The organism is Bradyrhizobium sp. WSM4874 (genome assembly GCF_055811835.1).
Genome location: NZ_JBVVPR010000012.1, coordinates 1 through 202,139, shown reverse-complemented (window position 1 = coordinate 202,139; position 202,139 = coordinate 1). Strand labels below are relative to the sequence as shown.

Below are 202,139 nucleotides of genomic sequence, written 5' to 3'. Positions count from 1 at the left end.
GGGCAGGGGGCGGGCGCACGTGTGCGTGAGGGCGAAGCCGGCCGATGAAGTAAATCAGCCGGCGAATTTCAATGCACCTTCACCGCAAATCCAGTGCTGCACACACGCCACTGGCAACATTATGAGGGCAGATCTGCCGCCACCGCCCCTATTGCGCCGCGAGGGGCTTTCCGGCCTCCTCGGTCGGCGGCATGAAGAGCGATACTGCGGTGCCTTCGGGGTCACGAAACTGGAACGTCCTGTTGCCCCATGGCATCGTTTTCAGCTCATGCACCAGCGTGACCTTGTCTTTCAGGCGCTCATAATCCGCATCGATGTCTTCAACCTGAAACTCGATCACGGCGGTGCGGTTTGCGCCGGGCTCGGCACTGTTTTCTTTCCAGAGCGCGACCGTCTCGGCTGCGCCGATTGCCAGGTTGGCGCCCGGCGTCACGATCTTGGCGAACACCGGCGCGAGCCATTCGGCGGAAGCTCCGGTTACCATTTCGTAGAACGAAACCATGATTTTGATGTCGGTGGCGATCAGGCGAGTGGAGGCGAACTTCATGGCATGTCCTTTGGTTGACCGCAGATTTGAGCGGCATCGCGGGGCTCGTCGCACACCGCTGCTGCCACCCTGATGGCAGCAGTCACGATGCCGCGCCGAGCGCGCCAACGACGGGCATGAATTGCGATGGCAGTGCTCAAGCGCTAGAAAACTAGCCCCTTCACGAGCGCCCCAGCGCTAACTGGGCCGTCAGAACGGTGACGCCAACCGCAGAGTCTGGGCACCTCACTCACGGGTGGACAGGGTTGTTTAGCCGTTCGCAGATGAACTGCTCGCGGCGATGGCGCGACTAACCGCTATGGCCAGTATTCTAGGCGAGCTTCTGTTTTCACTTATCCGCTCGATTGTTGCTGGATGGGCGTATGCGCTCTGGGTCAAAGTGGCGACGTGGCTCGAGCCGAAAATCCAACGGCGTTGGGTGAAGGTTGCCGTAGGAGGCCTCCTCGGTCTGGCAGCCTTTTTTATGATTCCGATACTGATGGGTCTGTTGGGGCTTTGAAGACAATGAAATCGGTTCTCATCACCGCACTGGCAATCGGGGCGCTCGTCTCGGCGGTGCTGCTCGTGATGGAGCAGCTCACCGACTACTCCATCGCTGTGATGGCATGGGAGATGCCGGGCATATCTGCAGCTTACCTTTTCTGGGGAGCTGTCGGCAGTTCGGTTTTCTTGGGCGTCGCCATCACTTGGGCCGTGAATGCCATCGTTTACGGGGCGGTTGCCTTCGTCGTTGTTACGGTCGCCAAGTTGGCAATTCGTGGTCTGCCGAAGTGATCCGGCAATGACCGTGATGCCGGATATTCGCCCATCCGACGGGAATTGCGAATTACGGTGACGCGCAGTTGACTGCGTGATCGCGGTGCTCTTCGCCAGCATCGATGCCTTCAATGGCCCATGACGGCCTCTGGTTGGCGTTTCGCTGCCGCAAATTGGCGCTTCGCGAAAATCGGCGGCGGCCTTCCTGTCAGCCGCCGCCCGTCTCCCGTGGTTCGAAATGCTGAAGCCGTCTATTTCTCGAGCCCGACCTTCTGGCGCATCGTGTCGATCAGCTCTGACGCCTCTGCCTTGGTCAGATCCTCCTTGGGGAGCTCCCTGTGGGCCTGCTCGGCGAGGGTCTTGAGATAGGATTCCTGGGCACCGGTCATCGGGTCGTCGCCGGAGACCCAATCCTTCGGATCCTTTTGTGTGTTGTCAGCGATCCTGTCAGCCATGGCGATCTCTCCTTTTCAGGTTCAATGCCGGCTCGCGCTTTTTGTTCCTTGTTTGTTCGTGGCCGGCGACCGGAATCGAGCGTCGGGAAATGATCAGGAAACGGCCGGCATCGTTCGGCGTCTGCGCATCAGACTTATCTTGCGACTTGCCTTGCGCCCCCAATCGAGGATCGGTGCCTCGACGGCGACGTGCAAGGCGGCGGCGAGACCGATGGAGAGCAGGATGCCGGCGATGACTGTGCCGACGGTCGACAGAAGCCACAGTCCGTCAAAGCTGGCGATCCATTTCACCACCAGATAATGGACGATATAGAGCGAGTACGAAATCTTGCCGAGCCATTGCAGGACCGGTGAGAAGGATCGTCCTTCGATCTCGACGGCGACCACAGCATGGATCAGCAATCCCGCGCCGAGGCCATAGGTCAGGACGCGCGCGAACTGCGCGTCGATCGCACCGTGCACGAAAATCCAGTACCAGCCGGCCACGAACAGGCCCGCGGAAACGGCTGGGACGCGGCGCGAAAAGCGCAATCGTCCGCTTCTCTGGAGATAGGCGATGACAACGCCGGCACCGAATTCCAGCACCAGCGGATGGAAGTAGATCCCGAGCTCAAGGCCGAAGACGAGAGCAAGAATGACCAGGCCGAATCCCGCGAACAAGATCTCGAACAGCCGGTCCGGCTTGATCGCCAGGACGACGGCGACGGCAACATAGAAGTGCAGTTCGAAAGCCAGCGACCATGCCGGCGCAAGGTACCAGTTCGGATAGGTCCATGCGAAGATGGTTCCGAGGTCGAGGGCGGGGCGGTCGCCCGGTGCCAGCGCGATCCAGGAGGAGCTGACAAACGCCGCCAGCAACACCAGCCAATAGAGCGGAAAAACTCGGAGGGCTCGTCTGAAAGCGAAATCCAGCGGGTTGTGTTGTGCCGCCGCCGTGGTCGCGATGATGAAGCCGGAGATCACGAAGAAGATGTCGACGCCGCTCGCAAGGATCGTCAGCGCGCCCTCGGCAAGGTCCGGCCCGACCATATCGGGTCGCGCACTGATTGCGTGTCCGCAGACCACCGACAGCGCAGCGACCCCGCGCATTGCCTGTACACCCGCGAAGATCCGCACCAAGCCCCGCCACGTTCATTTCAGGATAGCGCAATCTAGGCGGGAAACCCATTAAGGAACAGTTGCGCGGATGCGATAGATGGCTGTTGGATGCGCTGGGAATGAGACATGTCTCAGGCGGATAGACTGCTGTGCAATTCATCAAAGGCACGACCACAGGAGCGCTCGCTAGCGCTTTGCTTCCTGCTTGGCACGCCTGATTTCCTCGGCTTCGTCCACGAGCTTCAAGGCGGCGCCGTCGTAGCTCAGCTTCAGCCCACGGCCGACGGTCCATATCCATTCCTCCCGGGCGTCCCGGGTTGGCTGGGCGTTGAACTGGTCGGATATCGATTTGACGGCAGCGTCTTTGGAAGCAGCGTCTTGGGGCCCCGGATTGCTCAACTCCGCATTGACGCGCCAGATGGGATGTTTGGGGTCCGGATTCTTGGGGTCGATGTCGTCGGCAAAGATCGTGACCTTGGCGCCGTCGACTGCGCATTCAAGGACGTAGGATTCGCGAAGCTGACGGCAGCGGTAGCGACGTTGCGTGATCAGCTTGTTGGTCTCGTCGAATGTCATTCCGGGCGAAAAGCCGAGAATGTCGGACTTCTTCACGAGTGCCAGAGACGCAGGCTTCAGGAAGCCGGGCTGTACCGAGACGAGAACGGCAGCAGCAACAACGATCAAGCCGGCGATAACAATGGCAATCTTCATCGGCCCCTCACAAGAAACGTTCGACCATACAACAGCCGAAGCGTTCTACCAGCCATCGCGCTGGATGGTTCGAGCCGCCCTCTATCTTTGTAGGCCGCACCTTCGGAAGATCGGAGCTTCGGAAGATCGCGTGGGCACGTGTCGGCTGGTCATGAACGTGAAAACCGCCCCTGACATGACCAGGGGCGGCTTTCACCAAATGGGGTTTCGAAACGCGATCTAGTGACCGGTGCCGGGCTTCGTCGTCTTTGGCGGCTTGCCGTCTTCGATCCGGCCTTCGTTGCGCAAGTCGCGACCTTCCTGAGCCTTCTTCTGGCTCTCGGGGGATTTGCCGTGTTCGTTCATCTCTTCTTTGATGAACCCGGCGCCTTCCTTCACTTTACCTTCAACGCTCATGACGATCTCCTTGCTGGAGATGGGGCAACTCGCGGCGAGACCTGACCGTTCCGGCGCGCGCGGGATTGTGAGGAGTGCATTCGCGACAGGTTCAAAAAAACCGCGTCATGAAATGGCCGCGCCGCCTTGTGGAAAGCGACGCGGCCGGGAACAAGCCGTACAGGAAACCGGCTTACTTCATGTTGCTGCGGGTCTTGGTACCGCCCTGATCGCTGCCGGGGCCGGAGCCACCTTGGCCGGAGGCGTCGGGCCTCACCGTTCCGCCCTTGCTCATGCCGTCATGGCTCATGCCGGTCGTGCCGCTCCTCATCGTGCCCTTGTCCGTGTTGGTCATGCCGGGCTTCTGCATGTTGTCGGTCTGCGCGGCGGGGCCGGTCTGGTTCTGCGCAAAGGCGGAGCCGCACATGAGGCCGAGGGCGGCGGTCGCAATGATGAGCTTCTTCATCTCAAACTCCTGGTTGGTTGCGTGGGCCAACGGGAGCGCAGGAGCCGTGTTCCTAAAACAGGGTGTTCCGGAGTGCAAAAATTCTCGTCTGCGGGCGAACCGCCATCGACTTCGCTAGAAAACGCTCTACGCCGCAATGCGCTGGTCGGCCGGTCCCGTCAGGTGCTTGAGCACTTCCGCATGCTCCAGGTCGGGTACCGCAATGGCCGTGTGGCTGTAGCTCGCATGGGTTCGCGATTTTGCAATATGGTCCAGGATCTCGCCGCCCTTGATGACGTGGAGGCCCATGCCCTCTCCGGACGGGAAGATCGCGAGCACCACGTCATAGGCCGTGATGACGGCGCGAAGCGCTTCGGCCTTGTCTTCGGCAATGTCGACGAACACGCGAACATCGGCTGCGAGTTCACGCAGCTCGTTAAAATCCAGCACTGTGGGTACTCCAACGCAACGATACTGAGAGGAGCTTGGAGGCGTTAGGTTACTGAAGTCTCAACGGCACATGCCCGGCCACAGGTTTCTCGACCAGGTAGGCGATAGACGCGCGGGCGTCGCCGCCTGCTCGACAACGCGCCGGCACGGGAAGAACATCTGGAGCGGGGAGGGACTAAGCGCGCATGCCCATACGGGCGTCACACGATGCGCGCGTAACTTAGGCGCGTGTTACTTGCACGCGCTATTGGCGTATCCGCTATTTGGCGTATCCCTGAGAGCGGAGCCACGCGATCTTGCGGTCGCCGTTGATCCAGTCGTCGGCATCTGCCTTGCTGGTGAAGCCCTTGATTTCGCGCTGTTCGCTGTCCGGGTAATCCGCCAGGATTTTCCAGTCGTTGTCTGCAATGCGGACGGTTTTGAAGGTCACTTTTGTTTTTGCCATGCCGCATTATGCAGGAGATGGCCGGAAAAGAGAACCTGCCTTGTGACGGTCACCCGCGCGGCCCGGGCGCAGACCTCGGGGCCCGGCTGGATCGAAATTGCGTGGCCGGGTCCCGGAAAAGGCGAAAGCCCCGCCTGGGGAAGCGGGGCTCTCTGATGGGGGTGAAGCTTGGGGACTTCAAAGAGTTAGACGCCTCAGGGAGAAAATGGTTCAACGCGAAAACGTCGCAAGCTGCGGCATCTTTCCCACGGCGTCCGGGCTCCCGCAGAACCCCCTGCTTGCGTTTTGGGCGTCGATGGGTTCTAAGCCCCGTCACTTCATGAAAGTTGGCATGAATCAGAAGCGCGTTGCGCGGTTGGACCGCGTCCTGAGCAAAGCCTGCTCGCGCGCACAGAAGGAAATTCAGACATGGCGAAGATGACCAAGACTCAGTTGATTGATGCAATTGCCGAGGGCACGCAGCTGTCGAAGAACGACGTGAAGTCGGTCATCGAGTACATGGCGACGGTCGGCTACAAGGAGCTCAACGAGTCCGGCGAGTTCGTCATTCCAGGCTTCGTGAAGATGTCGGTGGTGAACAAGCCGGCGACCGAAGCCCGCATGGGCGTCAATCCCTTCACCAAGGAGCCGATGCAGTTCGCGGCGAAGCCGGCGAGCAAGTCGGTGAAGGCCTCGCCGCTGAAGGTGGCCAAGGACTCCGTCTAAGAGTTCGCTAAGGGTTCGCGGTTTCGTTGTGGAGGCTCCTTATCGCGGAGTGCTGCCGCGACGTACTGCAATGACTGCTTGCTTGTGCCGAACCAATAAGGAACTCTCTTAGGGAACTCTAGGGCGTCGTCAGGCTTTGCTTCCGAAAGGGAGAAATCACATGACTGGTCTCAGCGAAGAAGAGATTCGAAACCGGGCCTATCACCTCTGGAAGGAGGCCGGCGAGCCCGCGGGCACGATGGACACCTTCTGGTACGAAGCCGAAAAGGAGCTTCTCGCCGAGCGGACCAAGCAAGGCGAAATGCCGCCCGGGATGACCGACAATTTGCCGGTCTGACTTGCTGGTCTAAGAGGCGAACAGAGGCGAGCGTTGACAGTTCTCAAAGCAGCCACCCGGCGTAACACCCGGGTGGCTGCTTTGCAGTTCGGGCCACCGTTCGAATGGAGTCGCCTCAAAGAAAAACCCCGGGCTTAGGGACCGGGGTTCTTCAAGCTGGCCGGCCGCGTCGCGACGTGCCGCCAGCACCACTGAATTCGAATTGACAACGCGAGCCGGGTAAATTCGTTCCGTCGCTAGTCCGGCGACACGGACACGTCGATGATCGCCGGGGTATCGACCTGGCGCTCGCGCCAGACGACGAGATCGCATTTGGGATTGAGCCACTGATATTCGGAGCCGCGCGCTTTCAGGTGCGCAAGCGCTGCATCATGTGCGGCGGTCTGGTCTGGCGCTTCGACCATGATCTCCACGGTCTCCTCGATCTGACGCACCACTTCGACGGCGTAGAATTTTCTGGTCACGGTCCCTCGCTCCGGAATGACTAACGGGGAGGGCGATGGCGCGTTCCCCAAAAGAAAAACCCCGCGCTTTCGCACGGGGCCTTCTTGGCTGGCGGCGATGGGATTTCAGCGCCTGGCCGCCGGCCGTGGCTCGAACTTAAGGTTGAAAACCCAAAAAGCAACCGCGCCGGCGCGCGGAAGACTCAAGGCGATGTGCCCAGCGAATTTCGCGGGCAAGGGGCTGGACTTTTTGTTCCCACTTTGTTCTAGTGAGACGTCTGATTTGGCGGCAACCATTCTGTTGGAGGTGCCCATGACTGTCGAGAAACAACGGGAAGTGATCAGGCTCTGGAATCAGCTCAGGAAGCTCGAGGGTCCGGCCGCGGAAGAGCTCCGCATCCAGATCCTCGAATGCTTTTCGGAGAAGGACCTGTCGGGGAAGGACACTGTGAAGCGAGCGGCGTGATGAGCGTCGCACTGCGCCGATGATAACGGGCAGTCGCGCCTGCCTTCACCGATCGTTAGGAATTGTTTTGCGCCGACTTCTCGACTCCGATTCGTTCTTTGCGAACGAAATGGAGTCGGATGCAGAACAAGCCGTGCCTTCTGTGTCGATGCGGGACACGCGCTTCCTAACCAAGCCAGCGTGATGCTTCGCACGGTCCCGTCCGCGTGTCCTCGCTACGAGATCAGGCGAGGGAGACGCGACATGGATGCGTGCTGGTTTCTCGAGATGTTCGCCGAGATCGCAAAAGTGTTTTGGTACGATCGGCACCCGCGCTTGCGCAAGGGCAGGCCATCGGTGCCGCAAGTGCCACCGCGCTCGAAATCCGAAGACGCGATGTGAGCGCGCGATCGTTGGCGACTGCGCTCGTTTGCGTGCAAACGAATTCTTAAGGCTTGCTTCGCGCCGATTTCCGCGATTCCGATTCGTTCTTCGAGAACGAAAGGAAAGCGAAGCTGGAACAAAGCCGGACGGCGGATTAGCACAAGGCCTTGGCTTTCGCGTAAGCCTGAAGCCGCTCGCCGAGTTCTGAAGACGCGTGTTCTGAAGACACGTGTTCTGAAGACGCTTAGCGAACTCCTAATGGAAGATTGCCGCGAAGCCGATAACCCTATTCGGTTAGGTTAAAAGCGCAATCGCGTTGCGCTTGCTGCCACGCGCGATAGGTGTGTCTGGCGATAAGCGACTTTACCAACCAGCAATTTTGCCAAGAACGAATTCATGACACCTTTTTCAGAACCGAGCTTTTATCAGGGCGACCGCCACACCTACCGGCGGGTCGCCATCGTCGGCACGCTCTTTTGTCTGGCATTCGTGGTGATCAGCTTCTCGCTGCGGCCGCAGCTCGAGGACACGCGTGTCGCGGTCAAGGCCGACAGGCTGATGCGGACTGCGGGCCAGGCGCCGCACGCGAATTAGCGGTCGTCGCTGGAGATCTGATGGTCGGCGGAATTGCCCGGGCACGCGGTGCCGTGTGAGGCGAGCGCCACGAAGCCGGCATAGCCGGACAGGTTGAGCAAGACTTCGAGCCAAACGGGCATGGGGGCCTCTTTTCTCCTTGAAGGCTACGCCAACGTGTGCGCGAAGCGCATGTTCCCGGACGAGAAGAACGGCACCTCAAAGCGGCGTGGTGGGGTCGAGCCGCCGGCCGAGGGCGCCTACGGACTCGCTCGACGGCTGTTCCCTAAGGAACTCGGCAATGGCCCGCGCCAGTTCGCCGTCGCTCATCGGCGTCGGCGGTGGGCGCAGCGTGCCGACACCGAAATTGCGGACGATCTCGTCGTAATGCTGATCGCCTGATCTGGGAACGAGCCTGCGGATACGGGCCAGCAATTTGGATATCGGCACTTTATCCTCCTCGGCGCTCCCCTTTGGCAGCAATTGTGGTGCATTGCCAATGCTGTGCGTGAAACTGAAAACCCCGCCAGCATCGGTGATGCTGACGGGGTCTTTCGTGCTGTTGCCTCTACCGGATGGCGGAGGCTTCCGCACTCGAAGAAGCAATTCGTGGAACGCGCGCCCGTTCCATGCGTGGTCGCAATTATTCCGAGCTCGGTTCCACAGGCTTACGCGCAACCATCGCAACGCGCGGGCGTTGTCTGTGCGAGATACGAAGGAGGACATTTATGATCAGGAAGACACTGGCAGTTCTGGCTACCGTTGCGGCCGTCGGCGTGACCACGATCGCGGCGCCTGCGCCCGCCGAGGCGCGCGGCCGCGGCATCGGTCCGGGCCTCGCATTCGGCCTCGCCGCCGGCGCGATCACCGCGGGCGCTGTCGCCGCGTCCCATCCTTATGGCTACGGCTATGGCCCGGGATATGGCTACTATGGCCGCCCCGCCTACGCTTACGGCCCTGGTCCGTACGCCTATTACGGCGATGGACCGTACTACCGCCACCATTATTACCGCCACTGGTAACGGCTGAACAAACGAAAGAGCCCGGAGCAACGCTCCGGGCTCTTTTCATGTTGTTCGGCGAGCTGGTGTCTCACGGCCAGAGCGAGGGCCGCTCTACCTTGCGAGCGTTGTCGAGCGTCGAGACGAAATACTCGTCACGCTCGCGTTTGAATTTTTCCTGGGTGGCACGGAAGGCGGCGACACGGGCGGCGATCTCTTCGCGTTCGCGGATTTTGCGTTGTTCGTCCTCGGTCATGTCAAATCCCCTCTGCACGTGAGTATGTGTCCTACTGAACTCAAGCACTGCCGCCGCAATCACGTTGAGTCGCGTCAACACATGCATTGGCGCTTCTGATTGGGGCGTCAATGGGGAGGAGGCATTGCAGGATTGTGATAAGCGAGGGTCGGAAAAAATTGCCGACCAGTCCTTGCACGGCGGTGGATAACAGCGTCAACAATCTTGTCGCTTGCGCATGTTGCAGCTAGCGCAAAAACAAATCAGAAAAACCAATCGACTAGGCAAAAACGGCAAAGCAAAACGGGAGGCCGCGTTGATTGCATCGGATCTTCGCAGCGGCGTCGAGCGTCTCGGCGACATGATCGCCGAAGCCAAACGGATCGTGCCGTTCACCGGCGCCGGCATCTCGACCGAATGCGGTATCCCCGACTTCCGCTCGCCGGGCGGAATTTGGACACGCAACCGCCCGATCCCGTTCGACGAGTTCGTCGCCAGCCAGGAGGCGCGCGACGAATCCTGGCGCCGGCGCTTCGCGATGGAGGAGGTTTTTGCGGCGGCGAGGCCCGGCCGCGGCCATCGCGCGCTCGCCTCGCTCTACCGCGCCGGCAAGGTTCCCGCGATCATCACCCAGAACATCGACAATCTGCACCAGGCCTCGGGCGTCGCCAGCGACCACGTGATCGAACTTCACGGCAACACCACTTATGCGCGCTGCATCGGATGCGGGCAGGCCTATCCGCTTGATTGGGTGAAGCGCCGCTTCGACGAGGAGGGCGCCGCGCCCAACTGCACCGTGTGCGACGAGCCAGTGAAGACCGCCACGATCTCCTTCGGCCAGACGATGCCCGAAGACGAAATGCAGCGCGCCACCGCGCTGTCGCAAGCCTGCGACCTTTTCATCGCGATCGGTTCCTCGCTGGTGGTATGGCCGGCCGCGGGCTTTCCGATGATGGCGAAGGAATCAGGTGCACGCCTGGTGATCGTCAATCGCGAGCCGACCGAGCAGGACGACATCGCCGACCTCGTGATCCGCCACGACATCGGCGAGACGCTCGGGCCCTTTGTCGGTAATTGAGGCAGCAATTTGATTCGCGGCTGTGCAAGCTGTTCATAGGTTCCGCCGAATCTCTTTTTTGTCTATGCGTCGCAACCGGGAGTGTTATCTTTTGAGTCGAAAGATTCGCGTCGCGTCGAGTTGAGAAGATTCTCTAAAGACGCGTGATTCGGCGCCGCCATTCAGGCGGGTTGCATGGCATGTGTGGGGTCCGGGGTTATGGGGTCGTCGGACGGATTTGAGTCCAAGAAGGTCGGAGTTCCCGCCGTGGGCGAACACGGCGGTGGCGGTCGCGACAGCGCTCTCAGTCCGTTCACCGGACTCGGTGAGAGCAGCGCCAACCTCGTCGAGGTTCATGGCGTCATCAAATGGTTCGATGCCTCAAAGGGCTACGGCTTCATCGTTCCCGACAATGGCTGGCCCGACGTGCTCCTGCACGTTACCGTGCTTAGGCGCGACGGCTTCCAGACCGCCTATGAGGGCGCCCGCATCGTCGTCGAGTGCATCCAGCGCGCCAAGGGCTACCAGGCGTTCCGCGTGGTCTCGATGGACGAATCCACTGCGATCCATCCGGCGCAGATGCTGCCGCCGCGTACCCATGTTACGGTGACTGCGACCAGCGGGCTGGAGCGGGCCCAGGTCAAATGGTTCAATCGGCTGCGCGGTTTCGGCTTCCTCACCTGCGGCGAGGGCACGCCCGACATCTTCGTGCACATGGAGACGCTGCGCCGCTTCGGCATGACCGAGTTGCGGCCCGGCCAGTATGTCCTGGTCCGCTTCGGGCCCGGCTCCAAGGGCATGATGGCGGCCGAGATCCATCCCGAGACGGGATCGCCGGTCTCCTCCCACTGATCCAATTCCCGCGATCGTGAGCAGGAGTGCGCTGGCTGGCCGGCGCGCCTCTGGCTTTTCCGGAGGCTGCCGCGTAAGGACTGGTCCAGTCCCACGCCTCGAGTGCCATTCATGAATTTCGATCGAAAGGCCGTCTTCGCCGTTGCGAAGGGCTGGCTTGCCGCCATCCTCGTCATCGCCAGTTGTGCCGTTGCGAGCGCGCCCGTCCGCGCCGCCAGCTTCCAGCCGCTCGAGATCGTTACCAGGAACGGCGTGCAGGTGTTCTCGGTCGAGATCGCGACGACCGAGGAGGAGAAGCAGACCGGCCTGATGTACCGCAAGGAACTGGCGGACGGAAAAGGCATGCTGTTCGACTTCAATCCCGAGCAGGAGGTGTCGATGTGGATGAAGAACACCTACGTCTCGCTCGACATGATCTTCATTCGCGCCGACGGCCGCATCCTGCGCATCGCCGAAAATACCGAGCCGATGTCGACAAAGATCATCTCATCCAGGGGGCCCGCGCGGGCTGTTCTGGAGGTGGTGGCGGGAACGGCGCAGAAATATGGAATCCGCGCCGGCGACCGCGTCGGCCACCCGCTGTTCGGCAGCAAGTAGGCGGGAAGGGGATTATTGCCCCGTCCTGGCGGTCTCTTGGGAAGCTTGCTGGTGCTTTTGGAAGGCTTGCTGGCGCTTTGGGAAGCGTGTATCGACGGGGCTCGCCGGACATTCGGGGTATAGCGCAGCCTGGTAGCGCGGCAGTTTTGGGTACTGCAGGTCGTTGGTTCGAATCCAGCTGCCCCGACCAGTCCGGAGTTGGGTCGGAACCGCACCAGAGAACAGCAACCATTCGGCGAGGCGCGAGAAGATCCAGGCGAGAGCGCAAGCAGCCGAGCATGGCGCGCGTTCAGTGCCGATGCCGGGAGCTGCCAAAAGCCTTCCTAAACCCTCGGCCCTCATTCTCTGCGCAACGCGACTTCCGCGCGATTTTTCAAGGCATTGGGCGGGTCGGGCGGCGCGGAAATCGTAAAACTTTGTCGAACCTTTAGGCGTCGCCCTAGACATATAGGTGTTGGGGGATTTCAGCGCCCAATGCCTAACGGACGCCGCCAAGCGATGATATTCCGCTTGCGCGGCGTTGCGCTTTTCCAACCATCAGTTCGTCGCGTACCAGCCGAACGGAAACGGCAGGAATGGCCAGGCCAGCTGATTGTCGTTGGCGGCCTTCCGCGGCTCTTGCTCCGGCGTCTTCGCGAGCGGAGCAGGCGGCGTCGATCGCAGCGCCAAGCGCAGACATGCACATTGCAAATTCATCGTGGTGGCCCCCGCCTATCAATAGTTTTCAAAAATTCGCGTCAGCCCGGAAATAACCGCGCGCCCTCAAAAAACGACGCGCTCATTCTCAAATCGCACACAGTCTAGGAAAATCGGCGACCGCTTTCAACCGGTCTTGCCGCGCGCTCACAGGAAGTAAGGTTGATCGGTTAGGTTAAGGGCGAGCGGTTGTTGCGGCCGCCTTAGTGGCTGTTATCAGATCGGTCCGGCTCGCGATGGGCTGCCTGAAACTCGTGCTCACACGACATCACAGTTCGTCGCAGCGCTCGTATCCTGTGAGTTCTGCATCATGTCTTTCGATCGCGACGTCCGAACCATCGGTCCGCAGGCGAGCTGGACCGAGATCTGGCACCTCTGGACGGTGCTCGTGCCGCGCCGCTCGATCAACGGGCAGCTCGTTTACGGCAAGGTCTGGCGCCGCCACGATGGCCGCGACTGGATCTACAAGAAGTTCACCGAGTACGACAGCGAAGCGGCGGCCTGAAGCGGCGCCGCTGTCGTCCGGCGTGGTATCGCTGCTGCCCCTTCAAGCGGCCTTTGCGGCCGCAGGCTTGGGCGGCGGCGGCTTCAGCGGCTTGTCCTGCCTCTTCGACCAGGAGATGTAATAGGCCACCGTCGTCATGATCGCGATGCCGGCGACGCTGACGAAGATCTGCGCGAGCAGCGAGCCCGAGCTCATCGACAGTTCGAAATGACCGACGAAGGACAGGAACACGCCGACGCAGAACACGGCGAGCGACTGCTGGCCGCACACGATGATGGGGTCGAACCCTTTCCATTCCAGGCCCGGCCAGTCCTTCGGCACGAAGCGGATCACCAGGATCACGATCACGACGAAGTGGATGAAGCGGTAGGGCGCGAGGTTGGTCTTGTCGTTAGGGTTGAACGCCGAGAACAGCCATTCCGGGAACATGCCGCCGAGGGTCGGGAAGCGGCCGGCCATGGTCATGATCAGCGCGAACAGCATGTAACCGAGACAGAGCCACAGCGTGACCGGCGCGTTGATCAACGTCATCGAGCGCCGCGCGCCGCCCAGGGCGCACCAGGCGCCGAACACGAACAGCACCTGCCAGGCATACGGGTTGAAGTACCACTGTCCGGCCGGATAGGCGTTCAGGTTCAAACCGAAATGGCGCGCCGTCAGCCACAGCACGATGGACAGTGCCATCGTCAGGTCCGGCTTGCGCAGCATGAACCAGAGCACCGGCGGAAACAGCCCCATCAGCACGATGTAGAGTGGCAGCACGTCGAGATTGAGCGGCTTGAAGCGCAGAAACAGGCCCTGGCGCAGCGTCTCGGTGGCGTTGTCGACCAGGCCGGCGACGTTGAACTCGTTGATCATCTCGGAATCGCCGAAGCGCAGCGCCAGATAGCTGATCGAGGCGATGTAGATCACGAACAGGATGATGTGGGCGACGTAGAGCTGCCAGACCCGCTTGGTCAGCCTTGTGGCGCCGACCAGGAAGCCGCGCTCAAGCATCATCCGTGCATAGACGAAGGAGGCGGTGTAGCCGGAGATGAAGACGAACAGATCGGCGGCGTCGGAAAAGCCGTAATTGCGGGTGGTGATCCAGTTCACCACGTTGTCGGGGATATGGTCGAGGAAGATCGCCCAGTTCGCAATGCCGCGAAACAGGTCGAGCCTGAGGTCACGGCCCTTCTCGGGGAGCGTGGCGTTGATATTCAGGAAGGACATGCGACGGGAGCTTTCGGAGGGGACGGACAGGGAGAGGTCAACGAAGCAGGGCCGCCAGGCGAGATCCCGGCGCGGAAGGCGGGTACGCAATTGTCACGATGCAGCATAATGATTATACCCATCGGCGAGGCATCCCGGGGGCCGGAATCACCGATCAGTTCCCAAAAGGTGTCTCTATACTATGCCCGCGGTTTCCACCAACTGCTACCGTGACGCATCGAAATCGAACGAAAAGACGAACAAGAGGCCCGGACCATCCATGACCGCACGCATTTTCAAGCCCGCCAAGAACGCGATGCAATCCGGCCGGTCGAAGACCAAGGAATGGCAGCTCGACTACGAGCCCGAGCAGCCGCGCGCGGTCGAGCCGCTGATGGGCTGGACCTCGTCCGGCGACATGAAGCAGCAGATCACGTTACGCTTCCACAGCAAGGAAGAAGCTGTCGCCTATTGCGAGCGCAAGGGTATCGCCTACCAGGTAATCGAGCCGAAGGAATCGGTGCGCCGGCCTGTCGCCTATTCCGACAATTTCTCGTTCCGCCGCGGCGAGCCCTGGACGCATTGAGGGCGGGCCGCGCGTCGAGACTCTCGTTATGCCTGGGCTTGCCGTCTTCGCTGAAGCTTCGCCGGCCCAACACCGAATGCCCGACGAAGCCTTGGCGGAGCCGGGTCCCGGGCATCTACGTTTTTAGCCTCCGCGTGAAAGCCCGCGGCTGGCCGGGACAAGCTCAGGCAACCACGCGGGTTCTTCCCATCGTCCTGCCCTTGGCAGCCATTCCGCTCCGTGCTTCGCTGCCGCGCATAAGACGAGCATGACGAGGTGGGCTATGGCGGGGCGTGACCAGCTCGACGGCGTCGATCTGAAAATACTCTCCGAGTTGCAGCAGGACGGGCGGGTTCGCAACAACGAGCTAGCGCTCCGCGTCGGGGTGTCCGGGCCCAACTGCGTGAGGCGGCTGAAATCGCTGTTCAGCCGCGGCGTGATCCGGGCGGTGCGCGCCGTCATAGACGAGCGGCTGCTCGGCTACGAGGTGGTGTCGTTCGTCTCGATCCAGCTCGGCAGCCAGGCCCAGCCGGTGCTGGCCGCGTTCGAGAGCTCCATCGCCGCGATCCCGCGCATCCAGCAGTGCTGGCGGATTTCGGGAGACACCGACTATCTTCTCAAATGCGTGGCGCCGAGCGTCGAGAGCATGCGCCAGCAGCTCCTACATTTCGCCGCGATGCCGAACGTGAAGAACGTCCGCAGCTTCCCGGTGCTGGGCGTGGCGAAGGACGTACCGCTACCGTTGCAGGAGATCGCGGCGGCAGGATAGTTCGGCGGCGACGGATCCCAAACGTGGCTCGCACAACGAGATCCGGAAATCGAAGGCGCGGGATGATTCCGTTATCGGGAAACAGGTTCGGATAAGACGGATAAAAAGATTAGTAACTCACCTAACTGTGACATGTGATTTGGGAAGTCCTGCAATGCGCCGAGACGTGATTGCCGGTTCCCGGCGCCGGCCTACATGCGAAGTGTGAACCTCAGCCTGCGTCGCATGCCGAGGCCTCTTTGTGGGACCCTGAAGCAGGAAAGACAACATGATCTCGACCTCGAAGACGTTCGTCGCATCCGCTGCGACGCTGTTTGCCTCTGCGTTTCTCATGATGACCGCGCCGGCTGCCCAGGCGGAAGACTACTGCATCACCAATGGCGCCCAGGCCGCGCACGGTTGCGGCTATCCGACGATGGAGGCCTGCCGGGCGGCGGCCGGCGGCATCGGCGGCTCGTGCTCGCAGAGCGGCGGCGCGAAGACTTCGACCGACGCGCTGGCCTTCCAGCCGAAGCAGACGCAGTCGCGCACCAAGCTCCGCCCGGGCGGGCAGACCAACTCGAACTGATCGGGACCGGTTTCGAAATGTTGCGGCCTCCGAGTTGGATCTCGGAGGCCGCAACAGCATGACAGGCCGCGCGTCAGCGATACCTGCCGCGAAACTCGCGAGGTGAGGCGCCGGCCCAGGTGCGGAAGGCGCGGGAAAAGCTTTTCTCGTTGCGGAAGCCGGCGATCTCCGCGATCCGCTTGATCGGGCTACGACCGCGCATCAGCTCCTGCTTGGCGAGCTCGAATTTTGCTTCTTCCTTGAGATCGCGCAGCGAGGTCGATTCCTCGCGCAGGCGCCGGTGCATGGTGCGGGTGGAGAGTGCCAGCTCGCTCGCGACATCCTCGGCTCCGAGACTGCGTCCGCGCGCATTGCGGAGCACGCGGCGAACGCGCTCGACCAGCAGCCGGTCGCGCCGATAGGGGAGCACGGTCAGCCGCAGCGCGCCCTTGAGCATGTTGTCGAGGTCCGCCGCGCTACGGGTGAGCGGCAACGACAGATAATGCTTGTCGAAGGTGATGGAAGCGCGGTCCGCATCGAAGCGGATGTTTCGGCAAAAGATGGTCGGATAGACCGAGACATGGCCGGGCTCGGGGTGCGGAAATTCCGCGGTGCGGAGCGCGATCCTGGAATCCACAGCCCAGCAGGAAAAGCCGAGGACATAGCGGAGCAGGGTGACCAGGCAGAATTCGCGTAGAGGTCCGAGGTCGGCCAGTTCGCGGATGGACACGACCGCGGTCTCCTCGCCGACCGCGAGATCGAGCAGCACGTCCTCGGTAAGCAGACGATGGTGCCGACACCAGCGCTTGAGCGCGACCTCCAGCGTCGGGGCGGTGATCGAGGCGCGGCACAGCATGCCGTAGGTGCCGAAGGGCAGCCGCCGCGAGAACCAGCCGAGCGCCTCGTCATCGAGCTCGCGCATGGCGTGGCCCGCCAGCGCCTCGAACTGGCCGGCCGTGACCCGCCCATCCGGAGAATTGACAAGGTCTGGCGTTACCTGACCCCGGCTCAGCGCCTCGGTCGGATCGCGGCCGTAGCGTTCGTAAGCGGCAACGACGCCGCGGACGAAGGCGGCAGGGGTCACGGCACGGCGCGGGATCGCAGTTGCGACTTGAAAAGGCATCGGAAATCCTCTGGGAAAATCCTCGCCAAGTTTGGCGGAAAATGCAACCTTTTCGACCGCAGAAGGGCCCCGATGCCGCTAGGTTCGGTCCCCAAAATACGGAGGAATCGCCTTGAATATCCCGAGCATCGATTTCGATCTGGGTGAAGACATCAGCATGCTGCGCGACACGCTGCGCGCCTTCGTGGAGGCGGAGATCGCCCCGCGTGCCGCCGATATCGAGAAAGCCAATCTGTTCCCGGCGGACCTGTGGAAGCGCCTCGGCGACCTCGGCCTGCTCGGCATGACCGCGCCGGAGCAATATGGCGGCTCCAACATGGGCTATCTCGCCCATATCGTCGCGATGGAGGAGATTTCGCGCGGCTCGGCCGCGGTCGGGCTCTCCTACGGCGCCCACTCCAATCTCTGCGTCAACCAGATCCGCCGCAACGGCAATGATGCGCAGCGCGAGCGCTATCTGCCAAAGCTGATCTCCGGCGAATATGTCGGCGCGCTCGCGATGTCCGAGCCCGGCGCCGGCTCTGATGTCGTCTCGATGAAACTGCGCGCCGACAAGCGCGGCGACCGCTACGTGCTCAACGGCTCGAAGATGTGGATCACCAATGGCGGTGATGCCGACGTGCTGGTGGTCTATGCCAAGACCGATCCCGAAGCCGGCCCGCGCGGCATGACCGCCTTCCTGGTCGAGAAGGGGGCCAAGGGCTTCACCCATGGCCAGCATCTCGACAAGCTCGGCATGCGTGGCTCCAACACCTATCCGCTGTTCTTCGACGAATGCGAGGTGCCGGAGGAGAACGTGCTTGGCAAGGTCGGCGAGGGCGTCAAGGTGCTGATGTCCGGGCTCGACTATGAGCGCACGGTCCTCTCCGGCGGCCCACTCGGGATCATGGCGGCCTGCATGGACGCGGTGGTGCCCTACATGCACGGGCGCAAGCAGTTCGGGCAGCCGATCGGCGACTTCCAGCTCATGCAAGGCAAGCTCGCCGACATGTACGCGACCTGGCAGGCCACGCGCGCCTATGTCTACGCGGTGGGGCGTGCCTGCGACCGCGCCGATCATGCGCGCAGCTTGCGCAAGGATGCGGCGGCTGCGATCCTCTATTCCGCCGAGAAGGCGACGTGGATGGCGGGCGAGGCGATCCAGGCGCTGGGCGGGGTCGGCTACACATCCGAATTTCCGGTCGGACGTCTGTGGCGCGATGCAAAGCTCTACGAGATCGGCGCCGGCACCTCGGAGGTCCGGCGCATGCTGATCGGGCGCGAATTGATGGCCGAGACGGCTTAAAACCTTCACGCAATTGGAATCAACATGCCGCTCCATTCCAGCATCGATACGTCTTCATCGGACTTTGCACGCAATTCCGAGGCCATGCGCAGCCTCGTCGCGGATTTGCGCGAAAAGCTGAGCCAGGTTGCCGGCGGCGGCGGCGAGGTCTCGCGCAACCGACATACGTCGCGCGGCAAGATGCTGGCGCGCGAGCGCGTCGACCTGCTGGTCGATCCCGGCACAGCGTTCATGGAGCTGTCGCCGCTCGCCGCCTATGGCCTCTATGGCGGCGACGTGCATTCGGCGAGCGTCGTCACCGGTGTCGGGCGCATCGCGGGCCGCGAATGCGTGATCGTCGCGAACGACGCCACCATCAAGGGCGGCACCTATTATCCCATGACCGTGAAGAAGCATTTGCGCGCGCAGGACGTGGCGCGGCAGAACAATCTTCCCTGCGTCTACATGGTGGATTCCGGCGGCGCCTTCCTGCCGCTGCAGGACGAGATCTTTCCGGACGAGCGTCACTTTGGCCGCATCTTCTACAACCAGGCGCAGATGTCCTCGCAACTCATTCCGCAGATTGCCATCGTGATGGGGTCCTGCACTGCGGGCGGCGCCTATGTCCCCGCGATGTCGGACGAGAGCATCATCGTGCGCAATCAAGGCACGATCTTTCTCGGCGGGCCGCCGCTGGTGAAGGCGGCGACGGGCGAAGTGGTGACCGCGGAAGAACTCGGCGGCGCCGACGTGCATTCGCGGCAGTCGGGCGTGACCGATCATTATGCTCAGAACGACGCGCACGCGATCGGCATCGCCCGCCGCATCGTCGGCACGCTGAAGCCATCCGTGCGACCGAACCTCAACATGCATCCGCCGCGCGATCCCTTGTTTGCGGCGGAGGAGATCTACGGCGTGGTGCCCGTCGATGGGCGCAAGCCGTTCGACGTGCGCGACATCATTGCGCGCGTCGTTGATGGTTCCGAGTTCGACGAATTCAAGAAGCTCTACGGCACGACGCTGGTCTGCGGCTTCGCCCACATCTGGGGTTTTCCAGTCGGCATCATCGCCAACAACGGCATCCTGTTCAGCGAGAGCTCGCTGAAGGGGGCGCACTTCATCGAGCTATGCTGCCAGCGCGGCATTCCGCTGGTGTTCCTGCAGAACATCACGGGCTTCATGGTCGGTAAGAAATACGAAGCCGGCGGCATCGCGCGGGATGGTGCCAAGCTCGTGACGGCGGTGGCGACCGCCTCGGTGCCGAAATTCACCGTCGTGATCGGCGGCTCCTACGGCGCCGGCAATTACGGCATGTGCGGCCGCGCCTACTCGCCGCGCTTCCTGTGGATGTGGCCGAACGCGCGCATCTCGGTGATGGGCGGCGAGCAGGCCTCGATGGTGCTGAGCCAGGTCCGCCGCGACAATATCGAAGCCAAGGGCGATAGCTGGTCGAAAGAAGACGAGGAGACATTCCGCAGCCCGATCCGCGCGCAATATGAGAGCCAGGGGCATCCATACTATGCGACCGCGCGGCTGTGGGACGACGGCGTGATCGACCCGGCCGATACAAGGCTGGTGCTCGGCCTCGGCCTCTCGGCGGCGTCGAATGCGCCGATCGAACCGACGAAATTCGGCCTGTTCAGGATGTGATGCGATGGACCGCTCAAAGCTCTACCGTCGTTTTCGCACTCTCCTGATCGCCAACCGCGGCGAGATCGCCTGCCGCGTGATCCGCACCGCGCGCGCCATGGGCCTGCGCACGGTCGCGGTCTATTCCGAGGCGGACCGCGGTGCGATGCATGTCGCGCTCGCCGACGAGGCCGTGCTGCTCGGGCCCGCACGCGCCCGCGACAGCTACCTCAATGCCGAACGGCTGATCGAGGCCGCGCGCAAGACCGGAGCGGAGGCGATCCATCCCGGCTACGGCTTCCTGTCGGAGAATGCCGAGTTTGCGCAGGCATGTTTCGACGCGGGTCTGGTCTTCGTCGGCCCGACTGCCGCGATGATGACGGCGATGGGCTCGAAGTCCGGCTCCAAGGCGCTAATGGAGAAGGCCGGCGTATCACTGGTGCCCGGCTATCACGGCGAGGCCCAGGACGATGCGACGTTGGCGAAGGCGGCCGAGAAGGTCGGCTTTCCCATCCTGGTGAAGGCGTCCGCAGGCGGCGGCGGACGTGGCATGCGCATCGTTCGCTCCGCGGACGAGCTCGCGCCTGCGATCGTTAGCGCCAAGCGGGAAGCAAAAGCGGCGTTCGGCGACGACCGCATGCTGATAGAAAAATACGTCGACAATCCCCGGCATATCGAGGTGCAGATCATCGGCGATAGCCATGGCAATCTGCTGTCGCTGTTCGAGCGCGAATGCACGCTGCAGCGCCGCCATCAGAAGGTGATCGAGGAGGCGCCGTCGCCGACGCTCAATCCTGCCCAGCGCGAGACAGTCTGCGCAGCCGCGCGAAAAGCGGCCGGTGCGGTGAGCTATGTCGGCGCCGGCACCATCGAGTTCGTCTCCGACGGCAAGGACGTGTTCTTCATCGAGATGAACACCCGCCTTCAGGTCGAGCATCCCGTGACCGAGCTGATCACAGGGATCGACCTGGTCGAGTGGCAGCTCCGCGTTGCCTTTGGCGAGGCGCTGCCGCTCAAACAAGATGAGATCAAGCTCAACGGCCATGCTGTCGAGGCTCGGGTCTACGCGGAGAACCCGACCAAGAACTTCATGCCATCGGTTGGAAAAATTTCGACTTGGCGCCTGCCGGCGGGAACCGGGGGATTGCGCATCGACTCCGGCTATCGCGAGGGCGATACGGTCTCGCCGTACTACGATGCGATGCTGGCAAAGATGATCGCCTGGGCGCCGACGCGGGATGTCGCGATCGAGCGGCTGAACCGCGGGCTGGAAGAGTCCGACGTTCGCGGCATCGTCACCAACATCCCGTTCCTGTCGGCGCTGATGACGCATCCGAAGGTGAGGGCGAACGCGATCCATACCGGCTTCATCGAACGAGAGCTGGCGGTCCTGACGCAGGCGCCGCCGACGCCAGGCGAGCTCGAGCTGTGTGCCGCGGTGGCTGCGATCGTCAATGATGAGCGGCAGGCCGCGCAAGGCGAGGCGAGCTCGCCCTGGCAGACCTTTGGCTGGATGCCGGTCGGCCGCCGCCAGCGCAACTTTGCCTTTCGCGTTGGCCACGGGCCGGAGCAGAAGGTTGTGCTGAACTACGGCAGCGGCCCGTCCACACTGGTGATCGGCGAACGCGAGTTGGCGTTCACGATCGCGGCGAAGGGCGGCGGCTTCGACCTGACCCTCGACGGCGTCAAATCGTCGGTCGCGGCCGTGATCGATCGCCATGAGCTGTATTTGCGCACGCGCAACGGCCGCTTCGATCTGCACTGGGTCGATCCGTTCGGCGGCGAGATGGAGGAGCAGGCCGGCGCAGACAAGATCGCGGCGCCGTTGCCGGGCACCGTCGTCGCCGTGCTGGCGGAGGAGGGTGCCAACCTCGAGAAGGGCGCGCCGATCCTCACCCTGGAAGTGATGAAGATGGAGCAGACGCTGCGGGCGCCCTATGCCGGCGTGCTGAAGTCCATCAAGTGCAAGGTCGGCGACATCGTCCAGGAGGGCGTCGAGCTCGCCGTGGTCGAGCCTTCCGGAGAATGAGATGAGCGATCAGGTCCGCATCATCGAAATGGGGCCGCGCGACGGCTTGCAGAACGAGAAGACGGCGGTCAGCGTCGAGGCCCGCATCGCCTTCATCGAGGCGCTGGTTGCCGCCGGCCTCAATACAGTCGAGGTCGGCGCCTTCGTCTCGCCCAAGGCGATCCCGCAGATGGCGAGCTCCGACGCTGTGCTGCGCGGCGTCAGCCACCTGACTGGCGCCGAATTCCACGTGCTGGTGCCGAACGAGAAGGGCTATGACGCCGCGCGCGCCGCGGGCGCGAAGGTGGTCTCCGTGTTCGCCGCGGCCTCCGAGGGCTTTTCGCGGGCCAACATCAATTGCACGGTCGCCGAATCCATCGAGCGGTTTAGGCCCGTGCTGGCGCGCGCCAAGGCCGATGGTGTCAAGGTCCGCGGCTATATCTCCTGCGTGCTGGGCTGTCCGTTCGACGGCGAGATCAAGCCGAAGGCGGTGGCCGATCTCGCCACCACGCTGTGGGAGCTCGGCTGCTACGAAATCTCGCTCGGCGACACCATCGGGGTAGGCACGCCCGAAAAGGCCAAGGAGATGCTGCGCGCGGTCAGCGCCAACATCCCTCCCGCCAATCTCGCGATGCATTTCCACGACACCTATGGCCAGGCACTCGCCAATCTGTATGCGGGCATGGAGGAGGGCGTCCGGGTCATCGACGCCGCCGCCGGCGGCCTCGGCGGTTGTCCGTACGCGCCGGGTGCGACCGGCAATATCGCGACCGAAGACGTCGTCTACATGCTCGAGGGCATGGGCGTCAGGACGGGCGCCGATATGGACCGGTTGCTGGCGGCGACGAACGAGATGAGCGCGGTGCTGGGCAAGCCGCCGGTGAGCCGCGTGGCGTCCGCGCTGAACGCGAAGAAGAAGCGCGCCGCTTCCTAGTTCTCCGTCATTGCGAGCGCAGCGAAGCAATCCAGAGTCCCTCCGCGGGAAAAGTCTGGATTGCTTCGTCGCAAGAGCTCCTCGCAATGACAGCAGAGAGAGCTCTTGCAGGATCAGGCTGCCTTCAGCCCGACATCGGGCAGGCGCGGCCGGCTCTTGAGCGCCTTCACCATCATGGCCTCGACCTCGGCCTTCTCCTGCGGCAGCAGCGCGAGGCGGGGCGGGCGCGTCAGCGCGGTGCCGCGGCCCATGATGTGCTCGCACAGCTTGATGCACTGGACGAGGTCCGGGCGCGCATCGAGATGCAAGAGCGGCATGAACCATTCGTAGAGCGGCATCGCCTCGGCAAAGCGCCCCGCCTTGGCCAGGCGAAACAGCGTCTCGCCCTCGCGCGGGAAGGCGTTGGACATGCCGGAGACCCACCCCACGGCGCCCATGGCGATGCTCTCGACGATGACGTCGTCGAGGCCGGCGAACAGCACGAAACGATCGCCGACCATGTTCCGTGTGTCGATGAAGCGCCGAGTATCTCCGGAGGAATCCTTGAAGCAGACGACGGTCTCGACGTCCGCGAGCGTGGCCAGGATGTCGGGAGTGACGTCGTTCTTGTAGATCGGCGGGTTGTTGTAGAGCATCACCGGCAGGTCCGTCGCGGTGGCGACGGCGCGGAAATGCGCGGCGGTCTCGTGCGGCTTGGACGAATAGACCAGGGCTGGCATCACCATCACGCCGTCGATGCCGACGCGCGCGGCCTCCTTCGCGGTTTCAACCGCAAAGGCCGTGGTGAATTCGGCGATGCCGCACAGCACGGGCACGCGGCCGGCCGCGACGGACTTCGCGGTCTCCATGATCGCGACCTTCTCCTTGCGCTCCAGCGAGGTGTTCTCGCCGACCGAGCCGCAGACGATCAGGCCGGAGACGCCGTCACGGATCAGCCCGTCCATCACCTTCGCGGTCGCGTCGATGTCGAGCGAGAGATCGTCGTGGAATTGCGTGGTGACGGCCGGGAAGACGCCTTCCCAGGAAACGCGGCGGCTCATGGTTTGACTCCGAGTGGATTTTGCCGGCGGGAGGCTGGATCCGCCGGGTGTTTGGAAGGGGATGACTGTGGGGTTAAAGCGTCGCGCCGACCTTGCGCAACTCGGCGAGGACAGGTGCCTTGGGCAGCCAGATCTTGTCGAACTCGGCAATGACAGCTTCGGTATCGCCGGCTGGCACCTGGCGGATCGGGATCGGGGCGTTGCGGAAATTCTCGATCAGGGTGGGCTCGTTGGAGGCCAACTCGTCGATCTGCGCATCCAGCGTCGACTTGACGGTCTTGGCGATCAGCTCGCGGTCGGCGGCGGGGAGCGACTGCCAGACCCGGCCCGACACCACTGCGGCCATCGGCATGAAGACGGCGTTCATCTGCAGGATCACCTTCGATACCTTGTCGAAGCGCTGGTTCCAGGAGAATTCGAGGTCGGCTTCGAGGCCGTCGACCTGACCGTTGGCCATCGCATCGAACACCTGCGGAGTCGGGATTGGCGTCGGGGCTGCACCCAGCGAAGAATAGAAATCGCGATAGACCGGCGTCGGATTGATCCGCAGCTTCATGCCCTTGATGTCGGCGAGCGAAGTCAGATCCCTGGAGGAGAATACCGCCCGCATCCCGGTGATGCCCCAGCCTAGCCCGATCGTCCCGGTCTCCTGCGGCAGCACCTCGAACAGCTTGACCGCCGCCGGATGCCGCACGAATTTCGCGACCGCAGGGGTCGAGCGGACGATGTAAGGCGCGTTGATCGCAGCGATGTGCGGCACGCGCGAGCCGAGCTCGGCGGCCTGGATGAAGCCCATGTCGAGCGCGCCGGACTGCAATTGCTGCATCATCGCGGGCTCGTTGCCGAGTTGGCCGGAGTGGAACACGGTCAGGGTCAGGCGGCCGTTGGTAGCGGCTTTGAGGTCTTCGCCAAATTTGAGTGCGGCCTTGTTCCAGGAATGGCCGTTCGGCGTGATCAGGCCGAGGCGGAATTCCTTGGACTGGGCGAGCGCCAGCGACGGCGCGAACACCGATGCGGCGGCGCTGGCTGCGAGAAAGCGGCGGCGTGAAAGCGGCATGGTCGGGCTTCCTTTTTGACGGGCCTATTTGATGAGGATCAGCGAGAGCGACGGATAGAGCGAGAGCAGCACCAGCAGGACGCAGGAGATGACGAAGAAGGGCAGGGTCACCATGAACATCTTGCCGGGCTTGGCGCCGGTGACGGCGGCCGCGACGAAGAAGCAGAGCCCGACCGGCGGGGACAACAGGCCGAGAACCAGGTTGATCACCACCACGACGCCGAAATGCCTGGGATCGATGTGATAGACGTCGATTGCGACCGGCAGCAGGATCGGCACCGTCATGATCAGGCCGGGAATGCCGTCGATCACTGTGCCGATCACCAGCAGGATGACGTTGCAGATCAGCATGAAGCTGATCGGGTCCTTGGCTGCCGTCTGGATCCAGGCGGCGGTTTCCTGCGGCACCTTGCCGAAGATCAATACCCAGGAGAACACCGCCGCGGCGGCCACCAGGAACAGCACGATCGCCGCATAGATCGCGCTGCGCAGCATCATCTGCGGCAGCTGCGAGAATTCGAACTCCCTGGTCCAGAACTTTCCGACCAGGGCTGCGGCAACGGCGCCGACGGCGGCGGATTCCGTCGCGTTGGCGAGACCGCCGAGGATGGTGCCGACGATGACGATCGGGATCAGCAGGGTGGGCGAGGTCCGCAGGATCGTCGCCACGCGCTGCCGCGGCGTCTGATAGTCGGCGCGCGGATAGTTGTAGATGTAGCCCATCAGGGCGATGACGACGCAGAACATCACGGTGAGGATCACACCCGGCACGATGCCGGCGATCAACATGTCGCTGACCGAGACCTGCGCGAGCACGCTGTAGACCACGAACATCACCGATGGCGGAATGATCGGGCCGAGCATGCCGCCATAAGCGGTCAGTCCCGCCGCAAACGTCTTGTCGTAGCCCTTCTTCTCCATCTCCGGCACCATGATCTGGGACATGATCGCGACCTGTGCGGTCGCCGATCCCAGGATCGAGGAGATGAACATGTTGGCGAGGATGTTGACGTAGGCGAGCCCGCCCTTGAGCGAGCCCACGAAGGCCATCGCCATGTCGACGATGCGCCGCGTGATGCCGCCGCCGTTCATGATCTCGCCGATCAGGATGAAGAGCGGAATGGCGATCAGGCCATAGCTGTCGACGCCGCCGAATAGCTGGAGCGGATAGGACTGGAACAGCACCGGATTGCCGGACGCCGCGATGTAGACCAGGCCAGCGAGACACAGACAGAGGCCGATCGGCACGCCGACCAGCATGATCGCGAGAAAGGCTGCCGACGTGATCATCAGTTGACCCCGTCGAGTTCGGAGAGCGCAAAGCCCTTCGGTTGCGTGCGCGGGACCAGCTCGAGGTCTTCCAGCAAATTGGCGAGGCCATGCACGGTCATCGACACCGCGAAGATCGGCAGCGTCAGATAGAGCACCCAGGTCGGCCAGTTCAGCGTCTGGGTATGCTCCGTGTAGAGGAAATTGAAGGTCTGGGCCGCCAGCTTGCGCCCGTCGAAACCGGCGCGGGCAAGGCCAATCGGGTCCATCCAGAGCACGCAGGTGACGATCAGAGCGAGGCCGAACACGACGACGAGGCCGGTCGAGATCACCTTCGCGGTCTTCCGGATGCGGGGCGAAAGACGTTCCGTCAGCATCGTCACCGCGAAATCGAGCCGCAGTCGCGTCATCGCGGATGCTCCGATGAATGTCAGCCAGACCACGCAATAGACCGCGGATTCGTCGATCCAGTAGATCGGAAAATGCGAGTAGCGGGTGACGACGTTGACCAGGATCAGGCCGGTGAGCAGGTACATCAGGCCCATCAATGCGATGCGCTCGACGGCGAGCAGGGCGCTCGAAGCGCGGACGATCATGCGTCGAACGCCGAACGCGCGCGTGGCCGGCATCGTCTGCTCGATCATGAAGAGGCCCCATTGCCCGCAAGATTTGTCGTGCGATGGCCGAATGTATAATTTATACATTTTGGCTGTCAAATGGAATTGCGGGCTGCCTCGAAGGCGTGCACGACCTTTTCGCGGGGGACGGGATGAGCTCAACATGCAAGACAGGGACCGTTCCGGCCGGCCGAGTCGGGAACGGACGGAAGATCGGATGAAAGCGCCTCTGAAGCATCGCACCCTGTCGGCTGCGATCGTCGACCAGCTCCGGCAGGCAATCCTCGACGGGACCTATCCGGCCGGATCGCAACTGCGCCAGGATGCGCTTGGCGAGGCCTATGGCGTCAGCCGTATCCCCGTGCGCGAGGCGCTGTTTCAGCTCGAAGCGGAGGGCCTGGTGCGGATCGTTCCGCAGAAGGGCGCTATCGTCTCCGAGTTGTCACTGGACGAGATCAACGACGTCTTCGACCTGCGCCGGATCCTGGAGCCGCGGCTGCTGGCGCACTCGGCCCCCCAATTCACCCTGGAGGATTTTGCAGGGATCGACGACATCCACAAGAGCTTCGAGAAGGCGATCAAGGCCCGCAACGTCAGCGAATGGGGGCAGCTCAACGCCGACTTCCACATGGCGTTGTATGTCCATGCCCCGCAGCCCCGCACCCGGGCGATCGTGCTGTCACTGCTCCAGACCAGCGACCGCTATACGCGTCTCCAGCTCTCCAACACCAAGGCGATGGGGACCGCCGAGAAGGAGCACGCCCATCTGATCGCGCTCTGCCGCGCGCAGAAGGTCGAGGAGGCCTGCCGGTTTTTGGAGCGGCACATCGAAGCCGTGCGCAAGGATCTGTTGCAGGTGGTGGCGATAGCACCGCGGTCGCGGCGGAACGAGAAATCGTAGGGTGGGTTAGCGAAGCGTAACCCACCTCTTTCTGACCGCATTGACGAGAAGAGGTGGATTACGCCTTCGGCTAATCCACCCTACGGGAGTTTTACCTGCTCCCGTCCGGCCCCATCACCAGATCCGGCAGCGCGGTCGAGATCCCCGGCACAAAGCACAGCAGCAGCACCGCGACCATCATCAGCAGCACGAATGGCAGCGTGCCCCAGATCACCTCGCGCAAGGGAATGTCGGGCGCTACGTTGCGGATGACGAAGATGTTGAGGCCGACGGGTGGATGGATCAGTCCCATCTCCATCACGATGGTCATGACGACGCCGAACCAGATGATGTCGAAGTTCGCCGCGCGGAGCGGCGGCAGGATGATCGGCGCGGTCATGAGAATAATCGAGACCGGCGGTAGGAAGAAGCCGAGCACGACGACCATGACGAGGATCGCGAACAAGAGGCCCCAGCGCGGCAGATGCATCGCGACGACGGATTCGGCCGCCGATTGCGAGATGTGCAGATAGCTCATCACGTAGGAGTAGAGCAGCGACATGCCGATGATCATCATCAGCATCGTCGATTCCCGGATCGTCGATTTCAGGATCGGGGCGAGGTCGCTCGGCCGCCACACGCTGTAGATCGCCGCAATCAGTGCCAGCGCCAAGAGGCCACCAAGGCCGGCGGTCTCCGATGGCGTGGCGTAGCCGCCATAGAGCGCGATCATGACGCCGGTGAGCAGCAGCACGAAGGGGATCACGCGCGGCAGCACGCTGAAGCGTTCCGCGAGCGTGTACTCGTCGCGGGCGAGGATCGCGGCTTCCGGGCCGCCGTTCTTGTAGATCGCTTCGGCCGCGGCATATTCCTGGCGGAAGCGGATCACGGCGTAGATGCCGAACAGCGAGACCAGCAGCAGGCCGGGTCCGATGCCGGCGAGGAACAGCCGTCCCAGCGATTTTTCGGCGGCGACCGCAAACAGGATCATGGTGATCGACGGCGGCAGCAGGATGCCGAGCGTGCCGCCGGCGGCGATGATGCCGGCGGCAAAACCGCCGGAATAGCCGCGCTTGCGCATCTCGGGGATTCCGGCCGAGCCGATTGCCGAGCAGGTTGCGGGCGAGGAGCCCGCCATCGCCGCAAACAGCGCGCAGGCGAACACGTTGGCGACGCCGAGGCCGCCGGGGACGCGGTGCAGCCAGGCGTGCAGAGCCGAGTAGAGATCCTGGCCCGCGCGCGACTTGCCGATCGCGGCGCCCTTCAGGATGAAGAGCGGGATCGACAGCAGCGTGATCGAGGCCATTTCCTCGTAGACGTTCTGCGTCACGGTATCGAGAGAGGCGGCGGGCATGTAGATGCCCATGAACACGACCGCGACCGCGCCGAGCGCGAACGCAATCGGCATGCCCGAAAACATCACGACCAGCGTCGCGATCCCGTACGCGAGGCCGATACCGAAAACGCTCATGAACGCCTGGCTCCAGCGAAAGGCAGCGCAAGCTGCACGAGGATCTGGACGCAGAGCAGGCTCATGCCGAACGCCATCAGCGAATAGGGGATCGCCAGCGGCGGCGACCACATCGAGTTCGAGACCTGGCCGTCGACATAGGCTTCATGCGCCAGCGTCCAGGACTTCCAGGCGAAGAAAGCGCAGAACAGAAGCGTCACGGCATCGACCAGCCAGAGCCTGATCCGGTTCGCCAGCGGCGAGAGCAGGCCGACGAAGGCCTCGATGCCGATGTGACCGCGGTTCTGCTGCACGTAGGCGGCGGTCATGAAGGTGGCGCCGACCAGCAGGAACACCGCCGCCTCGTCCTGCCAGTAATTGGCGGCCTTGAACAAGGCGCGGCTGAGCACGCTGTAGCTCAGGATGGCGCAGGCTGCGATCAGCGCGATCGCGGCGAACACGACGATGATGCTGTTGAGGATGGCGAGACCGCGATCGATCGCCGCAAGGCCGGTCCTTGCGGCAGCGTTGGCCTGGTCGTCACGATCCGGAAGCGGACCGTGGCTCATGCGGCGACGTCGGTCGCGAGCTTGAGCAGGTTGGCCGAGGTCGCGGTCTTGGCGCCGTAGTCCTTCCATGCGGTGTCGCGGGCGATGTCACGCCACTTGCCGACGGTTGCGGCATCGAGTGCCGAGACCTTGGCGCCGGCCTTCTCGTAGACCTTGGCGACCTCGACGTCGTCGTCCTGCGCGCCCTTGCGGCCGAATGCTTCGAGCTCGGTGCCGACCGCGAGCAGGATGTCCTGCTGGTTCTTCGGCAGCTTGTCGAAGATCGCCTTCGACATCATAAGCGGCTCGAGCATGAACCAATAGGACGCGCCTGCGCCAGAGGTGAGCGATTTCGCGACTTCTTCGAGGCGGAACGAGATCAGGCTGGTCGAAGAGGTGATGCCGGCATCGCAGGCACCGGTCTGCATCGCTGCGTAGATTTCGTTCGAGGGCACCGACAGCACCGAGGCGCCGGCGGTCTGCAGCACCATGTCCATCTCGCGCGAGCCGCCGCGCACCTTGAGACCCTTGGCATCTTCGGGGGCCACGATCGGCTTGGAGCGGCTGGCGACGCCGCCGGCCTGCCATACCCAGCTGAGCAGGATGATGCCCTTGTCGGCGAGGAAGTCGGTCAACGCCTTGCCGACGGGCTCCTTCTTCCAGCGCATGCCCTGGTCGTAGGTGGTGACGAGGCCCGGCATCAGGCCGATATTGGTTTCCGGCAATTCGCCGCCGGCATAGGGCATCGGATAGAGGCTGATGTCGAGCGCGCCCTTGCGCATCGCGGAGAACTGCGCGTTGGTCTTGATCAGCGAGGAGTTCGGATAGATCTCGGCGGCGATGTCGCCGTTGCTGCGCTTGGCGACTTCAGCGGCGAACATGCGGCAGAGCCGGTCGCGGAAATCGCCCTTGTCGACGGTGCCGCCCGGGAACTGATGCGAGATCTTCAGCGTGGTCGCGGCATGCGCGGTGCCGGTGCCGAAACGGAGAATGGCGGGTGCGGCGACGGCAGTCGCGATCAGGTGGCGGCGCGTGAGCATGGTGTGATTCCCTTGGGCGGTTTTTTGAACGGTTCTTTGGAGGGTTCTTGTTTGCCGTGATTTTGGGTTGGTCTTTGAGACCGTGCTGAGGCCTATCCTAGCCGGTCTTTCAGACAATGTTCTCTAGTCTGATAGTTCGAGACCGAATGCCGCGGCAAGAGGCGGCTATGTTGCGTTGCACACACCCGATCTCTGGCATCCGCCGCACGAAGGACGGCGGCGGGCGCGCAGAAATTTATCAGCGGCCGCGTAACAACGCCCCGTGGCAATCCGTCGAGATCAGATAGCGGCGTCCGTCGCTGACAAACATCCATCTCGAAGGGAAGACCAGTCATGACCATTCGTACCCGCATCGCGCTCGGCGTTTCGGCGGCCGTTCTCTCGCTCGGCCTCGCGCTGTCGCCGGCCGCTTTTGCCCAGGACAAGATGGGCAAGGATGACGGCATGATGAAAAAGGACACGATGTCCAAGGACGGCATGAAGAAGGACACCATGTCCAAGGACGACGGCATGAAGAAGGACACGATGTCGAAGGACGGGATGAAGAAAGACGACGGGATGATGAAGAAGCACTGATCTTCCATCGTCGAGGAGGCGCTTGCGACAGACAGACGCGCGCCAAAAATCCGGGGGCGGTCACGTATGACCGCCCCCCAGAGTGTCGTTTCAGTCCAAATTCAATTGAACGTGACTTGCGAGCGTTAGACTTGCGAACGTTACTTGCGCTTCGCCTTGCGGGCGGCGTAGCGAGCGTCTCGCTTGGCCTTTTGCTCGGCCTCGGCTTCGGCCGCCTTCGCGACGGCTTCTTCGGCTTCGCGGGCGATCCGCGCGGATTCGAGCGCGGCAGCCTCTTCTTGAAGGCGCTTCTGCTCGGCCTTTTCAGTCTCTCGCGCAGCCTTTGCCTCGGCGCGCTTGGCCGCAAGGGCCTCGCGCTCCGCACGCTTCGCCACAACCGCCGGATCATCCGGCCCTGGCTGCGACTTGAATTTGTTCAAAAGGTTCTTGCGTGCTTCCTGTGCCGCCTTTTGTCGGTCGGAGAAGCCTGGTTCCCTAAATCCACTCATCGGCGAACCTTGTCATCCTCGCTTTCGATCCTACATCACTGCCTGTTGGTACGTCGGCTGGGCATAGCGGGCGCCGCGCGACGCAGATGCGTGTACATCGGCGCGCGCCGTGATGCCACCTATAATCGCAGCCGATCAGGTAGACGAAAATCGCCGCCCCCGACGATCTCTCGTAGCCCCGAAAAACTGCCGAATTGTGATGTCCCTCATACGGGGGCACCAGGGCGGTGCCTAGCGTCCCGCCCGGTATGAGACGCGGAGCACGGGTATGACGATCTCAAGACTAAGCGTGAAGGCGCTCGCAATCGCCGTCACGGTGGCAGCCCTGGCCGGTGCCACGCTGCTCCTCGCCCGGCCGCAGCCGATCGAAAGTGCCGTCCTGGGCGCAGATTGGGAATGCACCCAGACCGCGTTCGTGCTCACGACCTGCGCACCGCGGGTCCAGCAGGCGATCCCGGCGGTCGAAACCTCGCGCAAGGAAGCGATCCGGCCCACCCGAGGCTAACCGGGAGAAGCTTGGGCGAGATGTGACGCCACGCCGCAGAGGTGATAAAGCCCGCTCGCCCCCGTGATCGGCCAGCTATGTCCAAGTCCGAAGCAAAGTCCGAAGCAAAGTCCGAACGTAAGCCCGAACCGGGCGCGAAGCCCAAATCCCCTCCAAAACCTCAATCCGGTGACAACCGCCGCGGCGCCATTGCGGGCTTGATCATCGCGATCGTGATCCTCGGCGTCGGCTGGTGGCTCGCCCGCGATCTCACCTCGGCCAGCAAGATGCAGGACTGCCTGATGTCCGGGCGAAGCAACTGCAACGTGATCGAGCCGGCCCGCTAGAAGCACTCCAGCGCGGCCCGCGCGGACGAAAAAATGTCGCGATCTTAATCATTTGTAACGGGACTTGGGCGACCAAAGCAGGTCAGTCATGTCAGCCGGCATCAGCTCAGCGCGAGCCGAATCGTCTATCGCGCCAGGCATCACGGCCATTGACCGCAATCGAGAGAGTAGGGGGCAAGCACGCATGAGTGCGTCCAGTCGCATCAAGATCATCATTCCCTTGGTTTCGGCGATGTCGATGCTCGCCGTCCCGGCGCAGGCTCAGGAGGCCAGGCCGCCGAGAGACGCCGCCCAGCCATCGGCCGGACCGGGCGCCAGTGCTCCGCCTCAGAACATGCGCAAGGGTCCGCCGCCGCAGCAGGCCGCCCGGCCCGCGCCACAGCCCGGCGGCCAGCCTCACGCCGGCGGTCCTGGACATGCAGGTCCAGGTCCAGGTCCTGCGCCGCGCAATGCCGGCGGTCCACCGCCCGGACGCAATTACGCCAGGGGGCCCGCACCGGCGCGCGATTGGGGCGGACACAGCTATCGCGGCCATCTCGCCTGGGATGGCGGACGCTGGCGCCACGAAGTCCACAACGGCCGCTCCGGCTGGTGGTGGGATGTCGGCGGCGCGCGGTATTATTATCCGCAGCGGATGGCCGGCCCGCCGGCCTACATCTCGGAGGACTATTACGACGACGTGCCGGTGGCCTACGCCCCGCCGCCGGTCGCCTATGAACCGCCGCCACCGCCACCGGCCGATCCCGGCGCGAGCGCGCTTGGCGGCGCCATCGTTGGCGGCCTGCTGGGCGGCCTGATCTCGGGCAACGCCTCGGGTGCGGCCGCAGGCGCCGTGATCGGTGGTGCCACCGGCGCGATCGCCGGCGCGACGGCTGCTTCGCGTCCTGGCTACTATCTGGCCCAGGGCAACTGCTACTACCGCTATCCGAGCGGCCAGTATGTGCAGGCCGACCCTCGCGCGTGTTACTGAGCACTCCAGGCAAGACCTGATGCGAAGAGGCGGATGAAAAGTCCGCCTCTTTTCGTTTGTGGCGTGGCCGCGCGCGTCAGGACACCAGCCAGCTGAAGAACGCGATCGCGGCCCAGACCAGGCCTGCGATCCAGGCCAGCATCACGATACCGATGGTCGCAAGATATGCGATGCCGAGCGGATCGGATTTTTCGCGTCGCGTCGGGACGGCAATTTCGGCTGCGGCTTCTTGTGTCATGACGGGACCACCTCCCATGCCTTCTCGCTCCTGAGAGCGCTGAGGACTGTTTAGCGGAGGCGCCGGGCGCCGGCTGTGACGCACTTCACAGATCGGTGCGCATCAAGGCCAGGCAGATGCGTGAACTGGATCGAGTCGCAAATGTCCGAGGACGGCATTTACCCCGCAATCATACGGACGAAAATGCCACGCGCTTGTCCAGATCGTCCGGCTAGAATTGGCTTCATGTGTACCAAGTACGATCCACAGCACGAAGCCGAGGCGGCGATGAAGCGCGCCGTGGCGGCCGAAGGCCCCGACCGGCAACGTCTCATCGAGCTGGCTCTGGCCTGGCATCAACTCGCCCGCGACCGGCGCGAAGAGCGGACGGACTGAGCCCACGCTCTCACGACGATACCCGTATTCACAGAAAAACCCCGTGCTCGGGGGGACAAGCACGGGGTTCTCGAGAGCCGATCGGGGCTGGCAAATCGGCATCACTCGATAGCGAACGCGCCGACCGGAGGTTCGTTCCGCGCCTCCTCAATCCTTTTCGCGCGAGATCATGAAGGCCGGCCGGGGAGGCGCATCTTGCCGATGGAACGTCGGTTCCTCGCCGACGTTGAGCCGCTATGAACGATCCCGAGTTGCGCGCAGAGTCCTTCGAGATTGCCTGGAAATATCTCGACCAATCCGGCCTGCTTACTGGCGAGCGCAGGGACGCGGCCCGGTTCATCCTGAACAGGATCGACCGCATGATGCGGGGTGGCGAACGCCGACGGTTGCTGCTGTCCAACGCCGCGATCGACGCCTACCGCTTGCGGCCCGTACTCGTGACGCTCGACGCCTGACGAGAGTCGCAGAAACGCGACGTTAAGACTTGTTCGGACGACGATTTTCCGATCGCGATTCGTTTCGCGGAACGAAGCGGAGCAGGACCGTGAACAAACAAAAAGCCTCCGGGGAAATTTGCTGACTCAGGCTGCTTCCGACTTCGGCACCGCGTCGGCATTGACCGAAAGCTTAACGATATCGCCTTCGACGGCACCCACATATTTCGTGTCGATGTAATGATGATGGTCCTTGTGACCTTCCGGGCTGTCCTTCCGCGTCAGCTTGATGCGGTTTCCCTCGACGCGGTCGACGGTGCCGACAGGCGCGCCGTCCTTGCCGATGATCTTCATATGCTCTCTGATCTCGCTCATGATGTTCTCCTTGTGAAGTGTCAACGGCGAGGACCGGTCTTCGTTGCAAGGACGAGCGGGGTCGACTGTCTGGAGCCAATGCGTTCGCCGAGCGTTGAAAGGCAACCGCAATTGCCAGGACCGTTATCAATATCCGCATGGAGACCTCCGAGGCCTATCTCGAACGAAAGCACAGGGAAATCGGGCTGCTGAACGATTGCCTGAGGAGCCCGCTGCATTTGGCTCGGCCGCAATCGGTCGACGAGGTCGTGGACTCCAAATTTCGGCTCGCCGCCGCGCTGCGCGCGGAGCATGCGCTGCAGGACTGGAAGGCGACGGAGACCGCCTGGTCGCACGCGGCGTCTCCCACCAGCGGTCCGTTCGTGTTCAGCTACGATTATCAGCGCGCGGACCTCAAGGTCCGCGGTCCCTCGTTCTATGAACTCGAGCGCGGCTGCCGGAGCGAGGCGATCTATACCGCATCCGGCATGGCCGCGATCTCCGCGCTGCTGCTCGCGTCCGCACGAATCACCGGCAAGGCGGACATCGTGGTGCTGCCGGGCACATACGGCGAGACACTGGAGTTGATCGAGAGCCTCGTCCCCCATTTGCGACTTGTCACCGCCAGACTGCCGCTGGCCGAAGCGTTCGCTGCGGCAGCCTCGCCACGGCTTCTCCTGCTGGATTCATGCGCTCCTGCCGGGGCGTTCGAAGCGGCTTTGCGTTGCGACGGTTCGGGGCTCGATCTGTTGATTTTCGACACGACATGTTTCGCCGGCAGATCGGGGCGCATCCGGCGCGTCCTGAGATGGGCCGCGCGATGGGACATTCCCGTCGTGTTGGTGCGAAGCCACAACAAGCTGGATTCGCTCGGGGTGGAATACGGCCGGCTCGGCTCTGCCGTGTTTGTGCATTGGAGCCGGAAGGACCTCAAGGCAGGCCAGCTGCTGTCCGAAAGCCTGGCGGCGGAAACCCGCAATGCCGTCCGGCTTCTCGGTGGCGCGGCGTTGCCGGCGCACTTCCCGCCATTCGTGGGCTCAGCGGGCTATTGGGCGCTGACGAAAAGGCGCGTCGCGGCGATCCTGCGCAACGGTCGCCACACGGCGCGATATTTCGCCTCCGAGCTCGCTTCGCTCTCGGCCGAGCTGCATTTCACCCACGGCCTCTATGTCACGCTTCGCGGCAGGCGCGCCCTCGACGAGGCGACCGCGCGGCAGGCCGCCGACGACATGAGCCGCGACCTCAGCGGCAAAGGCTTCCCCATTCGCCACGCCGGCAGTTTTGGTTTCGATTTCGCGGCGACCGAGTGGTTTCACGACGCGACCAAGGATCGGTACAGCGTCCGGGTCGCCGTGCCGGATTTGCCCACCGCGTTATGGAAGGATCTCGCGGCGGCGATTGCCGGGTGGTGGGCGCGACATCAGGGCGAGACTGAAGGGTGAGTACGGTGCAAGGCCATGACAGAGCGATCGAACGCGTTTCCTTACAGGGAATGCACGTGGCATGTTTCAGACGAACAGTCCCAGCAATGGCTTGCGGTGCTTGAAAAGACGGGTGCAGCCAACGTCCGAGCGCGGCTAGCCCGGACCGACGCGGCATCCGCAGGAGCGATTGCGATCGGAACCGCGCCCGTCATGACGATCGGGTTCGCCCAGGAATGGCTGAACTGGAAAGATAATCAAAAATCCGAGGCGGATATCGAACGGCACGAGCGGCAGATCTGGTGGACCCGGACCGCGGCCATCGCCGCATCGGTCGCCGCCTTGAGCGCACTGTTCGGCTGGATTTGGACGATCTTCATCCGGGGGAATAATGGCCTGTAACAAACATGATTGTTACGTTGCGCATACATCCGCGAAACGAAAGCGGCGACAAGCTGCGCTATTTCAATCGATCGCCAAGCATTCTTCCACGGCCGGCTTCTGGTGGCCGCGACGCGTCCATGCCTGAAGGGCGAAGGCGAGTTGATGCTGACTGGCCGCCGCGTCCGCGATGGAAGCCCGCGCTGTCGCGATGGGCCTTGTGATGACGCCGGAGTTCACGACTCCCGCGTCAACTGCCAGGAACGATATTGCCAGGAACGATATTGCCACAATCGCCACCGCAGATGCGATAGCCATTCTCGCCAAGTCGGATAGTGGCATCGAAGTCCTTATCGGGCGCACGTCGCTCGGCGGATAGATAGGGCTCGTTTGCCAAGATCAAAGCCCGGAGCGAGGCGACCCACGCGTTCGTGAAGGACGGTGGATTCTGCAGGCGCGCATCGTAGACCGGGCTCACGATGAACGCTTGAGACTGAAATGGCGATCCCGGCAGGAATCGAACCTGCAACCCTCAGAGTAGAAATCTGATGCTCTATCCAGTTGAGCTACGGGACCGTCTTGAGCCGCCCTGGTTGGGGGCCGGCTGTTCATCTACCATGCCATTATGAAAAATATCGTCTTTCGCCAAGCCTGAACCGAACCGTTTTCCTCGAAGCCGCGACAAAGCGGAACGGTGGGGTGTCAGGGTGCCGGGTTGAGCGGCAGCGGACTGGACGATGGATCACATCGCCGGGAACGCTGGCCAGCTTCCGGGACACGGCCGCCGGACGACTGGTCGGGTATTGCTGCGCCATCAGGACGGCGTGCGCGGCGGTAGCTTGATCGGTCTCCTCTGGGCGTGCCTTGTCATGGCGAATGCGACGGTTTGCAGCTTTGGTTCCATCGCCTTGAGTCCGTCACCTTTCCACGCATTTCATGCGACAAGCGGCGTTCGTCCGCGATTTCCGGGAGTCCATCCATGATCGGTCTTGTTCGCGCCGTCACCCTCTGCGCCACGCTGGCGTTCGGCCTTAGCGTAGCGCAGGCCGCCGACAAAGCCTTCAAACGGGACGACCTCGCCGATTCCGCGATCAAGCTGGAGGCGCAGATCAAGGGCGAAGCGGGGCCGGTCGCCAAGAGCGGCGCGAGCTTGCGCACCGATGCCGATGCTGCCTTCCGGCGCAACGACTACCGCACCGGCCTGTCGGTGCTCGGCCAGATCGCGGCGACCACGCCGGAGGACGCAGGCAACTGGCTGCGCCTGGCGAAAGTCATCTTCCAGATATCGCCGAAGAGCTCGAGCGAGCAGACGTTCCTGCTGGAGCGCGCCTCGACTGCCGCCTACATCGCTTACCAGCGCGCCGGTAATGCGGGCGAGGAGGCCGATGCGCTCGCGGTGCTCGGCAAGTCGCTGTCCGAACGCAAGTTGTGGCGGCCGGCGCTGGATGCGCTGCGACTCTCCCTCGAGATGCGCGAGGTCGCCGACGTCCGCGGCCAATATGAGAAGATGCGCGACGAGCACGGTTTTCGGCTGCTCGACTACACCGTGGACTCGGACTCCGCCAGTCCGCGCGCCTGCTTCCAGTTCTCGGAGGAGCTGGCAAAACGCACCGATTTCGCGCCGTACCTCGCGCTGGCGGGCCAGGACAAACCGGCGCTATCGGCCGAGGGCAAGCAGCTCTGCGTCGACGGGCTGAAGCATGGCGAGCGCTACAACATCAATTTGCGCGCCGGCCTGCCGTCCACCGTGAAGGAAGGCCTGCCGAAATCGGCCGAGTTCAACGTCTATGTGCGCGACCGCAAGCCCTTCGTGCGCTTCACCAGTCGTGCCTATGTGCTGCCGAGGACGGGCCAGCGCGGCATTCCCGTCGTCAGCGTCAACACGCCAGCCGTCAACATCAACGTGTTCCGGATCGGCGACCGCAATTTGATCAACACGGTGGTCGACAGCGATTTCCAGAAGACGCTATCGAAATACCAGCTCAGCGATCTCGGCGGCGAGCGCGGCGTGAAGGTCTGGACCGGCGAGCTTGCGACCGCGATGACGCTGAACCAGGACGTCACCACCGCGTTCCCGGTCGATCAGGCGCTCGGCGAGCTCCAGCCCGGCGTCTACGTCATGACGGCCGCGGCCAAGGGGCCGGGCTCGGACGACGACTACCAGCTCGCCACGCAATGGTTCATCGTCTCCGATCTCGGCGTCACGGCCTATTCCGGCAATGACGGCATCCATGTCTTCGTGAATTCGCTGGCCTCGACCGATCCGGTCGGCAAAGCCGAGGTGCGGCTGGTCGCGCGCAACAACGAGATCTTGGCCACCCGCAAGACCGATGAGAGCGGCCATTTGCTGTTCGAGGCGGGGCTTGCGCGCGGCGAGGGCGGCCTGTCGCCGGCGATGCTCACCGTGACCGGCGAGAAGGCCGACTATGCCTTCCTCAGCCTCAAATCTTCGGCCTTCGACCTGTCCGACCGCGGCGTTTCGGGCAGGGCCGTGCCTGCGGGCGCCGACGCCTTCGTCTATGCCGAGCGCGGGGTCTACCGCTCCAGCGAGACCGTCTATCTCACGGCGCTGTTGCGCGACGGGCAGGGCAATGCCGTCAGCGGCGGGCCGATGACCCTGGTGATCGAGCGCCCCGACGGCGTCGAATACCGTCGCGCCGTGCTGGCCGACCAGGGCGCCGGCGGGCGCACCTTGTCCCTGCCGCTCAACCCGGCTGTCCCAACCGGGACCTGGCGGGTGCGCGCCTTCACCGATCCGAAGGGGTCTTCGGTCGGCGAGACCACTTTCATGGTCGAGGACTACGTCCCTGACCGGATCGAATTCGACTTGTCTGCCAAGGACAAGCTGATCAAAGCTAACGCTCCAGTGGAGCTTAAGGCGGACGGTCATTTCCTCTATGGCGCGCCGGCCTCCGGGCTGGCGCTCGAAGGCGACATGCTGGTCGCGCCCGCGTCCGAGCGGCCGGGCTTCGCCGGTTACCAGTTCGGCGTCGCCGACGAGGAGACCTCCTCGAACGAGCGCACGCCGCTGGAGAACCTGCCGGAAGCTGGCGCCAACGGCGTTGCGACCTTCCCGGTCACGCTCGACAAGCAGCCGGCCTCGACGCGGCCGCAGGAGGCGCAGATCTTCGTCCGCATGGTCGAGACCGGCGGCCGCGCCGTCGAACGCAGGATCGTGCTGCCGGTCGCGCCTGCTGCCGCCATGATCGGCATCAAGCCGCTCTTCGGCGACAAGAACGTCGCCGAGGGCGACAAGGCCGAGTTCGATGTCGTGTTCGTCTCGCCTGAGGGTGAGAGGCTTCGCCGCGACGGCCTGCGCTACGAGCTCCTGAAGATGGAGTCGCGCTACCAATGGTATCGCCAGAGCAATTACTGGGAGTACGAGCCGGTCAAATCGACCTCGCGCGTCTCTGACGGCGACGTGACCGTCGCCGCGGACAAGCCGTCGCGAATTTCGCTGACCCCAAAGCCCGGCCGCTACCGGTTGGACGTGAAGTCGAACGACGCCGACGGCCCCGTGACCTCGGTGCAGTTCGACGTCGGCTGGTATTCCGACGGCAGCGCCGACACGCCGGACCTCCTGGAGACCTCGATCGACAAGCCGCAATACGCCTCGGGCGACACGATGACCGTGTCGGTCAACGTCCGCAGCGCCGGCAAGCTGACCGTCAACGTGCTCGGCGATCGCCTGCTGACGACGCAGACCATCGACGTCAAGGAAGGCACCGCGCAGGTGAAGCTCCCGGTCGGCAAGGACTGGGGCACCGGCGCCTATGTGGTCGCGACGCTGCGCCGGCCGCTCGATGCGGCCGCGCAACGCATGCCGGGCCGTGCGATCGGACTGAAATGGTTCGGCATCGACAAGCAGACCCGCACATTGCAGGTGAAGCTGACGCCGCCGGCACTGATCCGGCCGAATGCAATGTTGAAGATCCCGGTCAAGCTTGACGGGCTCAATCCGGGCGAAGACGCCAAGATCGTGATCGCTGCGGTCGATGTCGGCATCCTCAACCTCACCAATTACAAGCCACCGGCACCGGACGACTACTATCTCGGCCAGCGCCGCCTGAGCGCGGAGATCCGCGACCTCTATGGGCAACTCATCGACGGCATGTCGGGCACGCGCGGGCAGATCAAGTCCGGGGGCGACGCCGGTGCCGCCGAGCTCCAGGGCTCGCCGCCCGCGCAAAAGCCGCTCGCGCTCTATTCGGGCATCGTCACCGTCGCTGCCGACGGCACGGCGGAAGTGAGCTTCGATATTCCGGAGTTCGCCGGCACCGCGCGCGTGATGGCGGTGGCGTGGACCGCGACCAAGCTCGGTCGCGCCAACACGGACGTAGTGATCCGCGATCCCGTGGTGCTGACCACGACCCTGCCGCGCTTCCTGCTCAACGGCGACCACGGCACGGTCAATCTCGAGATCGACAATGTCGAAGGGCTGGCCGGCGATTACGTCATCAACGTGAAGACCGGCGGCCCGGTAAAGATGACCGGCAATCCCGCAACAACGGTTAAGCTCGCCGCCAAGCAGCGGAATTCGTTCACGCTCGCCATCGACGCGACGGCGGCGGGGCAGGCGACGCTCGACGTCGACATCAAGGGGCCGAATGGCCTGGCGCTGGCGCGCCATTATGCGCTCGACGTCAAGGCGGCGACGCAAGTCCTGGCGCGGCGCTCGATCCGGACGCTGGCGAAGGGCGAGAGCCTGACGTTGACCTCGGATATGTTCGCCGATCTCGTGCCGGGTACCGGCAGCGTCTCGGTCTCGGCCAGCCTGTCGGCTGCGCTCGATGCGGCGACGATCCTTAAAGCGCTCGACCGCTATCCCTATGGCTGTTCGGAGCAGATCACCAGCCGCGCGATGCCGTTGCTCTATGTCAACGAGCTCGCGGCCGGCGCGCATCTGGCCATGGACACCGAGGTCGACCAGCGCATCCGCGACGCCATCGAGCGGCTCTTGGCGCGCCAGGGCTCGAACGGCTCGTTTGGGCTGTGGTCGGCAGGCGGTGACGACGCCTGGCTCGACGCGTATGTGACGGACTTCCTGACCCGCGCCCGCGAAAAGGGCTTTGTGGTGCCGGACGTACTGTTCAAGACCGCGCTGGATCGTATCCGCAACTCCGTCGTCAACGGCAACGAGCCGGAGAAGGACGGCGGCCGCGATCTCGCCTACGGCCTCTATGTGCTGGCGCGCAACGGCGCGGCGCCGATCGGTGACCTCCGCTATCTCGCCGACACCAAGCTGAGCAACCTCGCAACTCCCATCGCGAAATCGCAGCTCGCCGCGGCGCTCGCGCTGGTCGGTGACCGCAATCGCGCGGAGCGAGTCTATGGCGCCGCGCTCGACAGTCTCGCGCCAAAACCTGTTCTGGAGTTCGGACGCACCGACTACGGCTCGCAGCTCCGCGATGCCGCAGCGCTGGTGTCGCTTGCCAGTGAAGGCAATGCGCCGAAGGCAACGCTGACGCAGGCGGTCTCGCGGGTCGAGACCGCGCGCGGGCTGACGCCCTACACCTCCACGCAGGAGAATGCGTGGCTGGTGCTGGCGGCACGCGCGCTCGCCAAGGAGAACCTGTCGATGGAAGTCGACGGCCAACCGGTCAAGACCGCGCTGTACCGCAGCTACAAGGCCGCCACTTTGGAAGGCAAGCCGCTGAAGATCACCAACACCGGAGACGCCCCAGTGCAGGCGGTGGTCTCGGTGTCGGGGTCGCCGGTGACGCCGGAGCCTGCGGCATCGAACGGCTTCAAGATCGAGCGCAGTTTCTTCACGCTCGACGGCAAGCCCGCCGACATCAGCAAGGTCAAGCAGAACGACCGCTTCGCCGTGGTGCTGAAGATCACTGAGGCCAAGCCCGAGTACGGTCACATCATGGTGTCCGACTATCTGCCGGCCGGTCTGGAGATCGACAATCCAAAACTGGTGTCGTCGGGCGACAGCGGCACGCTGGGCTGGATCGAGGATGGCGAAGAGCCCGAGGATACCGAGTTCCGCGACGACCGCTTCACGGCGGCCGTCGACCGGGCCTCCGATTCCAAGGCGGTCTTCACGGTGGCCTATGTCGTGCGTGTGGTCTCGCCCGGCAAATACGTGCTGCCGCAGGCCTATGTCGAGGACATGTACAATCCCTCGCGCTACGGTCGCACCGGGACCGGCACGGTCGAGGTGCGGGCGGCCAAGTGAGTGTTTGGAATGACTGACGCTCCGTACGGGCCACAATCTCCGTCGTCATGCCCGGGCTTGTCCCGGGCATCCACGGACTGTGGTGCCGCGAGCAAGAACGTGGATGGCCGGGACGAGCCCGGCCATGACGGAGTGCGGAGATGGGGCCGTCGCGTTCTGTCGATAGCCGCCTTCGCCCTCATCCTCACCATCGTCGGCTTCGTCGCGTGGGTTTACTCCCTCGGTCCGCTGCCTTTCGACGAAGCCCGCCAGGTTTCCACCACCATCGTCGATCGCAACGGCAAGCTGCTGCGCGCCTATGCGATGGCGGACGGGCGCTGGCGGCTGCCGGTCGAGACCAAAACGAACGTCGATCCGACCTATCTGAAGCTGCTGCTCGCCTATGAGGACCAGCGCTTTTACGCACATGACGGCATCGACCCGCTGGCGCTGGGGCGCGCTGCGTTTCAGCTTGGGACGCGGGGCCACATCGTCTCGGGCGGCTCGACCATCTCGATGCAGCTCGCGCGGCTGATGGAGCCGCGCCGGCAGCGCTCGCTCTATGCAAAGCTGCGGCAAATGGTGCGAGCGATCGAGATCGAGCGCAGCTTGAGCAAGAGCGAGATCCTCGATCTCTATCTGGCGCTCGCGCCTTACGGCGGCAACCTCGAAGGCATTCGGGCCGCTTCGATCGCCTATCTCGGCAAGGAGCCGAAGCGATTGTCGCTGGCTGAAGCGGCGTTGCTGGTCGCGCTGCCGCAATCGCCGGAGACCCGCAGGCTCGATCGCCATCCCGATGCGGCGCGCAAGGCGCGTGACCGCGTACTCGACCGCATGGTCGAGGAGCAACAGATCAGCCTCGATGATGCGAAGCAGGCCAAGGCCGTTCCCGTGCCGAAACTGCGCAAGCCGATGCCGATCCTGGCGCCGCATGCCTCCGATGCGGCGCTTGCGACGGTCAAGGACGCGCCCGTCATCAAGCTGACGCTCGATGCCAACCTGCAAAAGGTGCTGGAGCCGCTGGCGCGCGACCGTGCCTTTGCGTTGGGGCCGAACATCTCGGTCGGCATCATCGTCGTCGACAATGAGAGCGGCGACGTGCTCGCCCGCGTCGGCTCGGCGGATTATTTCGACGAGCGCCGGGCAGGGCAGGTCGACATGACCCGCGCAGTCCGCTCGCCGGGCTCGACGCTGAAACCGTTCATCTACGGGCTCGCCTTCGAGGACGGTTTTGTTCATCCCGACAGTCTGATCGACGATCGGCCCGCGCGCTTCGGCTCCTACGCGCCGGAAAATTTCGACATGACGTTCCAGGGCACGGTGCCGGTGAAGAAGGCGCTGCAGCTGTCGCTGAACGTGCCCGCGATCGTGCTGCTGGACCGCGTCGGCGCAAGCCGGCTGGCCTCGCGGCTGCGCCAGGCCGGTGGCAATCTGGTGCTGCCCAAGGACGAGGCGCCGGGACTTGCCATGGGCCTTGGCGGCGTCGGCGTGACGCTGCAGGACCTCGCCCAGCTCTATGCTGGCTTCGCCCGGCTCGGCACCACCAGGCCACTGCGCGAGATCATGAACGACAGGGACGACCGCGAGCCGCTGCGGCTGCTCGATCAGGTCGCGGCCTGGCAAGTGGGTAATGTGCTGCTCGGCACCCCGCCGCCGGAGAACGCGGCTCACAACCGCATCGCTTTCAAGACCGGCACCTCCTATGGCTACCGCGACGCATGGTCGATGGGCTTCGACGGGCGCATGACCATCGGCGTCTGGGTCGGTCGGCCCGACGGTGCGCCGGTTCCGGGCCTGATTGGGCGCGTCGCCGCCGCGCCCATTCTGTTCGACGCCTTCGCCCGGACCGGAAAGACGCTCCTCCCGTTGCCGAAGCCGCCGAAAGGAACTCTCGTTGCCAGTAACGCCAAGCTGCCGTTGCCGTTGAGGCGGTTCCGCCCGGTCGGAGACCTAGTGCGAACCGGGGGCGAACAGGCCCTGCACATCCAGTTTCCGCTGAACGGCTCGCGGATCGATGTCGATCGCTCAGGTGGCGAAGGTGGCGCAGCCATGCCAGTCAAGGTCGCCGGCGGCGTTCTGCCCATGACCGTCATGGTTAACGGAACGGCGCAGGGCGAGATCGACGGACGGCGCCAGCGGCTGATCGATCCGCCCGGTCCGGGCTTTGCGCGGCTGACGGTCATCGATGCCACGGGCGCCGCGGACACAGTTGTCATTCGAATTCAGTGATCCTGCCGCAAGCGGTTGTGGCGATGGCGGTTTCAGCGTAAGCGGAACCGATGGCCGAGACCTACCCAGCACCCCGTTTTGGAGCTCCTCGCGAGCCGAAATCCCCGGTGAATCCGGGCAGCCGGCTCGTATCCATGTTCGACATCGCCACGGCCAGCCACGTCCGCGCGGTCGCCTTCCTGCTGCTGTGCGCGCTGCTGTTATTCCTGCCGGGCTTCTTCACGATTCCGCCGGTTGACCGCGACGAGGCACGCTTTGCGCAGGCCACCAAGCAGATGGTCGAGAGTGGCGATTATGTCGATATCCGCTTCCAGGAGGACGTCCGCTACAAGAAGCCGGTCGGCATCTATTGGCTGCAATCGGCCGCGGTCGAGACGGCATCGGCGCTCGGTCTGCCGCGGGCCGAATTGCGGATCTGGGTTTACCGGCTGCCGTCGCTGATCGGCGCCATCGGTGCCGTGCTCATGACCTATTGGGCGGCGCTCGGCTTCGTCACGCGGCGCGCCGCGGTGCTTGCGGCACTTCTGATGTGTGCTTCCGTGCTGCTCGGGGTCGAGGCGCGGCTTGCGAAGACCGACGCGATGCTGCTGTTCTGCGTGACCGCTGCGATGGGCGCGATGGCGCGGGCGTATCTGTCGTGGCAGCGCGCCGAGGACGAGACGCATCCGCCCTGGAGTTGGCCTGCGATCTTCTGGACGGCGCTCGCTGTCGGCATCCTGATCAAGGGCCCGCTGATCCTGATGTTCGCAGGTCTGACCATTGTCGCGCTCGCGATCCAGGACCGCGATGCCTCCTGGCTGTGGAAGCTGCGCCCGCTCTGGGGCCTGATGTGGATGCTGGTGCTGGTGCTGCCCTGGTTCGTCGCGATCTTCTGGCGCGCGGGCGATGCCTTCTTCGCCGATTCCGTCGGCGGCGACATGCTGAGCAAGTTGGGCGCGCAGGAATCCCACGGCGCGCCGCCCGGATTGTACCTTGCCCTGTTCTGGATCACGTTCTGGCCCGGCGCGCCGCTCGCGGCGATGGCGGCGCCCGCGGTCTGGCGCGCGCGGCGCGAGCCCGGCGCGCAGTTCCTGCTGGCCTGGCTGGTCCCGTCCTGGATCGTGTTCGAGGTGGTGCTGACCAAGCTGCCGCATTACGTGCTGCCGCTGTACCCCGCGATCGCGATCCTCACCGCGGGCGCGCTCGAGCGGCGGGTGCTGTCGTGGTCCTGGCTGATGCGCGGCTCGGCCTGGTGGTTCGCGATCCCCGTTGGCGGCTCGATCATCGCGGTCGTCGGCGCGGTGATGCTGACGCGGCAGCCGGCTTTCGTGGCCTGGCCGTTCATCGCGGCCTCGCTGATCTTCGGTCTGTTCGCCTGGTGGCTTCACGACAACAACCACGCCGAGCGATCGCTGCTCAACGCGCTGGTCGCAGCCCTGATGCTCGCGGTGACGGTCTACGGCATCGTGCTGCCGTCGCTGACGCCGCTGTTTCCTAGCATCGAGATCGCACGCGCGCTTCGCAACGTCACCTGCGTCGGCCCGAAGGCGGCCGCGGCCGGTTATCACGAGCCGAGCCTCGTCTTCCTGACGGGTACGCAGACGTTGCTCACCGACGGTTCGGGCGCGGCGGATTTCCTGCGGCAGGGAAGCTGCCGTTTCGCGCTGATCGAGCAGCGTTCGGAGCGCGGCTTCGTGCAGCGCGCCGAGGCGATCGGGCTCCGCTACAAGGTTGGCACGCGCATCGACGGCTACAATTTCTCGCAGGGGCGTGCGATCTCGATCTCGATCTTCCGCTCGGAAGGCACCGAGTAGGATGTCGGCACCAACCGACATCGCGCCGCGCGCGAGCTATCCCGCGCAGTTGCTGACGCTGTCGGGGCGCGCCCTGGCGCAACTCGTGCGCTCGCCCTCGCATTCGCGCCGCGCCGAGGCCGCGCGAAAGCTGGCGCGGCATTCGCTGTGGCTCAGTGCGATAGGTGCAGCCCTGGTCATCGCGCTGATGGTCGCGTTCGACCTGACCGAGATCCAGCTGATGCCGGCGCGTGGCACGCCGGGCCTGTGGCCGATCCGCATCCTCACCGATTTCGGCAAGGACGAGTATGTGCTCTCGGTGCTCGGGGGCGTGCTGGTGGTGCTGGTGCTCGTTGCGGCGGGATTGCACGGCACAAGCCGCGCGTTGTTGCTCGGCCTCGGCACGCGGCTGCAGTTCATGTTTCTGTCTGTTGCCGTGCCCATATTCGTCGCTGAGATCCTGAAATATCTCATCGGTCGAGGACGTCCGTTCGTCGGCGGCAAGGCCAATCCGTTCAACTTCATCCCGTTCGAGGGGACGGGGGCCTATGCCAGCCTGCCGTCGGGTCATGCGGTGACGGCGTTCGCGCTCGCGTTTGCGGTCTCTGCGTTGTGGCCTCGCCTGCGCGTGTTCATGTTCACTTACGCGATCGTGATCCTGCTGACGCGACTGGTGCTGCTCGCGCATCACCCGAGTGACGTCGTGGCCGGCGCCCTGGTCGGCATGGTGGGAGCCTTGGCGGTGCGCTACTGGTTCGCGGCCCGCAGGCTCGGCTTTGCCATCCGTGCCGACGGCACCATTGTGCCTCTTGCGGGGGCGGTCTCGGGCCGTCTCAAAAGGGTTGCCCACGGGGCATCCGCCCCATAAAAGCGGCTGCCTGCCGGGACCCTCGGTTCCCGAGCCAAGCCAATTCCAACCACGAGCTTTCGATTTGTCGTCGCCCCAGCCTTCGGTTTTCCAGCCCTCGGTTTCCATCGTCGTTCCCGTGCGCAACGAAGCCGACAACATCGTGCCGCTGATCGAGGAGATCGGCGCGGCGCTCGACGGCCGCTGGGCATATGAGATCATCTATGTCAATGACGGTTCGACGGACGCGACCGGCGAACGGCTCGGCGCGGTCATGAAGCAGCGGGACAATCTGCGCCAGTTGCGCCATGCCAAATCAGGCGGCCAATCCGCGGCGGTGCGCAGCGGCGTGCGTGCGGCACGCGGCGCGATCGTGGCGACTCTCGACGGCGACGGCCAGAACAATCCGGCCTTCCTGCCGGACCTGATCGCGGCGGTCGAAAACGGAAGCAAGGTCGGACTTGCCGCAGGACAACGCGTCGGCCGCAAGGATACCGGCTTCAAGAAGTTCCAGTCGCGCGTCGCCAACGGCGTCCGCAACGCGATCCTGAAGGACGGTACGCGCGACACCGGCTGCGGCCTAAAGGCGTTCCGGCGCGAGGTGTTCCTGATGATGCCCTATTTCGACGGGCTGCATCGCTTTCTGCCGGCGCTGGTGCGCCGCGAGGGTTTTGAAATCGCCTATGTCGACGTGATCGACCGGCCGCGACATTCCGGCGTGTCCAATTACGGTTTCTTCGACCGGCTGTGGATCGGCATCATGGATCTCGTGGGCGTGTGGTGGCTGATCCGCCGCAAGAAGCCGACGCCGGATGTGACTGAGGTGAATGCATGATCATCCAATACGGTCAGGCGCTGAGCAACTATTTCTACGACGTCTTCGTCGCCAAGTTCGACTTCTGGCTCGCGTTCGGCCTCGTCGCGCAGTTGTTCTTTACCGCGCGCTTCCTGGTGCAGTGGATCGCGAGCGAGCGTGCCGGCAACAGCGTGGTGCCGATGGCGTTCTGGTTCTGCTCCATGGGCGGCGGGCTGATGACGCTGGTCTACGGCGTCGTCAAGCGTGAGCCTGTCATCATCCTCGGCCAGTCGCTCGCGACCATCATCTATATCCGCAATATCATGCTGATCGTGAAGAACCGCGGCCGCGCCTCGAAGACGCTGGAGCGCTGATCCACGTTAGCGCGGCAGCGCCGACGCTGCGCCCGACGCGGGCAGGGCGGCGGTCTCCGTCTCGCGCCTGCGATGGGGCTCGCCGGCCGCGTCGAGCACGGGATAGGCGACCGAGCAGATATGCGAATGGATGCGGCGCAGGTCTCGCAGCACGTCGAGATGCAGCGACGTGGTCTCGATAGTCTCGGGACGACCCTCGCGCAGCCGGTCGAGGTGGCGCTCGACGGCGGCAAGCTCGGTGTTGCGCAGCGCCGTCTTCTCCACCAGCAGCTTGCGCGCCTCGTTGGCGTCGCCCGACATGAAGACGCCGAAGGCGATGCGCAGCGAATCCATCGTGCGCTTGTGGAAGGCAGCGAGCTCCTCGGCGCCCTCGGGCGAGAACTGAAAGCGGCGCTTGATCTTCTTGGTCGCGAGCTCGCTCAGGCTCTTGTCGATGATGTCGCCGATATGTTCCAGATTGATGGCGAAGGAGATGATCTCCATGGCGCGCCGGCCCTCGCTCTCGTCGAGGCTGCCCCGCATGAGTTTGGTCACGTAGAGCTTGATGGCTTCGTCGAGGCCGTCGACGATGTTGTCCATCTTCGAGACCTGGTCGACCAGCGCGCGGTCGCCGCTCATCATCGCCGCCATCACCTTGCGCAGCATGATCTCGACCAGATCGCCCATGCGCAGGGTTTCGCGGCCGGCATCGGCCAGCGCCAGCGACGGCGATTCCAGCGCGGTCTCGTCGAGATAGCGCGGCCGGGCCGGATCGGGCTCCTGAACACGATCGGGCAGGAGCCGGGTCAACAGGCGCGACATGGTGTCGAGCAGGCCGATGAAGATCACGGCCGTGCCGACGTTGAAGGCGATATGAAACGCCGCCGTCATCCTGGCGAGATCCGGCTGCCAGGCGTGCATGTGCTCGGCGATCGGGCTCAGGAAAGGCAGCACCAGCGCGATCCCGATCACGCGGTTGACGAGATTGCCCACGGGCAGGCGATAGCTGGCGGGATCGTCACGCTTGGCGCCTTCGAATACGGGATTGATGGCGCTGCCGAGATTGGCACCAAGCACCAGTGCGAGCGCGGCGTAAGGCGAGATGAACTGCGAATAGGCGAGTGACATGATCAGCAGCACGCTGGCGACGCTCGAATGCACCGCCCAGGTGACGAGCGCCGCGATCACGATGCACAGAACGGGATCGCCGGTGATGGAGGACATCACGACGCGGACGCCCGGCGCGTTCTCGGCCGGCGCCAGCGTGTCGAGCAGGATGTGCAGCGACAGCAGCATCAGTCCGAGACCGATCAGGACACGTCCGATGTCCTTGATCCGAGAGCGCGGACCCGCGCGGAAGGCGACCAGTCCAAGCACGAACAGGACCGGCGCAACGGCGGCGATATTGAACGACAGCACCTGCACGATCAACGTCGTGCCGACATTGGCGCCGAGCATGATGGCAAGCGCGGTGACCAGGCTGAGCAGGCCCTCGGCTGCGAACGAGCTCGTGAGCAGCGCGGTCGCCGTGCTGCTCTGGAGCAGCGCGGTCAGCCCGAGGCCGGCGGCAAACGCGTTGAAGCGGTTACCAAGCGCCTTGCCGAGCAGCCGTCGCAGGTCCGGGCCAAAGGCGCGCAGAATCCCGCTGTGGACCATGTGCAGGCCCCACAGCAACAGCGCCACGCCGCCCATCAGATCGAGCAGTACCAACGTTCCCATGCTCCGTGTCCGGATGAGAGTCGATTGGTGAGGCTAGCGCCAATTGCTTGAGGTTCAAACCATTTGTTGGCGCATCGGCGTTAACGTTTGCGGCAGCTGCACGTTCCCGCGGCGCGCGTTGGCGCGTCCGCCGGCGCGCGATTGCCGCGTCCCGAGGCGCGATGCCTTGTGAGCAGGCTCACATTGCTGCCTTGAGGGCAGCGAAGCCGCGATCAAGATCCGCCTTGAGATCGTCGGTGCTCTCGAGACCGATGTGCAGACGCAAGGTAAGCCCGCCCGGTGCCCACTTGGTCGCGGTGCGATAGGCGTCGCAATCGAAGGGAATCACCAGGCTCTCGAAGCCGCCCCAGGAGAAGCCCATGCCGAACAGCTTTAGCGTATCGAGCATGGTGTCGACCGCCTTCTGCGGCGCCGGCTTCAAGACGATGCTGAACAGGCCCGACGCGCCCGTGAAGTCGCGCTTCCAGATCGCATGGCCTGGATCGGTCTCGAGCGCCGGATGCAGCACACGCGCGACCTCGGGACGGCTCGCAAGCCAGCGCGCCATGTCGAGGCCGGAGCGATGATGGTGCGCCAGCCGCACCGACAGCGTACGCAGGCCACGCAGCGCCAGGAAGACGTCATCGGGACCGGCGCAGACGCCGAGCAGGCGGATGCCTTCGGCGATCTGAGGCCAGGCCTTGGCATTGGCCGAGATGGTGCCGAACATGATGTCGGAATGGCCGCCGATATATTTGGTGGCGGCCTGCATGCTGATGTCGACGCCCTGTTCGAGCGAACGGTGATAGAGCGGCGTCGCCCAAGTGTTGTCGTCGATGACGAGCGCGCCGCGCGCATGCGCGACCTCGGCGATGGCGCGGATGTCGGGCATCTCGAACGACTGCGAGCCGGGCGCTTCGACCAGCACCGCGCCTGTGTTGGGCTTGAAAAGCTTGTCGATGCCGGCGCCGATCATCGGATCGAAGTAGGTGGTCTCGACGCCGTAGCGGGTGAGCATGCCGTTGCAGAAATTGCGCGAGGGCCGATAAACGTTATCGCAGACCAGGATGTGGTCGCCGGCCTTCAGCACCGAGAGCAGGGTGGTCGAGATCGCCGACAGACCCGACGGCACGATGCCGACGCCGGCGCATTGCGGCCCCTCCAGCGCCATCAGGGTGTCCTGGAACGCACGGGTCGTCGGCGTGCCGTGCCGGCCGTACTGGAACTCGCCGCGATGGGCGTGCAGGTCCTCGGCGCTCGGGTAGAGCACGGTCGAGCCGTGGAAGACGGGCGGGTTGACGAACCCCTTCTGCGCCTTGGTGTCGCGGCCGGAGGTGACCAGCCGGGTTTCGGCGTGCTGCTCGGAGGGGTGTGAGGAATCCATGCGTCTGCTTTCAAAAGCGCGTTTCCAGTAGGCGCTCTGCGCCCGTGGGCTGGCCGAAAGGCCGCTGTCGTTAATAACAGAACACAGAAGAGTCCCGTCAACCCCTTGACCCGGCACGCCAGTCGTTCTGTTATCGCAGTGCTATTCAGTCGCCGCATGTTGAGGGGCCTGCCGCGACCTTCGATCCATCGCTTGACCGGACCATGCGCCACAGCCGTAACGGCGGGCGCTTTCGGCGGGGATTAAGGTAGGGCCTCCCGGGATCGGCGGGTGATCGGCAAGGTTTTCCAGCATGACTCTTGCAAGGCTGGTCTTGATACGGCTAGCCCTGGCAGAGACGATCGCAAAGACAACGTTCCTGACCTTGAGACGACTTTGAAAGGCCCAAAGCCCATGAAACGCGTAACCCTGGCTCTCACTCTCGCACTCGCCGCCGGCCTGACTGCCCAAGCCGCCGATGCGCAAACGCTCAAGACCGTCAAGGACCGGGGCATGCTGTCCTGCGGCGTCAGTCAGGGCCTGCCCGGCTTCTCCTCGCCGGACGACAAAGGCAACTGGACCGGGCTTGATGTCGACGTCTGCCGCGCGATCGCCGGGGCGATCTTCAACGATCCGACCAAGGTCAAATACGTGCCGCTGTCCGCCAAGGACCGCTTCACGGCGCTGCAATCCGGCGAAGTCGACGTGCTGTCGCGCAACACCACCTGGACCATCTCGCGCGATACGTCGCTTGGCGCCAACTTCACCGGCGTGACCTATTATGACGGGCAGGGCTTCATGGTGAAGAAGTCGCTCAAGGTGAACTCGGCGCTCGAGCTCAACAGCGCCTCGGTCTGTGTCCAGACCGGCACCACGACCGAGCAGAATCTCGCCGACTACTTCAAGGCCAACAACATGAAGTACGAGGTGATCGCGTTCGGTACCAACGACGAAACGGTCAAGGCCTACGAGGCCGGACGCTGCGACGTCTTCACCACCGACCAGTCGGGGCTGTACGCCAACCGCCTCAAACTTGCCAATCCCGGCGATCACATGGTGCTCCCGGAAATCATCTCGAAGGAGCCGCTCGGACCAATGGTGCGCCACGGCGACGACCAGTGGTTTGACATCGTGAAATGGACGCTGTTTGCGCTGGTCACCACCGAAGAGCTGGGGGTGACCGCGAAGAACGTCGACGAGAAGACGAAACAGGAAAATCCGGAGCTGAAGCGCGTCCTCGGCACCGACGGCAATTTTGGTGAACAGCTCGGCCTGAGCAAGGACTGGGTGGTGCGCATCGTGAAGGCCGTCGGCAATTACGGCGAAGTGTTCGACCGCAACGTCGGCGCGGGCTCGCCGCTTGGTATCAGTCGGGGTCTCAACAATCTCTGGAACAAGGGCGGTCTCCAGTACGCGCCGCCGATCCGCTGACCCCGCCTGACCCGCGCTCGCGGCGATGAGCATCGAGGCTCGCAAACCCCCGCCCCAGATCGCGCTGAAGATCAGGCGCGTGCTGGGGGGCAAGACAGGCTGGAACGGCATCGCCGTCCAGTTTGCCTTCGCTGCGGTCCTGGGCTGGATTGCCTATGAAATCGTCTCCAACGCCCGCGCCAACCTCGAGAACCAGCACATTGCCGCCGGCTTCGGTTTCCTCGCGAACAACGCCGGTTTCGACGTCAATCAGACGCTGATCTCGTATACCGGCTCGGACACGTTCCTGCGCGTGTTCCTTGTCGGGCTCCTCAATACGCTCGTGGTCTCGGTGGTGGGCATCGTGTTTGCCACCGTGATCGGCTTTATCGTCGCACTGTGCCGGCTGTCTCCCAACTGGCTGCTCGCGCGCGTCGGCGAGATCTATGTCGAGATCATCCGCAACCTGCCGCTGCTGTTCCAGATCCTGTTCTGGTACCTGGCGGTGCTCGCGGCCTTGCCCAATCCACGACAGAGCATTTCGCTGCTCGGCATCGCCTTCGTCAGCAATCGCGGTCTCGTCATTCCCCGCCCGATCGGCGAGAGCGGCTTCGAGGCGTTTCTTGCCGTGCTGGCGCTCGGCATCGTGGCTTCGCTGGCGCTGCGCATCCATGCGCGCCAGGCGCTGTTCCAGCGGGGGCAGATGATCCGGATCTGGCCCTATGTGCTGGGCCTGTTGTTCGGACTGCCGCTCATCACCATGCTGGTAGCGGGTCTGCCCTTCAGCTTCGAGCTGCCGCAGCTCAAGGGCTTCAATTTCGCCGGCGGCTCGCGGATCATCCCGGAGTTTGTGGCGCTCACGTTAGCCTTGTCGACCTATACGGCTGCCTTTATCGCCGAGATCGTGCGCGCGGGCATCCTCTCCGTCCACAGCGGACAGATGGAGGCTGGATCGTCGCTGGGACTGAGCCGCGGCACTACGCTCCGCCTGGTCGTCGTGCCACAGGCGATGCGCGTGATCGTTCCGCCGCTGACCAACCAGTACCTCAATCTCACCAAGAATTCGTCGCTGGCCGTCGCGATCGGCTATCCTGACCTCGTCTCCGTGTTCGCCGGCACGTCGCTGAGCCAGACCGGGCAGGCCATCGAGATCATCGCCATGACGATGGGCGTCTATCTCCTGATCTCGCTGATCACCAGCGCCGTCATGAGCGTCTACGGTTGGCGCGTCAGCCGGAGTCTCGGCGCATGAGCGATATCACCTCGTCCAGCTTCGTTCGCCAGGATATTCTCGGTGAGCGTCCCGCGCCGGTGAAGACCACGGGCTTCATCGGCCTGATGCGGACGCGCCTGTTCAACTCGCCGACCAACATCCTGCTCACGATCGTCGGCGCCTTGCTGCTATGGTTCACCATCATCCCTTCCGTCAGATTCCTGATGATCGATGCAGTCTGGACCGGCAAGGATCGCACGGCCTGCCTCGCCGAGAACGCCGGCTTTGCGGTCGGCGCCTGCTGGCCCTACATCCAGGCCAAGCTGCCGCAACTGATCTACGGCTTCTACCCCGAAGCCGAACGCTGGCGGGTCAACCTCACGCTCGTCCTGTCAGTGGTCCTGTTGGTGCCGTTGCTCATTCCGCGACTGCCGTCGAAAGGATTGAATGCAGGCCTGTTCTTCTTTGCGTTTCCGGTGGTCGCATTCTTTCTGCTCCACGGCGGCGGCATCAAGGGATTTGGCCTGAGCTGGACCGCTGACCTGCTGCAATTGTTCGACGACAGCATCATCGGCGCCGGGCAGGCTCTGCTCAGTCTCGGCAAGACGTCCACTGCCGCACCGCTGTTGTGGGTCGTCGGCAATGTCATCGTGCTCGTGGGCAACCTGATCTACTGGCTGATCTTTCCGCTGACTTGGCTGCGAGATCAGCTGCAGGGGACAGGCCAGTCGGTCTGGGCCGATTTCGCCATCACCGCCGCGATCGTCTCGCTGATGGCCTTCGTTCTCGGCGGTGGCCTCCGCACCGGGGGGCGGGCCCTGACATCCAGCATCGCCACCTTTGTCGCCATCGCAACCGTGATCAAGCTGATGGGGCTCGATCACGGCGGACTGCCGATCGTGCAGACGAACCTTTGGGGCGGACTTCTGGTGACGCTGGTGGTCTCCGTCACCGGCATCGTCACCTCGCTGCCGATCGGCATTGCGCTGGCGCTTGGCCGCCGCTCGACCATTCCGCTGATCCGGATCTTCTCGATCGCCTTCATCGAGTTCTGGCGCGGCGTGCCGCTGATCACCGTGCTGTTCTTCGCCACCTACATGCTGCCGCTGTTTCTGCCGGGCAATTTCACGGTCGACGGGTTGGTGCGTGCGCTGATTGGAATTTCGCTGTTTACGGGCGCCTATCAGGCCGAGAACGTCCGCGGCGGGCTGGCTGCGATCCCGCGCGGGCAGGGCGAGGCGGCCGCGGCATTGGGGCTGTCCTGGTGGAAGACGACCTCGCTCATCGTGCTGCCGCAGGCGCTGCGCCACGTCATTCCGAATCTCGTCAACAGCTTCATCTCGCTGTTCAAGGACACTTCGCTGGTCTCGATCGTGGCGCTGTTCGATCTCCTGGGCTCACTGCGGGCGTCGTTCTCGGATCCGAAATGGTCGTCGCCGTCGACCGCGTTCACCGGGTTCGCCTTCGCCGGGATCATCTACTTCATCTTCTGCTTTGGAATGTCGCGCTACTCGCTCTTCGTCGAGCATCGCCTCAACGCTCACCGGCGCAACTGATCGAGGTCACCATGTCCGACCCCATCGTCAAGATTTCCGGCCTGAACAAATGGTACGGCGAGTTTCACGTGCTGCGCGACATCGACCTTGCGGTCGAGAAGGGCGAGCGCATCGTGATCTGCGGCCCGTCCGGCTCGGGCAAGTCGACGCTGATCCGCTGTATCAACGCGCTCGAGGAGTTTCAGGAAGGCGAGATCGTCGTTGACGGCATTGAGCTCGGGCCGAACCTGAAGCACGTCGATGCGGTGCGGCGCGAAGTCGGCATGGTGTTCCAGAGTTTCAACCTGTTTCCGCACCTGTCCGTGCTGGACAATTGCACGCTGGCGCCGATCTGGGTGCGCAACATCCCCAAGAAGGACGCCGAGGCCGCGGCAATGAAGTTTCTGGAGCGGGTCAAGATTCCGCACCAGGCCAACAAGTTTCCGGGACAGATGTCCGGCGGTCAGCAGCAGCGCGTCGCGATCGCCCGCGCGCTGACGATGAACCCGAAGGTGATGCTGTTCGACGAGCCGACCTCGGCGCTTGACCCCGAAATGGTCAAGGAGGTGCTGGACACGATGGTCGACCTCGCTGAGGAGGGCATGACCATGCTGGTGGTCACCCACGAGATGGGCTTTGCCCGCGAGGTCGCCAACCGCGTCGTGTTCATGGACGCGGGCCAGATCATCGAAGCCAATACGCCCAAAGAGTTCTTCGCGGCCCCGCAGCACGCCCGCACAAAACTGTTCCTGAGCCAGATCCTGCGCTGAGCACCTGCAATCCGGTGGCGTCGCTGGTCCAACCGACCCGCCAGCTTGGCACCATGCGAATCGGCCAGCCTCTTTTCGGGCCATACTCCGGAGAGAGACTTTGCAGAGCAGCGCCGGCGCGCGCGCATTCCAGAACGCGCGATTGCAAAAGAAATTGAAGAAGCAGGCGGACGCGGTCATGTCCGCCGCGGTTCAGGCACTCGGGCAGGGCAGATATGCGGAGGTCGAGACACTCTGCCGTCGGATTCTGACGGGGGTTCCGGATCATTTCGACGCCGCGCACCTGCTCGGCTTGCGCGCGTATGATTGTGGGCGGCTCGAGGAGGCGCAACAACTGCTCGAGCGCGCGACCGTGCTCGGTCCGCGTTCGCCCGATGCCCATGGCAATCTCGGGGCAGTGTATTTCAATCTCCAGAAGTTTCAGGACGCTCGCGCATGCCAGGAGAAGGCCATTGCGCTGAAGCCGAATTCTCCAATTGCCTTGACCAATCTTGGCAATACGCTGCTGCACATGGGCCTCGCCGGGCAGGCTATCGAGCTGCACGATCGCGCTATCAAGCTGAAGCCGGACTATGCCGATGCATTTTGCAATCGTGGCATGGCGGAGCTGATCGAAGGCCAGTTCCAGCGCGCCAAGGAGAGTTTCGATCGCGCCCTCGCGTTCCAACCGCGTCACGCGGAAGCGATCGCGGGCAAGGGCATGGTGTGCATCGAGCTCCGGCACTACGAAGAGGCGGCCGTAGCCGTCGCGGCAGGGCTCGCGATCAAGCCGGATTCGCCGAAGATTCTGGCGCAGCGCGGACGGCTCAATCTCGATCTGTCGCGGCTGGAGCAGGCGCTTGCGGATTTCGATGCGGCGCTGGCGCTTTCACCGAGGCTCGAAGTGGCCTTGCAAGGAAAGGCGCAAGTCAACATTCTCAAAGGCAACACGGCCGGGGCGATTGCTGCGGTCAAGACCTTGCTGGAGGAAAATCCACGGTCGGACATCGGGATTGCGCTCCTGGCTTCCTGCTATGCGAGCCAGGGTGACATCGTGACGGCGCTCGAACATCTCGATGCGGGGCTGGCAATTGCGCCTGATTATGCGGACTTGATCGGGCGCAAGATTTTCTTTCTGGACTATCTCTCCGACGCCGATTTCGTGGTTCAGCAGGCCGCACGAAAGCAGTGGTGGGACGCAATCGGCTCGAAGTTGCAGCAAGGAGCGTTGGCGCCCCGCACGCTCGATCCGGACAAGCGGATCTTGATCGGATATGTCGCTTCCGAATTCAGGAACCACTCGGCAGCGTTCGCTCTGTTGCCGGTGCTGCGCCATCACGATCACGCCGGGTTCGAGATCGTCTGCTATTCGTGTTCGCCGTTACAAGACGACATAACGCACGAGTTCAAGTCGATGGCGGACGTCTGGGTCGACGCCTGGCAGATGTCGGACGACGAGCTGGCCGATCGCATTCAGGCCGACAAGGTCGATATCCTGATCGACGTGTCCGGGCACACGACCGGCAACAGGCTGCATGTTTTCGCCCGCAAGCCGGCCCCGATCCAAGTCTCGGGGTTTGGCCATGCTACAGGCACTGGCCTTCAGACCATGGACCACGTGCTCGCGGATCCCATCTTCATTCCGCAATCGGCGCGCCATCTGCTGGCTGAAAAGGTCTACGACCTGCCGTGCCTGATCACGATCGATCCCATCCTGGATGTGCCGCCTTCGGAGCCTCCCATGCTCCGCAACGGTTATGTGACCTTCGGCGTGTTCAACCGCATCTACAAGATCTCGGACGAAGCCATCCGCGTGTGGTCGAAAGTGATGCGCGAGGTGACGGGTTCGAAGATCATCATCAAGCATACCCTGCTGGACGATCCCATGCTGCGCGACAATTTGGTCGCACGTTTCGTGGCACAGGGCGTTGCCGAGGAGAATGTCACGTGCCTGGGCTCGACCCCGCGCCACGAGCACCTGCGGGCGTTTGCGAAGGTCGACATATCGCTCGACACGTTCCCGCAAAACGGCGGCGTCAGCACCTGGGAATCGCTCTATGCGGGCGTTCCGGTCGTAGCCAAGCTCGGCAACGGCGCCTCATCGCGTGCCGGCGGTTCGATCGTGGCGGCGGTCGGTCTCGACGACTGGGTCGCCGAGGATGACGAGGGCTATGCTGCGATCGCCTGCAAATATGCGGCGCAGCCGGCGCATCTGGCGAAGTTGCGCGCGGAGTTGCCGGCCCGGATCGCCGCGTCCCCGGCCGGCAATGTCGAGATCTACACGCGCGAGGTCGAAGCGGCTTACCGCCGGTTCTGGCGCGACTATTGTGCTGCGGCCTCGGAAGGCGGCGACGTGGCGTAGGGGACCTGCAGCGCCGGCCCGCCAAACCCCGGGAAATCCCGGGATCTCGCGGCGCCAGCCGACCAGATGGCCAGGCTTGCGAATCAGTTAGACTCTGCAAGGGCCATCCTCCGGAGAGACACCTTGCAGAGCAGCGGCGGCGGCGCGCGCGCATTCCAGAACGCGCGATTGCAGAAGAAATTGATGAAACAGGCGGATGCCGTCCTCTCCGCCGCGGCTACCGCCTATGGCCAGGGCCGATACGCTGAGACCGAAGCACTCTGCCGAGATATCCTGAAAGCGCTGCCCGATCATGTCGACGCGATGCACCTGCTCGGCATGTGCGCGCATGACGGCCGCCGCCTAGAGGAGGCGCAACAGCTGCTCGAGCGCGTGATTGCGCTCGAACCGCGCCTGCATGATGCCCACAACAATCTCGCGACCGTGCATTTCGACCTCGGCAATTACGAGGCGGCGCGGCGGTGCCAAGAGAGGGCCATCGCGCTAAAGCCGAATTTTGCGGTGGCGCTGACCAATCTCGGTAACACGCTGATGCATCTGGGCCAGTACGAACAGGCGCTCGAGCTGCACGAGCGCGCCATCAAGATCAAGCCGGATTATGCTGACGCGTTCTGCAATCGCGGCATGATCGAGATTGTGCTTGGACAGATCATGCGCGCCAAGGAAAGCTTCGACCGTGCCCTGCTGTTTCAGCCCCGTCACGCCGAGGCCATCGTCGGCAGCGGCATGGTCAGCATGGAGCTGCGGCACCACGACGAGGCGGCGGCCAAGCTTGCCACGGCGCTGGCGATCAAGCCCGGCTCGCCGCGGATCCTGGCCCAGCGCGGGCGGCTCAGTTACGAGCTGCAGCGCCTGGAGCCGGCGCTTGCGGATTTCGAGGCGGCGCTTGCGATTTCCCCCAAGCTCGAACTGGCCCTCCGAGGGAAGGCCCAGACCTGTCTCGTGATGGGAAGGACCGCGCAGGGAATGGCAGCCGCAGCGGCTTTGATCGAGCACAATCCGCGCTCGGAGACAGGGCTGGCGCTGATGGGCTTCTCCTATTCGAACCAGGGGGACATGGACGCCGCGATCGAATATCTCGATCGCGCGTTGGCGGTCCGGCCGGACTATGGGGATGCGATCAGAGGAAAGATCTTCCTGGAGGACTACCGCGCCGAGGCCGATTTTGTGGTCCAGCAGGCGGTGCGAAAATCCTGGTGGGACCAGATCGGCTCCAAGCAGCCGCGAAGGGAGTTGCCGAAGCGGCCGCTGGATCCGGAAAAGCGGATCGTGGTCGGCTATGTCGCTGCCGAATTCCGACAGCACTCCGCGGGGCTCACGCTGCTGCCGGTGCTGCGCCATCATGATCACACCAAATTTGAAATCATCTGCTACTACTCTTGGCCGGGCGCTGACGAGTACACCGCCATGTTCAAATCATTGGCGGACGTCTGGGTCGATGCCTGGGGGCTTTCGGATGACGAGCTCGCCGATCGTATCCAGGCCGACAATGTCGACATCCTGATCGACGTTTCGGGCCACACGACCGGTAACAGGCTGCAGTGTTTCGCGCGCAAGCCGGCCCCGATCCAGGCCACTGGCTTCGGACACGCGACGGGCACGGGCATGCCGACCATGGACTACGTGCTCGCGGATCCCATTTTCATTCCGCCCTCGGTTCGGCATTTGTTTGCCGAGAAAATCCACGATCTGCCGTGCCTGATCACGATTGAACCCGTCTCGGATCTGCAGCCTTCCGAGCTGCCGATGCTCCGCAACGGCTACGTCACCTTCGGCGTGTTCAACCGCATCTACAAAATATCGGATGATGCGATCCGTGCGTGGACACGCATCATGCGGGAGCTGCCGGGATCGAAGATCATCCTCAAGCATGGTCTGCTCGATGATCCCTTGCTGCGCGATAGCCTGATCGCGCGTTTCCTGGCGCAGGGCGTGATCGAGGAGAACATCACCTGCCTCGGCACCACCTCGCGCGACGACCATCTGGCGGCTTTCGCCCAGGTCGATATTTCCCTCGACACGTTCCCGCAAAATGGCGGCATCAGCACCTGGGAATCTCTCTACAAGGGCGTCCCCGTCGTGGCCAAGCTCGGCATCGGTGCCTCCTCGCGTGCCGGCGCCTCTATCGTGACTGCCGTCGGCCTCGGCGACTGGGTGGCCGAGGATGACGATGGCTATGTCGAGATCGCCCGCAGGTTTGCGTCACAGCCCGAGCATCTGGCGAAATTGCGCGCGGAATTGCCGGCCCGGATCGCGGCTTCGCCCGCCGGCAATGTCGAGATCTACACGCGCGAGCTCGAAGCCGGTTACCGCCAGTTCTGGCGCGACTATTGTGCCGCCGCCTCGAATGACGCCGACGTAGCGTAGGCGAGGCCTGCGTCGAGCACCGGCATCTTCCGGGGATTGCCGGGCCGCCTAAACCGGCGGGCTTAGCCGCGAATCAGCTAGAATCCTCCCGGGCATCCTCCGGAGAGAATCCTTGCAGAGCAGCGGCGCCGGCGCGCGCGCGTTTCAGAACGCGCGGTTGCAGAAGAAATTGAAGAAGCAGGCGGACGCGATCATCTCGACCGCGAATGCTGCCTATGGCCAGGGCCGGTATGCGGAGACGGAGACACTCTGCCGCCAGATCCTGAATGAACTTCCGGAGCATTTCGGGGCCTTGCACCTGCTTGGCTTGGGCGCGTTCGCGGGCCGACACTTCGAGGCAGCGAAACAGGCCCTCAAGTATGCCGTGACGGTCGACCCGCGCTCGGCACAGGCTTTTTCCGATTTGGGAGCCACGCATTTCGCACTTGGCGAATATGACGACGCGCGTACATCCCTGGAGCGGGCCATCGCGTTGAAGCCGAGCTTCCCGATGGCCTTGGCCAATCTCGGCAATACCTTGTTGCACCTGGACCGCGTCGAGCAGGCCATCGAAATGTACGATCGCGCGATCGGGCTGAAGCCCGATCATGCCGATGCGCTCTGCAATCGCGGCTTGGCAGAGCTTGCGCTGCGCCAGCTTGATCGCGCCAAACAGAGCTTGGAACGCGCACTGTTGTTTCAGCCGCGAAACGTGGAAGCACTCGTCGGCAAAGGTTTGGTCAATATCGAGCTCAAGAACTTCGAAGAGGCCAAAGGCGCGCTGGAGGCGGCGCTCGCGATCAGGCCGGGCTCGGCGAAAATCCTGGCGAACCGTGGACGCCTCAATCTTGAGACGTCGAGGTTGGAGCAGGCGGCGGCGGATTTTGACGCGGCCCTTGCGCTTGCGCCCAAACTCGAAGTGGCCTTGCAGGGGAAGGCACAAGTCGCGCTCGCCATGGGAAATACGGCGCAAGCGATTCTGGCCTGCACCACGTTGCTGGAGGAATATCCACGCTCCGCGATCGCGATGGCGCTGCTGAGCGCTTGTTTTGCAAACCAGGGAGAGATCGCATCGGCGGTCGAGCTTCTCGATGCGGCGCTGGCTATTGTGCCGGATGCCGCCTTGATCGGGCGGAAGATCTTCTTCCTCGACTATCTCTCCGACGCCGATTTCGCGGTTCAGCAGGCCGCACGAAAGCAGTGGTGGGACGCAATCGGCTCGAAGTTGCCGCGACGGACTCTTGCCCCCCGGCAGCTCGATCCCGACCGGCGGATCGTGGTTGGCTATGTGGCTGCCGAGTTTTGGTACCACTCGGCAGGGTTCACCCTGTTGCCGGTGCTCAGTCGTCACGATCACGCCAAATTCGAGATCATCTGCTATTCGTGCTCGCCGGTAAGAGATGAGATGACCGCCGCATTCAGGTCCTCGGCGGACGTCTGGGTCGACGCCTGGCAGATGTCGGACGACGAGCTCGCCGATCGCATTCAGGCCGACAAGGTCGACATCCTGATCGACGTGTCCGGGCACACGACCGGCAACAGGCTGCATGTTTTCGCCCGCAAGCCGGCCCCGATCCAAGTCTCGGGGTTTGGCCATGCTACAGGCACTGGCCTTCAGACCATGGACCACGTGCTCGCGGATCCCATCTTCATTCCGCAATCGGCGCGCCATCTGCTGGCTGAAAAGGTCTACGACCTGCCGTGCCTGATCACGATCGATCCCATCCTGGATGTGCCGCCTTCGGAGCCTCCCATGCTCCGCAACGGTTATGTGACCTTCGGCGTGTTCAACCGCATCTACAAGATCTCGGACGAAGCCATCCGCGTGTGGTCGAAAGTGATGCGCGAGGTGACGGGTTCGAAGATCATCATCAAGCATACCCTGCTGGACGATCCCATGCTGCGCGACAATTTGGTCGCACGTTTCGTGGCACAGGGCGTTGCCGAGGAGAATGTCACGTGCCTGGGCTCGACCCCGCGCCACGAGCACCTGCGGGCGTTTGCGAAGGTCGACATATCGCTCGACACGTTCCCGCAAAACGGCGGCGTCAGCACCTGGGAATCGCTCTATGCGGGCGTTCCGGTCGTAGCCAAGCTCGGCAACGGCGCCTCATCGCGTGCCGGCGGTTCGATCGTGGCGGCGGTCGGTCTCGACGACTGGGTCGCCGAGGATGACGAGGGCTATGCTGCGATCGCCTGCAAATATGCGGCGCAGCCGGCGCATCTGGCGAAGTTGCGCGCGGAGTTGCCGGCCCGGATCGCCGCGTCCCCGGCCGGCAATGTCGAGATCTACACGCGCGAGGTCGAAGCGGCTTACCGCCGGTTCTGGCGCGACTATTGTGCTGCGGCCTCGGAAGGCAGCGAGGGCGCCTGACTCTGCCTGCAGGCCCCAAATTGCGAAGGTCAGGTTAGTCCTCCGGAAACCATGCACCGGCGCGCGACCGTGCCGGTTCATGGCTCCGAAAGCTATGTCTGGGCATATGGCGCCAAAAGGGTGCGCCTATGCTCGGTTTCGTGTTCGGCTTGAACGCCCGGCTCGGGCGATTGCATTTCTTCCTCGCCACGGTCGCGCTTGCGATCGTGATGACGGCGATCTGCTTTGCAATCGCAATGGCCGTGCTGAACAACACCTCGCCCGGCGCGATCCGGCCTGAAGACCTCACCAAGAGTTGGGCGATGATCGCCGCGATCGTCTTCTTCGGAGTTGCGACGTTCACGCTGCAATCGATGCGCATTCGCGACGTCGGCTGGGATCCGGTCTGCGTGGTGCCTGCCTGGTTCGCGCTCATGATCGTCGACCATGTCGTGGCGGGCCGGTTTCCGGCTTGGGCGATCGGGCAGGAGCACCAGGCAACGGCGGTCGGCGCGCTCGTCAACCTCGCGCTGATGCTCGCGCTCGTGTTCTGGCCGAGCGGCGACAGCGAAGGCTCCTACGGCGCTCCCGTCCCGCCGCGCACGCGCGCGACCAAGCCCTCGCTATCGAACGACCGCCTCGCGCGGGTGTCGCAGGGATCGTCTCGCTCGAACTGGAGCTAGACGGCCGGCTTCCGGAAACGTTCTATACGAACGGCAGCTTGATATTGCTGCGCTTCTCCAGCCATTCCGGCACCGGAAGGCTCTTGGCGCGCATGAAGTCGGCGTTGAACAGCTTCGACTGGTAACGGCTGCCGGAATCGCAGAGCACGGTGACGATCGTCTTGCCGGGCCCGAGCTGTTTTGCGAGACGCATCGCGCCGGCAACGTTGATGCCGGTCGAGCCGCCGAGGCAGAGGCCTTCGTGCTGGAGCAGTTCGTAGATCACCGTGACCGCTTCGGCATCGGGAATGAGATAGGCGTCATCGACCTTTGCGCTCTCGACGATTGCGGTCGCCCGGTTGAGGCCGATGCCCTCGGTGATCGAGCCGCCCGGCGTCGCCTTGGCATCGCCCGTTCTGAAGTATTCATACATGCCGGCGCCATGCGGATCTGCGCAGGCGATCCTGATGTCCTTGCTCTTCTCTTTCAGGAAGCGGCTGGTGCCGGCCAGCGTGCCGCCGCTGCCCACGGAGCAGACGAAACCGTCGATCTTGCCACCGGTCTGTTCCCAGATCTCGGGCCCTGTGGACTCGTAATGCGCCTTCGCATTGTCGAGGTTGTTCCATTGGTCGGCAAACAGCACGCCGTTGGGCTCGGTCTTGCGCAACTCGTCGGCAAGACGGCGGCCGACATGCTGGTAGTTGTTCGGATTGGAATAGGGCAGGGCCGGCGATTCCAGCAGCTCGGCGCCGCACAGTTTCAGAAAATCCTTCTTTTCCTGGCTCTGCGTCTCCGGGATCACGATCAGCGTGCGGTAGCCGCGCGCGCTGGCCACGACAGCAAGGCCGATGCCGGTATTGCCGGCGGTCGATTCCACCACGAGACCGCCGGGCTTGAGCTCGCCGCGCTTCTCGGCCTCCAGGATCATCCATTTGCCGGCGCGATCCTTCACCGACTGGCCGGGATTCATGAACTCGGCCTTGCCCAGGATGGTGCAGCCGGTCAGTTCGGAAGCGCGCTTGAGCTTGATCAGCGGAGTGTTGCCGATGGCTTCGACAACGTCGTTTTTGATGGTCATCTCAGGGGAAATCACTGGCAAAGGGGTTGATCAGGTTGGCCCGAACCTAGTGCTTGCGCGGTCAAAGGGGAAGGCTTTTGCGCTGCGGCGAAACCGGCGAAAATGCCGGTAAGCAGTGAAAAGTTGGAAGGAAAGATCGCCGATGCTGCTGCTGTGCTACGCCGCGGGATATCGCTAGGAGGATGTGGCCAGCCTCTGCCAAAACATGGAAGATAAGGCCGTCGCCAGCATGCCTTCGCCATGGACGTGAGGCGTCGCGTCGGTTTCGAGACGGGGCTGAAGCCGCATCGCGAGCGGTGCAGGCGGATTGAAGGGACTGGCGTCGGTGTGGCGGCAATATCACATGAAATCTTGGTAAGCTTGAACGCACTCTGAAATAGCCCTGAAATCGAAAAAAGTCCTGCAGGACAGCGCCCTTTTGCATTTTCTAAGTTTTGAGATCGCGGTGCTTTGGGGGCCATCTCGCAACTGCGGGACTGTCCCGCAGTTGCGCACCCGGCTAGGATAGGCGTCAGGTTCCGCAGAAAGCATCACCGCTGTGAACGAGTTGTCCAAAGCCTCCCGACGGCCGCGCCGCGAATCGGTCACTCCCGCTGCGCGGTGGCGGCTCGATCTGCCCGGCGGGGGGTGTGTGTGACACAGGATGTTCCTGCGATCGCCGTGCGGCGGTCTCCAGGCGCCACGTCCCGGACGCGACGTGCGGCGCGCTGGTTTGCGGTCGCTTGCCTCGCCGCGGGTTCGGGCGCCTGCGTGCTGACGCAGGATCTTCCTGATCCCGCGCTCGATGTTCCCACGCAGTACAAATACGCGGGCAAGGCGGATGCGCCGCCGTCGCTGGATTGGTGGCGCAGCTTCCGCTCCGCGGAGCTGACACAGCTGATGGAAGAGGCGCAGACCGTCAACCTCGACATTGCCGCCGCCGTTTCGCGCATCGTCCAGGCCGACGCGCAGGCGCGGCAGGCGGGTGCGGCGCTGCTGCCGAGCCTTTCCGGCACCGGGCAGGAGGCCTATTCGCGCACCTCCGGCTCCTCCGCCTCGGGGCTCACCAATGGCGGCCGTGAGGTCGTCAACTACCAAGCTTCGCTGAGCGCGAGCTACCAGCTCGATTTCTGGGGGCAGAATCGGGACGCCTTGCAAACGGCGGAAGAGACGGCAAATGCCAACCGCTTCGATCGCGACGTCGTTGCGCTGACCACGCTTGCAGGGGTCGCTAACGCTTACTTCCAGGTGCTGGCCTCGCAGGATCGCATCCGGACCTCACAGCGCAACATCGCGAGCGCGCAGCGCATCCTCGATGCCGTCAGGGAACGGCGCAAGGCCGGCACCGGCACCGATCTCGACGTCGCCCAGCAGGAGAGCGTGCTCGCAAACCAGAAGGCCCTGGTGCCGCCGCTGCGCCAGACGCTCGACCAGAACGTCAATGCGCTTGCGGTCCTGGTGTCGCGGCCGCCGGAGAGCGTGCGCGTGCTCGGGGGCTCGCTGAACCGGATCGCTATACCCCGCGTGACGCCCGGCCTGCCGTCGGAGCTCCTGACACAGCGGCCCGACATTCGGCGGCAGGAGGCACAACTTGCTTCCGCCACCGCGAACGTCGGCAATGCTCGCGCGCAGTTCTTTCCGACCATCCAGCTCACCGGCAATGGCGGCTATCAGAGCGCGGCCCTGGTCTCGCTGTTCCAGCCGCATGCGGCGTTCTTCCAGCTCGTCGGCAGCGCGACGCAACCGATCTTCGACGGCGGCAGGATCCTCGGCAATTTCGAATTTGCCAAGGCGCGGCAGGACGAACTGCTGCAGACCTACCGCAAGACCATCATCCAGTCCTTTGCCGATGTCGACAATGCGCTGTTCTCGATCAAGCAGACCACGATCAGGCTGCAATTGCAGCGTGACGTCCTCAACGCCTCCCGCCGCGCCTTCGATCTCTCCGAGCAGCAATTGCGCGCCGGCACCGCCGACATTGTCACCGTGCTCAATACGCAACTGACCCTGTTCCAGGCGGAAGACGCGCTGTTGCAGGCGCAACTTGCCCGCCTTCTTGCTATCGTCAGCCTGTATCAGGCGCTCGGCGGCGGCTGGGAGCCGAGGATGGAGAAACCGGTCAATGCTCTTTAAGCCGGATACGAAGCAAGGCGTGAAGGAGGGAACGGCGAAGACGTCGCGCGGGCGCGGCTTCGTCATGACCCTGATCACGCTGGCGATCCTCGGCGGGCTTGGCTACTACGGCTGGACCACCTGGCACCAGCAGCCGCAGCAGGCGAACGGCCGCAACCAGCGGCCCGATCTGCCGGTGCCGGTGCTGGCGGCGACGCCCCGCATTCAGGACGTTCCCGTTTATCTCGACGGCGTCGGCGCGATCCGCGCACTCAACACCGTGACCGTCCGCTCACAGGTCGACGGCAAGCTGATCGCGGTCAATTTCACCGAGGGACAGGACGTCAAGAAAGGTGACGTGGTCGGCGAGATCGACCCGGCGCTCTACCAGGCGACGTACGATCAGGCGGTTGCCAAGAAGGCGCAGGACCAGGCCCAGCTCGCCAACCAGCGTATCGACCTCACGCGCTACGAGCAGTTAGCTGCCTCCAATGCCGGATCCAAGCAGCAGGCCGACACCCAGCGCGCGCTGGTCGCGCAGACGGAGGCGCTGGTCAAGGCCGACCAGGCCGCGATCGACAATGCGGCGGCGACGCTGAGCTACACCAAGATCGTGGCGCCGATCTCGGGCCGCGCCGGCCTGCGCCAGGTCGATCAGGGCAACATCATCCACGCCTCCGACACCACCGGCCTCGTGGTGATCACGCAATTGCAGCCGATCGCGGTGTGGTTCAGCCTGCCGCAGCAGCAGATCATGCGCGTCAACGCCGCCGCGTCGAAGGGCACGCTTGCCGTCGACGTCTTCGGCAATGACGGCCTCACCGTGATCGACACCGGCAAGCTCACCGGCATCGACAACCAGGTCGACCAGACCACCGGCACGCTCAGGCTCAAGGCCGAATTCCCCAACGCCCATTACCAGCTCTGGCCGGGCCAGTTCGTCAATGTCCGCCTCAAGGTCGAGACCTTGACGCAGGCGCTGGTGGTGCCGACCTCGGCCGTGCAGCGCGGACCGATCGGCACCTTCAGCTATGTCATCGGCGAGGATAACATCGTCTCGGCCAAGCCGGTGACGGTGACGCAGCAGAACGAGCATGACGCCGTGATCGCCAGCGGCCTGTCGGCGACCGACAAGGTCGTCACCACCGGCTTTGCTAATTTGTCTGACGGTTCCAAGGTGGTCATCGGCCGCGACGACCAGACCCCTTCGGCCGATCTCGCGCCGCGCAAGCGCTCGCGCGGGCCGGATGGTCAGAAGAAGGAGGGCGCAAAAGACGGCCAGAAGGACGGACAAGATAAGGACGGCGAGTTCCGCGCCAAACGCAAGAGCAGCGAAGGCGACCAGAAGGGCCAGACCGGACCGGCACCAGGGCCGGGTGCATCGGGAAGTGGAGCCAAGCAGCCATGATCCCGACAACAGCCGCCTGAGCGGCAGGCGTATCCCATGGGCGTCTCCGAACCCTTCATCCGACGGCCGATCGCGACCTCGTTGCTCGGCATCGCGCTTCTGATCGGCGGGCTGCTCGGCTATTTCGCGCTGCCGGTGTCGGCGCTGCCGCAGGTCGATTTCCCGACCGTGCAGGTGACGACCCAATTGCCCGGCGCGAGCCCCGACGTGATCGCCTCGCTGATCACCGCGCCGCTGGAGCGGCAACTCGGCCAGATCCCGTCGCTATCGGCGATGAACTCGACGAGCTCGTTCGGCGTCAGCCAGATCTCGCTCCAGTTCGATCTCAACCGCGACATCGACGGCGCGACCCAGGACGTCCAGGCCGCGATCAATGCCGCGGCCGGCGTGCTGCCGAAGACGCTGCCTTATCCGCCGACCTACGCCAAGGTGAACCCGGCCGATGCGCCGGTGATGACATTGGCGCTGCGCTCCGACACGATCTCGTTGCGGGCGATGAGCGACATCGCCGACACGCTTCTGGCGCAGCGGCTGAGCCAGATTTCCGGCGTCGGGCGCGTCTCTGTGCTCGGCGGACTGAAGCCGGCCGTCCGCATCCAGGCGGATCTCGCGCGGCTCGCTGCCTATGGCATCGCCATGGAAGACCTGCGCACCGCGATTGCCAATGCCAACGTGTCGGGGCCGAAAGGCTCGCTCGACGGCGCGCAGCAATCCTACATCATCGCAGCCAACGACCAGATCGCCGCCGCCGACGCCTACAAGCCTGTCATCATCGCCTACCGCAACGGTTCGCCGGTCACGATTGCCGACGTCGCCCAGATCGTCGACGGCCTCGAGAACGACCGCACCGGCGGCTGGTACCAGGGCTCGCCGGCCGTCATCATCGACATCCAGCGTCAGCCCGGCGCCAATGTGATCGACGTCGTCAGCCAGATCCGCGCGGAAATCCCAAAGGTCCAGCGCGCTATTCCGGCCGGCGTGAACCTGACCATCGTCTCCGACCGCACCGTCACCATCCGCGCCTCAGTCCGCGACGTGCAGTTCACGCTGATCCTGAGCGTCGTGCTGGTGACGCTGGTGGTGCTGCTGTTCCTGCGTTCGCTGCGCGCCACGCTGATCGCCGGCGTGGCATTGCCGCTGTCGCTGATCACCAGCTTCGGCATCATGTATTTCGCCGGTTTCAGCCTCGACAATCTGTCGCTGATGGCGCTCACCATCGGCACCGGCTTCGTCGTCGACGACGCCATCGTGATGATCGAGAACATCGTCCGCCACATGGAAAACGGCGACAGCGCGATGGAGGCTTCGCTGAAGGGCGCCAGCGAGATCGGCTTCACCGTGATCTCGCTGACGGTGTCGCTGATCGCGGTGTTCATCCCGCTGCTGTTCATGTCGGGCCTCGTGGGCCGCATGTTCCGCGAATTCGCGCTGACGCTGACGATCGCGGTCGTGACCTCCGCCGTGGTCTCGCTGACGCTGACGCCGATGATGTGCTCGCGTCTGCTCAAGCATGCCCATGAAGAGCTGGCAGTGCCGGGTCTTGCCGCGGTCAGCCGCTTCATCGATCGCACCGTCGAGTTCTATCACCGCACGCTGCTCTGGGTGCTGGAGCGCCAGCGGGCGACGCTAGTCGTGACCTTCGCCACGCTGATTGCGACCTTGGCGCTCTATGTCGTCGCGCCAAAGGGCTTCCTGCCGCTGCAGGACACCGCGTCGATCACGGCGGTGACGGAAGCTGGTCCCGACGTGTCGTTCGCAGAGATGCAGAAGCGGCAGGCCGCGGCAGCCGACGCCATCAAGGCCGACCCCGATGTAACGGGCGTGGTCTCCGTGATCGGTGCAGGCTCGGTCAATCCGACCACCAATGTCGGCCGTCTTGTCATGACGCTGAAACCGCGAGGCGAGCGCCGCGACGATGTCAGCGTGGTCATCAACCGGCTGAAGGAGCGGGTGGCCGCCATCCCCGGCATGACGGTCTACTTCCAGCCGGTGCAGGACGTGCAGATCTCGACCCAGTCGAGCCGCTCGCAATACCAGTATACGCTGACCGGCACCGACGCCGCCCTGGTGTCGGAATGGACGCGCAAGCTGGTTGCCGAGATGCGGCGCGATCCGCTGTTCCGCGACGTCTCCTCGGAGGCGCAGGAAGGCGGTCTGCGGGCGCAGCTCACGGTCGACCGCACGCGCGCCGGCCAGCTCGGCGTCAGCCTCCAAGGCATCACCGACACGCTCAACGACGCCTTCGCGCAGCGTCAGATCTCGACCATCTACGGCCAGGCCAACCAGTACCGCGTGGTGCTGGAAGCACTGCCGATGTACCAGCGCGATCCTTCGATCCTGTCGAAGCTTTATCTGCCGGGCGCGGCGAGCGCGACCGCCGGCGCGCCCAACGCACAGGTGCCGCTCTCCGCCGTGGCGACGCTGACGCGCACCACCGCGCCGCTGGCGATTTCGCACCAGGCGCAATTCCCGTCGATCTCGCTCAGCTTCAACCTCGCGCCGGGCGCGGCGCTCGGCGATGCCGTCGAGGCTGTGAAGACCATCGAGACCCGGATCGGGATGCCCAACAGCATCGTTGGCGTCTATGCCGGCGACGCCGCCGAATTCGCCAAGGCGCTCGCCGGCCAGCCCTGGCTGCTGCTGGCCGCGGTGATCACGATCTATATCGTGCTCGGCGTGCTCTACGAGAGCTACATCCATCCGATCACGATCCTCTCGACACTGCCTTCGGCCGGCGTCGGCGCCATCCTGGCGCTGATGCTGTGCGGGCAGGATCTCTCGGTGATCGGGCTGATCGGCATCATCCTGCTGATGGGCATCGTCAAGAAGAACGCGATCATGATGATCGACTTCGCTCTGGACGCGGAGCGCAATCAAGGCATGCCGCCGCATGAGGCGATCGTGCAGGCTTGTCTCCTGCGCTTCCGCCCGATCATGATGACGACGCTGGCCGCGCTGTTCGGCGCGCTGCCGCTGGCGATCGAGAGCGGCACCGGCGCCGAGCTGCGCTTCCCCCTCGGCATCTCCATCATCGGCGGCCTGCTGCTCAGCCAATTGCTCACGCTCTACACCACGCCGGTAATCTACCTCGCACTCGACCGCATCAACCGCCGCCTCGAACAGGCGCTGCCGCCGGCGGAATCCGGCGGGCCACCCGTCGCGGGCGCGACCGAGGGGATGCAGTGATGGCATCGATCTCGGAGCCCTTCATCCGGCGCCCGGTCGCGACCACGCTGCTGTCGATCGGGTTGTTCCTGCTGGGCATCGTGGCCTACGAGTTCCTGCCGGTGGCCTCGGTCCCGAACGTCGATTTCCCCGCCATCTTCGTTTCCGCCAGCCGTCCCGGCGCCGACCCGTCCGTGATGGCCGCCACGGTCGCCTCGCCATTGGAGCGTCGGCTCGGCGAGATATCAGGCATCAACCAGATCACCTCGACCTCGTCGCTCGGCACGACCAACATCCAGCTCCAGTTCGACATCGGCCGCAACATCGACAAGGCCGCGCGCGACGTGCAGGCGGCGATCAACGCATCGCTGGTCGATCTGCCGAGCGATTTGCCGACGCTGCCGCGGTTCCGCAAGGCCAACACTGCCGGCGCTCCCGTATTCGTGCTGGCGCTGACCTCGAAGACGCTGTCGGCGAGCGCGATTTACGACGTCGCCGATACGGTTCTGGCGCAGCGTATCTCGCAGGTGCCGGGTGTCGGCGACGTGACCGTGAGCGGCGCCGATCAGCCCGCAGTGCGGGTGCAGCTCAACCCCGTCGCGCTGTCCAACGCCGGCATTGCCACCGACGACGTGCGGACCGCGATCATCAACGCCAACCCGCTCGGTCCGGTCGGCATCTTCAACGGCGAGCGCCAGAGCGAGACGCTGGCCCTCAACAGGCAGATGCGGACGGCGAAGGAGTTCCGCGATATCGTCATCAAAAGCTCGAACGGCAATTTCGTCCGGCTGGCCGACGTCGCCGACATCGAGGATTCCGTCCGCAACGCCCGTTCCATCGCCTGGTTCAACAAGCAGCCGGCGGTGCTGATCCAGATCACCAAGCAGGGCGACGCCAATGTCATCGATACCGTCGACCGGGTGAAGGCGCTGATCCCCGCACTGAAGCAGTGGATCCCGGCCGGCGTCGATATCTCCACCTTGGTCGACCGCACCAGTACGATCCGCGCCAGCGTGCTCGACATGCAGTGGACCTTGTTCGCGACCGCCATTCTCGTGATGGTCGTCGTGTTCGTGTTCCTGCGGCGGCTCACGCCGACGATCGCGGCCGGAATCTCCGTGCCGCTGGCGCTGGCCGGAACCTGCGCCGGCATGTGGGTCGCCGGCTTCTCGATCGACAATCTGTCGCTGATGGCGCTGGCGATCTCCGTCGGCTTCGTGGTCGACGACGCCATCGTCATGATCGAGAACATGTACCGCAATCTCGAGCACGGCATGCGCCCGCTCCAGGCGGCGTTGGACGGCGCCCGGCAGATCGGCTTCACCGTGGTGTCGATCAGCCTGTCGCTGATCGCGGCCTTCACGCCACTGATCTTCATGGACGGCATCGTCGGCCGGCTGCTGCGCGAGTTCTCGCTGACGCTGACCTTCGCCATCCTGGTCTCGACCCTGGTGTCGCTCACGGTGACGCCGATGATCTGCGCGCACTACATCCGGCAGACCACGTCCGGCACGGCGACCCTGTTCGACCGGATCATCGAGGGCTCGCTGTCGCGCATCGTCGCTTTCTACACCCGCACCTTGCGCACCGTGCTGGAATATCCGCTGCTGACGCTGCTGGTGTTCTTCGCCACCATTGCGTTGACGGTGACGCTCTACATCAAGGTGCCGAAGGGCTATTTCCCGACCGACGATTCCGGCTTCGTCATCGGCGCGACACGTGCCTCGGCCGATATCTCGTTCCAGTCGATGCTGAGCCTGCAGCAGCGGCTCGCCGACATCGTGATGCAGGATCCGGCCGTGGCCGGCATCGGCTCCACCGTCGGCAGCGGCGGCGGGCCGGGCGGCGCGACCTCCAATCGCGGCACCATGTTCATCAGCCTGAAGCCGCCGGAGCAGCGCGACCACGTCTCGACCCAGGTGGTGATCGACCGCCTCAGGCGGGCGTTATATCCGGTGCCCGGCATCCGCCTGTTCATGTTCGCCGCCCAGGACGTGCGCGCCGGCGGGCGGCAGAGCGATTCCGACTACCAGTACACGCTGACCAGCACCGACCTCAGCCTGTTGCAGAAGTGGGCGCCGATCGTGGCCAAGCGCATGGAGAGCGTCGAGGGCATCACCGACATCTCCAGCGACCGCGATCCCGGCGGGCTTCAACTGACCTTGTCGATCGACCGCCAGAAGGCCTCGGCACTCGGCGTCCGCGTCCAGGATATCGACAACGCACTCAACAACGCGTTCTCGCAGCGGCAGATCGGGATCATCTACACCCAGCGCAACCAGTACATGACCGTGCTGGAGATCGACCCGAAATTCCAGGTCGACCCATCCAACCTCGATCGCATCTATGTCGCCGGAGCGGGCGATGCGCAGGTGCCGCTGTCGGCCGTGGTGCATGCGACGCGCGGGCTCGCCGCGCTCGCGGTCTATCATTCGCAGTCGTTCCCATCGACCACGGTGTCGTTCAATCTGTTGCCGGACGTGCAGATCCAGGCCGCAACGCAGAACATCCAGCGCGCGGTCGAGGAGCTGCACATGCCGGAGGGCATCCGCGGCAGTTTTGACGGCAATGCCGGCGATTTCGCCAAGACCAGCGGCCGCCAGCCGCTCCTGATCCTCGGCGCGCTGGTGGCGATGTATATCGTGCTCGGCGTGCTCTACGAGAGCCTCGCCCATCCGCTCACGATCATATCGACGCTGCCCTCGGCAGGCCTCGGCGCGCTGCTGGCCTTGCAGCTCACCAACACGCCGTTAACGGTGATCGCCTTCGTCGGCATCATCCTGTTGATCGGCATCGTCAAGAAGAACGGCATCATGATGGTGGATTTCGCGCTTGATGCCGAGCGCCAGCGCGGCCTGTCGTCGGCGGAGGCGATCTTCGAGGCCTGCCAGGCGCGTTTCCGCCCGATCTTGATGACGACCATGGCGGCGCTGTTTGCCGGCATTCCGCTGGTGGTCGCGACGGGCCCCGGCACGGAGCTGCGCCGTCCGCTCGGCATCACCATCATCGGCGGGCTGTTCGTCTCGCAGATCCTAACGCTCTACACCACGCCCGTGATCTACCTGCTGATCGACCGCCTGCGGCGGCGCCGCGAGCCGCGCCCGCTGGCCGCGCCGGCGGAATAGGCGGGTTGTTGAACCGCCGTGCAGAGCGTATAGCGGCGACCATGTCGAACCCCACCGCCGCCGCGCCGGCCGATCCGATCCCTGAATGCCCGCACTGCCAGAAGCCGATGCCGCTGTGCATCTGCGACAGCGTCACGCCGATCAAGAACCGGCTCTCGCTCCTGATCCTTCAGCATCCGCAGGAGCAGGACAGGGCGCTCGGCACCGCCCGGCTGCTTGCGAAGCATTTCGAAGGTGCCACGCTGCGGGTCGGCTTGTCCTGGCCGAGCCTGTCCAAGGCGCTGGCGCAGCCGATTGAGAACGCCTCACACTGGGCCGTGCTCTATCTCGGCTCGGCGCACGCCGCCGATCTCGAGGCCGAGGGCGAAATCCTGGCGCTCAACCGCAAGGGCGAGGTCGCGGACAACCAGCGCGCGCTTCTCGGCAAGCTCGAAGGCGTAGTGCTGCTCGATGGCACCTGGAGCCAGGCCAAGGCGCTGTGGTGGCGCAACCCGTGGATGCTGAAATGCCAGCGCGTCATCCTCAACCCGGCCGCCCCGTCGCGCTACGGCCGCCTGCGCAAGGAGCCTCGGAAGGACGGATTGTCGACCATCGAGGCCGCAGCCACGATCCTCTCCGTTCTGGAGAAGCGCCCGGACATCGCCGAGACGCTGAATGCCAGTTTCGAACGGATGCTAACCCGCTACCGCGAGGTCCAGGTCGAGATGCCCGAACTGGCTCCGAAGCCTCCGGTGAAGGACCGCCGGCGCGGTGTCCGGCGGGGCAAGCGAGCCTGACTCCAGTCGGGGTTGCCTAAACCCGTGATCCCCTATATTGCTCCGCCCTCGTTGGGGCCACGTGGCGGAGTGGTTACGCGCCGGTCTGCAAAACCGTTTACTCGGGTTCGAGTCCCGACGTGGCCTCCATCACAAGCTCCTGATATCTCAGCAATATTCGATCGCATCGCGGCTGCCATCGGCCCGCGCGGGCGATACGCGCTGGCCGTGCACACCGGGTTTGCCCGGGGCCCGGCGGAAATCCGCCATTCAGCCCGCTGGCATAGTCTTCGCATCTGCGAAGTGATGCATCCCAACGATCGAGCGCTGGAGAGCACGTGAGCGAAATCGTCCGATTTGTCCCGAAATCCGAGCTAGAGCGGGCCCGCCTCATTCGCGAGGCCCGCGCGATCTATGACAGCATCTTTCCGCCGGCCGCACCCGACCAGGGGCCGCAGGACGGCGGCGAGCGCGTCAAGACCTGATAGCGGCCACGCCGGATTTCGCAGCGTAGCCGCCATAGCAAAACGCCCGCGGAGCGCGGGCGCATCGGCTCACGGTGAAATTGGCTTCAGCAGGCCGCGTACCAGCCGTCCGGAAAGGGCAGCAGGGGCCAGGCGCCCTCGTTGTCATTGGCAGCTTTGGGCTTCGCGTAATAGGTCCACGAGCGCGGCACGAAATCCTCCCCCGGCACGAACGCCAGATCCTCATGGACCATGGCATCCTGGACGGCATCCAGCAGCAAGTTGAATTCGGCTTCGCTCATCACACCCTCCGGACCGCGGATGGCGCAATGTCGCAAAGCCGGTTTGTTTCCCGGTTGAGCCGATCGTTCGCATTTTAACGATCCGCCAATCGGGTCCCGATTGGTTAGCGAGTCATGAAATCCTCTTGGGGAGATTAGGTTCCTGCCGCGTGCCCGCAGTGTGAAGGAGGTCACATCTTCCGCTGTTTGTTTCTCCTACCCCTTTGCTCACCGGCCAATGCAGGCCGGCGGGCAGGGCAGACGGGAGACTGGTCATGAAGGCGAGGTTCTTGCGGTTTGCGGGTGTGAAAAGCCGGGCGCGTCGCGCCTCAACGGTCGGGCTGTTCCTGACGCTGTTTGCCTCCGCCGCCCACGCGCAGCAGGGAACGGCCGAGCAACGCCGGGCCTGTACCCCCGACGTCTACCGACTCTGTGCCGGCGAAATCCCCAACGTTCGCGCCATCACGGCCTGCCTGCGCCGTAACAGACCAAGCTTGAGTGAGGCTTGCCGCTCCGTGTTCGATCAGGCCGGCGGCTGACATACCGGCCCTGTGGGTTTGTGCGCAGCAAGTGGCTCGCGGGAGCTCGCGAATCCGGCATAGTCGGCCTGTGGATATGCCTGTGGTTATGCTGCGGACAGGCTGTGGGCGGCAGTGATGTGGATGTCGGCCGCAGATGCGTCCTGCGAGTATCATATCTCTGTCAAATGACATCACCGAATGGTTCCCTGATCGGGCAGATCGCGGCGTTACGCAAGATCATGTGGTTCTTCCGAATTCGGAAATACATTCCGCGAGCGTCCCGCATTCACGAACAGTTTTTGGGCAGCCGCCTGCCCAAATCACGGGCGCCTCCATCCAATTTTTTGTACGCCCGCGGACAAGCTTTCCGGTCCGCTCTCCTCCTAGGCTCGCTTCCGAGATCTGGAACATGGCCATTGCCATGACAATTCGAAGGAGCTGGACATGGAAAGACCGGTATTGCCCCAGGCTTGGGGGAACGCGCGTGCATCGCTGTCTTGGCGCAAGGCCGCGCTCGGCGCTGCCGTCACCTTCGGCGCGCTGGCAGCCGCGCCCCTGAGCGCGCAAGCTGCGGCGCCTGCGGCCTGCGCCGCGCTTCAGGACAAATATCCGGACTGGAAGGGCAAGACGCTGGTCAATGCCATCAATCCGCACACGCCGGGCTATGAGACCATCGATCCGAAGAACCCCAGCCAATATATCGGCTTCGACATCGATCTGGGCGAAGCCATCGGCGAATGCCTCGGCTTCAAGCTGACCTACAAGCCGGTGACGTTCGCGGCACTCCTGACCACGCTCGCCGCGGGACAAGCTGACATCGTCATTTCCGACATCTATGCCACCAAGGAGCGCGCCAAGGCGGCCGACTTCATCACCTACTCGAAAGTGTTCGACGGTGTGCTGGTCGCCAAGGGCAATCCGAAGGGCATCAACGGCATCAACATGTCGATGTGCGGCGCCGCTGCCGCCGAAAACACCGGCTATGTCGAGGTGCCCCTGATCCAGGCGCTGATGCCCGAGTGCAAGAAGGCCGGCAAGGCCGAGCCGACCATCCAGCTCTACGACAACAACGCCAACTGCATCCAGGCGATCCTCGCCGGTCGTGCCGACACCTATGTCAACGACGTCAACACCGTCGACAGCGCGGTCAAGGCTTATCCGGACAAGCTGGAGAAGGCGACCGCGGTGACGATCCCGTATTCGGTCGGCATCGCCGTCCCGAAGGACAAGCCGAAATTCCGCGACGCCGTGCTCGCCGCCCTGATCGAGGTGCAGAAGGCCGGCACGCATATGGAGCTTTTAAAGAAGCACGGGCTCGACGTGAACAATTTCAAGGAGCCTGACATCCTGACGGCTGACTGATGTCGCTGTTCCTCCATTACCTGAGCATGCCGTATCTGCTCGAGGGCATCGAGCTCACCCTCGAGGTGACTGCCCTCGGGCTCGGCGGCGGATTGATCCTCGGATTGATCCTCGCCAGCATGCAGCTCTCCCGCTTCTGGCTGCTGGCGGCGATCGCCAGGGCCTACACCGTGATCTTCCGCGGCACGCCGCTGATCCTGCAAATGGTGTTCGCCTACGACGCGCTGCCACATATCGGCATCAAGCTGCCGGCGGTGCTGGCCGCCGGCCTTGCGCTGGCCTGCAACGAGGCGCCGTTCATCGCCGAGATGCTGCGTGCCGGCGTGCTCGGCGTCGATCGCGGGCAGGTGACGGCCGGCCAGGCGCTCGGCATGACGCCGCGGATTCTGATGTGGCGGGTGATCGCGCCGCAGGCGATCCGCACCATGATCCCGGCCTTCGGCAACGAGGCTGTGAGCGCGCTGAAGAACTCCTCGCTGGCCTCGGTGGTCGCGGTCCAGGAGCTGACGCTGCGCTCGACCCAGCTTGCGTCCTCGACCTTCGACTTCTTCTCGATCTTCTTCGCCTCGGGCCTGCTGTATCTGGTGCTGACCTTTGCCATCAGCATCATCCAGCTTTTCGTCGAATGGCTGCTCGATCTCGATCGCACCAAAGGTCGCCAGCGCAAGCTCGCCGATTATCTGCCCTGGCGCCGCGTCGATCTCGCCACCAAGCTCGAACTTGCCGCGGTCACGGCGCATGAGCCCGAACCCGTGCAGGCGCAGCCTGTCGACATGCCGCCGCGGGCGCTGACCCGCGAGGAGCGCACCCGGCGTGCGGCGACGATTTCGCGCAACAACATCGCGGTCGAGACCAAGGACCTCACCAAGAGTTACGGCGCGCAAAAGGTGCTCGGCGGCCTCGATCTCACGGTGCGTGTCGGCGAGGTCGTCGCGCTGCTCGGGCCCAGCGGCTCCGGCAAGAGCACGCTGCTCCGCTGCATCAATCATCTCGAAAGCTGGGACGGAGGCACCGTGCGCGTCGGCGGCCGCCGCCTCGGTTTTGACGACGACGGCAAGCTGCTGCCGCCGCGCGCGATCGCCAATGAGCGCGCAAGCGTGGGCGTCGGCATGGTGTTTCAGCAATTCAACCTGTTCGCCCATCTCTCGGCCAAGGAGAACATCGCGGGTCCCTTGCGCTGGGTGCACGGCATGACCCGCATCGATGCCGATCGCCGCGCCGCCGAGCTGCTCGACCGGGTCGGGCTGTCGCACCGTGCCGACGCGCTGCCGCGGCATCTCTCCGGCGGCCAGCAGCAGCGCGTCGCGATCGCCCGAGCGCTCGCACCGAACCCCAGCGTGCTGCTCCTGGACGAGCCGACCTCGGCGCTCGATCCCGAGCTCGTCAGCGAGGTGCTGGAGGTGATCCGGCGGCTCGCCATCGACGACGGCCTCACCATGATCATCTCGACCCACCAGATCCGCTTCGCCGACGAGGTCGCCGACCGCGTCGCGTTCCTGAGCGGCGGCACGATTATCGAGGAGGGGCCCGCGCACGAGGTGCTCTCCAACCCCCGCAATCCGCTGACGGCACGTTTCCTCAGCGTGATGGAAGCCGACAAGACTCCGGAGGCGGCGCGATGAGAGCCGCACCCACACCGTTCAAGACCGCGTTTCGAGAAGAGGCCACCTCATGAAGCATTTCACGCTGCCGGTTTCGCCGAAGACCGTTCACTGGGGCTATTTCTCCAAGAAGGTCGCGCCGGCCGTGACGCTGCGCTCGGGCGACCGCGCCACCATCGAGACGCTGACCCACCACGCCAACGATGATTACGAGCGCATGATCGCCGGTGATCCCGGAGCCGAGAGCGTGTTCCAGTGGACGCGCGAGCACAAGGCAGTGTCGCGACGCGGTTCGGGCCCGGCGGAAGGCCCGTTCATCCGCGGCGCAGGCGAGGGGATCGGCGTGCATCTCCTCACTGGTCCGGTCGCGATCGAAGGCGCCGAGCCCGGCGATATCCTCGAAGTGCGCATCCTCGATATCAGGCCGCGGCCGAGCTGCAGCGCTTGTCATGCCGGGCGCTGCTTCGGCTCCAACGTCGCCGCGAATTGGGGGTTTCACTATCACGATCTGATCGAGGAGCCGAAGCCGCGCGAGGTCGTCACCATCTTCGAGCTCGACACGTCAGGCGAGCCCTGCGCCAAGGCCGTCTACAATTACGTCTGGACGCCGCAGACCGATCCTGACGGCATCGTGCATCCGACCATCGATTATCCCGGCGTGCGCGTCGATCACGCCACCATCAAGAAGCGCGAGAACATCCTCGCAAGCGTCAAGGTGCCGGCACGGCTGCATTTCGGCACCATGGGGCTCGCACCGTCCGAGGCCGATTTCGTCAGCTCGATCCCGCCGGGCTATACCGGCGGCAACATCGACGACTGGCGCATCGGCAAGGGCGCGCGGATGTTCTATCCGGTCGCGGTCCCCGGCGCCTATTTCTCGGTCGGCGATCCCCACGCCGCGCAAGGTGACAGCGAGCTTGGCGGCACCGCGATCGAGACGTCGCTGACCGGCGATTTCGAGTTCGTCCTGCACAAGAAGGCCGATCTTGCCGGCACCAGCCTCGAAGGTCTCGACCATCCGATGCTGGAGACCGATCAGGCCTGGTCGTTCTACGGCTTCACCTATCCGAACTACCTCGCCGCGCTCGGCGCCGATGCACAAACCGAGATTGCCAATCACTCGAGTCTCGACCGCGCGATGCGCGATGCGTTCCGCAAGCTCAGGAGGTTCCTGATGACCGTGCACGGTTTGAGCGAGGACGAGGCGATCTCGCTGCTATCGGTCGGCGCCGATTTCGGCGTCACCCAGGTGGTCGACGCCAATTGGGGCGTACACGGCACGATCCGCAAGAACATCTTTCGGTGCGACTGATGTGCCGTAGCCCGGAGGGAGCGAAGCGTAATCCGGGTTTGTCACGGCGGACTCAAAAGGCTCCGGATTACGCTTCGCTCCATCCGGGCTACGCATCGTGCTCGACATTGATATCCCGCTCCAACACTCTGAAGAACAGCTCGTTTCCAGGATGAGCGCGTGACCAAAGACCGTCATTTGCGGCCCGTCGCTGCGACGGATGACCGCGTGCGTCTGGCACAGAGGTTGCTTCGATCCACTGCAATCTGGGTCGATCCGATGAGCTTCCGTCCCTTCACGAGCGAGTCCTACGCGCAAGACGACCGCCCCGAAGCCTGGCGGGACGTGCTGGCCGCGGTCGGCCTGCAGCCGGCGGCGGGCCATTCCTTCCTCGACGGGCACGCAACGGCGTCGCATCGCCACGCCGCAGGCGTCGCGCTGACGCGCATGGCGGCCGGCGCCCAGACCATTGGTCCGCGCACGCAGGCCAACGAAGACCTGCCGATTGCGCTGATGCCGGTCGAAGACGGCATGGTGCTCAAGAGCGCCGGCGGCCATCGCATCGTTCCGGTCGGTCATCTCGTGCTGCTACCGCGGAGCGGGGACTGGAGCATCGTGTTCCAGCGCGACATGCGCGCCATCGTGCTGTCGGTGACGTCGGAGGCGCTGCACGGCCGCCTCTCGGGTAGGCCGCGGCTCGGCGAACCCAGGGTTGTTCCGCCCAGCGGCTTTGCCGACGTCTTCGCGCGCTTGATGGACGCGACTGCGCGCACGCTCGACACGCTGAGCGATGCCGAATGGAATGCGGTCACGCAGTCGCTCGTCGATCTCCTGCTGACACTCGCCCATCAATTGGCGGCTTCGACATCCGACGCCGGATCGAGTGCGACGCAGTCGGCACTGCTGCACCGGATCTGCCAGACCATCGAACGCCGCCTCGACGATCCCGAACTGGTGCCGGCGCGCGTCGCGCAGGCGGAAGGGATTTCCGAGCGCTATCTGCAAAAGCTGTTCGAGACCGTCGGCGACAACTTTACTCACTACGTGCGCGAGCGGAGGCTGCAGCGCGCCTGGGCCGATCTGTCCAATCCGTCGGAGGCGCATCGCTCGATCTCGGAGATCGCCTACGCCTATGGCTTTGGCGATTCCGCGCATTTCAGCCGCGCCTTCCGCCATCGCTTCGGACTGCCGCCGCGCGAGTTTCGCCAGCAGGAGGCGGAGCGGGCGACGACGCAGCAGGGGATAGCCGGTCAGCGCGGATGGCCGCAGGATGCGTTGGCGCAGCTTCGCGTGCACCAGGTGAGCGCCGACGCGCGCGGCCATCTCGCTCCTACCGACATCGATGAGCCGAGAACGGCCGAACGCAAGCATCATCATCTTCCGATCGAAGCCAACCGTGTTCATTGGGGATATTTCAGTCGCGCGCTACAACCGCAGATCGAGATCAATTCGGGTGATACCGTCACGATCGAAACGCTGACGCAGCACGCCTCCGACGATCCTGAACTGATGATCGCGGGCGATGCGGACGCCGAAAGCGTATTCGGCTGGACCAGGGCGAGGAAGAACGTCGATCGCCGCGGCGCGGGTCCGATGGATGCCAGCATATTCGGGCGCGGCGCCGGCGAAGGCTTTGGCGTGCACATCTGCACGGGGCCGGTGTCGGTGAAGGATGCCCAGCCCGGCGACGTGCTGGAAGTTCGGATCCTCGACATCGTACCGCGCGCAAGTCGTCATCCGAAACATTCAGGGCGCGTGTTCGGCTCCTCGGTTGCGGCCTGGTGGGGCTATCATTACGACGAATTTCTTTCAGGGCCGAAGCCGCGCGAGGTCGTGACGATCTACGAGATCTTCGACGACACCGATGCGCCGCATGCCCGCGCGCTGTATTCCTACCGCTGGGAGCCGCAAACCGACCCGTTTGGAGTGGTGCACTCCACCTACGACTATCCCGGCGTTCCGGTCTTGCCCGGCACGGTAAAGCGCCGCCACGCCGTGCTCGACGGCATTCGCATTCCCTTGCGCCCGCATTTCGGCGTGATCGCGGTGGCGCCGCGCGAGGTCGATTTCATCGACTCCGTGCCGCCGTCCTATTTCGGCGGCAATCTCGACAATTGGCGCTTGGGGAAGGGGGCGACCGTCTATCTTCCGGTCTCCGTTCCCGGCGCATTGCTGTCGGTCGGCGATCCCCATGCCACGCAAGGTGACGGCGAATTGAGCGGCACCGCGATTGAATGCTCGATGACCGGAACCTTCGAGGTGATCCTGCACAAGAAGGCCGACCTCGGCGGTCAGCCGTTCGCCGATCTCTCTTATCCCCTGATCGAGACCGAGTCCGATTGGGTCCTGACCGGATTCAGCCATCCCAACTACCTCGCCGAGTTCGGCGCGCAGGGCCAGAGCGAGGTTTACGCAAAGTCCTCGCTCGATCTCGCCATGAAAGATGCGTTTCGCAAGATGCGACGCTTCCTGATGAACGTGAAGGGTCTCAGCGAGGACGAGGCGATCGCGCTGATGTCGGCCGCGGTCGACTTCGGCGTCACGCAGGTGGTCGACGGCAATTGGGGCGTGCACGCGATCATCAGCAAGCGCCTGTTTCAGAACGCGCCTTAAACCGAAGGATACCCAGTGAAATTCCACATGATCAGCGGCGGACCGAAGCCGGTCGCGCCCTTCAGCCACGCGGTGGAGACCGACGGCTTTGTCTTCGTCACCGGCCAAATGCCCGACACGCCGCAAACACCGGGCGTGTTGCCCGACGGCATCGTCGCGCAGACGAGGGCGGTGATGGAGAACCTGAAAGTTGTTTTGGCGGGCGTCGACCTCGGTCTCGAACACGTCGTGATGACACGCATCTATCTCACGCGTTTCAAGGAAGACTACACCGCGATGAACGAGACCTATCGCGAATTCTTCGCGCCCGGACGGCTGCCGGCCCGCACCTGCGTCGGTGTCACCGGACTTGCCTATGACGCACTGATCGAGATCGACCTGGTGTGCCGTCGGCCGTAAGGCGACAGCCCGTAGCCCGGATGGAGCGAAGCGCAATCCGGGATTCATTCCGCGGAGACAGGGCCCCCGGATTACGCTGCGCTCCATCCGGGCTACAAGACCTTGCGTCGCCTGTCGGGCAAAACACCCAAACGACGGGTCAATCCGCTCGCGCGAAAATATTCGCCTTTACAGAAATTCTGATTTATCGCATCTTGTCGCCACCTCACCCCGGTCAGAGGGGCGTATCGCGATCGTCACGAAACGTGGGGTGAGCTGCGGTGGACGCGGGCAGCATCGGCGCGAAGGGCTTCGCAGGGCGGGAAACCGTGAGCGATGGCGTCGCGCACACGACCGGTGTTGACAGCGTACGGCAAAACCGTGTCGTCCTGACGCCCGGGGTCTGTGCGTCAAGTCTTGTGGTGATGTGGGCTGCCCGACCGGGCAGGCGCATCAGCCATCCGCAAGGCGACGGGGGCAATAGTGCATCGCTCCCCGGGGAGAGCTCGGCATAAGCCGTCAAACCACTGCGCAGGGAAGGCCGTGTGTTGGGCTTCACCTGTATGCCGCTGTGCAGCCTCTTGTAGTGCAACCTTCGCACAGTGGACCGTGGGTGCCAGCCGGCACCCGGTCTTCCCTGCGCCCTCTGACGGAGGAGGGTGTACGAGACGAAGCAAAGCTCGGGCGAGCCAAGCCGCGAGGACGCGAAGCTGTGGCCGCGACGGAGAATGGGAGTTATTGGAGATCGTCGATGCCGCTTGCTCCGTCATTGCGAGCGCAGCGAAGCAATCCAAAATCCTCCATGGTAGGGATCTGGACGGCTTCGTCGCAAGAGCTCCTCGCAATGACGTGGAGAGAGCGGGCGCCTCCACCTCGGTCTTGTGCCCCGGACGCAGCCCAGCGCTCCTTTAGCGGTGCGCTGCTGAGCCGGAGCCGATGCCACAGCGTGTGTGCGACTTCCTGGCTCCTGGCTCCCGGCTCGGCGCTTCGCTTGTCCGGGACAAGAGATTGTAGAGCCGAACACTCCTTCCATTTCGTCTCAAATTGCAACCCGCGCGTGCAAGAAGTCTTGGTCGGCCGCGATTTACAAGTGATCAAGCGCTTGAACGCAGACTTCAGCCGCCTCGACTAATCGCTGATGCCAAAGGATCAGTGGAACGTGATCAACCCTCCTCTTCCTAAAGCACCAAAATGGTGCTTTAGTGCTTTCCGTGAGCCCGTCACCCCGAAATGCGCCATCGGCGCTGCGATGCCGACTTGCGCCTGACCCCGCCGCCAAGGCCGCGCTGGAGGCGACGTTCGGAGCCTATGACCGCATGATGGAGATCCTGGACGAGGTGGCGCGGAGCCATAACGTGGGTTCCAACGTCGTCCTGCTGCATGCTCATGCCTATGAACCAATCCGCAAACAGACCGCGCTGCCGTCGCGGCTGGTGACGCTGGGCCTGCGCGACCGCGCCGACTATCGCGCGGCGCAGGGGCGCCGCCTACCGCTCGACGACAAGCTCGCCAAGATCAAAGGTCCAGCCACCATTTCGATTGCCACCGTGCAAGGGCGCTTCAGCGTGCCCTTCGACTACGCCGGCTATGCCGAGGGCTGGGGGCAGAGCGTGCCCGCGCACCTGATCCGCACCGACGACGGTTTCGAAGTTCACTACGGCGTCACGCCGAACAATCTGCCAGAGGAGGAGAACGCCATGGATACCATCGCTGCCGCTCCCGAGAATTTCCTGTCGCGGGTCGGACGCCTGATCGCCGGGATTGCCTACGACGCGATCGAGCAGGCCGAAGGCAAGAACAAGCTTGGGGTGGTCGGACAGGCCATCCGCGAGATCGAGCGAGCCGAGGCCGAGGCGCGAGATGCGCTCGCGTCTGCGCGGGCCGAAGAATATCGCCTCAACGCGCGCCGCACCGAGATCGAGCGCGAGATGACCGATCTCGCTCCCAAGATCGAGGGCGCGATCGCTGATAGCCGCGACGATCTCGCCCGCTCGGGCATCGCGCGGCAGATGGATCTGGAGGCCCAGTTCGAGGTGCTCTCCCGCGCCATCGACGAGAACAACGAAAAGATCGAGCAGTGCGTGACGTCTCTGCGTGCCGTTCTCTCTGCGCTCCAGGACGCCGAACTGCGCCGCGCCGACCTGGAAAAGAGCGAGGCGGCCGCAAGTCACCAGGCCTCGACGTCACTGCGGAAGCCCGGCGGCACCTCGGCGGCGGCGAAGGCGCTGCGTGCGGGCAGGGCGGTGGCGCGCGCCACCGGCGTTCCGGCATCCATCCCGTTCTCGAGCGACATCGACGAGCTCAGCACGTTGCATCGCGACAAGGAGATTGCAGCGAGGCTGGCCCGGTTGAAGTCGCGCTCCTGAGACCTGTGTCATGAGCGCACTGCTCGAACATGTCATGTCGCCCGAGGTCAGGCCGTTCGCGATCGCGGCGGCCATGATCCTCATTGTCGGCTCGATCGAAGTGGTCTCGATGCTGGTCGGGGCCTCCCTGAGCGAAATGCTCGGCACCACCATCGATTTCGGTCATCCAAGCGACAATGGCGTCCTCAACGCCATCTCCTGGATCAATCTCGGCGGCGTGCCGCTGCTGATCTTCCTGCTGTTGCTGCTCGGTGCCTTCTCAATCACCGGCTTCCTGATCCAGGACATCGCGCGGATGGTGGCCGGTCCCTTACCAGCGACGGTCGCCTCGGTAGGGGCGGTCGTCGTCTCGGTTCCGCTCGTTCGCGCCACCAGCCGCGCCATCGCGCGGGCCATTCCCAAAGACGAAAGCTATGCGGTCGGCCTCGGCGATCTTGTCGGCCGCGTCGGCGAGGTCGTTATTGGTCCGCTCGACCAGGGACCGCCCGGCCGCGTCAGCGTCGCCGACGTTCACGGTAACCGGCATTTCGTCTGGGCGGTTGCCGCACCGTCATCGTCGCCCCTGCCGCAGGGAACCATGGTCCTGCTGGTCGATCGCGCCGGCACCCGCTTCGTGGCGGTGAAGGCCGACGATGAACTCAAGCCGTCCAAACCCACTCTAAGCAGCTAGCAGGCATTTATTAATTGGAGAACATCATGTTCGACATCGCAGTCCCGGCCATGATCGGCGTCGCGCTGATCGTCGTCCTCGGGATCGTCTTCACCATTCTCTACAAGCGCGCCACCCGCGACGAGGCCTTCGTGCGCACCGGCCTCGGCGGCAAGAAGGTCGTGCTCGACGGCGGCGCCATGATCCTGCCGATCTTCCACTCCTATGCCAGCGTCAATTTGAAGACGCTGCGACTGACCGTCGAGCGCAAGGAGCGGGAATCCCTGATCACCAGGGATCGCTTGCGCGTCGATATCGTCGCCGAATTCTACGTGCGCGTTCGCCCGGACGATGAGAGCATCGCGCTGGCGAGCCAGACGCTGGGCGCGCTGACCAACGACGCCGAGGCGCTGCGCAACCAGGTCGAGGCGAAATTTGTCGACGGTCTGCGTTCGGTGGCGGCCACCATGAGTATCCTCGAGCTCCAGGAGAAGCGCTCCGACTTCGTCAAGCACGTGCAGGCCACGGTCGAGTCCGACGTGAAATCGAACGGCCTCGAGCTTGAATCGGTGTCCCTGACCAAACTCGACCAGACCGACGTCAAATTCTTCAATCCGGAGAATTTCTTCGACGCTGAAGGTCTCACCCAATTGAAGACGGTCACCGAGACTCGTCGCCGCGACCGCAACGCCATTGTGCGCGACAACGAGGTAGCGATCGCACAGAAGGACCTCGAGGCGCGGCAGCAGACCCTGACGATCGAGCGGACCAAGAAGGAGGCCGAACTGTCGCAGGAGCGCGACATCGCCAACAAAACTGCGAGCACCCGCGCCGAGGTCGCAACCGCGACCCAAACCGCGCGCCTGACCGAGGAGAATGCCCGCATCGATACCGACCGGGCGGTCGCCGAGAAGGAGGCGGGCGCCAAGCAGGTGAAGGAAACCGCAGTGATCGAATCTGACCTGGCGATCAACAAGCGCAAGACCGATGCGCAGCGCGAGATCCAGATCGCCACCCAGGAGAACGAGATCCAGATCGCGTCCAAGAGCAAGCAGACCTCGGAAGCCGTGACCGAAGCCAAGACGGCCGAAGCGGTCGCCGTTTCCGCGGAAGAAAAGGTCGTGACCGCCCGCGCCGTCGAGGTTGCCGATCGTGCCCGTCTCACCCAGGTGCTCGCCGCGCGCACCGAGGCCGAGCGAAAATCCACCGAGGTGATCGTGGCGGCCGAAGCCGAGAAGAAGGCCGCGCTCGATCGCGCCGAGGCCACCAAGACGCTGGCCACCGCCGAAGCCGAGTCCAACAAGATCAAGGCGGTTGGCGTCAGGAATATCGGCGAGGCCGAGGCCGCAATCATCACACTCAAGAACGAGGCACAGAACAAGCTGGGGGCCAACGTCATCGACTTCGAACTCGCCAAGAAGCGGATCGAGATCATGCCGTCGGCGCTGGCCGAAATGGTCAAGCCCATCGGAAACCTGAAGGACGTCCGCATCCTCCATACCGGCGGGGCGTTCGGCGGCAATGGCGTCGGCGGAGGCAATGTCGGCTTCGGCGAGGGGCTTGCCGGCGAACTCCTCAAGGTGCACGCGCTGCGTCCGATGATCGACGAGATCCTGCGCCAGAGCGGCTTTGCGCCGGGCGAGGATCCCGTAAAGGCGCTGGTCGGCGCCGTGACGGGGAAGAGCAATGGCGCCGCGGTGCCGGCGCCCGCGCCGGAGACAACAAACCGCGCCGATCTATGAATGCCGGTTCATTGCTGCGGAGAATTCGAATCGATATGAATTGGCTCGTTGCGCGTCTCGCGTCGTGCAACGAGCCGGAGGCGGATCGATCGCGTCTCGAACCTTTCGATTGCGCCTCCGACGAATCCTTCAAGGCAACGCCATTAGTTGCCGCGGCGCCTGCGCCGATCGACGTCAGGCACCGAAAGCCCGTTTCGATCGGGGGAATTTCATATGAAGTATTTTCTGTCTGCACTGATCGCGATCGGCCTATCGATTGCGGCCGCGCCGTCGTTCGCGGCTGACGCCCGGAACGTCACCGTCGTCAACGAGACTGGCTATGCCATCAAATTCCTGGGCTTCAACGCCCCGGACGATGGCATGGACGAATGGGACAACGAGTTGGAGAAGGTTTTGCAGAACCAGGCGAGCACCTATGTCGAGTTCGACGATGATGACGATGGCTGTGTCTGGAACGTCCGCGTCGACTGGCAGAACTATGACGAGACCGTGCTCTGGAAGAACGTCAACCTCTGCAAGTTCACCGCACTCCGGCTGCGCTACGATTCCGGCACCAAGACCACTTCGTTCGTCGCCGAGTAACTTGACCTGAGGTCAGGCGGAGGAGGGGCCATGCCCCCTTCCTCGCCGCAATGTGCCAGATAGCGAATTCGTCCTTTGCAAGCGCAAGCGGCTTTGTTATACGCAGCCGCGCGCGAACGACGGGTTCGCCCTTTTCCTCGGTAGCTCAGCGGTAGAGCATCCGACTGTTAATCGGATGGTCGCTGGTTCGAATCCAGCCCGGGGAGCCAAATTCCGCTTCATCTTCAGTGACTTGCGCCGAGACTCTGATCTGGCGTGCGATCTCGTTGCGGCAAATTCTCAATAGATGTGTACCGGGGCGAGCCGGCATCCTCCGCGGTGACGCCAAAACGACTCAATTGAAATCGAGCTTCCAAAGGCCGGTCCTTTACGGAGCTGATTCCCATGCGAGACATCCAGGTCGACCGTTCCCCGCTGGCTCCTTCCATTTTGCCGGCGGACATCCCCGAACTCAGCGATGACGAATGCCTCGCCTGTCTGGCGCGCGCGGTCGAGACCCACGATTCGGCACGGCTGGATGAAGTCGCCGCATTGATCGGCCGCCTCGCGGTCACGATCGAATAGGTCTCGCCCTCTCGACGTTGCGAGTTGCGGTTGGGCCCGGTTCGCGGGGGCCAAAGCCATGTTGCGTTTTCGCAGGGCCTGTTCCAAAGATGCCGCCAACTTTCGTCGCGGCATCGTCCGCCTTGCAGGGTCCGCAAATGTCCGTTTTCTCGACGGCGCGCCTAAAAATGGTCGACGGCCAGGTGCGCACCAGTGACGTCACCGACCGTCGTGTTCTCGACGCCATGCTCACGGTTCCGCGCGAGGCCTTCGTGCCGGCCAGCCGGCAGGCATTGGCGTATCTCGACCTCGATCTCGACGTCAGCGAGGGGGGCGGCAAGCGGTTCCTGATGAAGCCGCAGCTGACCGGCAAGCTGCTCCAGGCCGCCGAGATCGGCGAGGGTGACAACGTGCTGGTCGTCGGCTGCGCCACGGGCTATCTCGCTGCGCTGACCGCCAAGCTCGCCCGCCAGGTCACCGCGACGGAATGCGATTCGGCCCTGGCCAAGAAGGCCAATGACGTCTTCGCCGCCCTCGGGCTCGCCAACGTGGCCTGCAAGGCCGCGGCCTGTACCGAGGGTGATCCCGCTGCTGGCCCCTATGATGTGATCGTCCTCAACGGCGCCACCGAGGTGACGCCGGCAGGGCTGCTCGGGCAGCTCAAGGAGGGTGGGCGCCTGTTGGGGGTTTCGGCCGAATCCAGGCCGCCGCGAGCCATGATCGTGACCCATACCCACGGCGAATTCGGCCATCGGGCGCTGTTCGATGCCGCGGCCCCGGTCCTTCCCGGGCTGGAACGGGCCGCCGCCTTCGTGTTCTGACGGCCGATAGCGGCTTTAGCCCGTTAAAATCCCGTTCTGAATCAGAAGTGTGGCCGGGATGCTGCACGTGAAGAGTTTCCACTGCGGACACCCCTCAGGTAGTTCCGTCGCGCTTGACCGCGTCCTATGTTGCGACGGGGCAACGACTCCACTCGTAGACGGTAACCCAGCTCGCGGGCACGAGCCGGGCGTTAGAATGAACGGAATTTTTGGATGCATGGGGTGAAGCTCTTCACCGGAGCAGCGGTTTCGGTCCTGCTGCTGGCGCTTGCCGCGCCGACGCCTGCCTTGGCGGATACGATCGAGGCTGCGCTGGTGCGCGCCTATCAGAACAATCCGCAGCTCAACGCGCAGCGCGCCCAGGCGCGCTCGACCGACGAGAACGTGCCGCAGGCGCTGTCGGGCTACCGCCCCAAGGTCAACGTGACCCTCGGCACCGGCTATCAATATCAGGATATCCAACAGACGCAGAAGGGCCCAACGATCCATAGCAACAACCCCCTTTCCACGCAGCCGCTTCAGCCCAACAGCGCCAGCTTGACCGTCAACCAGACGCTCTACAACGGCAATCAGACCGCCAACAGGACGCGTGCGGCGGAGAGTCAGGTCTCGGGGTCCCGCGAGGCGTTGCGTGTGCTTGAGCAGACGGTCCTGCTGCAGGCTGCCACGACCTACATGGACTTCCTGCGTGATTCGGCGACTCTCGAAGTTCAGCGCAGCAACGTGCGCGTGCTCGAACAGACGCTCAAGCAAACCCGTGATCGCTTCAATGTCGGCGAAGTGACGCGCACGGACGTGGCGCAATCCGAAGCGCAGCTCGCGGCCGGCAGGACCCAGGCCCTGACTGCCGAATCGAATCTCACGACGACGCGCGCGAATTTTCGCCGGATCATCGGCAACGAGCCGACGAACCTGGCACCGGGCTCGCCGGTCGATCGATTTCTGCCCGCGACGCTCGCCTCCGCCGTCGGTCTCAGCCTGGTGGAGAACCCCAACGTCACGGCTTCGATGTTCGGGATCGACGTCAACTATCTCCAGGTCAAGATCAACGAGGGCGCGCTGCTGCCGACGGTCACCGTCCAGGCTGCTGTCAGCACGTCGTACCAGCAGACTCTGAATGTCTTCCGAACGAATACCGCGTCCGCCATCGCGACAGCTTCCATACCGATCTATCAGGGCGGCGCAGAATATTCGCTGATCCGGCAGTCCAAAGAGAACCTGGCGCAGCAGCGCCTGAATCTCGAAACCACCCGCGATCAGACCCGCGCCAACGTCGTGCAGGCCTGGGGGCAGTTGGAAGCCGGCAAGGCGCAGGTACAATCTGCGCAGGCGCAGGTCACGGCCTCCGAGATCGCGCTGAACGGCGTGCGCGAAGAAGCCAAGGCCGGCCAGCGTACCACGCTGGACGTGCTCAACGCGCAGCAGGCGCTGGTGAACGCACGCGTTGCGCTCGTCACTGCCCAGCATGACCGCGTGGTGGCGTCCTATTCGGTGCTCAACGCCGTCGGCCGTCTCGCGCCGCAAGTCCTCGGCCTCAACACCACGGTCTACGATCCCAGCGTCCACTACCAGCAGGTTCGCGACAGCTGGGCCGGCGTCCGCACGCCAGACGGACGCTAGAGTCCCGTAATCATCCGGTCGGCCTCGCGAATAGCCGAAGCCGACCGGTGCTTTGCTTGCAATCATCAAAATCCCTGACATAGCCTTGCCAAGAAGATGCGGGCCGATTCGCTCTGCATCCGATGCCGTGTGCGTAAAGCATGAGTGCCGAGGGCAGGGGCGCACCGCTGCACGTTGAGCCGTCATCTGGGGACAAGTCGGGCTGCCGCGACGAAAATGTCGGGCCACCCATCCGGAACCGGCCAATCCTGTCGTGCTTGGTGTAAAACAACGCATGCGAGGGCGTTGATGATGTGGAGTCGGAGATGACGCAGCCTGCAAAGGTCACAGAACCCTCGATGGAGGAGATTCTGGCCTCGATCCGGCGCATCATTGCCGACGATGAGGCCAAGCCGCCGCCGGCGGATGCTGCCAAGCCCGAGAAAGCTGCCGCCCCCGCCGCGCCAGCGAAGCCGCAGGCGATCAACGATATTCCGCCATCCAAGGTCGCGCCGCCCAAACCGGCCGCCGAGAAGCCCGCACCGCCGCCGGCTGCCAAGCCGGCGCCGCCGCCGGCCCCCGCACCCGAGGCGGATGCATCCAACAATCAGGACGATATCGACGCGCTGCTGGCGGGCCTCGACACGGCCACGGCTGCGCCGGAAATCCGCGTTCCCGAGCCAGAGCCCGAACCTGAGCCGGACGTGCTGGAATTGACCGACGATATGGCGCTGGCGATGGAGCCGACGCCACCTCCGCCGCCGCCGAGCTTCCGCAAGGTCGAGCCGCGCGACGATCTCGAATTCGCCGAATCGCCGCCGCCGCGTCCGACGCCGGCATCCTATGCGCCGGTGGATTTCGATGCGCCGCCACTGCCACCCCAACAGCCGATCCTGGCGCAATCGACGGTCTCCGCGGTCGAATCCGCCTTCAATTCCCTGGCCCACACCGTGCTCAGCAGCAATGCGCGAACGCTGGAGGATCTGGTCAAGGAGATGCTGCGTCCGATGCTGAAATCCTGGCTGGACGACAATTTGCCGGGCCTCGTTGAACGCATCGTGAAGGCCGAAATCGAGCGGGTATCGCGCGGCGGCAGGTAGATCGGGCCGCAGAGCCCTCATAAAGCCCTGCTTGTGCGTCATATTCCGACCGGACCGGAAAGCCCTGTTGCCGCCTGGCTTTCCCTGACCTTTCCGTTGACTTGTCCGTTGACTTGGGCCCCGTGCGCGGCTTTCTAACAGCGCCATGATCGAGAAAAATTACCAGCCCGCCGATATCGAAGCCCGCATGTCCGTCGTGTGGGAGGACAGCCTTGCCTTCAAGGCCGGCCGCCCGGACCGCCGCGATGCAGTGCCCTTTACCATCGTGATCCCGCCGCCGAACGTGACGGGCTCGCTGCACATGGGCCACGCCCTCAACAACACGCTCCAGGACATCCTGTGCCGCTTCGAGCGCATGCGCGGCCGCGACGTGCTGTGGCAGCCCGGCACCGACCATGCCGGCATCGCCACCCAGATGGTGGTCGAGCGGCAGCTGATGGAGCGCCAGCAGCCCAGCCGTCGCGAGATGGGCCGCGAGAAGTTTCTGGAGCGGGTCTGGCAGTGGAAGGCCGAGAGCGGCGACACCATCATCAACCAGCTCAAGCGGCTCGGCGCCTCCTGCGACTGGTCGCGTGAACGCTTCACCATGGACGAAGGCCTGTCCAAGGCCGTGGTCAAGGTGTTCGTCGAGCTGCACCGCGACGGCCTGATCTACAAGGACAAGCGGCTGGTGAACTGGGACACCAAGCTGCTCACCGCGATCTCCGATCTCGAAGTGCAGCAGACCGAGGTCAAGGGCCACCTCTGGTACCTGCGCTATCCGATCGAGGGCACGACGTTCAGCCCCGACGATCCCGCGAGCTTCATTGTCGTTGCCACCACGCGCCCGGAGACCATGCTCGGCGATACCGGCGTCGCCGTGCATCCCGAAGACGAGCGCTATCAGAAGCTGGTCGGCAAGAACGTGATCCTGCCGCTGGTCGGCCGCAAGATCCAGATCGTCGCCGACGACTATTCCGATCCGGAGAAGGGCTCGGGCGCGGTGAAGGTGACACCGGCGCACGACTTCAACGACTTCGAGGTCGGCAATCGCCACGGCCTCGCCCGGATCAGCGTCATCGACAAGGAAGGTTGCCTCGATCTCCTCGACAACGAGGATTATCTGCGCGACCTGCCGGAAGGTGCCGCGCAGTTCGCCGAGGAGTTCAACAAGCTCGATCGCTTTGCAGCGCGCAAGCGCATCGTCGAGCGGCTGGAATCGTTCGGCTTCGTCGAGCGGATCGAGCCCCACACCCACATGGTGCCGCATGGCGACCGCTCCGGCACGGTGATCGAGCCCTATCTGACCGACCAGTGGTATGTCGACGCCAAGACGCTGGCGAAGCCCGCGATGGCCGCCGTGCGTTCGGGCGAAACCACCTTCGTGCCGAAGAACTGGGAAAAGACTTACTTCGAGTGGATGGAGAACATCCAGCCCTGGTGCATCTCGCGCCAGCTCTGGTGGGGTCACCAGATCCCGGCCTGGTACGGTCCCGACGGCAAGGTGTTCGTCGCCGAGACCGAGGAGGAGGCCGTCAGCCACGCCCTCGGCTATTACGTCGAGCAGGAAGTCATCACGGTCGAGCAAGGCCGCGAGATGGCGCTCGACCGCAACAAGCGTGATGGCTTCATCACGCGCGACGAAGACGTGCTCGACACCTGGTTCTCCTCGGCGCTGTGGCCTTTCTCGACCCTCGGCTGGCCCGCAGACGCGCCGGAAGTGCAGCGTTACTACCCGACCAATGCGCTGGTGACCGGCTTCGACATCATCTTCTTCTGGGTCGCCCGCATGATGATGATGGGCCTCCACTTCATGAAGGAGGTGCCATTCTCGACCATCTACATCCACGCCCTCGTCCGCGACGAGAAGGGCGCCAAGATGTCGAAATCAAAGGGCAACGTCATCGATCCGCTCAGCCTGATCGACCAATATGGTGCGGACGCGCTGCGCTTCACGCTGGCCGCGATGGCCGCACAGGGACGCGACATCAAGCTCGCCACCAGCCGTGTCGAGGGCTATCGCAATTTCGCGACCAAGCTCTGGAATGCGTCGCGCTTCGCGGAGATGAACCACTGCGCCGTGCCCGAGGGTTTCGAGCCGGCCAAGGTCAAGGAGACGCTGAACCGCTGGATCGCGCATGAGAGCGCGCACACCACGCGGGAGGTGACCGAGGCGATCGAGGCCTATCGCTTCAACGACGCCGCCGGCAGCATCTATCGCTTCGTCTGGAACGTCTATTGCGACTGGTATCTCGAGCTCGCAAAACCCGTGCTGCTCGGTCCCGACAGCCCTGCCAAGGCCGAGACCCGCGCCATGGTGGCATGGGCACGCGACGAGATCCTGAAACTGCTGCACCCCTTCATGCCCTTCATCACCGAGGAGCTGTGGGAGGTGACGGCCAAGCGCGACGGTCTGCTCGCGCTTGCATCGTGGCCGCTGAAGCCGGCCGCGCCGACGCCGGAGCAGCTTGCGATGCTCGCGGCGACGACGGGGCCGACCGACGCGCTCGTCTCGCCGGTTTGGGTGCTGCCGATCTTCGACCATGCCGACTTCACCGATCCCGCGGCCGAGGCCGAGATCGGCTGGGTGATCGACCTCGTCGCGCAGATCCGTTCGGTGCGCGCCGAGATGAACATTCCGCCGGCGACCCTGACGGCGCTGGTGCTCGCAGGCGCCTCGGCCGAGACGAAGGAGCGCGCGCCGCGCTGGAGCGACGTCATCAAGCGCATGGCCCGGCTGTCGGACATCGCCTTCGCCGACCGTGCGCCCGACGGCGCGGTCCAGCTCCTGGTGCGCGGCGAGGTGGCTGCGCTGCCGCTGAAGGGCGTGATTGACGTCGCCGCCGAGCGCACGCGTCTCGACAAGGAGATCGGCAAGGCCGACGCCGACATCAAGCGCGCCGAGTCCAAGCTGGCGAACGAGAAATTCGTCGCCAACGCGGCCGAGGAGGTGGTCGAGGAGGAGCGCGAGAAGCGCGGGGCCGCGCTCGCCCGCAAGGCCAAGCTGCTCGAGGCGCTGGAGCGGCTCAAGCAGGCGTCGTGAGACGCCCGTCATTCCGGGATGGTCCGAAGGACCAGACCCGGAATCTCGAGATTCCGGGTTCGGCTCTTCGAGCCGCCCCGGAATGACCATCAGCGAGGGAACGGCTTGCTCAAAAACTTCGAGCCCCTGACGCCATAGCGCCAGGGCAGCTCGACCGCCTTGGTGATACCGATCCGGATGCCGGCCACCACCTCGACGTCCTCCGTCCGCGCATGCAGCGCGATCGGCGGCCGGTCCAGCGGCAAGGCATTGTGCGCGATGGTGATGCCGAGCGCTTCGGTCAGCTTGCCCGGGCCCGAGCACAACGCGTGCAAATCCTGGAGATGGCGCCGCCGACGCATCGCGGCGATGCCGTGGGTCGGCTCCAGCGCGCGGATCAGCACGGCGCTGGCCGAGCCTTCCTCCTCGCAGACGAAGTTCACGCACCAGTGGATGCCGTAGGAGCGGTAGACATAGGCAAAGCCGGGCGGGCCGAACATCACCTGGTTCCGCGGCGTCGGGCCTCGATAGGAGTGCGCCGCCGGCTCGGTATGATGATAGGCCTCGACTTCGACAACGAGGCCGCCGACGCCATCGACCAGCATGGTCGCACCGATCAGGTCGGGCGCGACCTCGTGGACGCTGCGTGCGAAAAAGGCACGCTTCAGGGCTTTGCCGAGCCGGGGGGTAGAGGTCTTCGAGACTGGAGCCATTCGAGGTGAGAATCGCCAGAGAACAGAGCAGGATATTGCCCATATCTGCCATGTTCCCTGAAGCGGGGCGAGCCGGGTTGCGATGCCCGGCCAGACCGACTAGGTAGGACTTGGTCAGACCGGACACCCCATGGTCGTTATTGTCGATACCATCTCGAACCCGCTGCGCCCACGTCACCCCGAAAAGGTGAATCGGCCCGATTCCGCTTCGCCGCCGAAGCCGGACTGGATCCGCGTACGCGCGCCCAACACCCGCGGCTATGCCGACACCCGCAACATCGTGCGCGCCAACGGCCTGCACACGGTGTGCGAGGAGGCGGGCTGCCCGAATATCGGCGAGTGCTGGGACAAGAAGCACGCGACCTTCATGATCATGGGCGACACCTGCACCCGCGCCTGTGCGTTCTGCAACGTCAAGACCGGCATGCCGAACGCGCTCGACGCGGCCGAGCCGCAGAACGTTGGTGAGGCCGTGGCCAAGCTCGGCCTTGCCCATGTCGTCATCACCTCCGTCGACCGCGACGATCTCGCCGACGGCGGCGCCGATCATTTCGCCCAGACCATCCGCGCGATCCGCGCCGCGTGCCCCTCGACCACGATCGAGATCCTGACACCGGATTTCTTGCGCAAGGAGGGGGCGCTGGAGGTCGTCGTCGCGGCGAAGCCCGACGTGTTCAACCACAATCTCGAGACCGTGCCGTCGTGCTATCTCACCGTGCGGCCGGGCGCGCGCTATTTCCATTCGATCCGGCTGCTGCAGCGGGTCAAGGAGCTCGATCCCACCATCTTCACCAAGTCCGGCATCATGGTCGGCCTCGGCGAGGAGCGCCACGAGGTGCAGCAGGTGATGGACGATCTGCGTTCGGCCGACGTCGATTTCCTGACCATCGGGCAATATCTCCAGCCGACCCGCAAGCATCACGCCGTGATGCGTTACGTGCCGCCGGACGAGTTTTCGTCCTACGAGAAGGTCGCCTACACCAAGGGCTTCCTGATGGTGTCGGCGAGCCCGCTCACCCGTTCGTCGCATCATGCCGGCGAGGATTTTGCGAAACTGAAGGCCGCGCGGGCAGCAAGCGCCCGCTGAATCGCCATGCCCAATTTTTCGAGCAAGCGCCGTGTCGATCACAGCGCGTCCGAGATGTTTGATCTGGTCGCCGACGTCGAGCGCTACCCGGAATTCGTGCCGCTGTGCAGCGCGCTGAAGGTCCGTCAGCGCATGGCGAAACCCGACGGCACCGAGGTGCTGGTCGCGGACATGACGGTGTCGTTCAAGCTGGTCAGGGAATCCTTCACCAGCCGCGTGACGCTCGACCGCGCCAATTTGAAGATCCTGGTCGAATATCTGCAAGGTCCCTTCAGCAATCTGGAAAACCGTTGGACGTTTGAGCCCAAAGGTGAGGGCGTGTGCGACGTCGGTTTCTTTCTCGCGTACGAGTTCAAGAGCCGCATGCTGGCGCTCCTGATGGGCTCGATGTTCGACGCGGCGTTCGCGCGATTTTCCATCGCGTTCGAGAAGCGGGCGGATGCGATCTACGGAAGGCGGAAGCTGGCGTCGTCGTAGTGGACGGGCACGCTCTCTCCTCCGTCATTGCGAGGAGCCCTTGCGACGAAGCAATCCAGAATCCCTCCGCGGAGAGACTCTGGATTGCTTCGCTGCGCTCGCAATGACGATGGGGAGGCAGGCGTGCCAAAATTTCAATCCACCGCCTTCACGATATCCGGCGGCTGCGAGGCATAGTACGCTGCGGCATGCTCGATCTCCTGCGGCGTCATCGCACGCGCGATGTTGCGCATCTGCTGACTGATGTCGTTACGGCGCTCACCGGTGGCGAAGGCCTGCAGTTGTGCCTTCATGTAGGCCTCGGACTGGCCTTCGAGCCACGGGCTGCCGGTTTTGTTGTCGAGGCTGCCATGGCAGGCGCCGCAGGGCGCGATGCCGCGCATCGGTGCGCCGTAGATCACGATGTTTGGCTTGGGCAATTGCGGCGTCGGGTGATAGGCCGGCAGCCGCGGCAGGTAAGCGTAATAGTTCGAGAGATCTGCGATCTCCTGGTCCGTCAAATTGACGGCGAACGGCGACATCACGGCATTGGTGCGCGCGCCCGTGCGGAAATCGTGCAGCTCCTTGTAGATCACGGCAGCATATTGACCCGCAAGATTGGGCGAGTCCGCGCGGCTGACACCCGTCGGGCCATGACAGATCGCGCAGCGCTGCGCCAACGTGGCACCGCGGCCGATCGCCTCCTGGCTCGGGCGCGACAGCGTGTTCGACGTCAGCACGACTCCCGACAGGCGCTTGATCTGCTCCGGCGCAGTCACGCTTGCCGCGCGTTGCGGCACACCGGCCGCGCTGCAGATCGCGTCCCAGACATTGGCGAACTGAACCCAGGGCTGTGCGAAAGGCAGCACGATAAAGCCCGCAATCGCCGTCACGACGAAGAACGCGGCCGTGATGCCGACACTCGTCTTGAAATGACGATTGGTGAGGGTGAAGAGCTCGCGCGCACTCATCACTGCGCTCCCACATAGACGGCGGGCACCGACGTGCCCTCGCTCAGCGCCAGATTCAGGATCGGATAGCCGTAATTGGTGAGGGTCAGCGCGATCATCAGCGCCACCCACAGCGCGTGGGTGTTGAGCGCGACCGGGACCGTTGTGGGCTGGTGCACGGCCAGCGCAAAGCGATAGGGGCCGGCGTCGACCAGCGGCGCACGCATGCCGCGGGCCAGGATAACGATGAACATGATGCCCGACGCCAGCAGGATGAAGCCGCCGATTGCCGAGAGGGTGACCGAGAGTGCCTGCGGAGCGATCGCGGGATCGCCGAAGTCGAAATAGGCCATGCGGCGCGGCATCCCGAGAATGCCGACCCAATGCCAGGGAAAGGTCGTGACGATCATGCCGATGAACCACAGCCAGAGCTGGGTGCGGATCAGGCGGAGATCGATCAGCTCGCGCCCGGTCAGATGCGGCCACAGATCATATGCGATTGCAAAATACATGATCACGATGGCGCCGCCGAAAATCAGGTGGAAATGGCCGGTGATCCACTGCGTGTTGTGGATCGACGCATCGAGCTGATAGCTCATGTTGATGAGGCCGCCGGCGCCGCCGAAGCCGAGCATGACGAAGGAAAAGGCGAGGGCCAGCATCATCGGGTTGTCCCAGGGCAGGGCCCTGATCCAGCCGAACATGCCGCGGCCGCCGCGCAGGCGCGCCGCGATCTCGACGGAGGCGCAGATCGTGAACACGGTCAGCAGCGTAGGCAGCGCGACCAGCGCGGTGAAGGCCGAATGAATGAACTTGAAGCCGGCGCCGACCTGCGGATCGGCAAAGGTGTGGTGCATGCCGATAGGCATGGCGACCACCAGGAACAGGATGAAGGAGATCCGCGCCATGCTGTCGGAATAGATGCGGCCGCCGATCGCGCGCGGGACGATGGTGTAATAGGCGATGTAGGTCGGCATCAGCCAGAAATAGACGATGGCGTGCAGCGTCCAGGAGAAGAACACGCGCGCAAGGCCGGCGTCGATGGTGGCCTTCAGCCCAGCCGCGACCGGAATGATCTGCAGCAGCAGCTCGAGCGCTGCCCCGACCGCGGTCCAAGCCCACAGATACGAGCCCGCGACATTGGCGAACATCGCCAGCGGCACCGGCGCGCCGGGATGGGCCCTGCGCCAGACGCGCAGATTGACCGACATCAGCGCGACCCAGATCCAGGAGCCGACCACGACCAGCACGACGCCGAGATAGTAGAAGACGTTGCCGATCAGCGGCGGATAGAAGGTGTAGAGCACCGAGGCGCGGCCGAGCCCGACCGGGACCATTGCCATGATCGCGCCGACCACAATCAGCCAGAATCCCGCCCAGGCCCAGCGCACACCGACCAGCCGCTGCTGCAGCGCAGACTCGCTGATGGCGTAGCCGAAGCCCATCGCGACCAGGGTCGGGAAGACGTAGCCCATCACCGTGCCGTGCGCGGTCAGCGAACGGTAATAGAGCTCGGGATTGGACAGCCAGGTGCCGATCGGGCTGCGGATGAACATTTGCCAGGCGCCGAGCGTGAGCGCGATGCCGAACACGGCGAAGGCCAGCCAGAAATGGGCGAGGATGAGCTTTCTATTGACCAACACAGCTCAGCCTCCCGCCACCCTTCGCGCGGTTCGCGAAGTCCGTCTTGTCGATCACCTTGACCTTGCCCCACATGCCCTCGTGGCCGAAGGAGCAAAACTCCTGGCAGGGCATCAGATAGTCGCCGCTCTTCGTGAAGCGCATGAGCTGCTCGGAGATGTAGCCCGGCACCAGCATGGTGTTGACGTTGGTGCCCTGGATCAGGATGCCGTGGACGACGTCGGCGCTGGTGGCGCGCAGCGTGATCGGCGTGTCCACGGGCACCACGATGCAGGCCGGCGTGAAGGAATATTGCTGCCCGATCGCGCGCACCGTCACATTGCCATTGGCCTCGAGCACGCTGCCGAGATTGCTTTCGACGAACTCGCCGGTCAGATGCAGCCGCGAGGGATCGGTGGTCTCGACGCGCGGTTGCGGCATGGTCGCGCGATGGATGCCGGCGAATGCCGCCAGCAACGCCATCATCACGACGATGATCACCGCGATGGTAGCCCAGCGCCGCTCGACGCGGGCTGCGACCTCGGCGCTGTCGCTGCCGTTGCTGTGGGCTCCCTCGACGCTCATTGCAGCGAGCCGCGCGGCAGGAACACGAACAGATAGAAGGCGAACCACATCGCGACCACGCAGGCCGTGGCGATGCCGGCGACCACGATCGCGCCCGACGGGCCCTGCGCCACGACCTCTTCGATCGCCTGGTCGGCGGCGGCTGGGCTGGTCGGCGGATCGGAGTTGAACATGGGGGCCCTCAGTTCAGCGGTGCAGAGCGCAGCTCGTTGGCCTCGCGCGCCGAGACCGGCGTGCCGCGATTGCCCCAGGCGGTGCGGATGTAGGAGACGACGGCGGCGACCTCGTTGTCGGAGAGGAGGCCGGCGAAGGGCGGCATGCCGTAGGGCATCGGGTTGCCCTTGGTGCCAGGCGGATAGCCGCCATTGAGCACCATGCGGATCGGGTTGACCGCTGACTGCATCTCGATCGATTGGTTGTTCGCAAGTGGCGGCCAGTGCGGCGGCTTGCCCTCGCCCTGGGTGCCATGACAGCTCGCGCAATTCTTGTCGTAGACAGTCTTGCCGAGGCTGATCAGAAGGCTGCTCTCGCTGGTCGGCAGCGCCGAGCTCGCGGCCGGCGGAGGCGAGGGCTCCGCGATACCCTTGAGGTAGACCGCCATCGCCCTGGTGTCTTCGTCCTTGAGATATTGCAGGCTGTTGTGCACGACCTCGGCCATCGGGCCGTAAACCACGCCGCGCGTGGAGACGCCGGTCTGCAGCAAATCCGTGATGTCCTTGATGCTCCAATCGCCGAGCCCGGCCTCACGGTTTGACGTCAGCGAGGGCGCGTACCAGTTCTGCATCGGGATCAGGCCGCCTTTGAAGGCGTCCGATTGCGAGGTGCCGCCGAGCGCGTTGATCGGCGAATGGCACATGCCGCAATGGCCGAGGCCCTCGACCAGATAGGCGCCGCGATTCCATTCCGCCGATTTTTTCGGATCGGGCTTGAACTCGCCCTCGCTGAAGAACAGCGTGCGCCAGCCGAGGATGAGCTGGCGGTTGTCGTAAGGGAAACGCAATTCGTGCGGCTTGTTCTTCTGGTTCACCGGCGCAACCGAGCGCAGATAGGCGAAGATCGCATTGCTGTCGGCGCGCGTGACCTTGGTGTAGGACGCAAACGGCATCGCCGGGTAGATCAGCCCGCCATCGGGAAAGCGGCCGCTGTGCATGGTCTTGTAGAAATCGTCGGCACTCCACTTGCCGATGCCCGTCTCGGGATCGGGCGTGATGTTGGAGGTGTACAGCGTGCCGAACGGGGTCGGCATGGCACGGCCGCCGGCAAACAGACGTCCTTCCGGTGCGGTGTGGCAGGCGGTGCAGTCGCCGGCCCGGGCCAGATATTCGCCGCGTGCGATGATGTCGCCTGTCTTGTCCTTGTCCTGCGCTACTGCTGCCGTGGTGAACGCGGCGAGGGCGAGCAACTTGATGGACAGGAGCTTGATCGACAATTTGAAGCCCATCATCCGCCTCGTCAGTTGGGCTGGCTACCGCAGCCGAATGGCAGCGCGTAGGTGCCTTTCGGCACGGGGGCTGGGTTCGCGGGGGCAGGCCGCGTCGCAAGCCAGGCTGCGACGGCGGTGACGTCAGCCTCGGTCAGATGCCCGGCCACGAGCTGCATGCAATCAGGCGATTTCGCGGTGCGGGTGCCATAACGCCAGCCGCCGAGCTGGGCGCTGATGTAGTTGGCGCGCAGGCCCAGCAGGCCGGGGATGCCCGGCTGCATGCCCGTCAGTCCCGGGCCATGACAGCTCACGCAAGCCGGAATGTTGCGGCCGGCATCGCCGCTGGTGGCGAGCAGCTCACCGTGCGCCAGGACGTCCTTGCTCACTTCGCTGGGCGCGGGCTGTGGCAGGGGCGGGTGCTCGCTGGCAAAATATTCCGCCATCGCCTCTAGATATGGATCGGGCAGGAACTCCAGCAGATAATTCATCGGCGGGTATTTGCGCCGGCCGCTGCGGAAGGCGAGGAGCTGGTTGTAGAGATAGCCAGCCGGCTTGCCAGCAAGACGCGGAAAATAGACGTCGCTGGTGCCTTCGCCCTTGTTGCCATGACACGGCGTGCAGGCCTCCACCCGCGCCGCCATCGTATCCGGGGGCTGGTTGGCGGGTTGCGCGGCCGCACCATCAAAGGCGCTCAGGATGGCAATGGCGATTGCCGGAGCAGTGAAGCGAGCGAACACGCCGTCGCCCTCCAGAAAACAGGACGGGTTGATTCCCGGCCGCAACGTAGAGCATCATTATTGCGCCAATAATTTTCCCACGCCAAGTTCTGACAGATGCCACGACGTTTGGTCGCGGTTTGATGTCTGCGATCCCGATCGGATTCGACAAAGTTTGCGTGCTTTTTGAAAACTGGACATAACGCTGCGGCCTCGCGACAGTTCCTGCCCGAGTCTGCGTGTGCGTATCGCCCTCCTCGTCAGAGGGCGCAGGGAAGGCCGGGTGCCGGCTGGCACCCACGGTCCACTGTGCGAAGGTTGCACTACAAGAGGCTGCACAGCGGCATACAGGTGAAGCCCAACACACGGCCTTCCCTGCGCAGTGGTTTGACGGCTTATGCCGAGCTCTCCCCGGGGAGCGATGCACTATTGCCCCCGTCGCCTTGCGGATGGCTGATGCGCCTGCCCGGTCGGGCAGCCCACATCACCACAAGACTTGACGCACAGACCCCGGGCGTCAGGACGACACGGTTTTGCCGTACGCTGTCAACACCGGTCGTGTGCGCGACGCCATCGCTCACGGTTTCCCGCCCTGCGAAGCCCTTCGCGCCGATGCTGCCCGCGTCCACCGCAGCTCACCCCACGTTTCGTGACGATCGCGATACGCCCCTCTGACCGGGGTGAGGTGGCGACAAGATGCGATTAATCAGAATTTCTGTAAAGGCGAATATTTTCGCGCGAGCGGATTGACCTGTCGTTTGGGTGTTTTGCCCGTCGGGCGACGCAAGGTCTTGTAGCCCGGATGGAGCGCAGCGTAATCCGGGGCCTTGTATCCGCGGAACGAATCCCGGATTGCGCTTCGCTCCATCCGGGCTACGGCACTCGCGGCGGCGTGATGAGGGCTTGGTGATCCTGCGCGGGATATCGTAGAAGCGATCCGAACAGGAGAGTCTAAACAGGAGACTTGGGCGTGATGGTGGGCAACACGAACGTTCGGGCTGGCCAGTGCCATTGCGGCACCGTCCGTTTCGAGGCCACGCTCAGCGACGGCTTCAATTCGATCCGCCGCTGCACCTGCTCCTACTGCCGCATGCGCGGCGCCGTCGTCGTCATGGCGGAGATGGGCGGCATCAAGTTCCTCCAGGGCGAGGATGTGCTCACAAGCTACCGCTTCCATACCGGATCAGCGCAGCACTTCTTCTGCTCCCGCTGCGGAATCTACACGCACCATCAGCGACGATCCGACCAATCTCTCTATGCCGTCAACGTCGCCTGCCTGGACGGGGTGAGCCCATTCGATTTCACCGAGGTGCCGGTCATGGATGGCATCAATCACACCAACGACACTGGTCAGCCGACGCGGCGGGCCGGCACGCTCCGCTTCATTCCGGCTGACTGAGGGCGGGGTTGCATGGCTCAGCCGCGCGGCGACCGCGGAGTCCTGCGCTTCACGGCGTGCCGGCGCGGCGAGCGTGTCACGCGGGGGCGCAGGCGGGTTACGGCGGCTTCACGGCGCGGCTTGGCCTGGACTGGGCCGCGGGCGAGATCCATCAGCATGCGCAGCGCCTCGACCACAGAGCGCTGACGCACGGCGGTGCGGCCGATGGCGCCAAAGCGATGCTCGCGGTGAACGATACGTCCGTCGCGCGCGGCGGCAGCGAAGTGGACGAGGCCCACCGGCTTGCCCGGCGTGGCGCCGCCGGGGCCGGCAATGCCGGTGATGGCGACCGCAAGATCGACGCCGGCACGCTCCAGCGCGCCGATCGCCATCGCGGTCGCGGTCTCCTTGCTCACGGCGCCGAAGTTGGTGAGCGTGCTTGCCTCGACCCCTAACATCGCGCGCTTGGCGTCGTTGGAATAGGTGACGAAGCCGCGATCGATGACGTCGGACGAACCGGGGATGTCGGTCAGCGCGCCGGCAACCAGGCCGCCGGTGCAGGATTCGGCGGTCGCGATCGTGAGCTTGCGCATCCGGCACAAATCGAGCAGCGAGCGGGAGAGTGCGCGTGCGTCGCTGCCGGCCATGGCCTAGACACTCCAGGGCAGGCGGATGGTGGCGCTCGCGGTGGCCGCGATGCCTTCCTCGCGGCCGGTGAACCCGAGCCGCTCGCTGGTGGTCGCCTTGACCGCAACGCGGGAGATGTCGACGCCGGAAATCTCGGCGATGCGCGCGCGCATGGTGTCGCGCAAGGGACCGATCTTCGGCCGCTCGCAGATCATGGTGACCTCGAGATTGGCGATGCGGCCGCCGCGCTGGGTGACGCGCTCGATGGCGTATTGCAAAAACTGGTCGGAGGAGGCGCCCTTCCACTTCGCGTCGCTCGGCGGAAAGTGCGATCCGATGTCGCCGTCGGCGAGCGCGCCGAGGATGGCGTCGACCAGCGCATGCAGGCCGACATCGCCGTCGGAATGGGCCAGGAAGCCCTTGGTGTGCGGCACGCGCACGCCGCAGATCATGAGATGGTCGCCTTCGCCGAAGGCGTGCACGTCGTAGCCGGTGCCGGTCCTGATGTCGCCGAGCAGGCTGGCCAGCCGCGCTTCCTCGCGCACGAAATCCTCGGGAGTGGTGAGCTTCATATTGGCAACATCGCCTTCAAAGGTTGCAACCGTCAATCCCGCCCATTCGGCAATCGCGGCATCGTCGGTGAAATCGCTGCGTCCGTCCTTGGCCGCGCGACGATGCGCCTCGAGGATGACGTCGAAACGAAAGGATTGCGGCGTCTGCGCAATTCGCAACCGCGCCCGATCCGGCGTGTCCTCGACATTGCCGTTCTCGCCGGTGACCTTGATGGTGTCGGTGACGGGAACAACGGGGATCGCGGCGCCGGTGCGGCTGGCCGCATCGATCGCGCGGGTGATCACGCCTTCGGAAACGAAGGGGCGCGCGGCGTCGTGGATCAGGATGATGTCGGGCTTGTGCCTGGCGAGCGCTTCGAGACCGGCGAGCACCGAGGCCTGTCGGGTCGCGCCGCCACTGACCGGCGCCTCGTGGCTGAGCCCTGCGACCGCTGCCGTGAACATGGCGCTGTCGTCGGGGTTCACGACCGGCTGAACCGCGAACACGTCCGCATGACGGCTGAAGGCCTCCATGGCGCGATAGATCACCGGCACGCCGCCGATCTCGCGATATTGCTTGGGACCACCGGCGCCTGCGCGCAGGCCGCGTCCGGCCGCGACGAGGACGACTGCGGTGCGCTGTGATTTCGCCATAGGACTCAAATACTCATTTGATGATGAAGAGAGTCGGGGGGTGGGTGATTGCCGCATGCCTCTAGCACGGCAGGCCCGCAAAAAAAGGGGGTTTCCCCGGATTGTGGGAAACAGCATTTTGCTGCACTGCACTTGAAAGATTGGCAGAACTGTCTAAACTGTAGGCATGACGCTTGACTGCACAAGAATTGTGCGCAAGATAGGTCATGGCAGGCGCGATGAGGCGCTGCCAACGTAACGAGACCCCTGTGACCGGCTCGGCAGTATCAGGCTTTAAGCCATTGAAGATAGGCGATATTGACGTCGCCACCCCGGTCTTCCTGGCGCCGATGTCGGGGGTGACTGACTCACCCGTCCGCCGGCTGGCCGCGGAGTTGGGCGCCGGTCTCGTCGTGTCCGAAATGACGGCCAGCGACGAACTCGCCACCGGCCATCGGATGTCCCGGTTGCGCTGCGAAGCCACGGGGATCGGTCCGCACGTGGTCCAGCTCGCCGGTTGCGAGACGCATTGGATGGCGGAGGGCGCCCGGATCGCCGAAGCTGAAGGCGCCGACATCATCGACATCAACATGGGCTGTCCGGCCCGTCACGTCACCGGCGGCCAGTCCGGTTCCGCCTTGATGCGCGACCTCGACCACGCCGTCAGCTTGATCGAAGCGACGATCGCGGCGGTGAAGGTGCCGGTGACGCTGAAGATGCGGCTCGGCTGGGACGATCGTACACGCAACGCGCCGGAACTGGCGCGGCGCGCGCAGGCATCAGGCATCAAACTCGTCACCGTGCACGGCCGCACCCGCTGCCAGTTCTACAAGGGCGAGGCCGATTGGGATGCGATCCGCGCCGTGCGCGAGGCCATCACCATTCCGCTCGTCGTCAATGGCGACATCACGACTTACGAGAAGGCGCTCGCGGCGTTAGAGGCCTCCGGCGCCGATGCCGTGATGATCGGCCGCGGCGCGCAGGGCCAGCCCTGGCTGCCCGGTGAGATCGGCCGCCGCCTGAAGGGCGGGGCGGCGGAAGCCACGCCGTCGCTCGAGACGCAGCTGCATTATGTTCGCACGCTTTATGAAGGCGTCTGCGCGCTCTACGGCCTGCGCGTCGGACTGCGGCACGCGCGAAAACATCTGGGCTGGGCCCTCGACGTCGCCGCCGATGTGAGCCGTGCGCCGGCCGAGAAGCTGAAATCCTGGCGCCAGAAAATCCTCACCTCGGAGGATCCGCGCCTTGTCCACCGGTCACTGCAAGATGCCTTCGACGACTTCGCATGGAGCGCCGCTGCATGAGCTCAGTTGCTGAACATCGTCGGCCGTTTCCGTCCGACAGCGATGCCATCCTGGACGCACTGCCCAATCCCATGCTCATGATCGGGCCGGACGGCAAGATCGTTGCCGCCAACATCGCAACCGAAGCCTTCTTCGATATCTCGACGCAGTTCTTGAAGCGGCAGTCGCTGAAAGAGCTGGTGCCGTTCGGCAGCCCGTTGCTGGCGCTGATCGACCAGGTGCGTTCGTCGAACGCACCGGTCAACGAGTACAAGGTCGATCTGGGCACGCCACGCATGGGCGGAGACCGCCAGGTCGATCTGCACGTTGCCCCCGTCACGGAACGGCCCGGCCATATCGTGGTGATGCTGCAAGAGCGCTCCATCGCCGACAAGATGGACCGCCAGCTCACCCATCGCAGCGCCGCGCGCTCGGTGATCGCGCTCGCCGCGATGCTGGCGCATGAGATCAAGAACCCGCTCTCCGGCATCCGCGGCGCGGCGCAGCTCCTGGAGCAGCAGGCCTCCTCGGAAGACCGCATGCTGACGCGGCTGATCTGCGACGAGGCCGACCGCATCGTGACGCTGGTCGACCGCATGGAGGTGTTCGGCGACGAACGCCCCGTGGTGCGCGGCCCCGTCAACATCCATTCGGTGCTCGATCACGTCAAACGGCTGGCGCAGTCCGGCTTTGCCCGCAACATCCGCTTCGTCGAGGACTACGATCCCTCGCTGCCGCCGGTGCTGGCGAACCAGGACCAGCTCATCCAGGTGTTCCTCAACCTCGTGAAGAACGCCGCCGAAGCGCTGATCGACGTTCCCGACGGCGAAATCCAGCTCACCACCGCGTTCCGCCCCGGCGTGCGCCTGTCAGTCCCCGGTCAAAAATCCCGTGTATCCCTGCCGCTCGAATTCTGCGTGAAGGACAACGGGCCAGGCGTGCCGGACGATCTTCTACCCAACCTGTTCGACCCCTTCGTCACCACCAAGCAGACCGGCTCGGGTCTGGGCCTCGCATTGGTCGCAAAGATCATCGGGGATCACGGGGGCATCATCGAATGCGAATCTCAGCCGCGGAAGACCACCTTCCGCGTGCTGATGCCGATGTATTCCACATCGGTGAAACATGCCGATCAAAGCAGTCGCGACGGCTCTGCCGGGAAGTCGTCGTCTGCGTCACAGGGGGCAAAATGAGGATTAACGATGCCCGCAGGTAGCATTCTCGTTGCTGATGACGACACCGCCATCCGCACGGTTCTCAACCAGGCACTATCCCGCGCCGGCTACGAAGTGCGGCTGACCGGCAATGCCGCGACGCTGTGGCGATGGGTCAGCCAGGGGGAGGGCGATCTCGTCATCACCGACGTGGTGATGCCCGACGAGAACGCGTTCGACCTGTTGCCGCGGATCAAGAAGATGCGGCCGAATTTGCCCGTCATCGTCATGAGCGCGCAAAACACCTTCATGACGGCAATCCGCGCCTCCGAGCGCGGCGCCTATGAATATCTGCCGAAGCCCTTCGACCTGAAGGAGCTGATCGCCATCGTCGGCCGCGCGCTGGCCGAGCCGAAGGAGCGGGTCTCGACGCCTAACGAGGACGCCGAGATGGAGGCGATCCCGCTGGTCGGCCGCTCGCCGGCGATGCAGGAAATCTATCGCGTGCTGGCGCGCCTGATGCAGACCGACCTCACCGTGATGATCACGGGCGAGTCCGGTACCGGCAAGGAGCTGGTGGCGCGCGCGTTGCACGACTACGGGAAGCGCCGCAACGGCCCGTTCGTCGCGGTCAACATGGCGGCGATCCCGCGCGACCTGATCGAATCCGAACTGTTCGGCCATGAGCGCGGCGCGTTCACCGGCGCCAACACCCGCGCTTCCGGCCGGTTCGAGCAGGCCGAGGGCGGCACGCTGTTCCTGGACGAGATCGGCGACATGCCGATGGAGGCGCAGACCCGCCTGCTGCGCGTGCTTCAGCAGGGCGAATACACCACGGTCGGCGGCCGCACCCCGATCAAGACCGACGTGCGCATCGTCGCGGCCTCCAACAAGGATCTGCGCGTCCTGATCCAGCAGGGCCTGTTCCGCGAAGATCTGTTCTTCCGCCTCAACGTGGTGCCGCTACGGCTGCCGCCCTTGCGCGAGCGCATCGAGGATCTGCCCGATCTGATCCGTCATTTCTTCGCGCTCGCCGAGAAGGACGGATTGCCGCCGAAAAAGCTCGACACGCTGGCGCTGGAGCGGATGAAGCAGCACCGCTGGCCGGGCAACGTGCGCGAGCTCGAGAACCTCGCCCGCCGCCTCGCGGCGCTCTATCCGCAGGACGTGATCACGGGCTCCGTCATCGACGGCGAGCTGGCGCCACCCACGGTCAGCCCGGGTGCCGCAGTCCAGCATGGCGTCGACAATCTCGGCGGCGCCGTGGAAGCGTATCTCTCCTCGCACTTCCAGGGCTTCCCGAACGGCGTGCCGCCGCCGGGCCTCTATCACCGCATCCTGAAGGAGATCGAGGTGCCGCTGCTCACGGCCGCGCTCGCCGCCACCCGCGGAAACCAGATCCGTGCGGCCGATCTGCTCGGCCTCAACCGCAACACGCTGCGGAAGAAGATCCGGGATCTCGATATCCAGGTGTATCGGAGCGGAGGCTAGCTCCCAACAACGGACGGTGGCTCAGCTCCCCCTACCAAGCGGAGCTGAGCCTGTCCGGATCGCGCTGGCCGTTGTGGCTGACGCGGTGAGCAGAAGTCCCGATGGGACCGAAATGTTCCGCAGGAACATTCAAATGGTGATTTCAGCGGCGGGACGCGGCCTCACACCTATCTGACAAATCGGCCTGCTACCTGTATCGCGCTGGCGACGTTCGCATTGGGCTCCTGGACCCCGACACCATTGACCAGCAGGTCCGCTGCCACGATCAGCAGCAGCACGGCCGACACCATCATTGCGAGAAAGAACCTGTGCATGGTGGTCAAGCCGCCGGGGCCGAAATCCGTTCCCGTCCTCCGGCATATCGCTGTGGATGCGCGGGTCGGTCGCGGCGGGGGCGCCGCGGAATTGTCGCAATTCGGCAACAATGTGGTACGAATACATCAGTATCCGCCCGCTGCGGACCCCGTTTTCAGCACCCATTGCCGGAATGACCAGCGCAGACACCTCGGCCGCATCCTTTGACACGGCCCCAGCAGAAGAGCCCCGGCGTTGGTCGGCGCGACGCTGGCTGGCGCCGTTCGCCGTGGCCCTGGCCCTGCTGTCGGCCTTGCTCACCTTCCTGGTCCTGACCGGCCTCACCAGCATCGAACTGACGCCGCAAGTTGTCCGTTCGTTCTATCTGAGCAACGCAGCCACCATCCTGCTGCTGGTCGGCATCATCATCCGCGAGCTCTGGCAGTTGATCCTGGCGCGCCGGCGGGGCAGGGCGGCGGCGCGCCTCCATGTCCAGATCGTCAGCCTGTTCTCGATCGTGGCGGTGCTGCCGGCGGTGCTGGTCGCCGTCGTCGCCAACGTCACCATCGAGCGCGGCCTCGACCGCCTGTTCTCCGGCCCGACCAAGGAGGTGATCCAGAATTCGCTGACGATCGCGCGGGCCTACATGCAGGACCACGCGCAGCTGATCCGGGGCGACATTCTCGGCATGGCCAACGACATAGCCCACGCGCGGCCGCTCTACGACCAGGATCGCCGCTCTTTTCGCGAATTGCTGACGTCCAGCGCCGCCTCCCGCAACCTGCCGGGCGCGATGATCATCGACAAGAACACCAACATTCTCGAATCCGCCGACACCGGCATGCGGCTGGCCTATTCGCCGCCGGCGCCGGACTTCCTCAGCAACGTCAACGAATCCGAGCCCGAGATCGCGGTGCTGCCCGATGCGAGCTTCGTCGCCGCGGTGGTCCGCTTGCGCGCCTTCAGCGACACCTTCCTGTATGTCGCACGGCCGCTCGATCCCAACGTGGTCCAGCAGCTCAAGCAGACCGAGGTCAGCGTCGCCGAATATGCCCAGATCGAGTCGCGCCGGCTCGGCATCCAGGTCGCGTTCGCGCTGATGTTCGCGGTGATCGCGCTGACCATCCTGATGGCCTCGGTGCTGATCGGCCTCAACTTCGCCAACTCGCTGGTCTCGCCGATCCGGCGGCTGATGAATGCGGCCCAGACGGTCTCGACCGGCGATCTCCATGTGAAAGTGCCGGTGCACCAGTCGGAAGGCGACCTCGCCCAGCTGGGTGAGACCTTCAACAAGATGACGGAGGAGTTGCGCAGCCAGCGTGACGAGCTCGTCAACGCCAGCGATCTCATCGACAGCCGCCGTCGCTTCATCGAGGCGGTGCTGTCGTCGGCGAGCGCCGGCATCATCGGCGTGGATAATTCAGGCAGCGTCGGGATTCTCAACCGTTCCGCCGAAAAGCTGATCGGGCACTCCGAAGCCGAGACGCTCGGCCATCCGCTCTCCGACGTGCTGCCCGAGCTCGAAGAGATGATGAAGACGGCGCGGGAAGGGACCCAGCGCCTGGTGCAGGGGCAGATCACGATCACGCGGGACGGGCAGGAACGCAATCTGTCGGTCCGCGTCAGCGCCGAGAAGACCAGCCAGCCGCACGACAGCTACATCATCACGCTCGACGACATCACCGAACTGGTCTCGGCGCAACGCACCTCGGCCTGGGGCGACGTCGCGCGCCGCATCGCGCATGAGATCAAGAACCCGCTGACCCCGATCCAGCTCTCCGCCGAGCGTATTCGCCGCAAATTCGGCAAGGACATTACCGAGGGCAAGGACAAGCAGATCTTCGAACAGTGCACCGACACCATCGTCCGCCAGGTCGACGATATCCGCCGCATGGTCGACGAGTTCTCCCGCTTTGCGCGGATGCCGAAGCCGGTGATGGAAGGTGAGGACGTCGCCGACACAGTGCGGCAGGCGGTGTTCCTGATGAAGGTCGCTCACCCCGAGATCGATATCGAGGCCGAGTTTAGGGAAGACCCGCTGCGCGCCCAGTTCGACCGGCGGCTGATCTCGCAGGCCGTCACCAACATCGTCAAGAACGCCACCGAGGCGATCGAGCAGGTCTCCCTCGAGGAGCTCGGCAAGGGCCGGATCGACGTCGTGGTCTCGCGCGAGGGCGAGGACGTGCTGATCGACGTCGTCGACAACGGCATCGGCCTGCCCAAGGTGGCGCGCTCGCGCCTTCTCGAGCCCTATGTGACGACACGCGCCAAGGGCACCGGCCTTGGGCTCGCGATCGTCGGTCGCGTGCTGGAAGACCATGGCGGGCGCATCGAACTGAAGGATGCCTCGGACTTCCGCGAGGGCCAGCGTGGCGCCTGGATGCGGATGCGTTTTGCGATCTCCGGCGCTCCCGCGAAAAGCGAGGGGGCCGAACCGGCAGCCGCGGCAACGGCCAAGCCGGAAATCGGTGAAACGGCCACGCAATCCGTCAAGGATCCGGAAACAAAACAGGCGGCCGCCGAAACCAAAGAGCCGGCTGAAAAGACCAATGATTCAACGAAGATCGAAGCCTCAACAGGCAGCTGAGAAAACAGGCGCGACCCATGGCAAGTGAAATTCTGATTGTCGATGATGAGGCCGATATTCGGGATCTCGTTGCGGGCATCCTCGAAGACGAGGGCTTCGTGACCCGGACCGCGCGCGACAGCGATACGGCGCTCGCTGAGATCGCCAACCGCAGGCCGCATCTGGTGTTCCTCGACATCTGGCTGCAGGGCTCCAAGCTCGACGGCTTGCAGCTCTTGGAGCAGGTCAAGAAGGACAACCCCGATCTCCCGGTCGTGATGATCTCCGGCCACGGCAACATCGAGACCGCGGTCGCCGCGATCAAGCGTGGCGCCTACGACTTCATCGAGAAGCCGTTCAAGACCGACCGGCTGATCCTGGTCGCGAACCGTGCATTGGAGAACTCGCGGCTCAAGCGCGAGGTCAAGGAGCTGAAGCAGCTCGCGCCGAGCGCAAGCTCGCTGGTCGGCCGCTCGCCCAGCATGAACCAGCTGCGCCAGACCATCGAGCGTGCGGCCAAGGCCAACAGCCGCATCCTGATCGTCGGCCCCGCAGGCGCCGGCAAGGAACTGACCGCCCGCACGTTGCACACAGCCTCGGGCCGCGCCGACGGCCCCTTCGTCGTCATCAACGCCGCTGCGATCACGCCCGAGCGGATGGAGCACGAGCTGTTCGGCATCGAACAATCCAACGGCGAGCACGCGCGCAAGCCCGGCGCGCTCGAAGAGGCCCATGGCGGCACGCTGTTCATCGACGAGATCGCGGACATGCCGCGCGAGACCCAGAACAAGATCTTGCGCGTGCTGGTCGAGCAGTCGTTCCAGCGCGTCGGCGGCAACGGCAAGGTGCAGGTCGACGTGCGCATCATCTCCTCCACCGCGCGCAACCTGGAAGAGGAGATCGCGGCCGGCCATTTCCGCGAGGACCTCTATCATCGGCTCTCGGTGGTGCCGATCCGCGTGCCCGCGCTGTCGGAGCGGCGTGAGGACATTCCGGAATTGATCGACTACTTCATGGAGCAGATCTCGGCGGGCAGCGGCCTGCCCAAGCGGCAGATCGGGCAGGACGCGATGGCGGTGCTGCAGTCGCATGTCTGGCCGGGCAATGTGCGCCAGCTCCGCAACAACGTTGAGAGAGTCATGATTCTGGCCGCGGGCGGGCCGGAGGTCATCATCACTGCCGACATGTTGCCGCAGGACGTTGGCTCCATGGTGCCGGCGATGCCGACCAGCAACAATGGCGAGCACATCATGGGCCTGCCGCTGCGCGAAGCGCGCGAAGTGTTCGAGCGCGACTATTTGATTGCACAGATCAGCCGCTTTTCAGGAAATATTTCTCGCACGGCCGAGTTTGTTGGCATGGAACGGTCGGCGTTGCATCGGAAATTGAAGGCGCTGGGCGTCGGCTAAGGCCGCGACGTCGCGGGGATAGGTGAGGAAAATCATCGATTTCCGTAGTTTTTCGGGGCAATACGGCATGGCCTGCCGCGTGAAGCGGCTTGCCTAATAAGCCCACCTGTCCTCTAATTGAACCGCTGTCCCTCCGAGGGGGATCTCATGAGGGACGGCAACCGGACGAGGACCCCGAATTTTCAAAAGAGGGCCGCAACCGGCGCAATAAAAAGAAACTCAAAGCGAGAAAAAAACAATGGCGGCAGACCGCGCACAAAACCTGCAGGACACCTTCCTAAATCACGTTCGCAAAACCAAAACGCCACTGACGATCTTTCTGGTCAACGGAGTGAAGCTCCAGGGCATCGTGACCTGGTTCGACAATTTCTGTTTGCTGCTTCGGCGCGACGGTCACTCGCAGCTCGTCTACAAGCATGCGATCTCGACCATCATGCCGGGCGCTCCGATCCAGCTGTTCGAAGGCGGCGAGGATCAGCCGGCTTGAGAGTGATCTGATTGGAACCCCGGAATTTCGACGGGGATGCCGACCGTCCGCGGTCGGCAGGGGATAAGCAGACGGGGCGGGTGCTGGTCATCGGTCCCTATTTGCGGGTGCGCGCAGGCGGTGCCGACGCGCAATCGGAAACTCATGTCCTGCGTGACGCGGAGGCCCGGCTCGACGAAGCCGCCGGCCTCGCGCGCGCGATCGATCTCGTCGTTGCCGACGCCATCATCACGCCGATCAGCCAGATCCGTCCCGCGACCTATATCGGCAAGGGTAAGGTCGAAGAGATCGCCGCGCTCGCCAAGAGCCTCGACGTCGAGCTCGTGGTGATGGATTGCGCGCTTGCGCCGATCCAGCAGCGTAATCTCGAGAAGGAGTTGCAGGCCAAGGTGCTCGACCGCACCGGGCTCATCCTGGAAATCTTCGGACGTCGCGCCAAGACCAAGGAAGGCTCGCTCCAGGTCGAGCTCGCGCATCTCAATTATCAACGTTCGCGCCTGGTGCGCTCATGGACCCATCTCGAACGCCAGCGCGGCGGCTTCGGCTTCATGGGCGGTCCCGGCGAAACGCAGATCGAAGCCGACCGCCGCCTGATCCAGGAGCGCATCTCCAAGCTCGAGGGCGAACTGAAGAAAGTGCAGGCCACACGCCGCCTGCATCGCGCTGGCCGCCAGCGCGTGCCGTACCGCGTCGTGGCGCTGGTCGGCTACACCAATGCCGGCAAGTCGACGCTGTTCAACCGCCTGACCCGCGCCGACGTGCAGGCCGCCGACATGCTGTTCGCCACGCTGGACCCGACCCTGCGCGCGCTCACTCTGCCGCATGGCGGCAAGGCGATGCTGTCGGACACCGTCGGCTTCATCTCCAATCTGCCGACGCAGCTTGTCGCCGCCTTCCGCGCCACGCTGGAGGAGGTGCTGGAAGCCGACGTCATCCTGCATGTGCGCGACATCTCGCACGACGACGCCGAAGCGCAGCAGAGCGACGTCGACGCCGTGCTGCGCCAGCTCGGCATCAATCCCGATGACTCAGGCCGCATCATCGAGGTCTGGAACAAGATCGACCGTTATGGTCCCGAACAGCGCGAAGAACTTTTGAACATCGCCGCGCGCCGCCCCGAAGATCATCCGGCGATGCTGGTCTCGGCCGTGTCGGGCGAGGGGGTCGACGCGCTGCTCGCCGCGATCGAGGAGCGCTTGGCCGCCAAGCGCATCACGCTCGACCTCTCCATCGATGCCTCCGACGGCGCCGGCATCAGCTGGCTGCACCGGAATGCCGAAGTGCTGGCGAAAGAGCTGCACGACGGCCGCTTCGCCATGACAGTACGGGTGGATGAGACCAAGCGGGATATCGTGGTGGCCAGGTTCGATGCCGTGCCGCGACTGTCCGCGTAAGCCGCGCTTGTCCCTGCAACTCAGACCCGTAGCCCGGATGGAGCGCAGCGCAATCCGGGGCCGCTAGAGTGGTTTGAAGAACCCGGATTTCGCTGCGCTCCATCCGGGCTACGGCACCTGAGTTAACGGTGGGCTTGCTTGCGTCCTTCCGGTGACGACTGCTCCTCACCCTTCGCCTCGTTCCACAACGCGTCCATCTCCGCGAGCGACGCCTGCTCCAGCGTGCGCCCCTGTGCTTCCAGCGCCCGCTCGATGAACCCAAACCGCCGCTCGAACTTTGCATTGGTCGCACGCAGCGCGGCTTCCGGATCGGCATCGACATGACGGGCGAGGTTGACCAGCGCGAACATCAGGTCGCCGGTCTCTTCCGCCAGGCCCTCGCTGTCGTTGCGATCAAGTGCGGCCTCGATCTCGTCCGCTTCCTCGCGGATTTTTGCCAGCACCGCGCGCGGATCGTTCCAGTCGAAGCCGACAGTGGAGGCCTTGCGCTGCAGCTCCATGGCGCGCGTCAGTGCGGGCTGGCCGGCCTTCACGGCCGACAGCAGCGATTTGTGTAATGGCGCTTCCTGCGGCGGCCGGCGCGCGGCGCGCTCGGCTTTCTCCTCGGCCTTGATGCGATCCCAGACCTCCTTGACGTGGGAGGAGGCGAGATTGCCGTCCTTGTCGGCGAAGACGTGAGGATGGCGCCGGATCATCTTGCGGGTGATGGCCTCGACGACATCCCCAAACGCGAACGCGTTCTGCTCCGACGCCATCTGGGCGTGGAACACCACCTGCAACAGGAGGTCACCGAGCTCCTCGCAGAGATCGTCGAGGTCGCCGCGGCTGACGGCCTCGACCACCTCATAGGCTTCCTCGATCGTATAGGGCGCGATGGTCGCAAAATTCTGCTCGAGGTCCCAGGGGCAGCCGGTCACCGGCGTGCGCAGCGCCGCCATGATCTCGATCAGGCGGGAAATGTCGCGGGAAGGGGTCATTGCGGGGCGGTCTCCTAGCTCCCAAGCCTTATGCCAAAAGCGAGCTCCCGTTCCCAGTGTGGCGCGGCGGAACAGGGTGATTTCCACCGGTTGGCGGGCCAGATTGGCGAGCCGCGTGCGCAGTGCTAAAGCGCGGCCATGAGTGACGCATATTCATCCGAAACCGCGCTGGTGCTGTTTTCCGGCGGCCAGGATTCCACCACCTGCCTCGTCTGGGCGCTGAACCGGTTTGCGCGCGTGGAGACGCTGGGATTCGATTACGGCCAACGCCACGCCATCGAGCTGGCCTGCCGCGACCGGCTGTTCGACGGCATCAAGGGCCTGCGCGTGGATTGGGCTTCCGGGCTGGGCGAGAGCCACACGCTGTCGATCCCGACGCTGGCGGCGGTTTCCGAGACGGCGCTGACGCGCGACGTTGCGATTGCGATGGGCGCCGACGGCCTGCCGAACACGTTCGTGCCCGGCCGCAATTTGGTGTTTTTGACTTTCGCCGCGGCGCTGGCCTACCGGCGCGGCATCAGTCACATCGTCGGCGGCATGTGCGAGACCGACTATTCCGGTTATCCCGATTGCCGCGACGACACCATCCGCGCCATGCAGGCCGCGCTGTCGCTCGGCATGGCCCGCAAGTTCGAGCTGCATACGCCGCTGATGTGGATCGACAAGGCTGCGACCTGGAAGCTCGCCCATGACCTCGGCGGCGACGGGCTGGTCAATCTCATCCGCGAGCAGTCGCACACCTGCTATCTCGGCGAACGCGGCGCGCAGCATGATTGGGGCTACGGCTGCGGCGAGTGCCCGGCGTGCAGCCTACGGGCGAGAGGGTGGCGGGAGTACGTGGCGGGACGGTGACACGCCTCACTCCGCCGTCATTGCGAGGAGCTCTTGCGACGAAGCAATCCAGACTACCTCTGAGGAGGGATTCTGGATTGCTTCGCTACGCTCGCAATGACGGAATATGTCGAGGCAGCTTACCGAAAATCCTCCGCCTTCAGCTCGATCGGTTTGCCGTGCGGGGTACGATCAGCCGCGTGGTCCCAGGCGTCGCGGTAGCGATGCAACGTCTCCGCAGACGCAACGCCCTTGCGCGCGACCAGGCCCTCCAGCGTGGCGAGCCAATGGAGATAGTAGGTCTCGCCCGTATCGGGATCGCCGGCCGCCTGCGCGCGCTTGATCTCGGAGGCCAGGGCTGCCGCCCATTCGGGCCAGGTGAACACGCCACATTCGTGCAGGGTCAGCGCCATCGCGAAGGCGTGCGCCTCCCAGGGTGCGCGAAACACCGGGCCGTCGTCGTCGCGCGGAATGCTCGGGATCGCTGCCGTCGCGGCAGCAGCAGCCGTGCTGCTCATCACGCGGGGTCCAGATAGGGCTCGAACGCGTCGATCGAGACTTTCGAGGTCGGATCGCCGTCCGCGCCCCAGAGATCGCCGCCCTCGAACACGACCGTGTAGAGCCATTGCGGATTCTCGCCGAGCTCCATCGCCGCCGAATCCGGAAACACGTGGCAGCCATGGTTCAGTTCGACCACGCCGACATGACCGCGCACGTAGCGCGGCAGGCGGGTGTGGGTCGCGGGATGAATGTTCTTCGCACGCACGCGGGCGCCGATGTTGAATTTGGCCGGCGCCGGGGCAGGACGGGCGAACTTGCCGCGTACCATGATGCGTTCGACCTGGCCGAGATCGAACTTGCCGTGCTTGAGCGCCTTGGCCGGCTGCATCGCGTGGCCGGCGGCGACTTCCTCCCGGGTGAGATAGCCCTTCTCGATCAGCATCTCCTCGAGCCCAAGAAACCATTTCTTGTAATAGGAGCTTGAGAGATAGACGTGCGGGGGGATCGTCTCGCGATAGAAGCGCGAGGTGTCGATGTTGAAGGCGCCGGCCGCGCCCATCGCGCGCACCATGGCGAGAACACGCGACTCCCATTCCTCGTGGAACACCGGCTCGTTCGATTCGGGCTCGACCTTGCCGAACCCATCCATGCCGCCCATGTCGTGCACGCCGTTCATGATGGCGCTCCGGGCGTCTTGGGGAAACCGGTGCCAATCATGGAATCGCGCGTGACGAGTTCTGCGAGCTGCTCCTCGCTCCAGCCTTCCGTCCCGTCGGGCCGCATCGGCAGCACCAGGAAGCGCGTCTCAGCCGTGGAGTCCCAGACCCGAATTTCCATATCCTTCGGCAGCGCGACGTCGAAATCGGCGAGCACGCCGCGCGGGTCCTTCACCGCGCGGGAGCGATAGGGCGCGGCCTTGTACCAGACCGGTGGCAGCCCCAGCATTTCCCAGGGGTAGCAGGAGCACAGCGTGCACACGACCATGTTGTGGCGCTGCGGCGTGTTCTCGACCACGACGAGGTGGTCGCCGACGCGGCTGACATGGCCGAGCGTGCCGATCGCCTTCGAGCCGTCCTCCAGCAGTGCCGTCTTGAAAGCCGGATCGCTCCAGGCCTTGGCGACGACGCGCGCGCCGTTATGGGGACCGATCCGGGTCTCATAGGCCTGGATGATGGCGTCGAGCGCGGCCGGCTCGACATAGCCTTTTTCGGTCAGGATCGTCTCGAGCGCGCGCACGCGCAGCTCGGTCTCCGACAGCTCGGAATGGTCGTGATCGTGGTGATGATGATGGTCGCTCATGGGGCGAAGATAGTCCCAGAATCCGGGCGTTGTCGAGGCGAAGACTCTGCTAACATCGCACCATGGGTTGGGCTGCAAGAACCGGAATAACCGCCGCAATCGCGGCCCTTGGCGCATTCGCGGGGCAGGATGCGCGCGCGGCGAATGGCGCCTATGCGGTCGATGCCGCCGACATTTCCGACGTCGGCTCCTGCAAGGTGGAAAGCTGGCTGTCGACGGCTTCCAACACGGATTTTTCGGCGGTCGCCAATCCCTCCTGTGTCGTCGATCCCCTCAGGCCGATCGAGCTGAGCCTGCAGACCATCGGGGCCCGGAGCGATGGCGACTGGAGCACGACGCTAGCTCCAAAAGCCAAGACGAATTTCGTCCCGACCGGAATAGGCCGATGGGGATTGTCGGCCTATGGCGGCGGATCATTCGACGCGTCGACCGGCGATGCCCTGTCCGCCTTTGTCGTCATCCCCGCGACCTTCCGCCTGTCGGAGACCACACGCATCAACGTCAACGGCGGCTGGCTCTGGGATCGCACGGTGGCTCGCCATTACCTGACCTACGGCGTCGGCTTCGATTGGAAATTCACCGACACCCTGCAATGGACGATCGAGGCGTTCGGTCAGGCCGGCGCCTCCGAGATCACAAGCGTCGTGCAGCCGCGTTTCCAGACCGGTGTCCGCTATCGTCCGAACGAGATATTCTCCCTTGATGTGATCTACGGCCGCAACATCACCGGCGAAAATGCCGACTGGATCACCATCGGGACCACGGTCCGGTTTCCGGTCCATGGAAGCGAACCCGAACATCGACGTACCGGGCATCTGTGAGCACCAAGAAGACCAAGACCAGGGGAGATTGCGTTGCCTGACTATGTGAAGATCGAGAAGGGCCTCGGGCCGGAGGGGCGGATTGGGGTGGTGCGGTTCGACCGCGGCGACGGCATCAACGCGCTGTCGCCGGAGGCGCTGCGCCAGCTCACCGCGGCCGCGCGCAGTTTCGAGGATGACGCCGCAACCTCTGTCGTGGTGCTGACAGGCAGCGCGGACACGTTCAGCGCCGGCTTCGACCTCAAGGATGCCGAAGGCCGCTCGCGCAAGGACATGGACCTCGGCACGCTGCGGCGGCATCTCAAGCTCGGACCGCGCCTGACCCACGCCTGGCAGGAGATGGAGCAGATCACGATCGCCGCCATCGAGGGCTTTTGCATCGGCGGCGGCGTAGCGCTGGCTGTCGCGCTCGACTTCCGTATCATGGGACGCGATGCCCATCTACGCGTGCCCGAGATCGGGCTCGGCATGAATATGAGCTGGCAGAGCATTCCGCGCATGCTGCACCTGATCGGCCCGGCTCGCACCAAGCAGGCGGTGATCCTGGCCGATCAGCGCATCAGCGCGGATGAGGCCTTTGAGTGGGGCCTGGTCGAACAGGTGGTCGATCCTGGCCATGCGTTCGATGCCGCGATGGAGCTTGCGCGCAAGGTGGCAGCGCAGCCGCCACTCTCCGTTGCCATGACGAAACTCACGGTCAACCGGCTGGCGCATGCGCTGGATGATCTCGCCAGCCATATGGACGTCGACCAGTTCGCCCTGGCAAGCCTCAGCGACGACCACAAGGAGGGCGTCGAGGCGTTCCTGACGCGACGCAAACCGAAGTTCAGAGGGCGGTAGAAGCCGGCTCGGGACATTGATTGCGCCGCGGACAAAACGTATACGCCGCGCTGGGACAAAAGCGGCTCGGTCAACGGCCGGTAGAACACGACGGCAATCGAGGGGGAGGGCCCATGACCACTAGCTCGCAGGCGCCTGAGGCGAAAGGGTTTCGCTGGAAGCTGATCGCGCCGCTCGCGGTGTGGCTGGTGATCTATCTGTGGCCGGTGCCGGCAGGGCTCAACGTCAATCAGTGGCACTATTTTGCCGTCTTCGCGGCCGTCATCACCGGGCTCATCCTGGAATCGATGCCGGTCGGCGCGGTCGGCCTGATCGGGCTGACGGTTGCCGGTGTCGGCGGTTATATCGATCCCGACCCGACCAAGTCGCTGCGCTGGATGCTGGCGGGCTTTGCCGAGAGCACGGTGTGGCTGATCGTCGGCGCCTTCGTGTTCTCGATCGGTTATCGCAAGAGCCAGCTGGGCCGCCGCATCGCGCTCGTGCTGGTGCAAAAGCTCGGCCGCAACACGCTCGGCCTCGGCTATGCGGTGGCGATGTCGGACTTCTTGCTGGCGCCGGCGACACCGTCCAACACCGCGCGCAGCGGAGGCATCGTCTATCCCATCATCAGCAACATCCCGCGCATCTACGGCTCCGAGCCTGGACCGACCGCCGGCAAAATCGGCACCTACGTGATGTGGACCGCGTTCGCGTCTACCGCCGTCACCAGCTCATTGTTTTTCACCGCGCTCGCGCCCAATGCGGCGGCGCTGGCTATCGCCAAGAAGACCGTCGGAATCGACGTCAGCTGGGCACAGTGGTTCTTGGGCTTTGCGCCGCTCGGCCTTCTCCTGATGGTGCTGGTCCCACTGCTCAGCTACGCGGTCTGCCGCCCCGAGGTGAAGAGCAGCCCGGAAATTTCCGAATGGGCATCGAAGGAGCTCGCGGAGATGGGCTCGATGTCGCGCAACGAGTGGATCATGCTGGCGCTGATCCTGCTCGCGATGTTCCTGTGGATCGCGGGCTCAAGCCCGGACATCCGCGTGCCGCTTCTGGGCTCGAATTTCGTCAACGCCACCACCGTCGTGTTCATCGTGATCTCGCTGATGCTGGTGACGGGCGTGATCGAGTTTGCCGACATCGTCGCGGAAAAGAGCGCCTGGGAGGTGTTCTTCTATTTCACCTCGCTGTTGACGCTGGCCTCGGGCCTCAACGAGATCGGCTTCATCAAATGGTTCGCGACCGAATATGCAAAGCCGCTCGCCGGGCTCTCGCCGTCGACCGCGATGCTTCTGCTGGTCGCGCTGTTCTTCTGGATCCACTATTTCTTCTCGAGCATCACCTCGCATGCCGCCGCCGTGCTGCCCGTGGTGCTCGCGGTCGGATCCGGCATCCCCGACCTGCCGGTCACGACGCTCGCCATGCTCTGCATGTATTCGCTCGGCCTGATGGGGGTGATCTCGCCTTACGCGACGGGGCCGGCGCCGATGTATTTCGGCAGCGGCTATATCGGCAAGGGTCAGTTCTGGGGTTTTGGGCTGATGTTCGGGGTGCTCTATTTCGCGGGGCTCCTGCTGATCGTATGGCCCTGGTTGCGGGTCACCTGAGCCGGGCGCGAGGCCAATACGGCGGCAGATGAATTTTTCTTCAGCGGGGAGAAATGTGGAAAGCTTCGTCCAACTCCCCGCAGATATCTGACATTGCCAGAGAGAGCTGAAAGGGCGATGGTGCCTGCTGCGGTGCAGCGCGCTCCAGCCGAGTCCTCATCGCGGTTTCACTCTCCGTCGCTTGATTCGACCGGTTCCCGGATGCCCCAAGGGGGCAAGCGGAACTATTGTGCATGAAGGCCGCCTCCATGAACGTCCACCCGTCGCTCGCGATCGGACCGCCGATCGAAAAGCTTGACGCCATCTCACCCGCGACTGCGCCCGACGCGATGGTCCGCTTCGAAGGTATCTCGAAAACCTATCCGGCCTATCGCGGCAAGCCCGGCGTCAATGCCCTGCAAAACATCGACTTCGCGATCCCGCGGGGTTCGATCACCGGCGTCATCGGCCGTTCCGGCGCCGGCAAATCGAGCCTGGTCCGGCTCATCAACGGGCTGGAGAGGCCGACCACGGGCCGCGTCGTCGTCGATGGCCGTGACATCTCAGCGCTCTCCGGTCGCGAACTGCGGCTCGCGCAGCGCTCGATCGGCATGATCTTCCAGCACTTCAACCTGCTGTCCTCGCGTACCGCAGCCGCCAACATTGCGCTGCCGTTGGAGATCGCCGGCTGGGCCAAGGCCGATATCCGCGCGCGCGTTGCGGAGCTGCTTACGCTTGTCGGGATCGCGGACAAGCACGACCGCTACCCGTCAGAACTCTCAGGTGGCCAGAAGCAGCGCATCGGGATCGCGCGTGCGCTCGCGACGCGGCCGAGTGTGCTGCTGTCGGACGAGGCGACCTCGGCGCTGGATCCGCAGACCACACGGGCGATCCTCGATCTGCTCGCGAACATCAACCGCGAACTGGGCGTGACCATCGTGCTGATCACCCACGAGATGTCCGTGGTACGCCAGCTCGCCAAGGACGTCGTGGTGCTCGATGCCGGCCACGTCGTCGAGAGCGGCTATGTCCCCGACATCTTCACCCACCCGAAGCATCCGATCACGCAATCCTTCCTGGCCGAAGCGATCGGAGACAGCCTGCCGGTGTCGCTGGCGAGCCGGATCGTTTCGGCGCCGCTTGCGGGCGGACAGGCGGTGATCCGCGTCCAGGTGCGAGGGGCAGGGGCCGGCGACACGCTGGTGGCGCGGCTGGCGCGCGAGCTCGGCCTCGACGTGTCGCTGCTGTCGGCCCGCATCGACGAGATCGGCGGCCAGCACGTGGGCTCACTGACGCTTGGTATCCCTCTCGGCCTGTCTGGTGGCGAGGACGCGACGACGCGCACGCTGGCCTGGCTCTCACAATATCAATTCCCCGCGGAGCGTCTCGGCTATGTCGCCTGAACTCATCAACCTCATTGTCCAGGCAACCGGCGAGAGCCTGTACATGGTCGGGCTCGCGGCGCTGATCGGCACCGCTTTTGGCCTGCCGCTCGGCGTCTTCCTCGCGACCAGCCGGAAAGGCGAGCTGTTCGGGGCGCCCGTCGTCAATCGCGTGCTCGGCATCGTCGTCAATGCGACGCGGTCCACGCCCTTCATCATCCTGGTCGTCGCTATCATCCCGTTCACGCGGCTGGTGGCTGGCACCTCGATCGGATCGACGGCGGCGATCGTGCCGTTGACGATCGCATCGGCGCCGTTCATCGCGCGCCTGGTCGAGGCCGCGATCCGCGAGGTCGATGGCGGCCTGATCGAGACCGCGTCTTCGTTCGGGGCCTCGCCGATCCAGATCGTGCTCAAGGTACTGATTCCCGAAGCGCTGCCGGGTCTTCTGCTGGCGCTGACGCTCGCGGTGGTCAGCCTGCTCGGCTATTCCGCCATGGTCGGCGCCGTCGGAGGCGGGGGCCTCGGCGATCTCGGCATCCGCTACGGCTATCAGCGCTTCATGCCGGAGATGATGCTGGCCGTCGTCGTCGTGCTGATCGCGCTGGTGCAGCTGGTGCAGAGCGCCGGCGACTATCTCGCGCGCCGGGTCAATCGCCGGCTGCGACATCGCTGACGCCGTTTCAGACATTTCGAACAAGCAGGTTCTTGTCGGTCTGGAAACATTCCAAACTTCGCGACACGACTGAGCGCATTCGTCGCACGCGTTGAGCGCGCGTCTGGAGAAATTCTAACGCGGTTCCTATCGCACTCCGAAATCGCCTGCGTTAGGGCGAGGCATCAAAAACGATACCGGCAAAGCCGGCAGTGCGTGGGGCCTCGACAGACGTGACCGACTTCCAACTTGCTTCGAGTTCCGACACGCGTCATCTACAGATACAGGTGCTTTTCCTCGGGGCGGCCAGCACATTTGCTCTCGTCATTCCCTTCGGTGCCGTGGAGGCGCAGACGCAGATTCCCGCCGTCACCGTCGAAGCCCCGGCTCAGCGCGCCCGGCCTGCGGCGGTCGCCTCAACGCGACGGTCAGGGGCGACACGCACGGCACGCGCCAATCGTCGCTCTCCGGCTCAGCAAGCCGCGCCAACCCAGTCGGCATCGTCGAACGGCGCCACGGGTGAACGCGCCAATGGTCCGGTGCGCGGTTTCGTTGCGACGCGCAGCGGCACCGCGACCAAGACGGATACACCGCTGATCGAAACCCCGCAGTCCGTCTCCGTCGTCACCACCGACCAGGTCAGGAATCAGGGCGCGGTCTCGATCGGCGAGGCGCTGCGCTACACCGCCGGCGTCAGCGGCGACGTCAACGGCGGCTCCGACACCCGCTTCGGCGCCCTCCAGATCCGCGGCTTCGACACCACCATGTCCGGCCTCTATGTCGACGGCTTGCGGATTCCCTCAAGCAATTACGTGCACTTCAACGGCCTCGATCCCTACGGCGCCGAGCGTCTCGAGGTCCTCAAGGGCCCGTCCTCGGCGATGTACGGCGGCAGCGGTACCGGCGGCATCCTCAACTACGTCACCAAGCTGCCGACGGCCCAGCAATTCGGCGAGGTCTCGATCTCCGGCGGCAGCTTCAACCGCTATCAAGGCCAGTTCGACATGGGCGGTCCCGCCAACAAGGACGGCACGGTGCTGTGGCGCCTGACCGGCGTCGTCCGCGACGGCGAGACCCAGGTCGACTTCACCAAGGACAACCGCGTCTTCATCGCGCCCGCCGTCACGTTCAAGCCGAACGAGGACACCACCATCACGATCCTCGCCAACTACCAGCGCGACCGGGCAGGGTGGGGCCTCCAGTTCCTGCCGGCCTCGGGCACGGTGTGGCCGAACAACGGCCGCGCCATCCCCGTCTCGTTCTTCGCGGGCGTGCCGAGCTTCAACGCGTTCAATACCGAGATCGCGACCGCCGGCTACCAGCTTTCGCACAATTTCACCGACAACATCACGTTCCGGCAGAATCTGCGCTACGCCTATCAGCACAACGAGGAGAAGGTGTTTTACGGCGGCGGCTATATCGACGAGGCCGCAGGGCGGCTCGCGCGTTTCGGCAGCTACAGCAACTCCTACATCAACTCCTTCGCGGTGGACAATCAGCTCCAGGGCAAGTTCACCACGGGCTTCCTCAGCCACACCACGCTGGTGGGCATAGACTATCGCAACACCAGATTCCGCGACACCGCCTTTGGCGTCACGACGTCCGCGCCCGAGATCAACGTCTTCAACCCGGTCTACAGCTACGACTGGACCATGGGCGCCATGAGCGACGACACCGGCGTCAAGCAGTCGCAAGTCGGCCTCTACGCGCAGGACCAGATCAAGCTCGGCCGGCTCTCGTTCCAGCTCGGTGGCCGCCAGGATTTCGTGACGACGCAAGTGGACAGCGGCGTCTTCAACACGTCGGTCGCGAAAGATGCGTCGGCTTTCACCGGCCGCGCCGCATTGATGTACAATTTCGACAACGGCATCGCGCCCTATTTCAGCTATTCGGAATCCTTCCTGCCGGTGCTCGCCACGGGCCCGAGCGGACAGCTGCTCAATCCGGAGACCGGCGTGCAGTACGAGGTGGGTGTCAAGTACCAGCCGCTCGGCTGGAACGCGCTGTTCACCTTCGCCGCCTTCGACCTGACGCGCGACAACGTCGTCACCTTTGCGCCTCCGCTCAACATTGCCGAACAGACCGGACAGGTTAAGTCGCGCGGCCTCGAGCTCGAAGGCACGATGTCGCTCGCCGACGGCTGGAACCTGCGCGCGGCCTATGCCTATGTCGATGCAATGGTCACGCAGGATCCGGTGAATGTCCGCAAGGCACCGGTCACGGTGCCGCTCAACCGCGCCTCGCTGTGGAACGACTACACGCTTCAGACCGGGCCACTCGCGGGCCTGCAGTTCGGCGCCGGCGTCCGCTATGTCGGCGCGACCTGGGGCGATGACGCCAACACGTTCAAGGTCGGATCCGCGACCGTGCTGGACGCGCTGCTCGCCTACACAAGGGACAATTGGCGCCTGTCGCTGAACGTCACGAATCTCGCGGACACCCGCTATGTGTCGGCCTGCTACAGCCTGTCTGGCTGCTTCTACGCAGAGGGACGCAAGGCGATCGGCAAGCTGACGTACCGGTGGTGAGGTCGACGTGAGGATGGTCAATGAGACATGGCATCGGGTATGAGCCTTCACGAGAGGTCGTCATGGCCGGGCTTGTCCCGGCCATCCACGCCTTGCCTTGCGGCACAGAGAACGTGGATGCCCGGGACAAGCCCGGGCATGACGTTGTGGATGCTTCCGCACTCACGCACTTTGCTCAGGTACTTGGCGAGATCTGAACAATGAGAGCGATATTCGGCAAGCTGCATCGCTGGGCGGGACTGCTCACGGCCGGATTCCTGTTCTTCTCCGGCATCACCGGGGCGATCATCTCGTGGGATCACGAGATCGACGAGGTCCTGAACAGCCATCTGTTCGACGTTAGCAGCAAGGGCCCGGCCATTCCCTCGATCGATCTCGCGAAGACGATCGAGCAGCGCGATCCCCGCGCGCGCGTGGTCTACCTGTTCATGACGCCGGAAGAGGGTCACTCGCTGTGGTTCTTCGTCATGCCGCGGATCGATCCCGCGACCGGCAAGCGCTATGCGCTCGACTACAATCAGATCTTCCTCGATCCCAACACCGGCGCGGAGCTCGGCCGGCGCTATTGGGGCGCGGTGTGGCCGGTGACGCGCGAAAACTTCGTCTCGTTCCTCTACAAGCTGCACTACACCATGCACATCCCGGAATTCTGGGGCAGCGACCGCTGGGGCATGCGCCTGCTCGGCGTGATCGCCATCATCTGGACCATCGACTGCTTCGTCGGCTTCTATTTGACGCTGCCCTCGCGGCGGCGCGCCAAAGCCGCCCGGGCGCCCCAGGTCACCCGCCAGCTCGAACGCGGCTTCTGGGCGCGCTGGGCGCCGGCGTGGACCATCAAGACTTCGGGCAGCGGCTACCGGATCAATTTCGACATCCATCGCGCTTTCAGCCTGTGGACCTGGGGTGTGCTGTTCATCATCGCCTTCACGGCCTTCTCGCTGAACCTCTATTTCGAGGTGTTCTCGCCGCTGATGAAGATGGTGTCGAACTACACGCCGACGCCCTATGAGCAGCGGCCGTATCGCGATCTCGACGACCCCATCGAGCCCAAGGTCAGCTTCGCCGACATCGCCGCGCGCGCAGCGGCCGACGGCAAGGGGCGAGGGTGGACCATCCCGGTCGGCTCGGTCAATTACGGCCCGGCCCATGGTGTCTATGCCGCGGCCTTCTTCCATCCAGGCGACGATCACGGCGCCGGCGGCGTCGGCCCGGCGCAGCTCTATTACGACAGCGAGGACGGCCGTCCGATCGGCGAACGGCTGCCCTGGGTCGGCACCGCCGCCGACATCTTCGTGCAGGCGCAATTTCCGTTGCATTCGGGCCGCATCGTCGGGCTGTTCGGCCGCATCCTGATCTCGATCATGGGGCTGGTCGTGGCGGCGCTCTCAGTCACCGGAATCGTGATCTGGTGGCGCAAGCGCCGCGCGCGTGTCCGCGTACGGGAGATGGCAGCGATGCGCCTGAGTCGGCAGCAACTGACGCCGGCGGAGTAGAGCGTTCGTCCGGCGCGGATGACCTTCCCGCCCGGCACCGGCACAAAGACTGGAGATCACACCCCGTTTTGCCGGAAATCGCATGAGATCGCTCGCCTTGCTCTGCCTGCTCGTTCTGGCCGCGCCTGCCCATGCGGCTGGCCCCGAGCAGCGCTATCTCGACCTGCGCGATCGCTACATCGCAAAGTTCTCGAAAGCCAAGGAGAACGACGAGACCTATAAGCAGCACGATGCGGCGCTCAAGGAGTTGACGGGCGTCCTGCGCGGTCTGGTGGGCCCCGTCGCGATCAAGGGATTGCCAGCCGATGGCAAGACCAACGCGGACACGCTCTTCAAGGGCGACTCCGGCTTCGGCCATCTCGACGGGCTCGGCTTCGCCTCCGAAGGCGACAAGATGCAGGCCGTCGTGACCACTACCGCCCTGCTCAAGCACTGGCTGCGCGAGCACCGCGAGGACGGCATGCCGCAGGAGATCGGCGCGGCATTCAAGTCGGACCGCTTTTACTATCAAGCCATCCAGGACTCCGCCTTCGCCAAATATGCCGAGTTGCCGATCACGAAGCCCGCGGGGACGAGCGCCGCGGTCGCCGTGCTAGGCGTGCGCGGCAATGGCGACCTGAAGGGACCTCCGCAAGAAATCGACGTCGTCGCGATTCAAGGCGACAAGGTCTACTTCCTCGCTGCAAGCGATGCGGTGAAGACAGCCGAGATCCCGACCTGCGAGAAAGTCTGGAAGCAGATGATGGCCAAACCCATCGACAAGAAGGACCCGCGCGGCGACATCACACGCGAAGACAATGCGATGACCGCGTACACGGCGTGCTTCGCCAAGGAAGCGCCAAGCCAGGGCTGGTTCGCCGCAGCCGTCAAGAAGGCGCAGAGCCAGTTGGAGCTGCTGCCGCTGCGCTAGAGCGATCATCCAATTACCTTCGAGCGCTACAGCGTTGCGCGCGGCGCCATCGCTCGAGAATGCGCAATCGGAAATTGCAGCTCGTCCCGCAGATGCAACCGAGGCCCAGCAGCGCGAAACCACCCCGAGCCGCATCGACGAGGTCGTCGGCAACACCGTGGTCGGATTCGACGACGACCCTGGAACTCGTTCGCGACGAGGGGGTTGCACTGCGGTTGGAACCGAACGGGTAGCACACTTGAATCGTCGACAATTCCTGGAAGCCTCGGCATTGCCATTGGCAACGCTGCTACCTGGCGCAGTCTCTGCGGCATCGGCGGCGGAGTTGCCGTTTGGCCCCTCTTATGTCCGCGAGCTTGCCCGCAATTTGGCGAGTAAGCCCTTTGCGCCACCAGAGGAAAAGGTCCCGGACGCGCTTAGGGATCTCACCTACGATCAGTACCGATCAATTCGCTTTCTGCCAGAGCGCGCGGCTTGGCGCAGCGAGAAGCTGCCCTTCGAGGTCCAGTTTTTCCACCGCGGCTTTTTCTATAAGAACAAGGTCGACATTTACGAGGTCTCCGGCGGACGAGCGGTACCGATCAGGTACCGACGCGACGATTTCGCATTCGGTGACAATATCGGTCAGGTACCGGACGCCGATCTCGGATTTGCCGGCTTTCGCATTCACGCCCCGATCAATCGGCCCGACTACTACGACGAGGTTTGCGCGTTTCTCGGCGCCAGCTACTTCCGTGCCGTTGCCAAAGGCGAGACCTATGGCCTGTCCGCGCGCGGTCTGTCGATCGATACCGGCGAGAGCAAGGGAGAGGAATTTCCTCTCTTCAAGGCCTTCTGGCTGGAGAAGCCCGCGCCGGGTGCCACATCCGTCGTGGTACATGCGCTGCTCGACAGCAAGAGCGCTACGGCAAGCTATCGCTTCACGATCAGGCCAGGCGCTCCGACGGTCTTCGACGTAGAGATGTCGCTCTATCCGCGGATCGAGCTGCAACATGCCGGCCTGGCGCCCATGACGAGCATGTTCTTTTTCGGCCCGAACGACCGACACGATGTCGACGATTTCCGTCCTGCCGTACATGACTCCGATGGGCTCGCCGTGTTCAACGGAAAGGGCGAGCAACTCTGGCGTCCGCTCAACAATCCACGCGATCTGCAGGCCAGCACATTCAATGACCTCAATCCGCGCGGCTTCGGTCTGATGCAGCGGGAGAGAAATTTCTTTGCCTACGAGGACATCGAATCGCGCTTTGAGCGTCGCCCGAGCCTCTGGGTCGAACCGATTGGAGATTGGGGAGAGGGCAGTGTGGTCCTCTTTGAGATCCCGACCAAGGAGGAAGTTCACGACAACATCGCCGCCTTCTGGCGCCCGAAGACTGCCCTCCCGGCCAAGAGCGAAAACAACTACACCTACCGCCTGCACTGGGGTCCGGACGCGCCGAAGCCCAATTCGCTGGCCCGGTTCACCCGCACAGGCGTTGGCGCGCGGGGCGACGACAGCAAATTGTTCGTGCTCGAACTCGTTGGTGACGGACTGAAGGCGGTCGATCCCAACAAGGTAAGGGGTGCAGTCAGCGCCGACAAATCCGAGATCAAGAACGTCGTCACACAACCAAACCCGGAAACGGGTGGGTGGCGCCTTAGTTTTCAGTGCGCCGTGAAGGACGCGCCGATCGAGTTGAGGGCGATCTTGATGCAGGGCGACCAACCGATCTCTGAAGTCTGGGTTTACCGATGGGCGCCCTGACGACGTCGCCTGCGCTTTGCCCTGACCTTGGCGTTCGCTATCTTCCCGATGAAACGCCGCTCCCGATGCAGCCTTGCCGATTGGACGCGACCAATCGTGCCGATCCGGGGCGACTGCGGACCGCCCCTGCCGTTACAGCGCGGCGCCTGTTCATTCTTGGCGGAACGGTCGCGATCACCGCTGCGGGCGCTGTTGAGATGTACGATGTTCTCAAGGTTGGTGGCGTCACGGTCCTCGAAGGCATGGTGTTCGGGCTGTTCCTCGTGCTGCTCGCCTGGATCGCGTTTTCGTTCGTGTCTTCAGTAGCTGGCTTTTTTGTGCTCCTGCGGGGCCGACCGGATGTGCTGCCAATTAACAGCCACGGTCCGCTGCCCGCGATCACCGGCCGAACGGCTATGCTGTTGCCGACCTATAACGAGGATCAGCACCATCTCATGGCGCGCCTCCGCGCTATGTACGAGTCGGTAGGCGAAACCGGACAGGCCCCGTTGTTCGATTGGTTTCTGCTCAGCGACACGACAGATCCGGACATCTGGATTGCCGAGGAGCTTGCGTTTCTGGAGCTGCAGCGAAACTGCGGTTCGGGCCATCTCTACTATCGTCACCGATCCGACAACACCGCTCGAAAGTCCGGCAACATTGCCGAATGGGTGAGGCGGTTCGGTGGCGCCTACGACTACATGATCATTCTGGACGCGGACAGTCTGATGAGCGGAGAGACCATAGTTCGGCTGGCCGGCGCGATGGAAGCGAACCCGCAAGCCGCGCTGATTCAGACGCTTCCGATCGTCGTCAATGCGCGAACCCTGATCAGTAGGCTTCAGCAGTTCTCGGGTCGGTTGTACGGTCCGCTGATCGCGGCCGGGAACGCCTGGTGGCACGCCTCAGAGGGCAACTACTGGGGACACAATGCCATCATCCGCGTGCAGGCTTTTGCGCAAGAGGCGGGCTTGCCCGAATTGCGCGGGAGGAAGCCTTTCGGCGGGCACATCCTCAGCCATGATTTTGTCGAAGCCGCACTGATGCGGCGGGCGGGGTGGGGGATTTTCATGGCCCCCGATCTCGGTGGGAGTTTCGAGGAGGTGCCACCGTCGCTTCTGGATTTCGCCGCGCGTGACCGCCGCTGGTGTCAGGGCAATCTCCAGCACCTTGCCGTTCTGCCGGCCCGAGGCCTCCACTGGGTCTCCAGGCTTCACCTGTTGACCGGGATCGGCTCTTATCTCACCGCCCCCCTGTGGCTGCTGTTTCTATTGCTCGGAATCCTGATCTCCTTGCAGGCCTATTTCGTCAAGCCGGAGTACTTTCCCAAGGGCTTTTCCTTGTTTCCAACGTGGCCCGCACAGGATCCTGTGCTTGCCGCCTGGGTCTTTGCCGCAACGATGGGGCTGCTTATCGTGCCCAAATTGCTGGCCTACCTCGTTTTGCTCACCAGGCGTGCGGAACGGCAGGCATTCGGCGGCGGATTTCGCGTGCTGCTGGCGGTGGTCGCCGAGAGCCTGCTTGCCGCGTTGATCGCCCCATCCATGATGATCTTTCAATCCACCGCTGTGGCGGAGATCCTGCTGGGGCGTGATGCGGGCTGGCAAGTGCAACGGCGAAGCGATGGCAGGATCACGCGCGACGAAGTCTATCGTAAATTCACGGTGCCGACCCTATGCGGTCTGGCCATGGCGGCAAGCGCCTATGCCGTGTCGCTTCCGCTGCTGCTCTGGATGTCCCCGGTGATCATCGGCCTGGTGTGTGCCATTCCGATCGGTCTCGTCACGTCGACGGCGCTGCCAATCGCGCATCTGTTTGCGACCCCGGAGGACAATCGCGTGCCGGCACTGCTACAGAGGGCGAGAGAGCTTGCCGGCCTCGATCGGATCCGGGCACGCGCGGCTCTGATCGAACTTAGACAGAACCCCGCGTTGCTGGGACCGCACATGCAGTCACTCGAAACGCCGGCTCGCAAATCGGGCCAAATCGACATAGATCTCGCGATCGGCCGGGCCAAGATTGAACAGAGCGACGATTTCGAGGAAGTCGTCAGCAGCCTCAGCGCACGCGAGACCCTTGCCGTGCTGAAGCACCGACACGCCCTCGAGCAAGTCATGCGAATGCCGCGAGCTACCGCTTCCGCGGATGTCTAGGTCATCGCGTTGTAGGTGAGGGCGTTGACGACCCGGTGGTGCTCGGGCCGGGGGCGAGATTTCTGCTGTGAGCGCGGTGGGTGGTGCCAGCCTACAGCGCACTGCCACCCAAATTCCAGTCGCGGCCACCCTCGCCAAAGATCTCGTAGCCCGTTGCCGTCACTGCAACCGTGTCCTCGAGCTTGATGAACCCGCGCTTCGGATGCTTCATCGTGGTCTCGATCGATACGACCATGCCTGTTTCGAGCGGCACCCGGGCATCCGTGTCGTCGTAGGGGATCGGGCCCTTGGCGGTCAGGCGAGGGGCCTCGTGGCTGACGAGGCCCATGCCGTGAGCCAAAAAGTCCGTGCAGTCACGCTGGCTGATCTTCGCGAGCTGCCGCTCGGCTGCGACGTAGATGTCGCCGCCCATGGCGCCGGGCCGGACCGCGGCGAAGGCGGCGCGCTGGACGGCTTCGATCTCGGCCAGACAGTCCTTCAGCTCGGTACCGGGATCGCCGAGCACCGCCATGCGCGCGAGATCGCCGATATAGCCGTGATAATTGCCGCCGGAATCAAGCGACAGCACGTCACCTTGCTCCCAGCGCTGAGCCGATGGCGCCCGGTTGTGACTATTGCCGCAGGCGAGCAGGCAGTATTCGAATGTCAGGCCGCGATTGGCCTCGGCGATGCGCAAGGCGTCCGACAATTGTTGCTTGGTCGTGCCCGGCCCGTGCCCGGCGATCACCGCCAGCATCGAGGCGATCACCAGTTCGGACGCCGTCTTGAGTTTTGCGAGTTCGTCGGCCGACTTGACTGCCCGCAGCCGCTCCAGCACCAGCAGCGCGTCCTTGAGCTCGGCACCGGGCAGGGCGTCACTGAGCGCCCGGCCCGCATCCATCGGCAGGAACGCCATCTCGACCCCGACCCGCTTCAGGGGCACGCCGGCGCCGCGGATCAGGCTTACGGCCCGCGTGATGGCATCGACCGAGCCGTTGGACTCGGTCCGGACCTGCGCCACCCATGGCGGCGCTACGGCGCGCTGATGGGTCTCCAGCCGGTGCCCGACATACACCGCGTGCTCCGGTGCGCCCTTGGGATAGATCAGAACCGGCAGATAGCGGCTGACGCCCAGCGCATCCATGTAGTCGAAGAAGATCGCGCGCTCGGCACCCAGCAGGTACTGCACATTGTGCTTGGAGGTCGCGACCAGGACGTCGAGGCCGGCGGCCTCCATCAGACGGTCTAGTTTGGCGGCATCGAATGGAATGGCCCGCGAGCGGTCTGCGCGGGCGACGTTCTCCTGCATGACGAACCTCCAAATGCTGCCGTGGCCTCAACCGCTGCGTCGGTTTGCCCGGGGATTGTTGATGGCAAGTGTGAGCCGAGAGAGGGGTTCTGGGTAGGTGTGGATTTATCTGGCCTGATCTGCACAGCCATATCCATGATTCGCATAAGGTATATTATGGAATATCTTTATATACAATCAGATCAGTTGTTTAGCTTGAATTCCTCTCGCTGCACCTTCGTTCCACGTCCTCTTCCGGCCCAGCCGTCGCACGTCGTCGCGGCTTTCGACGGCTACTGTGCATGGGGTTGTTTTCGCGTTTTTGAATCGGGTCCATGCCTCCGAAAGCCGATATTGCCGTGACGATGTCCGGCTGCAATAAGCGAGGCTTCGCGAGATCGCAGATGACCTTCTGACCTTCCGTCCGTATAGGTTTGCATCTCAGAACAACAACAAACTTTCCGAGGAAGCAGACCCATGAGCTTTTCCCGCCGCACGCTTCTCAAGGCCTCCGCCGCGACCGCGGTCCTGGGCGGCCTCAGTGCGCCCCATGTGGCCCGCGCCCAGAGCGCCGAGTTTACCTATAAATACGCCAACAACCTGCCAGACACCCATCCGCTGAACGTGCGCGCCAAGGAGATGGCTGCGGCGATCAAGGCCGAGACCAACGGCAAGTTCGACCTCCAGATCTTCCCGAACAACCAGCTCGGGTCCGACACCGACATGCTGAGCCAGATCCGGTCCGGCGGCGTCGAGTTCTTCACGCTGTCCGGACTGATCCTGTCGACCCTGGTGCCGGCGGCGTCCATCAACGGCATCGGCTTCGCGTTCCCGGACTACGGCACGGTCTGGAAGGCCATGGACGGCGATCTCGGCGCCTTCGTCCGCGGCGAGATCAAGAAGGCCGGGCTCGAGGTCATGGACAAGATCTGGGACAACGGCTTCCGCCAGACCACGTCGTCGAGCAAGCCGATCACTGGTCCGGACGATCTCAAGGGCTTCAAGATCCGCGTGCCGGTGTCGCCGCTGTGGACCTCGATGTTCAAGGCGTTCGATGCGGCGCCCGCCTCGATCAACTTCGCCGAGGTCTATTCCGCGCTGCAGACCAGGATCGTGGAGGGCCAGGAGAACCCGCTGGCGATCATCTCGACCGCCAAGCTCTACGAGGTGCAGAAATACTGCTCGCTGACCAACCACATGTGGGACGGCTTCTGGTTCCTGGCCAACCGCAAGGCGTGGAGCAGCCTGCCCGAGGATGTGCGCACCGTCGTCGCCAAGAACATCAATGCCGCGGCGCTTAGGGAGCGTGAGGACACCGCCAAGCTCAATGCCAATCTCCAGCAGGAGCTCGCGACCAAGGGCCTGACCTTCAACCAGCCCGCGGTCGCGCCATTCCGCGACAAGCTGCGGTCCGCCGGCTTCTATGCCGAGTGGAAGGGCAAATATGGCGACCAGGCCTGGGATCTGCTCGAAAAGGCCGTCGGCAAGCTGTCTTAACGCGTTGGAGCCGTCATGGCTCATATCGAGGTCGAAGTGAGCGGAGTGGCGGGCGAGGCGGCTGTTCGGTCCCCTCGCCGATCTCCCTTGCTGGCCTCGACGGAGCGCGCACTAGGCCTCCTCGTCGAAATCCCGGCGGCCATTTTGGTGGTCGCCGAGATCGCGATCCTGTTTGCCGGCGTGGTCGCGCGCTACGGCCTGCACCGGCCGCTGATCTGGTCGGACGAGCTCGCTTCGATCCTGTTCCTGTGGCTCGCCATGCTCGGCGCGGCGGTCGCGTTCCGCCGTTCCGAGCACATGCGCATGACCGCGGTCGTCGCCAGCACCAAGCCGGCCACGCGGGCCTGGCTCGATCTGGTCGCGACCTGCGCGGCGCTGGCCTTCCTGGCGCTGATTGTCTGGCCGTCCTGGGACTACGCCTACGAGGAAAGCTTCATCACCACGCCGGCGCTGCAGATTTCCAATATGTGGCGCGCCGCGGCGCTGCCGGCCGGCATCTGCCTGATGGCGGTGTTCGCGCTGTTGCGGCTGCTGCGCGCAGCCGATTACCGCATGGTGCTGACGGCCGCGGTGTCCGTGGCTGTCGTCGTCGGCTTGTTCTGGCTGGCGCAGCCTTATCTGCGGCCGCTCGGCAATCTCAACCTCGTCATCTTCTTCGTCGGCGTCGCCGGCTTCTGCGTCTTTGCTGGCGTTCCCATCGCGTTCGGCTTCGGGCTCGCCATCTTCGGCTATCTGGCACTGACCACGCGTACGCCGGTCATGGTGCTGGTGGGGCGGATGGACGAGGGCATGAGCCACCTCATTTTGCTCTCGGTGCCGCTGTTCGTATTTTTGGGACTCCTGATTGAAATGACGGGCATGGCACGGGCTATGGTGGCGTTCCTGGCGAGCCTGCTCGGCCATGTCCGCGGCGGACTGCATTACGTCCTTGTCGGCGCGATGTACCTGGTCTCCGGCATTTCCGGCGCCAAGGCGGCCGACATGGCGGCGGTCGCGCCCGTGCTGTTCCCGGAGATGAAGCAGCGCGGCGCCAAGCCCGGCGACCTCGTCGCGCTTCTTGCGGCAACCGGCGCGCAGACCGAGACCATTCCGCCGAGCCTCGTGCTGATCACGATCGGATCGGTCACCGGCGTCTCGATCGCCGCGCTGTTCACCGGCGGCCTCCTGCCCGGCGTCGTGCTCGCGATCACGCTGTGCATGCTGGTGTGGTGGCGCTACCGCCACGAGGACATGAGCCATGTCCGACGCGCCACGGGCGGCGAGATCGGCAAGACCTTCGTCATCGCCCTGCCCGCGCTCGCGCTGCCCTTCGTGATCCGCTACGCCGTGGTCGAAGGCATCGCGACCGCGACCGAAGTCTCTACCATCGGCATCGTCTATGGCGCCCTGGTCGGCCTCCTCGTCTACCGCCGCTTCGACTGGCGGCGGCTGTTTCCGATGCTGGTCGAGACCGCTGCGCTGTCGGGCGCGATCCTGCTGATCATCGGCACGGCGACCGGCATGGCCTGGGGCCTGACCCAGTCAGGCTTCTCGCGCTCGCTGGCGTCCGCCATGACCGGATTACCGGGCGGCGCAGCGACCTTCATCGCCGTCTCGATCCTGGCCTTCACCATCCTCGGCAGCGTGCTGGAGGGCATCCCGGCGATCGTGCTGTTCGGGCCGCTACTGTTTCCGATTGCGCGCGCCGTCGGCGTGCACGAGGTGCACTATGCCATGGTGATCATTCTCGCCATGGGTATCGGGCTATTCGCCCCGCCCTTCGGCGTCGGCTATTATGCCGCCTGCGCCATCGGCCGCGTCGATCCGGCCGAAGGCATCAGGCCGATCTGGGGCTATCTGCTGGCGCTGCTGGTAGGATTGATCGTCGTCGCTGTCTTTCCATGGATCTCGATCGGATTCCTGTAGGCCCAGCGCGTAACGGAGGTGTCGATGAGCGAGCGGCAGAACCAGTACAATATCGGCCTCGACAAGACGCCCGCCAACTACGTGCCGCTGAGCCCGTTGAGCTTCCTCGCGCGCAGCGCCGCGGTCTATCCCGATCATTTCAGCACGGTCTACGAGGGGCGCAGCTTCACCTGGCGCGAGACGCATGAGCGCTGCAAGCGCTTTGCTTCCTATCTTGCCGGCAAGGCCATCGGCGTCGGCGACACCGTCGCGGCGATGCTGCCGAACATTCCGGCGATGAACGAGGTGCATTTCGCCGTCCCCATGACGGGTGCCGTGCTCAACGCGCTGAATATCCGGCTCGATGCTCCTTCGATCGCATTTCAGCTCGATCATGGCGGGGCAAAGATCATTCTGGTCGACCCCGAGTTTTCCGGCGTGATCACCGATGCGCTCGCGCAGATGAATGGCCCAAAACCGTTCGTGATCGACGTCGACGACACCGCTTTCAAGGGCGGCAAGCGCATCGGCGAAATCGAGTACGAGGCAGCGCTCGCGCAAGGCGATCCCGATTTCACCGCCATCCCGCCGAAGGACGAATGGGACGCGATCGCGCTGAGCTACACCTCGGGCACCACGGGAAATCCCAAGGGCGTCGTGACCCATCATCGCGGCGCCTATCTGAATGCCGTCAGCAACATCCTCGCGGGCCAACTTGGCCAGCATCCGGTCTATCTCTGGACGCTGCCGATGTTCCACTGCAATGGCTGGTGCTTCCCCTGGACCATCGCGGCGGCCGCCGGCATCAATGTCTGCCTGCGCAAGGTCGAGCCGACCAAGATCTTCGAGCTGATCAAGCAGCACGGCGTCACCCACATGTGCGGCGCACCGATCGTCTATAACACGCTGATCAACGCGCCTGATGCACCGAAGGGCGGCGCCGCCCGCCGCGTCGTCGGCCTGATCGCCGGTGCAGCGCCGCCCGTCGCGGTGCTCGAAGGCGCCGAGAGCATCGGCATCAAGCTGACGCACGTCTACGGCCTGACCGAGGTCTACGGCCCCGCCTCCGTATGCGCCGAGCAGCCTGGCTGGGATGATCTGCCCGCAGCCGAGCGCGCCAGCCTGAAGCGGCGGCAGGGCGTGCCCTACCCGCTCGAGGAAGCCGTCACCGTCATCGATCCCCAGACTATGAGGCAAGTGCCGCGCGACGGCGAGACCATCGGCGAGGTCATGTTCCGCGGCAACATCGTGATGAAAGGCTACCTCAAGAACGACAAGGCGACGAAGGAAGCCTTCGAGGGCGGCTGGTTTCACACCGGAGACCTCGGCGTGCTCGACGCGCACGGTTACGTCATCATCAAGGATCGCTCCAAGGACATCATCATCTCCGGCGGCGAGAACATTTCCTCCGTCGAGGTCGAGGACATCCTCTACAAGCACCCGGCCGTGCTGTTCGCCGCCGTGGTCGCAAAGCCCGATCCGAAATGGGGCGAAGTGCCTTGCGCCTTCGTCGAGCTGAAGGACGGCGCGAGCGCGAGCGAAGCCGACATCATCGCCTTCTGCCGCTCGCATATGAGCGGCTTCAAGACGCCGAAGGCCGTGGTGTTCGGGCCGATCCCGAAAACATCGACGGGAAAGATCCAGAAATTCCTGCTGCGCAACGCAGCAGGATCGGCGAAGGCGATCTCGGCCTGAGCTTGTCTCGACCTCCGCGGCGTTTGCATGTCGCCGCGAAGTCGTTGCGCAATTTCGACCACGTCGGGTTGGCCAAGCCCCCGTCCTCACATCTTCTTGTAGGCTTCAACCAGCGCCTGGCCGTCGGCTCCTGCCTTCTTGAGCCAGTCGGCGGTAAGCTGTTCGCCGATCTTCTGGAAGCCGGCCTTCAGGGCCGGGCTCGGCGGCTCGACCGTCATGCCCTTGGCCTTGAGCTGGTCGATGTACCAGGTGCTCTTGTCCTGCCAGGCCTTCCAGCCGCGGGTTTCAGCGGTCGCGGCGGCCTTGAGGATGGCCTCCTGGGTCGGCTTGTCGAGCGCCTCGAACGCAGCCTTGTTGACGAAGGTGTAGTCCTTCGGGATCCAGGCTTGCACGTCATAGAAGTACTTCAGCGACTCCCATGCCTTCGCATCGTAGCCCGTGCCGCCTGATGACATGAAGGAGTTCACGACGCCGGTCGCAAGCGCCTGCGGCAGCTCGGCGGCCTGGATGGTGACGGACTGCGCGCCCACCAGTTCGCCAATGCGCGCGGTCCCGACATTGTAGGCCCGCCATTTCAGGCCCTTCATGTCCTCAATGGTCGCGAGCGGCTTGTTGACATAGACCCCCTGCGGTGCCCACGGCACGACGAACAGCAACTTGAGGCCCTGGGCATCGAGCTTCTTGGCAATCAACGGCTTCGACGCCTGATACAGCTTCATGGCGTCCGGGAAGCTGGTCGCCAGAAATGGCACGACGTCGACCCCGAACACCGGATCCTCGTTCTCGTGGATCGACAGCAAGACTTCGCCCATCTGCGCCTGCCCGGTCATCACCGCGCGCTTGATGTCGGGCGCCTTGAACAGCGAGGCGCCGGGATGAACCGTGATCTGGAGCTTGCCGGATGTCGCGGCTTCGACGTCCTTGGCGAACGCGACGAGGTTCTCGGAGTGCGGATTGTCGGCTGGATACGCTGCCGGCAGATTCCATTTGGTTTGAGCCAATGCGGGCGTCGCGGCCAGCACGGCACCGGCGATCAGGGATGCGCGGAATAAACGAGAGATCATCGGACTTCTCCTCACAGTCAATTTCAAAACGGTACGCTCAGTCTGGGAAAGCGAGCTTGGGCAAGAACATCACGATCTGCGGATATTCCGTGATGATGAACACGGCCGCGAGCAGCAGGATGAAGAAAGGGAATGCTGCCCGGGCGACGGTCAAGGTATCGCGCCCGCTCATATTCTGGAGCACGAAAAGGTTGAAACCGACCGGTGGCGTGATCTGCGCCATCTCGACGTGAATGATGAGATAGACGCCGAACCAGACCAGGTCGAGGCCGGCCTGCTTGACCATCGGCAGCACGATCACGGCGGTCAGGACGATCATCGAGATGCCGTCGATCAGGCATCCCAGGATGATGTACATGATGCTCAGATACAGCGCGAGCATGCCCGGCGTGAGGTGCTGGCCCTGGACCCAGGTGGCGAGCGCTGCCGGAATTCCCGTATAGGCCATCGCTGCGGTCGTGTAGGCCGCGCCTGCCAGGATCAGCATGATCATGCAGGTCAGGCGCGTCGCGCTCATGATGCTTTCGAGGAAGTTCTTGCGTGTGAGCGTGCGGCTCCACCACGCCAGCAGCAGCGCGCCGGAAACGCCCCAAGCGGCACACTCCGTCGCGGTCGCAAACCCCAACACGAGCGACAGGAAGACGGCCAGGATCAGAAGCAGGCATGGGGCGAGCTTGGCGGATTCTTGCAGCTTCCGGCGAAACGACATCGGCGGGTCGCGCGGCGGAACCTTTTTCGGATTGAGCAGCGACCAGATGATGATGTAGCCGGAATAGAGCACCATCACGAGCACGCCCGGCAAGAAGCCGCCGAGGAAGACCTGAAGCACGGAGACATTCGCCGTGACCGCATAGACCACCATCGGAATCGACGGCGGGATCAGCAGGCCGAGCGTTCCGGAGCCAGCGAGCGACCCGAGACTTAAGCCCTTGTCGTAACCGCGCTTGTCCAGTTCGGGCAGCGCGATCTTGCCGATGGTCGCACAGGTTGCCGCCGACGAGCCCGACACCGCCGCGAAGATGCCGCAGCCGATCACGTTGACATGCGTGAGGCGCCCCGGCAGCCACTGAACCCAGGGTGACAAGCCTCGAAACATTTCCTCGGATAATTTGGTGCGGAAGAGGATCTCGCCCATCCAGATGAACAGCGGCAGCGCGGCCAGCGTCCATGACGAGCTTGCGCTCCACGTCGTCGTCGCAAGCACCGAGCCGAGCGGCAGGCTCGTGGTCAGCGCCATCGCTACGAAGCCGACGAGCCCGAGCGAAACCGCGATCCAGATGCCGCTTCCCAACAGCAGGATCATGACGCCGAGCAGAATGAACGACAGTTCGATCATGCCGAGATTGGCCATCGTCAACCTCCGCCGCCCTGTGAGATCCGCTCGATGAATTCGTCCGGGGTCTCGTCCGGCGAGCCCTTCTCGTAGCTCGGCCGGTTGCCGCCGATGACACTGATCATTTCATCAATGAGCGCGATCGAGAGGATCACGAGTCCGCCGGAAAACCCGAGCTGTGGAATCCAGAGCGGAAGTGGGACGACGCCCTGCGCCACGTCGTTGAAGCGCCAGGAATCGTAGGTCATCTGCACGGCATGCCGGGTGAAATAGAGGATGAAAGCGGCGGCAATACCGAGGGCCACGACCTCCGCAACCTGTTTGGAGCGCCCATGCAGACGCTCCAGCAGAAGGCCGACGCGGATCATCTCTCCGCGCTTGAAGGTGTGAGCGAGGCCAAGGAATGCCATCGCGGCCATGCACCAGGAGGCGAAATCATCGCCGGCGGGAATGTTGACCGCAAACTGGCGCCCGATCGACATGATCATCATGATTGCAAAGATCGCAACCATGAAGGCCCCGGCGGCGTAGCCCGCACCGAGATAAAGGAGATCCAGCACGCGTCGCACTGGTCCCCGGCTCGTGACATCGTCCCCTGCCAACGCGATCCCCATCCTCACACGAGGCAATTCAGACGGTCCCGGCGATCGCACGTCGCGCGCCGGTTCTGCATGAATATCGCCCCTGCCCAGCGCCTGTCTTTCAGACGTTAGATCAACATGATGGGGCTAGCGCAAGCAAGGAGTATGCCGGCTCTCGCCGGAATTACCACCGCAGGTTCAGCGCGTCTCCAGCCGCAGCCCGTCATACGCGGGCACCACTCCCGCCGGCAGCGATTGGCGGATCACCTCATAATCGACGTCGGCCGTCATGTTGGTGATGACGGCGCGCTTCGGCTTGAAGCGCTCGATCCAGGACAACGCGTCGTTGATGCTGAAATGGCTGACGTGGCTGGTGTAGCGGAGGCCGTCGACGATCCAGAGATCCAGATTTTCCAGGGCGCCCCAGCTCTCGCGCGGGATGTCGTTGAGGTCGGGCGTGTAGGCGGCATCGCCGATGCGATAGCCCAGCGCGGGAATGTTGCCGTGCTGCACCAGGAAGGCGGTCATCGTCACCGCGCCGCCCTTCCCCTGGATGATCTGGCTTTCCCCGGCCTCGATCGACTGCGCCGTCAGGATCGGCGGATAGTCGCTGCCCGCCGGCGAAACGAAGCAATAGGAAAACCGCGACATGATGTCGTTCGCAGTCGTCTGATTGAGATAGGTCGGAATCCGCCGGCGCATGTGCATGACGACCGAACGCAGATCGTCCATGCCGTGGGTCTGATCGGCGTGCTCGTGGGTCAGGAACACTGCATCGATATGGTCGACGTTGGTCGAGAGCAATTGTTCGCGCAGGTCCGGCGAGGTGTCGATCACGATACGCGTGGTGCCCTCGCCCGAGGTCTGCTCGACCAGCAGCGAACAGCGGCGACGGCGGTTCTTGGGATTGTTGGAATCGCAGGCACCCCAGCCGAGTGCCGGGCGCGGCACGCCGGCGGAGGAGCCGCAGCCCAGGATCGTCAGCGTCAGCGTCATGCGGCTCCCAGTTCTAAGCTTTCACCCTGGAGAACAGGCGAAAGAAGTTTTCGCTTGTCTGGCGCGAGATCTCGTCAAACGACACGCCACGTGTTTCGGCAAGCACTTTTGCGACCTCGACCACATAGGCCGGTTCGTTGCGCTTGCCCCGGAACTTGCCCGGCGCAAGGTAGGGCGAGTCCGTTTCAACCAGAATACGGTCGGACGGGAGTTCGGCCGCAAGCGCGCGCAAGGTCTCGGACTTCTTGAAGGTCAGGATGCCCGTGAAACCGATATAGAGCCCGAGCGACACCGCCTTCAGCGCCAGCTCGCGTCCGCCAGTGTAACAATGCAACACGGCGCGAAACGATCCCTTCGCAGCTTCCTCTTCAAGGATGCGGCCGCAATCCTCGTCCGCCTCGCGGGTGTGGATCACCAGCGGCAGGCCGGTGAAGCGGGCGGCGGCGATGTGGGCACGAAAGCCCCTCGCCTGCGCCTCCGGCGAGCCGTTGTCGTAGAAATAGTCGAGCCCGGCTTCGCCGAGCGCGACGACCTTGGGATGCTCCGTCAGCGCGATCAGTTCGTCCGGCGCGATGCCGTCTTCCTCATCGGCGTTATGCGGATGGGTGCCGACCGAGCAATAGACGTCATCGTAGCGCTCGGCGATGGCCAAGAGCTGGTTCAGCTTTTTCACCCGCGTCGAGATCGTGACCATGCGGCCGATGCCGGCCGCTCGCGCCCGCGACACGATCCCGTCGAGATCCTCCGCAAAGTCCGGAAAATCCAAATGGCAGTGGCTGTCGACCAGCATGGTGCGAACGCCCCTAGGCTGCCGGCTCGATGTAGCGCGGGAAGGCCGGCGTCGGCGCGGGCAGCGTCGTACCGGGCGCGATGCGGGTTGCGCCACCAAGTGCGGCGAAGTTGCGCTCCGCTTCGGGGATACCGAGGCTGTCCAGCAGCAATCCCGAGGCCGTCGGCATCGCCGGCTGGGCCAGGATCGCGATCTGGCGCACGACTTCGGCTGTGACATAGAGCACCGTCCTCTGCCTGACAGGATCGGTCTTGGCGAGCGCCCACGGCGCTTCGCCCGCGAAATAGCGGTTGGCTTCCGCCACCACGGCCCACACGGCATTGAGCCAGTGATGGATTTGCTGCGTCGCCATCGCTTCGCGGGACGCCGCGAGCATGCCGTCTGCTTGTGACAGGATCGCCTTGTCGTTGTCGCTGAACCCGCCGGGCTCCGGGAGCACGCCGCCGAGCTGCTTGGCGATCATCGACAGCGAGCGCTGCGCGAGGTTGCCGAGATCGTTGGCGAGATCGGCATTGATGCGCGCGACGATGGCCTCGTGATTGTAATTGCCGTCCTGGCCGAACGGCACCTCACGCAAAAAGAAATAGCGCATCTGGTCGACGCCGTACTGGTCGGCGAGGTTGAAGGGATCGACCACGTTGCCGACCGACTTCGACATCTTCTCGCCCCTGCTGAACAGGAAGCCATGCGCATAGACCCGCTTCGGTAGTGGGATCCCGGCCGACAGCAGGAAAGCCGGCCAGTACACCGCATGGAAGCGGATGATGTCCTTGCCGATGATGTGCACGTCGGCAGGCCAATAACGCCAGTTCTTGTCGCTCTCGTCGGGGAAGCCGACGCCGGTGATGTAGTTGGTGAGCGCGTCGACCCAGACATACATCACGTGCTCTTCGTCGCCGGGCACCTTGACGCCCCAGTCGAACGTCGTGCGCGAGATCGAGAGATCGCGCAGGCCGCCTCGTACGAAGCTCACCACCTCGTTCTTGCGCGAGTCGGGGCCGATGAAATTGGGCTGCGTCTCGTAGAGCTTGAGCAGCCTGTCCTGATAGGTCGACAGACGGAAGAAGTAGCTCTTCTCCTCGACCCATTCGACCGGCGTGCCCTGCGGCCCGAGCCGCACGCCGTCGTCGTTCAGGCGCGTCTCGTCCTCGGCGTAATAGGCTTCGTCGCGCACGGAATACCAGCCGGCATAGATGTCGGCATAGATGTCCCCGTTCGCTTCCATGCGCCGCCAGATTTCCTGGCTGGAGCGATGATGTTGCTCCTCGGTGGTGCGGATGAAGCGGTCGAACGAGACGTTCAGGCGCTCGTCCATTTGCTTGAAACGGCCGGCATTGCGGGCCGCGAGCTCCGAGACGGACATTTTTTCGCTGGCCGCGGTCTGGACCATCTTCTGGCCGTGCTCGTCGGTGCCGGTCAGGAAGAACACGTCCTTGCCGTCGAGTCGCGCGAACCGCGCCAACGTATCGGTCGCGATTGCCTCATAGGCGTGGCCGATATGCGGGCTGCCATTGGGATAGGCGATCGCTGTCGTGATGTAGAAGACGTTGTCGCGCGCGGGGGCGATCGCGGGCGTGGTCGCCTGCGGCGCGGCGACGGACTTGGGTGCGCGCGGGGCTTTGGGCTTGGCAATTTTCGACGGTGTGGCGACAGGAGCCGGTGCTGCGGTCACGTGCGGTGCAGCCACCCTTGCGTTCTTGACCGCTTTCTTCGCCGGAGCCTTGTTTTTCGCCGAAGTCTTGGCTGGCTTTTTGGTCGCTGTCCTCACCGCCTTCTTTGCAACGACCTGCTTCTTCGCAGCCTTCTTGCCGGCCTTCTTTGCCGTCGTCGCAGCGCTCTTCTTCACGGCTTTCTTCACCGCTTTCTTGGCGGTCGTCTTTTTGGTCTTTGCGGTTTTCTCGACCTTCTTGGCAACCTTGCGCGCCCGCGCTTTCACGGCCTTCGCAGCCTTCTTCTTGCCGCTCTTGCCTTTGTTGATTTTCTTAGCTCGCGTTGCCACGACGAATTCCTTTACCGGCTTCTCGAAATTTGGAAGCGAACCTGCGTTAGTTTATTGTCTTGAACATGATCCCATCGGAAAACCGCTGCACACTTTTCCGGATCATGCTCTAGCGCGTTGCGTCCGCCAGCCAGCCGAACACCGAGAAAACCAAGGGCTTTCGCTCCAGATTGTAGGTTTCGGTGTCGCGCGCGGCGCGGACGATCTTTTCCCATACCTCAGCTAGGCGCGCAAGGCGCGGCAGATTCTGGTTGGCATTGGCCTCGTCGGCGTGCAGGCGTTCCGCGATCCAGCGATCGATGCCGTCGATGAAGGCGGCAAGCGCAACGCGGTCGCTGGTGCCGAGCGATTCGCCGAGCGTGTGCAATTCGCGCGGATCGACCTGCGGCAGTCGCGCTAGCAGCGCGGCCGTGCGTTGCTGGAGCTTCAGGGCGTCACCGCCGAGCAGCGTCAGCGCCCGCGCGACGCTGCCTTCGGACGCCTCTGCCGCCTCGCGCAACGCCGAATCATTCGGGTCGAGATCGGCAGCGGTTGCGGCTGCACCAATCACATCGTCGGTTGCGAGTGCACGCAGGCGTAGCTTGCGGCAGCGCGACTGAATCGTGGCGAGCACGCGCGCCGGCGCCTGGCTCACCAGCAGGAACAGCGATCGCTGCGGCGGCTCCTCGAGAATTTTCAGCAGTGCGTTGGCGGCATTCGGATTGAGTTCGTCGACAGTGTCGACGATGCAGACGCGCCAGCCTTCGGCCGCTGCGGTCGAGCCGAAGAAGCCGATCGTCTCGCGCGTCTCGTCCACGGTGATCACGGTGCGCATCACGCCGCGGTCGTTGGCGGTGCGCTCCAGCGTCAGCAGGCCACCATGCGAACCCGCTGCAACCTGCCGCGCCACGGCGTCATCAGGATTGATGGCGAGATCTTCAGCGCGCTGCACGGAAGGCGCCAGCGGCTGGCCGTAAGCGAGCACGAAGCGCGCCATCCGATAGGCCAGCGTCGCCTTGCCGATGCCTTGCGGCCCGCCGATCAGCCAGGCATGCGGGATGCGCCCACTGCGATAGGCGGCGAGCAGCGCGGTCTCGGCCTCGCGATGGCCGAACAGAACGCTCGTGTCGCGCGGATGAGACATGGCAGCTTCGCGCTCGGTCTGACGCGGGCTCATATGGACACCACCGATGCAGGCGTCGGAAGCAGGCGATCACGCAGCGCGGTCCAGATTCGTCCGGCAACCGTGTCGGGATCGGAATTGGCGTCGATCAGCACGCAGCGCGCGGGATCGTCCGCCGCGATCTTGCGATAGGCCTCGCGCAGGCCCTGATGGAAACCGAGCTTCTCGGCCTCGAACCTGTCTGGCGTGCCGCTGCCGCGGCGCGCGGCCGCGCGCTGCAAGCCGATCTCGACCGGCAGGTCCAGAATGATGGTGAGGTCCGGCTTGAGATCGCCGATCGTGACCCGCTGCATCGCGTTGATCAGCGCCGCCGGCACCTGGCCGAGACTGCCCTGATAGGCCCGCGTCGAGTCGGCGAAGCGGTCGCACAGCACCCAAGTGCCCTGGTTGAGCGCGGGCTGGATCACGGTGCGAACATGGTCGTCGCGGGCGGCCGCGAACAGCAGCGTCTCGGCCTCGGGTCCGAGCAGCTTGCCCATGCCTGACAGCACCAGATGCCGCATGATCTCGGCGCCCGGCGAGCCGCCCGGCTCGCGCGTGACGAGGATGCGCATCCTGGCTGCCTTGAGACGATCGGCAAGCTTCTTGATCTGGGTCGACTTGCCCGTCCCCTCGCCGCCTTCAAAGGTGACGAAACGCCCGCGTCCGGACGGCCACTTTACCGCGCTTTCACTCATGATCAGAGCTTCTCGGCGCCCGCGCGGAACATACCGATCACGAGCTCGCTGGCGCCGTCGATCGCGCGACGCACGGTCGAGCCGGTGCCGATCGCGTCAGCGGCGTAGACCGGCGTCTCCACCGCGATGTTGCCGCTGCGCCAGACCCTGACCAGCCCGACCTTCTGGCCGGCCTCGACCGGCGCGCGCACCGGACCGCTATAGACGACGCGCGCGATAAGCTTGTCGCTTCCGTTCTTGTGCACCATCACTTTCACGGGCGTCTTGGCCACCAGTTTCACCGAGCGGCTCTCGCCGCCGAACACCTTGGCGTAGCCGACGGGCTGATCGGCCGCGATCAGCGTGCGGGTCTCGAAATTGCGAAAACCCCATTCCAGCATCTTCTTGGCTTCGGTGGCGCGATCGTCGGGGTCATCCAGCCCGTTGATGACGACGATCAGCCGCGTGCCATTCTGCACAGCCGAGCCGACCATGCCGTATCCGCCTTCCTTGGTGTAGCCGGTCTTCAGACCGTCGGCGCCTTCCATGGAATTGAGCAACGGATTGCGGTTGGGCTGGCGGATCTTGTTCCAGGTGTATTCCTTCTCGCCGAACAGTTTGTAGAATTCGGGGAAGTCGAGAATGATGTGCCGGGCAAGGATGCCGAGCTCGCGCACCGTCATCTTGTTGGCGGGGTCGGGCAAGCCGTTGGAATTGCCGAAGGTCGACTTCGTCAAGCCAAGTTCACGGGCGCGCTTGGTCATGAAGTCGGCGGCGAAAATCCGTTCGTTGCCCGCCATGGCTTCGGCCAGCGCAATGCAGGCGTCGTTGCCGCTCTGGATGATCGCCCCGTGCAGGAGATCGTCGACCGTGACCTTGCTGTTGATCGCGGCGAACATGGTCGAGCCGCCGGAGGGCGCTCCGCCCCTGCGCCAGGCATTCTCGCTGATCCGGTATTCGTCAGTCAGCTTGATGTCGCCCTTCTTGATGGCGTTGAAGACGACCTCGGCGGTCATCAGCTTCATCATGCTGGAGGGCGCGCGCAGCTCGTCGGCGTTCTTCTCGAACAGCACGCTGCCGCTGGAGGCCTCGATCAGGATCGCGGTCGGGGCGTCGCCGTCGAAGCCGGAATCATCTGTTTTCTTGGCGCCCTGAACGCTCTGGTTGGCGGCGTAGAGTGCCCCGCTCCAGCCAATGGCGGCCACCAGGGCCGTCGCGATCAAGCCACGCGCCAGCGCTCCGGGGGTGAACCGGGTGCGCCCAAACGAGGAAAGATGAAATTCCATGGCCAAGCCCTGAGAGCGGCGTTCTAACAGTTGGAGCGGGTGCGAACAACACGGGGTGGCCGCTTGTCCCGAGATTGCACGATTCTCGTCCCGCCCCTATCGTGGCACCTCAGATTTTCTGACCAAACCCCTGAAACAAGGCGGAAAAGCGATGTCCTCCACCCGCGTGACCAAGGCCAACGGCATCGACCTGTTCATCCGCGAAGCCGGTCAGGGGCCGCTGGTGGTGCTGTGCCACGGCTGGCCGGAACTCTCCTACTCCTGGCGCCACCAGATCCCGGCGCTGGCGCAGGCCGGGTTTCGCGTCGTCGCCCCCGACATGCGCGGCTATGGCCAGAGCTCAGCGCCGCCCGAGGCGACGGCCTATTCGATCTTCGACACGGTCGGCGATATCGTCGGCCTCGTGCAGGCGCTTGGCGAGACCAAGGCCATGGTGGTCGGCCACGATTGGGGTGCACCGGTGGCATGGCACGCGGCGCTGTTCCGGCCCGACATCTTCACGGCGGTCGCCGGCCTGAGCGTGCCGCCGCCGTTCCGCGGCCGCGGCAAGCCGCTCGACCTCCTGCGCCAGGGCGGCATCACCAATTTCTATTGGCAGTATTTCCAGGCGCCCGGCGTTGCCGAAGCCGAGTTCGAGCATGACGTCGCGCGCACCATGCGCATCGTGCTCGGCGGGCGCGGCCTTGCCGATCCCTCCGCAGCCATGTTCGTGCTGGAGGGCAAGGGATTCCTCGGCCACGGCAATCCGGAGGAGCCTCTGCCGGCCTGGCTCAGCGAGACTGACCTTGCCTATTTCACCGAAACCTTCCGCAAATCCGGTTTTCGTGGCGGCCTGAACTGGTATCGCAACCTCGACCGCAATTGGGAGCTGACGGCGCCCTGGCAAGATGCGCAAATCCACCAGCCCTCGCTCTTCATTGCCGGTTCAAAAGACGCCGTCATCACCGGCCTGATCGGAGCCAAGCGCGTCAACGAGCTCGAGCGCGCGCTGCCCAATCTGAAGCGAAAGCTGATCATCGAGGGCGCCGGCCATTGGGTCCAGCAGGAGCGGCCCGACGAGGTGAATGCGGCGCTGGTGAGCTTCTTGAAGGAAAGCGCGGCTCAGTAGAGGCCGCGACCGCTCAGGATGCCGCGGGCCTCGGCAGCGCCGTCCGAGGCGTAGGCGCCGGACGGTGCGCTCTCGGTCGCATAGCGGCCGTCCCCGTCATAGGACACGGCGCGCGCGTTCTGGAGCGCCCGGCCCCGGTTGCGGCTCGAGGCCGACATTTCCGAGGTCGCACTGAGCGAAGCCATGTCGGCGGAGGTGTTGCCGAGATTGTAGGGCCGTCCCTCCGGCGTCGGAACTTCGCCGCGCATGGCGCCGCGGTTCGATGATGGCAGCTCCGGCACGAAGGGCCTCGCCGAGGCGACCCGGACCATCGACGGCGACGGCGCCGGGGTCCCGGTGCGCAAGGTGGCCATCAGCTGGCGGTCGTCGGAGCCTTCCAGCGGCGCCCGGCCGACATATTCGACACGGACCTTGGCGATGCCATTGCCTTTGAATTCAAGCAGTTCGGCGGCCTTGTTCGAGACGTCGATGAGCCGGTTGCCGTGATAGGGCCCGCGGTCATTGACGCGGACGATCAGCGATTTGCCGTTCGATACGTTGGTGACCCGCGCATAGGACGGCATCGGCAGGGTCGGATGCGCCGCGGTCAGCGAACCCATGTCGAACACTTCGCCATTGGCGGTCAGACGGCCGTGGAAATCGTCGCCGTACCACGACGCCATGCCCTCGGCACGGTAGTTGACGTCCTCTTCGGGCACATAGGTCCGGCCACCCACCACATAGGGCTTGCCGACGCGGTAGGCGCCGCCGCCCTTCGGGACCGGATCACCCAAAGCCACGACCCGGGGGCTCGAGGACACGCCGTATTTCGGATCGACCCGGCTGGCGAATTTGTTGGAGGACGCACAATTGGCGAGCGCAAGGCAGGTCGCGACCGCCGCAACACCGCGCGCGGCCCGCAAAACCGAATCTGACCGTCGGATCCCCATTCGCCCCAAATACCACTTTGCCGGAGGCGTACCTAACCCGCTTTGGCTACGGGGCAGCGCTGTCCGGTCCTTTGCTCCGAGGCGGCCCACCACCGCGTCGGAAGTGGTAACGATAACGCAACCCGAACACGGCGGAAATGGGGAGCCCACAGCGATCACGCCGGGATGGTAAACGGGGCGTTTGCGTTCGCCCCGTTGAACTACGGAGCGCGGGCACCCTGCTCTGTGCCATGGCCGGACATTCTGTTGCGCCAAATCCTCACTCCACCCCCATTGTCGCGCCGCTCACTGGAATTCTTTTGACTGTGCAAGGCCGCCCGCGTTTTCTCGCGTGCAGGGCGGAATGGAATGAGACGATGATCGAGACGGTTTCGGCACTGATGGGTTTGGTAAGCGCGGGGATCTTCCTGGCCCATGCGTTTGAAGGTTATCGCACGAGGGCCTGAGGCACTCGCGCGGACGGCAAGCATCACCCTTTCAAGACGGCGCGTTCGGACATTTTTAATCGATCCGATCGAGCATCCAAGACGAGAGCGGCAGGTGTCCCATGCGCAACCATGACCTCGTATCCGATGGCTTCCTGGCCCTGACCGCCAGTGGTTTGGTCCTGCTGTGCTCCAGCCTCGTGGCATTGGCCTTCGCCTGAGCACCCAGCACTTCCCGACAAATACCCTTACCGCAGTCCTAGCAGCGAACGTCGATAGAGGCTGTCGCGGGCTTCGCTCAGGCAGACGAAGCTGCCGGTAAAACCCTGGCCGTACCGCTTCTGGCCTTTGCCGTAGTAGACGCCTTTGCTGAAATCGAGCCAGACCACCCGGTCGTGGGGGCAATGACGCTGCGCCTGCGCCTCGTAGCGAAATGGCGTCAGCGGCGTGGCCGATACCTCGGCACCGCTGCAGCCGAGCAGGATCGCAGCCGCGAGCGTAATCGCGCCGGGCCATTTGCCGAAGCTGCTCCAAGATACCCCGCAAGACACCACCCGCCTCCCGATCCCGGCCGTCGCACGATAGCCGCTCGGCACGGTAGCACGAAACGGTACGGTCATCGGAGGGCCTCGCGTCTTCCACCCGCCACCTTGTCGGGCTACATGCAAGCGAGATGACCCCGATGCGAGGATGCTGCCTGAATGTCGGTTGAGCCTGGACCCAAATCCGAACTCCGCACCGAACCGCGCCTGCCGTTGCCGCGCCTGGGCTTGATCCCGATGGTCATCTTCGGCTCGCGCTGGCTGCAACTGCCGCTCTATTTCGGTCTGATCGTGTCGCAGTGCGTTTACATCGCGCTGTTCCTCAAGGAGCTCTGGCATCTCTCCTGGCACGCCCTCGACCTCACCGAGCAGCAGATCATGATGAGCGTTCTGGCGCTGATCGACGTGGTGATGATCTCCAACCTGCTCGTGATGGTGATCGTCGGCGGCTACGAGACGTTCGTCTCGCGGCTCGAGCTCCAGGGCCACCCCGACGAGCCGGAATGGCTCGGTCACGTCAACGCCAGCGTCCTAAAGATCAAGCTCGCCATGGCCATCATCGGCATCTCCTCGATCGCGTTGCTGCGCACCTTCATCGAGGCCGGCAATCTCGGCTCGGACCGCGCCGGCTTTACCGAGACCGGTGTGATGTGGCAGGTGCTGATCCACCTCACCTTCGTCGTCTCGGCGATCGGCATTGCCTACGTCGATCGACTGAGTGACTCCGGGGCGCGCAAGCATGCGGAGTGAGGCCCGAGGGCCGGCTTGCTACTTGTCCGCTTCGAGTTGCTGCAACGCCTGGTGCAGGCATTCCTGAAGCTTGGCTGCGACCTGCTCGCGCGCGACGCCCTTGGCGGCAAGATCGCCTGACACCTTGTCGAGGATCTCGTCCATCGTCTGGTTCTCCAGATGGTCCGTCACCAACGCCGTCGCGTAGCCGGCCGCGGCATCGCCACTGAGGCCGAGCTGGCTTGCGGCCCAGAGCCCGAGCAGCTTGTTGGACCGGGCCGTGGCCTTGAACATGAGCTCCTCGTCGTGGACGAATTTGGCCTCAAAGCCCTGCTCGCGTTTATCGAACGTGGTCATGGTCAGCTCCATTGTCGTTTTCGCTGATCGGGATCGGACTGGCTGGGAGCGAACGTCTCCGTGGTTCACGTCAGGATTATGTGAAGCTTCCGGCGGAAGCCAAACGCCGTCAAGCCTGCTGGGCGCGTCCAAGGCACCCCCCAGCTCTACGACAGCCAGCTCGGCTAGGCTGAGATGTTTACTATTCGTTAAGCAGACTCAGTGCCGCATGGCGCGGGGACATCGAGAGCTGACGCATGAACAAAGAGCTGCGGGAGTTTCGACGACTTGAACGGGTCTGCCTGGAGCAGGCAGACCTCTCCACCATGGACCTCGCGCGAAGCGGGTTGCTCAAGGTTGCAGAGGATTGTCGCATCGCAGCCGAAGCGATCGAGGCGCAATCGCCGCGCAGACCGTTCGCAAGTGCCGTTCAGGCGCTGAAGCAGGCGTTGAGTGTGACGCGCGTCCCTCACCGGCACTGAGGCCGGCGCTCGCGGACAAGGCCATCTTTGATTTGACGGGGCGACCGCGTGCGGTCAGCCCTTCGCTTCCATCTGTTCACGTGCCAACCGTTCGGCCCTCAGCCGTTCCTTGTTGGCATAAAACGCCTTCTGCGCCGCTTCATGATCGCGCATGGCTTTTTCGGCTTCGATACGGCGTGTCGCATCACGCGCCTGCCGCTGTTCGGGGGTCAAGGGCTTGCGCCGGTAGGAAATGTCTTCCGTCATGGCCAGATAACGCGGCGGTGAGGAAAGAGTTCCCAGTGGCCCCCCTGGGCGCACTGTGGCGCACTGTGGGCCGACTGCATAAATGTGCGAAAACAACCCCATGCACAGTAGCCAAGTGCTTGTGCAGACAGCACTTTTTTATCACCCTGACGATGCGTTTGATCCGGCGGCGATCTCGATGTCCGCAATAACAGGCAAATGGTCCGAATAGGCCCTCGCCCCTTCGTCGGTCCAGACTTTCCCGATCGGGCTGTCGGACGTTGCATAGATCCGGTCAAGCCGCAGGAGGGGTAAATGCGACGGGAAAGTTCGCAGCCGCGTCCGGTTTGGGCAGGCCTGCGCGAGCACGCGCCGCACCGATTTGATCCAGAACCAGTCGTTGAAATCTCCGAGGACGACGGTCCTTCCAGGCTTCACCAGCCTCACCAGCGCCTGAGCCTGCGCATGGCGCTCATGGATGCTCAAGCCGAGATGCGTGGCCACCACGCGGACATCGCCGACCGGCGTCAGTAGTCCCGCGGCGATCGCTCTGCGCGGCTCCCGCTCACGATACGACACGTCGACGATCTCGGGCGGGCCGGAGAATGGAAAGCGGCTCAGGAGCGTCTGGCCGTATTCGCCATCCGCCGTGACGATCGACTTGGCGTGAACACGGTGATCGCCGACGACGCTCGCCAGCTTGGCAAACGGATCGTCTGATCGCGATCGCGAATCCACCTCCTGAAGCGCGACGACATCGGGAGCCCATTTGCGAATGATGGAGCAGATACCCTCCAGATCGAACTTCGGATTGAGATTGAAGGTGCCGTGCACATTCCACGTCATGAAGCGCATCAGCGCCTCCCGGCGAGCCACGTCGCGACGAATTGCGCGCCTGCGCAGATCGCGAGCCAGCCCAGGAACGCCAGTGCGAGCAGCAATATGTTGACCCAGGACGCATTCCTGGCGAGATCTGCGATCTGAGCCCCCAAAACTGCCATGGCGAGAATGCCGGGCGTCATGCCAAGCAGCGTTCCGACCAGGAAGTCACGCAGAGGCAGCGTGCTGGCGCCAGCCACGACATTCACCACCGAGAACGGCGCGATCGGAATCATCCGGATGACGACGACGGCCAGGATGCCCTTGCCGACAACACGTTCCTGGATGCGCGCGGTACGTCGTCCAAGCAATCGCTGCAGGCGTTCGCGGCCGAGTGCCCGTCCGATCGCAAACAGGACAAAGGCGCTGAGCACGACGCCCGTCATGGCGGTGACGAAGCCTAACCACGGTCCTAGCGCGGCAGCAGTTGCCGCAATGAGCACGAGAACCGGAAAAACCACCAGCCCGCCGACGACGAAAGCTGCAATCGCGAATGGCGGCCCCCAGATGGACTGCGCGTAGCCAGACAGCAATTTCGACATCCGGCCTGCGTCGGCGAAATCGCTCAATGACGTGTACGACCAGGCCATCGCCAGGCCAAAAAGCGCCACGGCAATCGATACCACCCCGATGATCGTCTTCGTGTTCCACATGCGAGATGCCGCCCGCTCCAGATGAAGAGGCCGCTCCGGATCCGCCACCGGCTGAACCATTGTGGCCAGAGCGCTGGTCAGCACCGAGGATTCCACGTCCCGCAGCGCCTTCGTCCCACCGGCTCTCGAGACGTCGTCCAGGAGCGCAAAAAGACGATGGTCGTTTGCCGCGACGGCCTGTTCATCGAGACCGCAGAAATGCGCGATCAGGCGACGGCGGACCGAGGCGATGAACTCCCGGTGCTCGCTTGAGGCGGCTTCAAAGATCAGGTCACATTCGCTGTCGGCGCCCATCGACCGATTGTTCAGATTGGCCGAACCGATCCGCAAGATCCGATCGTCGACGATCATGAGCTTGCTGTGCACCATCACGGCCGCTTCCGTATCCCCATTCCCCGACACCGGATAGACGAAGCGAATGCGATCGGCGATGCCGGCCGAACTGAAGCAGTCGATGAAGGCGCCCCGGCCGTTCTGCATGGCTTGGGATTCCAGCCACGACGAATGCAGTTTTGGCGTGACGACCAGAACCCGAAGCGAAGGCACGCGCAACATCTGCTCCGCGAGTTCGCGCGCGATCTTGGTCGCGCTGGTGAACTGGTTCTCGATGTACACGAAGCTCGTCGCGGACCGGATCGCTGCGATCAACGAGCGTTCGACCTCCCGGAGCGTCGAACCTGCCGGACAAACCACCTCGGTCCTGGCGATACCGACCGGCATATGCTCAGCCTCGACCGGCACATTCGCCGGCCAACGCAAGCTCTTCAGCGGGCGCCGATCGTCAATCTGTTGGCCTGCCGCGCGCCAGCGTTCCTCCACGAGTTCGCACAGCCACGCCGCCGCGTCCCCGTCGACCATGCATTGAACATCATGAAACGGAAGGTATGGCTTGCCCTGGGGATCACAGCGCGATGCGTGATCAGCGCGATGATCACTCGTGTCCCAGCGCCTGATCGTCAGATCGAGCCCGCCGACGAACGCCAGTGAACCGTCGACACAGACGATCTTCTGGTGTTGGGCCGAACCAAATGGAAGCGTGGAATCCAGGTGAAATCGGACGCGGCCATCGGTGTCGGCGGTAAATTTGGCCGCGGAATTCCATTCCCTCTCGGAAGCGTAGAACGAGACGAAGTCCCAGACCAGAATGTTGATCCGCAAGGTGGGACGGCGTTGGACCAGCGCACGCAGGAATGGTCCGAGCTGTTCCGGCAAGCCGTCATCCGCTCGCCCGGACTCTCCGACCAGCCTGGTCTCACTGTGGATATCCCAACCGACGATATAAACGAGGTCCTGCGCCTGCAGCAGCGACTCCCGCAGGGCCGCGAAATAAGCGGCAGCATCGTTCAGAACCGCCACACGCCGCGCCTCGCACCGCCGCCAGACGGTGTCGCCGGGGATCAGGGTCGATGAGCTCTGAAGCAGGTCAACCTCGCCATTCGCATTCGCGTCTAAACGCGCTGAACGCTGAACGGGTTCCTTGTCTTCACGGCCGCGGCTCGCGTGCGGCGCGCCCGTATGCTGGAGCGCACGATTGCCGCTACTTGGTTCGGACAGACTTTGCACCGGCGCCTTTCAAGGCGTCTGCAATCTTTTCAGGCGCATCGCCGTGAAAATCCACGGAGACCTCGATCGGGCCTTCCAGCTTCTGGTGCCCCTCCGGCGCAGGCGCGGCCTTGGCGTCAGGACCGGCCGGGCGTGTCCCCGACGTGTTCGCACCACCGACGGCCTGGACGAAGACGTCGGTTCGCGGCACGCCGCATTCCTGCACGACATGCTCAACCGCAAGCTCGGCGCCGCGGCGCGTGTCGAATTCTCCAATGATCGTACTTTCCAAGGGCGCCCTCCGTGGCTGGACCAGAGTGCCAACAACAGGCCAGCGCGGGCCAGGTTCCTGAACGCGCCGGCGTTTAGAACCGAACGATCCCGAACAGAAAAAGCAGCGCGACAGTGATCAACCCGGAGACCAGCAGCGAGCCGAGGCATCCCAGCCGATTTGAGAAAAAGAAGAACATACGTCGCCCATCCCATTGCTTCGTGACGGGCTAAGTTCTCCCATTCGACAGCGTTCCTGGAGGCGTTTTGGGACGCGCGAACAAGAACCAATCCAAGAACCAATCCAAGAACCAATCATCGAGCGGGACGTTGAGTCCGCGATGTCAGACGCTTTTGATTATTTCCGAGCGCATGCGGTCCGAGCCCTTTGCAAGGCCCGGGCGATGCCGCGCGGACGAATGAAACATCTGCAGACCGTCGTGGCCCGGATCTACCACCTGCTGACCAAGGAGGCTGCGTACGGGCCGAACCTGCAGCATATGGACGACTTCCGGGCAGCCCAGAAGCTCGAGAAGTCGATCGACTGAACTGCAATGACGGTGACGCGGCGTTCAGCTCCCTTTGGGAGTGGTCCTTGACTGCGCAGCGCCGAGGGACTTGCCAAGCCCGGGATTGATGGCGAGCGATGCTCCGGCGGCGCCGCCGGCTTCATAGGCCGTCCTCGACACCATCCGGCTGGTGCTGCGCTGGGTCCGCATCCTCAGGTCGAGCTTGTCGAACTCCGCATCGACCACCGAGGTCTTGAGAACCACCAGCCCGCGGCCGGTGCTTTCGTTGACCTGATCGCGCCTGCCCTTGATCGCCAGCAGCCTGTCCGCGATCGACGCCACCATGCCGAGCGCGAAGGAGGCATTGGCCAGATGCCGCTCCTGATGCCGGAACCTGCTGTAGTCGACCGAGGTCTTGAAGCGGCCAAGTTCAGCGCGCACGGCGCCGTCGATCAATTCGGCCACATAATGCGCGACCTCGATATCAGCGCCGAGACCGAAGAACACATAGCGGCTCTCGCCGGCCTCATTCTTCTCGCGCCAGACCCGACAATCGCAGAAATGAGCGATCGCGCCGATGCAGTCGTCCAGGGGAATGCGCTTCTTGCGAAAAGTCTCGTAGACCCTCCGTTCGCACGGCGACGCGCGCAGCTCGACGTCCGAGAGCGACAGATCGTGGCGATCCAGCAGCTCGGCGACCTTGGCGGCCGCAGACAGCGCTTCGTCCTCGGTGCAGCCATTGGCGATCGTCTTGGCACGCAACGCCTGAATGCGGAGCTTCAGCTTGTCGAGCGCGGCCGGATTAGAGGTCTGATGCACTGATTACCTGTCCGGGAAAGCCCGACGGATAGAACCCGGTCGGATAGACTGGCGGAAGGGGTGTCTTGTCAACTGTATTGATCTTCGACTTTTTTCGAACGGACCTCACTCCTTCTACGTGCGGTGCACGACTCGCCGCACTGACCATAAAATGCAGAGACGAGGCTTCACTACAATCGACGTTCTCGTCTATTTCCACCGCAGCTGACAAATCACTGTCGGGAGCAGACCACCACAAGCCGAACGAGGTTGCGTTGGCGCCTTGGCATTGGCGGCTGCGTCTTGTTCACAGTATTTCGAGCTTGCGGTCAGCCGGCTTTGATCCCTGCGCTTGCTGAGTAGTCGGCAGCAGCCTGGTGGATTGAAAGACGCACTGATCAAGGCCGTCGATCGGTTTTGTGCCGCGACACATTCCTGAAGGGACTGGACCCACTGTTAAGGTTTAGCGGTCAGGTTAACCCCAGCGAACGTTTTGCTGGGAGCGTCGAATTCGATATGACCTCGAAATAGAGGAATATTCGAATGTCCAATAGAACCGCATTTCAAACTGCAGACGCAGACGAGCCCCACAACTTTTTTGATCCCGTCATTCCCCTCACCTTCAGCGCTGTAGCCCTCCTGGCCACAGCTGTTTCGCTGGAGGCGATTGGGTTCATCGCTTGGCAGCCAGCCACCTTTTTGGTTGCCTATATCTTTGGCTGACGCGCGATTGGCTGGCATGAGCGAATTCGAAGGCCTATCTGACCAGTTCATTCTGCGGATGCACGAGTTCATCCGCCAAGAGGTGCAAGCAGATAGGCTAGCCGGCACGCGTTTTGTCGGATTGCCAGCGAGGCTGCGCGCGGAAGCTCTGCAGGGGAAATCGAGCGACGCGGCTTGTTCTGCACGGCAATTGAATGGCCTCAGCATCTTGAGCCTGGAGCGGACAAATACGCACCGACCATTGGACACCGGAAGACGATCTAAAAGGCTCCCGCGTAGCGGCCTCGGTCTAACCAGTCCCCGGCCCCTCCGACCCGGGGCCGCCTCTCCATGAGCCTACCGCCTGGTTGGCGCCTCGCGCAGCTAACTCCCGGTCCAGATCTTTCAGTCGCCCGAGCAGGTTCTCGACGATCTCCATGCAATCGGAATGTCCCAACGACTGCACGCCACTTGAATGCTCACGAATTCTCCGCCGACTTCGCCCCAGAGACGGTACGGCTCAAATTAGAAATGGGTTTCGCTAAAGCGAAAGGCCGCAGGGTGGTTCCAGCCCCCACTGCGGCCATCCCGGTCAAATTACAAACTGGTACTTAAATCTCGCCGGTGTTCTCACAGTAGAACACCGTGTTCCGAAAAAGGATTCCGTAAGACTACCGGAATTCAAGGTGGCCCGGATTGTCACTCGGGCGCAAAACTGGCAGCGATTCCTCACCAGCCCCCATGCTCCCGGCTGCCGATCAATTGCGGATCAGAGCGCCGGGAGCGACGCTAGGACTTCCCAGACTCCGGAGGTCGCTATCGCCACAGCCGGCGCGTGATGTTGAACAACGCCGCAAGCGGGACGCCCGCCAAGACACCCAGCATGCTGCACGACGTGACCAGCAGCGCAGCGCTAAGCGGCCCCGCGCTTGTCACAAATCCACAGGCTGCGCCTAAGCCTCCCAGCGTTCCGGCAAAGACGACCATGTTGCGGTCGTTGCGCGCCTCGACGTTATAGATCGGGGGCCTTTTGCGGTGAAGAATGGGAGGACCGAACGGCACCTTCGAGCCGCAATTTGGGCAGGCCGACGCACTCGGTGAAACCGGGTGGTCGCAGTCGTGGCAATCGATCAGCTTTTTGGTCCGTCCCATGCCGCAAATCGTAGCGGCGGGGCGGCCAGTCCACAAGTTCGGCAGCTACTCCCAGCACACCGTCCTGCATGACCACAGCAGGGCCGCTCTGATCCCCGCATTCCCCGCGTTTGACTGGCGTTGAAAACCTGCGCGCCGTGCGCCATCGGACTAGGAGATGGCGGAAGGGGTGTCAACCGAAGGGGGCTGATTTTCTTGGTCTATTTTGATTTTCTGGGGTTTGACCCACGCCCTGCCCCACATGCCCAAAGAAGAGCCCCGGAGAAGCGGGTCCGTTGCCTGTCTACGATGCGGTTCCAATCCCCCTTCACGGTGGATAGAGCAATTCGTTTCCGCTAGGGAGCGCCATCCAATGATTTCAACAGCTTACGATAGCCATGAGCGGCACTAGCGGGACCTATTAGCGGGATGTTGTCAAACGTTCTGCGAGGTCGCCGCGGAGCCTGTCATGGCCCTCAATTGCCCGCGCCATGATAACAGCCACATGTTTGGCTACGTCTCTCGCGATGGCGAGGGTTGAGCGCCCGCGGGGCACGCCATTCTCCCGGCTAAGACGCGGGCTCAAGAAGCTCGAACAGGACCGCTCCTAACAATTTCGCCTCCCGCCGCTTGTCGGTTTCCCCCTCGTCCGCAAACACGATCTGTCATAGTCTGCACCTCCAAGAAGAGCGACGCGTATAAGCGGGACTAGTGGAGACGCCAATGCCCTCAAGGCGCGAAGACTCTATTTCAAGGCACAGCGGTACGATGAACGCGGATCGCTCGCCAGCCGCGCCGAGCCTTCGCGACTTTGGACTACACCAGCTCCGCAAGCCCAAGGCAGATCTTGTAATTATTTTCGTACATGGCGTCCTTTCGGGAGGAGAAGCCGCATGGGGCCAACCATCCTGGCCAGAATTGGTTGCAAACGAGCCCGACTTGCAGGACGCCGGGCTCTTTGTATTCACGTACCAAAGCACCGTTGTGTCCCGCACATACAGCATTGGCGATGTTGTGGATGCATTGCGGGAACACTTTAATCTCGAATCGCTATGGGATCAGCGTCGTCTCGTCTTTGTGTGTCATAGTATGGGTGGAATCGTCGTTCGCAGGTTTATTGTCGTCAACCAAGCGAGATTAATCGAACACAACTGCTCTATTGGCCTTTTTCTTGTCGCATCGCCATCGCTCGGATCGAGTGACGCAAACCTCATAGGCCTTCTTTCCCTGGTACTCCAAAATACGCAGGCATTAGCTCTGCGTTTTTCCCAAACCAATACGTGGTTGAACGATCTCGATCGAGAATTTATGACGCTAAAAGAAAGTGGCCGCCTTTCGATATCAGGGAAGGAAATAGTAGAGGATCGCGCGATCGTACTGAAGCGATGGTTGGGTCTGCGCAACCAAGTCGTCGAACCGTTCTCCTCAGGTCGATATTTCGGTGAGGTGTTCAAGGTTCCGGGTTCTGATCATATCTCAATTAGCAAGCCGCAAACATCTGACGCTATCCAGCACCGGCTGCTCAAGCAATTTGTCATCGAATTCAATGCTGCAGAAGTTGAAATGAGGCTCGGCGCAGAGGCTATTCAAAAGAGACTAGAAGTCGAACCCGATCCACCCCATCAGGTAATCAGCCGGTCTACGCCTCTAGCAACGGCGACGAGCCGCGATCAACCGGCCACGGGCGATCGCTCGATCACCATCGGCCGGGATGCGATTGGAAGCGTCATAGTTACCGGGGACAACAACCACACGAACGCCAGATCTAAGCAGGGATGAGCAGAAGGCCTAACGGAGGTTGCGATTGAACAAGGAAGCGGATCGCATTGGAGATAACGCGATTCGGGTCGAGGGCAACGTTGTCGGTTCCGCGCTCATAACGGGTGACGGAAACGTAATCACGATCGTCTACTCGGGTGGCTTTGTTCGAACTCGCCAATCACATGCCCCAAACCCGTACAGAGGGCTTCAGGCGTTTGATGAGACATCTACCGAGTTTTTCTTTGGTCGAGAGCGCGTCGTTGATCGGTTGATCAAGCGATTGGCGTACTTGACGTCGCCCGCGGCGGCCGGAACGACCCGGTTGCTTACCATTCTGGGCCCTTCGGGTTGTGGGAAAAGTTCCGTTGCTCGTGCCGGCCTGTTGCCGGCCTTAGCGCAGGTCAATGTCCCTTGGCTTCGAGAAGCGAGCGTCGCAATTCTTCGGCCGGGAAACGATCCTATCGAGTCGCTGGCGGACTCTTTGGCACGGTTAGCTACCGGGCAGGCCAATCCATCAGCAACACGAATTGAGTTTGCCGGATTGGTGCGGGAACGCGCCCGGTTGGGCGCGCATGATAGCGTGTCACTGATCATGCGCGCTTATTGTCCCAGTGCGAAACGGTTGATCGTTCTAGTGGATCAATTCGAAGAAACTTACACTCTTTCGAAGCCCCTCGATCCGAGAAATCAAGCGCAGATTCAAGCGACCAAAGCTGAGCGAGACGCCTTCGTGAATGCGTTACTGCATGCTGCAGCAGAACCGGAAGGCTTGATCTCAGTCGTATATACACTGCGAAGCGATTTCTTAGGTGCATTGAGCGAGCACCCTGAACTGAGCAACACAGTCGCTATCACCCATGAATTATTGCCATCCATGGGGCGCGAAGACCTGCGGCGGGCTATAGCCGAGCCGGCGCGCGTAGCGCAGGATCCCATCGACTCAGCGACCATAGAACGCATTCTTGACCAGGCAGAGGGCGAGACTGTTGCTCTACCCCTTGTACAATTCGCATTGGAACAAATCTGGGAGAGGATGCGCGATAGCTTGTCCCCTGCCGACACATTAACGTCGTTGGGTGGAATTGGCGGCGCGCTCGCGAGTCGCGCTGACGAAGTTCTGGCGGCGCTGCCTCTTGAACAACAGAAGCTGGCTCAGCGCGCTACTCTTATGACGGTTCAGCTTGGCGATGTTGCGGCACGCGACACACGCCGAAGAGCTTGGCTTGACGAGATAGTACCGGCGGGCTGCACCGAACGAGAGGTCCGCGAAGCAGTTGAACCTTTCGTCGAAGCGAGGTTGCTCGGCATCGGCGCTACCGACAGTGGCCGAGTCTGGATCGAGCTTCCACACGAAGCGTTGATACGTCACTGGCAGCGTCTGCTCGGCTGGCTAGAAACGCAGAGGGAGGATCTCCGCTTTGGCCGTCACTTACAAACGGTCGCCTCTGGGTGGGATCGAGCGAAGCGTCCGCGTGGCAGTCTTTGGCGTCCCCCCGATCTCGATCTTCTCCGACGTTACGCGATGCGGAGCCAAGGTGCTTTAACAGAACTACAGTCGGCATTCCTTGCTGCCTCAGAGCGGCAGTCCAAGCTTGAATGGTGGCTCGTCAGGGCGGGTATGGCCGCCATCTTGGCACTGGCCATGGCCGCCGGTTCGCTGGCCTTTGTTAGTTCGTCTCAACGCGACGTGGCCGAACGAGCCAGATCTGAAGCTTCTAAGCAACGCGACGACGCTCTTCGTTCGCAATCGCTGTTTTTAGCTCAAACATCAGCGACCCTCGCACGGAAGGGCGAAACTCGCCTCGCCGCCTTCGCTGCTATGGAAGCTCTTGGGCTAGAGCCACAACAATCCCGGCCCTACGTACCAGAGGCCGAAGCCGCACTGACGATGGCTCTAGAAGGATACCTCGCTCGAGGACAGTCGCTCGGCCACATGGCCCGCCTCGTCGGCCTGGACGCCAATCTCCCGGTAGATCGAGTTGCGACGGCTGGAGCGGACGGCACATCTATCTTGTGGACCTATTCAGAGGGTCGTTCAATCGCAAGATTGGCGCGCTGTGAGCAGAACCGACGCGACAACGCGCACGTCAATTTTGTCAAATTCAGTCCTTCCGGCAAGGCTATCGTCTCTCTGTGTTCAGACGGCACCGTGTTGGTGAGCGAGAGCGACTTAGGAAAGGAAATTTGGCAATTTAAGTTACAATCTACTCAGGGCGAGAAAACCTGGGGAAACGCCTTGATGCATGCGGCCTTTAGCTCCGATTCTCAATTGCTGGCGGTTGGCGATGACGCTGGACGCCTTACAGTATTTCGAGCGAGCGACGGTGTGCTGATAAGCCAATTTTCAGGCCACGGCATATTCGGCCAACAGGGCGACGTGGACTTTGTAGATGTCGCCTCTTTAGGCGCGCGCGTCTTGTCGGCTTCGCGCGATGGGACCGTACGAATATGGAAGATCAAGTCTACTGACGATCCAGTCGTTCTCTCAATGCAAGTTTTGGATCGCCACGGTCGAAATGAATTGCCGATCGTGCCGGTTGTCATCGCGTCCAATATGTTCGCAAATCACGTGAGATATGCAAAGTTCATCGTAAGCGATACAATGGTAGTAACGCATTCGACGGATGGTGTCGCCAGACTTTGGAATGCTGATACTGGCGCAAAACTTCGGGAGTTTGGTTCAAGTTCAAGGCAAGTTGGCCAGGTCACAACGTCTGCCGACGGAAATAAAGTCGCTTTAGCTTGGACGGATGGGTCAACTGATATTATCGACGCATCGTCGCTTAGTACGATCCGCACTTTTGAGACCGACAAAGACCCCATTGCGGTGGCCTTTTCCAAGGATGGGACCCTATTCGGAGTTCAGTCGAGAAACGCAGTTGTCGTCTATTCCGTGAACCCGCAGTCGTCGATACGCTACGAAACGCAGGTTGGCTCGGTCATCGGCTTTCAGTTTACCAACGCTTCTGAAATCCTCGTAGCCGACTCGCTTGGTCGAGTAAATGTTCGAGATTTTGTTGCGAGCGCAACTCGTGTCATCGCCAATCACATCGGGCCAGTAGCGGACCTTATTTTTGGCCCTCATGACGCCATTCTATTCTCTGGTTCATCTGACGGCACGATTCGCGGTTGGACGGAAGGCACCCTTACTTGGCTCGGTCCGATCGCACAGCCAGGGCGCCCAATCAAACGGATTGTGCCGTCTAAGGATGGATCACGTCTCCTTCTCATCCTCGCTGATAACTCACTCGAAGTTTGGAGTTCAGAAAAGCGCATTCTTGTATCAAGCTTGGATAAACCCAAGAGCGGCGTGCTTGATGCAACCTTCTCCTTAGATGACTCGCTAGTCAGGGCGGCTCTTCAGAATGGAGAAATTCAAAGCTGGTCTAGTGAAAATGGTCAAAGCACGTCCTTAATTCCAGCTTCACACCCTTTTTCTGCTGCGAAGTTTTCGGAGGACGGTGACAGCGTTGTGGCCGCATATACGGTGGCGGGAATAGAAACCTACAACTGGACTTCGCATACCCGACAGAAGATTTCGACCGGACAGCGCATATCAGATGTTGCGATTAGCTCAAATGGCACGTTGGTCGCGTTCGCTGACGAATTAGGTGCCGTCACGATTCAAGGGGGGGCGCTCCCTCGTAAGCAAACCTCTTTGTGGCCGCGTAAATTTCCAATTCAAGGTATACTATTCGACCACTCTGGAGAACGCCTAGCGATCGCATACGCTGATGGACAAGTCTTCGTCCATAGGGACGAAGAACCACCTCAAACCGTTGCCGTAGATCCTATTGAGGGTCGCGTGCTGTCCTCTCTCGCGTTTAGTCCCGATGGCCGAAAGCTTGCCCTCGGTTACGATGACGGAACAATTCGATTGCTCGCAGTTGAGTACTCACATCCACTTGTCGTGAGCAGGTTTACAGGCCACGCAGGCCGCGTGACAAAGCTATTGTTCTCGAAGGATGCAACAACTCTTTATTCTTCTTCTTCCGATCATACTATTAGGTCATGGTATGCCTTCCCAACTTTAACGGCACTTGGAGCGTTTGCCCGCAGTCTCAATCTGCCTAGTATCACGCCAGCGGAACAACGTGCGCTGGCTTTGCAGTCGGTAACGGAAAGCGAAAACACCCCTCCCCTCGGGCAGACAAAAGCCAGCGGCCCGCCCACTGAATGCGATTTCGCCGCAGCCCATCCGTTTGACTTTAATCGCATAGTTCAAAGCATCGTTTGGGATCGATTAGACGGCCGTAGAGCACTTGAATACTGCAGACGCGCGGTTCAAGACGCCCCTGACAACCCACGCCTTTGGTTTCAACTTGGTCGCGCCGAACAACGCTCCGGAACACTAGAGAACGCTCTGAACATTTTTAGCGATTTGGCAAACAAGAATTATACGCCGGCTTACGCCGCTGCCGCCGATATATTGCGAAAGAGGAACAAGTTAGGCGAAGCAGTGCAGCTCTATAGAAAGGCGGCTGCCCAAGGCGACCCTCGAGGCATGTACCAGCTGGCTTGGATTTTCAAACAGGTCTACGAATTTCAACAATCCGAAATCAAACCCGATAGCTATATATGGCAGGCAGCGAGCAGCAAGCATTGGCTAGCCGAAACCGACATTGCCATTGAGCTCATGAGAAGTTCCGCGGATTCACCAATCGCAGCGCAGCTACTGTCCGACGCGCACGACAACGGCTTCGAGTTCGCTGGAGCTTTATTAGGCCAACTTTGGGTCAGCGGTTACCTTGGAATCAAGGATTCCAATTTGGCACTTGATTACTTCCAAAGTGCAGCTCAGGCGGGCGACGGGTTGGGTTTGTTCGCCTTTCAAAAATTGACAAGGACGCTGGCGACCGGTCAGCAAGGCATTCGGATGCCGTTATGGGATCTGCCTCTTCTCCCGACACCCCGCCCAGGAGAGGCAATATCCGAGTGTGACAACCTGGCCGCCATGCCTTTCGACCCTGGCAAAGTAGTGGAAGGAGTGTGGTTTAGCGATTTGCGGGCGGGCGAAGCAGTAACCGAGTGCCGCGCTGAAGTTGCTCGCTCGCCCGAGGTGCCACGACTGAATTACCAATTGGGGCGTGCGTATGCAAAACAGAATAACAAAGCGGAAGCGATAAAATATTATTCGTTGGCCGCAAAGGCCGGGTATCCCATCGCTCGATATGCCCTCGCGGTTGCCTACAGGGACGGAGAAGGTGTCGCGTCAAGCGCCGGCAGAGCGAAGGACGAATTTTCAGATCTAGCGCTGGGAAATTTCCCGTTGGCCAATGTGGCGTTGGCCGAAACACTCATAGGAGACAGCTCATTTGCAATCGAGTTTACTCACGATAATCGGTCGGAGATTCTCAGAAATCTAGAAATCGCTGCTTTGTCGGGATTGCCTGAAGCGCACGTAAGACTTTCAGATTACTATACGAACAGAGGGACAAACATTACGGGTGGAGGCAAAAACGGTCTAAGGGGTTTGTACCACCAAATTATTGCGGAGGTTATTTATGCGCGGTTCGGTTTATACAAGAGCGAAGCATCGGTAGCGGCCCGCCGGGAGCAGATCTATAGTGACTTTTCGAGTGCTGAAATTGCTGAAGTCTGGCGCCGCGCAGCTGCTTGGGTGCCGGGAACGGCATTCCAATACGAAATCGGAAAAATAACGGGAAGTGATCAATAGATTGCAGGACGCCCGACCCTCCCGCTGCTAGGGAGCGCCATCAACGATTTCAATATCTTACGAGAAAGATTAGAGGCATTAGCGGCACATATTAGCGGCATGCCGGGAGCACAGGCTACCCACATACGGCGCATAATGAGCCAGCTTGCGTGCGACGGCGATTTTGGCCTTCTTCAAGCGGGACCGACTGCCCGGCGAAGGGTTCTGAATCCTCTTGCGCGAGGGAACGTCACCGGATGGCCGAGAGCCGGCGGGGCTTCGGAAGCGCCGGCCGCCGGCGCGCGTAGAGCCCGGTCCGGCGAAGTCGGATGCGCCCATTTCGAATTGTTGCCAGCAGAGACCTCCATGGCCGCGAAAAGGGCTGGTGATAGTTTGTCCGCCGCAGCGACCCGGCCCCCGAACTCAGGTAGTCTTGGCCTTTAGCCGCCACCTGAACGAGAATTAGAGGATGAGAATCGTCTACATTGAGATCGATAATTTCAGAGGAATACGGAAGCTGCGCTGGGCGCCGAATCCAAAGGTGAATTGCCTCATCGGACCTGGCGATTCGACCAAGACAACGATCCTGGATGCAATCGAGCTTGCCCTGAACCCAAGATCATATTCCTTCGCCGACGACTCTGATTTCTATGATCTGAACTACGACCAGCCCGTCAACATTGTCGTCACGGTCGGCGGTTTGCCAGCGGAGTTTAACGCGGACGATCGCTATGGCATGCACCTTCGCGGCTGGGATGAAGAGGCATCAAAGATAGAGGATGAGCCAGGCCCGGGGCTTCAGAATGTTCTGTCTCTTCGCGTAACCGTGGACAAGACCCACGAAGCTCGGTGGTCACTCCATAACAATCGCATAGAAGTTGATGGCGGCAATGACCCACCGGCGCTGAGATACAAGGATGCTCTGCATCTTGCCACGACGAGGCTTGGCCCCTACGCCGAACGTCATTTGGGATGGAGCCGTCTATCCGTTCTGAACCGGTTGGGCGACACGGCTGACACTCTCGGCGGCCAGCTCGCGGACGCAAACCGCGCTGCGCGCGCCGCATTCACTAAGGGAAATCCCGAGGTCTTCAAAGAGACCGCGGAGCGCGCGGAAAAACTTAGCAAGCATTTTTCTGTTCCCGTTCGCGAAAATACGCGGCTGAACTTGACGTTCGGGGCGTGAATATCACGGCGGGAGGCATATCGCTGCACGACGGCAAGTTGCCTCTCCGGCGGCTCGGTACCGGTTCGTCCCGGCTGATCGTTTCAGCGCTGCAGCACGACGCGGGCGGATCGCACGTTGCCCTTATCGATGAGATCGAACATGGGCTCGAACCACATCGAATCGCGCGCCTCCTGAAATATCTCAGCGCCCCTCCCGCAGAACCGGGAAATGCTCCGCCGTCGCAGATTTTCATAACGACGCACTCGCCCGTCGTCATACGAGAGCTGACAGCTGCCGAAATCTCGGCGGTGCGATCGGTCGACGGCCTCACAGAAGTTAGATCGGTCGTGGCCACGGCAAGAGACCGTGGCACAGCACAGCGGCATCTGCGCGCCTGTCCGGACGCCTTTCTCGCCCGGAAGATTGCGGTCTGTGAGGGAAGAACCGAGCAAGGTCTGGCCCGCGGCCTTGACGCCTACTGGAGTTCACAATGCAAACTGGAGTCATTCGCCCTCCGGGGCGCGATATCGATTGACGGGAACGGCAACGGCAGCGCGCCGATTCTCGCCGATCATCTCATTAATCTTGGTTACGATGTGTTCCTGTTGCTCGATTCCGACGTAAAGGTTGATGACAAGGTCTTGGAAGCTCTGAGGGTCAAGGGCGTTCGTGTCTACGAATGGACAGGCGGATGCTCAACGGAAGAACGCATATTCCTTGACGTGTCCTGGACAATGGTCGGCGCATTGGTCGCATTTGCCTCCCAGTGCGTAACCGCCGACAGTGTAAGAGCGCAGCTCAACAAGGTCTGCAAAGCCCAGGGTTTGCCTGAGCTGACCGATCTCAGTCTTCCTACCAAGCTTGACACCACCGCCTTCCGAACCGCACTCGGCAAGGCGGCGAAGAACGAGGATCGATCATGGTTCAAGGACATATCGAGGGGCGAACAGCTCGTCGAAATATTGGGGCCCAGCCTTGAAAAACTGACCGGCAAGCCGTTGGCCGAAGGAGTGATCGCGCTGCGGAAATGGATCGATGGCTGAGAAGGGGGAGACCGATAGCGCAATCGCTCAGCTTGCTTCCACTCTTCGCCTCGGAAGTATCGTTGCCGCGGCAGGTTGCGGAAAAACGGAGCAGATCGTCAATGCCACACATCTCAGCGGAGGCCGTAGGCTGATCCTGACGCACACACATGCGGGCGTCGACGTTCTGCGGCAACGCCTCAAGAAACTGAATGTCCCGAGAAGCAAGTTTCGTCTGGATACGATTGCCGGATGGTGCCTGCGTTACGCGGCATCGTTCCCCGCCCGGTCGGGGCTCGGAAGTCTCGTTCCCCGAACCGACGGCGAATGGAATGCGGTCTACCAGGCCGCTGCCAGGCTCGTTAAGAGCAGTGCCGTCAATCCGGTGCTTTCAACCTCATATTGCGGTGTCTTTGTTGACGAGTATCAGGATTGCTCTGCCCTCCAGCACGACGTCGTGACGGCGCTATCCGAAGTTCTTCCCGTCTGCGTGTTTGGTGACCCGTTGCAGGCAATCTTCGATTTCAAAGGACAGGAGCCGGTCGATTGGCCAACGCAGGTGTATCCGACCTTTACCAAGGCTGGCGAACTCCTGAAACCCTGGCGCTGGCTGAAGCCTGAAAACGAGAATGCACCGCTCGCGGTATGGTTAAAACAAATGCGCACGGCACTAGAAGCCGGCATGGACGTCGATCTTGCGGGCTGTCCCGACTGTGTAAGATGGGAGATCCTGCCGACCGATCCCAGGTTCAGAACGAATAAGATTGTCGAGGCGTGCAAGCGGGCTCGCGGTCAGGCCGGGGACGACGCGCTCGTTGTTATCGCCGACGCGGCGAATATCGGCGCGCGCGGCTACATTGCCAAGCAGCTCGCGAAAGCCGGATTCTCTAAGATAGAGCCGATAAGCTGCGCAACTCTATACCGGGCGGCAAAGAAACTTGAGAAGGAAAAGGGTTTCAATCAGCTCAGAGCAACGATGGCCTTCATTAGTGATTGTATGACCGGCACGGGCGAAACTCCGTTTCTGAAGGCCGTCGAGGCTCGCCGGAAAGGATTAAGGAAAGGCGCCGCGCAGTTCGGGTCTCTCGTTGATTTAGGGGTAGCGCTGGTCGATAACCCCACCCCGGCGAACCGGCTCGCTCTCCTTGACGGGTTTCACGGCCGCGACGATTCATATTGCTTCCGGCGTGAAATGTTCTATGCGATGCGCGCAGCATTGCTGATTTGCATTAGCCGACCGTCTTGCACATTGGCCGATGCAATCTGGGAGGTTCAAAGCAGGGCGCGGCATGCTGGAAGGATCATTGCTAGACGGAGCGTCGGAAGCACGCTCCTGGTAAAGGGGCTGGAATTCGATCATGCCGTAGTGATCCATACGCCTGGCATGACACGGAAAGACTGGTATGTGGCACTGACGAGGGCCAGTGTAACCTTGACGCTTCTCGTCCCCGCTCAGCGATTTCCCCTGGCCAAGTAGCGCTTTCAGCCGGCGCATCGCTCAAGCAGACCGCCTACAAAGCTGCCAGTTTCCTTGGCGGAACATACCCGGACCGCTGTCGGTGCGAAGCGGGGATTGTGCCGTGGAGAAAACGCAGAAACATTAAAACATTCAGCAAGATCAACAGCATTCGGAGGAAGCTGCATCCGCCAACTCGCCAATTGGTTCAATCGGTCAATGTCGAAGCGATGAGCGGCCTTTCTTGTTGAGGGAGATGCACCCGAATCTTTGGCAAGATACCCGGACTATTTCTCGTCGTCGGGTTCTGCCGAATCCTCCGCCAGAGAACGGTAATACTCTTCGGCAGCCTCATCGATGATTTCATCGTTCACATCGGGCTCGATAACTTCGGCGCCATGCTCGTAATATTCTTCGAGCGTCAAAATTGCCTTCCCGAGTTCGCTGAGGATGACATTGACCTTATGCTCTTCAACCTCATCAAACCCCGATCGCTCCGGAACATCATCGAAGTAATCGTATGAGAGCCACGGCCAGACGTTTGCCATATACTCTGCCATGCTATGCGTCGGCAGCCACTGCGAAACGATGTAATCAGGCTCGCCGTTGTCAATTTGGTCTGAATCGAAGTATATTTTGCAATCTCTAAAGCCTAGGCTTTTGTTGACCCACTCCTCGACCACGAAATAGATCTCCGGCTTGCCGGCGAATTCCTTGATCGTAGGCAAGTCCAGCGTGAGCCTGAGCTTACGGAATGCCGAGGTGTCGGATACACCCTTCTCTAGACCTTCCGCAGCAGCCGCGTTCAAGATCTGGTCTGGCGGGATATCAATGGACCAATGTCCGCCTTTGCCGTACCGGATCAGGCTTGCATCCACGCGTTGCCAGAGCGTCAGACCCGTTTCGGGATTGTAGAGCATGATTGCCACCGGCAGCGAATGGCCACGCCAATACCGTAAATGACGCTCCTCTCCGTAGTAGACGTAATTTTCGCCGCGTTTCCGGAAGAACGACTTACCGCTTTTGATCTGCAAGGCTAAGAGCCGCCCAGTTGGCTCCTTCTCCGTTGCAATTTCAACGTGGGCGTCTATTCCCCAGTCGGCGATGGTCTGCTCGCGAAATATCCAGCCCAGCTCTTTCGTGAATATCTGCCCTACGGCATTCACGCCTTCCCGATCCGTCAGCTCCATACAGCATCCTGGGTATAAGCGGCGCTACGGCCTATAGGGAGGAAATCCGAACAGGCCCCGTGGGCGTGGTGAGCCCGTCTGATCGAAGATCTTCTCGAATAGCTTTATCAGGAACGCGTCTTGCGAATTCAGAGACGCGTCGGGCAGCGTGGCCTCATGCTTCACATCATTGGTCCAGAACCTGCCATAACTACCGGTTGGTTGACCACTGATGACCAACGTCCTGTCCTTCAGACCGGTGACGCCGGCAATGACGCGGACGGGGAATTTGACGTTCATAACAGTTGTCATGAACTCAAGCACATGGAAAAGCGTTTCCGCGAAAGCCTTCTCGCAGGCTTCGGTTAGATACCACCGGTTCTGCCCTTGCTCACCTTGGCGCATTAGATCAGCGTTGACGCCCCACACCTCCCCCTTGGGGAAGTATTGCAGGATCGCATCCAAGTTCTGGGTGTTCCCGGCTGGCTCAAAGGTGGCGACACCAAGTTCATTCGACATCACCATGGCGCCGGAGCGGGTCTGTCCGAACGTACCAAACTTTCCGATATTGTTGACGAGCGTCTTCTCGGACAAGAGCCTGGGCAACGGCTCCGTCGGCATCACGCGCAGAAACAGGACTTCCCGGAACGGCATAAACATGTCCGTCTGCATCTGCCGCGAGGAACCCAGATTTTGCCCGACGCTGAAGAAGAACTTATCGGGCTGCTCGACGGCGAAGGGCTCATACGGCTCGAAGGAAGGCGCAGTGACCGTGGGAGCCTTCAGGAATCCCTTCAGCGCGGTGACGAACTGGTCCTTCAGAACCTTCTTCTGGTCTAGGATCTCAGCTTTCGTCGCACCCTCGACGAGCCGGTACGTCACTGGCCAACGTTTGTGCTTGATGTCGAAGGGCAAACATTCCGGGCCGCCGAATGCGAGGTTGAGTACGGCGATCACGTTCTTGTCGCTCAGGCCATGGAGGGCAAAGCCGAGTTCGATCGCGACGTTGGGATTCATTAGAGGCCGCCCAGGCTGCTCGCCAACAGGGGTTTGGGTGGCTGGTCCCGCTCCCACGGGTGTGACATCACCAACGAAGACGGTTGCCGCCCGAATCTTATCCAGAATCGTATCCGCGACGCTGGGCATACCAGTTACGTCCTTGGTGTCGTGGTCTAGGTGGAGGTCCGCCCGACGCGCCTCATCCGGCGGTTCATCAATGTCCGGAGTCTCCTTCAACTCTTGGATGGCTTCATCCAGTGCGTCACGGATCACGAAACGGGAGATGCGGCCAGGCAGGTCGGACTGCCACGCCCAGAAGACCTTCATCGCTTATCCTCGACCCCACGGGAATGCAGGGAGCCACCCCCTGCTTTGAAGCCAGGTTATAGCACCAGCAGCCCCGGCTGCAGCCAGCCCGGTCCACAAGAAGGATCGAGGACGCGCCGCCTTGATCGACACCCAATACAGAAGAGAGCCGATGATCAGGCCCCAGTTCTTTCTGAAATCGCCATTCCGCTTGGCGATCTCGACCAAATCCGAATCGGACACCTCGACCTCCTGTCACGTCCAACGCCTGCCCTGGACCTTGCTGTCCCAAGGGTTTTAAGCAACGCACCCTATGGTCCACCGGACGCCGTCAACCGCAACGCACCGTCGAGGCTACGACAACAACGCACCGCGACTTTTCTGTATGATAAGGCGGCCCCGCTTAAATATAGTTTACAACCCCCTAATTTCCGAATTCATGCACGAAATCAGCTTCTTAGGTCTGTATAACTTGGGACCGATGAACAGATCCTGGCACCTGTTTTGCCCGGCGGAGCAAGCGCTATTCCACTTTTGCCGAATAGTCTTCTTCAGCGTTGAGTTTGCGGCAGATCGGCTGGAAGCTGCTGATGGAGGCGGGAATCGAAGCGTCTTGCCTCTGACGCTCTCTGCGTCAATCCCAAGTGCGTCGTGGAGTTCGGGGAAGGAACGCCGCCGTGGACCATGATTTCCCAACGCCGTATTTTGGCGACGACTTTCCCGGCGGCGGCCTGAGCTGGGGCAAGAAAAACAGCAGCACCTCCGGCCCTCCCCGGAAGCGCCGGAAACCCAAGTACAAGGCGGAGATCAGGAAATGAAGTCCTCGAACGCATCACCTGGTGGCACATCCGCAAGATCCTGCCGTTCATTCCCATGTCCCGGCGCAGCTACAGCGAACGGGAAATGGAGCTGCGGCTCAAGGAGCTGCAGCTCATGGGCTTCTTCCTGTGGGTCGGGCTGGGCGCCGTGCTCGCCGACGCCGCCATGAGCTGAGCCCAATTATTTTCTTCCGCCTCCCTTGAACAACTTCCAGGCTACCATAGGTCTACGGGCCACGGCAGGCAGTATGTCACCGTGTTTCGGAACCCCAGGCTGGGGTTGACTCGTCAGTAGGCGCGCGCTGCGCCGGCCGGTCTAAAATGGACTGGTTGTGACTGCACCAAAACTTCGAGCTGTGCCCTCCGTGACGAGTCGGCCACGTCGAAGATCATCGCCCGTTTCGGGTGGCGATCTTCTGCGTGGGAAGACCTCCCCGTCGAAATCCCCATCCTTACGGGCCAATTAGAGGCTCGACCACCGATGGGAAAGACTGTCCCTCACCACGTCTACGTAACCGCCGCCATGGCCTTGGCCGCAGCTGGCTTTGCCATGACTGCCGCCATTCTCTCTGGCGATCCGGGCGAACTGCACCGCTTGACCGACGCATTCCTGTACGGGTTTCGTGTCCTGATTATCGGCCTCGCAATCCGCCCGCAGAGCAAGGAGGGCTAAGCACGGAAAGCATCTAGAGGCTTACCGCTCTCGGCCTTCAGCCAGGTAGGTTCGGCACCGCGCCCCGCCCAGGTCTTGGACGGGTCGCGGAGGCTGCGATACTTGACTCTGCCAAGGGTGGTCGCTTGCCTTCGCTCGGCTTCCGACGCGGTTCGCTGACGCGCTTGCTTAACGGCCGGCGTCGGCGTCTCATGGCAGCCGGACGCAGCATTACGAGAGCATCCATGGGCAACGAACGCATCGTTCGAAAGTCCAGCCTTCCATCAGCTCAAAAGATGTGACGAGAGCGTTCTGACAAGGTGCAAGAAGACGAAAGGCACGCCCCAGACGGCGCGGGGCCTCAGACTTTAGTTCACATCCTTCCCCGCTCGATGATTCGGCTGCTGACTACCGTGCCCAGGTTGAGCTTCAAGAAACTGACCACGGCTTGCGAAACTTGGGTAGGCTTCGACTCAGCAGCCTTCTTGTCATGAGCAGCAAGGTAATTTCGCGCTTTCTCCGGATCGGGCGCGCCTACGTAGTATTGCGCGTCCCCATTTACGAACAGCCATCCCTTTACGACGGGTCGTTTTGCGGCAGGTCGCTTCATTACGATGCTCGAGCCCGTCCGGACTGTTCGCTTCAACGCCATTTTGTGATCTCCCAAAGAACCTTAGAATGTGAATTCGCGAATTGTTAATCGGGGCGGTGCGGCGGTTGGCGCCCTCAATGCCGGGCCGTAGGGAACGGTCGACCGCACTGTTTGGCTTGCTCCGCGCGGTACCATTGCTAAAGGCCGCCGCTTGCTCAAGCGTCACTTCTGGTTGTATCTCAATCGATCCCACTGGGCAGTGGACAGAGAAGCTGGATGACAAATTGGAAACAAGGTGGGTGGACTGGCAGTCTCAACGCCTGGGTCAATCACGAAATACAAGATCATTTTCGCACGAATGCACCCGCGAGGCGCACCCGGTATGCACCCATCACTCGGCTGATTCACGGCATTTTCGATAACGCCACGTTCGGCCGAGTGATCGCACTCTATGCGTCCATTGCTCTCTTGATCGGAATCGCGGAGATCGCCCTGCCCGCACACTTGCCTCAAGCATTTTTCGGCTGGACCGGCACAAACGAGGTCAAGTCGTTACTAACCAATGTCGCGAGTTATCTGATCACCGCGCAGGTCGGCGTTCTCGGCGTCGTTTCCATCGCTATCGGGCTTGTGACGATCATAGCCCAGCGCGAGAATGGCTCGACGGACGTGCAAGTCTATTATCACGAGTCCTTGGCATTCGGTATCGTGGCGAGTTCGATCGCACTGATCGTCGTGCTGTGCGCACAGCTACTATGGCCCGTTCAATTCACTCTACATTGGCTTGGGTTTGGGACTGGACTGCAGGTATTTAAGCTCATATTGACCGCTCTTCATATCGCTTGGCTCATCCTTAACCTCAGCGCCACGGCTCGCTTTGTGGCGACCACGCTCGCCTTCGTCCAACAGAAGGCTCGTGAGGCCTTACGCGAGCGTTACACGACCAACGTCGTTCTCCCCGTTGAAATGCGCAAACGACTTCGAGAGCAGCTTTACCTTGGTGCGGGTCCTGAACTTGTCAAAGAGTTCTGGCCGACCGCAACAAAAGGATGGAAAGAACCAACGGTGTGGCTGGGCACCGACTTCAGTGGTGTTGGGGAAGTCGAGATTCCGTTCACGCCGGGCAATCGAATTGTTCTCAACGATGTCCGCATGGCATGGGTTCGCTGGGCTGTTGGACGTTGGCTGACCCGCTGCCAAAGCGTCAAGCCCGTTCAAAAGCCCATCGGAGGCCTCAGCGAGGAGCCCTTCCTGGTATTTCCATCACGACTTGACGACAATGCGGAGATCCACTCCGGCTTATGCCGCCGCAAGGGGGGCGTCCCGCTAGACTGGCTGGAAAAAGTCGCGCTCCGCTGGGCTTTCAAATTTAGGAGGGCGAGCGATGACGCGTGAACTCCCCGACCCGCGCGAAATCCTTGAGGAACTGGCCGACAAGGCCGCGTTTCAGATCGATCGGTTGGCGCCCATAGCGTTCGATGCGGCACTCGACGAATTGACCCGATACCATCGCTTCTTGCTTAACGTGAACGCCACGCGAGATCAGGACGGTAAGCCGTTCAATTATGCCGCCGTTCCAGGAGAAGCTTGGCGTGCGCCGCACAACCAATGGATCGGTCAGTACCGACGTCTCTTTGAGCGCGCCGCGAGTCATATTGGCGATGATCCCGACTTTATGGAAAAGCTGGCAAATGTTCCGCTTCGTCTCTTGCCGGGGCGGGACGATCCCCAAATGTCCGATGAGGTACTGCAAGCGATTCTCGATCTTGGCCTCATTATGATCCATCAGATGGAGGCTTGGGTCACTAGGCGCACGGTGGCTGAGGCCGCGCCAGGGACAGCAGCCAGTCCTCGGATATCGCTCGCAGGCTCGGATGCGAAATCCTATGCTAACCTCCTCCTGAATATCATCGGAGCTTGGGAGAGCCTGCTCCAGAACGCCCCATTCATTTTTCGCTGGCGCGACGAGCGGCAGGGGTCGGCTGATGAACGCTGGGATTCGCTGCGGGCAAGCTGGCCCTTTCTGTGGCAGCACCTCCGCAATACTGCCTATATGCTAGCCGTTTCTGTTTGGAACGAAGATGAAGCGGGGACAGCAATCTTTCGCGACGCGCTGATCCGGTGGCCTCAAACACTCAGCCACCATTTCGCAGATCAAGCGCACTTCCTTAACCGCAGGCTGCTGTTTCCAGACATCCTTCGCGTCGACCTTGCCGCCGCGCAGGAGCGGATACGAGCTATAGTGCCGGAATACATGCCGCGCCCAAGCCCTGACGAACTTTTCAATGTTGCAATGCGCGGGGCCCACGACGACGTACTTCTACTGACGGGAGCGCTGCTGCTCCACTGGTCAATGGACCAAAAGCAGGTCAGTGATGTCGGGGCGCGCACGGCTTTGGCACTATTGCGCAGGGAGCTTGAGGATCCTGACGAGGATCGCGGCCAACCCATCCAGGAGAAGTCATTTAGCTCTCTAGCGATGGAAGTTATTCGTCTCGAAATCGCGGCTAGTTACGGCGCCGATCTCGATGATCTAATCAGAAACCTCGACAACATGACGGAACGCAGAGTTGTTCCGGGTCGCGTCTTCACACCCTCTACCTTGCACGATCGCGACGGCGTTCGCGCCGCTTTGCTGGCAATGCTCCTTTCGACGGCGTCCGAGAACGAGAAGGCTGTAGTCAAACGTGTCCAAGACCTGGCGGAGAACGAGTTAGCGCTTCCCAACGGGGATCGTTCCCTGCGTGACATTTTACGTGGGGTCGATCGGTTACTAAACATGTTGGAGGCGCCTCAATCTATTGTGCAGAGAGGCCTGCACCTGCTTAAGCCGGACGCCGATGGCGCCGCTGCAAGTGCATGGGTTAAGTCGGTTATATCATCTTGCGTTCATATAATCGAAGCGGAGCGTACAAAGCGGCTAAAAGAGAAGCCGATCGATAAACAAGCCGTCAGCAAATTGAGGGATACCGCCGAGCGTGCCATGATGACCCCGCCCGGTGGTGTACCATTCTTTCAAGGATTTTCGGTCGAAAGGATACACGGGGACGGTGGCGCCGAAGTCGTCACTTTCCGGCTCAACGGTCTAACTAAGGCGCAGTTCGTAGATCCTCCGATGGACGCCGGCACGGTTGGATTCGCTGAGCACTACGCTGGGCTAATTACTCGAAGCGCAGGTGATCGAGCCTGGCGTCTATTCACTCGAAGAGCACGCCAATCCGCTCGCATTGCTTCTCGTATCGATGAACAGGCCTTTTGGGAGCAAGTGAAAGTGCTTGCACGGGATGTGGGAGCCGAGCCGCTCTTGATAGTGTCCAGGCGCGCACAGGGCCTCGCACTCAGGACACTAGTTCGCAGAATCGGCGAGCCGAAGATACCAATCGCAATTGCTCGCAAAGCCGGCCGGGATGTGGGTGACTTTTACATGGCCACAATTGAGGGGATCGATGTGCACGGCGCCGACTTCGAACCCGGCAAAGCATGGCTGTTCTCGCCTTACCTTCTTCGATCGCTCCAGTATGCCACGATAGGAGACGACGATCACATCCTGCGGGTCAATTTCCAGCCGGGCGAAGATGGTCTCACAGGCCCCCTTGTCGCAGAGTTTAAACAGCACGCTTTGTGGGCCGATTGGACGATGTACGAGATTGACTGTGAAGATCCCGACGATCCGGCCACCTAGCACTGCCGTCGGGGCCTGCTGAGCATTCCCGACGTTATACCACCACTCTGGGAACGTCGCTGGAGGCCAACGGCGGATCTACCCTCCGCCGAGCGTTGTTGATCTTGCTCTGAAATTCGTTGATTCGTGATTTTCGTCCACGGTAACTTCCACGTCGCTTCGTCCCGCCGACGCCCTACCATCAAACAGCGACCACTTGCGTGCAGCCTACAGAAAGGTAGGGAACGCACGCGGACTCATGATCCTATGTCGAAGCCAGCCGAGTTCAATCTGCTCACGCTTGCTGCGTACATGCATAGCTCACGAAGGACCTCCCTAGGTTAAGCCAGTGACAAGTGGCCAAAGAGCGAGCCGCATGGATGGATCTGAATTCAGACGTTGTAGATAATCCTGTACCAACCTCCGGCTGGCATCGTTCGCTATCCTAAGTCGGATCGCTTCTGCTAGAACTGCAGCATCCAGGCCTCGCGGCCCCCTTGTCAAACACTGCTGCAGCAACTCACTGCAAATTCGCTTCGCAACATCTTCCTCCTCACTTAGCACGCGAACTAGCCGACGTCCCAAACCAGCGTAGAAAGCATCATTTCCCTCGCCGCCAAGGTCGTTATCTTGCTGATCTTTGAAATCCGCAGAGACCGCGCCTGTCGCGACGGCGAGGTCGATCGGCTCGCGCAAGGCGATCGGAGACTCGATGCGCTTGAGAAACTGCAGCATCCGATCCTCTTGATCTAGGTCTTTTGCGAAACGCAACGAAGCGTACGTCCAATTGTGGACCGTAATTCGGTTAGGACCTGTCGGCTCGGGTATTGAGAATGGCGCAAGAAGTTTTGGTGTCGTGACCGCGGCCGACCACATATCAAAAATAAGCTTGAGGAGCACATTCCAATGCTCATCCACATATGCCTCACCGAGCAGCGGAGTAAACTCTGCGCGACGACCGGCCAAGGCAATTACCGCTGCATAAGCATCCGCAACTCCCATGGCAGGTCGACTCGTATTCACGGAACTGAGAACAGCCTCCAAAGCCTCAAGGGCCGCGGTCACGCCCACTTTCCCTGACAACGACGGGATTGCTAACAAAGCTCTGATTTCACCTGCATTGGAGCTAGTGTTGAGCCGCTTCACAGACGGCACGAGCCGTTCTACGAAAGCCTCGCCCAAATCACTAATGACATTTACGTCCAACAAAGAATGATCAAATCGCTCAAGGTATTGAATAAGTCCCGCCGCGTCCGATCTTCCGCCTGCGCTGAACGTGACAATGGCGTTCACTACTCGGCGGCCAAGCTCCGCATCGCTATTTGCCAGAGATACCACCTCGTCAGCGAGCAGGAACTGCAGTGCCGGCCTCACCACAGGCCACAACTGGGTCTCGGGCTCCATAGTACCAAGCAGAGCCAGCGTCTCGTCAATCAGTTCACGCGTCTGATCGCTAGAAAGCATACCGATCGTAAGACAGACAAGGTCGAGGGTCTTCGCGTGCAGGTTCCAATGAGCCTCCGACCGGAGGCGCGTCACAACAGCCGAATGGATTGATCCAATGCTATCGCGACAAAGCTCCGGCCTACTGCTTGCCAACCTGGCTAACGCCTCAAGCCCGGCTAACGCTAGGTTTCTGTTAGAAGAAAATGATGCGATTCCGTCCCGCGCCTGCTTCGAAAGAAATTCGACAATAACGCGGGCCTGCTGTCGTCGGTCCTGCGGAATCTTCTCTGCCCACCCCGTAAGCACAGAAATGGCAGAACGGTGCCGATCAATTGACATGCCCTGATGTCTTCGACAGAGCGAAATGACCAGCTCAATCGCTGCTTCATCCACAAACTGTACTACCAACCTCTCAGACCATATGATGTCATCAACATGAGAGCGGTCTGCTGCTTGTATTAGGAGACGCACAGCCAGCTGAAAATCAACGAAATGACCTCTATTAGGCTCGGCCTCCTCCATCATTGTGAGAAGGATTTGAGCAAGTGCTCCCATAGTATCCCGGGACTCAGTTGATAGCCCCAAAGCCATTTGACGTCGCAATACCGCCCAGCAACGCCTCCAAGCGCGACCTCGATTGTGACGTCCCGCCATTGAGAAGACCGACCAGTCAAGCCGATGCGAGTCATGGCAAAGTGGCGGCTTTAACAGCGCGGTACGATCGTCAACAAACTTCAGTGCCAGCGCATCGACGCTCAACGCCGCCGAAAGAGCATCGAATGGAGCATTCAGCTTGAGCAATGGGCGCACTTCAAGTGAGCCGCCCTCAAGATTCTCACGCAAGAACGCAACAGCTGCTTCCGGACCAGAAGTGACCCTCACCGCCGCTGCGATCGATTGGTCAACGAGATCAGCGAACTGCTCGGAGAGCACTTGCCAGTCCTCTGTGCTGGCGCTTCTCAGCCCATCGCGGCACTTTCGATACAAGTCCTCGGCCGCCGGCCAAGCATCGGCATCCGCGCAAAGATCACCGACATGCTTCAAGACAAGCAGTCCAAGTGGCGGATATAGATTGCTGGCCCGATTGACGGCGATGGATGGAAGCTCTGACCATTCCGCCTTACCGGCTAAACAAGCCGAACCGTTGCGCAGAAGATCGAGCAGCGCGTCGCATACCTGGTCGTTGAGCGGCGCCCGAAACTCACGCTGATCAACACTAAAATCCCGGGTGCCCAACCCAAGAGCTTGTTCGAGAGATCGCGATTTAATGAGCTGTGCTGGGGTCGCGCCATCCTCGGGTGGAAAACCGTCGCTATCCGCTTGCCAAACGATATTTTGGATCGTGCGCTGAAGGTAACCAGCAAGCTTCCCCTCAACTCTCTGCGGACGGATAATCCATCCATCAAGCCCTGGGACGGTCGGTATTTCGCTTTCGTCAAACAACTGATCAAACGACACCTGTCCGTCGCTCACCTCCTCCACTAACAACCAAATCAGATCGCGCAAGTAGCTAGCGGGCAAGAAGTGCCGAAGCGAAACCCAGCCAAACACATTCGCGCGGAACTGACTGTTGAACGACGATGACATTTTATTTGCCCTGGCCATGATCGCTCTCTACGAACTTGAACTGTTTGGTGGTGGCTCGGGCGTCAGGTAGTGGAGTTTCACGTCACGCAGACCTACAGCTGCCCCCCAAGGAGGAGCATGGCGAGGCAATCGATGGACGGTCATGCGTAGCATTCTTACCCGCGGCGGCTCCATGCCATGAGGACTGAGTTGCGCTATGTATCCCCGCGCGCTTCGCTTTGCGCCCATTCTGTCGTTCGGCATCGACCAACTGTTGTCTATATCGCCCTCGTTTTTGCCGTAAGTCGACAGCTCTATGAAATCTGGATTGATGCCCGCTCGGTTCCTTACAGGTAGGAATACCCCAGAGAGCCCGCCTATTTCATTGGATTCGATTTGGTCGCTTACTCCAAGCGACCAAAAATTCGCAAGAACAAACGTTGCGTAAGCGTGCCGTTGATAGCTCGGATCTCTCGCAGCACGAATGAACGATTCGCGGAACTGTTGATGCCACATCCTACTTCTGATCGTACCCTCGCCTGCATTTTCCGACTGCGGCGTGCAAGTCGCGACACTGACGACATCAACATAATCAGGAATGGCTTTATCGAAGCACGAACCATTGCTGTTTACGGCGTCAATCGGCAAATGCCCTGGTCGATCACTGTCAAGTTGAAGCGCATCAGAGCAAATAAGCGGCTGCATTGTTATGCTTAGTAGATTTGGATCACTCGGGATCAGCCTAACCAGACTAACCAAATCTCCTTGAGCCATATCTCGCTCGGGGAGCGCGCCTGCTTCAACTTTGGATCTGACCATCTTGGGATGGAGACATACCCTAAGCTTTGCTCCAGCATCGATTGTAAACACGCACGCCAAATTAAACCGCTTCCCGACTTCTTGGCGCTTGATCCAGGAGACGACCCCTTCAAGATCCTCAAGTTCGACAGAAGAAATCGATCCTAGTTCGGCCAAGAGATTCAAGATCGAAACATTGTCGAACAAATGTTCATCGTTAAGGTCCGGTCGTAGGCCGACGTGGATGCAACCAAGCCGCTCAAAGCGGGCGAGTAAGCCGATCGTACGGATAAAGTCCGCAACGGGCAGAAACGCCTCTGGAAATGTAACGAGGTCAAACCGCTCGATCACAGGTACGTTTGATCTAAGATCACTAACAGGAGCATTGTTTGAGGTGAGCAAAGCCGTGATGGCTGAATCAAATATATCGCCGTGTGTAGCGGGTTCGATGAACGGCGGCTCAACTACGACAACCCGATAGTCCTTCTCGGTTCTTTCAACGGTCCAATCAAACAAATGGCCGAACATCTCAGCTCGCTGCAAACTTTTACCCTTCAAGAACATTTGATGCCAACGCTTCAACGTTGCAGCAATCCGGTTGATCAGCGCAGAAGTCTAGAAACATAAGTCCTTTTTGAGCCGCTATCAAAGCAAAACGCTTACTGGGTAGCCACTGAGGCGGCACGGGACGTCTTTGCCTTCCGCGGTCGGTCCAATCTATGGAATGAAGCGGCGGGTGTGGACAATATTCCGCAGCGGCCGGCAGTACATTCTGCTGACGTCCACCCGCACGCGCGTGCTGCGGGGATGTCGGCTTCGTGCTCGTTACATCACTCAGATCTTGCTTTGTCCGATCGCCGGGCGCCAGGGTCGTGAGAGCCTAATGTGCATGCTATTCATGAAGGGCGCGCCGACCGCCCCTCTTTGTTTTTGCGTGGGCCGACGGGGATACTGCCGTGGGGCAACGACGAGAAAGGTTAGAACGCCCTTAAAAACCAAGCTTATTTGGAGGATGCTGTATCCGCCAACGCGCACTGGATGCAATTCGTGTATCGGGTGGACCACGGCTCGAACTGAGGCCCGCAGATTGAAAGCTTGCTTTTCTCCGAGTCGTTGTGTGTACGAAATGTTTTCAAAGACTCTCCGGCGTCTACGCAGAGGATATTCGCGCGCAGCGGTTAGCAAAGAAGGCCGCAAAGTGATCCATTGCGCGGCCGTGTCTGCCGGAGACGATCGGCCCTCCGCTTAGTCTAACTTTTTGGCTTTCGACCGCCCTTCAACGGCCGAGGAACAGCTTCGTTGGCGCGAGGCACCCTAAACAATTCCTCAATATGGGCAGATAGCGCTTTGGCCAATCGCTCAAGAACGGCCACGCTTGGATTCTCAAGACCGCGTTCAAGGCGACTGACATAGGTTCGATCAATTTCAGCGTCTACCGCCAGGGCTTCCTGCGAAAGTCCCCGCGTGACCCTCAAACGACGAATGTTTCTCGCAACGAGAGCGCCTGCCTTCATGACGGCAAGCGATCAGATTGAGGTCTATTAAACCACGGACAATAGTGCTACTATTAAGATCCGATCTACGAAGTTGGCTTGGGGCGTAATATGTTAGCGATTGTTCAAGGGCTCCCGCTTTCCAAGCGTAATCCCGCGATTCGCAGACTTGAGCTGAGACTTACAGTCATTTTTATAGGATGCGTTGTACTTGCCGGCTGCGCCAGTGAGCCCAAAAAGTATCTGACATCCGAATTTTCTGACGACAAGACTTGCCGTTCCTTCATGAGAAACAAGCAAAGCAGCGATGATACAACATACAAAGAATGCCGACAGTCGCTCGTAGAACTGGCGAACAACCCTCCGGTGGGCGCTGCGCCACCCGCGAACATAACCATCATTGTCAATCAGTAGTTTCGCAAGCTCTCGTACGCTGATTCCGACGCGTTGAGATCACCTCTTGATTGATTTAATCAGGGCCGCTTGCAGCGCCCTCGATGCGTGCTGCAGCAGCTTAACCCCTCACGGATGTCCGTTGATCCTCGCGCGCGCGCGTACTGCGGGATTTCGGCCGCGCTCTCTCGTTGAGCACATAAGATCTCATCCGTTGCCCCCTCGCCGGACCGACAATCAACGGTTATTTGCAGTTCGCGGCGGCCTTAAAACTGCACTTGTTTCCTTTGGCCAATTGCCCGAGGCCGCCCATCAGGGCGCGCCGGAAAGGGCGCAGGGGGGGGTTATAGGGGGGACTCGGTATACACCCCCAGTATGTAACGAATTCAACCACTTGGCCAAACTCAGTACAGCTAAGTAGGGGCTCGGTAGGGTCGACTTGGTACAGGCCGTGCCCGCTATTTTTCGGGTGCGACATAGAGCCGAAACTGGTTTCTAGACCGAGCACCGTATGGTGCGTTTTCGATTTTGCCAGTGTCCAGCAAGCGTCCCATCGCATCTTTAAGCTCCGCGATTTTGACGCCCTGTTTATCCGCATCGATCCGGAAAACCTTGGGCGCATACAGTCCACTGTTAGTTGCAGCGCTGACATGGTTGTTTTGACCGATGGCCTTCCGGAGCAAGTCCAAGAAAACGCGATCGGCGCGGCGCTCCTTGTACAACGGATCGACCACGGGTCCGGCCTCGGCGGTTCGGTAGCATCCGTTATAATATTGAAGTTCGATCTCGCCGCCCTGAGGACCGTAGTTGAGCTTTTTGGTTTTGAGCACGCGGCGCGTGATGTCGATTTCGCGACCCGACTCATCAAGCACTTTGTCGAGATAGCCGCGCCATCGTAAGCTGTTGCTCCAACCGGTTGATCCTGACGTCCCGCTTCCCGAACGCATGCCGTCAACGCTCGGATGTGCTAGGATCAACCCGGTGCCCCCGTGGGGGATCACAAGCTTGCGCATCAGCTTGACGAACTGCTTTGCCTGCATTCGGTCGTTTTCCACGCCGGCGAATATGTCGGCGAGCGTGTCACCGATCAGCAGCCGCGGCTTTAGGCGTTCGGTCAAATGGACAAGCTTCGCATAAAGCGGCGTGGCCGTCAGAATGTTCGACCTACTATCAGCCGCGGCGAGCACGCTTTCCTCATCAGCCAAAGGCACAATGTGAAAATCGCTCAGCGACGCCATGTCGACGCGCATTTCCCGGCAGATGTTTTCCAGGCGCCGATGTACTTCGTCTTCGTCGTCCTCGCAACAAACGTAGACTACCGGACCCTTTTGGACGAACCGGTTTAGCCACAATGTGCCGGTGGCCACGGAAACGCCTAGCATCATCGCAAGGAGCGACTTTCCGACCGCGCCGTCACCGTACAGACCGCCGATGATCTTGGACGGGATCAAGCCCCGCACCAATTCCTCGCGCTCCGGCGCCACTCTGCCGGCAAATGACGCAGCCGTAATGACTCGCACCGGTCGATTCTTGACCAAGTCCGCTTCGGCGGCGTCGAGCCATTTAAGTGTGCCGTCGTCGTCTTTCGCGGCAAGCTCCCCGACGGGTGCGTTTGCTAGACGCCTGAGAGTTTCGCTTGCTTGTGCGTCGGCGACCATGCCCAGAATTTCAACTTCCCGCATAAAAGCCAACGCGCGTCGTCGTATCGCTCTAATCTTGGTTTGCCGCGCGGGCGTTAATTTTTCCCAGGCAGCAATCTCAGCTTCGGCGGCGGCCAGTGCTATATCTGGATCGGTCATTACGCTACCCACGCCAGCGCCTCTTCCAATGCCGGAGAAAGAGGCATCCCGATTTTCTTCGCGGCATCGTAAATTGCTTTCTTGCGGGCGCACGCTTCCTGTCGCGCCTTGCGACGTGCAGCCAAGTCGGCTTCGGCACGTTCGTTCGCCTCTATGATGGCGTCTCGGGCAGCTTCGGAAAGCGTTTCCCACGCGGCAAGATCGGCCTCAGCGTCATCGAGCGTTTGCACTATCTCGCCCAAATATTTTCTGGTGTGATAGGCGGTCAGGACGTTATTGAGATGATCCAATTCACCTTGAACAAGGCGCGATGGACACCATCCGTCCGCGAGCGCATTGTTCAGAGCGTCCAGACGCTCCTGGATTGGTACTAAGTCCTTTTCGGCCTGTTCCAGTCGATCGCCCCACGCGGTAAGGGCTTCCGGGGTAAGGTCGTCGCCGAATTGTTCAGGGAATACGATTTCCATTTTCCAAAGTTTTCTGCGGCACAGACGCGCCAGCGGTAAGAAGCCCCAAAAGCATATTACGATCGGCATCGAAGTGTGGTGGTGAATACCTTGTCTGGTTTCAGCACTGCCCAACATCGACGCCTCGCAATTGGCCTTGCGGGGCGTTTCGTTTTTAGGCGGCTTCGGCTTCGCGCGCGGTGCGCCAGGCAACGTACGCTTCTCGGCTGATGCGGCGATTGCTGCCGACCGGGTACGTCCGCGGTGCCTTGCCCTGCCCTTGCAGCTTGTAGAAAAAAGCGCGCGAGATTTTCTCGGCGGCGCAGAACTCGTTGATGGTGAAAGACTCGTCCATGTTGGTATCCTGACATGCCGAAGCGAGCGCGGAAGCGACGCATTCGCGGGTTGAAACCGATTGAAGGGGACGCACGACACCGGTCCTCCGAAGGGTCCGGTTCAAATTCTGCCGCAAGCTGCGGTCACCGCTGCGTCCACGTGGATTAAGGTACGCTCACATGAGTCAAGTAATGGTTAACCACTATTAATTAGTGTGGCGAGCGTCGTTGTTCAGGCGACACCGCAGCAATAGTCGGCCCACGCTTTCATCAGATCGCGTCGCTTCACCAAGGCTGTTGATCGCCGATATGCAGCTTCGGTTTCGTCGCCAACCGCGTGTGCTAGAGCCATTTCGGCAATCTCGCGCGGAAAGCTTGTGCAGTCGCCCGCCCAATCCCGGAAGGTCGATCTAAAGCCGTGCGTAGTAGCGGTCGTATTGGTATGGCGGGCGATGCACTTGCTAAGCGTCACGTCGGACACGGGGCGGAACGGAATTTGCGCAAGGGCCAGGTTCGTCAAGGGCACCTTGTGCTCACGCTCCGCCTTCATGCGAACCGCTGGGATTGTCCAAAGTTCGCCCTTCACTTCGGCCGCCTGGTCCATCTCGGCAGCTTCGTTGAAGCGGCATGCGGCCAGGATGACCCAGCGTAACATCTTGGCGGCGTCGCTCGCGTCGCTTGCCAGGGATCGCCAGAACTGCGGCAACTCTTCGTAAGGCAGCGCCGGGTGGTGCTTCACGTCTGACTTGCGACGGCGGGCAAGCACCTGGTCAAGGTGACCGCGCCAAAGCGCAGGGTTCTCGCCGGTTCGCAGACCTTCAGCTTTCGCCGCGTTCAAGATCGCCTCGATCCGGCCCCGAACACGCCGGGCGGTCTCCTTCTTGTTGTTCCAGATCGGACGCAGAACCTTCAACACCGCCTCGGTGTCCACTTCCGGAACGGCGAGCTGCCCGATGATCGGATAGGCATAATCGCGCAGGCTATTTGACCATTGCTGCCGGTGCTTCTCGTTTTTCCAGCTGACCTCTTTGCCGGCGATGTACCGCTTTGCATAGGTTTCGAAAGTGAGCGTTCCCGTTGCTGCTGCCTTGGCCTTGGCGCGCTCGCTAATGCGGTGTTCGATCGGATCGACATTACTGCGCACCAGAGCGCGGGCCGCGCTGGCGGCCTCGCGAGCCGCTGCTAACCCCACATCGCGCATGGGACCGAGCCCCATGAACCTCTCTTTGCCGGTCACGGGCGATTTGAATCGAAAGACCCAGCTCGCGTTACCGTTCTTGTCCACGTCCAGCCTTAGCCCGTCGCCATCTGCGAGCTTGTCGCCAGCCTTGGCGTTTTTCACCTTTAGTGCAGTCAGATTTCCCATTCCTAATCCCTCAAAAGTGTCCGCCTAAACCCACGTCCGCCCCCACGTCGACGACGTAGATGCCGGTAGACACGCGAACCCATTGAACGACGCAAAAGTAAAAATTCGCGTTAAGTCTCAATGGGTTGGATGTTGGGAATGGACGTGTATAGACACTGATGGATTAGCACGTGGCGGAAGGGGTGGGATTCGAACCCACGGTACCCTTGCGGGCACGCCGGTTTTCAAGACCGGTGCCTTAAACCACTCGGCCACCCTTCCAAACCCGGAATGGCTGTCGCTTAACGTAGTCGACGGCGCATGGCAACGCGAAGTTGGCCTGCCCCTTCCCCGGCATCCGACCTGTCAGGCGAGCGTCAGCCTGTTCCCTTACCCTGTGCCCTCTCGGCAATCCCGGACACTGGCGACATCTCCCAGGGCGTCGCCGGTTGCGAGGCCCGGTTTGGAGTCGCCTCCGTTTCCGGGCCTCGTTTGCTGGCTGCAAAGAAAAACGGCGCCCCGCAAGGAGCGCCGCATGGAGTTCGTCCTAACTGCGTTGGCTCAGTACCCGCAGGAAGCGCAGCCCATCTGCACCGGGGCGTAATACGAATAACCCGGCTGGACCATCTCGACGCGCTGGCGGGTGGCGTATTGCGGGGGGATGCGCTCGTACTGGACGCTCGGCGGCGCCACCATCACGGTCTGCGGCACCATCACGGTGCGGTACTGCGCCGGCGCGCGGTGCGCCACGACGGAGCCCGGCGAAACCATCACGGTCTCATCGACGGTGCGGTATTGCGGCTGCACGTATTGCTGCTGATAGCAGGTCGTGCACGGCGGCGGCGTGTAGCAATTGTAGCAGCCGGCGGAAGCCGCGCCGGTCATCGAAATCGCAGCGACGATCGTTGAGAAAACGACAGCGAGAGTGCGAGACATTATTGTGGTGCCCCAATTGCCCGAAATGGATTTGCGAAGGTCGCTGCAGTATACGCCGCAAAACCTTGCTTTGCCGAAGTTCGTCGGGGCATCCTTAATGCAAACGGCCGGCTTGTGCCGGCCGTTCAGAACTTGTTGACCATGCGTGATGCTTGCGATCACGCCCGCACGAGACGCTCCTACTTCGGACGCCGCTTCACTTCGCGCACCGCGCCGCGCGCGGCGCTGGTGGTGAGCGCAGCGTAGGCCTGAAGCGCGGTGGAGACGTTGCGCTTGCGGCCGATCGCCTGCCAGGCGGCATCGCCCTTCGCCTCTTCCGCGGCGCGGCGCTTGGCCAGCTCCTCGTCGGAGACCTCGAGGGTGATGCTGCGGTTCGGGATGTCGATGGCGATGCGATCGCCGGTCCTGACGAGACCGATGTTGCCGCCTTCGGCTGCTTCCGGCGACAGATGGCCGATCGACAGGCCCGACGAGCCGCCCGAGAAGCGTCCGTCGGTGACGAGCGCGCAGGCTTTGCCGAGGCCCATCGATTTCAGATAGCTGGTCGGATACAGCATCTCCTGCATGCCGGGACCACCGCGCGGGCCTTCATAGATGATGACCACGACTTCGCCGGCGACGACCTTGCCGCCCAGAATGCCTTCCACGGCGGCGTCCTGGCTCTCGAACACGCGAGCGGGGCCGGAGAATTTCAGGATCGAGGCATCGACGCCGGCGGTCTTCACGATGCAGCCGTCCTGCGCGAGGTTGCCGTTGAGCACGGCGAGACCGCCGTCCTTGCTGAAGGCGTGCTCGAGGTTGCGGACGACGCCCTTCTCGCGGTCGGTATCGAGTTCGTCGTAACGGCGCTCCTGGCTGAAGGCGACCTGGGTCGGGATGCCGCCGGGCGAGGCACGGAAGAAGGTGCGGACAGACTCGCTCTTCGAGCGCTTGATGTCCCAGCGCTCCAGCGCGTCGTTCATGGTCGGCGCGTGCACGGTTGGGACCGAGGTGTCGATCAGGCCGGCGCGATCGAGCTCGCCCAGGATGCCCATGATGCCGCCGGCGCGATGCACGTCCTCGACGTGCACGTCGGCGACCGACGGCGCGACCTTGCAGAGCACGGGTACGCGCCGCGACAGGCGGTCGATGTCCTGCATGGTGAACTCGACCTGCCCTTCATGGGCGGCGGCGAGCAGATGCAGCACGGTGTTGGTCGAGCCGCCCATCGCGATATCCAGCGTCATCGCGTTCTCGAACGCCTTGAAGTTCGCGACATTGCGCGGCAGCACCGAGGCGTCGTCCTGCTCGTAGTGGCGGCGCACGATATCGACGATGGTGTGGCCGGCCTCGACGAACAGGCGCTTGCGATCGGCATGGGTCGCGACCACCGTGCCGTTGCCGGGCAGCGCAAGGCCAAGGGCTTCAGTGAGGCAGTTCATCGAATTGGCCGTGAACATGCCCGAGCACGAGCCGCAGGTCGGGCACGCCGAGCGCTCGATCACCTTGACGTCCTCGTCGCTGACCTTGGAGTCGGCGGCGGCGACCATGGCATCGATCAGGTCGACCGCCTTGGTCTTGCCCTGCAGCGTGACCTTGCCGGCCTCCATCGGTCCGCCCGAGACGAACACGGCGGGAATATTGAGCCGCAGCGCGGCCATCAGCATGCCGGGGGTGATCTTGTCGCAATTCGAAATGCAAACCATGCCGTCGGCGCAATGGGCATTGACCATGTACTCGACGCTGTCGGCGATCAGTTCGCGCGACGGCAGGCTGTAGAGCATGCCGTCATGGCCCATGGCGATGCCGTCGTCGACCGCGATGGTGTTGAACTCTTTCGCCACGCCGCCGGCCTGCTCGATCTCGCGGGCGACGAGCTGGCCGAGGTCCTTCAGATGGACATGGCCGGGCACGAACTGGGTGAAGGAATTGACCACCGCGATGATCGGCTTGCCGAAATCGCCGTCCTTCATGCCGGTCGCGCGCCAGAGACCGCGGGCGCCCGCCATGTTGCGGCCGTGGGTGGTGGTGCGGGAGCGATAGGCTGGCATGGCGGTTTCCGTCCTCGGGTTTGGCTGGCCGGGCGCGGCAAAATTTCGAAGCCGCCTCAGGCCTTTCCGGCCGGATAGCGCACGGGGGGAACGCGCGCAACGGGAACTTGGGCCCGACAGGGCCTGATCGGCCTTGCGCAGGCCTCCCCTGCTCCCGGCGCGGGAGCACAGGCGATCTCAGCCGTCATGCCCGGGCTTGTCCCGGGCATCCACGTTCTTGATGCCGCGGAAAATGTCGTGGATGGCCGGGACAAGCCCGGCCATGACGAAGCATTATTGCAGCTCGGGATCGAGCCGGTCTCGCAGCCAGTCGCCGATGACGGAGACCGCCAGCGTGGTCACCACGATGGTGGTGGCCGGCGCCAGCATGATCCAGGGCGCCCGGGTCAGGTACTCGCGGCCGTAGCCGACCATGTTGCCGAGGCTAGTCATCGGCGGCTGCACGCCGAGGCCGAGGAAGGACAGGCCCGACTCCATCAGGATCACCTCGGGAAAGACCAGCGTGGTCGAGACGATCAGGGTCGAGGCGATGTTGGGCAGGATATGCCGCAGGTAAATCCGCGCCGGCGTCGCGCCGAGCTGGCGGACCGCGGCCGCGTAGCCTTGCGCATTGGCCGAGATGGCAAGTCCCCGCGCGATCCTGGCGTAACGCTCCCAGCCGAAGAATCCCATCAGGCCGATCAGGAGCGGCAGCGAGTTGCCGAAGAAGGCGAGCACCGCGAGCGCCATGATCAGGAAGGGCATGCTGGCCTGGAAGTCGGACAGCATCAGCACGAGCTGCTCGACAGGCCCGCGGAAATGCGCGGCAAGGAAGCCGAGGGTGGTGCCGACGATGGCCGAGATTGCGGTGGCGCCGAACGCAATCAGGAGCGAGATGCGGATCGAGACGAGCAGCCGCGACAGCACGTCGCGGCCGAGCTCGTCGGTGCCGAGCCAGTGCGCGACATTGCCGGGTGCAGCGAGACGATTGCGCAGGTCGAGCTGGGTATAGCCGTAGGGGGCGATCTTCTCGGCGAAGGCCGCGATCACCAGCATCGCGACGATCCAGCCGATCGCGATGGCGACCGAGACCGGGATCGCCGGGAGGCTCATGCGGCGGCGGACGACTGCGTCCTTCAGCGCGGTGTCAGTCATGCATGCGCTCCTTTGGCGCGCAGCCGCGGGTCGAGGAAGCCGTAGAGGAAGTCGACGATCAGGTTGGAGGTGACCATGGTCATCGCCACCAGCAACAGAATGCACTGCACGACGGCGAGGTCGCGGTTGGCAACGGCGACGACGAGCAGGCGCCCTACCCCCGGCCACGAAAACACGCTCTCGACCACGACCGCGCCCGCGATCAGCGTGCCCACCATGAAGCCCAGAATGGTGACGGTCGGAATCGCCGCGTTCGGCAGCGCATGCGACGTCACGACTTTTCGCCACGGCACGCCCTTTGCCGAGGCGGTGCGGATATAGGACTGGCCCAGCACCTCCAGCATGGCGCTGCGGGTGAAGCGCGCCAGCACCGCGGCGCCGCCAAGGCTGAGTGTCACGATCGGCAGGATGGCGTGACGCCAGCTGTCCTGCCCGCCCGAGGGCAGCCAGCCGAGCTGCACGGCGAAGACGAGCACGAGCAGCAGCGCCAGCACGAAGCTCGGAACGGTGAAGCCGGCGACCGCCGTCATCATCACTGCACGGTCGATTCCCGAGCCCCGATGCAGCGCCGCGTAGATGCCGGCGGGAATGCCGAGCGCGACCTTGAATGCGAAGGCCGGCAGCGTCAGCGCCAGCGTTGCCGGAATGCGCTCCAACACAAGCTCGATCGCAGGCCGCCCGTCACGCATGGAACGGCCGAGTTCGCCCTTGGCGATGGCGCCAAAATAGTCGAGATACTGAAACCAGATGGGATCATCGAGGCCCCACGCCTTGCGGAAGGCGGCGAGGACTTCCGGCGGCGCTTCCGGTCCCAAAATCATCAGCGCGGGATCGCCCGAGAGACGCAGCACCACGAAGGCGAAGGTGACGACGAGCACGATCGTCAACGCCGCGCGTCCGATGCGAATGGCGAAATAGCGTCCCATCACGCCGCGTCCCGCGTCTCGACTTGCGGCCCCGTGACGAGGTGGCAGGCGACCTGCCTGTCGCCACCGACGTTGGACAGCGCCGGCACCTCGCTGCCACAACGCGCGATCGCGCGCGGGCAGCGCGGATGGAAGGCGCAGCCCTGGGGACGGGCCGCCGGGTTCGGCGGATCGCCCGCCAGCACGATGCGGCCTGCGCTGCGGCGACCCGGCGCGGGCGATGCAGAAACCAGTGCCTGGGTATACGGATGCTCCGGCCGCGCGAACAGATCATCGGCGCACCCGATCTCGACGATGCGGCCGAGATACATCACGGCCACCACATTGCTGATCTGCCGGACGACCCGCAAATCGTGGCTGATGAAGAGCAGGGTCAGCGCAAGCTGCGCCTGGAGATCGGCGAGCAGATTCACCACCTGCGCCTGGATCGAGACGTCGAGCGCGCTGACCGGCTCGTCACAGACGAGAAAATCCGGCTTTGTCGCCAGCGCCCGCGCCAGCACGATACGCTGGCGCTGTCCGCCGGAGAGCGCGCCCGGATAGCGCGCACCATGTGCGGGTGTCAGTTCGACCGCGCGCAGCAATTCGCGGACCCGCTCCTCGCGCTCGAGGCGCGTCCCGAGGCCGTGAATGTCCAGGGGCTCACGGATTTGGGCGGCGACCGGCAACCGCCGGTCCAGCGCCCCCAGCGGATCCTGAAAGATCATCTGCATGTGCGCGCGTTGCGCACGCCATGCAAGCGTTCCGGGCGTTGCCATCGGCTTGCCGTCGAACCGCACCTCGCCGTGATCCGGCGGCTCGAGGCCGAGCACGATGCGCCCGGTGGTCGATTTTCCCGAGCCGGACTCGCCGACGAGGCCGAGCGTTTCGCCCTTGCGGATCGTCAGCGACACGCCATCGACCGCATGAACGGCGGCACTTCGGCCGAACATCCCGGAGCGCATGCTGTAGCTGCGCGAAATCGCGGAAACGTCGACGAGCGGACGGCTCATTCGGCAGCCATCCCGAGCAGCGCGCGACGCGAAGCCTCGGCGCGGACGCAGGCAACGGCGCGATCCGCCGCGATCGGCGCGAGGGTTGGGGCCACACGGCCGCACGGCGCTTCTGCCAGCGCACAACGCGGCGCGAAGGCGCATCCATCGGGCATGTTCGCGGGATCGGGCACGATGCCGGGAATGGCGGTCAGGCGGCGCCTTGGTCCGTCGAGCGGCGGCAGCGCGCCGATCAGGCCCTGCGCATAGGGATGGACGGGATCGGCGAAGAGCTGGTTGGCCTGCGCTTCCTCGACGATGCGGCCGGCATACATCACGGCGACGCGATCGCAGTTTTCCGCGACCACGCCAAGATCATGGCTGATCAGCACCATCGCCATGCCCATCTCGCGGCGGATGGTCGAGAGCAGTTCTAGAATCTGCGCCTGAATCGTGGCGTCGAGCGCGGTGGTCGGCTCGTCCGCGATCAGCAGGTCGGGATTTCCGGCGAGCGCCATCGCGATCATGATGCGCTGGACCTGGCCGCCGGAGAACTCATGCGGATAGGCTTCGAGCCTGCGCGCCGCGTCGGGAATGCCGACCAGATCGAGCAACCGCCGCGCTTCCGCTTTCACCGCGCCGCCCGAGAGATCGCGATGCAGCGCCAGGGACTCGCAGAGCTGCCGGCGGATGGTCAGCACGGGATTGAGTGCACTCGCAGGATCCTGAAAGATCATCGCGACGCGTCCGCCCCTGATACGGTCGAGCTCGCCGGCGGGGGCACCGAGGATCTCGCGACCCTCGAGACGAACGGAGCCCGAAACGCGGGCATTCCGCGGCAAGAGGCCGAGTGCCGCAAGCCACGTCACCGACTTGCCGGATCCGGACTCGCCGACGAGGCCAAGGGCCTCGCCCTTGTGCAAGGCGAGATCGACACCGCGCAGGACCGGCACGCCGTGGAAGGCGACGCTGAGGTCCTTGATGCTGATCAGCGGCGTCACCGATCAAGCCTCGAAATTGCCGGCGCGGAAATCCATCGCGAACGCCGGCGACGCCTTCCACTTGATCGACTTCGGCTTGGCCGTGAAGGTCGCGTTCTGGTGCAGCACCGTATAGGCCGGGTCTTCGCGCTCGGCGATCTCCAGCATGCGGCGGAACGCCTTCTTGCGGGCGGCCCGGTCGATCGAGGTTTCCAGGAACTCCGAAAGGGTGTTCAGCTCGGCATTGGTCCACTCGCCGATCTGCTGCTGCTGGCCGTTGGGTCCGTGCTGGGCAACCAGCGAGGACACCGGATCGTTGAAGGCGGCCGAGTTCGACCAGTCGCGTACCGCGCGGGTCGGCGCGCGTTCCATGATTTGCGACCAATTCTCCTTGGTCTCGATCTGGACGTTGAGGCCGACCGACTTCCACATCTCGACCAGCACCTGCGCGGTCGCGACCTGGTTGGTGTAGTAGTTGTTGAGCAGGCGATAGGGAATCGGATCGCCCTTGTAGTTCGCCTGCTTCAGCAGGTCCTGCGCCAGCTTGGGATCGTAGGCCGGCACGTTCCAGTCGGCATTGAACATGTCGCCGTAGAACTCCCACTGCAGGCCCTTCGGGACGCGGGTGCGGCCGGCCCACAGGCTGTCGACGATCGCCTGGCGGTCGATCGCGTGGGTGAAGGCGCGCCTTACAAGCGGATTGGCGAGCTGGGCGTGGTTCTTGTCGAATACGGTCAGGCGATGATTGAGGATGGTGCCACCCTGCACTTCGAAGGCTGAATTTTTCTCGATGCCGGCGATCTGGTCTGGCGGGATGTCGCAGGCAAACTGGTACTCGCCCGACAACAGGCCGTTGATGCGGCTCGCGACCTCCGGGACCTCGAGGAAGCGAATGCGCTTGAGCGGTGGACGGCCGCCCCAATATTCGTCGTGCGCTTCGAGCGTCAGCGAGACGTCGGGCTTGAGTTCGACGACCTTGTAGGGGCCGGTGGTAACGGGCTTGCGCGCCCAGTCGAGATAGCTCGCGGATTCAGCCCAGGCGCGGCGGTTCGCGATGTCGGAGCCGTAGCGCGACAGCCGGCCCTCGATCGTGACGTCGGGCGTCGCGTTGTAGAAGCGCACCGTGTACTTGTCGACGGCATCGACGCGGACGAGATCCGGCCAGATCCGGCGCGCAACCGCCGGAACATCCGGCGGCAGCTCCTTGCCCGGCCGCGGCGTCGGGATCTTCTCGAAAGCCTGGATGGTGCTGCGGCTCTTGGCCTCGGTCTCGCCGAACATGCGCTCGCGGCTGAACGTGAAGACGACGTCCTCGGCCGTCAGCTCGTCGCCATTGTGGAATTTGACGCCCTGGCGCAGCTTCACCTCGACGGTCTGGTCGTCGATACGGCGCCACTCCGTGGCAAGCCCCGGCACGGCCTCAAGGCTGCCGCGCCAGTTCTTGGAGATCAGGCCTTCCCAGATCGAGGAGAAGAACACGCGCTCGCCGACATTGGACTGCTCGCGCAGCACGTCGAGCACGTTCGAATTGGTCACCTTCTGGACGGCAATCGTCACCGAAGGACGGTTGTCGGCCTGCGCGATGGCAAAGCGCGGCAGAAGCAGCGTGCTTGCGGCAGCGCCGCCGGATTTCAGGATGGTGCGACGGGTGAACTTGCTCATGACGGGAATCCCTGCCCTGGATGATCTGGTTATTCGGCGAGACCAAGCGCGGCGAGATGGGCTGCGCCGGCGCGGACGTCGTCGTGATTGCGAAGTTCGAGGATCAGGCGGGGGTTGGAATTCAGCCGGCCCAGCGCGCGGAATACGGCCACCCACGGGATATTGCCTTCGCCCGGGGCCCAGTGCCGGTCGGCAAAGCCATCGCTGTCCTGCAGGTGGACATGCGTCAGCATGTCGCCGGCGGTTTCGACGTAGTAGTCGACCGGCGGCGCGCCGGTGGAAATGTGCGCGTAGTTGGCGTGGCCGGTGTCGAGGGAGACCCGCACCTTGCTGCTTTCGATCGCCTTGGCGAGACGCACGCGATCGCGCGGATCCTTGTCCTCGATGTTCTCGATAACGATCTCGCAGCCGATGGTTTCGGCGCGCACAATCACCTCGGCGAGTGTCGCCTTGACGCGTTCGACGATATTCACGCGATTATCTGGATAGAGATCGAGATTGTTGTAGTCCCAGGTCGTGAACGGCGAATGGATCACCATTTGCGTCGCGCCGAGGAACTCGGCGACATCCAAGCCCTGAAGCAGACGCCGGGTCACCGCCTGACGGATCATGGGATCGTGGCTGTCGATCTTGAAGCCCCAGAACGGGCCGTGGATGCCGAGCCGGCCGGTATGGCCCGAAAGCATCTGCTTGATCTCGCCGGCCGTGCTCCGCCAATCGCTGTCGAGCAGATCCGCGCGAAAGAAATCCTGGATTTCGAGGTCGCGCTGCCGTTCGAGAAGCCAGTCGCGATGCGCAGGGATCGATTTGATGGACAATGCGGCGCCCAGTACCGGCTTCGACATGGCTTGCTCCTCGGCCGTCAACAATGACGGGAGCAGCGCTAGACCAGTTCAATGACAGGCCGGTGAAATGCAGGTTCCGAAGCGCTGAGGAGATGTGGACATCCCGGCGATCGCGTGCATCGAATTCAGGCAATGCGAGTGCGGCGCGTGCAGACGCATGCATCCGCGCGCGGATCAAGCGCGTTCGAGTCCGTAGTGATCCGGAATGGAATCCTATTCCGATGTCGCGTACATCGCGGGACATCGATCGGCGGCCTTCCAAGGGCATCACCCTCTGATCGCGCTACATGGGGTTGGGGGACCACATGGGG

181 protein-coding genes, 5 tRNA genes and 1 pseudogene are annotated in these 202,139 nt (G+C 63.0%); 104 read left to right on the top strand and 83 right to left on the bottom strand.

Features of this window, described 5'->3' with window-relative positions; translation table 11 throughout:
• Nucleotides 1-148 precede the first annotated feature (148 nt).
• Entirely contained in the window at nucleotides 149-547 is a 399-nt protein-coding gene (locus AC0L3P_RS15670; protein WP_473302665.1) for a VOC family protein, read from the bottom strand.
• A 504-nt stretch (nucleotides 548-1,051) separates the two neighbouring features.
• Here AC0L3P_RS15670 and AC0L3P_RS15665 point away from each other — a divergent pair.
• Nucleotides 1,052-1,321, top strand: coding sequence for a hypothetical protein (locus AC0L3P_RS15665; RefSeq protein WP_275174567.1), 270 nt, complete (start codon nucleotides 1,052-1,054; stop codon nucleotides 1,319-1,321).
• A gap of 233 nt (nucleotides 1,322-1,554) precedes the next feature.
• On the opposite strand, the gene AC0L3P_RS15660 is transcribed toward AC0L3P_RS15665, so the two are convergent.
• The 7 genes from AC0L3P_RS15660 to AC0L3P_RS15630 form a co-directional block, all read right to left on the bottom strand.
• On the bottom strand, nucleotides 1,555-1,758 hold the full coding sequence (locus tag AC0L3P_RS15660) for a DUF3072 domain-containing protein (protein WP_473302661.1): 204 nt from the start codon (nucleotides 1,756-1,758) through the stop codon (nucleotides 1,555-1,557).
• 93 nt (nucleotides 1,759-1,851) lie between these two features.
• Nucleotides 1,852-2,874 carry an acyltransferase family protein gene (locus tag AC0L3P_RS15655; protein ID WP_354054654.1) on the bottom strand — a complete coding sequence of 341 codons (1,023 nt, stop codon included), beginning with the start codon at nucleotides 2,872-2,874 and terminating at the stop codon, nucleotides 1,852-1,854.
• 168 nt (nucleotides 2,875-3,042) lie between these two features.
• Complete coding sequence (locus AC0L3P_RS15650; protein WP_473302654.1) at nucleotides 3,043-3,567, bottom strand: hypothetical protein; 525 nt, start codon at nucleotides 3,565-3,567, stop codon at nucleotides 3,043-3,045.
• Nucleotides 3,568-3,786: 219 nt separating this feature from the next.
• Nucleotides 3,787-3,963, bottom strand: coding sequence for a hypothetical protein (locus AC0L3P_RS15645; protein WP_007610124.1), 177 nt, complete (start codon nucleotides 3,961-3,963; stop codon nucleotides 3,787-3,789).
• Between the two features lie 172 nt (nucleotides 3,964-4,135).
• A complete protein-coding gene (locus AC0L3P_RS15640; protein ID WP_275174562.1) occupies nucleotides 4,136-4,408 on the bottom strand; it encodes a hypothetical protein in 273 nt (90 codons plus the stop codon).
• Between the two features lie 126 nt (nucleotides 4,409-4,534).
• Complete coding sequence (locus tag AC0L3P_RS15635; protein ID WP_354054647.1) at nucleotides 4,535-4,837, bottom strand: hypothetical protein; 303 nt, start codon at nucleotides 4,835-4,837, stop codon at nucleotides 4,535-4,537.
• A gap of 259 nt (nucleotides 4,838-5,096) precedes the next feature.
• Nucleotides 5,097-5,282 (bottom strand): hypothetical protein, encoded by a 186-nt coding sequence (locus tag AC0L3P_RS15630; protein ID WP_007591378.1) that lies wholly within the window; start codon nucleotides 5,280-5,282, stop codon nucleotides 5,097-5,099.
• 408 nt (nucleotides 5,283-5,690) lie between these two features.
• Here AC0L3P_RS15630 and AC0L3P_RS15625 point away from each other — a divergent pair, with 408 nt between their 5' ends.
• Together AC0L3P_RS15625 and AC0L3P_RS15620 are read left to right on the top strand one after the other, a co-directional pair.
• On the top strand, nucleotides 5,691-5,987 hold the full coding sequence (locus AC0L3P_RS15625) for an HU family DNA-binding protein (protein WP_007591377.1): 297 nt from the start codon (nucleotides 5,691-5,693) through the stop codon (nucleotides 5,985-5,987).
• A gap of 160 nt (nucleotides 5,988-6,147) precedes the next feature.
• Entirely contained in the window at nucleotides 6,148-6,324 is a 177-nt protein-coding gene (locus tag AC0L3P_RS15620; protein WP_473302648.1) for a DUF2934 domain-containing protein, read from the top strand.
• 236 nt (nucleotides 6,325-6,560) lie between these two features.
• Here AC0L3P_RS15620 and AC0L3P_RS15615 read toward each other — a convergent pair whose 3' ends face one another.
• Nucleotides 6,561-6,788 carry a hypothetical protein gene (locus AC0L3P_RS15615; RefSeq protein WP_354054641.1) on the bottom strand — a complete coding sequence of 76 codons (228 nt, stop codon included), beginning with the start codon at nucleotides 6,786-6,788 and terminating at the stop codon, nucleotides 6,561-6,563.
• Between the two features lie 292 nt (nucleotides 6,789-7,080).
• On the opposite strand from AC0L3P_RS15615, the gene AC0L3P_RS15610 reads away from it, so the two are divergent.
• From AC0L3P_RS15610 to AC0L3P_RS15600, 3 genes are all read left to right on the top strand, one after another.
• Nucleotides 7,081-7,233, top strand: coding sequence for a hypothetical protein (locus tag AC0L3P_RS15610; protein WP_275174559.1), 153 nt, complete (start codon nucleotides 7,081-7,083; stop codon nucleotides 7,231-7,233).
• Nucleotides 7,234-7,476: 243 nt separating this feature from the next.
• The gene (locus AC0L3P_RS15605; RefSeq protein WP_354237395.1) at nucleotides 7,477-7,614 is read left to right on the top strand and encodes a hypothetical protein; all 138 of its coding nucleotides are present in this window, start codon (nucleotides 7,477-7,479) and stop codon (nucleotides 7,612-7,614) included.
• A 378-nt stretch (nucleotides 7,615-7,992) separates the two neighbouring features.
• The gene (locus tag AC0L3P_RS15600) at nucleotides 7,993-8,190 is read left to right on the top strand and encodes a hypothetical protein (RefSeq protein WP_275174558.1); all 198 of its coding nucleotides are present in this window, start codon (nucleotides 7,993-7,995) and stop codon (nucleotides 8,188-8,190) included.
• Here AC0L3P_RS15600 and AC0L3P_RS15595 read toward each other — a convergent pair.
• Nucleotides 8,187-8,312, bottom strand: coding sequence for a hypothetical protein (locus AC0L3P_RS15595; RefSeq protein WP_473302642.1), 126 nt, complete (start codon nucleotides 8,310-8,312; stop codon nucleotides 8,187-8,189). The two genes, AC0L3P_RS15600 and AC0L3P_RS15595, sit on opposite strands and share 4 nt — an antisense overlap.
• Before the next feature lie 76 nt (nucleotides 8,313-8,388).
• Entirely contained in the window at nucleotides 8,389-8,619 is a 231-nt protein-coding gene (locus tag AC0L3P_RS15590) for a hypothetical protein (protein ID WP_473302639.1), read from the bottom strand.
• A gap of 278 nt (nucleotides 8,620-8,897) precedes the next feature.
• On the opposite strand from AC0L3P_RS15590, the gene AC0L3P_RS15585 reads away from it, so the two are divergent.
• Nucleotides 8,898-9,191 carry a hypothetical protein gene (locus AC0L3P_RS15585; protein WP_473302637.1) on the top strand — a complete coding sequence of 98 codons (294 nt, stop codon included), beginning with the start codon at nucleotides 8,898-8,900 and terminating at the stop codon, nucleotides 9,189-9,191.
• A 70-nt stretch (nucleotides 9,192-9,261) separates the two neighbouring features.
• Here AC0L3P_RS15585 and AC0L3P_RS15580 read toward each other — a convergent pair whose 3' ends face one another.
• Nucleotides 9,262-9,426, bottom strand: a complete 165-nt coding sequence (locus AC0L3P_RS15580; protein WP_007610153.1) for a hypothetical protein — start codon at nucleotides 9,424-9,426, stop codon at nucleotides 9,262-9,264.
• Between the two features lie 295 nt (nucleotides 9,427-9,721).
• Between AC0L3P_RS15580 and AC0L3P_RS15575 the strand changes: the two genes are divergently transcribed.
• The 5 genes from AC0L3P_RS15575 to AC0L3P_RS15555 all read left to right on the top strand — a co-directional run bounded on the left by AC0L3P_RS15575 (nucleotide 9,722) and on the right by AC0L3P_RS15555 (nucleotide 13,112).
• Nucleotides 9,722-10,483 carry an SIR2 family NAD-dependent protein deacylase gene (locus tag AC0L3P_RS15575; protein WP_473302633.1) on the top strand — a complete coding sequence of 254 codons (762 nt, stop codon included), beginning with the start codon at nucleotides 9,722-9,724 and terminating at the stop codon, nucleotides 10,481-10,483.
• 198 nt (nucleotides 10,484-10,681) lie between these two features.
• Complete coding sequence (locus AC0L3P_RS15570; protein WP_018457757.1) at nucleotides 10,682-11,314, top strand: cold-shock protein; 633 nt, start codon at nucleotides 10,682-10,684, stop codon at nucleotides 11,312-11,314.
• Between the two features lie 111 nt (nucleotides 11,315-11,425).
• Nucleotides 11,426-11,911 carry a DUF192 domain-containing protein gene (locus AC0L3P_RS15565; RefSeq protein WP_473302629.1) on the top strand — a complete coding sequence of 162 codons (486 nt, stop codon included), beginning with the start codon at nucleotides 11,426-11,428 and terminating at the stop codon, nucleotides 11,909-11,911.
• Nucleotides 11,912-12,024: 113 nt separating this feature from the next.
• Nucleotides 12,025-12,101 (top strand) — tRNA-Pro (locus AC0L3P_RS15560).
• Between the two features lie 816 nt (nucleotides 12,102-12,917).
• Nucleotides 12,918-13,112, top strand: coding sequence for a hypothetical protein (locus tag AC0L3P_RS15555; RefSeq protein ID WP_354203554.1), 195 nt, complete (start codon nucleotides 12,918-12,920; stop codon nucleotides 13,110-13,112).
• A gap of 42 nt (nucleotides 13,113-13,154) precedes the next feature.
• Here AC0L3P_RS15555 and AC0L3P_RS15550 read toward each other — a convergent pair whose 3' ends face one another.
• A complete protein-coding gene (locus tag AC0L3P_RS15550; RefSeq protein WP_473302626.1) occupies nucleotides 13,155-14,324 on the bottom strand; it encodes an OpgC domain-containing protein in 1,170 nt (389 codons plus the stop codon).
• Nucleotides 14,325-14,583: 259 nt separating this feature from the next.
• Here AC0L3P_RS15550 and AC0L3P_RS15545 point away from each other — a divergent pair, with 259 nt between their 5' ends.
• From AC0L3P_RS15545 to AC0L3P_RS15535, 3 genes are all read left to right on the top strand, one after another.
• Nucleotides 14,584-14,889 carry an ETC complex I subunit gene (locus AC0L3P_RS15545; RefSeq protein WP_247499210.1) on the top strand — a complete coding sequence of 102 codons (306 nt, stop codon included), beginning with the start codon at nucleotides 14,584-14,586 and terminating at the stop codon, nucleotides 14,887-14,889.
• Between the two features lie 262 nt (nucleotides 14,890-15,151).
• A complete protein-coding gene (locus tag AC0L3P_RS15540; protein ID WP_007591345.1) occupies nucleotides 15,152-15,637 on the top strand; it encodes an Lrp/AsnC family transcriptional regulator in 486 nt (161 codons plus the stop codon).
• 268 nt (nucleotides 15,638-15,905) lie between these two features.
• Nucleotides 15,906-16,205, top strand: coding sequence for a DUF3551 domain-containing protein (locus tag AC0L3P_RS15535; RefSeq protein WP_354203549.1), 300 nt, complete (start codon nucleotides 15,906-15,908; stop codon nucleotides 16,203-16,205).
• A gap of 73 nt (nucleotides 16,206-16,278) precedes the next feature.
• On the opposite strand, the gene AC0L3P_RS15530 is transcribed toward AC0L3P_RS15535, so the two are convergent.
• Entirely contained in the window at nucleotides 16,279-17,307 is a 1,029-nt protein-coding gene (locus tag AC0L3P_RS15530; protein ID WP_473302623.1) for an AraC family transcriptional regulator, read from the bottom strand.
• A 157-nt stretch (nucleotides 17,308-17,464) separates the two neighbouring features.
• On the opposite strand from AC0L3P_RS15530, the gene AC0L3P_RS15525 reads away from it, so the two are divergent.
• The 4 genes from AC0L3P_RS15525 to AC0L3P_RS15510 are packed head-to-tail and all read left to right on the top strand — an operon-like array spanning nucleotide 17,465 to nucleotide 23,142.
• The gene (locus AC0L3P_RS15525) at nucleotides 17,465-18,592 is read left to right on the top strand and encodes an isovaleryl-CoA dehydrogenase (protein ID WP_473302680.1); all 1,128 of its coding nucleotides are present in this window, start codon (nucleotides 17,465-17,467) and stop codon (nucleotides 18,590-18,592) included.
• 24 nt (nucleotides 18,593-18,616) lie between these two features.
• On the top strand, nucleotides 18,617-20,221 hold the full coding sequence (locus AC0L3P_RS15520; protein ID WP_473302621.1) for a carboxyl transferase domain-containing protein: 1,605 nt from the start codon (nucleotides 18,617-18,619) through the stop codon (nucleotides 20,219-20,221).
• A gap of 4 nt (nucleotides 20,222-20,225) precedes the next feature.
• A complete protein-coding gene (locus tag AC0L3P_RS15515) occupies nucleotides 20,226-22,229 on the top strand; it encodes an acetyl/propionyl/methylcrotonyl-CoA carboxylase subunit alpha (RefSeq protein WP_473302619.1) in 2,004 nt (667 codons plus the stop codon).
• Nucleotide 22,230: 1 nt separating this feature from the next.
• Complete coding sequence (locus AC0L3P_RS15510; protein WP_473302617.1) at nucleotides 22,231-23,142, top strand: hydroxymethylglutaryl-CoA lyase; 912 nt, start codon at nucleotides 22,231-22,233, stop codon at nucleotides 23,140-23,142.
• A 113-nt stretch (nucleotides 23,143-23,255) separates the two neighbouring features.
• Here the strand turns inward: AC0L3P_RS15510 and AC0L3P_RS15505 are convergent, their stop codons facing one another.
• From AC0L3P_RS15505 to AC0L3P_RS15490, 4 genes are all read right to left on the bottom strand, one after another.
• Entirely contained in the window at nucleotides 23,256-24,182 is a 927-nt protein-coding gene (locus AC0L3P_RS15505; RefSeq protein ID WP_211395907.1) for a dihydrodipicolinate synthase family protein, read from the bottom strand.
• A 73-nt stretch (nucleotides 24,183-24,255) separates the two neighbouring features.
• Nucleotides 24,256-25,239, bottom strand: coding sequence for a TRAP transporter substrate-binding protein (locus AC0L3P_RS15500; protein ID WP_473302615.1), 984 nt, complete (start codon nucleotides 25,237-25,239; stop codon nucleotides 24,256-24,258).
• A gap of 24 nt (nucleotides 25,240-25,263) precedes the next feature.
• Nucleotides 25,264-26,529, bottom strand: coding sequence for a TRAP transporter large permease (locus AC0L3P_RS15495; RefSeq protein ID WP_473302613.1), 1,266 nt, complete (start codon nucleotides 26,527-26,529; stop codon nucleotides 25,264-25,266).
• Nucleotides 26,529-27,137 carry a TRAP transporter small permease gene (locus AC0L3P_RS15490; protein WP_473302678.1) on the bottom strand — a complete coding sequence of 203 codons (609 nt, stop codon included), beginning with the start codon at nucleotides 27,135-27,137 and terminating at the stop codon, nucleotides 26,529-26,531. The genes AC0L3P_RS15495 and AC0L3P_RS15490 overlap by 1 nt, the downstream gene beginning before the upstream one ends.
• 205 nt (nucleotides 27,138-27,342) lie before the next feature.
• On the opposite strand from AC0L3P_RS15490, the gene AC0L3P_RS15485 reads away from it, so the two are divergent.
• Nucleotides 27,343-28,026 carry a GntR family transcriptional regulator gene (locus AC0L3P_RS15485; RefSeq protein WP_473302611.1) on the top strand — a complete coding sequence of 228 codons (684 nt, stop codon included), beginning with the start codon at nucleotides 27,343-27,345 and terminating at the stop codon, nucleotides 28,024-28,026.
• A gap of 91 nt (nucleotides 28,027-28,117) precedes the next feature.
• Here AC0L3P_RS15485 and AC0L3P_RS15480 read toward each other — a convergent pair whose 3' ends face one another.
• From AC0L3P_RS15480 to AC0L3P_RS15470, 3 genes are read right to left on the bottom strand one after another with little or no spacing between them, the layout of a single operon-like run.
• On the bottom strand, nucleotides 28,118-29,476 hold the full coding sequence (locus AC0L3P_RS15480; protein ID WP_063994346.1) for a TRAP transporter large permease: 1,359 nt from the start codon (nucleotides 29,474-29,476) through the stop codon (nucleotides 28,118-28,120).
• On the bottom strand, nucleotides 29,473-30,024 hold the full coding sequence (locus tag AC0L3P_RS15475) for a TRAP transporter small permease (protein ID WP_473302609.1): 552 nt from the start codon (nucleotides 30,022-30,024) through the stop codon (nucleotides 29,473-29,475). Before AC0L3P_RS15475 ends, AC0L3P_RS15480 begins: the two co-directional genes overlap by 4 nt.
• The gene (locus tag AC0L3P_RS15470; RefSeq protein WP_007610177.1) at nucleotides 30,021-31,043 is read right to left on the bottom strand and encodes a TRAP transporter substrate-binding protein; all 1,023 of its coding nucleotides are present in this window, start codon (nucleotides 31,041-31,043) and stop codon (nucleotides 30,021-30,023) included. Before AC0L3P_RS15470 ends, AC0L3P_RS15475 begins: the two co-directional genes overlap by 4 nt.
• Nucleotides 31,044-31,376: 333 nt before the next feature.
• Between AC0L3P_RS15470 and AC0L3P_RS15465 the strand changes: the two genes are divergently transcribed.
• Nucleotides 31,377-31,619, top strand: a complete 243-nt coding sequence (locus tag AC0L3P_RS15465) for a pentapeptide MXKDX repeat protein (protein ID WP_007591301.1) — start codon at nucleotides 31,377-31,379, stop codon at nucleotides 31,617-31,619.
• Nucleotides 31,620-31,759: 140 nt separating this feature from the next.
• Here the strand turns inward: AC0L3P_RS15465 and AC0L3P_RS15460 are convergent, their stop codons facing one another.
• The gene (locus AC0L3P_RS15460) at nucleotides 31,760-32,107 is read right to left on the bottom strand and encodes a DUF6481 family protein (RefSeq protein WP_275172633.1); all 348 of its coding nucleotides are present in this window, start codon (nucleotides 32,105-32,107) and stop codon (nucleotides 31,760-31,762) included.
• A gap of 268 nt (nucleotides 32,108-32,375) precedes the next feature.
• Between AC0L3P_RS15460 and AC0L3P_RS15455 the strand changes: the two genes are divergently transcribed.
• From AC0L3P_RS15455 to AC0L3P_RS15445, 3 genes are all read left to right on the top strand, one after another.
• Nucleotides 32,376-32,612, top strand: a complete 237-nt coding sequence (locus tag AC0L3P_RS15455) for a hypothetical protein (protein ID WP_275172632.1) — start codon at nucleotides 32,376-32,378, stop codon at nucleotides 32,610-32,612.
• 77 nt (nucleotides 32,613-32,689) lie between these two features.
• On the top strand, nucleotides 32,690-32,938 hold the full coding sequence (locus AC0L3P_RS15450; protein ID WP_354203523.1) for a hypothetical protein: 249 nt from the start codon (nucleotides 32,690-32,692) through the stop codon (nucleotides 32,936-32,938).
• Nucleotides 32,939-33,122: 184 nt separating this feature from the next.
• Nucleotides 33,123-33,908 (top strand): hypothetical protein, encoded by a 786-nt coding sequence (locus AC0L3P_RS15445; protein WP_473302603.1) that lies wholly within the window; start codon nucleotides 33,123-33,125, stop codon nucleotides 33,906-33,908.
• 76 nt (nucleotides 33,909-33,984) lie between these two features.
• Here the strand turns inward: AC0L3P_RS15445 and AC0L3P_RS15440 are convergent, their stop codons facing one another.
• On the bottom strand, nucleotides 33,985-34,146 hold the full coding sequence (locus AC0L3P_RS15440) for a hypothetical protein (protein WP_473302601.1): 162 nt from the start codon (nucleotides 34,144-34,146) through the stop codon (nucleotides 33,985-33,987).
• Nucleotides 34,147-34,371: 225 nt separating this feature from the next.
• On the opposite strand from AC0L3P_RS15440, the gene AC0L3P_RS15435 reads away from it, so the two are divergent.
• Both AC0L3P_RS15435 and AC0L3P_RS15430 read left to right on the top strand, forming a co-directional pair.
• Nucleotides 34,372-34,521 (top strand): hypothetical protein, encoded by a 150-nt coding sequence (locus AC0L3P_RS15435; protein ID WP_197031201.1) that lies wholly within the window; start codon nucleotides 34,372-34,374, stop codon nucleotides 34,519-34,521.
• A 236-nt stretch (nucleotides 34,522-34,757) separates the two neighbouring features.
• Nucleotides 34,758-34,976, top strand: coding sequence for a hypothetical protein (locus AC0L3P_RS15430; RefSeq protein WP_275172629.1), 219 nt, complete (start codon nucleotides 34,758-34,760; stop codon nucleotides 34,974-34,976).
• A gap of 126 nt (nucleotides 34,977-35,102) precedes the next feature.
• Here AC0L3P_RS15430 and AC0L3P_RS15425 read toward each other — a convergent pair whose 3' ends face one another.
• A complete protein-coding gene (locus AC0L3P_RS15425) occupies nucleotides 35,103-35,330 on the bottom strand; it encodes a DUF2171 domain-containing protein (protein WP_275172628.1) in 228 nt (75 codons plus the stop codon).
• A 137-nt stretch (nucleotides 35,331-35,467) separates the two neighbouring features.
• On the opposite strand from AC0L3P_RS15425, the gene AC0L3P_RS15420 reads away from it, so the two are divergent.
• Complete coding sequence (locus tag AC0L3P_RS15420; RefSeq protein ID WP_473302598.1) at nucleotides 35,468-36,751, top strand: hypothetical protein; 1,284 nt, start codon at nucleotides 35,468-35,470, stop codon at nucleotides 36,749-36,751.
• Between the two features lie 15 nt (nucleotides 36,752-36,766).
• Nucleotides 36,767-37,132, top strand: coding sequence for a hypothetical protein (locus AC0L3P_RS15415; protein ID WP_473302594.1), 366 nt, complete (start codon nucleotides 36,767-36,769; stop codon nucleotides 37,130-37,132).
• 229 nt (nucleotides 37,133-37,361) lie between these two features.
• Here AC0L3P_RS15415 and AC0L3P_RS15410 read toward each other — a convergent pair whose 3' ends face one another.
• Together AC0L3P_RS15410 and AC0L3P_RS15405 are read right to left on the bottom strand one after the other, a co-directional pair.
• Nucleotides 37,362-37,589 (bottom strand): hypothetical protein, encoded by a 228-nt coding sequence (locus tag AC0L3P_RS15410; protein ID WP_473302592.1) that lies wholly within the window; start codon nucleotides 37,587-37,589, stop codon nucleotides 37,362-37,364.
• A gap of 21 nt (nucleotides 37,590-37,610) precedes the next feature.
• A tRNA-Arg gene (locus tag AC0L3P_RS15405) sits at nucleotides 37,611-37,687 on the bottom strand.
• A 403-nt stretch (nucleotides 37,688-38,090) separates the two neighbouring features.
• Here AC0L3P_RS15405 and AC0L3P_RS15400 point away from each other — a divergent pair.
• From AC0L3P_RS15400 to AC0L3P_RS15375, 6 genes are all read left to right on the top strand, one after another.
• Nucleotides 38,091-43,295 carry an alpha-2-macroglobulin family protein gene (locus AC0L3P_RS15400; RefSeq protein ID WP_473302590.1) on the top strand — a complete coding sequence of 1,735 codons (5,205 nt, stop codon included), beginning with the start codon at nucleotides 38,091-38,093 and terminating at the stop codon, nucleotides 43,293-43,295.
• A gap of 99 nt (nucleotides 43,296-43,394) precedes the next feature.
• Nucleotides 43,395-45,503 carry a penicillin-binding protein 1C gene (pbpC, locus tag AC0L3P_RS15395; protein WP_473302586.1) on the top strand — a complete coding sequence of 703 codons (2,109 nt, stop codon included), beginning with the start codon at nucleotides 43,395-43,397 and terminating at the stop codon, nucleotides 45,501-45,503.
• A 50-nt stretch (nucleotides 45,504-45,553) separates the two neighbouring features.
• Nucleotides 45,554-47,296 (top strand): ArnT family glycosyltransferase, encoded by a 1,743-nt coding sequence (locus AC0L3P_RS15390; RefSeq protein ID WP_473302584.1) that lies wholly within the window; start codon nucleotides 45,554-45,556, stop codon nucleotides 47,294-47,296.
• A gap of 1 nt (nucleotide 47,297) precedes the next feature.
• Nucleotides 47,298-48,143 (top strand): phosphatase PAP2 family protein, encoded by an 846-nt coding sequence (locus tag AC0L3P_RS15385; protein ID WP_473302582.1) that lies wholly within the window; start codon nucleotides 47,298-47,300, stop codon nucleotides 48,141-48,143.
• A gap of 64 nt (nucleotides 48,144-48,207) precedes the next feature.
• Entirely contained in the window at nucleotides 48,208-48,957 is a 750-nt protein-coding gene (locus AC0L3P_RS15380; RefSeq protein ID WP_473302580.1) for a glycosyltransferase family 2 protein, read from the top strand.
• Nucleotides 48,954-49,292, top strand: a complete 339-nt coding sequence (locus AC0L3P_RS15375) for a lipid-A-disaccharide synthase N-terminal domain-containing protein (RefSeq protein WP_275172619.1) — start codon at nucleotides 48,954-48,956, stop codon at nucleotides 49,290-49,292. The genes AC0L3P_RS15380 and AC0L3P_RS15375 overlap by 4 nt, the downstream gene beginning before the upstream one ends.
• 6 nt (nucleotides 49,293-49,298) lie before the next feature.
• Here the strand turns inward: AC0L3P_RS15375 and AC0L3P_RS15370 are convergent, their stop codons facing one another.
• Entirely contained in the window at nucleotides 49,299-50,990 is a 1,692-nt protein-coding gene (locus AC0L3P_RS15370) for a Na/Pi cotransporter family protein (protein ID WP_473302576.1), read from the bottom strand.
• A gap of 178 nt (nucleotides 50,991-51,168) precedes the next feature.
• Nucleotides 51,169-52,353: a cystathionine beta-lyase gene (gene metC, locus AC0L3P_RS15365; protein ID WP_473302574.1), complete on the bottom strand. Its 1,185-nt coding sequence runs from the start codon at nucleotides 52,351-52,353 to the stop codon at nucleotides 51,169-51,171.
• Between the two features lie 393 nt (nucleotides 52,354-52,746).
• Between metC and AC0L3P_RS15360 the strand changes: the two genes are divergently transcribed.
• From AC0L3P_RS15360 to AC0L3P_RS15325, 8 genes are all read left to right on the top strand, one after another.
• Nucleotides 52,747-53,763, top strand: a complete 1,017-nt coding sequence (locus AC0L3P_RS15360; protein ID WP_354054481.1) for an amino acid ABC transporter substrate-binding protein — start codon at nucleotides 52,747-52,749, stop codon at nucleotides 53,761-53,763.
• 25 nt (nucleotides 53,764-53,788) lie between these two features.
• Nucleotides 53,789-54,994 (top strand): amino acid ABC transporter permease, encoded by a 1,206-nt coding sequence (locus tag AC0L3P_RS15355; protein ID WP_275172615.1) that lies wholly within the window; start codon nucleotides 53,789-53,791, stop codon nucleotides 54,992-54,994.
• Nucleotides 54,991-56,511 carry an amino acid ABC transporter permease gene (locus AC0L3P_RS15350; protein WP_473302567.1) on the top strand — a complete coding sequence of 507 codons (1,521 nt, stop codon included), beginning with the start codon at nucleotides 54,991-54,993 and terminating at the stop codon, nucleotides 56,509-56,511. Before AC0L3P_RS15355 ends, AC0L3P_RS15350 begins: the two co-directional genes overlap by 4 nt.
• 11 nt (nucleotides 56,512-56,522) lie before the next feature.
• The gene (locus AC0L3P_RS15345) at nucleotides 56,523-57,260 is read left to right on the top strand and encodes an amino acid ABC transporter ATP-binding protein (RefSeq protein WP_247286117.1); all 738 of its coding nucleotides are present in this window, start codon (nucleotides 56,523-56,525) and stop codon (nucleotides 57,258-57,260) included.
• A 100-nt stretch (nucleotides 57,261-57,360) separates the two neighbouring features.
• Nucleotides 57,361-59,601 carry an O-linked N-acetylglucosamine transferase, SPINDLY family protein gene (locus AC0L3P_RS15340; protein ID WP_473302565.1) on the top strand — a complete coding sequence of 747 codons (2,241 nt, stop codon included), beginning with the start codon at nucleotides 57,361-57,363 and terminating at the stop codon, nucleotides 59,599-59,601.
• 123 nt (nucleotides 59,602-59,724) lie between these two features.
• Nucleotides 59,725-61,968, top strand: a complete 2,244-nt coding sequence (locus AC0L3P_RS15335; protein ID WP_354210343.1) for an O-linked N-acetylglucosamine transferase, SPINDLY family protein — start codon at nucleotides 59,725-59,727, stop codon at nucleotides 61,966-61,968.
• A gap of 112 nt (nucleotides 61,969-62,080) precedes the next feature.
• On the top strand, nucleotides 62,081-64,321 hold the full coding sequence (locus tag AC0L3P_RS15330; RefSeq protein WP_473302560.1) for a tetratricopeptide repeat protein: 2,241 nt from the start codon (nucleotides 62,081-62,083) through the stop codon (nucleotides 64,319-64,321).
• Between the two features lie 128 nt (nucleotides 64,322-64,449).
• On the top strand, nucleotides 64,450-64,983 hold the full coding sequence (locus AC0L3P_RS15325; protein ID WP_473302557.1) for a DUF805 domain-containing protein: 534 nt from the start codon (nucleotides 64,450-64,452) through the stop codon (nucleotides 64,981-64,983).
• Nucleotides 64,984-65,005: 22 nt separating this feature from the next.
• Here the strand turns inward: AC0L3P_RS15325 and AC0L3P_RS15320 are convergent, their stop codons facing one another.
• Nucleotides 65,006-66,040, bottom strand: coding sequence for a cysteine synthase A (locus AC0L3P_RS15320; protein WP_275172609.1), 1,035 nt, complete (start codon nucleotides 66,038-66,040; stop codon nucleotides 65,006-65,008).
• 627 nt (nucleotides 66,041-66,667) lie between these two features.
• Between AC0L3P_RS15320 and AC0L3P_RS15315 the strand changes: the two genes are divergently transcribed.
• The 7 genes from AC0L3P_RS15315 to AC0L3P_RS15285 all read left to right on the top strand — a co-directional run bounded on the left by AC0L3P_RS15315 (nucleotide 66,668) and on the right by AC0L3P_RS15285 (nucleotide 77,069).
• Nucleotides 66,668-68,152, top strand: a complete 1,485-nt coding sequence (locus AC0L3P_RS15315; RefSeq protein ID WP_473302553.1) for an efflux transporter outer membrane subunit — start codon at nucleotides 66,668-66,670, stop codon at nucleotides 68,150-68,152.
• Nucleotides 68,142-69,539 carry an efflux RND transporter periplasmic adaptor subunit gene (locus tag AC0L3P_RS15310; RefSeq protein WP_473302549.1) on the top strand — a complete coding sequence of 466 codons (1,398 nt, stop codon included), beginning with the start codon at nucleotides 68,142-68,144 and terminating at the stop codon, nucleotides 69,537-69,539. Before AC0L3P_RS15315 ends, AC0L3P_RS15310 begins: the two co-directional genes overlap by 11 nt.
• 36 nt (nucleotides 69,540-69,575) lie before the next feature.
• Nucleotides 69,576-72,725, top strand: a complete 3,150-nt coding sequence (locus AC0L3P_RS15305; protein ID WP_473302545.1) for an efflux RND transporter permease subunit — start codon at nucleotides 69,576-69,578, stop codon at nucleotides 72,723-72,725.
• On the top strand, nucleotides 72,725-75,829 hold the full coding sequence (locus AC0L3P_RS15300; RefSeq protein ID WP_473302542.1) for an efflux RND transporter permease subunit: 3,105 nt from the start codon (nucleotides 72,725-72,727) through the stop codon (nucleotides 75,827-75,829). Before AC0L3P_RS15305 ends, AC0L3P_RS15300 begins: the two co-directional genes overlap by 1 nt.
• 41 nt (nucleotides 75,830-75,870) lie before the next feature.
• Nucleotides 75,871-76,605 (top strand): tRNA-uridine aminocarboxypropyltransferase, encoded by a 735-nt coding sequence (locus AC0L3P_RS15295; protein ID WP_473302539.1) that lies wholly within the window; start codon nucleotides 75,871-75,873, stop codon nucleotides 76,603-76,605.
• A 55-nt stretch (nucleotides 76,606-76,660) separates the two neighbouring features.
• Nucleotides 76,661-76,734: transfer RNA gene (locus AC0L3P_RS15290), tRNA-Cys, on the top strand.
• A 188-nt stretch (nucleotides 76,735-76,922) separates the two neighbouring features.
• On the top strand, nucleotides 76,923-77,069 hold the full coding sequence (locus AC0L3P_RS15285; RefSeq protein WP_354059589.1) for a hypothetical protein: 147 nt from the start codon (nucleotides 76,923-76,925) through the stop codon (nucleotides 77,067-77,069).
• A gap of 86 nt (nucleotides 77,070-77,155) precedes the next feature.
• On the opposite strand, the gene AC0L3P_RS15280 is transcribed toward AC0L3P_RS15285, so the two are convergent.
• Nucleotides 77,156-77,350, bottom strand: a complete 195-nt coding sequence (locus AC0L3P_RS15280) for a hypothetical protein (RefSeq protein WP_007591187.1) — start codon at nucleotides 77,348-77,350, stop codon at nucleotides 77,156-77,158.
• Between the two features lie 254 nt (nucleotides 77,351-77,604).
• On the opposite strand from AC0L3P_RS15280, the gene AC0L3P_RS15275 reads away from it, so the two are divergent.
• The 16 genes from AC0L3P_RS15275 (at nucleotide 77,605) to AC0L3P_RS15200 (ending at nucleotide 97,519) form a co-directional block, all read left to right on the top strand.
• Nucleotides 77,605-77,868 carry a hypothetical protein gene (locus AC0L3P_RS15275; RefSeq protein ID WP_275172603.1) on the top strand — a complete coding sequence of 88 codons (264 nt, stop codon included), beginning with the start codon at nucleotides 77,605-77,607 and terminating at the stop codon, nucleotides 77,866-77,868.
• Nucleotides 77,869-78,294: 426 nt separating this feature from the next.
• A complete protein-coding gene (locus AC0L3P_RS15270; protein WP_354059585.1) occupies nucleotides 78,295-79,212 on the top strand; it encodes an ABC transporter substrate-binding protein in 918 nt (305 codons plus the stop codon).
• Complete coding sequence (locus tag AC0L3P_RS15265; RefSeq protein WP_473302531.1) at nucleotides 79,212-80,834, top strand: amino acid ABC transporter permease/ATP-binding protein; 1,623 nt, start codon at nucleotides 79,212-79,214, stop codon at nucleotides 80,832-80,834. The genes AC0L3P_RS15270 and AC0L3P_RS15265 overlap by 1 nt, the downstream gene beginning before the upstream one ends.
• Nucleotides 80,835-80,883: 49 nt before the next feature.
• Complete coding sequence (locus tag AC0L3P_RS15260; protein ID WP_473302528.1) at nucleotides 80,884-82,125, top strand: acetamidase/formamidase family protein; 1,242 nt, start codon at nucleotides 80,884-80,886, stop codon at nucleotides 82,123-82,125.
• Nucleotides 82,126-82,383: 258 nt separating this feature from the next.
• Nucleotides 82,384-84,717, top strand: a complete 2,334-nt coding sequence (locus tag AC0L3P_RS15255; protein ID WP_473302676.1) for an acetamidase/formamidase family protein — start codon at nucleotides 82,384-82,386, stop codon at nucleotides 84,715-84,717.
• A 15-nt stretch (nucleotides 84,718-84,732) separates the two neighbouring features.
• Nucleotides 84,733-85,116, top strand: a complete 384-nt coding sequence (locus AC0L3P_RS15250; protein WP_473302524.1) for a RidA family protein — start codon at nucleotides 84,733-84,735, stop codon at nucleotides 85,114-85,116.
• Between the two features lie 1,181 nt (nucleotides 85,117-86,297).
• Complete coding sequence (locus tag AC0L3P_RS15245; RefSeq protein WP_473302521.1) at nucleotides 86,298-87,461, top strand: PspA/IM30 family protein; 1,164 nt, start codon at nucleotides 86,298-86,300, stop codon at nucleotides 87,459-87,461.
• Nucleotides 87,462-87,471: 10 nt separating this feature from the next.
• A complete protein-coding gene (locus AC0L3P_RS15240; RefSeq protein WP_473302518.1) occupies nucleotides 87,472-88,131 on the top strand; it encodes an OB-fold-containig protein in 660 nt (219 codons plus the stop codon).
• 26 nt (nucleotides 88,132-88,157) lie between these two features.
• The gene (locus AC0L3P_RS15235) at nucleotides 88,158-89,852 is read left to right on the top strand and encodes a flotillin family protein (protein ID WP_354210330.1); all 1,695 of its coding nucleotides are present in this window, start codon (nucleotides 88,158-88,160) and stop codon (nucleotides 89,850-89,852) included.
• A gap of 213 nt (nucleotides 89,853-90,065) precedes the next feature.
• The gene (locus tag AC0L3P_RS15230; RefSeq protein WP_275172595.1) at nucleotides 90,066-90,434 is read left to right on the top strand and encodes a hypothetical protein; all 369 of its coding nucleotides are present in this window, start codon (nucleotides 90,066-90,068) and stop codon (nucleotides 90,432-90,434) included.
• Between the two features lie 134 nt (nucleotides 90,435-90,568).
• Nucleotides 90,569-90,643 (top strand) — tRNA-Asn (locus AC0L3P_RS15225).
• Between the two features lie 175 nt (nucleotides 90,644-90,818).
• A complete protein-coding gene (locus AC0L3P_RS15220) occupies nucleotides 90,819-90,998 on the top strand; it encodes a hypothetical protein (protein WP_007591158.1) in 180 nt (59 codons plus the stop codon).
• A gap of 137 nt (nucleotides 90,999-91,135) precedes the next feature.
• Nucleotides 91,136-91,798 carry a protein-L-isoaspartate O-methyltransferase family protein gene (locus tag AC0L3P_RS15215; protein WP_275172594.1) on the top strand — a complete coding sequence of 221 codons (663 nt, stop codon included), beginning with the start codon at nucleotides 91,136-91,138 and terminating at the stop codon, nucleotides 91,796-91,798.
• Nucleotides 91,799-92,011: 213 nt separating this feature from the next.
• Entirely contained in the window at nucleotides 92,012-93,418 is a 1,407-nt protein-coding gene (locus tag AC0L3P_RS15210; protein WP_275172593.1) for a TolC family outer membrane protein, read from the top strand.
• A gap of 305 nt (nucleotides 93,419-93,723) precedes the next feature.
• On the top strand, nucleotides 93,724-94,497 hold the full coding sequence (locus AC0L3P_RS15205; RefSeq protein WP_473302511.1) for a PopZ family protein: 774 nt from the start codon (nucleotides 93,724-93,726) through the stop codon (nucleotides 94,495-94,497).
• 145 nt (nucleotides 94,498-94,642) lie between these two features.
• Nucleotides 94,643-97,519: a valine--tRNA ligase gene (locus tag AC0L3P_RS15200; protein ID WP_473302509.1), complete on the top strand. Its 2,877-nt coding sequence runs from the start codon at nucleotides 94,643-94,645 to the stop codon at nucleotides 97,517-97,519.
• Nucleotides 97,520-97,608: 89 nt separating this feature from the next.
• Here the strand turns inward: AC0L3P_RS15200 and AC0L3P_RS15195 are convergent, their stop codons facing one another.
• A complete protein-coding gene (locus AC0L3P_RS15195) occupies nucleotides 97,609-98,211 on the bottom strand; it encodes a DNA-3-methyladenine glycosylase (RefSeq protein WP_473302507.1) in 603 nt (200 codons plus the stop codon).
• 130 nt (nucleotides 98,212-98,341) lie between these two features.
• Between AC0L3P_RS15195 and lipA the strand changes: the two genes are divergently transcribed.
• On the top strand, nucleotides 98,342-99,298 hold the full coding sequence (gene lipA / locus AC0L3P_RS15190) for a lipoyl synthase (RefSeq protein ID WP_354059568.1): 957 nt from the start codon (nucleotides 98,342-98,344) through the stop codon (nucleotides 99,296-99,298).
• Nucleotides 99,299-99,304: 6 nt separating this feature from the next.
• Nucleotides 99,305-99,775: a type II toxin-antitoxin system RatA family toxin gene (locus AC0L3P_RS15185; protein ID WP_473302502.1), complete on the top strand. Its 471-nt coding sequence runs from the start codon at nucleotides 99,305-99,307 to the stop codon at nucleotides 99,773-99,775.
• Nucleotides 99,776-99,909: 134 nt separating this feature from the next.
• Here AC0L3P_RS15185 and AC0L3P_RS15180 read toward each other — a convergent pair whose 3' ends face one another.
• From AC0L3P_RS15180 to AC0L3P_RS15155, 6 genes are read right to left on the bottom strand one after another with little or no spacing between them, the layout of a single operon-like run.
• Nucleotides 99,910-100,725, bottom strand: coding sequence for a c-type cytochrome (locus AC0L3P_RS15180; protein WP_473302499.1), 816 nt, complete (start codon nucleotides 100,723-100,725; stop codon nucleotides 99,910-99,912).
• Nucleotides 100,725-102,347: a b(o/a)3-type cytochrome-c oxidase subunit 1 gene (locus AC0L3P_RS15175; RefSeq protein ID WP_473302497.1), complete on the bottom strand. Its 1,623-nt coding sequence runs from the start codon at nucleotides 102,345-102,347 to the stop codon at nucleotides 100,725-100,727. The genes AC0L3P_RS15180 and AC0L3P_RS15175 overlap by 1 nt, the downstream gene beginning before the upstream one ends.
• Complete coding sequence (locus AC0L3P_RS15170; protein WP_473302495.1) at nucleotides 102,334-102,909, bottom strand: cytochrome C oxidase subunit II; 576 nt, start codon at nucleotides 102,907-102,909, stop codon at nucleotides 102,334-102,336. The genes AC0L3P_RS15175 and AC0L3P_RS15170 overlap by 14 nt, the downstream gene beginning before the upstream one ends.
• Nucleotides 102,906-103,082 carry a hypothetical protein gene (locus AC0L3P_RS15165; protein ID WP_275172584.1) on the bottom strand — a complete coding sequence of 59 codons (177 nt, stop codon included), beginning with the start codon at nucleotides 103,080-103,082 and terminating at the stop codon, nucleotides 102,906-102,908. The genes AC0L3P_RS15170 and AC0L3P_RS15165 overlap by 4 nt, the downstream gene beginning before the upstream one ends.
• A gap of 8 nt (nucleotides 103,083-103,090) precedes the next feature.
• A complete protein-coding gene (locus AC0L3P_RS15160) occupies nucleotides 103,091-104,350 on the bottom strand; it encodes a c-type cytochrome (protein WP_473302493.1) in 1,260 nt (419 codons plus the stop codon).
• 11 nt (nucleotides 104,351-104,361) lie between these two features.
• Entirely contained in the window at nucleotides 104,362-105,069 is a 708-nt protein-coding gene (locus AC0L3P_RS15155; protein ID WP_354210320.1) for a c-type cytochrome, read from the bottom strand.
• Nucleotides 105,070-106,021: 952 nt separating this feature from the next.
• Here AC0L3P_RS15155 and AC0L3P_RS15150 point away from each other — a divergent pair.
• A complete protein-coding gene (locus AC0L3P_RS15150; RefSeq protein WP_473302674.1) occupies nucleotides 106,022-106,447 on the top strand; it encodes a GFA family protein in 426 nt (141 codons plus the stop codon).
• A 17-nt stretch (nucleotides 106,448-106,464) separates the two neighbouring features.
• Here AC0L3P_RS15150 and AC0L3P_RS15145 read toward each other — a convergent pair whose 3' ends face one another.
• Nucleotides 106,465-107,073, bottom strand: a complete 609-nt coding sequence (locus AC0L3P_RS15145) for a CinA family protein (protein WP_473302490.1) — start codon at nucleotides 107,071-107,073, stop codon at nucleotides 106,465-106,467.
• 3 nt (nucleotides 107,074-107,076) lie between these two features.
• A complete protein-coding gene (locus AC0L3P_RS15140; RefSeq protein WP_473302488.1) occupies nucleotides 107,077-108,258 on the bottom strand; it encodes a bifunctional 2-C-methyl-D-erythritol 4-phosphate cytidylyltransferase/2-C-methyl-D-erythritol 2,4-cyclodiphosphate synthase in 1,182 nt (393 codons plus the stop codon).
• A 281-nt stretch (nucleotides 108,259-108,539) separates the two neighbouring features.
• Between AC0L3P_RS15140 and dusB the strand changes: the two genes are divergently transcribed.
• Genes dusB through ntrC form a run of 3 tightly spaced genes read left to right on the top strand, consistent with a single transcriptional unit; the run spans nucleotide 108,540 to nucleotide 112,165 of the window.
• A complete protein-coding gene (gene dusB / locus AC0L3P_RS15135; protein WP_354059550.1) occupies nucleotides 108,540-109,541 on the top strand; it encodes a tRNA dihydrouridine synthase DusB in 1,002 nt (333 codons plus the stop codon).
• The gene (locus AC0L3P_RS15130; protein WP_354059548.1) at nucleotides 109,538-110,713 is read left to right on the top strand and encodes a two-component system sensor histidine kinase NtrB; all 1,176 of its coding nucleotides are present in this window, start codon (nucleotides 109,538-109,540) and stop codon (nucleotides 110,711-110,713) included. Before dusB ends, AC0L3P_RS15130 begins: the two co-directional genes overlap by 4 nt.
• A 9-nt stretch (nucleotides 110,714-110,722) precedes the next feature.
• The gene (gene ntrC, locus AC0L3P_RS15125) at nucleotides 110,723-112,165 is read left to right on the top strand and encodes a nitrogen regulation protein NR(I) (RefSeq protein WP_007610301.1); all 1,443 of its coding nucleotides are present in this window, start codon (nucleotides 110,723-110,725) and stop codon (nucleotides 112,163-112,165) included.
• Between the two features lie 167 nt (nucleotides 112,166-112,332).
• Here the strand turns inward: ntrC and AC0L3P_RS15120 are convergent, their stop codons facing one another.
• Nucleotides 112,333-112,479: a hypothetical protein gene (locus AC0L3P_RS15120; RefSeq protein ID WP_247286081.1), complete on the bottom strand. Its 147-nt coding sequence runs from the start codon at nucleotides 112,477-112,479 to the stop codon at nucleotides 112,333-112,335.
• A gap of 173 nt (nucleotides 112,480-112,652) precedes the next feature.
• Between AC0L3P_RS15120 and AC0L3P_RS15115 the strand changes: the two genes are divergently transcribed.
• The 4 genes from AC0L3P_RS15115 to hflX all read left to right on the top strand — a co-directional run bounded on the left by AC0L3P_RS15115 (nucleotide 112,653) and on the right by hflX (nucleotide 118,315).
• Complete coding sequence (locus tag AC0L3P_RS15115; RefSeq protein WP_473302485.1) at nucleotides 112,653-115,046, top strand: sensor histidine kinase; 2,394 nt, start codon at nucleotides 112,653-112,655, stop codon at nucleotides 115,044-115,046.
• A 17-nt stretch (nucleotides 115,047-115,063) separates the two neighbouring features.
• Complete coding sequence (gene ntrX / locus AC0L3P_RS15110) at nucleotides 115,064-116,434, top strand: nitrogen assimilation response regulator NtrX (protein ID WP_007591127.1); 1,371 nt, start codon at nucleotides 115,064-115,066, stop codon at nucleotides 116,432-116,434.
• Between the two features lie 238 nt (nucleotides 116,435-116,672).
• On the top strand, nucleotides 116,673-116,921 hold the full coding sequence (gene hfq, locus AC0L3P_RS15105; protein WP_007591126.1) for an RNA chaperone Hfq: 249 nt from the start codon (nucleotides 116,673-116,675) through the stop codon (nucleotides 116,919-116,921).
• 11 nt (nucleotides 116,922-116,932) lie between these two features.
• The gene (hflX, locus tag AC0L3P_RS15100; protein ID WP_473302483.1) at nucleotides 116,933-118,315 is read left to right on the top strand and encodes a GTPase HflX; all 1,383 of its coding nucleotides are present in this window, start codon (nucleotides 116,933-116,935) and stop codon (nucleotides 118,313-118,315) included.
• A gap of 122 nt (nucleotides 118,316-118,437) precedes the next feature.
• Here hflX and mazG read toward each other — a convergent pair whose 3' ends face one another.
• A complete protein-coding gene (gene mazG, locus AC0L3P_RS15095) occupies nucleotides 118,438-119,292 on the bottom strand; it encodes a nucleoside triphosphate pyrophosphohydrolase (RefSeq protein ID WP_473302481.1) in 855 nt (284 codons plus the stop codon).
• Nucleotides 119,293-119,430: 138 nt separating this feature from the next.
• Here mazG and queC point away from each other — a divergent pair, with 138 nt between their 5' ends.
• A complete protein-coding gene (queC, locus tag AC0L3P_RS15090; protein ID WP_473302478.1) occupies nucleotides 119,431-120,144 on the top strand; it encodes a 7-cyano-7-deazaguanine synthase QueC in 714 nt (237 codons plus the stop codon).
• A gap of 119 nt (nucleotides 120,145-120,263) precedes the next feature.
• Here the strand turns inward: queC and AC0L3P_RS15085 are convergent, their stop codons facing one another.
• The 3 genes from AC0L3P_RS15085 to nthA are packed head-to-tail and all read right to left on the bottom strand — an operon-like array spanning nucleotide 120,264 to nucleotide 121,923.
• On the bottom strand, nucleotides 120,264-120,641 hold the full coding sequence (locus tag AC0L3P_RS15085; protein ID WP_473302476.1) for a nitrile hydratase accessory protein: 378 nt from the start codon (nucleotides 120,639-120,641) through the stop codon (nucleotides 120,264-120,266).
• Nucleotides 120,641-121,300: a nitrile hydratase subunit beta gene (gene nthB / locus AC0L3P_RS15080; protein ID WP_473302474.1), complete on the bottom strand. Its 660-nt coding sequence runs from the start codon at nucleotides 121,298-121,300 to the stop codon at nucleotides 120,641-120,643. The genes AC0L3P_RS15085 and nthB overlap by 1 nt, the downstream gene beginning before the upstream one ends.
• Nucleotides 121,297-121,923: a nitrile hydratase subunit alpha gene (gene nthA, locus AC0L3P_RS15075; RefSeq protein ID WP_473302472.1), complete on the bottom strand. Its 627-nt coding sequence runs from the start codon at nucleotides 121,921-121,923 to the stop codon at nucleotides 121,297-121,299. The genes nthB and nthA overlap by 4 nt, the downstream gene beginning before the upstream one ends.
• A gap of 62 nt (nucleotides 121,924-121,985) precedes the next feature.
• Between nthA and AC0L3P_RS15070 the strand changes: the two genes are divergently transcribed.
• The 11 genes from AC0L3P_RS15070 (at nucleotide 121,986) to mdoH (ending at nucleotide 135,993) form a co-directional block, all read left to right on the top strand.
• Entirely contained in the window at nucleotides 121,986-122,744 is a 759-nt protein-coding gene (locus tag AC0L3P_RS15070; protein WP_275172569.1) for a hypothetical protein, read from the top strand.
• Between the two features lie 33 nt (nucleotides 122,745-122,777).
• The gene (locus tag AC0L3P_RS15065; protein WP_473302469.1) at nucleotides 122,778-123,584 is read left to right on the top strand and encodes an enoyl-CoA hydratase/isomerase family protein; all 807 of its coding nucleotides are present in this window, start codon (nucleotides 122,778-122,780) and stop codon (nucleotides 123,582-123,584) included.
• A 113-nt stretch (nucleotides 123,585-123,697) separates the two neighbouring features.
• A complete protein-coding gene (locus AC0L3P_RS15060; RefSeq protein WP_473302467.1) occupies nucleotides 123,698-125,170 on the top strand; it encodes a DASS family sodium-coupled anion symporter in 1,473 nt (490 codons plus the stop codon).
• A gap of 233 nt (nucleotides 125,171-125,403) precedes the next feature.
• The gene (locus tag AC0L3P_RS15055; protein WP_473302465.1) at nucleotides 125,404-126,552 is read left to right on the top strand and encodes a methionine ABC transporter ATP-binding protein; all 1,149 of its coding nucleotides are present in this window, start codon (nucleotides 125,404-125,406) and stop codon (nucleotides 126,550-126,552) included.
• Nucleotides 126,542-127,207, top strand: a complete 666-nt coding sequence (locus tag AC0L3P_RS15050) for a methionine ABC transporter permease (RefSeq protein WP_473302463.1) — start codon at nucleotides 126,542-126,544, stop codon at nucleotides 127,205-127,207. Before AC0L3P_RS15055 ends, AC0L3P_RS15050 begins: the two co-directional genes overlap by 11 nt.
• 518 nt (nucleotides 127,208-127,725) lie before the next feature.
• Nucleotides 127,726-129,714 (top strand): TonB-dependent siderophore receptor, encoded by a 1,989-nt coding sequence (locus AC0L3P_RS15045; RefSeq protein ID WP_473302672.1) that lies wholly within the window; start codon nucleotides 127,726-127,728, stop codon nucleotides 129,712-129,714.
• 62 nt (nucleotides 129,715-129,776) lie between these two features.
• Nucleotides 129,777-129,911, top strand: coding sequence for a hypothetical protein (locus AC0L3P_RS15040; protein ID WP_473302461.1), 135 nt, complete (start codon nucleotides 129,777-129,779; stop codon nucleotides 129,909-129,911).
• A 3-nt stretch (nucleotides 129,912-129,914) separates the two neighbouring features.
• The gene (fsrB, locus tag AC0L3P_RS15035) at nucleotides 129,915-131,207 is read left to right on the top strand and encodes a siderophore utilization protein FsrB (protein WP_473302459.1); all 1,293 of its coding nucleotides are present in this window, start codon (nucleotides 129,915-129,917) and stop codon (nucleotides 131,205-131,207) included.
• A gap of 82 nt (nucleotides 131,208-131,289) precedes the next feature.
• The gene (locus tag AC0L3P_RS15030) at nucleotides 131,290-132,117 is read left to right on the top strand and encodes a hypothetical protein (protein ID WP_473302457.1); all 828 of its coding nucleotides are present in this window, start codon (nucleotides 131,290-131,292) and stop codon (nucleotides 132,115-132,117) included.
• 238 nt (nucleotides 132,118-132,355) lie between these two features.
• A complete protein-coding gene (locus AC0L3P_RS15025; RefSeq protein WP_354210363.1) occupies nucleotides 132,356-133,861 on the top strand; it encodes a glucan biosynthesis protein G in 1,506 nt (501 codons plus the stop codon).
• Nucleotides 133,849-135,993 (top strand): glucans biosynthesis glucosyltransferase MdoH, encoded by a 2,145-nt coding sequence (gene mdoH, locus AC0L3P_RS15020; protein ID WP_473302455.1) that lies wholly within the window; start codon nucleotides 133,849-133,851, stop codon nucleotides 135,991-135,993. Before AC0L3P_RS15025 ends, mdoH begins: the two co-directional genes overlap by 13 nt.
• A 91-nt stretch (nucleotides 135,994-136,084) precedes the next feature.
• Here mdoH and AC0L3P_RS15015 read toward each other — a convergent pair whose 3' ends face one another.
• Nucleotides 136,085-137,281, bottom strand: coding sequence for a M24 family metallopeptidase (locus AC0L3P_RS15015; protein ID WP_473302453.1), 1,197 nt, complete (start codon nucleotides 137,279-137,281; stop codon nucleotides 136,085-136,087).
• Nucleotides 137,282-137,737: 456 nt separating this feature from the next.
• On the opposite strand from AC0L3P_RS15015, the gene AC0L3P_RS15010 reads away from it, so the two are divergent.
• Genes AC0L3P_RS15010 through AC0L3P_RS15000 form a run of 3 tightly spaced genes read left to right on the top strand, consistent with a single transcriptional unit; the run spans nucleotide 137,738 to nucleotide 142,336 of the window.
• The gene (locus AC0L3P_RS15010; protein ID WP_473302450.1) at nucleotides 137,738-138,757 is read left to right on the top strand and encodes a TRAP transporter substrate-binding protein; all 1,020 of its coding nucleotides are present in this window, start codon (nucleotides 137,738-137,740) and stop codon (nucleotides 138,755-138,757) included.
• Between the two features lie 15 nt (nucleotides 138,758-138,772).
• Complete coding sequence (locus tag AC0L3P_RS15005) at nucleotides 138,773-140,662, top strand: TRAP transporter large permease (RefSeq protein ID WP_473302447.1); 1,890 nt, start codon at nucleotides 138,773-138,775, stop codon at nucleotides 140,660-140,662.
• A 24-nt stretch (nucleotides 140,663-140,686) separates the two neighbouring features.
• Nucleotides 140,687-142,336 (top strand): acyl-CoA synthetase, encoded by a 1,650-nt coding sequence (locus AC0L3P_RS15000; RefSeq protein ID WP_473302445.1) that lies wholly within the window; start codon nucleotides 140,687-140,689, stop codon nucleotides 142,334-142,336.
• An 86-nt stretch (nucleotides 142,337-142,422) separates the two neighbouring features.
• Here AC0L3P_RS15000 and AC0L3P_RS14995 read toward each other — a convergent pair whose 3' ends face one another.
• The 9 genes from AC0L3P_RS14995 to AC0L3P_RS14955 form a co-directional block, all read right to left on the bottom strand.
• Entirely contained in the window at nucleotides 142,423-143,400 is a 978-nt protein-coding gene (locus tag AC0L3P_RS14995; RefSeq protein WP_354059513.1) for a TRAP transporter substrate-binding protein, read from the bottom strand.
• 37 nt (nucleotides 143,401-143,437) lie between these two features.
• Entirely contained in the window at nucleotides 143,438-144,751 is a 1,314-nt protein-coding gene (locus AC0L3P_RS14990; protein WP_473302438.1) for a TRAP transporter large permease, read from the bottom strand.
• A 2-nt stretch (nucleotides 144,752-144,753) separates the two neighbouring features.
• Nucleotides 144,754-145,347, bottom strand: coding sequence for a TRAP transporter small permease (locus AC0L3P_RS14985; RefSeq protein WP_473302434.1), 594 nt, complete (start codon nucleotides 145,345-145,347; stop codon nucleotides 144,754-144,756).
• Between the two features lie 165 nt (nucleotides 145,348-145,512).
• Nucleotides 145,513-146,310, bottom strand: coding sequence for an MBL fold metallo-hydrolase (locus tag AC0L3P_RS14980; protein WP_473302432.1), 798 nt, complete (start codon nucleotides 146,308-146,310; stop codon nucleotides 145,513-145,515).
• A gap of 13 nt (nucleotides 146,311-146,323) precedes the next feature.
• The gene (locus AC0L3P_RS14975; RefSeq protein ID WP_473302429.1) at nucleotides 146,324-147,100 is read right to left on the bottom strand and encodes a TatD family hydrolase; all 777 of its coding nucleotides are present in this window, start codon (nucleotides 147,098-147,100) and stop codon (nucleotides 146,324-146,326) included.
• A gap of 13 nt (nucleotides 147,101-147,113) precedes the next feature.
• Nucleotides 147,114-149,099 carry a methionine--tRNA ligase gene (gene metG, locus AC0L3P_RS14970; RefSeq protein ID WP_473302425.1) on the bottom strand — a complete coding sequence of 662 codons (1,986 nt, stop codon included), beginning with the start codon at nucleotides 149,097-149,099 and terminating at the stop codon, nucleotides 147,114-147,116.
• 109 nt (nucleotides 149,100-149,208) lie between these two features.
• Entirely contained in the window at nucleotides 149,209-150,255 is a 1,047-nt protein-coding gene (locus AC0L3P_RS14965; RefSeq protein ID WP_473302423.1) for a DNA polymerase III subunit delta', read from the bottom strand.
• A complete protein-coding gene (tmk, locus tag AC0L3P_RS14960) occupies nucleotides 150,252-150,938 on the bottom strand; it encodes a dTMP kinase (protein WP_473302421.1) in 687 nt (228 codons plus the stop codon). Before tmk ends, AC0L3P_RS14965 begins: the two co-directional genes overlap by 4 nt.
• Before the next feature lie 2 nt (nucleotides 150,939-150,940).
• Nucleotides 150,941-152,203: a D-alanyl-D-alanine carboxypeptidase family protein gene (locus AC0L3P_RS14955; protein WP_354059500.1), complete on the bottom strand. Its 1,263-nt coding sequence runs from the start codon at nucleotides 152,201-152,203 to the stop codon at nucleotides 150,941-150,943.
• Nucleotides 152,204-152,354: 151 nt separating this feature from the next.
• Here AC0L3P_RS14955 and AC0L3P_RS14950 point away from each other — a divergent pair, with 151 nt between their 5' ends.
• The gene (locus AC0L3P_RS14950; protein WP_473302418.1) at nucleotides 152,355-153,311 is read left to right on the top strand and encodes an alpha/beta fold hydrolase; all 957 of its coding nucleotides are present in this window, start codon (nucleotides 152,355-152,357) and stop codon (nucleotides 153,309-153,311) included.
• On the opposite strand, the gene AC0L3P_RS14945 is transcribed toward AC0L3P_RS14950, so the two are convergent.
• Entirely contained in the window at nucleotides 153,305-154,240 is a 936-nt protein-coding gene (locus AC0L3P_RS14945) for a septal ring lytic transglycosylase RlpA family protein (RefSeq protein ID WP_275172546.1), read from the bottom strand. The two genes, AC0L3P_RS14950 and AC0L3P_RS14945, sit on opposite strands and share 7 nt — an antisense overlap.
• 673 nt (nucleotides 154,241-154,913) lie before the next feature.
• Entirely contained in the window at nucleotides 154,914-155,216 is a 303-nt protein-coding gene (locus tag AC0L3P_RS14940) for a hypothetical protein (protein ID WP_473302669.1), read from the bottom strand.
• A 150-nt stretch (nucleotides 155,217-155,366) separates the two neighbouring features.
• On the opposite strand from AC0L3P_RS14940, the gene AC0L3P_RS14935 reads away from it, so the two are divergent.
• Nucleotides 155,367-155,957, top strand: a complete 591-nt coding sequence (locus AC0L3P_RS14935; protein ID WP_354059494.1) for a TIGR00645 family protein — start codon at nucleotides 155,367-155,369, stop codon at nucleotides 155,955-155,957.
• A gap of 18 nt (nucleotides 155,958-155,975) precedes the next feature.
• On the opposite strand, the gene AC0L3P_RS14930 is transcribed toward AC0L3P_RS14935, so the two are convergent.
• On the bottom strand, nucleotides 155,976-156,293 hold the full coding sequence (locus AC0L3P_RS14930; protein ID WP_354210289.1) for a DUF1476 domain-containing protein: 318 nt from the start codon (nucleotides 156,291-156,293) through the stop codon (nucleotides 155,976-155,978).
• Nucleotides 156,294-156,529: 236 nt separating this feature from the next.
• On the opposite strand from AC0L3P_RS14930, the gene AC0L3P_RS14925 reads away from it, so the two are divergent.
• Nucleotides 156,530-156,754: a hypothetical protein gene (locus AC0L3P_RS14925; RefSeq protein WP_354210288.1), complete on the top strand. Its 225-nt coding sequence runs from the start codon at nucleotides 156,530-156,532 to the stop codon at nucleotides 156,752-156,754.
• Nucleotides 156,755-156,808: 54 nt separating this feature from the next.
• Here AC0L3P_RS14925 and AC0L3P_RS14920 read toward each other — a convergent pair whose 3' ends face one another.
• From AC0L3P_RS14920 to AC0L3P_RS14905, 4 genes are all read right to left on the bottom strand, one after another.
• A complete protein-coding gene (locus AC0L3P_RS14920; RefSeq protein WP_354210287.1) occupies nucleotides 156,809-157,000 on the bottom strand; it encodes a hypothetical protein in 192 nt (63 codons plus the stop codon).
• A 141-nt stretch (nucleotides 157,001-157,141) separates the two neighbouring features.
• The gene (locus AC0L3P_RS14915; RefSeq protein WP_473302400.1) at nucleotides 157,142-157,834 is read right to left on the bottom strand and encodes an endonuclease/exonuclease/phosphatase family protein; all 693 of its coding nucleotides are present in this window, start codon (nucleotides 157,832-157,834) and stop codon (nucleotides 157,142-157,144) included.
• Nucleotides 157,834-160,074: a VTT domain-containing protein gene (locus AC0L3P_RS14910; protein WP_473302398.1), complete on the bottom strand. Its 2,241-nt coding sequence runs from the start codon at nucleotides 160,072-160,074 to the stop codon at nucleotides 157,834-157,836. Before AC0L3P_RS14910 ends, AC0L3P_RS14915 begins: the two co-directional genes overlap by 1 nt.
• Nucleotides 160,049-160,345 (bottom strand): hypothetical protein, encoded by a 297-nt coding sequence (locus AC0L3P_RS14905; protein WP_354059484.1) that lies wholly within the window; start codon nucleotides 160,343-160,345, stop codon nucleotides 160,049-160,051. Before AC0L3P_RS14905 ends, AC0L3P_RS14910 begins: the two co-directional genes overlap by 26 nt.
• A gap of 319 nt (nucleotides 160,346-160,664) precedes the next feature.
• On the opposite strand from AC0L3P_RS14905, the gene AC0L3P_RS14900 reads away from it, so the two are divergent.
• Nucleotides 160,665-160,871 carry a hypothetical protein gene (locus AC0L3P_RS14900; protein ID WP_007591053.1) on the top strand — a complete coding sequence of 69 codons (207 nt, stop codon included), beginning with the start codon at nucleotides 160,665-160,667 and terminating at the stop codon, nucleotides 160,869-160,871.
• A gap of 24 nt (nucleotides 160,872-160,895) precedes the next feature.
• Here AC0L3P_RS14900 and AC0L3P_RS14895 read toward each other — a convergent pair whose 3' ends face one another.
• Nucleotides 160,896-161,651 carry a DUF7168 domain-containing protein gene (locus AC0L3P_RS14895; protein ID WP_473302393.1) on the bottom strand — a complete coding sequence of 252 codons (756 nt, stop codon included), beginning with the start codon at nucleotides 161,649-161,651 and terminating at the stop codon, nucleotides 160,896-160,898.
• Between the two features lie 522 nt (nucleotides 161,652-162,173).
• Between AC0L3P_RS14895 and AC0L3P_RS14890 the strand changes: the two genes are divergently transcribed.
• The gene (locus AC0L3P_RS14890; protein ID WP_354210280.1) at nucleotides 162,174-162,353 is read left to right on the top strand and encodes a hypothetical protein; all 180 of its coding nucleotides are present in this window, start codon (nucleotides 162,174-162,176) and stop codon (nucleotides 162,351-162,353) included.
• A 795-nt stretch (nucleotides 162,354-163,148) separates the two neighbouring features.
• Here the strand turns inward: AC0L3P_RS14890 and AC0L3P_RS14885 are convergent.
• A complete protein-coding gene (locus tag AC0L3P_RS14885; RefSeq protein WP_473302388.1) occupies nucleotides 163,149-163,484 on the bottom strand; it encodes a hypothetical protein in 336 nt (111 codons plus the stop codon).
• A gap of 702 nt (nucleotides 163,485-164,186) precedes the next feature.
• Here AC0L3P_RS14885 and AC0L3P_RS14880 point away from each other — a divergent pair.
• The 5 genes from AC0L3P_RS14880 (at nucleotide 164,187) to AC0L3P_RS14860 (ending at nucleotide 174,547) form a co-directional block, all read left to right on the top strand.
• On the top strand, nucleotides 164,187-165,242 hold the full coding sequence (locus tag AC0L3P_RS14880) for an esterase/lipase family protein (RefSeq protein ID WP_473302385.1): 1,056 nt from the start codon (nucleotides 164,187-164,189) through the stop codon (nucleotides 165,240-165,242).
• Nucleotides 165,243-165,267: 25 nt separating this feature from the next.
• Nucleotides 165,268-170,901, top strand: a complete 5,634-nt coding sequence (locus AC0L3P_RS14875; protein ID WP_473302380.1) for an nSTAND1 domain-containing NTPase — start codon at nucleotides 165,268-165,270, stop codon at nucleotides 170,899-170,901.
• 448 nt (nucleotides 170,902-171,349) lie between these two features.
• Nucleotides 171,350-172,066 (top strand): ATP-dependent nuclease, encoded by a 717-nt coding sequence (locus AC0L3P_RS14870; protein ID WP_473302376.1) that lies wholly within the window; start codon nucleotides 171,350-171,352, stop codon nucleotides 172,064-172,066.
• Nucleotides 172,063-173,091 carry an ATP-dependent nuclease gene (locus AC0L3P_RS14865; RefSeq protein WP_473302374.1) on the top strand — a complete coding sequence of 343 codons (1,029 nt, stop codon included), beginning with the start codon at nucleotides 172,063-172,065 and terminating at the stop codon, nucleotides 173,089-173,091. The genes AC0L3P_RS14870 and AC0L3P_RS14865 overlap by 4 nt, the downstream gene beginning before the upstream one ends.
• Nucleotides 173,084-174,547, top strand: a complete 1,464-nt coding sequence (locus AC0L3P_RS14860) for a UvrD-helicase domain-containing protein (protein WP_473302370.1) — start codon at nucleotides 173,084-173,086, stop codon at nucleotides 174,545-174,547. The genes AC0L3P_RS14865 and AC0L3P_RS14860 overlap by 8 nt, the downstream gene beginning before the upstream one ends.
• Before the next feature lie 266 nt (nucleotides 174,548-174,813).
• Here the strand turns inward: AC0L3P_RS14860 and AC0L3P_RS14855 are convergent, their stop codons facing one another.
• Both AC0L3P_RS14855 and AC0L3P_RS14850 read right to left on the bottom strand, forming a co-directional pair.
• On the bottom strand, nucleotides 174,814-175,716 hold the full coding sequence (locus AC0L3P_RS14855) for a DUF4365 domain-containing protein (RefSeq protein WP_473302366.1): 903 nt from the start codon (nucleotides 175,714-175,716) through the stop codon (nucleotides 174,814-174,816).
• Between the two features lie 24 nt (nucleotides 175,717-175,740).
• Nucleotides 175,741-177,021: a hypothetical protein gene (locus AC0L3P_RS14850; protein WP_473302364.1), complete on the bottom strand. Its 1,281-nt coding sequence runs from the start codon at nucleotides 177,019-177,021 to the stop codon at nucleotides 175,741-175,743.
• Nucleotides 177,022-177,677: 656 nt separating this feature from the next.
• Here AC0L3P_RS14850 and AC0L3P_RS14845 point away from each other — a divergent pair.
• Both AC0L3P_RS14845 and AC0L3P_RS14840 read left to right on the top strand, forming a co-directional pair.
• Complete coding sequence (locus tag AC0L3P_RS14845) at nucleotides 177,678-177,818, top strand: hypothetical protein (protein ID WP_473302362.1); 141 nt, start codon at nucleotides 177,678-177,680, stop codon at nucleotides 177,816-177,818.
• A gap of 481 nt (nucleotides 177,819-178,299) precedes the next feature.
• Complete coding sequence (locus tag AC0L3P_RS14840) at nucleotides 178,300-178,491, top strand: hypothetical protein (protein WP_473302360.1); 192 nt, start codon at nucleotides 178,300-178,302, stop codon at nucleotides 178,489-178,491.
• Here AC0L3P_RS14840 and AC0L3P_RS14835 read toward each other — a convergent pair.
• Nucleotides 178,488-178,586, bottom strand: a pseudogene (locus AC0L3P_RS14835) (H-NS family nucleoid-associated regulatory protein); the annotation flags it as partial. The gene AC0L3P_RS14840 and the pseudogene AC0L3P_RS14835 sit on opposite strands and share 4 nt — an antisense overlap.
• 257 nt (nucleotides 178,587-178,843) lie before the next feature.
• A complete protein-coding gene (locus tag AC0L3P_RS14830) occupies nucleotides 178,844-179,080 on the bottom strand; it encodes a hypothetical protein (protein ID WP_473302357.1) in 237 nt (78 codons plus the stop codon).
• A 258-nt stretch (nucleotides 179,081-179,338) separates the two neighbouring features.
• Here AC0L3P_RS14830 and AC0L3P_RS14825 point away from each other — a divergent pair, with 258 nt between their 5' ends.
• Together AC0L3P_RS14825 and AC0L3P_RS14820 are read left to right on the top strand one after the other, a co-directional pair.
• Nucleotides 179,339-180,457, top strand: a complete 1,119-nt coding sequence (locus AC0L3P_RS14825) for a hypothetical protein (RefSeq protein WP_473302355.1) — start codon at nucleotides 179,339-179,341, stop codon at nucleotides 180,455-180,457.
• Nucleotides 180,447-182,744 (top strand): hypothetical protein, encoded by a 2,298-nt coding sequence (locus AC0L3P_RS14820; RefSeq protein ID WP_473302353.1) that lies wholly within the window; start codon nucleotides 180,447-180,449, stop codon nucleotides 182,742-182,744. The genes AC0L3P_RS14825 and AC0L3P_RS14820 overlap by 11 nt, the downstream gene beginning before the upstream one ends.
• A 315-nt stretch (nucleotides 182,745-183,059) precedes the next feature.
• Here AC0L3P_RS14820 and AC0L3P_RS14815 read toward each other — a convergent pair whose 3' ends face one another.
• The 16 genes from AC0L3P_RS14815 to AC0L3P_RS14740 form a co-directional block, all read right to left on the bottom strand.
• Nucleotides 183,060-185,774, bottom strand: a complete 2,715-nt coding sequence (locus AC0L3P_RS14815; RefSeq protein ID WP_473302351.1) for a hypothetical protein — start codon at nucleotides 185,772-185,774, stop codon at nucleotides 183,060-183,062.
• A 9-nt stretch (nucleotides 185,775-185,783) separates the two neighbouring features.
• Entirely contained in the window at nucleotides 185,784-187,115 is a 1,332-nt protein-coding gene (locus AC0L3P_RS14810) for a hypothetical protein (RefSeq protein ID WP_473302348.1), read from the bottom strand.
• A gap of 668 nt (nucleotides 187,116-187,783) precedes the next feature.
• Nucleotides 187,784-188,047 (bottom strand): helix-turn-helix domain-containing protein, encoded by a 264-nt coding sequence (locus tag AC0L3P_RS14805; RefSeq protein ID WP_473302346.1) that lies wholly within the window; start codon nucleotides 188,045-188,047, stop codon nucleotides 187,784-187,786.
• Between the two features lie 830 nt (nucleotides 188,048-188,877).
• Nucleotides 188,878-190,218, bottom strand: a complete 1,341-nt coding sequence (locus AC0L3P_RS14800) for an AAA family ATPase (RefSeq protein WP_473302342.1) — start codon at nucleotides 190,216-190,218, stop codon at nucleotides 188,878-188,880.
• Complete coding sequence (locus AC0L3P_RS14795; RefSeq protein WP_473302338.1) at nucleotides 190,218-190,802, bottom strand: hypothetical protein; 585 nt, start codon at nucleotides 190,800-190,802, stop codon at nucleotides 190,218-190,220. The genes AC0L3P_RS14800 and AC0L3P_RS14795 overlap by 1 nt, the downstream gene beginning before the upstream one ends.
• 37 nt (nucleotides 190,803-190,839) lie before the next feature.
• Nucleotides 190,840-191,019 carry a transcriptional regulator gene (locus AC0L3P_RS14790; protein WP_247789904.1) on the bottom strand — a complete coding sequence of 60 codons (180 nt, stop codon included), beginning with the start codon at nucleotides 191,017-191,019 and terminating at the stop codon, nucleotides 190,840-190,842.
• A 212-nt stretch (nucleotides 191,020-191,231) separates the two neighbouring features.
• Entirely contained in the window at nucleotides 191,232-192,365 is a 1,134-nt protein-coding gene (locus AC0L3P_RS14785; RefSeq protein ID WP_473302331.1) for a tyrosine-type recombinase/integrase, read from the bottom strand.
• A 171-nt stretch (nucleotides 192,366-192,536) separates the two neighbouring features.
• Nucleotides 192,537-192,626: transfer RNA gene (locus tag AC0L3P_RS14780), tRNA-Ser, on the bottom strand.
• Nucleotides 192,627-192,905: 279 nt separating this feature from the next.
• A complete protein-coding gene (locus tag AC0L3P_RS14775) occupies nucleotides 192,906-193,229 on the bottom strand; it encodes a hypothetical protein (protein WP_354059682.1) in 324 nt (107 codons plus the stop codon).
• A gap of 230 nt (nucleotides 193,230-193,459) precedes the next feature.
• Complete coding sequence (ilvD, locus tag AC0L3P_RS14770; RefSeq protein ID WP_473302329.1) at nucleotides 193,460-195,310, bottom strand: dihydroxy-acid dehydratase; 1,851 nt, start codon at nucleotides 195,308-195,310, stop codon at nucleotides 193,460-193,462.
• Between the two features lie 273 nt (nucleotides 195,311-195,583).
• Nucleotides 195,584-196,444: an ABC transporter permease gene (locus AC0L3P_RS14765; protein WP_473302327.1), complete on the bottom strand. Its 861-nt coding sequence runs from the start codon at nucleotides 196,442-196,444 to the stop codon at nucleotides 195,584-195,586.
• The gene (locus AC0L3P_RS14760) at nucleotides 196,441-197,370 is read right to left on the bottom strand and encodes an ABC transporter permease (RefSeq protein ID WP_473302324.1); all 930 of its coding nucleotides are present in this window, start codon (nucleotides 197,368-197,370) and stop codon (nucleotides 196,441-196,443) included. Before AC0L3P_RS14760 ends, AC0L3P_RS14765 begins: the two co-directional genes overlap by 4 nt.
• On the bottom strand, nucleotides 197,370-198,362 hold the full coding sequence (locus tag AC0L3P_RS14755; protein WP_473302321.1) for an ABC transporter ATP-binding protein: 993 nt from the start codon (nucleotides 198,360-198,362) through the stop codon (nucleotides 197,370-197,372). The genes AC0L3P_RS14760 and AC0L3P_RS14755 overlap by 1 nt, the downstream gene beginning before the upstream one ends.
• The gene (locus AC0L3P_RS14750) at nucleotides 198,359-199,342 is read right to left on the bottom strand and encodes an ABC transporter ATP-binding protein (protein WP_473302317.1); all 984 of its coding nucleotides are present in this window, start codon (nucleotides 199,340-199,342) and stop codon (nucleotides 198,359-198,361) included. Before AC0L3P_RS14750 ends, AC0L3P_RS14755 begins: the two co-directional genes overlap by 4 nt.
• Nucleotides 199,343-199,345: 3 nt before the next feature.
• The gene (locus AC0L3P_RS14745; RefSeq protein ID WP_473302316.1) at nucleotides 199,346-200,983 is read right to left on the bottom strand and encodes an ABC transporter substrate-binding protein; all 1,638 of its coding nucleotides are present in this window, start codon (nucleotides 200,981-200,983) and stop codon (nucleotides 199,346-199,348) included.
• A gap of 29 nt (nucleotides 200,984-201,012) precedes the next feature.
• Entirely contained in the window at nucleotides 201,013-201,828 is an 816-nt protein-coding gene (locus AC0L3P_RS14740) for a sugar phosphate isomerase/epimerase family protein (RefSeq protein ID WP_473302315.1), read from the bottom strand.
• Nucleotides 201,829-202,139: the final 311 nt, after the last annotated feature.

Bases quoted from the DNA above. Each gene is read 5' to 3' on its own strand.
- AC0L3P_RS15585 (WP_473302637.1), top strand. From the start codon at position 8,898: ATGATCAGGAAGACACTGGCAGTTCTGGCTACCGTTGCGGCCGTCGGC.
- AC0L3P_RS15505 (WP_211395907.1), bottom strand. From the start codon at position 24,182: ATGAGCCGCCGCGTTTCCTGGGAAGGCGTCTTCCCGGCCGTCACCACG.
- AC0L3P_RS15525 (WP_473302680.1), top strand. From the start codon at position 17,465: ATGCTGCGCGACACGCTGCGCGCCTTCGTGGAGGCGGAGATCGCCCCG.
- AC0L3P_RS15530 (WP_473302623.1), bottom strand. From the start codon at position 17,307: ATGCCTTTTCAAGTCGCAACTGCGATCCCGCGCCGTGCCGTGACCCCT.
- AC0L3P_RS15030 (WP_473302457.1), top strand. From the start codon at position 131,290: ATGAGATCGCTCGCCTTGCTCTGCCTGCTCGTTCTGGCCGCGCCTGCC.
- AC0L3P_RS14850 (WP_473302364.1), bottom strand. From the start codon at position 177,021: ATGAAGGTCTTCTGGGCGTGGCAGTCCGACCTGCCTGGCCGCATCTCC.
- AC0L3P_RS15500 (WP_473302615.1), bottom strand. From the start codon at position 25,239: ATGCCGCTTTCACGCCGCCGCTTTCTCGCAGCCAGCGCCGCCGCATCG.
- AC0L3P_RS15185 (WP_473302502.1), top strand. From the start codon at position 99,305: ATGCCCAATTTTTCGAGCAAGCGCCGTGTCGATCACAGCGCGTCCGAG.
- AC0L3P_RS15235 (WP_354210330.1), top strand. From the start codon at position 88,158: ATGTTCGACATCGCAGTCCCGGCCATGATCGGCGTCGCGCTGATCGTC.
- AC0L3P_RS15640 (WP_275174562.1), bottom strand. From the start codon at position 4,408: ATGAAGAAGCTCATCATTGCGACCGCCGCCCTCGGCCTCATGTGCGGC.
- AC0L3P_RS15480 (WP_063994346.1), bottom strand. From the start codon at position 29,476: ATGAGCGTTTTCGGTATCGGCCTCGCGTACGGGATCGCGACGCTGGTC.
- AC0L3P_RS15215 (WP_275172594.1), top strand. From the start codon at position 91,136: ATGTCCGTTTTCTCGACGGCGCGCCTAAAAATGGTCGACGGCCAGGTG.
- AC0L3P_RS14805 (WP_473302346.1), bottom strand. From the start codon at position 188,047: ATGAAGGCAGGCGCTCTCGTTGCGAGAAACATTCGTCGTTTGAGGGTC.
- AC0L3P_RS14820 (WP_473302353.1), top strand. From the start codon at position 180,447: ATGACGCGTGAACTCCCCGACCCGCGCGAAATCCTTGAGGAACTGGCC.
- AC0L3P_RS14985 (WP_473302434.1), bottom strand. From the start codon at position 145,347: ATGGGGATCGCGTTGGCAGGGGACGATGTCACGAGCCGGGGACCAGTG.
- AC0L3P_RS15555 (WP_354203554.1), top strand. From the start codon at position 12,918: ATGTCTTTCGATCGCGACGTCCGAACCATCGGTCCGCAGGCGAGCTGG.
- AC0L3P_RS15205 (WP_473302511.1), top strand. From the start codon at position 93,724: ATGACGCAGCCTGCAAAGGTCACAGAACCCTCGATGGAGGAGATTCTG.
- AC0L3P_RS14925 (WP_354210288.1), top strand. From the start codon at position 156,530: ATGAACAAAGAGCTGCGGGAGTTTCGACGACTTGAACGGGTCTGCCTG.
- AC0L3P_RS15485 (WP_473302611.1), top strand. From the start codon at position 27,343: ATGAAAGCGCCTCTGAAGCATCGCACCCTGTCGGCTGCGATCGTCGAC.
- AC0L3P_RS15240 (WP_473302518.1), top strand. From the start codon at position 87,472: ATGAGCGCACTGCTCGAACATGTCATGTCGCCCGAGGTCAGGCCGTTC.
- AC0L3P_RS15115 (WP_473302485.1), top strand. From the start codon at position 112,653: ATGACCAGCGCAGACACCTCGGCCGCATCCTTTGACACGGCCCCAGCA.
- AC0L3P_RS15220 (WP_007591158.1), top strand. From the start codon at position 90,819: ATGCGAGACATCCAGGTCGACCGTTCCCCGCTGGCTCCTTCCATTTTG.
- AC0L3P_RS15520 (WP_473302621.1), top strand. From the start codon at position 18,617: ATGCCGCTCCATTCCAGCATCGATACGTCTTCATCGGACTTTGCACGC.
- AC0L3P_RS15140 (WP_473302488.1), bottom strand. From the start codon at position 108,258: ATGGCGAAATCACAGCGCACCGCAGTCGTCCTCGTCGCGGCCGGACGC.
- AC0L3P_RS14830 (WP_473302357.1), bottom strand. From the start codon at position 179,080: ATGAAGCGACCTGCCGCAAAACGACCCGTCGTAAAGGGATGGCTGTTC.
- AC0L3P_RS15625 (WP_007591377.1), top strand. From the start codon at position 5,691: ATGGCGAAGATGACCAAGACTCAGTTGATTGATGCAATTGCCGAGGGC.
- AC0L3P_RS14885 (WP_473302388.1), bottom strand. From the start codon at position 163,484: ATGGGACGGACCAAAAAGCTGATCGATTGCCACGACTGCGACCACCCG.
- AC0L3P_RS15390 (WP_473302584.1), top strand. From the start codon at position 45,554: ATGGCCGAGACCTACCCAGCACCCCGTTTTGGAGCTCCTCGCGAGCCG.
- ilvD (WP_473302329.1), bottom strand. From the start codon at position 195,310: ATGCCAGCCTATCGCTCCCGCACCACCACCCACGGCCGCAACATGGCG.
- AC0L3P_RS14765 (WP_473302327.1), bottom strand. From the start codon at position 196,444: ATGACTGACACCGCGCTGAAGGACGCAGTCGTCCGCCGCCGCATGAGC.
- AC0L3P_RS15150 (WP_473302674.1), top strand. From the start codon at position 106,022: ATGGTGGGCAACACGAACGTTCGGGCTGGCCAGTGCCATTGCGGCACC.
- AC0L3P_RS15050 (WP_473302463.1), top strand. From the start codon at position 126,542: ATGTCGCCTGAACTCATCAACCTCATTGTCCAGGCAACCGGCGAGAGC.
- AC0L3P_RS15015 (WP_473302453.1), bottom strand. From the start codon at position 137,281: ATGCAGGAGAACGTCGCCCGCGCAGACCGCTCGCGGGCCATTCCATTC.
- AC0L3P_RS15260 (WP_473302528.1), top strand. From the start codon at position 80,884: ATGAAGCATTTCACGCTGCCGGTTTCGCCGAAGACCGTTCACTGGGGC.
- AC0L3P_RS15265 (WP_473302531.1), top strand. From the start codon at position 79,212: ATGTCGCTGTTCCTCCATTACCTGAGCATGCCGTATCTGCTCGAGGGC.
- AC0L3P_RS15645 (WP_007610124.1), bottom strand. From the start codon at position 3,963: ATGAGCGTTGAAGGTAAAGTGAAGGAAGGCGCCGGGTTCATCAAAGAA.
- AC0L3P_RS15060 (WP_473302467.1), top strand. From the start codon at position 123,698: ATGACCACTAGCTCGCAGGCGCCTGAGGCGAAAGGGTTTCGCTGGAAG.
- AC0L3P_RS15570 (WP_018457757.1), top strand. From the start codon at position 10,682: ATGGGGTCGTCGGACGGATTTGAGTCCAAGAAGGTCGGAGTTCCCGCC.
- AC0L3P_RS15495 (WP_473302613.1), bottom strand. From the start codon at position 26,529: ATGATCACGTCGGCAGCCTTTCTCGCGATCATGCTGGTCGGCGTGCCG.
- AC0L3P_RS14745 (WP_473302316.1), bottom strand. From the start codon at position 200,983: ATGAGCAAGTTCACCCGTCGCACCATCCTGAAATCCGGCGGCGCTGCC.
- AC0L3P_RS15400 (WP_473302590.1), top strand. From the start codon at position 38,091: ATGATCGGTCTTGTTCGCGCCGTCACCCTCTGCGCCACGCTGGCGTTC.
- AC0L3P_RS15255 (WP_473302676.1), top strand. From the start codon at position 82,384: ATGAGCTTCCGTCCCTTCACGAGCGAGTCCTACGCGCAAGACGACCGC.
- AC0L3P_RS14955 (WP_354059500.1), bottom strand. From the start codon at position 152,203: ATGGAATTTCATCTTTCCTCGTTTGGGCGCACCCGGTTCACCCCCGGA.
- fsrB (WP_473302459.1), top strand. From the start codon at position 129,915: ATGAGAGCGATATTCGGCAAGCTGCATCGCTGGGCGGGACTGCTCACG.
- AC0L3P_RS15275 (WP_275172603.1), top strand. From the start codon at position 77,605: ATGAAGGCGAGGTTCTTGCGGTTTGCGGGTGTGAAAAGCCGGGCGCGT.
- AC0L3P_RS15320 (WP_275172609.1), bottom strand. From the start codon at position 66,040: ATGACCATCAAAAACGACGTTGTCGAAGCCATCGGCAACACTCCGCTG.
- AC0L3P_RS15515 (WP_473302619.1), top strand. From the start codon at position 20,226: ATGGACCGCTCAAAGCTCTACCGTCGTTTTCGCACTCTCCTGATCGCC.
- AC0L3P_RS15145 (WP_473302490.1), bottom strand. From the start codon at position 107,073: ATGGCCGGCAGCGACGCACGCGCACTCTCCCGCTCGCTGCTCGATTTG.
- AC0L3P_RS15360 (WP_354054481.1), top strand. From the start codon at position 52,747: ATGAAACGCGTAACCCTGGCTCTCACTCTCGCACTCGCCGCCGGCCTG.
- AC0L3P_RS14920 (WP_354210287.1), bottom strand. From the start codon at position 157,000: ATGACGGAAGACATTTCCTACCGGCGCAAGCCCTTGACCCCCGAACAG.
- AC0L3P_RS15430 (WP_275172629.1), top strand. From the start codon at position 34,758: ATGAACGATCCCGAGTTGCGCGCAGAGTCCTTCGAGATTGCCTGGAAA.
- AC0L3P_RS14880 (WP_473302385.1), top strand. From the start codon at position 164,187: ATGCCCTCAAGGCGCGAAGACTCTATTTCAAGGCACAGCGGTACGATG.
- AC0L3P_RS14945 (WP_275172546.1), bottom strand. From the start codon at position 154,240: ATGGGGATCCGACGGTCAGATTCGGTTTTGCGGGCCGCGCGCGGTGTT.
- AC0L3P_RS14935 (WP_354059494.1), top strand. From the start codon at position 155,367: ATGTCGGTTGAGCCTGGACCCAAATCCGAACTCCGCACCGAACCGCGC.
- AC0L3P_RS14840 (WP_473302360.1), top strand. From the start codon at position 178,300: ATGGGAAAGACTGTCCCTCACCACGTCTACGTAACCGCCGCCATGGCC.
- AC0L3P_RS15385 (WP_473302582.1), top strand. From the start codon at position 47,298: ATGTCGGCACCAACCGACATCGCGCCGCGCGCGAGCTATCCCGCGCAG.
- AC0L3P_RS15270 (WP_354059585.1), top strand. From the start codon at position 78,295: ATGGAAAGACCGGTATTGCCCCAGGCTTGGGGGAACGCGCGTGCATCG.
- AC0L3P_RS15425 (WP_275172628.1), bottom strand. From the start codon at position 35,330: ATGAGCGAGATCAGAGAGCATATGAAGATCATCGGCAAGGACGGCGCG.
- AC0L3P_RS14855 (WP_473302366.1), bottom strand. From the start codon at position 175,716: ATGGAGCTGACGGATCGGGAAGGCGTGAATGCCGTAGGGCAGATATTC.
- AC0L3P_RS15540 (WP_007591345.1), top strand. From the start codon at position 15,152: ATGGCGGGGCGTGACCAGCTCGACGGCGTCGATCTGAAAATACTCTCC.
- AC0L3P_RS14930 (WP_354210289.1), bottom strand. From the start codon at position 156,293: ATGACCACGTTCGATAAACGCGAGCAGGGCTTTGAGGCCAAATTCGTC.
- AC0L3P_RS15300 (WP_473302542.1), top strand. From the start codon at position 72,725: ATGGCATCGATCTCGGAGCCCTTCATCCGGCGCCCGGTCGCGACCACG.
- AC0L3P_RS15160 (WP_473302493.1), bottom strand. From the start codon at position 104,350: ATGGGCTTCAAATTGTCGATCAAGCTCCTGTCCATCAAGTTGCTCGCC.
- AC0L3P_RS14785 (WP_473302331.1), bottom strand. From the start codon at position 192,365: ATGGGAAATCTGACTGCACTAAAGGTGAAAAACGCCAAGGCTGGCGAC.
- mazG (WP_473302481.1), bottom strand. From the start codon at position 119,292: ATGACCCCTTCCCGCGACATTTCCCGCCTGATCGAGATCATGGCGGCG.
- AC0L3P_RS15165 (WP_275172584.1), bottom strand. From the start codon at position 103,082: ATGTTCAACTCCGATCCGCCGACCAGCCCAGCCGCCGCCGACCAGGCG.
- hfq (WP_007591126.1), top strand. From the start codon at position 116,673: ATGGCGGCAGACCGCGCACAAAACCTGCAGGACACCTTCCTAAATCAC.
- AC0L3P_RS14790 (WP_247789904.1), bottom strand. From the start codon at position 191,019: ATGGACGAGTCTTTCACCATCAACGAGTTCTGCGCCGCCGAGAAAATC.
- AC0L3P_RS14950 (WP_473302418.1), top strand. From the start codon at position 152,355: ATGTCCTCCACCCGCGTGACCAAGGCCAACGGCATCGACCTGTTCATC.
- AC0L3P_RS15310 (WP_473302549.1), top strand. From the start codon at position 68,142: ATGCTCTTTAAGCCGGATACGAAGCAAGGCGTGAAGGAGGGAACGGCG.
- AC0L3P_RS15170 (WP_473302495.1), bottom strand. From the start codon at position 102,909: ATGAGCGTCGAGGGAGCCCACAGCAACGGCAGCGACAGCGCCGAGGTC.
- AC0L3P_RS15375 (WP_275172619.1), top strand. From the start codon at position 48,954: ATGATCATCCAATACGGTCAGGCGCTGAGCAACTATTTCTACGACGTC.
- AC0L3P_RS15580 (WP_007610153.1), bottom strand. From the start codon at position 9,426: ATGACCGAGGACGAACAACGCAAAATCCGCGAACGCGAAGAGATCGCC.
- tmk (WP_473302421.1), bottom strand. From the start codon at position 150,938: ATGAGTGAAAGCGCGGTAAAGTGGCCGTCCGGACGCGGGCGTTTCGTC.
- AC0L3P_RS15180 (WP_473302499.1), bottom strand. From the start codon at position 100,725: ATGAGTGCGCGCGAGCTCTTCACCCTCACCAATCGTCATTTCAAGACG.
- AC0L3P_RS14755 (WP_473302321.1), bottom strand. From the start codon at position 198,362: ATGAGCCGTCCGCTCGTCGACGTTTCCGCGATTTCGCGCAGCTACAGC.
- AC0L3P_RS15350 (WP_473302567.1), top strand. From the start codon at position 54,991: ATGAGCGATATCACCTCGTCCAGCTTCGTTCGCCAGGATATTCTCGGT.
- AC0L3P_RS15605 (WP_354237395.1), top strand. From the start codon at position 7,477: ATGGATGCGTGCTGGTTTCTCGAGATGTTCGCCGAGATCGCAAAAGTG.
- AC0L3P_RS15230 (WP_275172595.1), top strand. From the start codon at position 90,066: ATGAAGTATTTTCTGTCTGCACTGATCGCGATCGGCCTATCGATTGCG.
- AC0L3P_RS15295 (WP_473302539.1), top strand. From the start codon at position 75,871: ATGTCGAACCCCACCGCCGCCGCGCCGGCCGATCCGATCCCTGAATGC.
- AC0L3P_RS15005 (WP_473302447.1), top strand. From the start codon at position 138,773: ATGGCTCATATCGAGGTCGAAGTGAGCGGAGTGGCGGGCGAGGCGGCT.
- AC0L3P_RS15070 (WP_275172569.1), top strand. From the start codon at position 121,986: ATGGGTTGGGCTGCAAGAACCGGAATAACCGCCGCAATCGCGGCCCTT.
- AC0L3P_RS14980 (WP_473302432.1), bottom strand. From the start codon at position 146,310: ATGACGCTGACGCTGACGATCCTGGGCTGCGGCTCCTCCGCCGGCGTG.
- metC (WP_473302574.1), bottom strand. From the start codon at position 52,353: ATGGATTCCTCACACCCCTCCGAGCAGCACGCCGAAACCCGGCTGGTC.
- AC0L3P_RS14975 (WP_473302429.1), bottom strand. From the start codon at position 147,100: ATGCTGGTCGACAGCCACTGCCATTTGGATTTTCCGGACTTTGCGGAG.
- AC0L3P_RS15545 (WP_247499210.1), top strand. From the start codon at position 14,584: ATGACCGCACGCATTTTCAAGCCCGCCAAGAACGCGATGCAATCCGGC.
- AC0L3P_RS15420 (WP_473302598.1), top strand. From the start codon at position 35,468: ATGGAGACCTCCGAGGCCTATCTCGAACGAAAGCACAGGGAAATCGGG.
- nthA (WP_473302472.1), bottom strand. From the start codon at position 121,923: ATGAGCGACCATCATCATCACCACGATCACGACCATTCCGAGCTGTCG.
- AC0L3P_RS15200 (WP_473302509.1), top strand. From the start codon at position 94,643: ATGATCGAGAAAAATTACCAGCCCGCCGATATCGAAGCCCGCATGTCC.
- AC0L3P_RS15670 (WP_473302665.1), bottom strand. From the start codon at position 547: ATGAAGTTCGCCTCCACTCGCCTGATCGCCACCGACATCAAAATCATG.
- AC0L3P_RS15440 (WP_473302601.1), bottom strand. From the start codon at position 34,146: ATGACACAAGAAGCCGCAGCCGAAATTGCCGTCCCGACGCGACGCGAA.
- AC0L3P_RS15195 (WP_473302507.1), bottom strand. From the start codon at position 98,211: ATGGCTCCAGTCTCGAAGACCTCTACCCCCCGGCTCGGCAAAGCCCTG.
- AC0L3P_RS15345 (WP_247286117.1), top strand. From the start codon at position 56,523: ATGTCCGACCCCATCGTCAAGATTTCCGGCCTGAACAAATGGTACGGC.
- AC0L3P_RS15535 (WP_354203549.1), top strand. From the start codon at position 15,906: ATGATCTCGACCTCGAAGACGTTCGTCGCATCCGCTGCGACGCTGTTT.
- AC0L3P_RS15660 (WP_473302661.1), bottom strand. From the start codon at position 1,758: ATGGCTGACAGGATCGCTGACAACACACAAAAGGATCCGAAGGATTGG.
- AC0L3P_RS15055 (WP_473302465.1), top strand. From the start codon at position 125,404: ATGAAGGCCGCCTCCATGAACGTCCACCCGTCGCTCGCGATCGGACCG.
- AC0L3P_RS14990 (WP_473302438.1), bottom strand. From the start codon at position 144,751: ATGGCCAATCTCGGCATGATCGAACTGTCGTTCATTCTGCTCGGCGTC.
- AC0L3P_RS15565 (WP_473302629.1), top strand. From the start codon at position 11,426: ATGAATTTCGATCGAAAGGCCGTCTTCGCCGTTGCGAAGGGCTGGCTT.
- AC0L3P_RS14890 (WP_354210280.1), top strand. From the start codon at position 162,174: ATGTCCAATAGAACCGCATTTCAAACTGCAGACGCAGACGAGCCCCAC.
- AC0L3P_RS15415 (WP_473302594.1), top strand. From the start codon at position 36,767: ATGACAGAGCGATCGAACGCGTTTCCTTACAGGGAATGCACGTGGCAT.
- AC0L3P_RS15620 (WP_473302648.1), top strand. From the start codon at position 6,148: ATGACTGGTCTCAGCGAAGAAGAGATTCGAAACCGGGCCTATCACCTC.
- nthB (WP_473302474.1), bottom strand. From the start codon at position 121,300: ATGAACGGCGTGCACGACATGGGCGGCATGGATGGGTTCGGCAAGGTC.
- AC0L3P_RS15550 (WP_473302626.1), bottom strand. From the start codon at position 14,324: ATGTCCTTCCTGAATATCAACGCCACGCTCCCCGAGAAGGGCCGTGAC.
- ntrX (WP_007591127.1), top strand. From the start codon at position 115,064: ATGGCAAGTGAAATTCTGATTGTCGATGATGAGGCCGATATTCGGGAT.
- AC0L3P_RS15435 (WP_197031201.1), top strand. From the start codon at position 34,372: ATGTGTACCAAGTACGATCCACAGCACGAAGCCGAGGCGGCGATGAAG.
- AC0L3P_RS14775 (WP_354059682.1), bottom strand. From the start codon at position 193,229: ATGACCGGCGCGGCTTCCGCCGGCTGCTACAATTGCTACACGCCGCCG.
- AC0L3P_RS15490 (WP_473302678.1), bottom strand. From the start codon at position 27,137: ATGCCGGCCACGCGCGCGTTCGGCGTTCGACGCATGATCGTCCGCGCT.
- AC0L3P_RS15305 (WP_473302545.1), top strand. From the start codon at position 69,576: ATGGGCGTCTCCGAACCCTTCATCCGACGGCCGATCGCGACCTCGTTG.
- AC0L3P_RS15010 (WP_473302450.1), top strand. From the start codon at position 137,738: ATGAGCTTTTCCCGCCGCACGCTTCTCAAGGCCTCCGCCGCGACCGCG.
- AC0L3P_RS15085 (WP_473302476.1), bottom strand. From the start codon at position 120,641: ATGAGCAGCACGGCTGCTGCTGCCGCGACGGCAGCGATCCCGAGCATT.
- AC0L3P_RS14915 (WP_473302400.1), bottom strand. From the start codon at position 157,834: ATGCGCTTCATGACGTGGAATGTGCACGGCACCTTCAATCTCAATCCG.
- AC0L3P_RS15130 (WP_354059548.1), top strand. From the start codon at position 109,538: ATGAGCTCAGTTGCTGAACATCGTCGGCCGTTTCCGTCCGACAGCGAT.
- AC0L3P_RS15325 (WP_473302557.1), top strand. From the start codon at position 64,450: ATGCTCGGTTTCGTGTTCGGCTTGAACGCCCGGCTCGGGCGATTGCAT.
- AC0L3P_RS14815 (WP_473302351.1), bottom strand. From the start codon at position 185,774: ATGGCCAGGGCAAATAAAATGTCATCGTCGTTCAACAGTCAGTTCCGC.
- AC0L3P_RS15665 (WP_275174567.1), top strand. From the start codon at position 1,052: ATGAAATCGGTTCTCATCACCGCACTGGCAATCGGGGCGCTCGTCTCG.
- mdoH (WP_473302455.1), top strand. From the start codon at position 133,849: ATGGGCGCCCTGACGACGTCGCCTGCGCTTTGCCCTGACCTTGGCGTT.
- AC0L3P_RS14870 (WP_473302376.1), top strand. From the start codon at position 171,350: ATGAGAATCGTCTACATTGAGATCGATAATTTCAGAGGAATACGGAAG.
- AC0L3P_RS15450 (WP_354203523.1), top strand. From the start codon at position 32,690: ATGTCCAAGTCCGAAGCAAAGTCCGAAGCAAAGTCCGAACGTAAGCCC.
- AC0L3P_RS14795 (WP_473302338.1), bottom strand. From the start codon at position 190,802: ATGTTGGGCAGTGCTGAAACCAGACAAGGTATTCACCACCACACTTCG.
- AC0L3P_RS15000 (WP_473302445.1), top strand. From the start codon at position 140,687: ATGAGCGAGCGGCAGAACCAGTACAATATCGGCCTCGACAAGACGCCC.
- lipA (WP_354059568.1), top strand. From the start codon at position 98,342: ATGGTCGTTATTGTCGATACCATCTCGAACCCGCTGCGCCCACGTCAC.
- AC0L3P_RS15595 (WP_473302642.1), bottom strand. From the start codon at position 8,312: ATGCCCGTTTGGCTCGAAGTCTTGCTCAACCTGTCCGGCTATGCCGGC.
- AC0L3P_RS15355 (WP_275172615.1), top strand. From the start codon at position 53,789: ATGAGCATCGAGGCTCGCAAACCCCCGCCCCAGATCGCGCTGAAGATC.
- AC0L3P_RS15460 (WP_275172633.1), bottom strand. From the start codon at position 32,107: ATGAGTGGATTTAGGGAACCAGGCTTCTCCGACCGACAAAAGGCGGCA.
- AC0L3P_RS15650 (WP_473302654.1), bottom strand. From the start codon at position 3,567: ATGAAGATTGCCATTGTTATCGCCGGCTTGATCGTTGTTGCTGCTGCC.
- AC0L3P_RS15475 (WP_473302609.1), bottom strand. From the start codon at position 30,024: ATGAGCCACGGTCCGCTTCCGGATCGTGACGACCAGGCCAACGCTGCC.
- AC0L3P_RS15210 (WP_275172593.1), top strand. From the start codon at position 92,012: ATGCATGGGGTGAAGCTCTTCACCGGAGCAGCGGTTTCGGTCCTGCTG.
- AC0L3P_RS14800 (WP_473302342.1), bottom strand. From the start codon at position 190,218: ATGACCGATCCAGATATAGCACTGGCCGCCGCCGAAGCTGAGATTGCT.
- AC0L3P_RS15510 (WP_473302617.1), top strand. From the start codon at position 22,231: ATGAGCGATCAGGTCCGCATCATCGAAATGGGGCCGCGCGACGGCTTG.
- AC0L3P_RS14995 (WP_354059513.1), bottom strand. From the start codon at position 143,400: ATGATCTCTCGTTTATTCCGCGCATCCCTGATCGCCGGTGCCGTGCTG.
- AC0L3P_RS15465 (WP_007591301.1), top strand. From the start codon at position 31,377: ATGACCATTCGTACCCGCATCGCGCTCGGCGTTTCGGCGGCCGTTCTC.
- AC0L3P_RS14900 (WP_007591053.1), top strand. From the start codon at position 160,665: ATGTCAGACGCTTTTGATTATTTCCGAGCGCATGCGGTCCGAGCCCTT.
- AC0L3P_RS15445 (WP_473302603.1), top strand. From the start codon at position 33,123: ATGAGTGCGTCCAGTCGCATCAAGATCATCATTCCCTTGGTTTCGGCG.
- AC0L3P_RS15600 (WP_275174558.1), top strand. From the start codon at position 7,993: ATGACACCTTTTTCAGAACCGAGCTTTTATCAGGGCGACCGCCACACC.
- AC0L3P_RS15280 (WP_007591187.1), bottom strand. From the start codon at position 77,350: ATGAGCGAAGCCGAATTCAACTTGCTGCTGGATGCCGTCCAGGATGCC.
- AC0L3P_RS14825 (WP_473302355.1), top strand. From the start codon at position 179,339: ATGACAAATTGGAAACAAGGTGGGTGGACTGGCAGTCTCAACGCCTGG.
- AC0L3P_RS15370 (WP_473302576.1), bottom strand. From the start codon at position 50,990: ATGGGAACGTTGGTACTGCTCGATCTGATGGGCGGCGTGGCGCTGTTG.
- AC0L3P_RS15470 (WP_007610177.1), bottom strand. From the start codon at position 31,043: ATGCTCACGCGCCGCCACCTGATCGCGACTGCCGTCGCCGCACCCGCC.
- queC (WP_473302478.1), top strand. From the start codon at position 119,431: ATGAGTGACGCATATTCATCCGAAACCGCGCTGGTGCTGTTTTCCGGC.
- AC0L3P_RS14965 (WP_473302423.1), bottom strand. From the start codon at position 150,255: ATGAGCCCGCGTCAGACCGAGCGCGAAGCTGCCATGTCTCATCCGCGC.
- AC0L3P_RS15120 (WP_247286081.1), bottom strand. From the start codon at position 112,479: ATGCACAGGTTCTTTCTCGCAATGATGGTGTCGGCCGTGCTGCTGCTG.
- AC0L3P_RS15455 (WP_275172632.1), top strand. From the start codon at position 32,376: ATGACGATCTCAAGACTAAGCGTGAAGGCGCTCGCAATCGCCGTCACG.
- AC0L3P_RS15630 (WP_007591378.1), bottom strand. From the start codon at position 5,282: ATGGCAAAAACAAAAGTGACCTTCAAAACCGTCCGCATTGCAGACAAC.
- AC0L3P_RS14760 (WP_473302324.1), bottom strand. From the start codon at position 197,370: ATGGGACGCTATTTCGCCATTCGCATCGGACGCGCGGCGTTGACGATC.
- AC0L3P_RS15610 (WP_275174559.1), top strand. From the start codon at position 7,081: ATGACTGTCGAGAAACAACGGGAAGTGATCAGGCTCTGGAATCAGCTC.
- AC0L3P_RS14740 (WP_473302315.1), bottom strand. From the start codon at position 201,828: ATGTCGAAGCCGGTACTGGGCGCCGCATTGTCCATCAAATCGATCCCT.
- AC0L3P_RS15040 (WP_473302461.1), top strand. From the start codon at position 129,777: ATGGCCGGGCTTGTCCCGGCCATCCACGCCTTGCCTTGCGGCACAGAG.
- AC0L3P_RS14860 (WP_473302370.1), top strand. From the start codon at position 173,084: ATGGCTGAGAAGGGGGAGACCGATAGCGCAATCGCTCAGCTTGCTTCC.
- ntrC (WP_007610301.1), top strand. From the start codon at position 110,723: ATGCCCGCAGGTAGCATTCTCGTTGCTGATGACGACACCGCCATCCGC.